Genomic DNA, 227259 nt, shown 5'->3' with positions numbered 1-227259 from the left:
TCGCCGGCCTCTCGGCGGGATCGATCGTCACGCAGGGTCTGATCCGGTACGACGCCACGTACTTCGGATACTGGGGTCCGTGGAGCGGTGGCATCAGTGTGACCCCGGCAACGGCGAACATCGACAAACCGTACATCCACTACGGTGGCGGTGCCTGGGACTTCGGTCTTCCGAATGCGGGTCAGGTCGCTGCGCTGGACGAGGTCGCGTTCGTCGAGAACACGACGGTCGCCGGGGCGCACGACTTCAACGCGTGGAACCAGTTGTTCACGGTCTTCGCTCGCGATTACGTGTGGCAGCAGGATGCATTCATGGCAGACGAGTTCACGCAGCTCATCAATGCGGTCGCCGGGTCTGCGACGCACAAGGGCACGAAGAACGCGCTCACGGTCAAGCTCGAGAAGGGCTGGAACGACATTGTCGAAGGCGATTCCGCCGGCGCGCTGGACTACGTGAAGCGCTTCGAGGACCAGCTGTCGCGGTTCGCAGCCAACGGCGTGGTTCCCCAGGACCAGGCTGCGGCGATGAAGACGGTCGCTGACCAGATCATCTCCAACCTGAGTTACTGGCAGTAACACCGCACAAGAGGGTGTCGGCGGAGACGATCCGCCGACACCCTCTGTTCACCGCCGCATCAGTCCGCGCGAAGGATCTCCAGCGCGGACGCCAGGTCGGCCGGGTACTCCGATGTGAAGGTGACCTGCTCGCCCGTCGCCGGATGCAGGAACAACAGCTGCCGAGCATGCAGCCACTGACGGGTCAGGCCGAGCCGGGCGGCGAGGGTCGGGTCGCCGCCGTACAGCGGATCCCCCACGCACGGATGCCGATGGGCGGCCATGTGCACTCGGATCTGGTGCGTGCGCCCCGTCTCGAGGTGGATCTCCAGGAGCGCCGCGCGTCGGAAGGCCTCGAGTGTCTCGTAATGGGTGACGGAGTCCTTGCCGTCGGGCGTGACGGCGAACTTCCAGGAGTGGGACGGATGCCGACCGATGGGCGCGTCGATCGTTCCGGCGAGCGGATCGGGGTGGCCCTGCACGACCGCGTGGTAGATCTTCTCGACCTCGCGCTCCTTGAAGGCGCGCTTGAGCGCGGTGTAGGCCCGTTCCGTCTTCGCGACCACCATGAGACCGCTCGTGCCGACGTCGAGGCGGTGGACGATTCCCTGCCGCTCGGCCGCCCCCGTCGTGGCCACGCGGACTCCCCCGGCAGCCAGCGCCCCGAGGACGGTCGGACCCTCCCAGCCGAGTGAGGGGTGGGCGGCGACGCCGGCGGGCTTGTCGACGACGACGATCTCGTCGTCCTCGTAGACGATCCCGAGGTCCGGCACGGCGAGCGGAACCACACGCGGCTCCTCTTTCGGCTGCCACGTCACCTCGAGCCAGGATCCGCCATGGAGGCGATCGGACTTGGTGAGGACGCGGCCGTCCATCACGACGCCGCCGGCGTCGGCCACCTCTGCGGCGAACGTCCGCGAGAAGCCGAGCATCTTCGCCAGGGCGGCGTCGACTCGCGCGCCGTCGAGCCCGTCCGGAACGGGCAGCGTCCGCGAGTCCACGTCAGCGATCCGCGTCGGGACGACCGTCGACGGGCGCCGCGGCGTCCTCGGTCAGACCGTCCTCGGGCCGACCGTCCTTCGCCGCCCGGACTTCTCGCGTGCCGTCCAGTCGGAGGCCGATGAGGACGAGCAGCGCGACGGAGATCATCATCGTCACGATGAAGATGTCGGCCACGTTGTAGATCGCCGGCATCATCCACGGAGTGTTGATGAAGTCGACGACGTGGCCGACGGGGAACCCCGGCTGGCGGAATGCGCGATCGGTGAGGTTGCCCAGCACACCACCGAGGAGCAGACCGAGCACGACGGCCCAGAGGCGCGAGCGCAGTCGCGTGGCGGCGAGCCACACGATCACGACCGCGACGACGGCGAGGGCGATCGTGAAGATCCACGTGACGCCCTCGCCGAGGGAGAACGCCGCCCCCGGATTGCGGACGAGATAGAAGATGAGGAAGTCACCCAGGATCTTCACCGCCTGCTCGGGCGGGAGGTTGTCGATCGCGAGGTACTTCGTGAACTGGTCGGCGGCCAGCACCGTCGCCGCGAGGATCGCGACGACGGCACCGGCCGCCGCCTTGTGCAGGGGGGCTCGGCCTGTCAAGACCGGCCTAGAGGCCGATGGCCGAGACCGGGGTCGAGCCGGAGTTGGTGCCCGTGGTCTCGAGGTCCCGCAGCTTGCCCTCGATGTAGCCGCGCAGCTGTGCGCGGTAGTCGCGCTCAAAGTTGCGCAGCTCGGTGATGCGACCCTCCAGGCTCGCGCGCTCCTTATCCAGGCGTGCGATCTCCTCGCGGCCCTTCGTCTCGGCCTCCGAGATGATCGACGCCGCCTGCGACTGGGCGTCCGCGATGAGCTTGTCGCGCTGCGCGATGCCCTCTGCGACGTGCTCATCGTGCAGACGCTGCGCGAGCTCGATGATTCCGGCGCTCGCTGCGGCGGGGGCCGTGCCGGACTCGGCAGCGGGCACCGCGGCGACCGGAGCGGGCGTCTCTTCGACGACCTCAGCGGCGGCGGGCGCCTCGGCGGGAGCCTCGGAACCGGACTCGTACGCAGCCAGCTTCGCCTTCAGCTCGTCGTTCTCGGCGATCGTCTTGCGCCACTCGACGACGATCTCGTCGAGGAAGTCGTCCACCTCGTCCGGGTCGAAGCCTTCCTTGAACCGGACGTGCTGGAACTGCTTGGTGACGACGTCATCGGGGGTCAATGCCATGGTGGTACCTCTTTCGGGCGCTCTGGTCGCTGGCCGATGTCGGGGGCCGCTCCGCCGATGGCCGGCGGTCGTACCAGGCAAGCATAGCCGCGCCTCACGGAGGTGTCGAAGGCCGGTATGCTCCGCCGTCAGCGCATGAACGCGCGCGTGACCGCCAGCAGGACGAAGCACAGGAGCATCGTCAGCGTGAAGCCGAAGTCGATGCCGATCCCGCCGACCCGCAGGGGCGGGATGAAGCGACGGAACATCTTGATCGGTGGGTCGGTGACCGTATAGACGATCTCCGCAGCCACCAGTCCCGCGCCGCGAGGACGCCATTCCCGGTTGAAGAACGGGATCCAGTCGAGCACGAGCCGCACCAGGAGCACGATCACGAAAAGCAGGAGGAGGCTATTGAGGATCGTGGCAATCGCGCCGACGATGTTCACAGAACGATCGTATCAGCGCGTCGTACTAGCCCTGCGCGAACGGGACGGACTCGGGGTCCGCCTGCGCCACGGCGCCGTCGCCGGAGACCGCGACGTTCTCGGGCGAGAGCAGGAACACCTTGCTCGTGACGCGCTCGATACGGCCGTAGAGCCCGAGCGACAGGCCACTGGCGAAGTCGATCAGACGACGTGCGTCGGCGTCGCTCATCTGCGACAGGTTGATGATGACGGGGATGCCCTCGCGGAAGTTCTCGGCGATGACCTGCGCGTCCCGATACTGCTTGGGGTGCACGGTGAGGATCTCGCTGATGGATGCCGGGGTCACCTGGCGGACGACGGCGGGGCGGTGGATGGGGGTCACCGGAGCGGCCTTCTCGATCGTGGTGGTCTTGCGGGCAGCCGGCTGGGAAGCGGGCTCTACGTAGACCTCTTCCTCGTCGGCGAGACCGAGGTAGACCATGGTCTTCTTCAATGGGTTCGACATCGCATCCTCCTGCTGACTCATGCTCTGAGTGGTCGTGTTTCGAGGTTAACCGGGTATCGGCCTCGGGCCGGTGATTGCCGACCCGATACGTAGGTGTGTCGCGCCCGCGGCGATCGCCTGTGGGAAATCGGCGGTCATCCCGGCCGAGATCCACGTGGCGTCGGCGGCGACGGCACGGACGCGCGCGGAGTAGTCGGCGAGCCGCGAGAACGCCGGGGCAGGGTCCTCCCCCAACGGCGCGACGGCCATCACCCCGCGCAGGCGCAGGGTTCCGCATCCGCTCACGTGGTCGGCGAGACGCTCGAGCTCGTCGGGCGCGACGCCCCCGCGGCCGGCATCGTCGGTGAGGTTCACCTGGATCAGGACGTCCAGCACGGGCGACTCCGCCGTCGCCGCGGCATCCAGTGCGTCCGCGATGCGCGGACGGTCGACGGAGTGCACGACGGATGCCGCCGCCCTGATCGCCTTCGCCTTGTTGGTCTGCGCCTGCCCGATGAAATGCCATCGCAGATCGCCCAGGGCGCTCAGCGCCGCCGTCTTCTCGGAGAGCTCCTGCTGTCGGTTCTCCCCGACATCTCGGACACCGAGCGCGTACAGCTCTTCGACGAGAGCAGGCGGGTGGAACTTCGTCACGACGATCCGCGTGATGGACGCGGGATCGCGGCCTGCCGCGTGTGCGGCAGCCTCGATCCCGGCGTCGACCTGTGCGAGTCGTGCGGCAAGCTCCACGCTCGTCCTGACGGGTTACTTGAGGAAGTCGGGGATGTCGAGGTCGTCGTCACCGAACGCCGAGTCGTAGCTCGAGTCAGGGACGGCGGCACCCACCGGAACGGGCTCGGTCTCGCGCGGCGCCGGCTCCTTCGCGGCGTCCGCCGCGGGAGTGGCAGGCACGACCGGCGCGCTGACGACGCGGGCGGCGCCCATCGGCTCGACGCGCAGCGTGGGCTCGCCGTTGTCGAAGCCCGCCGCGATCACGGTGACGCGGACCTCGTCGCCGAGAGTGTCGTCGATCACGGTTCCGAAGATGATGTTGGCCTCGGGGTGCGCGGCCTCCTTCACCAGCTGCGCAGCGTCGTTGATCTCGAAGATGCCCAGGTTGGACCCGCCCTGGATCGACAGCAGCACGCCGTGCGCACCTTCGATGCTCGCCTCGAGCAGCGGGGACTCGACCGCGAGTTCGGCGGCCTTGATGGCGCGGTCTGCACCGCGCGCGGACCCGATACCCATGAGCGCCGAACCGGCGCCCTGCATGACCGACTTCACGTCGGCGAAGTCGAGGTTGATCAGACCGGGAGTGGTGATGAGGTCCGTGATGCCCTGCACACCGGCGAGGAGCACCTGGTCGGCCGTGGCGAACGCCTCGATCATGCTGATGCCGCGGTCGCTGATCTCCAGCAGTCGGTCGTTCGGCACCACGATGAGGGTGTCGACCTCTTCCTTGAGCTTCGCAACGCCGGTCTCGGCCTGGCTCTGACGGCGACGGCCCTCGAAGGAGAAGGGCTTGGTCACGACGCCGATCGTGAGCGCACCGATCGACTTCGCGATCTTGGCGACGACGGGCGCACCGCCGGTACCGGTACCGCCGCCCTCGCCCGCGGTCACGAAGACCATGTCGGCGCCGCGCAGCGCCTCTTCGATCTCTTCCGCGTGGTCTTCCGCGGCGCGGCGCCCCACCTCGGGGTCGGCGCCGGCACCGAGGCCGCGCGTGAGCTCCCGGCCGACGTCGAGCTTGACGTCGGCGTCGCTCATGAGCAGAGCCTGCGCGTCGGTGTTGACCGCGATGAACTCCACGCCGCGAAGGCCGAGTTCGATCATGCGGTTGACGGCGTTGACGCCGCCGCCGCCGACACCCACGACCTTGATCACCGCGAGGTAGTTCTGGTTCTGGCTCATGCCGGCCTCCGTCTGTGCTGCGCCCTGGTGGAATCACGTGGTGTGAAACCTTCAACCTCATCTAGAGGCTTAAAGAATTGCCCGGTATGCAATTCCTCTGGGTCGAAAGTATGCGGACGCCGACCCGCGGCGGGGATCGTCGCGGCGTGTCGCGACATCGTCTCCAGAACCCGTCCGCGCGGGGCTGAGATCGGGTCAGCGGACGACGATCGCGCTCGGCGAGGACACGTCGTAGACGCTCACCGTGGCGGGCGGCCGCGCCGCCATGATCTTCTCGAGCGTGACAGCCTTCAATGCCGAATCCTCGGCGCTCCCCCACACCACCTGCGCGTTCGAGTCGCCGAGAGTGAGGGTGACGTCATCCGGCGTGGAAGCGGACACGGCCGTCACCTGCGCGAGGATCGACGACGGCAGCGATCGCATGACCTGACCGACGGAGGTGAAGGCCTTCGACCGCGTCCCCCCCTCGACCGTCAGCAGCGGGCGACCCGCTGCCGGTGTCTCGGTCGTCGACAGCGCGACGCCGGCCGCGTCCACGAGGGTGTACCCGGCCCGGGTCTGGACGAGACCGATCGGTGTCCGCTCGACGATCCGCACGATCAGTTCGTGCGGCGGGCGGGCCTCGAGCGAGTACGACTCGACCAGGGGGAAGGCGACGAGTGCCGCCTTGACGGCACTCTCGTCGACACGCGGCAACGGTGTCCCGATCTGATCCGACAGCGCCTTCTCCACCGCAAGGGTGTCCAGGTTCTCGGTACCGACGATCCGGATCTGCTCGACGGCGAAGAGCGGACTGTACGCCGCGCCGAGCGTCGTCAGGACGAGCAGCACGACGGATGCCGCTGCCCCCGCCCAGAGGAGGCGCCGTCTCCTCTGCCGCCCGGTGAAGCGCCGCACCTCGGCCCGCAGAGCCTTCCGGCGCGCCCGCGCGGCCGACCAGACCTCGCGGATGCCGATCTCCTCGTCTCCGGCATCGTCGGGGGCCTGCTCGATCGGCTGCTCCGCGGACGTCGGCAGACCCGCAGGGCGCTGCATGCCGGCAGAGGCGAGCGGAACGGTCAGGGGGATGACCGGCGCGACCGCCGCAGGCTCCTCACTCGGCCCCGGTGCGGCGGGAGCGGCATCCGTCTGCTCATCGTCGTGCGTGGGACGGGTCTCCCGGCCGGTCGTCGACGCCGGACCCGCGGTCGTCCCCGACGGCGGCAGCGGCGGTGGGCGGCGCAACGGCGGTCACTCCGCCGCGTCGGGCGCGGCTGCTCGGGCGGTCGGGGTGCTCGCGAGCGCCTCGAGCACCTGCGGGATGATCTGGTACACGTTGCCGCAGCCGAGCGTGATGACGTAGTCGCCCTCGCGCGCAACGGACGCGGTGTAGTCGGCCGCCTGCTGCCAGTCGGCCACGAAGTGCACGTGGGCGGGGTCGGCGAAGGCGTTCGAGACGAGTTCGCCGGTCACCCCGGGAACCGGATCCTCGCGCGCCCCGTAGACGTCGAGCATCACGGTGTGGTCCGCGTGCGTCTCGAGCACCTCAGCGAACTCGCGGTACATCTGCTGCGTGCGCGAATACGTGTGGGGCTGCTGGATCGCGATGATCCGGCCGTCGCCGATCACGGTGCGCGCGGCCTCGAGCGCCGCCGCGACCTCGGTCGGGTGGTGTGCGTAGTCGTCGAACACGCTCACGCCGCGCTGGACGCCGTGCAGTTCGAACCGGCGCACCGTCCCCTCGAAACCCTCCACCGCGCGGACGGCGTCGGCGAGCCCGTGGCCGAGGGTGAGGAGCACCGCGACGGCACCGGCCGCGTTGATCGCATTGTGCGCGCCGGGGACGGCAAGGCGCATCGGCGCATCGACGCCCTCGTGCGTGAGGGTGAACGAGACCGGACCGTCGGTGCGGATGCCGCTCACCCGCACGTCCGCATCCAACGCCTGACCGAACGTCACGATGCGCTCGTGGACGAGTCGTTCGGTGACGGTGCGCGCCCCGGGGTCATCGGACGAGATGACGACCGCCTCGCGGGCGCGGTTCGCGAACGTGGCGAACGCGTCGATGAACGCGTCGTCGCTGCCGTAGTGGTCGAGGTGGTCGGGGTCGACGTTCGTGATGAGGGCGATCGACGTGTCGTAGAGCAGGAACGTTCCGTCGGACTCGTCGGCTTCGATCACGAACAGGTCGTCGGCTCCCGTGGCGCTGGACACGCCCAACTGGGCGATCACGCCGCCGTTGACGAACGTGGGGTTCTCGTCGAGCTCCCGCAGCGCGGTGACGATCATCCCGGTCGACGTCGTCTTGCCGTGGGCTCCCGCGACCGAGACGAGCCGGCGGCCGCCGATCAGCCAGTACAGCGCCTGCGAACGGTGGATGACCGGCATCCCGCGTTCTTTCGCGAGGACGAACTCGGGGTTCTCCGGCCAGATCGCCCCCGTGTGGATCACCGTGTCGGCATCGCCGAGGTTCGCGGCGTCATGGCCGACGTGGACGGTGGCACCGAGGGCCGCGAGATCCTGCAGAGCCTGACTGTCCGCGCGATCCGATCCCGAGACGCGGATGCCGCGCTCCAGGAACATGCGCGCGAGGCCGGACATGCCGGATCCGCCGATTCCGATGAAGTGGGCGGCGCCGATGTGCTCGGGGATGGGGAGGCTCAGGTCGGGTCTGATCATGACCCGACAATCCTAGGTCGGCGCGTCTGGGAGCCCGCCCCGGCACCCCGTGCGGTGCGGATCCCGAGAAGTCACCGCCTCAGAGCGGCCCACCCTGGCAGGTCGCCAGGTCTTCGAGCGTCTTCGCCTCGGGACACGGCGTGAACCACCAGATGCCGCCGTTGCTGTCCTGGCTTCCGTCGATGTAGGCCTCCCAGCCGCCCCCGGGAAGCACGCGGTAGTACTCCGTGACGGGATCGCCCTCCGTGGTCGGGCGCGTGACCGCGAGCTCCGCCCCCTCGTCCGCGGCATCCTGCAGGCAGGTGAGGTTCTCGGCGGGGATCTCGTCGCCCTGGCCCAGCTCCACCTCGCCGCAGGAGGGCAGCACCGCGCGATCCGTGAACTGCGTCGGGGTCGGCGCCGGCGTCGCCGGACCCTGCGCGCACCCGGACAGGAGAGCGACCAGCGCACCTGTCAGAGCGGCGGCCGCCACGAGCCGGGCCGTCATGCGACCCTCCCGAGCGCGGCGTCGATCATCGCGATGACGTTCTCGGTGCCGTTGCGCGTGCCGACGGATGCCGCAGCCCGCGTCATCGCCTCGCGTCGGGTTTCGTCGGCCAGGAGAGGCACGACCTCGGATCTGATGCGGTCACCGGTGAACTCGGCATCCGGAATCAGCACGGCTGCACCCGCGCGCACGGCGCTCGCCGCATTGAGCGCCTGCTCGCCGTTGCCGACCGCATACGGGACGTAGACCGCGGGGATGCCGAGCGCGCTGATCTCGCTCACCGTCGCGGCGCCGGCGCGCGAGACGATGAGGTCGCACAGCGCGAACGCCAGGTCCATCCGGTCGACGTAACGCCGCACCGCGTAACCGGGTGCACCGGGGTCGGTCAGCTCGGACCGCTCCCCCGTGACGTGCACGAGCTGCCAGCCGGCGTCCAGGACGTCCCGCCACGCATCCGCGAACGCCTCGTTCAGCCGCTGCGCGCCGAGGGAGCCGCCGAAGACGAGCAGCGTCGGCCGGTCGGCGTCCAGTCCGAAGTACGCCGCGGCATCCGCCCGCCGGGCCGCCCGGTCGAGGTCGACGATCTCACGGCGCAACGGCATCCCGACGACACGCCCGCCCCTGATCGGGGTCCCCTCGAACGCAACCCCGACGGCCGCGGCGCGCCGCGCGCCGAGCGCATTGGCCATTCCTGGCTTCGCGTTGGCCTCGTGTACGACGACGGGAATCCGCGCGCGGCGGGCGGCGAGGTAGGCGGGGGCCGCTGCGTAGCCGCCGAACCCGACCACGACCTCGACGCCGCGATCGCGGATGTGGGTGCGCACCTGCGCGATCGCACGCCGCAGGCGCGCGGGGAAGGCGGCGGCCGCGCGATCGGGTCGACGCGGGAACGGCACCTTGTCGACGAAGAGCAGCTCATAGCCGCGCTCGGGCACCAGTCGTGCCTCGAGACCTTCCCGCGTGCCGAGGACGAGGATCTCCGCCTCCGGCTCGCGGGCGCGGAGCGCGTCGGCGACCGCAAGCAGCGGGTTGACGTGACCGGCGGTGCCGCCGCCGGCGAGAAGATAGGTCGTCACCTACCGACCTTAACCCGCGGCCCGCGCGACCCTCGAACCCCGGCCTGCGGGACCCCGTGCGGCACGAGAAGAGGTGTTTCGGGAAGCGCAGGAAGAACCGAGGCGGGAAAGACCTGTGTCAGCCGAAGCTCCTGTTGCGGTGCCGACCGGCGAAGATCAGCGTCCGGCGCGCGCCGCCGCGCGTTCGCGCCGGATGGCCGCCTGCTGGATCGCGGCGCGGCGCTTGGCCTCCGCTTCGGGCAGCGTGCGCGCGAACGCCAGAAGAACCCCGGAGGCGAGGAGGACGGACAGCAGAGACGTACCGCCCTGCGACATGAACGGCAGCGGCACACCGAGCACCGGGAACACCCTCAGCACCACGCCGATGTTGATGAGCGCCTGGCCGACGATCCACGCCGTGATCGCGCCGGAGACGATCCGCACGAACGGGTCGTCGGTCTTGCGGATCACGTGGAAGGCGCCGATCGCGAACAGGGCGAAAAGCGCGAGGACCACCGCGCAGCCGATGAGTCCCAGCTCCTCGCCGACGATCGCGAAGATGTAGTCGTTCGCCGCCGCGGGCAGCCAGTCGTACTTCTCCTTCGAATTGCCCAGGCCGAGCCCGAACAGGCCGCCGCCGGCCAGCCCCCAGATGCCGTGCAGCGGCTGGTAGCAGTCGTTGAAGTAGTCCGCGAGGCAGTTCGGATTCAAGAAGCTCAGGATGCGGCGCATGCGGTCGGGGCTGTTGACCGCGAACAGGAATGCTCCGATCGCCGCGCCGATGAGCGGGAGGATGAAGATCCGCAGCTTCACGCCGGAGAAGAACAGCGCGCCGAGGACGACGAGCGCGAGGATCATCGCGGTGCCCATGTCGTGCCCCGCCATCACCGTGGCGATCACGAGGATCGACATCGGTACGAGCGGGATGAAGACGTGACGCCACAACCCCAGCAGCGTCTGCTTGCGGAAGAGCACGTAGCCGATCCACAGTGCGAGCGTGATCTTGAGGAACTCGGCGGGCTGGAACTGCAGACCGGCGATCTGCACCCAGTTCCGGTTTCCGTTGGCCTCCACACCGAGACCCGGGACGAAGACCAGCAGCTGGAACAGGACGGCCCCGATGAGGGCCGGCCACGCGATGCGCTTCCAGAACCGCACGGGCATGCGGCTCGCGACGAACATGAGCGGGATGCCGATCACGGCGAACACGGCCTGCTTGATGACCGCCTCATAGGGCGGCTCCCCCGCAGCCGTTGCGGTGGCGGACGTGGCCGACAGCACCATCACGAGCCCGAATCCGGTGAGCAGGAGCGCCGTGGAGGCGATCAGCAGGAACTCGCTCGGCACGGGCGCGAAGACGCGCCCGAGGAATACGCGTGCGGCGAGACCGCTGCGCGAAGGCTCGTCAGTCGGAGTCGGCGGACGGGTTGCCGGTGGTGCCTGCGTCGTACTCGCCACCGGACTCCCTCGCTGTGTGCTCTCGCACCGCGGCGGCGAACCGCCGCCCACGGTCGGCGTAGGAGGCGAACTGATCGAAGGAAGCGGCGGCGGGGGCGAGGAGGACCACGTCACCGTCACGCGCGACCAGGGAGGCCAGTTCGACGACCCGTGCCATGACCTCTTCAGTCTCATCGGCCTCCACGGCGAACACCGGGACCCCCGGCGCGTGTCGCGAGAAAGCCGCGAGCACGGGTTCGCGGTCGGCGCCGATCACGATCGCCGCCTTCGCGGTGGTCCCCCGTGATGCCACGAGTTCGGAGATGTCGACACCCTTCAGCAGTCCGCCGACGACCCACACGGCGCCGGGGTAGGCGGCGAGAGAGGATGCCGCCGCGTGCGGATTCGTCGCCTTCGAGTCGTCGATCCAGGTGATCCCCCCCGAGACGGCGACGACCTCGATGCGGTGCGGGTCCAGCGTGAAGCCCTGCAGAGCGTCCCGGATGGCTGCCGGGGTCACCTCGAGCGATCGGGCGAGTGCACTCGCGGCAAGGATGTTCGCGACGATGTGCGGCGCGGACAGGCCTCGCTCGGCGAGATCGGCGACGGTCGTGAGTTCCAGGGCGCTCGTACGACGGTCCTCCAGGAATGCGCGGTCGACCAGGATGCCGTCCACCACGCCCAGATCGCTCGGGCCGGGCACGCCCAGGTCGAAGCCGATCGCGCGGGCGCCCTCGACCACCTCGGCGTCCTCCACCATCTCCCGCGTCGCCACATCGGCCTTGTTGTACACGCACGCCACCCGGGTGTTGTCGTACACGTGCGCCTTGGCGTCGCGGTAGGCCTGGAAGGACCCGTGCCACTCGAGGTGGTCGTCGGCGAGGTTCAGGCAGACGGCCGAGTGGGGCGAAACGGGGTGCGGTCCGCTCTGCAGCCCGAGATACCAGAGCTGGTGGCTGGAGAGTTCGACGACGAGCACGTCGAACCCCTCCGGATCGCGGACGGCATCCAGCACAGGAGTGCCGATGTTGCCGACGGGCGCGGCGCGCAAGCCGCCCTCGACGAGCATCGTCGCGGTGAGCCGCGTCGTGGTCGTCTTGCCGTTCGTCCCGGTGATCACCACCCAGTCGGCGGGGGTGCCGTCGGCGCGCACGACCTTGTCGCGCACGCGCCACGCGAGCTCGATGTCGCCCCACACCGCGATGCCGGCATCCCTCGCCCAGACGATGACCGGGTGCGCGGGCGAGAACCCGGGCGAGGCGATCACGACGTCCGGGGCGAAGTCGACGAGCTCGACCGGGGGCGAGGACAGGGCGCCGACGTGCGCGCGGACGCCGATCACCGGCAGCAGGGTCTCGTACTCGGGGTCGGCCGACTCGGAGAACACGACCACGTCGGCGCCGAGTTCGGCGAGCGTGTCGGCGACCGAGAATCCTGTGACCGACAGTCCCAGGACCGCGACCTTCACTCCTCGCCAGTCCGCGTGCCAGCTGTACAGCCCGTCCAGACGCGCGGCGCTCATGTCTGCGAGAGCCACTCGACGTAGAAGAAGCCGATGCCCGAGACGGCGAGGAGCCCCGCGATGATCCACATGCGGACGACGATCGTGATCTCGGACCAGCCACGCATCTCGAGATGGTGGTGGAAGGGGCTCATCAGGAAGAGGCGCTTGCCGCGCGTCAGCTTGAAGTAGGCCCGCTGCAGGATGACCGAGCCCGGGCCGATCACGAAGACGCCGGCGATCAGGACGGACAGCAGCTCGGTGCGGGTGAGGATCGCCATGGCCGCGATGACGCCGCCGATCGCCATCGATCCGACGTCGCCCATGAACACCTGCGCCTTCGGTGCGTTCCACCACAGGAACCCGACGAGGGCTCCGATGAACGCCGCTGAGACGATCGCGAGATCGAACGGGTCCCTCGTGGCGTAGCAGGCGCCGGCCACCCCGTCGGAGAGGATCGCTCCCCCGCTGCAGGACTGGTTGAACTGCCAGAAGGCGATGAGCGAGAACGCCCCGACCACGAAGACGCCGGCGCCCGCGGCGAGGCCGTCCAGCCCGTCGGTGACGTTGACGCTGTTCGAGTAGGCGACGCCGATGAATGTCGTCCACGCGAGGTACAGGAGCCACCCGATGATCGGGCCGAGGGCCATGAAGGACAGCATCGGGATATCCCGGAAGAACGACACGTACGCCGAGGCCGGCGTCTGGTTCCAGGCGTTCGGGAAGTTCAGCGCCACGATGCCGAACGGCACGGCCACCAGAATCTGACCGACGATCTTGCGCCACCCCGTCAGCCCGAGGCTGCGCTGGCGGCGTACTTTCATGAAGTCGTCGATGAAGCCGACCGCCCCGAAGCCGACCATCATCCAGACGACGAGCCAGCCCGAGATCGTGGGCGGATTGTTACCGCTGTACGCGCCGACCAGATAGCCCACGATCGTGCCGACGATGAAGATCGTGCCGCCCATGGTCGGCACACCGCGCTTCTCGCCGTGACTGGGATTGTGCACGTTCTCCGGGGTGCGGATCACCTGACCCCAGCCCCATTTGCGGAACAGCCGCAGGAAGACGGGGGTGAGGAAAAGCGTGAATGCCAGCGAGATCGCCGCTGCCGTCAGGAGTGATCTCACGAGAAGGATTCTCCCAGACGATCGCCCAGGAACCGCAGACCCGCCGAGTTCGAAGACTTCACCAATACGCGATCGCCGTCGCGCAGCTCGCCCATCAGATACTCGTAGGCTTCGTCGTCCGTCGCGAAGAACACCGCCTCGGCGTCCCACGAGCCTTGCGCCACGGCTTCCAGATACATCCGGCGGGCGGCCTGCCCGATCACGACGATGCGCTGGATGCCGAGCCGCACGGCCAGCAGGCCCACACGGTCGTGCTCTTCGTCCGCGTACTCGCCGAGCTCGCTCATGGATCCCAGAACCGCGACGGTGCGCTCGCCGGGACCCGTGATCTGAGCGAGTGTGCGCAGCGCTGCCGCCATCGAGTCGGGACTCGCGTTGTACGCATCGTTGATGATCCGCACCCGATCCGATCCGAGGGGCTGCATGCGCCAGCGCTCAGCGAGCTCGACGGTCTGGAGGCGCTCCACGCACGCGTCCAGCGCCACCCCGAGCTCGGTGGCTGCGGCGATCGCGGCGAGGGCGTTCATGACGTGGTGCTCGCCGAGCACCCGCAGGTGCAGTCTCGCGGTCCGTCCTCCTGCGGTCACGGTGCAGCGCGTGCCGTCGGCGGTGACCTCGACGTCATCGGCTCGGACCTCGGCGTCTTCGCCGCGGCCGAACCAGCGGACGGAGACGCCGCGCTCGTGCGCGATGGGCGCCATCGCCGCCACGCGCGGATCGTCGACGTTCAGCACGGCCACGCCACCGGGGCGAAGGGCTCGGACGAGTTCGGACTTTGCTCGGAAGGTGCCCTCGATGCCGCCGAATCCCCCCGCATGGGCGAGACCGACCATCAGCACGACGCCCATGTCGGGTTCGACGAGCCCGGCGAGACGCGCGATCGCGCCCGGTCCGCTCGCGCCGAACTCGCTCACGAGATAGCGGGTGTCCTCGGTGACGCGCAGCATCGTGAGCGGCGCGCCGACCTCGTTGTTGAACGAGGCGCGCGGGGCGACCGTCTCGCCTTCGTCTTCGAGGATGCGGGCGAGCAGGTTCTTGGTCGTGGTCTTGCCGTTCGAACCCGTGATGCCGACGATGCGCAGCCGCCCGGCATCCCGAACGGTCCCCACGACCGCGCGCGCGAGGTCGGCGAGGGCGGTGACGGCGTCGGCGACGACGATCTGGGTGATCTCGGCCGGCACGAGGCGCTCGACGATCGCGACAGCGGCGCCACGCTCGACGGCGGCGTCGACGAACACGTGTCCGTCGGTGACTTCACCCGGCTTCGCGACGAAGATGCCGCCCGGCTCGATGAGCCGCGAGTCGGTGTCCACGAGGCCGTCGACGCGGTCGCCGGGAGCCGCGTCGGGGCCGAGATGGAGTTCTCCGTGGAGGACGTCGGACAGTCGGGTGAGCGTGAGCGAGATCATGGGTTCTCCGGCCGGATGGGGCGCTGTGCCGACATCGGCAGGGATCAGCCGAACTTCGGGAGCAGCGTCGGCGCCGTCGTCGCGGGCATGACCCGGTAGGTCTTGAGGACCTGGGTCATCGCCTTCTGGAACGCCGGCGCATTGGCCGAAGACGAGGTTACCGTAGTGGGCTCGTCGAGAGTCACGGCGACGAGGTACTTGGGATCGTCCGCGGGCGCGAATCCGATCATGGTGGTGAAGTAGACCCCGGCTTTGTAGCCGCCGCTGCCGTCGGATTTCTCACCCGTTCCGGTCTTCGTCGCGATCCGGTAGCCCGGGACCTCGACCTGCTTCGCGTAGCTCGCCTGCATCGCGACGTTCTCGAGGATCTCCCGCATCTCGGCAGAGGTCTGGGCGCTGATCACCTGGACGGGTTCGGGGAGGTCCGGCGTCACGACGGTGCCGTCGGCCTTCGTGCACGACTCGACGATCGACAGCGGCATGCGCGTCCCGTCGTTGGCGATCGCGTCGTACGCTCCGACCAGCTCGGGCACCGTCGTCGTGACGCCCTGCCCGAAGGACGTGTTGTACAGCTGCTGGTTGTCCCACTGCGCCACGGGGTAGAGCAGCCCCTGCTCCTCACCCTGGAAGCCGACCGCGCTGCCCGAGCCGATGCCGAACTTCTGCAGGTAATCGAAGCGCGTCTGCGGGCTGACCCGCTCGCTGAACTTGGAGATGCCCGCGTTCGAGGAGTCGATGAGCACTCCCGCGAGCGTGTACAGGTACGGCTCGTGCTGGAAGGCGTCGCGGACCCGGGCTCCGTTCGGGAACGTCTCGGTGCTCGACGCGACCACGGTGGACGACAGATCCTGCCCGCCCGCATCGAGCACGGTCGCTCCGGTCAGCGCCTTGAACGTCGAGCCGGGCTCGAACGTGTCGGTGAAGATGTGGCTGCGACGATCTTCGGTCGGCGCGGCGGCCGGATCGTTCGGGTCGACGGACGGATACTCCGCCGCCGCACGCACCTTCCCCGTCTCCACCTCCACCACGGTGATCGTGCCGCGCTTGGCTCCCATGTCCTGCACCTGTTCGCCGATGAGCTGCTGCAGGTACCACTGCAGGTCGCGGTTGATCGTCAGCTGCAGCGTGCCGCCGTTGACGGCAGGGGTCTCCACCTCGGTACCGGGGATGACGACGCCGTCCTTGCCCTTCTGGAAGGTGAGCGAGCCGTTGCTGGCTTGAAGGCAGTCGTTCGCGCTCTGCTCGATTCCGGCGAGCGGCTCGCTGTCCACGCTCATGAATCCGACCAGGTTCCCGGCGACGGCGCCGTCGGGGTAGGTCCGCGCCGGGTGGGAGTCGAAGGTCAGGAACGGCGCGCCGATGTCCACCAGGGCGCGATACTGCTCGGTCGTGAGACCGCGCTTGAGGTAGGCGAACTGGGAGTCCGGGTTCTCGGCGAGGGCGTCGGCGACGATCTTCTCGACCTCGGCGCCGGTCTGGCCGGTCACGGCCCCGATCTCGGCGGCGACGGCCGGCCACGACACGACCTTCCGCGTGCCGTCCTCGTCCGCCCGGGTGATCGGGCCGGCGTTCTTGGGGTCCAGGACGCCGTCGTAGAGGAGGATGCTGCCGGCCAGTGTCTGCCCGGTCTCGTCGACGATCTCGCCGCGAGTGCCGTAGAGCGTCCGCGAGGCGCCGAGGGCGACCTGCATCGAATCGGCGATGTGGTCGTCCGCGTTGACGATCTGGATGTCGACCAGTCGCACGATGAATCCGGAGAGAACGGCCAGGACGACGGCCAGAGCGACCACGGTGCGCCGACGAGGACTGCGCGTGCTTCTCGTGGTCATGTACTCAGTGTGTGCTCGGGGTGGGCAGTCCGTCGGTGAGCGGCGGCGGAGTGTTCGCGACTCCGCCGTCCGTGGCGACCACGTCCGTCTCGACCGGGGCGCCCTCGATCGTCGCGTCGGGCGCCGTCACGAGGGGCGTGTCGGTGATGAGTGCGTTCGGAACCGTGGAGCGTCCGATCGCGTCGACCGAAGACGCTCCGAGTGCCGCCTGCCCGGCACCGAGCAGGGCGCCGTCGCTCAACCGGAGGTAGCTCGGAGATTCCTCGATCACCATGCCGAGCGCCGACGCGTTGGCGGCGAGGTACTGGGGAGAGCTCAGACCCGCGACGTCGTCGGCGAGGATCTGCTTCTGCCACGTGAGCTGGCGTGCTTCCTGCGTCAGCGCGGAGAGCTCGTAGGAGCTCTGCGTCGTCATGATCGAAAGCGCCATCTGCGCGGTCCCGATCGCGAGAGCCCCGGCGAGGGCGACGATCCCGTAGACGAGCTTCGGGCGGCGGCGGCGAGACGGCTCCTCGACCACGCGAAGGCGCCGACCCGATGACGGCACCCTCTCGGTCGGGCGAAGCAGGTCGAAGTCGAGCAACGGGTCGACAGCGCTCATCGGTCAGCCCTCACTCGTTCGGCGGCGCGCAGACGCACCGGGGTCGCCCGCGGATTGCTGGCACGTTCGTCGTCCGTGGCCAGCTCGGCGCCTTTCACGAGAAGGCGGAAGCGCGGCGCGTGCTCGGGCAGTTCCACGGGAAGTCCCGCGGGAGACGTGGATGCCGAGGCCTCGGCGAACGCTCGCTTCACGAGGCGGTCCTCGAGAGACTGATAAGCCAGCACGACGATGCGGCCGCCGATGGGAAGGGTGCCCAGAGCGGCGGGAATCGCTCGTTCGAGAACGGCGAGCTCGCCGTTCACCTCGATGCGCAGAGCCTGGAACACGCGCTTCGCGGGGTGACCGGCGCGCTGTGCGGCATACGGCGTGGCCGCCACGAGGATCTCGACCAATTGCCCGGAGCGCTCGATCGGCGCGACCTGGCGCGCCGCGATGATCGCGCGCGCGTAGCGTCCAGCCAGCTTCTCCTCGCCGTACCGTTCGAAGATCCGCCGCAGTTCGCCTTCGCTGTACGTGGCGAGCACGTAGGCCGCCGTCGGCCCGCTGCTCTGGTCCATGCGCATGTCCAGCGGAGCGTCCTGGGAGTAGGCGAACCCGCGGTCGGCGACATCCAGCTGCAGCGAGGACACCCCGAGGTCGAACAGGATGCCGTCCGCGGAGTCGAAGCCGGCGGAGGCGAGAGCTGCGGCGATGCCGTCGTAGACCGTGTGGACGAGGGTGATCCGGTCCGCGAACCGCTCCAGCCGCTCACCGGCGATGCGCAGCGCGTCCTGGTCTCGGTCCAATCCCACCAGGTGCACGCCGGGGAAACGCTCGAGCAATGCCTCGGAGTGGCCCCCCATGCCGAGGGTCGCGTCCACGAGGACCGCGCCGTCGCGTTCGAGCGCGGGCGCGAGCAGCTCGATGCAGCGCTCGAGAAGGACGGGGGTGTGGATGTCGCGCAGGCTCATGGTGTCTCGGGATCGTCGACCCCAGATCCTGATCCCCATCCGCTCTGACCTGACACCGGGGAAGTGCGTCAGGGCGTGAGCGGCTGGGAGTCAGGGCCGGGGGGGCTAGAAAAGTCCCGGAATCACCTCCTGCTCGAGTTCGGCGTAGCTCTCTTCGTTTCCTTCGGCGTAGGCGTTCCATGCCTCCGCGTTCCAGATCTCGGCGTGCGCCCCGACGCCCGTGACGACGAGCTCCTTCTCGAGCCCGGCGTAGGCCCGAAGCGACGGCGGGATCGTGATGCGGTTCTGCCCGTCGGGCTTCTCCGCGCTCGCTCCGGAAAGGAACATGCGCAGGAAGTCGCGCGCCTGCTTGTTCGACAGCGGCGTCTCACGGATCCGCTCGTGGATCCGCTCGAATTCGTCCGCGCTGAACACGTAGAGGCACCGTTCCTGGCCGCGCGTGATGACGATTCCCGCACCCAGGTCGTCGCGGAATTTCGCCGGGAGGATCACGCGACCTTTTTCGTCGAGCTTGGGAGTGTGCGTGCCGAGAAGCATCGCCACCACCCCCTTCGTCCGACCCCCGCGGGATGCTCGCCACTTTACTCCACTTCACTCCACTTTGTCACCCATTCGTGACCTCAAAGCCCCCCACTCCTCCCCCGCCTCTTCTCCACCCGCGTGGTGGGGCAAAAAAAAGCACCGACCCGAAGGTCGGTGCTTTGGTGTGACGTCGCGCGCGGCTACTGGCCCTCGCGCCGCCGGTCCCAGCGATCGTTCATGCGATCCATGAACGAAGATGCGGGCCGGGACTTCGCGGCAGACGGCGCGATGTCGACGGGTCCGCGCGGGATCCCGCGCGTCGGCGTGACCGCCAGGATCACGCCGCCGAGCATCACGACGAAGCCGATGACGCCCACGACGATGAGCTGAGTGGAGACGCCGACGATGAGGGCGCCGAGACCCACGAGCACGAGGATCGTGCCGTACACGATGTTGCGATAACTCAGCGTGCGACCGTCCGTCGGCGCGCTGACCACATCGGCGTCATTGCGCATGAGATGGCGTTCCATCTCGTCGAGCAGACGCTGCTCCTGTTCGGAGAGTGGCATGCATCCCCCTCTGCTTGCTCGGACCCGACGATTCTACGCGCGCCCTCGATCACTAGGCTAGGCCCGTGTCACCCTCTCCGGATGCCGTCGAAGCTGTTTCTCAGCGTCTGAACATGTTCCTGACGGCGCAGCGCGCCGCCGCCGCCGATTTCGGGCCTGAGGCGGTACTCCTCGTCGAGGCCGGTGCGACCGCTCTGGAGGGCGGGAAGCGTCTGCGCGGCAGGTTCTGCGTCGCAGGGTGGAGGGCTGTGGAGGAGGCCGGAGGATCCTCCCCGGCGCTCCCGGATGACCTCATCACGGTCGCCGCCTCCCTGGAGATCTTCCATGCCGCCGCCCTCGTCCACGACGACGTGATCGACAACTCCGACACGCGTCGCGGGCGTCCTGCCGCCCACCGGGCGCTCGAGGCCGCGCACCGCTCGCGGCACTGGGTCGGCGACGCCGGAGCCTTCGGCAGGTCGGGAGCGATCCTGCTGGGCGACCTGCTCGTGGCCTGGAGCGATGATCTTCTCGAAGAAGGCCTGGCCGCAGCATCCCCCGCGCGCGCGTCGGCGGCGCGCAGGGAATACGCGATCATGCGGCGAGAGGTCACGATCGGCCAGTTCCTCGACATCGCCGAGGAATCCGCCTACGTCACGGAGCCCGACGACGAGCACGCGGCGCGCGCCTTGCGTGTGGCGTCGCTCAAGTCGGCCCGGTACAGCATCCAGCAGCCGCTTGCGATCGGCGCCGCGCTCGCGGGAGCGGATGCCGACCAGCAGGCGGCCCTGGCTGCTTTCGGCCATCCGGTCGGCATGGCCTTCCAGCTGCGCGACGACGTGCTGGGCGTGTTCGGCGACGAATCCGAGACGGGCAAGCCCTCCGGCGACGATCTGCGCGAGGGTAAGCGCACCGTGCTCATCGCCTACGCGCGCGAAGGCCTGGGCTCGACGGCCCGTCGGGTGATGGACGAGCTCATCGGCGATCCCGCGCTGGACGCGCAGCAGATCGCGTCGCTGCAGCAGACGATCATCGAGACGGGAGCCCTGGAGCGCGTCGAGCACCTGATCGCCGACTACGCGCGCGAAGGTGAGCGATCGCTGTCCGGCGCCCGCCTGGGCAACGCGGCCGTCGGAGGCCTGCGCGACCTCGCCCGCGCCGCGACCGTCCGCACGACCTGACGGTCGCCGCCCGGTTCAGCCGAGCCGGATCAGCCGAGCGCCTGGGCGACGCGGCGGACTTCGCTCTTGCGGCCGGCACGGAGCGCCTCGATCGGCGCCACGCCGATGGACTCCTCCGGCGCCAGCAGCCAGTCGATGGCCTCGTCGTCTGAGAAGCCCGCATCGTGGAGCACGAACAGTGTTCCGCGGAGGGATCCGATGGGCGCATCGTCCATCAGGAAGACGGACGGCACGCGAAGAGCCCCGTGACGTCGCGAACCGACCAGATGCTGCTCATCCAGGAGGCGGCGCACCCGGCCGAGCGGTTCGCCGAGGATCTCGGTCAGATCGGCAAGGGTCAGCCATTCGGTTTCGACAGGCGTGGCGTCAGTCACGGTCCCAGTATCGCGCACGGCGGAAGGTGTCCCACCAGTTCGCAACGCCCGGACGGAGTTCACACGCGCGGACCGGACATCGTTCCGATGTTCACTTCAGTCACACCAGTCACATTGGTTGACAGCAGTTAGCATCCGTGACACCGTTTCACGCAGTCGACAGAGGGGGATCCCGTGAGAGCCGACTCCTTCCATATGGCCGCGCCACCGCGGCGGATCGCTGCGAACGCCCTGCCCGCGCTCGCCGGATCGCTCGCGGTCCTCATGACAGCCGCCCCGGCGCACGCCGTGCAGCAGCCGGAGCGCTCCGTCGCACCGATCGACCTCGGTGCGCTCACGGCGCTCGACCGTGCGACCCTGTCCTCCGCGGCGACCCTCCGCGTGACGACCACCGCGCCGGACACCTACGAGGTCCAACCGGGCGACACCGTGTCGGCGATCGCCGCGCGCAACGGCCTGCGCACCGCCGACGTCCTCGCGATCAACGGCTTGTCCGCGTCGTCGATCATCTACCCCGGACAGACCCTGCGCCTGATCGGCGCGGTAACCGAGGGTGCGCCCGCCGCTTCCGCGCCGACCGGCTCCGCGCACGTCGTGAGCGCCGGCGAGACCATCAGCGCGATCGCCGCGAGGTACGGACTGTCCGTGCAGAGCGTGCTCACCGCGAACGGTCTGGACTGGTCGTCCGTGATCTACCCCGGGCAGAGCATCGCCATCCCCGGCGCAACGTCACCGGCTGCTCCGCCGGCGCCCGCGGCGCCCGCGGCTCCCGCTGCGCCGGAGACGGCCGGAACGTACGTCGTGGTGTCCGGCGACACGATCAGCGGGATCGCCCGCCAGCACGGGATGTCCACGCAGGCCGTCCTCAGTGCGAACGGGCTGGACGCCTCCTCGATCATCTACCCGGGGCAGACACTCTCCATCCCGGTCTCGGTCTCGCCGATGCTCGCCGCGCAGACGGCGCCCGCGCCCGCATCGAGCGGACTCGACGCCGAGCAGGCCGGCAACGCGGCTCTCATCATCCAGATCGGCAGGGAACTCGGCATCCCGGATCGGGGAATCGCGATCGCGCTGGGAACCGCCATGCAGGAATCGTGGCTGCGCAACCTGGACTGGGGCGATCGCGACTCGCTCGGTCTTTTCCAGCAGCGACCGAGCTCCGGTTGGGGCACACCCGAGCAGGTGCGTGACCCCGCCCGCGCGGTGCGCGTCTTCTACGGCGGCCCCGCGGATCCGAACGGAACCGCCACCCGGGGGCTTCTGGACATCCCCGGCTGGCAGGACATGTCGTACGCGGATGCCGCGCAGGCGGTCCAGATCTCGGCCTACCCCGAGCGCTACGCGCAGTGGGAACAGCCCGCGTACGCGTGGCTCGCCGCCCACGGGTGAGTGCTCCCGACCCGGGAATCCGGGCGGTTGCAGGGGTGAGCCGCTCCGCGGGCTCGCAGGAACCCGTCCGTAGACTCGGATCGTGAGCACGAGTCAGCAGGCCGACCCGTTGATCGGTCGTCTTGTCGACGGCCGATACCGGGTGCGCGCGCGGATCGCGCGCGGGGGCATGGCGACCGTCTACGTGGCCACGGACCTCCGCCTCGAGCGGAGGATCGCTCTGAAGGTGATGCACGGTCACCTCAGCGACGACACCGTCTTCCAGAGCAGGTTCATCCAAGAGGCCCGCGCCGCGGCGCGCCTGGCCGACCCGCATGTCGTGAACGTCTTCGACCAGGGCCAGGACGGCGACATGGCCTACCTCGTCATGGAGTACCTGCCGGGCATCACGCTGCGCGAGCTGCTGCGCGAACAGCGGCGGCTCACCGTCCCGCAGACCGTCACGATCATGGATGCGATCCTCTCCGGGCTCGCAGCCGCCCACCGCGCGGGAATCGTGCATCGCGACGTGAAGCCCGAGAACGTGCTCCTCGCGGAGGACGGCCGGATCAAGATCGGAGATTTCGGTCTCGCCCGCGCCACGACGGCGAACACCGCGAGCGGAGCGCAGCTGCTCGGCACGATCGCCTATCTCGCCCCGGAGCTCGTGACGCGCGGCATGGCCGACGCGCGCAGCGACATCTACTCGCTCGGCATCATGCTGTACGAGATGCTCGTCGGCGAGCAGCCTTACAAGGGCGAGCAGCCCATGCAGATCGCCTTTCAGCATGCGACGGATTCCGTGCCGCGGCCGAGCGTGAAGAACCCCGGCGTCCCCGAGCAGCTCGACGAGCTCGTGCTGTGGGCGACCGAGAAGAGCCCCGACGAACGACCCACCGATGCCTCGGTGATGCTCGACCGGCTCCGCGAGATCGAACGCGAACTCGGCATCGCGCCGCAGGTCGCGCGCACCTTGTCGGCCGGGATCATCCGCGAAGAGGTGGCCGGCGACTCGGGGGATCTCACGCAGGTGCTGCCCGCGGCCATGACAGGCCCGACGGGCGCGGTGGAGGAAGCCGACAACGCCACGCGCCTGCGCACCGCGTCGCGCAGACGCTCCCGGCGCGGCGCATGGCTCGTCGCCCTGGTTCTGCTGCTGGCCGGTCTGGCCGCGGGGGCCGGTTGGTGGTTCGGCTCCGGGCCCGGGTCTCTGGTCGGTGTACCGAATGTGAGCGGACGCAGCTTCGCCGAGGCGCAGACCATCCTCGCCGAGCGGGGACTGCAGGCGGTGCAGCAGGACGTCTACGACATCGACATCGAGGCCGGACTCGTCGTCGGCACCGACCCGCCGGCCGGTTCTCGGCTCGACAAGGACGCATCGGTGTCGGTGCTCGTCTCGCAAGGGCCGCAGCCGCAGACGGTGCAGGCGCTCGCCGGTGTCGCCGCGAACGAGGCGCGCGGCATCCTGCAGGCGATAAACCTGACGGTGGCCGAACCGGACCAGGAATTCTTCACGGATGCCGCCGAGGGCAGCGTGATCGGTGTGTCGGTCGCGCCCCGGGCGGGCGGCGACGCCGTCGACTGCACGCAGGGATGCACGGTGCTCGAGGGCGACACGGCGACGCTGTCAGTCTCGGTCGGCCCGGTGCCGGACGTGAGCGGTATGAGTGTGGACTCGGCGACCGTCACGCTCGGCGACAAGGGCCTCACGGTCGCCGGCACCGTCGAGGAACCCAGCGACTCGTTCGATGCAGGCAGCGTCATCCGCCTCGCCGATCGCGACGGCGGCGGAAACTGGCGTCCCGGCGAGAGCGTCACCCTCGTGGTCTCGAGCGGTCCGCCCCTGTTCCCCGTGCCCAACATCGTCGGGATGACCCGCGATGAGGCGAAGAAGACCCTGACGGACGCCGGCTTCGACTTCGAATACGCGACGCTGTGGGATGCCGTCCTCAACGAGATCACGAAGGTCGAGTCGCAGGTCCCGGCCGCGGGCAGCGAGCGCGCGAAGGGCACCGTGGTGTCGTTCCGCATCCAGGGCGCGTTCTGACCCACCTGCTCCTCGCGAGAGGGCAGATATGCACCCCTTCTACGGCGTGTTGCCCAACAGAAGTGCCCTCTCGCGTCAGCAGGTGAGTGCCCGACGAACCCGCGCGGCGAGTGCCCGGCAGTCCGGCACGAGGTCGGCGTCGCCGATCAGCATCACGCGGTAGCCGGCATCCTGGAGCAGTTGCACCCTCGTCAGATCTGCGAGCCAGCGCGCACGCGACGTGCGGTGCTCATCACCCTGGAACTCCAGCAGCAGTCGTTCCCTGCGGTAGCCGAGGTCGGCATGCCTGAGTCCCTGGGCGGTCTCGACGGGCAACTGGACCTCCGGCTCGGGCAGCCCGCAGCCGACGAGGCCGAGACGCAGGAAGGTCTCCTTCACCGAGTCGACCGGATGCCGCACCGCCGCCACCGCGACCCGCAGCGCCTTCGCTCCGCGCTTCCCGTTACGTCGGTCGGCCGCCGCCTCGAGCTCGGCGAGAGTGCAGAGAGCCGGTGCCCGACCCGCATCCGTGCGCTCGCCGCTCACGAGGAAGTCGCCGATCGCGACGAGCCACTCGGTGGAGAGCGTGGCGCCGGGCCGAAGCGCCGAACGGACGGACAGGCTCGCCCACACATCCGCCGGCGCGACGATCCGCACCCCGTTCTCCCACCGCCGGGACGGTGGCCGCTCGAGAACACGCCACCCGGTCACCCCGGCGCGCCGCACCCGGTCGTCGGTACCGACCGAAGTCACGTGCACAGCGTTCTCGTGCTGCGCGAACGCGGGGAGCGGCATCCGGTACAGCCGCGCCGCCGTCAGGTGACTGAACCACTCGTCGACCTCGAGGGTCGGCGCGAGAGCGCGGCAGCGGTCCTCCTCGTCGTCCGCGAGACCGGCGGTGTACACGCCGTGGAACGGATGCCCGATGTCGGCGCTTCGCAGCCGGGCTCGACCCACGCCCGCGGCCGCGGCATCGGCGAGGCTGAAGGATCGAGCCGTCAACTCCGACGGGAGCGGCGTGTAGCGCATGCCCTGATCGTGCGCGATCGCACGCCGCGATCGTCTCGCAGTACTCACTCCGGTGGACAACCGATCCCCGCACGCCGTCTGGGGAGGAGGCGCCTGCCGTCCGCGAGAGGGCAGAAAAGCACCTGCCGCACGGCGTGTCGCCCTACAGAAGTGCCCTCTCGCGGAGGAGCTGTCAGCGCTTGTCGAGCTCCTCGGCCACGAGGAACGCGAGCTCGAGGGACTGCATGTGATTCAGTCGCGGATCGCACAGGCTCTCGTAACGGGTGGCGAGCGTGGCCTCGTCGATCATCTCCGAACCCCCGAGGCACTCCGTCACGTCGTCGCCGGTCAGCTCGACGTGGATGCCGCCCGGGTGGGTGCCGACGGCGCGATGCGCGTCGAAGAAGCCGCGCACCTCGTCCACGACGTCGTCGAACCGGCGCGTCTTGTAGCCGGTCGGGGTCGTGATGCCGTTGCCGTGCATCGGATCGGTCACCCACAGCGGCACGGCTCCGGAGTCGCGCACGGCCTCCAGCAGCGGAGGCAGCGCGTCGCGGATCTTGCCGGCGCCCATCCGGGTGATGAACGTCAGGCGGCCGGGCTCGCGCTCGGGGTCGAGCTTGTCGATCAGGGCGAGAGCGGTTTCGGGCGTCGTCGTGGGGCCGAGCTTCACGCCGATCGGGTTGCGGATCTTCGAGAAGTAGTCCACGTGCGCGCCGTCGAGGTCGCGCGTGCGCTCCCCGATCCAGAGGAAGTGCGCGGACGTGTTGTACGGCGTCGACGTGCGCGAGTCGATGCGCGTCATCGGCCGCTCGTAGTCCATGAGCAGACCCTCGTGGCCGGTGTAGAAGTCGACGCGACGCAGCTCATCGAAGTCGGCGCCGGCCGCCTCCATGAACTTGATGGCGCGGTCGATGTCGTGCGCGAGTCGCTCGTACGCCTGGTTCGCCGGGTTCTCGGCGAACCCCTTGTTCCAGCTGTGCACCTCGCGGAGGTCGGCGAAACCACCCTGTGTGAACGCCCGGATCAGATTGATCGTCGACGCGGCCATATGGTAGCCCTTGAGCAGCCGCGCGGGGTCCGCGCGACGCGATCCCTCGGTGAAGTCGAAGCCGTTGACGATGTCGCCCCGGTAGGCCGGAAGCGTCACGTCGCCGCGGGTCTCGGTGTCACTCGAGCGCGGCTTGGCGAACTGCCCCGCCATCCGACCCATCTTCACGACGGGCATCGCGGCGCCGTACGTCAGGACGACCGCCATCTGCAGGACGGTCTTGATGCGGTTGCGGATCTGCTCCGCGGTCGCGCCCGCGAACGTCTCGGCGCAGTCGCCGCCCTGCAGCACGAATGCGCGACCGGATGCCGCACGGGCGAGGTCGACGCGGAGCTTGTCGACCTCACCGGCGAACACGAGCGGAGGCAGCGACGCGATCTCGGCCGAGACGGCGGCCACGGCGTCGGTGTCGTACCACGTGGGCTGCTGCTTGATGGGAAGAGTCCGCCAGTGGTCGAGGGTGTCAAGCTGCTGGAGCATCCGCTCAGTCTATCGGCGCCCGGGCCCCGCCCTCCGCGCCATGACGCCGCCGCCGACCGTGCGCGCTCAGGGCGCCGGCGAAGCCGGCATGCGGTTCTTGACAGTGGAGGCGTACACGTCGTCGTACGTCTGCTCCCCCAACCGCTGCAGTGCGACCATGATCTCGTCGGTGACCGAACGGAGGATGTAGCGATCGCCCTCCATTCCCGCGAAGCGCGAGAAATCGAGCGGCTCGCCGATCACGACTCCCACACGACCGACACGCGGGATGCTGCGCCCGATCGGCATGATGACGTCCGTGTCCACCATCACGACGGGGATCACCGGCACGTGCGCTTCGAGCGCCATCCGGGCCAGGCCCGTGCGACCCCGGTACAGCTTGCCGTCGGGGCTGCGGGTGCCCTCAGGGTAGATGCCGAGCAGATCGCCGCGTCCCAGCACCTGCAGCCCGGTGTTCAGCGACGCCTCCGACGCCTTCCCGCCGGTCCGGTCGATCGGGATCTGCCCCGTCGCCTTCATGAACATCCGGGTGGCCCAGCCTTTCAGGCCCTTGCCGGTGAAGTAGTCGCTCTTGGCGAGGAAGGACATCGGCCGGTCGATCATCAGCGGGAGGAAGATCGAGTCCGACACCGAGAGGTGGTTGCTCGCGAGGATCGCGGCGCCCTCGCTCGGGACGTTGCGCCGCCCGACGATCCACGGTCGGAAGATCGCCTTGACCAGCGGCCCGATCACGATGTACTTCATCAGCCAGTAGAACATCGGCTACGCGCCTTCCCCTGACCGTGCCGTCTCGGCGAGATCGGCCGCGCCGATGAAACCGGCGTCGTTGCCGAGCTCCGCGATCGCGAACGCGGCGATCGGACGGTCGCCGTATCCGGGGAGCGAGGTCTCGTACGCGATGCGCACCGGGCCGAGAAGGTCTTCGCCGAGCTGCGCGACACCGCCGCCGATCACGAACAGTTCGGGATCCAGCACCGCCTGGAAGCCGCCGCACGCCTCACCGAGAGCGGTCGCCACCCTCCGGAGCGCCTCGACGGCGCCCGGGTCGCCGGCGAGCACCAGCCGGGACACGGCCGGTCCGCTGATCGAGCCCTTCTGCGCCCGGAGCTCTGCGAGCGCGGTGCCGATGCCACCGGCATCCGCGATCGCGTTCGCCTCGCGCTGGAGGGCCCGCCCGGACGCATACTGCTCGAGGCATCCGTTCTGGCCGCAGCCGCACGGCAGTCCGTCGCGCGTGAAGCGGATGTGTCCGAGCTCGCCGCCGATTCCGTGACCGCCGCGATAGAGCGCGCCGCTCGCGATCACCGCCCCGCCGACACCGGTGCCCATCGTGAGCATGACCATGTCGTCGACGTCGCGCCCCGCGCCGAACCGGAACTCCGCCCAACCGGCGGCGTTCGCGTCGTTCTCGATCGTGACGGGCACGTCGATGCGGGCTTCCAGGATCGCTTTGAGGGGCTCGTCGCGCCACGCGATGTTCGGCGCGTGGATCACGTTCGCCCGCTGCCGATCGATGAAGCCCGCGGCCGCGACCCCGACGGCGGCGATGTCATGGTGTGCGGCGAAGTGCCGGGACATGTCGACGACGGCATCCGCGAGTTCGCCGGTGTCCACGGGCGTGTCCACGCGCAGCTTCTCCACGATGCGTCCGTCCGCGTCGACCACGCCGCCCGCGATCTTCGTCCCGCCGATGTCGATGCCGACCTTGAGCACTGCCCGTCCCTCCCGGCCGACACGCGCGCGACGGCGTCTTGAAGTCTATCCCCGGGGGCGCCGGCGGCCAGTGCGGGAGGACCGGCGGCGCATTCGCACGACATGCGTGACACTGAGAATCAGCGCAGGTGAAACCCAGTGTCACCACCTTCGCTGGTAGGCCCGCGTCGCGCCACGGTAGACTCGAATCCGATCGTCACCCGACACCGAAGGAGCTGCCGTGGTCCAGTTCGAAGTACCCGCAATCGTGCCTGCCGATCCGCAGGCTAATGTCACCGATCTCCTGGTCGATCGCGTCAAGGCCACCCCGAATCTGGCCCTGTTCGCCGTTCCCGAGGGCGACGGATGGCGGGACATCACCGCCGCCGAATTCCACGCCCAGGTGATCGCCCTGGCCAAAGGCCTGGTCGCCGCCGGCATCGAGCCCGGCGACAAGGTCGGCTTCATCGCCCGCACGACGTACGACTGGACGCTGGTCGACTTCGCCCTCTTCTTCGCCGGCGCCGTGATGGTGCCGATCTACGAGACGAGCTCGCCCGCACAGATCGCCTGGAACCTCACGGACTCCGGCGCGATCGCCTGCATCACCGAGTCCACCGACCACTCGGCCCGGCTCGACGAGATCCGCGCCGAGGTGCCCCTGGTCCGGTCGGTGTGGGAGATGCACCGCGGCGATCTCGACAAGCTCGTGAGCCAGGGCAAGGACGTGACGGATGCCGAGATCGAGCGTCGGCGCAACATCGCGAACGGCGCCGACATCGCAACGCTGATCTACACGTCCGGCTCGACCGGCCGCCCCAAGGGATGCGTTCTCACGCACAGCAACTTCGTCGAACTCATCCGCAACGCGACGCGCTCCAACAAAGAGGTCTTCGAGTCTCCCGGCGCGTCCACCCTGCTGTTCATCACCACCGCGCACATCTTCGCGCGCTTCATCTCGATCCTCGACATCCACGCAGGCGTGAAGACGGGTCACCAGCCCGACACGAAGCAGCTTCTTCCCGCGCTCGGCTCGTTCAAGCCGACGTTCCTCCTCGCCGTCCCCCGCGTGTTCGAGAAGGTGTACAACTCCTCCGAGCAGAAGGCGGAGGCCGGCGGCAAGGGCAAGATCTTCCGCGCGGCTGCAGACGCAGCGATCGAGCACTCGAAGCTCCTGCAGGACGGCAAGAAGATCCCGTTCGGCCTGAAGATCAAGTTCGCCCTGTTCGACCGGCTCGTCTACAGCAAGCTGCGGGCAGCCATGGGCGGCCGCGTCGAGTACGCGGTGTCCGGCTCGGCTCCCCTCGGCCCGCGACTCGGGCACTTCTTCCACAGCCTCGGCATCACGATTCTCGAAGGCTACGGACTGACGGAGACGACGGCTCCCGCCACGGTCAACCAGGCGAGCAAGTCGAAGATCGGCACGGTCGGTCCGGTCATCCCGGGCGTCGGCATCCGCATCGCCGACGACGGCGAGATCCAGGTGCGCGGTGTCAACGTGTTCAAGGAGTACTGGCGAAACCCCGAGGCCACGGCCGCCACGTTCGACGGCGACTGGTTCAAGACCGGCGACATCGGAGCCTTCGATGCCGAGGGCTTCCTCACGATCACCGGTCGCAAGAAGGAGATCATCGTCACGGCCGGCGGCAAGAACGTCGCCCCCGCCGCGCTGGAGGACCCGATCCGCGCCAACCCGATCGTGGGCCAGGTCGTCGTGGTCGGCGATCAGAAGCCGTTCATCGCCGCTCTGGTGACCCTCGACAGCGAGATGCTCCCCACGTGGCTCGGCAACAACGGGCTGCCCTCGGACATGTCGCTGACGGATGCCGCGAAGAACCCGGCGGTGCGCGCCGAGGTCCAGCGCGCCATCGACGGCGCCAATGCGCGCGTGTCCCGAGCGGAATCGATCCGCAAGTTCACGATCCTCGACACGGAGTGGTCCGAGGCGAGCGGTCATCTGACTCCGAAGATGAGCATCAAGCGCAACGTGATCATGGCCGACTTCGCCGGCGACGTCGACGAGCTGTACAGCGTCCCGGTCTCCACGACCAACGTGTCGCTGGGCTGACGCGAGGACGGATGCGGAAAGCCCCGAGGCTCGGCCTCGGGGCTTTCCGCATCGTGGGTCAGAACCAGTCGCTTTCGCGGATCTCCCGCATCGCCGTACGCCGGGTCTCGGCAGGAAGGCGACTGAGGTACAGCATGCCGTCGAGGTGGTCGGTCTCGTGCTGCAGCGCCTGAGCCAGCAGACCGTCGCCCTCCAGCACGACCGGGTTGCCGTCCAAATCGATGCCCTCGACTCGCGCGTGCGGGTGGCGCAGCGCCTCATGCCACAGCCCCGGGACCGACAGGCAGCCCTCGCCGACGAGTTCGGCCTCCCCCTCGACGGCGACCAGCACCGGATTCAGGACATATCCGATGTCGCCGTCGATGTTGTAGCTGAACGCGCGCAGACCCACGCCGATCTGCGGGGCGGCGACGCCGGCGCGACCGGGCAGCTCGACGGTGTCCAGCAGATCGCGGACGAGGGACCGGATGCCGTCATCGATCTCCCCGATCGGCGCGCTGGGCGCTCGCAGGATGGGGTCGCCGAAGACGCGAATGGGTCGGACGGTCATGCGTTCAGGCCGCCGACGCGAGCGAGCGGAGCCCCTCGACCACCGCGGCGGCGAGTTCGCGTGCAGCCTGGCGCGTCCCCTGCTGCAGCTCGCGGTACGAGATCGCGCTGCCCGCGGCGATGTGCGGATCGTACGGGACCCGCACGACCGTACGGACCCGGCTGCGGAAGTGCCCTTCGAGCTCGTCCTGACGCACGAGCGGCGCACCGGGCCGGGCGTTGTTGATCACCACGACAGCACCGCGGACCTGCTCGGCGTAGCCGTTCGTCTCCAGCCAGGTGAGGGTCTCCGAGGCGAGGCGGGCCTCGTCGACGCTCAGCCCCGCGACGACGACGATCTGGTCGGCGAGGTCGAGGGTCGCGCCCATCACGGAGTGCACGATCCCCGTGCCCGTGTCGGTCAGCACGATCGAGTAGTAGTGCGCGGCGACGCCGGCGACGTCGTGGTAGTCGCGGTCGCTGAGAGCCTCGGAAACCCGCGGATCGGCATCCGATGCGAGCACGTCCAGCCGGGTCTCGTCTCGGGCGACGATGTTCGAGATGTCGTTGTAGCCCGAGACCTCGGACCGCACCTTCACGAGGTCTCGCACCGTCTTGCCGCTCGAGCGCGAGATACGCTCCGCGAGCGTGCCGCGATCCGGGTTCGCGTCCACGGCGATCACCCGGTCGTCGCGCGCATCGGCCAGAGCCATGCCGAGGAGGGTGGTGACCGTGGTCTTGCCGACCCCGCCCTTCCTCGAGAGCACCGGCACGAATCGCGCTCCCCCGCTCAACGGAGCCGAGATCCGCCGATCGAGCTCCTTGCGATCCCGTGCACGCTTGCCGTCGCCGAGGTTGATGCGACGACGTGAGATCGAGTAGACGAAGTGCTGCCACACGCCCTCGGGCTCGGGGCGGACGATGTGCTGCGGGTCCAGCAGCCGATCGGCGGTGAGCAGATCCGCGGTCTCCCGATCCGCCTCGAATTCACCCAGGCGCTTGGAGGTCATCGCGACCTCGGTGCGCGGCTGCATCGCAGGCTGCGGGCGGACGGCCTCGCCGGGGTGGTGCGCCTCCCGTCGCGTGGTCGGCACCGATCCGGTGTCCGCGACGGCGGTGGAGGGGGCGTCGAGGACGGGTGCAGCCGGGCGAGGGGGGATGTCATCGACGACCACCGCGTCCTCGACGTCGCCGGTCGCCGGCGCGTGCACCGACTCCGGAACGACGGTGTCGTCCTCGATGACGGCTTCCGCGACGATCTCCGGATGCACCTCGGGCGCGGCCTCCACCTCGGACTCGTGGATCTCGATCACGAGAGGACCGTCTTCGGTGAAAGCGCGCACATCGTCGACCACGTCGTCGTCGACGAGGTCGTCATCCTCGTGCGGGGGCAGGACGACGTCCACTTGCGCGGTGTGTCCGCCCAGGATGCCGATGCCCGAGGTCTCGACGCTGGCCGCGTCCGAGAGCACGGCGTGCTCGCCGGTGTCGTCGTGCGTCGGGTCGTTGCGATCGGGCGTCACGGGTATCTCCAAGACAGGAAGGGAAGGTGCGCGAAGATCAGCGCATCCTCCAGGCTACTGTCCGGTGCGGATGACGACCAAAAGGTCGCCGGCCTCCACCTGCTGCGTCGCACCGATCGCGAGACGCTCCACGACGCCGTCCACCGGCGCGGTGATCGCCGCCTCCATCTTCATCGCCTCGATCGACGCGACCGGCTGACCGGCCTTGACCGTCTCCCCCACCGACGCCTTGAGCGTCACGACGCCGGAGAACGGCGCCGCGACCTGACCCGGCTTCGTGGTGTCGGCGCGCTCGGCCTGTCGCTCCTGCACCGCGATGCTGCGGTCGCGCACATACACCGGGCGCAGCTGGCCGTTCAGCGTGGTCATCACGGTGCGGATGCCCTTCGCGTCGGCTTCGCCGATGGCCTCGAGTCCGACGTACAGCTGCACGCCGGGATCGATCTCGGCCACGTGCTCCTCGCCGGGCTTGAGCCCATAGAGGTAGTCCGGGGTGCCGAGACTGGACAGGTCGCCGTACGTCTCGCGCGCCGCCTCGAACTCTTTCGCGGGGCCGGGGAAGAGCAGGCGGTTCAGGGTACGACGGCGGGATGCCGCGTCCCCAGCGAGACCTTCGCGCTCGGCATCCGTCAGCGGAGGGATCTCGATCGAGACCTGACGACCGGCGAGGACCTTCGTGCGGAACGGCTCCGGCCAGCCTCCGGGAAGGTCGCCGAGTTCGCCGGCCATGAAGCCGACGACCGAGTCGGGGATGTCGTAGTTCTGCGGGTTCTCGGCGAAGTCGGCCGGATCCGCCTTCGCTGCCACGAGCGCGAGGGCCAGATCGCCGACGACCTTCGACGAGGGGGTGACCTTCGGGATCCGGCCGAGGATCCGGTCGGCGGCGGCGTACATGTCCTCGATGAGTTCGAAATCATCCGCCATGCCCAGAGCGATCGCCTGCTGGCGGAGGTTGGAGAGCTGACCCCCGGGGATCTCGTGGTGGTACACCCGGCCGGTGGGCCCGGGCAGGCCCGACTCGAATGGCGCGTACAGGTGGCGGACGCCCTCCCAGTACGGCTCCAAGTCGCTGATCGCGGCGAGGTCGAGACCCGTGTCGCGGTCGGTGTCGGCGAGAGCCGCGACCAGCGCGGACAGGGAGGGCTGGCTCGTGGTGCCCGACAGCGGCGCGGCCGCGGCATCCACGGCGTCCACGCCGGCAGCGCTCGCCGCGAGCAGGGTCGCGAGCTGGCCGCCGGCCGTGTCGTGCGTGTGCAGGTGCACGGGCAGGTCGAATCGCTCGCGCAGTGCGGTGACGAGCCGGGCCGCCGCGGCGGGACGCAGAAGTCCCGCCATGTCCTTGATCGCGAGGATGTGCGCGCCGGAAGCCACGATCTGGTCAGCCAGACGCAGGTAGTAGTCCAGCGTGTAGAGGTCTTCCGCGGGGTCGAGCAGATTGCCGGTGTAGCAGACGGCGACTTCGGCGACGGCGGTGCCCGTGTCCAGGACGGATTCGATCGCCGGCCGCATCTGGTCGACGTCGTTGAGGGCGTCGAAGATCCGGAAGATGTCGACGCCGGTCGCGGCCGCCTCCTTCACGAAGGCATCCGTCACCTCGACCGGGCGCGGCGTGTAGCCGACGGTGTTGCGTCCGCGCAGCAGCATCTGGATCGGGATGTTGGGGATCGCCTCGCGTACCGCCGCCAGACGCTCCCAGGGATCCTCGGCGAGGAAGCGCAGCGCGACGTCGTACGTCGCACCACCCCACGCCTCCACGGACAGCAGCCCCGGGGTCATCCGCGCGACGTGGGGACCGACGCGGACGAGATCGCGCGTGCGCACGCGTGTCGCGAGGAGAGACTGGTGGGCGTCGCGGTAGGTGGTCTCGGTGACCGCGAGCGGCACCTGGGCGCGCAGCGCCTGCGCGAACCCGGCGGGGCCGAGCTCCCTCAGTCGGTCCAGAGTTCCCGCGGGAGCGGGAGCCGACAGGTCGATCGCCGGAAGCTTGCTGCCGGGCGAGGTCGCCAGCGGCTTCTCGCCGTAGGGGCGATTCACGGTGACGTCGGCGAGCCAGTTGATGAGCTTCGTCGCGCGGTCGCGGGACGGGTTCGTGGTCAGCAGCGCCGGACGCTCCTCGATGAACGCCGTGCTGAGATCGCCCACCACGAACGACGGATCATCGAGCACGGCGCGCAGGAACGGGATGTTGGTCGCGACACCGCGGATGCGGAACTCCGCGAGCGCGCGCTTGGCCCGGGCGACGGCGGCGGGGAAGTCCCTCCCGCGGCACGTGAGCTTGGCGAGCATCGAGTCGAAGTGAGGGCTGATCTGGGATCCTGCGGCGGTCGTTCCGCCGTCGAGACGGATGCCGGCACCGCCGGGCGACCGATACGTCGTGATGCGTCCGGTGTCGGGACGGAACCCCTGCGACGGGTCCTCCGTCGTGATGCGGCACTGCAGCGCCGCCCCGCGCAGGACGATGTCCTCCTGATTCAGACCGAGGTCGACCAGGGTCTCGCCGGCCGCGATGCGGATCTGCGACTGCACCAGGTCGACGTCGGTGACCTCTTCCGTGACGGTGTGCTCGACCTGGATGCGGGGGTTCATCTCGATGAAGACGTGCTCCCCCGCCCGCTCCCCCGCCGTGTCGACCAGGAACTCCACCGTTCCGGCGTTCGCGTAGCCGATCGACTCCGCGAACGCGACGGCGTCGCGGTGGATGCGGCGACGTAGCTCCTCGTCCAGGTTCGGTGCGGGCGCGATCTCGATCACCTTCTGGTGCCGACGCTGCACGGAGCAGTCGCGCTCGAACAGGTGCACGGTGTGCCCGGTCGCGTCCGCGAGGATCTGCACCTCGATGTGGCGCGGGCGGACGACGGCCTGCTCCAGGAAGACGCGCGAGTCGCCGAACGCAGCACCCGCTTCGCGCATCGCCTCCGCGATGGCCGGCGGGAGCGCCCCGGGCGTCTCGACACGGCGCATGCCGCGACCGCCGCCACCGGCGACGGCCTTCACGAAGATCGGGAAGCCGATGTCCGCGGCCTGGGCGACGAGGACGTCGACGTCCTCCGAGGCCTCGGTCGAGCGCAGCACGGGGACGCCCGCGGCGATCGCGTACTGCTTCGCGGTCACCTTGTTGCCCGCCATCTCCAGGGCGGCCGAGGGCGGCCCGATGAACGTGATGCCGTTCTCGGCGGCCCGTGCGGCGAGCTCGGGATTCTCGGACAGGAAGCCGTAACCGGGGTAGATCGCGTCCGCGCCGGATTCGAGTGCGACGCGGATGATCTCGTCGACGTCGAGGTACGCGCGTACCGGATGCCCCGGCTCGCCGATCACGTAGGACTCATCGGCTTTCTGCCGGTGCAGCGAGCCCCTGTCCTCGTAAGGGAAGACGGCGACGGTGCGCGCCCCCAGCTCGTATGCGGCACGGAACGCGCGGATGGCGATTTCACCGCGGTTGGCGACCAGGATCTTGCGGAACATTCACACCTCGCTGGGTGGCCCGTCGATGAGGCCTGGGGTCGGGCTGAGTGTGCTCTCAGCCTAGGGGACGGTAACGTGGTGGATTGTGCACGTACTCTCCGTCAGCTCGCTCAAGGGCGGGGTCGGCAAGACAACCGTGACTCTGGGACTCGCCTCCGCGGCATTCGCGCGGGGAGTTCGGACTCTCGTGGTGGATCTCGACCCGCAGTCCGATGTCTCCACCGGCATGGACATCCAGGTCGCCGGTCGCCTCAACGTCGCCGACGTGCTGGCGAACCCGAAGGAGAAGGTCGTCCGTCAGGCGATCACCTCGAGCGGCTGGGCGAAGGTGCACCCCGGAACGATCGACGTGATGATCGGAAGCCCGTCGGCGATCAACTTCGACGGGCCGCACCCCTCCGTGCGCGACGTCTGGAAGATGGAGGAGGCGCTGGCCACGATCGAGGCCGACTACGACCTCGTGCTGATCGACTGTGCGCCGTCGCTCAACGCCCTGACCCGCACCGCGTGGGCGGCATCCGATCGGGTCATCGTCGTGACCGAGCCCGGTCTGTTCTCCGTCGCGGCCGCCGACCGCGCTCTGCGCGCGATCGAGGAGATCCGGCGTGGTCTCTCGCCGCGCCTGCAGCCCCTCGGCATCGTCGTCAACCGCGTGCGGCCCCAGTCGATCGAGCACCAGTTCCGCATCAAGGAGCTGCGCGACATGTTCGGCCCGCTCGTGCTCTCGCCGCAGCTGCCGGAACGCACGTCTCTTCAGCAGGCGCAGGGCGCCGCGAAGCCCCTGCACATCTGGCCCGGCGACTCCGCGCAGGAGCTCGCCGCGGACTTCGACGCCCTGCTGGACCGCGTCGTCCGCACCGGGCGCATCCCGGTCGCCGGCGAAGCCCGCGCCTGAACCCGTCCCCCGCGCACGGCTCCTCCGTCGCGCGGAGCCCGCGTCTGGCTGAGCGTCAGGCGGTGCGGGCGGCGCGGCGAGCGGAAAGCTCGTCCATCGCCTCGGGCGCCTGCGCGTCGAAGTCGACGAGCGTCGACTCGACCTCGTGCAGCACCTTCCCGACCGCGATGCCGAAGACGCCCTGCCCGCGGCTGACGAGGTCGATGACCTCATCGTTCGACGTGCACAGGTAGACGGACGCGCCGTCGCTCATGAGCGTGGTTCCGGCGAGGTCGCGGATGCCGGAGGCTCTCAGCTGCTCGACGGCGGTGCGGATCTGCTGAAGGGAGATCCCGGTGTCCAGCAGTCGCTTCACGAGCTTGAGCACGAGGATGTCGCGGAAGCCGTACAACCGCTGGGATCCCGAGCCGTTCGCTCCCCGCACCGTGGGTTCCACCAGTTCGGTGCGGGCCCAGTAGTCCAGCTGACGGTAGGTGATGCCGGCCGCGCGCGCTGCGACGGCGCCGCGGTAGCCGACCTCGTCATCCATCGCCGGCAGGCCGTCCGTGAAGAGGAGGTCGGTCACGAACCGGGGTTCGCCCTCGTCGTGCGCGTTCATACGCCTCCTCCTTGATGATCGGACATCTCAACGTTAGATGGGCCACGGCCCTCGGGCAACGACATCCGCTCCGGACGGGCGGCGTGTCGCTGATCAGGAAAGGATTCGATCCAGCGCCGCACGGGCGAAGATCGCCCGCACATCGTCGAGACGCTGAGCGAGTTCGGGCGCCAGTTCGCTCGCGCGGGCGCGGGATCCGGCATCCGATCGCCGGAGGAGCGGCGCGAGCGCCGACTCTACGAGGGCGACATCGCGTTCGGCGCTCTGGCGGAGCGTGCGGACGTGGCGCGGCTCGATGCCGTGCCGGTCGAGGGCGACGAGGGCCCGAAGAATCGCCACGGCCTGGTCGTTGTACCCGTCTGCTGCCGTCAGGACGCCCGTGCTGATCGCGTCGTTGAGCAGCTGCGGAGCCGCTCCCGAGGCCGCAAGCAGCTCCTCGCGACGGTAGCGGCGCGGAGCCGCGACGATCGACGGCGGCACCGTCGTGGGCAGTGCCGGATCGCGCCCGGCGTCGAGGTCTGCCAGGTACTCGCGGATCACGACGAGGGGCATGTAGTGGTCGCGCTGCAGCGTCAGCGCGAGTCGCAGTCGTTCGAGATCGCCCTGCGAGAACTTGCGGTAGCCGGACTCGGTCCGGGTCGGCATCACGATGCCCTGCACCTCGAGGAAGCGGAGTTTGCTCGAGGTGAGATTCGGGAACTCGGGGCTCAGCCGCGCCAGCACCTGACCGATGCTGAGCAGACCCGCGGACGACGAGCGTTCGCGGGCGGACGACGCCGGCATCAGGCGTCCGCCGCCTGCGCGAGGTCGGCGGGCGAGACGAAGAAGTTGAGGCGGAACTTGCCGACGCGCACTTCCGAGCCGTTCGTGAGCACGGCACGGTCGACGCGCTCGCCGTTGACGTACGTCCCGTTCAGCGAACGCTGGTCGACGAGCTCGAAAGACGTGCCGCTGCGCGTGATCTCGGCATGACGGCGGGACACGGTCACGTCGTCGAAGAAGATGTCGGCCTCGGGGTGGCGGCCCACGGTCGTCACGTCGGTGTCCAGAAGGTACCGGGCTCCGGCTGTCGGGCCGGAGCGGACGAGGAACAGCGCCGAGCGCGTCGGGAGAGCCTCGATCGCGTCGAGCTCGGCTTCGCTCAGGTCGCTGCCGAAGGGCACGAACGACAGGTCGGAGTCGTGCCCGAAGGTCTGCGTCGTGTCGGCACCGTGCGAGAAGCCCGCGTCGGCGCCCGTACCGGGAGCCTTGCGGATGTCATCCGGCTCGGGGCGGCGGTTGTCCTCCACGGTGTTCCTCTCGTCCATTCCAGCGTAACGGATCGGGCGCCCCTCGAAACGGCCGCATCGGGGGGATGAAGGCGCCGGACGCAATGTTGCGTCGTGTGTCGCGTGACGTGCCCGCCGGCGGCATCGCGCCTAGCCTGACGGATAACCGAACCTACCTGTCAGGAGATCACCGTGTCGAGTCCGCACCGCCACCTTCCGCCCGTTCCGGTGCGTGAGCGTGCGGCGTGCATGTGCATCCACGGCGCCTCCTGCTCGTCCTTCGCCCCCGGGCACGCTCTGCACCTGATCCAGGCACGCCTCTCGGCGGCGACGCCGTCGGACTGGGTCGACGGCATCGTCGAATCCGCGGATGCCGGCACCGGCGTGATCGCGGTGCGCACGCTCGCCGAGGGTGAACTGGTCGAGCTGTGGAGCGGCGCCGGCGCCGCGGCGGAAGCCCTCACGGGCACACCGATCGCGCTGCACGGGCGGTACGACGTGCTCGCCGTGGGAGCGCGTCGCTTCAACGTCCTGCGCGGCTGATCCGCCGGACGCTCACCGAGTGTGCGGCGTCACGCCGCCTTCATCATGCTGTCTTTGAGGGCCATGCAGGCATCCATGCAGGCCTGGCACGCCTGAGCGCACATCTTGCAGACGTCGCTGGAGTCCGCGTGCTCCATGCACTCGTCCATGCACATCTGGCACATCGCCATGCACGCGTCGAGCATCGACATCATCACGGCGGGGGTCATGCCCTGCATCCGCAGCATCGACCGCATCATCGTGTTGCACATGTCCGCGCAGTTCATGCACGCCGGCGCACACGACATCATCTGCGTCGAGCAGACGGTGCACGCCTGCTCGCATGCCGAGCAGGCGTCCATACACGCCTGCATGAGCTGCATGTCCATCATGGCCATGCCGTTCTCGGCCGACCCGCTCGACATCATCTCCTTGGACATCATGTCCATCATCATCGCGTCCACGGCGCTCTCCTTCTCTTGACCTGAAAGCGGCGTGCGCCGCCCGATCCGCACGCTACTCCTCGATCACGACGGCGTCACCGGGTTCTGAGCACGCCCAGCTCGAATTCACACGGACGTCACACGCCGAGCCTCGGGCGTAGCCTGAAACGGATGACTACTCTCTCTGCCTCCTCCGCTTCCGACCGTCGGGGGCCCGTGCGCAGTCTGCGCTTCGCGGTCGCGATGCTCGTTTCCCTCCTGCTCGCCGCGGGCGGCGTCCTCGTCGCGGCTCCCGCGCATGCACACGACGAGCTCGTGTCCTCCGACCCGGCCGCTGACGCCGCCGTCGACACGCTGCCGGCGCAGCTGACGCTCACCTTCAGCGGCGAGCTCGCGACCGACCCGGGCGCGACAGAACTCGCCGTCACCGACGGGACCGGCGCCTCACTTGCCGATGGAGAGCCGGTCGTTGCGGGAACCGTGGTGACCCAGGCACTCGCGGGGGCGGCATCCGGCGTCGTGACCGTGCTCTGGAAAGTGGTCTCGAGCGACGGCCACCCGATCTCGGGCGAGTACGCCTTCACCGTCACGGCACCGCCGTCGCCCACCGCGACGCCGACGGACGAGCCCACGACGGAGCCCACGGACGAACCGGACGAGATCGCGACGCCGGAGCCGCTCGTGACGGCGACGCCCGCGAGCGATGATTCGAGCTTCGGCGACGTGTGGCCGTGGATCGTCGGCGGCCTTCTCGTCGCCGGCCTCGGCGGCGCCGTCCTGTACCTCCTGGTGTCGCGGGCGCGTCGCGAGAAGGAACTCGAACAGACGCGCGCCGACGCCCTCTCCGGCGGCGGCTCCACCCCGTCGGCGCCCCCTGCCGACGGCCCCACCGACCGATAGGCTGGAACCATGCCTCACTACGACGTCGCCATTCTCGGCGCGGGCCCCGGCGGGTATGTCGCCGCCGTCCGGGCCGCTCAGCTCGGCCTTTCCGTTGCGATCATCGAGGAGAAGTACTGGGGCGGTGTGTGCCTGAACGTCGGGTGCATTCCCTCCAAGGCGCTCCTGCGCAACGCCGACCTCGCCCACGTGTTCCATCACCAGGCCGAGCAGTTCGGCATCTCGGGCGATGTCAACTTCGACTTCGGAACGGCGTGGGACCGCAGCCGCAAGGTGTCCGAGACGCACGTCAAGGGCATCCACTTCCTGATGAAGAAGAACAAGGTCACCGAGTACGAGGGCCGCGGTTCGTTCGTCGACGCGAACACGATCGACGTGAAGAAGGCCGACGGCTCAACGGATCGTGTGACGTTCGACAACGTCATCATCTCGACCGGCTCCCGCGTGCGGCTCCTGCCCGGCGTACAGCTCAGCGAGAACGTCGTCACGTACGAAGAGCAGATCATGACGCGTGGCCTGCCGTCCTCGATCGTCATCGTCGGCGCCGGCGCGATCGGCATGGAGTTCGGCTTCATCATGACGAACTACGGCGTGAAGGTCACGATCATCGAGTTCCTCGACCGTGCGCTGCCGAACGAGGATGCCGACGTCTCGAAGGAGATCGCCCGCCAGTACAAGAAGTACGGCGTGGACATCCTGACCTCGACCAAGGTCGAGACCGTCACCGACCACGGCGACCGCGTGACGGTCACCTACACGCCCAACGCGGGCGGCGAGACCCAGTCGATCGACGCGGACAAGGTGCTCATGTCGATCGGCTTCGCACCGAACGTCGAGGACTTCGGTCTCGAGAACACCGGGGTGAAGCTCACCGACCGCGGCGCGATCGAGATCGACGACTACATGCGCACGAACGTGCCGCACATCTTCGCGATCGGCGACGTCACCGCCAAGCTGCAGCTCGCGCACGTCGCCGAGGCCCAGGGCGTCGTCGCCGCCGAGACGATCGGCAAGGCCGAGACGATGACCCTCGGCGACTACCGCATGATGCCGCGCGCGACGTTCTGCTCGCCGCAGGTCGCCTCGTTCGGCCTGACCGAGCAGCAGGCGCGCGACGCCGGCTACGACGTGAAGGTCGCCAAGTTCCCGTTCTCGGCCAACGGCAAGGCGAACGGCCTGGGCGAGCCGATCGGCTTCGTGAAGCTCATCGCCGACGGCGAGCACCTCGAGCTCCTCGGCGGGCACCTGATCGGCCCGGATGTCTCCGAGCTGCTCCCCGAGCTCACGCTCGCGCAGAAGTGGGACCTCACGGCCCTCGAGGCGGCCCGAAACGTCCACACGCACCCGACGCTGTCGGAAGCGGTCCAGGAGGCCTTCCACGGTCTCGCGGGTCACATGATCAACATGTGAACCCGGGCCGCACCCGTGTGAAAGACCGGGGACGAATCGACACGCGGAGGCTCTCCGCGGGGCATCATGCCCGATTCGTCCCCGGTCTTTCACGTGGCGGGGGCACAGCCGACGCACGGGGGCCGGCGATGCGGACCGCTGCCGTGCGACGCCGCCGTTCGGCTGAGCCCTTCCTCAGTACCCGAGGGCGCGAGCGAGCTTCGACGCCGACGCCGCGGCCCTGCCGCCCGCCGCGATGACAGCCGCCTCCACGGCGGCGAAGAACTCCCGCGGGTCGGCGGGCGCTGCGGGACCCAGTTCGATCTCCCACTCCCGCCACTCCCGGACGGCGCCCGAGCGTACGTCGGTCGCGGTCACGCGGTCATCGACGAACTCGGCGACCAGTCCCCCGGCGCCGTCGTTCAGGGCGTACGCGGTGCGCGTGTTGAGGATGCGCGCGATCGGGGTGAGCGCGGAGTCCGTCACCGGCGCGATCGCCGCGCGGACGGCATCCGGAACGTCGTCGGTCTCGCCGAGCGGCCAGTGCAGCTCGGTGCGGCCGCCGCCGATGCGGGGGCCCTTGATGTGCCACCCCGCATCGGGTCCGCCGCTGCGCCGGCGCAGCGCGTAGCCCGCCGACGCGAGAGCGAACTCCGCGGTGTCGAGGTAGCGGGCGTCGAGCTCGCGCACCTCGGCGTCGCCGACCGAAGCCACGCCGGGAAGCGTCGTCCACTCCGGCAGCGGCGTGCCGTCCTCCACGTCGAACTTGAGCTCGATCTCGATCGATCGAGACGGCTCGGGATGAGCGCTGGGCTCAGCGGCGGTCACGCGCCGTGTCGCTGTAGGGGTCGATCTCGTCCTCGGACTCGACGAACCAGAATTCCGCCTCGGTCGGTCCGTCGCCCTCGCCGGTGTGCTCGGGTGCACCCTTGCGCTCGTAGACCACCTGGGTCTCGCTGTAGGGGACGATGAGCTTGTCGAGTTCGGGGTCGTCCAGAGGCAGAAGCTGCCCGTCGAGGGGTCCGCCGTGCAGTCGTGCGATAGCCATGCCTCCAGCCTAGACCCGCACGTCGACCGCGACGGGGCCCTTGACGGCGACCGCCTAGGCTTGATGCGTGAAGCCGTTCGTCCTCCTCGCGACCCGGGCGGAGGACGTGCCCGCCGACGAGGAATACGCCCTGTTCCTGCGCTACTCGGGCCTGCGCGAGAGCGAGCTCGTCCGCGTGCGGCTGGAGGCAGGGGCGATGCCTCCGCTCGACCTCGACGAGCTGTCCGGCATCTTCGTCGGCGGCGGTCCGTTCAACGCGTCCGACGCCCCCGAGAAGAAGTCCGCGGTCCAGCACCGCGTGGAGGCGGAATTCGCCGCACTGCTCGGCGATGTCGTCGCGCGCGACTTCCCGTTCCTGGGCGCCTGCTACGGCGTCGGCACGGTCGGTGCCTTCCTCGGCGCCACGATCGACCGCGTGCACTCCGAGCCGATCAGCGTCGTGCCGGTCACGATGACGGATGCCGGCCGCGACGACCCGCTCCTGCAGGAGCTGCCGCCCACGTTCGAGGCGTTCGTGGGGCACAAGGAGGCGATCAGCGCACTGCCGCCGTCCGCTGTCCTCCTCGCCTCCTCCCCCGCGTGCCCCGTGCAGATGTTCCGCGTCGGTCAGAACGTGTATGCGACGCAGTTCCACCCGGAGCTCGACGTCGACGGCATCACGACCCGCATCCACGTCTACGCGGACCACGGCTATTTCGCCGGTCACGAGCTCGAGCTGACTCTGGATGCCGTGCGCCGGGCGCCCGTGTCGCACCCGAGCCGCATCCTCCGCACGTTCGTGGAGCGGTACGCCCGTTAGGACGCACCGCTCCACGACCGGTCAGAACGAAGGCGGGGTGTGCCAGATGCGGTCGATGTAGTCGCGCATCGACCGGTCCGACGAGAAGAAACCGGTGCGGGCGACATTGAGGATCGCGGAGCGGTTCCACGCATCCTGGTCGGCATAGGCCGCGTCCACCTTCACCTGCTCGGCGATGTACGACGAGTAGTCGGCGAGGACCATGAACCGGTCGTCGTACAGCAGGTTCGACACGATCGGCTCGAACGTCGACCGGTCGCCGCGGGAGAACGCCCCCGAGGCGATGAGATCCAGCGCACGGCGCAGGTTGTCGTCGGCCTGATAGAACTCGGCGGGCTTGTAGCCGCGCGCCCAGAGCGCCTCGACCTCGGGCTCGCTCATTCCGAACAGGAAGAAGTTCTCGTCGCCGACGAGCTCGCGGATCTCGACGTTCGCCCCGTCGTCCGTGCCGATCGTGAGGGCGCCGTTCAGGGCGAACTTCATGTTGCCCGTGCCCGACGCCTCCTTGCCGGCGAGCGAGATCTGCTCGGACAGGTCGGCGGCGGGGATCACGCGCTCGGCGAGGGTCACGTTGTAGTTCGGCGGGAACAGGACCTTGAGGCGCCCCTCGAGGCGCGTGTCGGCGTTCACGACGGAACCCACGGCGTTGATCAGGTGGATGATGTTCTTCGCCATCGCGTAGCCCGGGGCGGCCTTCGCACCGAAGATCGCCGTCCGTGGCTGCAGGTCGGCGGCCACCACGCGCCCCGAGATGACGCTCTCGTACTGCGTCACCACGTGCAGGATCTTGAGCATCTGGCGCTTGTACTCGTGCAGACGCTTGACCATGACATCGAGCATGTGGCCGTCGCTCACCTCGAACCCGTCGCGCTCGCGCAGCACGGCGCTGAGGCGGCGCTTGTTCGCGGCCTTCACCTCGGCGAAGCGGGCACGGAACTCCGGATCCTCGGCGTGCGTCTCGAGTTCGCGCAGGCGCTCCAGATCGGTGACCCAGCCCGATCCGAGGGCGTCGGTGATCAGCGCCGACAGCTCGGGGTTGGCGAGGCGGACGAAACGGCGCGGGGTGACGCCGTTCGTGACATTCGTGAACTTGCCGGGGAAGAACTCGTCGAAGTCCGGCAGCACCTTCTCGCGCAGCAGCTGCGAGTGCAGCTCGGCGACGCCGTTGACCTTCGCGCCGGCGACCGTCGCGAGGTAGGCCATGCGCACGGATCGGACCGGGTGCTCGCCGATGATCGACATGTCGCGGATGCGCATCTCGTCGTCGCCGAAGCGCTCGCGGACGGCATCCAGGAAGTCGTCGTTGATGCGGTAGATGATCTCGAGGTGCCGCGGCAGCAGGTGGCCGAGCAGATCGACCGACCAGACCTCGAGGGCTTCGGGCAGCAGCGTGTGGCACGTGTACGCGAAGCACTTCTGGGTGATCGCCCACGCGTCCTCCCACTCCATCTTCTTCTCGTCCACGAGCACACGCATGAGCTCGGGCACGGCGATGACCGGGTGGGTGTCGTTCAGCTGGAAGATGATGCGGTCGGGCAGCTTCGTGAGGTCGAAATCCTTCGGCAGTGTGACGTCGAGGAAGTCCTTGATGGATGCCGCGACGAAGAAGTACTGCTGCTGCAGCCGCAGCTCCTTGCCCTGGGGCGTGGAGTCCTCGGGGTACAGCACTTTGGAGATGTTCTCGGCGAACGTCTGCGCGCGGACGGCCTCTTCGTAGTCGCCGGAGTTGAACACGCGCAGGTCGAACGAGTTCGTCGCCTTCGCGCTCCACAGGCGGAGCGTGTTGACCCGGCCGTTCTGGTAGCCCGGCACCATGTAGTTGTACGGAACGGCCTGGACGTTCCAGCCCGGCACCCAGCGGGAGCGCTGCACGCCACCGTCGTCGTACGTCTCGGTGTGACCGCCGAAAGAGATCGTCTGGGCAGCCTCGGGGTGCGGGAACTCCCACGGCGATCCGTAGGCGAGCCAGGAATCGGGCTGCTCGACCTGCTGGCCGTCCTCGAAGGTCTGGCGGAAGATGCCGTACTCGTAGCGGATGCCGTAACCGGTGTTCGGCACACCCAGCGTGGCGAGCGAGTCGATGAAGCAGGCCGCGAGACGACCCAGGCCGCCGTTGCCGAGGCCGGGCTCGACCTCCTGCTGGCGCAAATCGTCGAGGTCGATACCGCACGATGCGAGCGCCTCGCTCGCGATGTCGGTCAGACCGCTCGCGAGGAGATTGTTGTCGAGCTGCCGGCCGAGCAGGTACTCGGCCGACAGGTACGCCACACCCTTGGCCTGCACTTCGCGCTGGCGGCGCAGGTCTTCGAGCCACCGCGCCATCAGGTAGTCCCGCACGGTGTACGCCAGCGCGAAGTACCGGTCGGTCGCGCTGGAGGTGGACAGCGCGACGCCGCGGTTGAAGTTGAGGTTCTGCAGGAACTCCCGGACGAACCCGTCGACCGTGCTGGCGGGCGCGGTGACGGGAGCCAGAGCGAGAGCATGCGTCGCGCGCGTCGCGGACTCTGAGGCGAGGGTGGGCTTTTCGGGCATGGTACGAAATTACCGATCAGGTTCGGTCGCGCGCCCATCGGACGAGCGCGTGATGCAAGCGTTTACAAGATCTTCACACGTCCCGTGCTCCGCGCACCACGCTCAGACTCCCGTGCGCTCCTTCTCCTCCACCCGACGAGCCGCGGCGAGCTCGGCGGTGGCGACCCTCACCGACTCCTCGGCGCGTCGCACCCGCCGCTGCGCGAACGTCGATGCGCCGAAGCGGGCGCGCACGCGATCCTGCTCCTCCTCGACCCCGGTGATGATGTAGGCGCCCGCGATCAGGATCACCTGCGCCGAAAGGTTGAACCACAGCAGCAGCGCGATGAGCGATGCGAACGAGGCGAGGAGCGGGTTCGAGGACGCGCCGGCGACGAAGAGGCTGGACAGCTGCTGGAGCGCGGTCAGTCCGACGGCGCCGAGCAGCGCACCCGGCAGCAGTGAGCGCCACGAGGCCTTCACTCCGGACAGCGTCCGGAACAGGACCGCGATCGCGGCAGCGTCCAGGAGGAAGACGACGACGACGGAGACCACGCGCGTGCCGATGAGCGTGAGCGGGTCGGTGTCGGATACCCCGATCAGCCCGCTGAGCAAGCCGATGCCGGCGTTGGCGAAGAAGGTGACGACGGCGGATGCCGCGAATGCGGCGCCGATCCCGACCGCGATCAGGAGGTTGCGCAGGAGCGCGAGGACCCAGAAGAGATCGTCGGTCAGCTGTCCCGAGAGGGCGTGGAACGCGGCGCGCAGTGCGCCGATCGCGCCGATCGCGGCGCCGATCAGACCCACGATCGACAGCACGGTCGCGACGGTGAGCCCGCCGGAGACGGCGATCGAGCTCGGATCGATGAGACCCTCTTCTCCGACGAGCCCGGGGATGGCGGCATCCACCGAGTCGACGAGCGACTGCAGGGCCGCCGGGTTGCCCGCGAGGAAGAGCCCCGCGACGGAGAACCCGAGGAGGACGCCGGCGAACACGCTGAACAGCGCGCGATATGTGACGCTGTCCGCGAGCATCGGTCCGCGGTGCTCGCCGTACAGGAGGAAGGCGCGGACGGGCTTGAGGGTGAGCGCCCACGCGGTGATCCGTGCGATGAGTTCAGGCATGCGATCGAGGCTAACCGGCCCGGAAACCGGTCGTCGGGACTTGACGCTGCGCGGCGTCCGTGCTCGTAGGATGAACGGGGGGACGGGGGGAGATCGCATGCGAGGACTCGCACAGACGCTGGTGCTCACCGGAGCGGTGCGCGCCGCCGAGATGTCGACCGCGCTCGGACAGTTCGGCGACACCCCGGAACTCGGCCGCTACCTGGTCGCCCAGGGCCAGGTCACCGAGTCGCAGCTCGCGGAGGCCGTGGCGCTGCACACCGGCCACCGCTTCGTCGACCTGTCGAACATGGCACTGGACCCGAGCGTGATCGCGCTCGTGCCGAGCGCCCTGTGCCGCAAGTACCAGCTGCTGCCGATCGATCGCCGCAACGAGCGCCTCACGGTCGGCATCCTCGACCCGAACGACATCGTCGCGCTCGACGACGTCGCGAGCGTGACCGACCTGTTCGTCGAACCGGTCGTGGTCGCCCAGGACGCGCTCGCGCAGATGTTCGAGCGGTTCCTGCGCTCCGACGAGGAGCTCAGCGAGCTTTCCAGCGCGATCGAGGAGACGTCGCAGACCACCGAGACGGCGTTCACGGAGACGCTCGACGAGCAGGATGCCGATGCGCCGGTCATCCGCTTCGTCAATCTGCTGATCGCCCAGGCGATCAACGACCGTGCCAGCGATATCCACGTCGAACCCGGCGAGCGCCAGCTCACCGTGCGCCTGCGGATCGACGGCGTGCTGCACGAGATGCAGAAAGCCGACCGGGCGATCCAGGACGGCATCATCTCGCGTCTGAAGATCATGTCCTCGATCGACATCGCCGAGAAGCGCAAGCCGCAGGACGGCCGCCTGACCGTGACCCACGAGGGGCGTGCGATCGACCTCCGCGTGGCGACGCTGCCGACCGTGTGGGGCGAGAAGATCGTCATGCGCATCCTCGACAACACGGGTCAGGTCATGACGATGCGCGACCTGCTCTTCTCCCCCACGAACGACGAGCGCTTCCGCGCGGCGATCAGCCAGCCGCACGGCATGATCCTCGCGACCGGCCCGACCGGGTCGGGCAAGTCGACGAGCCTGTACACCGCCCTGCGCGCCGTGGCGAACCCGACGATCAACGTGATCACCGTCGAGGACCCGGTGGAGTACCGCATCGCCGGCATCAATCAGGTGCAGGTCAACAACAAGGCCGGGCTGACGTTCTCCACCGCGCTGCGGTCCATCCTGCGCTCGGACCCCGATGTCGTCCTGGTCGGCGAGATCCGGGACTTCGAGACCGCGAACATCTCGATCGAGGCGGCGCTGACCGGTCACCTGGTCCTGTCCACCCTGCACACGAACGACGCACCGAGCGCCCTCACCCGTCTCACCGAGATCGGCTGCGAGCCGTTCCTGGTGGCGACCGCGCTCAGCGCCGTGATCGCGCAGCGCCTCGCTCGGCGCCTGTGCGTGAAGTGCAAAGTCCCGGTGACCGAGACGAGCGAAGTCCTTTCCGCGCTGCGCTTCCCGCACGACCCGCTCGACCTGCCCCAGTTGTTCCGCGCGGGCGGCTGCCCCGCGTGCTCGAACACCGGCTACCGCGGCCGTGTGGCGCTGCACGAGGTCATGTCGCTGAGCGAAGAGCTCGAGTCGCTCGTCGTGACCCGTGCGACCGGCGGCGAGATCCGGCAGGTGGCGCTCGAACAGGGCATGATCTCGCTGCGCGACGACGGGTGGTCGAAGGTCGCGCAGGGGCTCACCACGATCGAGGAAGTCCTCCGCGTCACGGTGTGACCGGGGCAGCTCCGCGCCACCGCTGACGCGGAGCCTCCCTCCCCCGGGTCAGGACTGCTTCGCCAGGTCGGCGTACAACGTGAAGATCGGCAGGTACAGCGAGATCACCATGCCGCCGATCACGACGCCGAGCACGACGATGAGCAGCGGTTCGATCGCGGACGAGAGCTGGCCCGTCGCGGTCTCGACCTCGTCCTCGTAGAAGTCGGCGATGCTCGCGAGCATCTCCACGAGCGTTCCGGACTCCTCGCCGACCGAGACCATCTGCGGCACCATCGCCGGGAAGACCTCGGCCTTGGCGAGTGGTCCGGCGAACGACTTGCCCTGTCGGATCGACTCCTGCACGTCGCGGACGGCCTGCTCGATCTTCCAGTTGTTCGAGGCCTGCGCCACGATCGAGAGCGCCTGGATGATCGGCACTCCCGCGTTGAGCATCATCGACAGGTTGCGGGCGAACCGCGCCACCGCGATCTTCGTCGCGAGCTTGCCGAACACCGGCAGCTTGAGCTTGAGCGGGTCCACGACGCGCCGCACCTGGTCGGTGTGCTTGTTGCGCGACCACCACACCGCGATGACGATCACGACGATCGCGAGCGACGGCAGGATCCACCACATGTTGTTCGAGATGTTCACGAGGATCTGCGTGGGGATCGGCAGGGACCCCCCGATGCCCTCGAACATCTTCTCGAAGACGGGGACGACGAACGTCACCATCGCCAGCACGCCGAGCATCGCGATGATGAGGACGATCGTCGGGTAGGTCGTCGCCGCCCGGATCTTGTTCTGCAGCTCTGCTTCGCGCTTGTAGTTCTCGGCGATCGAAGCGAGCGCGGGGCCGAGGAAGCCGCCCGTCTCGCCGACCCGGACGATGCTCAGCAAGAGCGGGGGGAAGACCTCCGGATGCCGAGCGAGCGCCGCCGAGAACGACGAGCCGCTCTCGACATCGGCTTGGACTGCCACGAGCGCCGGCTGCAGCTTCTTGTCCTCGGTCTGCTCGATCAGGATCGTGAGCGTGCGCATGAGGGGCAGGCCGGCGTTGATGAGACCGCTCATCTGGCGGGCGAAGACGGCGAGGGACTTCGCCGACGGCGCACGCGTGAGTCCGGGCAGCTTGATGTCGCGGTTGAGACCGGTGTTGGACTTGAGTGTGACCTCGAGCGGGGTGAGCCCCTGCGCCTTGAGCTTGCTCGTGACGGCCGCCTCGGTGCCGGCCTCGATCGTCCCCTTGAGGATCGCCCCGCCCTGCGGATCGATCGCCCGGTACATGAACTCCTGGGTGACGGCCATGGTCAGACCTCCGCTCGCTGCTGGTGCCACTCACCGGCGTGCAAAGACCACGCCTCGGCGTCGAGTTCCTGGGGTCTCACGTACACGTCGTCAAGGCTCTTGGGGTCGACCGCGAACGCCTTCGCGACATGCTGGGCGATCGTCCCCTCTTCGACGAGGCGCTTGAGGTCCTGGTCGAGCGTGTGCATGCCGACCGCGGATCCGGCCTGCATCGCCGAGTACAGCTGCGCCACCTGGCCCTCGCGGATCATGTTCGCCACCGCCGGGGTGTTGATGAGCACCTCGGTGGCGATCGTGCGCCCGTCGGTCTGCGACAGCGGCAGCAGCGTCTGGCTGATCACGCCCTGCAGGGTGTCGCCGAGTTGCGTGCGGATCTGCGCCTGCTGATCGGCCGGGAACACGTCGACGATGCGGTTGATGCTCTTCGCGGCGCCCTGGGTGTGCAGGGTCGACAGCACGAGGTGACCGGTCTCGGCCGCCGAGAGCGCGGCGCGGATAGACTCCGGGTCGCGCAGCTCGCCGATCAGGATCACGTCGGGGTCCTGGCGCAGCACGCGTCGCAGCGCCTCGGCGAACGAACCGGTGTCGGTGCCGATCTCACGCTGGTGGATGAGTGCCCGTTTGCTGTCGTGGTGGAACTCGATCGGGTCCTCGATCGTGATGACGTGCGCGGGGATCTGCTCGTTGATGATGTCGACCATCGCGGTGAGGGTCGTCGACTTGCCCGAGCCCGTGGGTCCGGTCAGCAGCACGAGACCACGCGGCAGCAGAGCGAGGTCGCGCGCGATCGCGGGCGCGCCGAGCTCCTCGAGCGTGTACACCCGGTCGGGGATGAACCGCAGCGCGATCGCGATCGACCCGAGCTGGCGGAACACGTTCACGCGGAAGCGCCCGAGTCCCGGCGCGGCATGCGCGAGGTCGACTTCGTGCCGCTCGGCGAACTCGGCGCGCTGACCCGGGCCCATGAGGCTCGTCGCCGCCGCCTCGACCCAGGCCTCGGACTGCGGGTTGAGGTAGCCGGGGATGCCGACGAGATCTCCGTCCACGCGCATGAGCGGTGCAGCCCCGGCGGTGATGTGCACGTCCGACGCCCGATCGCGCGCGGCGCGGGTCAGGATGGCTTCCAATTCGGCGTTCTCCATGACTCAGCCCTCCGCGTCCACGAACGTCAACCCGTCCACCTGCACTTCGATCCCGTCCCCGGACGTCGTCGACAGCGCCGTGATGCTGCTGAAGAGCCTCGTCCCCGACCGCAGAGCGTCGAGGAACGCGGTCACCTGATTCATGTCGGACGCCCGCACCTGGATGCTGAAATCGACCTGCTGCCGGCCGGCGGGCGCGGCATCCGTCGTCGTACCCGCCTCGGCCGTGCCGTCGGACGCGGCATCCGTCGCGGCCGGGGTCGCCGCGGGGTCGGCGGTCTCGGTGGGTGCTGCGGCGGCGTCGGCTGCGCCCGTGTCTGCCCCGTCGGCGGGGTCCGTTGCTCCGGTGCGAACCGCGAACGCGGACGCGTCACCCGCGGTCACGCTCGTGATCGTGACGCCGGATGCCGCCGCGGCGTTCGCGACCACCTCGAAGACGTCGTCGAGCTTCGCGGTCGCAGGGATCTGCCCCCGCAGGGAGGCCACGGACGCGTCGATCTCGTCCTGACGCGCCTCCTGCTCCTTCAGCCCGTCCACTTGAGACTGGTACACCGAGTTCGAAGCCGCGACCGACGCGGTCTGCCCGTCGACGACGAACGACGACAGCAGCATCGGCACCGCTACGAGGACGACACCGAGCGCGATGATGCCGAGCGAGACGACGAGGCCGATGATCGTGATGAGCTGCTTGGGCATCAGCCGGTCCCCTCTTCGCTCGCGTACGCGTTCGAATAGATGGTCTGGTCGAACGTGACGGTCAGCTCATAGGCGTAGTGCCCCTCGATCACCGTGCTGGCGGTGACGGCTTGACCGTCGGCGTAGAGGACGCCGTCCACTCCGCGCAACGACCGCACGGCCGCGACGATGTCGATCGGATTCGGGCTGTCGAACGCGAATGTGCCCACCAGGCCCTCCTCCGACTCCGGCTCGTCGCCCTGCGGCGCCCCGCCGCTCGTGAGGTCGAAGCCCGTCAGTGTCACTTCGGCGGGAAGGATGCCGGTGACCTTCGAGATGACCGGCGCCCAGGCGAAGTCCGCGGCCATCGCCTCCGAGCGGTACTGCGTGAGCTCCTGCTCGGTGGCGAGCGCCTGGCTCACTTCCGACAGGGCGGACAGCTGCACGAGGAGGTCGTTCGTGCGGGCCTGTTCGGCGACGAGGCGCTGATCGGCGAGGAACTTCAGAGCGAATGCCGCCGCGATGATCAGCAGGGTGACGACGATCGCGCCGAGAGCGGCCCAGACCCAGCGACGGGTGAGACTCTCCCGTTCGCGGCGGGCGACTTCGACCCGGGGCATGAGGTTCAGGCGGGGCATGCCCGCGTAGGCGGGTACGGCGGTGCGGGCCATCAGCGTCCCTCTCCGAGTGCGAGTCCGACGGTGCTGACGAGGTTCAGCGAGAGCTCCCCCGGCGGCAACTCGGACTTGAGCGTGACGACATCGCCGACGTTCACGACGCGGACCGGGATGTCCAGGGCGCTGGTGAGCGCCGACAGCGCGCCGTCGGCGGCGATGCCGGCGCCCGCGACGAGCACCGAGGTCAGCGGCGCGGTGCCCGGCCGGCTTCCGAAGAAGGCGAGAGTGCTGCGCACGCGCCCGGCGAGGTCGGATATCGCCGGTCCGGTGCCGCCCGGGCGCAGGGCGCCGCGGGGCCGGATCGCACCGGCGGGCACGGTCTCGGCGACGGGCTCGACGACCGGCAGCTCGGGCAGGCCGGATTTGCGCAGGACCGCGGCGGTGGGCATGTCGATCGGGAGGATGCGCACGAAGTGCGGGACACCTCCCTGTGCCACGACCACCTGCGTGGTGTGATCGCCGACATAGACGAAGGCGATCGTCTCCTCCGGGGCGGCGAGCGCGGCCGACGCGCGGGCGAGACCGAACGCGGTGAGGTCGACGTGGCGGGTGCGCAGCTTCACGCGGTCGAGGGTCGTGATGATGTGCTCGATCGACTCGGACACGGCGGCGACGAGCAGTCCGCTGATCTGGTCGCCCTGTTGCGACAGCGGGAAGAAGTCGAGGACCGCCTGGCTCGCGGGAACCGGGAGGAGGTCCTGCACCTGGTACGGCAGGGCATCGCGGAGGAGATCCGGGCGCATGGCCTGCGTCGTGTATTCGCGCACGAGGATCCGACGACTGGCCACGCCCAGAGTGACTTCTTTCGCCTTGAAGCGGGCGCCGGTCCACAGCTGTCGCAGTGCGACGGCGACGGCTCCCGCGTCGACGACTTCGGAGTCCTTGGCCGCGTCGATCGGCAACGGCACCTCGCCGTAGCCGACCAGCTGCGGCGCGCGACCGACGGTGACCTCGGCGGCACGCACACTCTCTTCGGTCACTTCCAGTCCGACGACTGTCTTCGCCATGTCGACGACCTTCCTAACTGCCCGTGTAGAGGCTGAGATATGCGCTGCCGATGCTTTCGCCGGCGAACACTCCGGTCCACGCGCCGAGGATCATCCAGGGACCGAACGGGATCGCGGTCTTGCGACGGGCGCGACGGGCGATCATCAGCGCGATTCCGAAGACGCCCCCGTAGACGAACGCGAAGAACGCGCCGACCGCGAGCGCGCCCCAGCCGATCCAGCCGAGGAAGAGCCCGACGATCCCGGCGAGCTTGACGTCGCCACCGCCCATGCCGCCGGGCCGGATGAGCCGCAGCAGGAAGTAGAACGCGTACAGGATCGCCATGCCGATGCCGGCACGCAGCAGCGCGGGCCAGTCCGCGCTGAACAGCGCCGCCAGGGTCAGCAGCACGATCGCGATCGGGTAGCTCGGCAGCACGATCGCGTTCGGGAGGCGGTGGGTGTCCAGGTCGATGAGCGTCAGCACGATGCTGATCGCGGCGAAGTACAGGTACGCGATCACGACCAGGGCCAGGGCGATCGGCATCCGCGCCCACGGCGTGTCGGGGAAGGCCGCGAGGAAGAACCATGCCACTGCGGCGAACGCGACGCCGGTGAAGGCCTCGACGAGGGGATACCGCGTCGAGATCGGCGCACCGCAGTGCGCGCACTTTCCGCGCAGGGCGAGCCAGCCGATCACCGGCACGTTGTGGCGCGCGGCGATCGCGGTGTCGCACTTCGGGCAGCGACTCTCGCGCGTGAGCGGGATCCCCGCGGGCACGCGGTAGGCGACGACGTTGAGGAAAGAGCCGATCGCGAGGCCCAGGAGGCCCGCGCAGACGACGAGGAGCGGGGTCAGCGACGTCATTCCCTAACGCTCCGTCTGATACGCGAGGGTGCCGAGGCTCTGGGTCTGCGTGCCGGTCTGCACGCCGCCCTGTCCCTTGATCTTGCAGCCCAGCTGGTTGAACGCCGGCGTCCACGCCATCGCGGCGCACGTGTAGGTTGTCGTGATGTTGCCCGACGAGTGCAGGTTCGTGCTGTCGTTCGTGTAGAGCTGCCCGCTGAAGCTCGAGGTGAGCGTGCCGGTCAGACCGCACGGCGAGTACATCATCACTTTCACGTCGGCGCTCACCGTGCCGCCCACGTTGAACGTGTCCTTCTGGTTGCCATTGCCGCAGTTTGGCACCGGCTCGCCGTTCGCGTAGTTGGTGCTGGCGTCGTTGTGGATGAACAGCAGCTGCTTGGTCGTGCCGCTCGCGGGATTGATCGTGCCGGTGAGGTTCACGCTCATCGACGCGGTCGAGCCGGCGATGATGACGGCATCCCGAGCGAGCGTGACGTTCGAGAGCGCGACGTTGACCGCGAACGAGCTGTTGCCGTTGCCGGTGCAGGACGAGAAGTCGAGCACGAGCGGCGCCCCGGAGGTCTCGAGCAGGCTCTTGATCGTCGGGTTCGGGTTGTTCTTCACGAGATTGCAGACCGAGGTCGCGCTGTACTTCGTGCCCCAGTTCGTGCTCGAGGTGAAGTCGATCCACTGGGTGGCGGCCTTCAGCCAGGCGAGCGTCGGGTCGAAGACCGGATCGGGACCGTTCGGCGTCTGAGTACCCGTGACCGTCCAGTTCGAGCCCTTGGTGATCGTGTTCTTGCTCGTCACATTGCCGCCGACGGTCGCGGTCGAGCTCCCCTGGTTGCTCAGATCGATATTGCCCTTGGCGTTGATGTCCTTGCCGACCGTGGCTCCGCCGTTCGAGCTCAGGCTGACAAGGCCGTTCGTCGTGATCGACCCGGTCACCGAGATCGCCTGGCTGTTGCTCGTCACATTGCCGTCGGCCCAGATGTCGCCCTCGACGCGGCAGTTGTTGCTGAAGTTCACGGTGCCGTTGAGGACGTACAGGTCCCCGGTGAGAAGCGCACCCTGCGTGCAGTTCCAGTTGCCGGTGCGCAGCACCAGGTCACCGGTGTAGTGCGAGACGCCGGCGGTGAAGCCGCCCGAGAAGTAGGTGACGACGCCGCCGGGCTGCTGCGAATAGCTGACGACCCACGGGTAGACGGCATCGATCGTGCTGGTCGAGCCGTCGGGGCCGGTGCCGGTCGAGCGGATGACGATGAACCGCGTGGATGCCGAGGGGCACCCCTGCGCGACACCGGCGTCGGTCGCCGAGGTGGGCTGGTTGCCGGTCGTGACGTAGACGGTCGCCGCGTACTGCGGGTCGCTGCCCGCGTAGGTCGTCGCCGCGCACCCTCCGACGATGCCCGCCACCGCGGCATCGCGGCCGGACTCGGCGGCGATGAAGGCCTGCGTGCGGCTGCGGTTGCCAGAGTTGGACTGGACGGTGAAGAGGACGGATGCCGCGACCACGCTCGCGACGATGAAACCCACGAGCATGACGACGAGGACGGTGACCAGAACCGCACCGGCGTCGTCGTCCTTGCGCGGTGTGAGAAGTCGGCGGATCACCAGCATGGCGCGCTCACTCCCGTCGCGGCGGACCGCGCCGCCGCCTGACCGCCGAAGCGCACGGGCGCCGCGGTGGTCGTGATGTCGAAGGTGTATTTCACGGTCGCGCCCGTCTCGGCGAAGAACGGCGTCGAGCCGCGTTGGGCGATGCCGGGCTGCCACACGGGCCACGTCGAGGAGGCGCCGAGGGCGGTGGAGCGCGCCGTCATGCGCGACTCGCCCGTGGCGAGCGAGAAGCCCTGGCACTCCAGGCCCGATCCGAGCGAGGTGTGGACGATGAGTGTCGAACCGTCGGCCGAGACGTCGAACGCGATCGCGTTGCGCATCGCGCGCTCGACGGCGGAGGTGATCACCTGTCCGCGGTTCGTCGCTTCGGTCACGTTCGTCACATTCCGTTGGGTCGTCCACGAATTGACCAGGATCGCCGCGGTCGCGAGGACCACGATGCTGGCGATCAGGAAGTAGACGATGAGCTCGATGAGCGACAGTCCGTCGTCATCGGCTTTGCGGTTCTCGTTCATGGGATGTAGATCAGCGCGGACGTGCTGGCGAGCGTCGTGCCCGAGCCGTCGACGGCGGTGAGCTTGAGGGACACCGCCTTCTTCGTCGCGCACGTGCCGACCGTCCCCGAACTCGTGAGCGTGCGGCCCACGCCGTCGGTGAAGGTCTGGGTCGCCGCGGCGCTGGTGAGCGCCGCGCACGACGGTGCTTGGCGGGCCTGTTCGACGAGGGAGTTCAGCTGCCGCGTCGCCGTCGCGACGGATGACTGCTGGCTCGAGTACTGGATGCCGTTGAACAGCGCCGGCAGGAGAGCGACCGCGATGATCGCCAGGAGGAACATCGCGATGATGACCTCGACGATGCTGAAGCCAGCGTCTGAATGCGTACTCGAACGCATTTGAGCCTCCCCGGTCCTGAGGACGCTGGAGACTCGCTACAAGAGCGAATCTCCAGCGTCGCGATCAACAGCCCGGACCAGACTTCTGAGCGGTGACGCCAGTCTTCGATGCCGTCACACAAATGTCATCGAGAGAGGTTCCTGCCACGGCGAGCGTGACGCCGCCCGTCTCAAGGTTGGTCACGTCGACGGCCGTAGGCGCCTGGCCCGATGTCTGTGCCACGGATGCAGCGACCTGAGTGGCGCCATTTGCCGCGATTGCCTTCAGAGCATTTTCGTCGGCCTGCTTCTGGATGTTCAGGAAGATCGGGATTGCGATCGCGGCCAGGATGCCGAGGATCACGACGACGACGATGAGCTCGATGAGCGAGAAGCCGCCCTCGCCGTTCTCTTCGCGCTTGGCCTTTTCGGCCTCGAGATAGTTCTTGAAAGTACGCATGAGCGTGCCACTCCCCATTGATGATTGTTTTTACGGGTCACCTCTGACCGACCGGCCCCAGACCGGTTGGACGCCGAGGCGTCCCTATTCCCCAGAGCAGGAGCAGACGCACGCCGATAGTCCCTCTCCAGCATCCCCAGACCTGGATCGAGTCGTTCACGTCGGATCCCCGGTCACCTCCCCAAAAGGTGCCTGCGGGATCCACCGCTTACGTGGATCTTCTCCCACCACTGATCATGAGATCTCTCTCATGCCGTGTCAACGCAATTCGGCTCAGCGTTCCCGCAGGAGTCGCACAGCGATCCGACAATGAACGCACCGATTTCCCCCCGATTTTCCCCCATCCCATCCGGCCAACCAGCCCCGCCTCTCCGCCGAGATGGTGCATCTTCCCGCGAGATGGTGCATGTTCGCCCGAGAACGTCCCACCATCTCGGGCGAAGAACAACCACCTCGGCGGAAGAACAACCACCTCGACGGGAAAGACACCATCTCGGCGGGAGGGGCGCAGAAACCCTGGCTACGTGGCGAGCAGGGCTCCGAGAGAGATCAGGCGGGCGGCCACCAGCGCGACGACGCCGGCGAGCGCCAGCACAGCCACGACGAGGGCGATCACCGGGATCAGCTTGCGGGTCGGGCGTTGCACGGCCAAGGTCATCCCGACTGCCGCAAGAAGGAACGCTGCGATCAGCAGCGCCACGATCGCGAGGTTGACCAGACCCGCGAGGACAGGGTCCGATCGAAGCAGCAGGTTTGCGATCAGCCCGCCGATCAAGGCGAGGCCGGCGACGACGAGCGAGGTCGTGGCCGGCCCGTTCGCCGCCGCGACCGGCACATAGGACACCCGCGGCACACGCACGAACGGCGTCGGCTGTGGGACGTGGACGACCGGCGGCAGCGGTCGGTCGTCGAACCGGATGCCGCTTCCGATGACCTGGTCCAGCGACAGTTCTCGCCGGTCGCCCTCGGTCACGTGCTTCGATTGCGACTGTGCCTCGGGAGCCTGCTTCGCGTCGAACGCCGGCATCGACGCGGGCACGGACTCGGCCACAGGCATGGACTGCGGCTCGGGCACGGGCACGGGTTCGGCCACCAGCCCGGACGAGTCACCCGTCGCCGACCGCGCGCGCTCCCGCAGCTGCGCTCGCGTCAGCGGCTGCTCGGGTGGCGCGATCGCGGTGGCTTCGGCAGCGCGGTGCTCGGCGCGTGTGCGGTGCGTGGGCGCCGCTGACGGCGTGCGGTCGGTCATCATCTCCCCCAAGAGACGTCCTACGGCGGCACGTCCTCCCCAGGAGCTGTGCCGGCTCCCGCCAAACTTACCGGTTGCGCCGCCGGCGTCGGGTCACGGCGTCGGTTCGTGACGCGCGACGAGCCGCTGGAGGCAGTCCGTCCACCCCTGCACGTGCGCGTCGCGCTCCTCCGGGCTCGCGAATCCGCGGTGCGTCACCGACACCTGCGTCACCTGCCCTGCGACGGAGGAGACGGACGACAGGCGGACCCCGACCTGGGTCACGGGGCGTTCGCCCGCCCACCGCCAATCGATGTCGAGCAACCGCATCGGGTCCACTGCTCGGATCACACCCTCCACGGCCATGTCGGCGACCTCCGAGCGCACCTCCCACCGGCCGTCCGGCTCGAGCTCGACCACGGCGGTCGCCTCGAGCCGAGGGGGCCAGAACCACGCGGCGACGTCCGCAGTTGTCAGATCCGCCCACACCTGCTCGACGGATGCCGCCACCCGCACGTCCTGCGTCAACTCGGTCATGTCCACACCGTAACGAGGGCGACCGACAGACCTGAAGCTCTCCGGAGATGGCCCTTGGAACCGCTCTCACGCGGGTCTACAGTCAGACCAGCACGGTCCCCACCGCGCCGGCGCCGCACCCCCGCCGCGCCACCCTCAACGGAGAGGAAATCCGCGTGTCCCCACTCGCTCCCCCACCCTCACGCGTTCGTCGCGCGGCGGCCGTCGTCACCGGGCTCGCGCTCGTCGGCGGCGCACTTCTCGCCGCGCCGGCCCACGCGGCGCCGCCGCGCCCGGTCGACCCGGTCAACCCCGATTTCGGTCCGAACGTGCAGATCTTCGGCCCGGACGCTCCGCTGACGGAGATCCAGTCCACGATGGACGCGCTGGCCGACCAGCAGCGCGACAACGAGATGGGCTCCGCGCGGCACGCCGTCTACTTCCTGCCGGGTGAGTACGGAACTGCCGCGCAGCCGTTGCAGTTCGAGGTCGGCTACTACACCGAGGTGGCCGGACTCGGCGCCGCCCCCGGCGATGTCACCGTCAACGGTGCGATCGAGGTGTACAACCGGTGCCTCGGCGACGGCGGGACGACCAACTGCATCGCGTTGAACAACTTCTGGCGCACCCTGTCGAACCTGTCGATTCAGGTGAACAAGGCGGGCCAGGACGGATGCCGGCAGAGCGCCAACTTCTGGGCCGTCTCGCAGGCGGTCTCGATGCGCCGGGTCGAGATCGGCGGAGCGAACCTGTCGCTCATGGACTACTGCACCGCAGGTCCGCAGTACGCCAGCGGCGGGTACATCGCCGATTCGAACCTGCCGTTCGTGATCAGCGGCTCGCAGCAGCAGTGGCTCACCCGCAACAGCGCCGTGGCCGGCTGGAGCAACGGCGTGTGGAACCAGGTCTTCTCCGGCGTACAGGGCGCTCCGGACGACGCCGGGTTCCCGAACCCGCCCTACACGACGATCGACCAGACGCCGGTGAGCCGCGAGAAGCCCTATCTGTACGTCGATGACAGCGGGCGCTACAACGTCCGGGTGCCGGCTGCGCAGACGGCGACGAGCGGAACCTCGTGGGCCGCGGCGGAGACCGCAGGACGCAGCATCCCGATCACGGAGTTCTTCATCGCGACCCCGGACGACTCGGTGAAGGACATCAACAACGCCCTGGCACGCGGCCAGCACCTCATCTTCACCCCCGGCGTCTACGACATCGATCGCACGATCGAGGTCAAGCGTGCGAGGACGGTGATCCTCGGCATGGGCCACGCGACGCTCACGTCCGCGCGCGGTGCGGTTCCCGTCGAGGTGAAGGATGCCGCCGGCGTCGTCATCGCAGGGATCACGGTCGACGCGGGCGAGACCCTCTCCCCGGCCCTCATGCGGATCGGCAGCGCGAAGGGCGGGAAGAAGCTCGACCCGGCCGACCCGATCACCCTGAGCGACGTGTACTTCCGCGTCGGCGGGCCTCACATCGGCAAAGTGACCACCGCGCTCGAGGTCAACGCCGACAACATGCTGATCGATCACATCTGGGTCTGGCGCGCAGACCACGGCATCGAGGGCTTCACGAACGGCGTGAACGGCGACACCGACCGATGGAACACGAACATCGGCACGACCGGCGTCGTGGTGAACGGCGCGAACGTCACCGCGACCGGCCTGTTCGTCGAGCACTTCCAGACGTACAACACCGTGTGGAACGGCCAGAACGGGCGCGTAATCCTGTACCAGAACGAGCTGCCGTACGACCCGCCCAGCCAAGCCGACTGGACCCAGCCGAACGGCACGCTCGGCTACCCCGGCTACAAGATCGGCGACAAGGTCACCACGCACCGCCTCGACGGTGCCGGCGTCTACGTGTTCAACCAGAACGACCCGTCGATCGTGACGGCGAACGGGTTCGAGGCTCCGCAGACACCGGGCGTGCAGCTGCACCACATCATGACGGTAAACCTCGCGGCCGGCACGATCCAGCACGTCGTGAACGGCATCGGAGATCAGGTCGACAACAGCAGGACCGGCATCCCGGCCTACGTCGTCGACTACCCGACACCGTAGGCGGTGCCCTCGCACACGGATGCCCCGGCTCTCGAGCCGGGGCATCCGTGTATGAGGGGTCGTTACTTCCTGCCCTTTCCGGGCTTCGTGGTGGCGGTCGGCGTCGGGGTCGGCGAGGGCGAGACCGTCGTCGTCGAACACTTCGACGTGAACGAGTAGGTCAAGCTCGACGGACGGGTGCCTGCGGCCTCGAAGGACCAGCCGAGGTTGTAGCTGGACGACGTGCCGGCGGTGAAGGTGATGCCGGTCGCGGCGTCGGCTTCGTTGAAGACGATACTCAGACCGGAGCTGCCGGAGAGGATGATCTTGTCACCCGTGGTCGCCGGCGACGCCTTCGCGGTGATCGACTCGCCGGCCTTCAGGGCGATGTCGTTGATCGAGACGTAGTTCGCGGTCACCTTGAGACCGTTGAAGTACGAGCACCCGACGGCCGCGGATGCGGGCGGGGCGGCGGCGGGTGCGACCACGACGCCGGCCGCGAGGGCCAGGCCGAGGACGGATCCGAGGACGGTGAATCTTTTCGTGCGTGCGCGCATGGTGGGGACCTTTTCGCAGTCGGGGTGGGCGGGGGCACTCTCGGCCGCACGGGGGCGCGACTCAGTAACATATGTAGCAGAAGTTCACTGCAGTAACACACCCCCCATTTCTGAGGGAACCGAGACTCACCAGAGCGGGTGGATGGCCTCCCGAAGGCGACGGTCGTAGACCTCACGGACCACCGCGTCGAACGCGTCGACATCGAACCCGGCGGAGACGGCGTCGGCGGCATCCGCATTCGACTGCGCCTGCCCCACGTTGCGGGCGCCCGGGATGACGCTAGTGACGCCGGACTGCGCCGCGATCCACGCGAGCGTCGCCGCCGGCAGGGACACGCCTTCGGGCAGCGCGGCCGCCAGTTCCGCGGCTGCGGCGAGACCCACCTCGAAATCGACACCTGAGAAGGTCTCCCCGCGGTCGAACGCTTCGCCGTGCCGGTTGTACGACCGGTGGTCGTTGTCGGCGAACGACGTCTCAGTCGTGTACTTCCCCGACAGCACCCCCGACGCCAGCGGCACCCGCGCGAAGACCGCGACACCGTTCGCCGCGGCCGCAGGCAGCACATCGTCCAGCGGCTTCAGGCGGAAGGGGCTGAAGATGATCTGCACGTTCGTGACGTTCGGCCGCGCGATCGCCGCGAGCGCCTGCTCGCAGGTCTCGACCGAGACGCCGTACGCGGCGATCGTGCCCGCGTCGACGAGCGCGTCGAGAGCCTCGTACGTCGCGTCGTCCTCGATCACCGCCGTCGGCGGGCAGTGCAACTGCACGAGGTCCAGGATGTCGACGCCGAGGTTCGCGCGCGAGCGGTCGGTCCATGCGCGGAAGTTCTCGGGCGTGTAGTTCTCCGGTTCCTGCGGCAGGCGGCGGCCCATCTTCGTGGCGACCGTGATGCCGTGATCCGCGCGCCCCGCGAGGAACCGCCCGATGAGCGACTCACTGCGCCCGTCGCCGTAGACGTCGGCGGTGTCGAAGAGGGTCACGCCGCGTTCAGCGGATGCCGCCAGCACGGCGAGCGCGTCCTCCTCGCTGACCGCACCCCAGTCAGCCCCGAGCTGCCAGGTACCCAGGCCGATCTCGGAGATCGATCGGCCGGTGCGTCCGAGGGGGCGCTGCTGCATGGGGATCCTCCTTCGCGTGCCCGGTTCGGGCATCGCTTTCCAGCATTACACGCGGTGACGACGCGGCGCGCGCGAGTGGACGACGGAGCCGGCAACCGCGATGATGTCCCATCATCGGCATCCGAGGAGCGGATCATGAGCGGCAGCACGGACGACCGGCCGGTCGGCGTCGACGGGCCGCTTCTGATCACGTCCGTCGACGCCGCCGGGCGCGAACGCTCGCGGCTGATCCCCCGGGCACGGGTGGATTCCGTGCTGCGGACGGGGGTGCACGCGTCGATCAGCAGCGTCGCCCTCTTCACGCCGACCGATGATCCGGTCGATGCGCTCGGCCGGGATGCGGTGATCGGCGATCTCCTGCTAGCCCCGGATGCCGAGCGCATCGCACGACTCGGCGAGCGCGGTCCGGCCTGGACGCCCGCGGACGTCCGCGAGATCGACGGCACGCCGTTCGCGGGATGCGGTCGGCACGCCGTGCGCCGCCAGCAGACGCGCCTCGCCGAGCGGGGACTGAGCGCGCGGATCGGCTTCGAGATCGAGTTCACCCTCGACGGCGGCGAGGCGGTCGATCCGTCACCGGCACACACCGGACCCGCTTACGGCCAGCATCCGATCCTGCAGAACGAAGCGTTCGCGACCGAGCTGCTGACCGAGTTCGACGCGGCCGGCGTCCCCGCACTGCAGCTCCACGCGGAGCACGGACACGGCCAGTTCGAGGTCGCCCTCGATGCCCGCGACCCTCTGGACGCCTGCGACGACGACGTGCTGGCGCGGCTGGTGATCGACCGCGTCGCGCTTCGGCACGGACTGCGGGCGGACTTCTCGCCGATCCCCCGCGTGGGCGCGGCGTCGAACGGGATGCACATCCACCTCTCGCTCGCCCGCGACGGCGTGCCGCTCTTCAGCCCGGATTCCGATGACGCCCCCGGACCCGACGGCATGGCGGCGATCGCCGGGATCCTGGCGGAGTTTCCCGCGCTGACGGCGCTCCTCGCGGGGAGCCTGCCGAGCTACGAGCGTCTCCGGCCCGGCCGTTGGTCGGGCGCCACGGTCTGCTGGGGGCCGGGCAACCGCGAAGCGGCCGTCCGCTACGTCGCATCGACCGCCGGCGGTTCGGCTCGCGGCGCCAACATCGAGATCAAGCCGGGGGACGCGTCCGCCAACCCCTACTACGCCGTGGCTGCCCTCCTGGCGGCGGCCGAGAACGGCATCGCCCGTGGAGCCGTTCCGCCCGCACCGGTCCTGATCAGCCCGACACGCCTGTCCGAGAGCGAACGCGCCACCGGCGGCATCCACCCCCTGCCGTCGAGCCTCACCGAAGCGCTGGCGGAGCTCGACCGGTCCGTCGTCCTGCGGGCGGCGCTCGGAGACGCGCTGATCGACCTGTACCTGGCGGTGCGGACACCACACGGGTGACCCGTGGGTCTTTCGGCCTACGCACGGCCGACGCGAGACGGAGACACTGAAGGCGACGGCGCACCTGAGGCCGTCAGGAAGAGGTTCCCATGTCCCGCACATACGTCATCACCGGCGCCGCCAGCGGCATCGGAAAGGCGACGGCCGACCTGCTCGTCGAGCGGGGTCACAAGGTGATCGGCGTGGACCTGCACGGTACGGACATCGATGCGGACCTGTCGACCGCCGCCGGACGGGAGTCCATGGTCGCCGCCGTGTCCGACATGAGCCGGGGGACGATCGACGCGGTGATCGCGAACGCCGGGCTCGCGACACCCACCGCTGCGACGGTCGCCGTCAACTACTTCGGCGCCGTGGCCACGCTCGAAGGTCTCCGGCCGCTTCTGGGCGGTTCGCCCGCGCCACGCGCCGTCGCGACGGCGTCCATGGCGTCGCTCTACCCGCCGGATGAGGCTCTGCTCGAGTTGCTGCTCGCCGGCGACGAACCGGGCGCTCTGGCGCGGGGCGCGGAGCTCGAAGCCGCCGGCGGTGACACGGCGAACCTGATCTACGGCACGACCAAGCGCGCGCTCGCCCGATGGATCCGCCGCCACGCGGCCTCCCCCGAATGGGCCGGCGCAGGGATCCCGCTCAACGCCGTCGCTCCGGGAGTCGTCGTGACCCCGATGACCAAAGCGTTCACCGACACCGCGGAAGCCCGCGAGGCGATCCTGCAGATGGTCCCGATGCCGCTGAACGGCATCTTCGAACCTCGCGACGTGGCCTACCTCCTCGGGTGGCTCGCGAGCAAGGAGAACGCCCACCTGTGCGGGCAGGTGATCTTCATCGACGGCGGGTCGGATGCGGTCATCCGGGGCGATTCGACCTGGTGACAGGTCCGCGAGGCCGCGGTCTGGGGGGACCGCGGTCTCGCGTCTTCGTGTGGACCGGTGAGCGTGGATGTGCTCGTTCGCGGGGGCTCCGCCGACCGGCTAGGATAGGGGAGTTGTCCGCTCGCGGACATCGGGATGTGGCGCAGCTTGGTAGCGCACTTGACTGGGGGTCAAGGGGTCGCAGGTTCAAATCCTGTCATCCCGACCACATCGAAAAGGGTCGGCCGTGAGGCCGGCCCTTTTTCGCGGGTTCAGAAGCTCTCCAGCGGGTTGGCGGCGAGCTTGCCGATGATCCCGGCGTCGACCAGCCGCCGCGCCGCCGTGTCGGGCTTGCGGGCCGCCTGGTCGATCACGCACGCACCGAACTCGGCCGCGAGGGTGCCGCGCGGATGCGCGCGCAGAACCTCGCGCCGGAACTCCTCGGGCAGTACCTCGGGCCGCGAACCCGAGATGTCCAGACCCGTGGCGATCTCGAGCAGGTGGCCCTCGGCATCCATCGTCGGATCGACGCTCGGCCAGTTGTGCCGGACGATCACCTCGAGCGCGCGGCGGCGGCGCGGCGCCGGCCAGCCCGCACCCGCCGTGAGCGCGACCGCGACATGTCCGCCCGCGTGCTCGTACGAGATCGTGTGGTTGTCGAACTCCGGGACCGTGCCGATGTCGTGCAGCACGGCAGAGACGTACAGCAGTTCGTGGTCGATGCCGGAGATGCCGTCGATCCGCGCGAATCCCTCCGCCCAGAGCCAGGACCGGAGCGCATGCGCGGTGAGGGCCGGCGACTGGTAGCTGCGGGCGATCTCGAGCGCGCCGCGCGCGGCCAGGGTATCGGGAACGGGGAAGTCGGCGATCTGCACACCCCATCGTCCCCTGCACACGGGTCGCACGACGTGCGCGCAGCGGACACACCGCGCCGGTTTCCGGCCAACGTGTTCACAACTCCCGCAAAACGAAACCGCGTGACACGCCCACGGCGTGATTCCGCGCACCATCGACGGCAGCGCGGCGAAGATGCAGGAGTTATGAGCAGCGGCCTGTCCGGTGCCGGGGCTACGGTCGACCCATGGCTGAGATCGTCATCTCCCCCGCGACCGCCGACCGCTTCGAGGACGCCGAGCACGCGCTCACCGGCGGTGGAGACGGCAGGTCCTGCCAGTGCCAATGGTGGATGATGCCCAACGCGCAGTTCCAGCGGCTGGAAACCGCCGAGCGCACCGACCTGCTGCGGAACGAACTGGCCGTGGCGTCGGTCCCGCCCGCGCTCATCGCCTCGGTCAGCGGCGAAGCGGCCGGCTGGGTGCGGGTGGGACCCCGCGTGCACCAGGTGCGCATCGCGCGCACGCGCGCTCTCGCCGCGAACACCGAGCTGCCGCTGGATGACCCGGACGTCTGGGCGATCTCCTGCTTCGTCGTACGGCGTGAGCACCGCGGCATCGGGCTGAACGCCCGGCTGATCGACGCCGCGGTCGCGTTCGCGCGTGACCACGGCGCGCGCGTCGTCGAGGCCTATCCCGTCGACACCGCCGTCGCGCACGCCTCGGCGAACGAGCTCTACCACGGGGTGCTGTCCACGTTCCTCGCCGCCGGATTCCGCGAGGTCGCGCGCCCGCGACCCGACCGCGCGATCGTGATGCTCGACCTCACCGCCTGACGAGCGGCGCCCCGGGCGGAACTCCCCGGTGACGCGCCGATCTTGTGGCGCAGGCCGATGCGGGCGGAGGCATCCGCCGTGCGACGATGATGGTGCCGTCGGTCAGGGTGAGGAGAGAGCCATGAATCGGATGCCGAGCCCCCGCGCCCGGGTGGTGCCGGCATGAGCTCCTCGGCGCGGGTGGACGCGTGGCTCTGGGCCGTACGCGTCTACAAGACCCGCTCGGCGGCGACCGCGGCATGTCGGGCCGGTCACGTGCGGATCGGCGGCGAGCGGGCGAAGGCCGCGCAACCGGTCAGGCCGGGCGACGAACTGAGGGTGCGGATCGCGGGGTTCGACCGGATCCTCGTGGTGAAGGAGCCCATCTCCAAGCGAGTCGGGGCTCCGCTCGCCGCGGCGGCCGTCGAAGACAGGACTCCCCCGCCGCCGCCGCGCGAGGAGCGCGCGTTCGTCCCGATCCGCGACCGGGGCGCCGGGCGGCCGACGAAGCGCGAGCGGCGCGACATCGACCGGCTCCGCGGCCGCGACGGCCTCGAGCCCGACCGATAGGCGACGGGCTCAGTCGAACTGGTCGAGCAGCCACCCCGCCCCGCGTGTCGTGGCCCCGGCCGCCTCGACACGGCCGGCCAGCTCGCGGTCGCTCGTCACGACGATCACGGTGCGCCCGGTGGATACGAGCCGCTCGGCCTCGGCGACGATCGCGTCGTCGCCGGATGCCGCCGCGCGCGCGATCCGGACGTCGTCCGGTGCCGTCGCGGCGGCGCGCGCCTCACCCTCGACGACGACTGTCCACTCGGGGTACCACCGGGACTCGGGGAGACTCAGGAGAGCCGCGTCCACCCCGTCGTCCGCGAGGCGCCCGATCCGGTCGAGAAGCCGGTCGGTCGCTGCGGCACGGTCGCGCCACCAGCCGTCGGGCACGGCACCCACGACGTTCGCGGCGTCCACCACGATCGCCGGACGGACCGCGAGCAGGCTCTGCAGGCGCACCCACGACTCCGCGAACGCCGGATGCAGGGGACGATCGATGACTTCGGATGCGGAAACCCATGCGAGCTCATGACTCTCGGGGTCGCTGATGGTCGGCTCGAACGGCCGGATCACATCGCCCACGACCGTCGTGTACGACCAGTAGCCGAGATCGAGCACGCTCAGCAGCCGAGGCCGCACGGCCGCGTCGGGGACGCCTGCCTCCTCGGCCGCCTCCCGCAGCGCGCCGTCGCACGCCGACTCCCCCTCGTGCCGCGCCCCGCCGGGCAGTGCCCACGTGTCGCCGAAGTGCGACCAGGTCACGCGGTGCTGCAGCAGCACGCCGCGCTCGGCATCCACCGCCATGAGCCCCGCCGCGCCGAAGACCCCCCAGTATCGCTCGCCCGTGGGCGCGACGACCCAGGCGTCCCCCGGATCCCGCGGTCCGCTCGGCCGACGCGGCTCACCGGGCGCGGGGGGAAGGATGCTCACGCGTCCACCCTCGCACACCCGCATGCCACGGGATGCCGATCGGCCCGCTCCGCGGCCACACGAGGAAACACGGCCTGCATGAGAATGCTGGGATGCACGACGGATACGAGATCGACGACGACCCGCGCCGGATCCCGCGCGACACGGTCTGGGAGTGGCTGTCGACCGAGGCCTACTGGGCGCGCTGGCGTGCGCGCGCCGATGTCGACGCACAGCTCGACGCCGCGTGGCGCGTGGTGGGCGCCTACCGGGCGGGGACGGACGAGCTGGTCGGATTCGCGCGGGCGGCATCCGACGGCGTCGCCTTCGCCTATCTCGCCGACGTGTTCGTCGTCGCGGATCATCGGGGCCAGGGCATCGGCAAGCGGCTGATGCGCGCGATGATCGATGACGGGCCGGGGGCCGGGTTCCGCTGGGTCCTGTTCACCGCCGACGCGCACGGACTGTACGAGCAGTTCGGCTTCGCCGTGCCGGACGCCACCGCGATGGTCCGCCCGCCGGCCCTCCCGGCGATCGCCTGACCGCAGGGGCGCCACCGCGCGCACCCGGAGGACTCAGCGCTGGCGCTTCTCGCGCACCCGCATGTTCACCACGATCGGCGTGCCTTCGAAGCCCCAGATCTCGCGGAGGCGCCGCTGGATGAACCGGCGGTAGCCCGGGTCGAGGAATCCGGTCGTGAACAGCACGAACGTCGGCGGACGCGTCGAGGCCTGCGTGCCGAACAGGATGCGCGGCTGCTTGCCGCCGCGGAGCGGATGCGGGTGCTCCGCGACGAGCTCGGCGAGGAATGCGTTGAACTTGCCGGTCGGGATGCGGGTGTCCCACGAGTCCAGTGCGGTCTCGAGCGCCGGCACGAGCTTGTCGAGGTGCCGGCCGGTGCGCGCGGAGATGTTCACGCGCGGCGCCCAAGACACGTGCGCGAGGTCCTGCTCGATCTCGCGTTCGAGGTAGCGGCGGCGATCGGCGTTCTCGAGATCGTCGTCGTTCAAGCGGTCCCACTTGTTGAACGCGAGAACGAGGGCGCGGCCGGACTCGAGCACGAGATCGATGATGCGCACGTCCTGCTCGCTGATCGACTCGCTGACATCGAGCACGACGACGGCCACTTCGGCTTTCTCCAGGGCGGCGGAGGTCCGCAGCGACGCGTAGAAGTCGGCGCCCTGCTGCAGGTGGACTCGCCGACGGATGCCGGCGGTGTCGACGAACCGCCAGAGGCGCCCGCCGAGGTCGACGATCTCGTCGACCGGGTCGCGCGTGGTGCCGGCGAGATCGTTCACGACGACCCGCTCCTCCCCCGCGGCCTTGTTCAGCAGCGAGGACTTGCCCACGTTCGGGCGGCCGAGGATCGCGACGCGGCGCGGTCCGCCGATCTCCTGCTTCGCCACCGCGGAGACCGTAGGCAGAACCTTCATGACCTCGTCGAGGAGATCCGCCACACCGCGACCGTGGATCGCGGAGACGGGGTACGGCTCACCGAGACCCATCCCCCAGAGCACGGCGGCCTCGGGCTCCTGCCGGGCGTCGTCGATCTTGTTCGCGACGAGGAAGACGGGCTTGCCGCTCTTGCGCAGCAGCCTGACGACGTGCTCGTCGGTCGAGGTCGCGCCGACCATCGCGTCGACCACGAACAGCACGACATCGCACAGGTCGATCGCGATCTCGGCCTGAGCCGCGACGGAAGCATCGATGCCTCGTGCGTCCGGCTCCCAGCCGCCGGTGTCGACGACCGTGAAGCGGCGGTCCATCCACTCGGCCTTGTACGTCACCCGGTCGCGCGTGACACCGGGGGTGTCCTCGACGACAGCTTCGCGGCGCCCCAGGATGCGGTTGACCAGCGCCGACTTCCCGACGTTCGGGCGACCGACGATCGCCACGACCGGCAGCGCCGGGGAGTACTCCACACCATGCTCGCCGAGCGTGACGCCCGACAGCAGCTCGGCGTCGTCGTCGTCGAGCTCGTAGTCGGACAGGCTCGCGCGCAGCGCTTCCGCGCGCGCGTCGGCAAGGTCCTCGTCGAGATCGGCGAGGGCCTCGGCGATGTTGTCGTCGCCGCCTTCGTATTCGTCGTCAGCGCCCATCATGGCTTCCTGTCTGTGGAGGGAGGGCCGCGGCGATGACGTCGAGGACGGCATCCACGGTCTGTGTGAAATCGAGATCCGACGAGTCGACGACCTGGACGCCCGGTGCGGCGGTGAGGAAGTCCACGACGGAGGAATCGGCCGCGTCCCGACGGTGCAGGGCGTCGGCGACGGCGCCGGCGTCATGCCCGGAGAGCTCGGCGCTGCGGCGGGCGGCGCGGATGTCGGGAGCCGCTGTCAGGAGGACGCGCACCGGCGCGTCCGGCGCGACCACCGTGGTGATGTCGCGTCCTTCCACGACGACGCCGGGCCGGTCGGCTGCCGCGACGAGCGAGCGGAACAGCGTCGTGGCGGCGTGGCGGACCGCCGGAACGCGCGCGACGCCGCTCACGGCATCCGTCACCCGCGGTTCGCGGATCGCGTCGGTGACGTCCGTGTCCCCGACGCGCACCCAGTACTGATCGGGGTCCAGCGAGATCGAGAAGTCGAAGTCGCCGAGCACGTCGAGGACGGATGCCGCGTCCGACGTGTCCGCGTCGTGCGCGAGGACGTGCCAGGCGAGGGCGCGATAGGCCGCTCCGGTGTCGAGGTAGCCGAAGCCGAGGCGACGGGCCACCTGCTTGGAGACGCTCGACTTTCCGCTGCCTGCGGGGCCGTCGACGGCCACCAGGACGGGCGTGGTCGGTTCAGTCATTCGTGGTGCTCGCAATCTTCCAGCCGCGGGACTGGAGGCCGTCGACCGCGCGGCGCACGGCGCTCGGGACGACGCTGATCTCGGCCAGACCGAACTGAGCGCCCGGCGAGTGCTCGAGGCGGAGGTCCTCGACGTTCACCTCGAGGTCGCCGAGCTCGCCGAACAGTCGTCCGAGCTGACCGGGGGTGTCGTCGACCATCACCACGACCTGCTCGAAGCGGCGGTTCTGCCCGTGCTTGCCGGGGAGCCGCTCCACGCCGTCGTTGCCTCGACGGATCGTGTCCGCGACGGCCCGACGGGACCCGGGGGCTTCCGGTTCGCGCAACGCGGCGGCGACCGCGCTCAGATCGGCGGCGAGGGCGTCGAGCACGTCGACGACCGGAGCGGCGTTCGCGCCCAGAATCTGCACCCACAGCTCAGGGGCGGACGCCGCGATGCGCGTCGTGTCGCGCACGCCCTGGCCGGCGAGGCTCAACGACCCGTCCGGGGCCTCGACGAAGCGCCCGGCGAGGAGGCTCGCGACGAGCTGCGGAACGTGCGAGACGAGGGCGACGGCGCGGTCGTGGTCTTCGGGTGTCATCTCCAGCGGCATGGCGCCGACGTCGAGCGCGAGGCCCTCGACCAGCGCGAGATCGGCGGCCGAGGTCTCCCCGTCCCGGCAGACCACCCAGGGCCGGCCGACGAAGATGTCGGCGCGGGCCGAGATGGCTCCCCCGCGCTCGCGACCGGCGAGCGGGTGCGAGCCGATGTACTTCGCGAGGTCGACGCCGCGCGCGCGCAGCGTCCGCAGCGGCTCGAGCTTCACACTCGCGACATCCGTGACGACGGCCGAGGGGAAGCGGGCGAGCTCCCGCTGGATCACGTCCGCGGTCACGTCCGGCGGCACGGCCACGACGATCAGCGACGGATCGTCCTCCTCGCGCGGTGTGCGCCCGGCGCCGTAGTCGATCGCGAGCCGCAGCTGCGACGGGGAGGTGTCGTCGAGGGCGACATCGACGCCACGCGCCCTGAGCGCGTGTCCGATGCTCGACCCCAGGAGGCCTGCCCCGACGATGCGCACCGTCCCGCGGGTGCGCGCAGCGAGCGCGGCATGCGCGGGCACGGCCGATTCTTCGCTCACTGGCTCTCCTGGTGGTGTGCGCCGGCGCGGCGCTACGGGCTCGCGGGAGGCGGGGTGGCGGTGTCCGCGGTCGCGCTGCGCGCGAGTGTCAGCAGAGCACCCCGCTCCACTTTAGTCAACTCGCGGACGCGACCCACTGGGAGGGTTCCCAGGTGCAGCGGCCCGAACTGGCGGCGCACGAGTTCGACGACCGGGTGGCCGACCGCCGCCATCATCCGCCGGACGATCCGGTTGCGCCCGGAGTGCAGGGTGAGCTCGATGAGCGACCCGCCGCCCTCGGCGGAGCTGGAGAGCAGCCGCGCCTTGTCCGCCGCGATCGCGCCGTCCTCCAGATCGATCCCTTTGGTGAGGCGCGCGATCGTCTGCGCGGTGACCTTGCCTTCGACCTTCGCGACGTACACCTTCGTGACACCGAACGAGGGGTGGGCGAGCACATGGGCGAGCTCCCCGTCGTTGGTGAGCACGAGCAGACCGCTCGTGTCGGCATCCAATCGCCCGACGTTGTACAGCCGCTCCTGGAAGTCGCGCGTGAACTCACGCAGGTCGCGGCGCCCGCGTTCGTCCTTCATCGAGCTGACCACGCCACGGGGCTTGTTCAGCACGACGTAGCGCTTCGTGGCATCGAGCTGGATCGCCGTGCCGTCCACATCGACCTCGTCGACTTCCGGGTCGACACGCGAGCCGAGCTCGGTCACGACCTGGCCGTTGACGCGCACCCGACCTTCGACGATGAGGTTCTCCGCCACCCGCCGCGAGGCGACGCCCGCGTTCGCGAGCACTTTCTGCAGACGGATGCCGTCCGTCGGGCGTTCGTCGTCGTTCATGCGCGCAGCACGTCCTCGAATCCGTCGGCGCCGCCGTCCAGGAGCGGCGAGATGTGCGGGAGCTCGTCGAGCGAGTTGATCCCGAGGTTGATGAGCAGAGCGTCCGTCGTGGCGTAGTGGATCGCACCGGTCTCGGCATCCGTGAACGCCTCGGCGATCAGGCCGCGGGCGAGGAGGGTGCGGACGACCGAGTCGACGTTGACCGCGCGGATCGAGGCGACCTGCCCGCGCGTGACCGGCTGCTTGTAGGCGATGACCGCGAGGGTCTCCAGAGCCGCCTGCGACAGCCGGGACGGTGCCTGCGTGTTCACGAATTCGCTCACCAGCTCGTCGTGCTCGGCGCGCACGTACAGTCGCCATCCGCCGCCGACCTCGCGCAGCTCGAATCCGCGGCGCGGACCGCCGGCGAGGCCGTCGTAATCGGCCACGAGCGCCTCGACGGCCTGACGGACGGCGGGCACCGGTGCTCCGACCGCCGTCGCGAGCGCCACCAGGCTCTGCGGCTCCTCGACGATCAGCAGGATCGCCTCGAGCCTGCGCGCGACGTCCGCGGGAGGAGGGACGGGCGGGTTCTCATCGGTCATAATCGGCTCCCAGGCTGGCGAGGTTCTCATCGGACCACCGCTCGGCGGTCCAGCGGAGGGTGAGTTCGCCGAGCGGCTCCAGCTGCTCGAACGACAGTGCGGCGTGCCGGTACAGCTCGAGCACGGACAGGAAGCGCGCGACGACGACGCCGGGCGCCGTGGCCCCGGCGACGAGCTCACGGAAGCTCAGGGATCCGGCATCCCGCAGCAGCGTCACCACGATCGCGGCCTGCTCGCGGATGCTGACGAGCGGCGCGTGCAGGTGGTCCAGGCCGACGTGCGGGATCTCCTTCGGGGTCATCGCGAGGATCGCGAGCGCCGCGAAGTCCTCGAGGCTGAGGGTCCACACGAGTTCCGGCACCGCGGCGCGGTACTTCTCGTCGAGTCGGACCGCGCGCGTGTGCCGCCCGTCCTCGGCGCGGAGCCGCGCGGCGAACCACGTCGAGACCTCCTTGAAGGCCCGGTACTGCAGGAGCCGCGCGAACAGGAGGTCGCGGGCCTCGAGGAGCGCGACGGACTCCGCGTCGACCAGTTCGCCCTGCGGCAGCAGGCCCGCGACCTTCATGTCCAGAAGCGTCGCCGCGACCACCAGGAACTCGGATGCCTGCTCGAGCTCCTCATCGGCATCCAGTTCGCGCAGGTAGGAGATGAACTCCGCCGTCACGCGGCTCAGGGCGACCTCGGTGATGTCGAGCTCGTGCTTGGACAGCAGCGTCAGCAGGAGGTCGAAGGGTCCGTCGAAGACCCCGAGCGAGACGCGGAATCCCTCGCCGTCGGTGGGGGCGTCCTCGGGCGCGGCGGCGTCCTCAGGCGACGGCACCACGCGCGACCAGCTCCCGCGCCAGCCGCAGATATGCCTGTGCCGCCGCGTGCTCCGGCGCGAACTCGGTGATCGGCATACCCGACACCGACGCGTCGGGGAACTTCACGGTGCGCCCGATCACGGTCTCCAGCACGTCGTCGCCGAAGGCCTCGACGACGCGTTCCAGGACTTCTCGCGAGTGCAGCGTCCGCGGGTCGTACATCGTCGCGAGCACGCCGTCCAGCTCGATCGAGGGGTTCAGCCGGTCGCGCACCTTGTCGATGGTCTCGATGAGCAGCGCGACGCCGCGCAGCGCGAAGAACTCGCACTCGAGCGGGATCAGCACACCGTGACTCGCCGTGAGGGCGTTCACGGTCAGCAGCCCGAGCGAGGGCTGGCAGTCGATCAGGATGACGTCGTACTCGGCCGAGACCTTGCGGAGCACCCGGGCGAGGATCGTCTCGCGGGCGACCTCGTTCACGAGGTGCACTTCGGCCGCGGACAGGTCGATGTTCGCGGGGAGGATGTCCAGGCCCTCGACGGAGGTGTGGACGATCACTTCCTTCGGGTCGCGCTTCGTGTCCAGCAGCAGGTCGTAGATCGTCGGCACGTCGTGGGTCTGGATGCCGAGCCCGGCGGACAGCGCGCCCTGCGGGTCGAAATCCACCGCGAGGACTTTGCGACCGTACTGCGCGAGCGAGGCCGCCAGGTTGATCGTCGTGGTGGTCTTGCCCACACCGCCCTTCTGGTTGCAGAGCGAGATGATGCGTGCCGGCCCGTGCCCGTCGAGCTTGGGCGGCGTGGGGAACCCCTGGTAGGGACGACCGGTCGGGCCCATGGGCACATCGCCCTCGCCCGCCTTCGGCTTCTTCGCCGAACCCTTCGTCACACTGCCAGCCACGCGGTCTCCCAACCTTCTCGTCGTGCTCGGTCGATTCTAGCGATGAGGCGAACGGATGCCGCGGCTCAGCGCGCCCGCGGGTGCGATGTCGCGTACACATCGCGCAGCGCGTCCACCGAGACGTGCGTGTATATCTGCGTCGTCGCCACGGACGCATGACCGAGGAGCTCCTGCACGACGCGCACGTCGGCGCCGCCCTGCAGCAGGTGGGTCGCGAAGGAGTGTCGCAGGGTGTGCGGCGACACGTGCGCGGTCAGCTCGGCGCGCTCGGCGGCGTGCTGGATCACCAGCCACGCGCTCTGCCGCGACAGCGGCGCACCGCGTGCGCCGAGGAACAGCCGCGGGGTCGCGCGCCCGCGGCGCGAGAGCTCGGGGCGGGAGCGGGTCAGATAGGCCTCGAGAGCCGCCCGCGCATACGAGCCGACCGGGACGATACGCTCCTTCGAGCCCTTCCCCCGCAGCCGGACCACATCACCCTGAGCCATGTCGTCCACGTCCAGCTGTACGATCTCGGACACGCGGGCCCCGGTCGCATACAGCAGCTCCAGCAGCGCGCGGTCGCGCAGCCCGATCAGGTCGGCGGCGTCGACCCCGCCGGTCGCGGGTCCCGCGGCATCGAGGAGTCTCTCCACCTGATCCACCGTGAGCGCCTTCGGCAGCCGCCGTCCGGCCTTGGGCGGGCGCAGCCTCCCGGTCGGATCCTCGCTCTCGATCCCTTCGCGTGCGAGGAAGCGGTGCAGGCCCCGGACGGAGGACTGCAGGCGCGCGAGGCTCGACGCCGCCGGGGGCGGCTCGGCGGACGCGCGCTCGGCGGCGAACTCGGCCACAACGGTCGCCGTCACGTCGCCCGAATCACGGATGCCGCGGCCGGCGAGCCAGTCCAGGTACCCCGAGAGGTCCCTGCGGTATGCCGCGGCGGTGTGCGCGGACAGTCCGCGCTCGATCGAGACGTGGCGCAAGTAAGCGTCGACGGCTCGATCGAGCTGCACGTCAGTGTCCCGAGCGGCGCAGTCGTTCCGCGGCGGCCAGCACACCCACCGCGAGGATGCCGTTACGCAGCCGCCCGTGCAGCACGCCCGTCACGACGTCATCGAGCGGGACCCACTCCGTGCGGATGTCGGCCTCCTCCTCTTCGCGCGCGTGCGCGGTGCCGACCGGAGCGAGCCGGCGGGCCAGGAAGAGATGGACGACCTCGTCGTTGCCGCCGGGAGTGGTGAAAACGCTCACGAGCGGGTCCCAGTCCTGCGCCGCGAGGTCGGCCTCTTCGGCGAGCTCGCGCTGCGCCGCCTGCAGCGGGTCCTCCCCCGCCACGTCCAACAGCCCCGCCGGGATCTCCCAGTCACGGTGACGGATCGGGTGGCGGTACTGCTGGATCAGCAGAACGCGGTCCTGCGCGTCGACCGCCACCACCGCCGCCGCACCGGGGTGATCGACGTATTGACGCACGATCTCGCCGTCGCCGTAGCGGACGGTGTCGCTGCGCACGTCCCACACGCGCCCGGAGTACACCAGCTCGCTCGATACAACCTCGGGATCGACCGGCTCGTCCCGGAGCGTCGTCGGGTCCGGGTCAGTCATTCTCGACGTCGAAAAGTTCGCTCGCGCGGTGCCGCTCGAGCGCCGCACCCACGAGCCCACGGAAGAGCGGGTGCGGGTCGGTCGGGCGGGAGCGCAGCTCCGGGTGGGCCTGGGTGGCGATGTAGTAGGGGTGCACCTCACGCGGCAGCTCGACGTACTCGACGAGGTTGCGGTCCGGAGACAGGCCGGAGAAGAACAGCCCCGCGCTGGAGAGCGCGTCGCGGTAGGCGTTGTTGACCTCGTAGCGGTGTCGGTGGCGCTCGTCCACGCGCGAGGCGCCGTACACCTCACGGGCGAGCGATCCCTCGGCGAGCTCTGCCGGGTACATGCCGAGACGCATGGTTCCGCCGAGGTCTCCCCCGGCGATGATCTCGACCTGCTCGGCCATCGTGGCGATCACCGGGTTCGTCGTGTCCGGATCGAACTCGGTCGAAGACGCGTCACCGATCCCCGCGACATGGCGCGCGTACTCGATCACCATGCACTGCAATCCGAGGCACAGTCCGAGCGTCGGGATGCCCTGTTCGCGCGCGAAGCGCAGCGCGCCGAGCTTGCCCTCGATGCCGCGGATGCCGAACCCGCCGGGGACGACGATCCCGTCCACGCCGCTGAGTGCCTTCGCGGCGCCTTCGGGGGTCTCGCACTGGTCCGACGGGATCCAGGTGATCGTGACGTGCGTCTCGTGCGCGAAGCCGCCGGCCTTGAGCGCCTCGGTCACGGAGAGGTAGGCATCCGGGAGGTCGATGTACTTGCCGACGAGACCGATCGTCACTTCGTGCTTCGGGTTGTGCACGGCCTGCAGCACGCGCTCCCAGCGCGACCAGTCCACCGCGGCGGCCTTGCCCAGCCCGAGCGAGCGGACGATGTACTCGTCCAGTCCCTGCTCGTGCAGCATCGTCGGGATGTCGTAGATGCTCGGGACGTCCACGGCGTTGACCACGGCGTCCTCGTCGACGTCGCACATCAGCGCGATCTTGCGCTTGTTGGACTCCGTGACGGGGCGGTCGCTGCGCAGCACGAGGGCGTCCGGCTGGATGCCGATCGAACGCAGCGCGGCGACGGAGTGCTGAGTCGGCTTCGTCTTCTGCTCACCGGACGCACCCATGAAGGGGACGAGCGACACGTGCACGAAGAAGACGTTCTGGCGGCCGAGCTCGTGGCGGATCTGCCGCGCGGACTCGATGAACGGCTGCGACTCGATGTCGCCGACCGTGCCGCCGATCTCGGTGATGATGACGTCGGGCTGAGGCGTCTCGTCGGCCTGCAGACGCATGCGCCGCTTGATCTCGTCGGTGATGTGCGGGATGACCTGCACGGTGTCGCCGAGGTATTCGCCGCGGCGCTCGCGGGCGATCACCTGCGAGTAGATCTGCCCGGTGGTGACGTTCGCCGCCTGGCTGAGGTTGATGTCGAGGAAGCGCTCGTAGTGACCGATGTCCAGATCGGTCTCGGCACCGTCGTCGGTCACGAAGACCTCGCCGTGCTGGAACGGGTTCATCGTGCCCGGATCGACGTTCAGATACGGGTCCAGCTTCTGCATGACCACCCGCAGCCCACGGGCGGTGAGAAGGTTGCCGAGGCTCGCCGCCGTGAGACCCTTGCCCAACGAAGAAACGACACCGCCGGTCACGAAGATGTGCCGAGTGGTGCCGTTCGCGCTGCCGTCCGAAATGCCTGCCGTATGAGTTTCCGCCACGGGCTTTTATCCTATCAGTCAGTCTGGGCGCGAAGACCCAGCAGCTCGCGCGCGTGAGTCAGCGCGGCATCCGAATCGGGCATCCCCGACAGCAGTCGGGCCATCTCCGCCTCGCGTTCGGCGCCCTCCAGCGTCCGCACGTCCGACGCGGTGACCGCGCCGTCGTGGGCCTTCACGACCGAGAGGTGGTTGTTCGCGAACGCCGCGACCTGGGCGAGGTGCGTGACAGCGATCACCTGGGAGGAGCGGGCAAGGCGCTGCAGACGCCGCCCGACCTCGATCGCCGCCGCGCCGCCGATGCCGGCATCCACTTCGTCGAAGACGAACGTCGGGACGGGGTCGACGCCGGCGATCACGACCTCGATCGCCAGCATGACGCGGCTGAGCTCGCCGCCGGAAGCGCTCTTCGCGATCGGGCGAGGATCGGCTCCCGGATGCGGGGCGAGCAGGATCGAGATGTCGTCGCGCCCGCTCGCGGATTCCGCTCCTGGGGAGACGGCGACCACGACGCGCGCATCGGGCATCGCGAGGGCGTGCAGCTCTTCGGTGACGGCGGCCCCGAGCGTCTCCGCGGCCGTGATGCGTGCCGTCGTCAGCGCGGCGGCACGTTCGTCGAGGAGGGATGCCGCGGCATCGCGCTCCTGCGTGAGCCGGTCGATGCGCGCACCGTCGTCGTCGAGCTCGACGAGGCGCGCCGAACCGCTTTCGAGGAGTCCGATCGCGGCATCCACCGAACCGTGAACGCGCACGAGCGTGCCGAGATCGGCGCGGCGTTCCTGGACCGCGGCCAACTCGTGCGGCCCGGCATCATCGAGGTCGGCGAGGAAGCCGGAGAGCGACTGCGCGAGATCCGCCGCACGGTAGCCGAGGTCCGCCGCCTGGGTGGCGAGCTCCTCCAGCGTCGGGTCGTGCGCCCGTTCGAGCGCACGCCGGCACTCCGCCAGCAGGATGCCGACATCAGGCACGTCGCCGTCGCCCGAGAGCATCTCGTGCGCCGCGGAGGCCGCACTGCGAAGCTCTTCCGCGTTGGCCAGCCGTTCCGCGCGGACGGCGAGCTCGGCGTCCTCCCCCGGCTGCGGTGAGATCTGCTCGATCTCGGCGATCGCCGCGCGGAGCTCCTCCGCCTCCCGTGCACGCGCGTCCCGCTCGTCGACGAGCTCCTGCAGTTCGCGACCGACGGAGCGGGCGTGTTCGAACGTCTCGCGGTAAGCGGCGAGGGCGGCCCCGATCGGCTCCCCTCCGAAGCGGTCCAGCGCGTCGCGCTGCGCGGCGGCGGTGCGCAGCCGCAACTGGTCGGACTGCCCGTGCACGACGACGAGCTCGTCGGCGAGATCCGACAGCACCCCGGCGGGCGCGGCGCGGCCGCCCACGCTCGCGCGGCTGCGGCCCTCGGCGGTGATGGTCCGGGCCACGAACAGTTCGGCGATGCCGTCACGCAACGGCTCCAGCTCACCGCCGGCCTCGCGCACACGGTCGGCGACGGGTCCGTGATCCGGCACGATCCACACCCCGTCGACCGATGCCTGACCCGCGCCGCCGCGAACGGCACCCGAATCCGCGCGCTGCCCGAGCAGCAGGCCGAGCCCGGTGACGACCATCGTCTTGCCCGCACCGGTCTCTCCGGTGATCGCGGTGAATCCCGGCCCGATCGGGAGCGTCGCCTCGGCGATCACTCCCAGATCGCGCAGTCGCATCTCCTCGATCACGGAATCTGACCGATCAGGCCGGTCGACGCCGTCGCCGGGCCCCGCCACCCTTCGACGGGCAGCCGGAACTTGCGCACCAGCCGGTCGGTGAACGCCGCCGGATGCAGACGCGCAAGCCTGACCGGACGCTCCGAGCGGCGCACGACGACGCGGGCTCCGGGAGGAAGATCGTGCGAACGCCGCCCGTCGCACCAGAGGACGCCGGTTCCGTTCGTGCGCTCGAGCACCTCGATGGCCACGGCGTGCTCGGGCCCCACCACGAGGGGCTTGGCGAAAAGGGCGTGAGCGGAGAGCGGGACGACGGCGATCGCCTGCACCGTCGGCCAGATCACGGGGCCGCCCGCAGAGAAGTTGTAGGCAGTGGAACCGGTCGGTGTGGACACCACGACGCCGTCGCAGCCGAACGACGACAGCGGCCTGCCGTCGACCTCGATCACGACTTCCAGCATCCGCTCGCGGCTGGCCTTCTCCACGGTGGCCTCGTTGAGCGCCCAGGTGTCGTACAGGACGGCATCTGCGGAGTCCTTGACGCGGACCTGGAGGGCGAGCCGCTCTTCGACGGCGTAGTCGCGTGCGATGACGCGCGCGACTGCCAGGTCCATGTCGTCGCGCTCGATTTCGGCGAGGAAACCGACATGACCCATGTTGATGCCGAGCACCGGGGCCGTGCCCTCCCGGACGAGCTCGGCGGCGCGCAGGATCGTCCCGTCGCCGCCCAGCACAATGGCCAGTTCGATGTCCTCGACGGACACGTCGACATCCAGCGTCGCCACGTCGCCCAGCAGGGGAAGCGCATCGCCGAGTTCGGCGCGGTCATCCGCCGACAGCACCGGTCGGGCACCCGCACCGCGCAGTGCCGAGACGACGCGCTCGGCGGCGACGACGGTGTCGTCGCGGCGTGCGTGCACGACGACCAAGATGTTGCGTTCGACGTCGGTCATTGACTCCCCGTCAATCGATTCACGGTGCTCAACCATTCTGTCGGATTGGTCGCGCGTCCGAGGTCGTCCGGCATCGCCCGCAGGTGCGCCAGATACTCCGCGTTGCCGTGCGTGCCGACGATCGGCGATGCGATCACGCCGCACGTGCCGAGCCCGGCATCCCACGCCGACCACAACACCCCGGCAACCGCGTCGGCCCGCGTGGCGGCGTCGGTGACGAGCCCGCCTTTCACCGCCGTGCGGCCGGCTTCGAATTGAGGCTTGATCAGCAGAATCAGGTCCGCGCCGGCAGCGGCGACATCGCGCGCGGCGGGGAGGACGTGGGCGAGCGAGATGAACGAGAGATCGCCCGTGATCACCGCGGGCGCCGCAGCGACACCGCTGGCGTCCGCGAGCGAAGCGGGCGTCATGTAGCGGACGTTGAATCCCTCGACGACGACGACGCCGGGATCGTCTCGGACCACGGCAGCCAGCTGATCGTGACCGACGTCGACCGCGATGACCGGATCCGCGCCCCGCTCACGAAGAACCTGGGTGAAGCCGCCGGTGGAGGCGCCCATGTCCAGCGCGACGCGGCCGACGACGGCGACGCCGAAGGTGTCGAGCGCGGCGATGAGCTTGTGAGCGGCCCTACTCACGTAGTGATCCGTCGCCGCGACTTCGAGCACGGCGTCCGCCGAGACGGCCGTCGACGGCTTCACGACGGGTCGCCCGTCAACGGTGACGAGACCGTCCGCGATCAGGGTCGCCGCGTGCGTGCGCGATCTCGCGAGACCACGCTCAGCCAGGGCGGTGTCGAGGCGACTCGTCATGAAGAAGAGATGCCGGACGGACCTGATTCCAGTCGCCGCGCGAGGGCGTCGTGCACACCCAGATACCCTTCGGCCCGGCTGGAGAGCGGCTGCGCTTCGATCACCTCGAGGGTCGAGAGGAGATCGAGGTGTTCCTGCTCGCCCCGCGCGGTGTGGTCCATCACCTCAGGATACGTGGCGATGCGCAGATACCGTCGACCTCACCGGCGATGGAACGGATCGGCGTACAGGCGTTCGGGCACGCGGAAGCCGTAGATCGCCCGGCCGGTGTCCCAGATCGCCTTCGCGCCGGCGCGGAGGAGATCGATGGGGCGCTCTCCTTCGTCGAGGATGACGACATCAGGTCCGTCTATGCGCACGCGCGCCCCGCGGACCGCGACGACGCCGCCCGCCACTTCGGCCTCGGGATACGGCTCATGAAGGTCGCGCAGATCCTCGAGGATGAAGGTCGGCTGGGAGCCCGACGGCGCCGCGAGCACGTGCTTCGGGCGGTCGATGCCGGTCAACACGAGCGCAGAGCGGATGCCGGCACGATTGGCGCCGAGGATGTCGGTGTCCAGCCGATCGCCGAGGAACAGCGGGTTCCGAGCCCCGAAACGCGCGACGGCCTCTTCGAAAATCGGAGTCTCCGGCTTTCCGGCGACCGTCGCCAGACGCCCGACCGCCGTGTGCACCGCGGAGACGAGTGTGCCGTTGCCCGGAGCGATGCCTCGGGCCTGCGGAATCGTCCAGTCGGTGTTCGTGGCGATCCAGGGGATCCCACCCTCGTCCTCCGGCAGCGCGAGCGCGTACGCGGCCTCGGCGAGCTGCGACCACCCGACCTCCGGCGCGAAACCTTGCACGACCGCCGCGGGCGCGTCATCGACGCTTCGTGTCACGACGAAGCCCGCCTTCTCGAGCTCATGGACGAGCCCGTCTCCGCCGACGACCAGAACCGTGGCGCCCGGTGCGATCTTCGTCGCGAGGAGACGCATGGCCGCCTGCGGACTCGTGACGACCTCCTCCGGACTCGTCGGCAGGCCGAGGTCGCTCAGGTGTCCGGCCACCGACGCGTCCGTGCGGGAAGCGTTGTTCGTGATGTATCCGAGCCGGCGACCGTCACGGCTCGCGTTCAGGCTCTCCACCGCGTGCGGGATCGCTCCCGGCCCGGCGTAGACCACACCGTCGAGGTCGGCGAGGATGACATCGACCCCGTCCAGCAACACGCGGGACGACGACCTGCGGGAGAACAGACCCATCAGCGCTCCCCCTCGGGCTCCTCTGCGGCCCCGGGGTCCTCGAAGATCTCCTCGATCTCGATGACTTCGAGATCGTCTTCGCCGCTGGCGGCGCGCAGAGCCTGCTCGGCGATCTCCGCGCGCGTGCGCCACTGTTCCGCCTCTTCGGCTCGACCGAGTTCCTCCAGCACGGTGGCGCGCGCGGCGAAAAGACCCGGACTCCATTCGAACGCGCGGTTCGGATCCAGTTCGGGGATGTCGAGTTCCTGGAGCGCGCGCTCGGTCTCACCCAGATCCAGGCGCGCCCCGGACATGGCGATCGCGAGTTCGACACGGACACCGGCGGGCAGGGAGCCGCGATCCACGGCACGGCCCACCTCGAGGGCGCGGTCGGGTCGACCGACACCGCGTTCGCTGTCGACCATCAGCGCGATCTGGTCGTCGCTGCCGGAAATGCGCCGATAGGTGCGCAGCTCACGCAAAGCGAGCGCGTAGTCGCCGATCGCGTATGCCGTGATCGCGGCGGTCTCGCGGACGATGCCGATGCGACCGGCACGCCGCGTCGCGGCGATCGCATGGCGATGGGCGAGCTCGGGATCACTGTCGATGAGTTCCGCCGCCATCGCCAGGTGACGGGCGACGTCCTCCGCGTTCTCCTTGCTCAGCGTCTTCAGCTGATTGCGCGCCGCGGCGTTCAGCGACGAAGCAGTGATCTCGGCCGGCAGCGCCGGCTCGTCGAAGGCGGACCGCACAGAACGCAACTCGTCCGGACGCGACTGGCGCTCATCCCTGCGCGCATCGCGCTGACCGTCCCGTCCGCTGCCGCCGCGCGGGGGTCGCGCACTCCCGTCGCGCGGGGTGTACGGCTTCTTCTCACCGTCGCGCTTCGCGTACGGCTTCCTCTCACCGTCCCGCTTCGCGTACGGCTTCTTCTCACCGTCCCGCTTCGCGTACGGCTTCTTCTCACCGTCCCGCTTCGCGTACGGCTTCTTCTCACCATCGCGCTTCGCGTACGGCTTCTTCTCGCCGGCGTGGGCACGGCGCGGTGTCGGATCGTCGTCTGCCATGGTGTGATCCTCACGAAATCGGCGTGTTAACGAGAAAAGGCCACCCAACGATGGGTGGCCCTTTCACGAAAGAAGTCCGGCGGTGTCCTACTCTCCCACAGGGTCCCCCCTGCAGTACCATCGGCGCTGTGAGGCTTAGCTTCCGGGTTCGGAATGTAACCGGGCGTTTCCCTCACGCTATGGCCGCCGAAACACTATTGATGTTTCAAGTCTGCATAACAAAGTCATTGTCATGCGGTTCTCGACCGTACATCGAGAACCACTCAGTGGACGCAAGCACCAAAAACGGTGTGTTATCAAGTCATCGGCTTATTAGTACCAGTCAGCTACACGTGTTGCCACGCTTACACATCTGGCCTATCAACCCAGTAATCTGGCTGGGAGCCTCTCGCCCTAAGGCATGGAAATCTCATCTTGAGGCCGGCTTCCCGCTTAGATGCTTTCAGCGGTTATCCATCCCGAACGTAGCTAATCAGCGGTGCTCCTGGCGGAACAACTGACACACCAGAGGTTCGTCCAACCCGGTCCTCTCGTACTAGGGTCAGATCCTCTCAAATTTCCTGCGCGCGCAGCGGATAGGGACCGAACTGTCTCACGACGTTCTAAACCCAGCTCGCGTACCGCTTTAATGGGCGAACAGCCCAACCCTTGGGACCTACTCCAGCCCCAGGATGCGACGAGCCGACATCGAGGTGCCAAACCATGCCGTCGATATGGACTCTTGGGCAAGATCAGCCTGTTATCCCCGAGGTACCTTTTATCCGTTGAGCGACAGCGCTTCCACAAGCCACTGCCGGATCACTAGTCCCGACTTTCGTCCCTGCTCGACCTGTCAGTCTCACAGTCAAGCTCCCTTGTGCACTTACACTCGCCACCTGATTGCCAACCAGGTTGAGGGAACCTTTGGGCGCCTCCGTTACTTTTTGGGAGGCAACCGCCCCAGTTAAACTACCCATCAGGCACTGTCCCTGAACCGGATTACGGTTCTAAGTTAGATATCCAGAGTGACCAGAGTGGTATTTCAACAATGACTCCACATGAACTGGCGTCCATGCTTCAAAGTCTCCCACCTATCCTACACAAGCCACACCGAACACCAATACCAAACTATAGTAAAGGTCACGGGGTCTTTCCGTCCTGCTGCGCGTAACGAGCATCTTTACTCGTAATGCAATTTCGCCGAGTTCGCGGTTGAGACAGTTGGGAAGTCGTTACGCCATTCGTGCAGGTCGGAACTTACCCGACAAGGAATTTCGCTACCTTAGGATGGTTATAGTTACCACCGCCGTTTACTGGGGCTTAAATTCTCAGCTTCGCCTTGCGGCTAACCGGTCCTCTTAACCTTCCAGCACCGGGCAGGCGTCAGTCCGTATACATCGTCTTGCGACTTGGCACGGACCTGTGTTTTTAGTAAACAGTCGCTACCCACTAGTCTCTGCGGCCTCCAAACGCTTTCGGAGCAAGTCCTAATACGTCGAAGGCCCCCCTTCTCCCGAAGTTACGGGGGCATTTTGCCGAGTTCCTTAACCACGATTCTCTCGATCTCCTTGGTATTCTCTACCTGACCACCTGAGTCGGTTTGGGGTACGGGCAGCTAGAACCTCGCGTCGATGCTTTTCTTGGCAGCATAGGATCACCCACTTTTTATCCGCATCGTGTCTCAGCCTGTATGAGTGACGGATTTGCCTATCACTCGGCCTACGCACTTGCACCAGGACAACCATCGCCTGGCTTGGGCTACCTTCCTGCGTCACACCTGTTAATACGCTAACCGCCTCAGCATAGGGTCGTGTGCTAGGCCCAAAGCGTCACCCCGAAGGGATCGGTCATTGGGATTCAGACACTTAGCATTACTGGATTGGTTTGGGCGGTTCTTCGCCGGTACGGGAATATCAACCCGTTGTCCATCGACTACGCCTGTCGGCCTCGCCTTAGGTCCCGACTTACCCAGGGAAGATTAGCTTGACCCTGGAACCCTTGGTCTTTCGGAGGACGTGTTTCTCACACGTCTTTCGCTACTCATGCCTGCATTCTCACTCGTGTAGCCTCCACGGCTGGTTCACACCGCCGCTTCGCTGGCCACACGACGCTCTCCTACCCATCAACACGGCTGGACCACGAAGGCCTACCAATAATGTCAATGCCACAACTTCGGTGGCGTGCTTGAGCCCCGTTACATTGTCGGCGCGGAATCACTTGACCAGTGAGCTATTACGCACTCTTTCAAGGGTGGCTGCTTCTAAGCCAACCTCCTGGTTGTCAAGGCAACTCCACATCCTTTCCCACTTAGCACGCGCTTTGGGACCTTAGTTGGTGGTCTGGGTTGTTTCCCTCTCGACTATGAAGCTTATCCCCCACAGTCTCACTGCTGCGCTCTCACTTACCGGCATTCGGAGTTTGGCTGACGTCAGTAACCTTGTAGGGCCCATCGGCCATCCAGTAGCTCTACCTCCGGCAAGAAACACGCAACGCTGCACCTAAATGCATTTCGGAGAGAACCAGCTATCACGAAGTTTGATTGGCCTTTCACCCCTATCCACAGCTCATCCCCTCAGTTTTCAACCTAAGTGGGTTCGGTCCTCCACGACGTCTTACCGTCGCTTCAACCTGGCCATGGATAGATCACTTCGCTTCGGGTCTAGGACATGCGACTGAATCGCCCTATTCAGACTCGCTTTCGCTACGGCTACCCCACTCGGGTTAACCTCGCCACATATCGCTAACTCGCAGGCTCATTCTTCAAAAGGCACGCTGTCACCCCTACTAAGGAGGCTCCAACGGTTTGTAAGCAAACGGTTTCAGGTACTATTTCACTCCCCTCCCGGGGTACTTTTCACCTTTCCCTCACGGTACTTGTCCGCTATCGGTCATCTGGGAGTATTTAGGCTTATCAGGTGGTCCTGACAGATTCACACGGGATTTCTCGGGCCCCGTGCTACTTGGGATACTCTTCGCGCCAAGGGAGGCATTTCGACTACGGGGTTCGCACCCTCTATGACCTGGCTTTCAATCCAGTTCGTCTATACCTTCTTGTAACGCCGGCTGCTCGGCAGAGCAACCTGAAAAGTCCCACAACCCCGAATACGCAACTCCTGCCGGATATCACACGTACTCGGTTTAGCCTGTTCCGGTTTCGCTCGCCACTACTAACGGAATCGCGGTTGCTTTCTCTTCCTGTGGGTACTGAGATGTTTCACTTCCCCACGTTCCCTCTACCCGCCCTATATATTCAGGCGGGAGTCACTGGGTCGGCACGCCGCCCAGCGGGGTTTCCCCATTCGGACACCCTCGGATCAAAGTGTGCTTATCCACTCCCCGAGGCTTATCGCAGATTGCTACGTCCTTCTTCGGCTCCAGATGCCAAGGCATCCACCGTTTGCTCTTAAAGACTTGAAATCACATGAGTTTTATCAGAATCGACATCGGACTCGAAAGTCCGACATGAAATTGACTAATGATCTTTAAGATCATCTATTACGAGACGACCGAAGTCGTCTCGAAGATGCTCGCGTCCACTGTGTAGTTCTCAAAGTACGGGCGGTACCTTCCCCGCTGCCAGCACTGCCGGCATCAGAAAAGGTCCTGAGGATGGGTTGCGCCGAAGCGCATCCGGTCCCTCAGGACCCAACAGCGTGCATGTGCGGTCTCTGATGAATCTCACCTTTCCAGCTGCAAGCAGCGTACTGAGTGAGGAACTTCGTCCTCCGCACCGTGTCAAATGTTCCACCCATGAGCTACCGGCTGAGACATTCGCTCAGATCCGGCGCCTGGACGCTCCGAAGAGTGCCAGATGCTCCTTAGAAAGGAGGTGATCCAGCCGCACCTTCCGGTACGGCTACCTTGTTACGACTTAGTCCTAATTACCGATCCCACCTTCGACGGCTCCCTCCACAAGGGTTGGGCCACCGGCTTCAGGTGTTACCGACTTTCATGACTTGACGGGCGGTGTGTACAAGACCCGGGAACGTATTCACCGCAGCGTTGCTGATCTGCGATTACTAGCGACTCCGACTTCATGAGGTCGAGTTGCAGACCTCAATCCGAACTGGGACCGGCTTTTTGGGATTCGCTCCACCTTACGGTATTGCAGCCCTTTGTACCGGCCATTGTAGCATGCGTGAAGCCCAAGACATAAGGGGCATGATGATTTGACGTCATCCCCACCTTCCTCCGAGTTGACCCCGGCAGTATCCCATGAGTTCCCACCATTACGTGCTGGCAACATAGAACGAGGGTTGCGCTCGTTGCGGGACTTAACCCAACATCTCACGACACGAGCTGACGACAACCATGCACCACCTGTTTACGAGTGTCCAAAGAGTTGACCATTTCTGGCCCGTTCTCGTATATGTCAAGCCTTGGTAAGGTTCTTCGCGTTGCATCGAATTAATCCGCATGCTCCGCCGCTTGTGCGGGTCCCCGTCAATTCCTTTGAGTTTTAGCCTTGCGGCCGTACTCCCCAGGCGGGGAACTTAATGCGTTAGCTGCGTCACGGAATCCGTGGAATGGACCCCACAACTAGTTCCCAACGTTTACGGGGTGGACTACCAGGGTATCTAAGCCTGTTTGCTCCCCACCCTTTCGCTCCTCAGCGTCAGTTACGGCCCAGAGATCTGCCTTCGCCATCGGTGTTCCTCCTGATATCTGCGCATTCCACCGCTACACCAGGAATTCCAATCTCCCCTACCGCACTCTAGTCTGCCCGTACCCACTGCAGGCTGGGGGTTGAGCCCCCAGTTTTCACAGCAGACGCGACAAACCGCCTACGAGCTCTTTACGCCCAATAATTCCGGATAACGCTTGCACCCTACGTATTACCGCGGCTGCTGGCACGTAGTTAGCCGGTGCTTTTTCTGCAGGTACCGTCACTTTCGCTTCTTCCCTGCTAAAAGAGGTTTACAACCCGAAGGCCGTCGTCCCTCACGCGGCGTTGCTGCATCAGGCTTGCGCCCATTGTGCAATATTCCCCACTGCTGCCTCCCGTAGGAGTCTGGGCCGTGTCTCAGTCCCAGTGTGGCCGGTCACCCTCTCAGGCCGGCTACCCGTCGACGCCTTGGTGAGCCATTACCTCACCAACTAGCTGATAGGCCGCGAGCTCATCCCTGACCGAAGTTCTTTCCAGCTGCTGAAGATGCCTTCGCAGCTCGTATCCGGTATTAGACGCCGTTTCCAGCGCTTATCCCAGAGTCAGGGGCAGATTGCTCACGTGTTACTCACCCGTTCGCCACTGATCCAGAGAGCAAGCTCTCTTTCACCGTTCGACTTGCATGTGTTAAGCACGCCGCCAGCGTTCATCCTGAGCCAGGATCAAACTCTCCGTAAAAGAATTTTGCTGCGATGAGACCGGAATGGGTCGCACCGAGCGAGTTTGATCTGACGATCGGATGTCATTGCTGACATCTCGTTTAATCTCAAAAGAATCTCATCGGCCAGACAAGCTGACCGCGAGGTTTTTTGGCATTTGACAAGTGCACGCTGTTGAGTTCTCAAGGATCGGATGCTCCTGCTTCCAACCTCTCGGCTGGCCCGGCAGGGCAACTTCTCTATCTTACACTTCGTAGTTCGTCTGTCAAATCGGCATGTTCCGAAGTCGGAAGCAGCTGTCAGTGACGACATCTCACGAAGCTAGATCGGCGGCCCTGCGTCTCGGCGTGTGAGCCGGCCCGCTGGGCAACTTCTCTATCTTATCCCTCTCCGTCAGCGTGTCAAATCGGCTTCGTTCCGAACCTTTCGGCGTCGGCACGCAGCACTCTTCGCAGCTTCGAGGAGTGGGATCCCTCATCATAGACCCGGAGGTGAAGAGACTCAATGAGTCTCTCTGTGATGGGGGGTGGTTCTCCGCTTGAGGGGGGTAAGGCTTCTCGGCCTCTCCGCTTCCCTGTGGGGCGAACAAGTAATAAGTTACGTGGCCACCGCACGTGTGGCAAATCCAGCCCGTATCCCGGGCGTGTCGCGCGGAATCCCGCGGGCGTAGCCTGCCGTCATGACTCCCGCTCCGCCCCAGCCGACTCCGTCCCACTCGGCGCAGGACATGCTCGCCCGTGTGCGTCGCGACCTCGGCGCGGACGCCGGCCCGTCCGATCCGCCACCCGCGCATGTCGTTCCCCTCCCGGCCCGCACGCGCGTCGACGCCCTCGCCTGGGCGAGTGTGACGGCGGCAGCCCGTGCGGCAGGCGATCTCGTCGGCGCGACGGTCGCTTCTCCGGACCCGGCGCGGATCGCGCTCGCTTTCACGAGCGAGCGCCACGTGCGTATCGACGACAGGGCCGTCTCGGTGTGGGCGGAGATGTCCGGCTTCTTCCGCACGCGCGACGGGTGGGTGCGCACGCACGCGAATTACGCGCATCACGCCGAGGCGCTCCGCCGAGCATTCGGTCTGCCCGCGACCGCGGGGCGCGCCGAACTCGCGGACGCACTCGGGGAACTCGCCACCGATGTCGCGGAGAGCGCAGCCGATGTCGCCGGCGGGCTGTGCGTCGCCGTCCGCGCGGAGGATCCGCATTCGGACGAGATCCGTCGCCGGGACCCACTCGTGTCCTTGCGGCGCGTGACCGACTCGCCGCGTCTGCCGGCGCCTCCCGCCCCGGTAGGGGCGCCCCTGCGCGGCATCCGCGTGCTCGACCTCACGCGCGTGATCGCGGGGCCGATCGCCGCGCGTACCCTCGCCCTCCTCGGGGCCGACGTGCTGCGGATCGACCCGCCCTTCCTTCCTGAAACGGAGTGGGTCCACCTCGACACCGGTCACGGCAAGCGATCCGCGCTGCTGGACATGCGATCGACATCGGGCCGCGGGACGCTCGAGCGTCTTCTCGCCTCTGCGGACGTCGTCGTCACGGGGTACCGTGCGCGCTCGCTCGAGCGTCTCGGGTGGGATCCGCCGGCTCTCGTCGCACGTCATCCCGGTCTTGTCGTGGCGCGCCTGACCGCGTGGGGCACCGATGAATCGGGCGTGGACGATCGAGCGGCGGATCGCCGTGGATTCGACAGCCTCGTCCAGGCGGCGAGCGGGATCGCGTGGATCGAGTCGGCGGACGGCGACACTCCCGGTGCGCTGCCCGCGCAGGCACTGGACCACAGCGCGGCGTACCTGCTCGCCGCCGGCACCCTGACGGCGTTGCGTCGGCGTCGCACCGAGGGCGGCGCGTGGATCGTCGAGGTCTCTCTTCGGCGGGTCGCCGCCGAGCTGCTCGGGATGCCGCGCGAGCCCGTCCCGCCCGAGGTTTCGGCGCCCGATCCTGCGCCGCACCTGCAGCGGTTCGACCTCGACGGGATGTCGGTGACCACGGTCGGCCCCGCTGTGTCGTATCCGGGTGGACCCGATCGCTTCGCGTCGCCGCGCCGCTGGGGGCGGGACGCGCCCGAGTGGTCTAGCTGACTCGCGTGCGACGATCCTGCCGCGACCGCAGGATCTGCACGGCGACCGCGAGCACGACCGTCGCCGCGCCCCACACCGCGCACGCCGGCGGAAGCACCCGGTAGGCCAGGTGCGCGAGCGTCCATTCGGCGGTGATCGGTCCGTAGACGGCGAGCCCGATCAACCATGCCGCGCCGAGGATCACCGGAAGGCCGGCGAGCCAGCCGATGCGCACGGCTGCCGGGAGGACGGCCTCAGGTCCGACGGTCGCCGGGCGACGGCGCAGCCAGAACACGGCCCACACCCCGAGGATGAGCAGACCGCCCGCGGAAGACCCGTGCTGGAGCCACTTGTATCCGGTGAGCGGACCCCATTGCTCGTCGAGAGCGGGCACCAGAAGCACGCCCCACCGGCCCTCGTGGGTGAACACGTCCCACGCGATGTGGCTGAGCACGCCGATCGCGAGAGAGGCCACCAGGAGCAGGATGCCGCGCCACCGCGACCCGGCCGCGTCGAAGGTCTCACGCAGCGCCGGGCCGGCTCCCGCGTCCCACTCCCCCGGCAGTCGACGCGCGAGCGGGCCCGGCGCGAGTTCGCGCACCGCCGGTCGCAGGACGCACCGCCAGATCAGCAGGAGGACGAGCGCGAGGAGCAGCGTCGCGGGAAGCCAGGCCGGGTCGTGCGTGATGCCGTAGGACAGCGGGAGCGCGCGCACGAACAGCGGGGCGTCCGGCGTCATCGCGCCGATCGCGACCGCCGCCGGAACGAGCGGTGTCCGCACGAACGGCAGCGCGACGACGGCATGGCTGGGCGTGAAGGGCATCCGCAGGTGGTCAGTCGCCGGCGAAGACGCCCGCGAGCGTCTTCTTCCCGCGCCGGAGCACCGACACGCCCCCCGGGAGCGATCCGTCCACGGTCGCGGTGTCATCGTCGACCTTGACGCCGTCGATCGAGACTCCCCCCTGCGCGATCGCGCGCCTGGCTTCGCTCAGGCTAGCCACCAGACCGGTCTCCACCAGGGCGGTCGCGATCGGTGTGCCCTTGGGCAGCTTCGCGTGCGGGAGCTCGCGCAGTGCGCTGGCCAAGGTCGCGGCATCCAACGAACGGAGATCTCCATGGCCGAAGAGGGCTTCAGAGGCGGCGATCGCGGCGGCGGCAGCGGCTTCGCCGTGCACGAGAGAGGTCACCTCGAGCGCCACGCGCTTCTGACCGATGCGCCGGAACGGCTCGGCGGCGTGTGCGGCCGCGACCTCCTCGATCTCGGCGCGTGTGAGGAACGTGAAGACCTTCAGGCGATCGGCGACGTCCGCATCGTCGGTGTTGAGCCAGAACTGGTACATCGCGTACGGGCTGGTCAGCACGGGATCCAGCCAGATCGCGTTGCCCTCACTCTTGCCGAACTTGCGGCCGTCGCTGTTGGTGATCAGCGGAGTGCCGATCGCGTGGACGCTCGTGCCTTCGGCGCGGTGGATCAGGTCGACACCGCTGGTGAGATTGCCCCACTGGTCGCTGCCCCCGGTCTGCAGGACGCAGCCGTACTGCAGGTAGAGCTCCCGGTAGTCCAGGCCCTGCAGGATCTGATAGCTGAACTCGGTGTAGCTGATGCCCTCATCCGAGTTCAGGCGCGCGCTGACGGCATCCTTCTTGAGCATCGTGCCCACGCGGTAGTGCTTGCCGATGTCACGCAGGAAGTCGATCGCACTGAGCGGAGCGGTCCAGTCGAGATTGTTGACGATGCGGGCGCCGTTGTCGCCGTCGAAGCTCAGGAAGCGCTCGATCTGAGTGCGGAGGTAGCCGACCCACTCCGCGACGGTCTCCTTGGTGTTCAGCGTCCGCTCCGCGGACGGCCGCGGGTCCCCCACCAGTCCGGTCGATCCGCCCACGAGGCCGAGGGGTCGGTGGCCGGCGAGCTGGATGCGGCGCATCGTGAGCAGCTGGACGAGGTTTCCGAGGTGCAGGCTCGGTGCGGTGGGGTCGAATCCGCAGTAGTAGACGATCGGCGGTCCGGCGAGGAGTTCGCGCAGTGCTGCCTGGTCGGTCGAGACGTGGACGAGACCGCGCCAGACCAGCTCGTCCCAGACGTTCTCGAACGACGGATCGATGGCGGGCGCGCTCGGGTTCAGAGCGGAAGACACGCGTTCGAGGCTATCAGCGCCGTCTGTCCGCCCGATCCGAGCCTGACGGCTTACCCGGCATGTGATGATGCCTGGAGACTTCAGTCCTCGGGTGTGGGCGATCCATATGCTTTCACGCTTAATCGTGCGATGATTAAGCCTGAAGGCAAACCCAGGTGAGGAGGCTCAGATGATCGTCATCACCGCCGATCAGCGCGGCAGCCGCTCGAGTGAAGACCTCGTGCCCGCGGCCCTGCAGCAGATCTCGATCATCGGAGGCGATCGCCTTCCGTTCGCCCCCGACCGCAACGCCGGGGACGAGATCCAGGTGGCCACGGAAGACGGGCGCACGGCGCTGGAGATCATCCTGCACCTCGTGCGCACCGAGGAGTGGGCCGTCGGTGTCGGCGTCGGCGGCATGGAGGAGGAGCGGGGCACGGAGATCAGGGCGGCCCGCGGAGAGGCGTTCATCCACGCCCGTGCCGCGGTCGAACGGGCGAAGGCCGCGCCGAGCCGCTTCGCGCTGGTCGGCGCGGAGCCCTCCGCGGCGGAAGACGCGGAGGCGCTGATCCGGCTCCTGCTCGAGCTGCGCTCCAGGCGCACCGGCCCGGGCTGGGAGGTCTTCGATCATCTGGCGGCAGGCGAGAGCCAGAAGGACATCGCGGCGCGGCTCGGTATCAGCGAGACCGCCGTCAGTCTGCGTGCGCGGGCCGCCGGCCTCCGGGCCGACGAGGCTGCGGTGCCGGCGCTCGCCCGGGTGCTGGATCGCCTCAACGGCGTCGGACGCCCGTGAAAGACTGACCGCATGCCCGCCATCGTCGCCGCCGTGCTGTCGATCTTCCTGTTCTTCGCCCTGTGCGGTGCACTCGTCCTGATCATCATCAGTCTGCGAAAGCCCACCACCGTGCCCCTCGCCGTCGCGGGCGGACTCGTCGTGCTCTCGCTGATCGTCGTCGTGGTCGCGCCGGTCGACGTGCCGCTCATCATGGGGCTCATCATCGCGATCCTCGGCACGGCCGTGGCCGTCCTCGGCGGAAACCCCGTCACCCGACGCGTCCTCGAGATCGCGACCCACGGGCGGGTGAAGGACGGAGCGAACGGCGGCATCCTCCTGGATGCCGAGGCCGCAGGAGTCCGCGACGACGACGAGCGCCCGACCGAAGTGCTGCGCGGCGGCACGACCATCGGATACCTGGAGCGGCTCGCCGTCGTCGTCGCCATCATCGCGGGCTACCCCGAGGCCATCGCGATCGTCGTCGCGGTCAAGGGCGTCGGCCGGTTCTCCGAACTCGCCGCCGCCGAAGCCCGGGAGCGGTTCATCATCGGCACGCTCTCGAGCCTGTTGTGGGCCTGCATCGTGGGCGCCCTCGTGCGATCGGCGATCTGGTGAACGCGGTCCCCTGGTCGGCGGGCCGCTGGACGCACGACCCCGAACTCGTCGACCTGTCCGACGAGACGCTCACGGCGATCGCAGCCGAGGGCAGCGACGCCTGGCGCGAGACCGCCTACGGCTTCGTGCATGCGAACGAGCACGCGCTCCTCGCACCGCTGACCGTCGGCGAGTCCATGCAGGTCGAGTTCGAGGCGAAGTGGACCGGCGAGTTCGATCAGGCCGGCATCTTCGTGCGGATCGACGACATGCGTTGGGTGAAAGCCGGCCTCGAATTCGCCGATGGGCACCTCGGGCTCGGAGCCGTGGTGACCGACGGCCGGTCCGACTGGTCGGTGGGTCGTGTCGATGAGTGGAGCACGGCATCCGTCTCGGTTCGCGTGAGCCGCTGGCCGGACTCCCTCATCGTGCGCGCTCGCGCGGGGGGCGAGCCGTGGCGACTCGTCCGCGTCGCGCCGTTCGACGGCGCGGCAGACGCGAGCGCCGGGCCGTACCTGTGCGCGCCGACGCGCGCGGGATTCGCCGTCACCTTCCGTTCATGGACGCGCGGCGACGCGGATGACTCCATCCACTGACACGGAGGGCACGCTGGGCGCGCTCGTGCAGGACTACGTCGCCGTGCAGTGCCGCGTGATCCTCGAGTCGCGTCTTCGCCTCGAGCAGCGGGACGAGGATGCCGTGCATCCCGCGCGGGTGGCGATCCGGCGCCTGCGCGCGACGCTGCACACCTTCGCTGCCGTGTACCGTCGCGTCGACCGCGAGGCCTTCGCCCAGGAGCTCGCCTGGCTCGGGCAGCTGCTCGGAGAGGTCCGTGACCTCCAGGTGCTCGCGGAGCGCTTCGCGGCGGACGAGCGCGTCCCCGCCGTCGTGGACGATGTGCTCGCAACGGTGTTCGCCCGGCGTCGGCGCGACGCCTGGGCGGCCGCGGTGACCGGGACGACGAGCGCCCGCGGAGTCGCCGTGTTCGCCGTGGTGCAGCGCTGGCTGTCCGATCCCCCGGCTCGACGGGCGGCGGGACGCGACGCGGACGCCGCCCACGCCTTGGTTGACGAGGCGCAGGCCGAGGCGTCGCGGCGACTGCGGCGCGCTCGCAAGGCCCGGACCGACACGCGCGTGCACGCTGCACGCAAAGCCGTCAAGCGGCACCGCTACGCCGTCGAGCTCGCGCGCCCCGTCCTGGGTGCGGGTGTCCAGACGACGATCGCCGAACGGGAGGCACTGCAGGATGCGCTCGGCGCCCATCAGGACGCGGTCGTGGCAGCCGCGTTCCTCCGCTCGATCGACACCGCCGCGATGGACCCGCACACCGTCGAAGCGGTGCGGGCGCTCGTCCGCCGGATGGAACACACCGCCGCCGACCTGGACGGCATCTGGGCGCAGCTCGACTGAGCGCGCGGGCGCGTGGTCAGAGACCGAGCGCGTGCGCGGCAGCCTGCGCGCGCGCAACGAGCTCGCTGCGCTGCTCGGCGACCCGCACGGGAGCTGTCCCGCCCGCGCCGTCACGGCTGGCGACGGAGCCCGCGACGCTCAGAACCTCTCGGACGGCGGGATCCAGATGCGGCGAGATCTGCGTGAGCGTCGCATCGTCGATCTCGTGCAGCTCGATGCCGCGCTGCTCGCACACTTTCACAAGCGCACCCGAGATCTCATGGGCGTCCCGGAAAGGCACGCCGCGCTTGACGAGCCACTCCGCGACATCCGTGGCCAGCGAGAAGCCCTGCGGGGCGAGCTCGGCCATCCGCTCGGTGTGGAACCGCAGCGTCGCGATCATCCCGGCGAACGCGGGGAGAACGAGCTCGAGCGTGCGCACCGAGTCGAACACCGGCTCCTTGTCCTCCTGGAGGTCGCGGTTGTAGGCCAACGGCAGCCCCTTGAGCGTCGCCATCAGCCCGCTGAGGTTTCCGATCAGCCGCCCGGACTTGCCGCGCGCGAGCTCGGCGATGTCGGGATTCTTCTTCTGCGGCATGATGCTGGACCCGGTCGAATAGGCGTCGTCGAGCGTCACGAAGCCGAACTCGCGCGTGTTCCAGATGATGATCTCCTCCGCGAGCCGGGAGAGGTCCACGCCGATCATCGCCGCCACGAACGCGAATTCCGCGACGACGTCGCGGGCGGCCGTGCCGTCCAGCGAGTTCTCGGCCGGGCGCGCCAGACCGAGTTCGCCCGCGACCAGCTGCGGATCCAGACCCAGCGTCGAGCCGGCGAGCGCCCCTCCGCCGTACGGCGAGACCGACGCACGCACCGACCAGTCCCGGAAGCGCTCGAGATCGCGGACGAGCGGCCACGCGTGCGCCTGCAGATGGTGCGCGAGCAGAACGGGCTGCGCATGCTGCAGGTGCGTGCGCCCCGGCATGATCGCATCCGGGTGCGCCTCGGCCTGCGCGACGAGGGCGTCCACGACGCGGAGGATCTCACGGGCGATCGTCCGGGCGTGGTCGAGCAGGTACATGCGCACGAGCGTGGCGATCTGGTCGTTGCGGCTGCGGCCCGCGCGCAGCTTTCCGCCGAGCTCGGGACCGACCTCGGCGATGAGCGCCTGCTCGAGGGCTCCGTGCACGTCTTCGTCTGCCGGCCGTGCCCGCAGGCTCCCGTCCTGCACACGGCGCGCGAGCGCGTCCAGCCCCGCGTGCATCGCTGCTTCCTCGTCCGCTGTGAGGTAGCCGGCCGCGGCGAGCGCCTTGGCGTGCGCATGCGACCCGGCCAGGTCGTACAGGGCGAGATCCCAGTCGAAGTGTGTGGATCTGCTCAGCTCCGCGAGCTCCGGCGACGGGCCGGAGGCGAAGCGCGCACCCCAGAGGGCGCCCTCGTTCGTGCCGTCGCGCTTGGTTCCGCTCATCCGCTCAGCCTATCCGCGTCGCGCGGCGCGCCTCGTCCGACCGCACGGGCGGCGCGGTCGAGGGCCCATTCGAGCGGCCCGCGCCCGACCAGGAGGGCCCACATCGTGCAGCCGAGCACCAGGCCGAGCGTCATCGGCCAGAACGGCTCGAGATCTCGGAAGCCTCGCAGATCACCCGCACTGCCGAGCACGGTCGTGGCGACGACCGCCCAGACGACGAGCTGGACCACGTAGGCGGTGAGGGGCATCGCGCCCACGGCGCGCAGCGGGAGCACGATCCACGTGACGACGGTGCGGCATGCGAGCAGGCACGCACCCAGCACCGCGAGCGCGAACCCACCCGATCCGATGACTTCCCACAGACCCGTCGAGTGGGGTTCCGCGGTCCACAGCGCCGCCCAGAAGGAGGACGCTCCGGATGCCGGACCCACGCCGTTCAGCGCATCCGCGCCGTACCCGAGCACCGCGAGGGCGGCACCGCACCCGAGCAGGCGCGCCTGCACCGCCGGCCGGCCGATCCCCGCCCGTGCGACGCCGAGGCCGGCCGCGACGAAGGCGATCCACACCGGGAACGGGTAGTGCCAGCCGATCAACGGGGACACGATCTGCCCGGCGGCCGTGCTCCACACCGGCGCGGCGTCCAGGCCGACCTGCACCACCGGCATCACGAGCGCGAGCCCGCCCGCGATCATGAGGAGCGGCTTCGCCCCGAGACCGGTGAGCGGGAGGGCGAGGAGGAACAGGATCGCGTAGGCGGGGAGGATGACGTAGACCGGGACTCCGGTGGCGATCAGCGCGAGACCGATGAGCCAGAGGAGCCCGGCGCGGACCGCCAGGCGCATGCGGGCGGTGTGCATGGGACCCGCCTCCAGCGGCGTGCGACCGCCCGTCACGAGACCGATCGACACTCCGGCGAGGGTCGCGAACAGGATGGACGACCTGCCCTCGACCACAGCGACCCAGGTCGCGGCATCCGCAATGTCGAGATCGTCGATCCACAGGACATGCGCGGCGATCATCCCGATGACCGCGAGGCCGCGCGCGAGGTCGACCCCCGCGACGCGTCGCGGTCCGTTCAGCCGCGTCCATCGGGACGCGAGCCAGCCGGCAGGTGCGTTCAGCTCTGGCGCAGAAGCCACACCAAGAGCGCCTTCTGCGCATGCAGCCGGTTCTCGGCCTCGTCCCACACGACGCTCTGCGGACCGTCGATCACCTCCGCGTCCACCTCGTATCCGCGGTCGGCGGGCAGGCAGTGGATGAAGATCGCGTCGGGGCGCGCGAGCGACATGAGCTCGTTCGTGACCTTGTACTGGCTGAGGTCGCGCAGGCGCGCGAGCTTCTCCTCCTCCTTGCCCATGGACACCCACGTGTCGGTGACGATCACATCCGCTCCCGCGGCCGCCTCGTTGGGGTCGGTGAACAGGGTGAGCGAGCCGCCCGTCTCGGCCGCACGGCGGTCGGCGTCCGCGACGACGTCCTCGCGGGGCGCGTAGGACTCCGGCGAGGAGACCCGGACGTGCATTCCCGCCGTGACGCCGGCGAGCATGTACGAGTGGGCCATGTTCGAGCGGCCGTCTCCGAAGAAGGCGAGCGTGAGTCCTCGCAGCTCGCCCTTGTGCTCGCGGATCGTGAGCAGGTCGGCGAGCAGCTGGCACGGGTGGAAATCGTCGCTGAGCGCGTTGACGACCGGCACTGTCGTGCCGCGCGCCATCTCCTCGAGACCCGCTTGCGCATACGTGCGCCAGACGATCGCCGCGACCTGACGCTCGAGCACGCGAGCGGTGTCCGAGGGGGTCTCCTTGCCGCCGAGTTGCGAATTGGCGGTCGAGATGATCAGCGGTGAGCCGCCGAGATCGGCGATGCCGACCGCGAAGGACACGCGCGTGCGTGTGGACGACTTGTCGAAGATCACCGCGACCGTCTGCGGCCCCTCCAGAGGCTTCAGCTTCCAGCGGTCCTTCTTCAGCGCGACAGCGAGATCGAGGATCTCCCCCTGCTCGGCGGCGGTCAGATCGTCGTCGCGCAACAGGTGACGGGTCATGCGGAGGCCTCCTCGAGCACGAGCGCGTCCTCGACGGTGCGCAGTGCGGCGGTGAACAGCTGGACGAACTCGTCGATCTCCACGTCGCCGATGTTCAGCGCCGGCACCAAGCGGATCGTGGAGTCGTTCGGGGCGTTGATGATGAGCCCGTGCTCCTGCGCCGCGGCGACGACGGCTTTGGCGACGGGATGCCGCAGCCCGACGCCGATGAGGAGACCCCGGCCGCGGCATCCCTCGACGAGTGCACTCCCGAGCCCGGTGATCGCCGTCCGCAGCTGGCGTCCACGTTCTGCCGCGTTGCCGACGAGCCCCTCGGCCTCGATCTCGGCGAGCACCGCCGAGGACACGGCGGTGCCGAGCGCATTGCCGCCGAACGTGGACCCGTGGGTCCCGGGGTAGAACAGCTCGCTCGCCGCGCCGAACGTGATGAGCGCGCCGATCGGGAATCCCCCGCCGATGCCCTTGGCGACGGTGATCGCGTCCGGGGTGATCCCGGCGTGCTGGAAGGCGAACCACTCGCCCGTGCGGCCGGCGCCGGTCTGGATCTCGTCCACGATCAGCAGCGCACCGTGGCGCGCAGTGATCTCGCGCGCGGCCCGCAGGTATCCCTCGGGCAGGTCGATCACACCCGCTTCGCCCTTGATGGGTTCCACGAACAGCGCCGCGACACGGTCATCCATCGTCGCCTCGAGGGCGTCGATCGTCGTGTCGATGAATTCGACGCCCGGCACCATCGGAAGGAACGGCTGCTGCATGTAGGGCTTGCCGGTCAGCGCGAGCGTGCCCATCGTGCGCCCATGGAACGCGTCCGTGAGTGCGAGGATGCGCGGACGCTCCTTCTCGCCGGTCGAGCCGTGCAGGCGCGCGAGCTTGAAGGCCGCCTCGTTGGCCTCGGCCCCGGAGTTGCCGAAGTAGACCCGACCCGACTCCCCCGTTCCGGCCAGGCGCTTCAGGCGCGCGGCCAGCTCGAGCTGCGGCGGCGTCGCGAAGTAGTTCGACACGTGCGCGAGTGTGGCCGCCTGCGTGGCCACCGCGTCGACGAACACCGGGTGCGCGTGGCCGAGCGAGTTCACCGCGATGCCGGCGAGGAAGTCGAGGTAGCGTCGGCCGTCGGCGTCCCACAGGTAGGCACCCTCGCCCCGGACGAACATCGCCATCCGGTCGCCGAAGGTGCGCAGCAGATCGCGTCCCGCGTCGTCTTGCCAGCTCATCCGAGCACCACTTCCGTTCCGATTCCCTTGCTCGTGAAGATCTCGACGAGCACCGAGTGCGGCACCCGCCCGTCGATGATCGCGGCGGTCTCCACGCCGCCTTCGACCGCATCCAGACACGCCTGCATCTTCGGGATCATCCCCGATTCCAGGCGGGGCAGCATCTCCCGCAGCTCCGGCGCGCTGAGGTGGGAGACGAGCGACTCGCGGTTCGGCCAGTCGGCGTAGAGACCCGCGACGTCGGTGAGCACGACGAGCTTCGCCGCGCCCAGAGCGACGGCGAGCGCCGCGGCCGCGGCATCCGCGTTCACATTGAGCGAATGCCCGGGGTGATCCAGGTCCGGCGCGATGCTGGACACCACGGGGATGCGCCCGGCGGCCAATTGGTCGAGAACCGGTTGCGGGTCCACCGCGACGACGTCGCCGACGCGCCCGAGGTCGTGCTCGACGCCGTTCACGATGACGCCGCGCCGACGTCCGCCGAACAGGCCCGCGTCCTCCCCGGACAGGCCTGTGGCATGCGGTCCGTGCGCGTTGATCTTCGCCACGAGCTGTGGGTTGATCTGACCGGTCAGCACCATGCGGACGACGCTGATCGCCTCGGTGCTGGTGACCCGGTACCCACCCTTGAACTCGCTCGGGATCGCGAGGCGGTCCAGCATCGAGGAGATCTGCGGGCCGCCGCCGTGCACCACGACGGGCTTGACCCCGACGTAGCGCAGGTAGGCGATGTCCGCAGCGAACGCGTCTTGCAGTTCGTCGCTCACCATGGCGTTGCCGCCGTACTTGATGACGACGATCTGATCACTGAAGCGCTGCAGCCACGGCAGCGATTCGATCAGCGTGGCGGCCTTGCGGCTCGCCTCGGCGGGGTCGGTGTCCTGCAGGTCGATCTCGGTCATGTCGCGTACGCGCTGTTCTCGTGGACGTAGTCGTGGGTGAGGTCGTTCGTGAGGATCGTCGCGTGCGACCGCCCCACCCGCAGGTCGATGCGCAGGTGCGTGGCGCGCGGTGTCAGGTCGACCTCGTCGCGGGAGGCGTCGGGACCGCCCTGACTGCAGACCCGCACACCGTTCATGAAGACGTCGACGTCGTACGGGTCGAATTCGGCGTCGGTCGTGCCGATCGCGGCGAGGACCCTGCCCCAGTTGGGGTCGTTGCCGAAGATCGCGGCCTTGAAGAGGTTGTTGCGCGCGACCGAGCGGCCGACCTCGACCGCGTCCTCTTCGGACGCTGCACCCACGACCTCGATCGTGATGTCGTGGCTGGCGCCCTCGGCGTCACCCTGGAGCTGACGGGCGAGATCCGTGCAGACTTCGGTGAGCGCGTCCCGGAACCCGTCGGGATCCGGCGTGACGCCCGAGGCGCCGCTCACCATGAGGGTGACCTGGTCGTTCGTGGACATGCAGCCGTCGGAGTCGAGGCGATCGAAGCTCACACGCGTCGCCGCCCGCAGGTGCGCATCCGCCTCCTCGGAGGTGAGCACCGCGTCGGTCGTGATGACCACGAGCATCGTCGCGAGCCCGGGGGCCAGCATCCCTGCACCCTTCGCCATGCCGCCGATGTTCCAGCCGTCCCGGCGGACGACAGCGCGCTTCGGCTTCGAGTCGGTCGTCATGATCGCCAGCGACGCCGCCTGCCCACCGTCCGAGCTCAGTTCGGCGATGCCCTGCTCGGTGCCGGCGAGCACCTTTCCTCGGAACACCTCGTCCCCCGTGCCGATCAGTCCTGTCGAGCACACCAGCACGTCACTCGCTCCTACGCCGAGCAGAGCGGCCGCCTTCTCGGCGGTCTGGTGCGTCGTCTGGAAGCCGAAGGACCCGGTGAAGCAGTTCGCGCCCCCGGAGTTCAGCACGATCGCCTCGACGATGCCGTCCCGGATCACCTGCTCGGACCACAGGATCGGATTGGCCTTCGCGCGGTTCGTCGTGAACACCGCGGCGCCGACCTTCAACGGTCCGCGGTTCACCACGACGGCCACGTCCGGATTGCCGGAGGACTTGAGGCCGACCGCGACGCCCGCCGCCTCGAAACCCTGTGCTGCGGTGACGCTCACGGGGCGACTCCGTTCACGCTCAGCGCGGTGCCCTCGGCGAGCCCCAGCGCGATGTTCATGGATTGGATCGCGGCGCCCGCGGTGCCCTTCACGAGGTTGTCCACCGCGGCGACGACCACGACCCGGTTCGCATCGCGGTCGATCGCGAGTCCGATCATTGCGGTGTTCGCCCCGACCACATCGGCGGTGCGGGGGAACTCGCCCGCCGGCAGGAGCTGCACGAACGTCTCGTCCGCGTACGCGGACTCCCAGGCACCCCGGATCTCGGCATCCGTGGCCCCCTCGGCGATCGGGGCAGAACTGGTCGCGAGGATGCCGCGGGCCATCGGCACGAGCACCGGAGTGAACGAGATGCGGATCTGCCCGGTCGCGCCGGCGCCGACGAGCGCCTGCCGGATCTCGGGGATGTGCCGGTGGGTGCCCCCGACGGCGTAGGGATTAGCGCTGCCCAGGATCTCGCTTGCGAGGAGGTTCGTCTTCAGACTCTTCCCGGCACCGCTCGGACCCACCGCGAGGACCGAGACGATGTCGGAGGTGTCGATCACGCCGGCGGCGACGCCGGGCGCGAGGCTCAGACTCACCGTGCTCGCGTTGCAGCCGGGCGCTGCGATGCGGTTCGCGCCGACGAGCCGCGAGCGCTGCTTCGTCCCGCCGACGAGGAGTTCGGGAACGCCGTACGTCCACGGATCGTGGAACTCGCCGCCGTAGAACCGCGCCCACTGCTCGGCGGAGTCCAGCCGGTGATCGGCGCCCGCGTCGATCACGAGCGGCGTGTCCGCGAGCGCCTCGGTGTACTGACCGGACTGTCCGTGCGGCAGCGCCAGGAAGACGATGTCGTGCCCGGCGAGCACGTCGGGGGTCGACGGTTCGAGCGTCAGGTGCGCGAGCGAGCGCAGGTGCGGCTGATGGGCGATGAGGGGCTGTCCCGCGTTCGAATGCGCGGTCACGGTGCGGATCTCGACGTCGGGATGTGCGGCGAGGATCCTCAGGATCTCGCCGCCCGCATAGCCGGATGCGCCGGAGACGGCGACCGAATATGTCATGGATTCCACCTTAGAGTCTGGGGTCATGGGCTGCGGACGGCGACGCCTGCAGCTCCCCGGATCCGAGGTGCGCGACGTCGCCTAGAGTCGGCGGCTGCCCAGACGTCGGCGCGCGGGAGCGACGCTCGGAGCGAGCGTGGCGAGGAGGGGCGCGGCCGAAGGCATGCGCCGACGATAGCGGGCGCGTCGCCGGGCCCGCAAATCGCGTGCGGCGTTCACAACTCCCGCATTCTCGCGAGCGGGGCGGCGGCGGAGCGCGCGGTGGGGCGGGCCGCGTCGCCGGCGCCGAGCGAAACGCGGGAGTTACACGCGCGACAGCTCGGCCAGCAGGGTGCGTTCGTCCGCACGGGACAGGCCCGCGCGGCGGTCCCGGTCCAGTCCCCGCTCCCGCTCGTCCGCCAGGGTGCGGGTCATCGTGTCGGCCAGGTCGCGCAGCCGGCCGCCCGCCGCCGAGTACGCGGCGTGGGAGCGGGTCGTGAATCCGGGCATGTCCGGCGGGAGCCAGAGAGGCAGCGACCGCGGCCCCATCCAGTACCCGACGTCATGCGCCTCGAGCCAGTCGTCGTCCGCCTCGACGAGCTCGCCGGTGTGCCCGGCCGTCGCGCGGGCGAGCGCGATCAGGGCGGAAAGAGCCGTGGGGTCGCCGACCGCGTTCGCGGTGAGGCCGGACTCCTCCGCCCCGCACCGCACGACGAAGTCGGCGACGTCGTCGACGTCGATCACCTGGGCGCCGCGTCCCTCCAGACGCGGTGCGAGCACGGGCTCGGCATCCGCGAGCGCGAACCGGCCGACCCAGTAGCCGAACCGGTCGGTGAGGTCGCCGGGACCGACGACGAGGCCGGGGCGCACGATCGCCGCGCGATCCGGCAGCGCGGCACGGACGGCGGCCTCTGCGGCCGCCTTGGCGCGGGAGTAGTCGTACTCCTCACCCGGCCGGAGCGGTTCGCTGAGCGGAGCGCCCTCGTCGGCATCCGCGAGGTCGTTGTCGGCGTACGCCGAGACCGACGAGACGTACGTCCAGTGCCGCGTCCGAGGACCGAGCTGGGTCACCGCGGCATCGACGTGCGCGGGGATCGAGGAGATGTCGATCACCTCGTCCCATTCGCGCCCGGACACGCCGTCGTACGCGGACCCGTCCTCGCGGTCACCGATCACGAGCTGGACGCCCTCCGGCGCCGGGCGGGATCCTCGCGCGAGGCACGTCACCTGCGCACCGGCATCCCGCCACCGCTCCGCCACACGTCCGCTCAGCCAGCCCGTCCCACCCAGGATCAGCACATCGGTCATGCGCCCATCCCACCAGACGTGCGTCCCCGGCGAAACCATCCGAGCGTCGGGCGCACGACGTCGTGTCGAGCGCACGACCTGTCCGCGAGGGGATGCCGCGCAGTGGGCAACAGGTCGTGCACTCGACCTGAAGTGGGAGCGCGCTACTCGCGCAGGGTCGCGCCGAAGCGCTCGGCCGCGACGGCGACACCCGCGAGCTTCGCCTCGGTCGCCTCGGCGGCCGTCAGCGTGCGGTCGGGAGCGCGGAAGCGCAAGGCGAACGTCAGGCTCTTCGCCCCGTCCGGAAGACCGGTCCCCCGGTAGTCGTCGACGAGACGCGCGGATTCGAGCAGGTCTCCGGCGCCCTCGACGAGCGCCGCGCGCACGTCGCCGGCCGGAAGATCCGCCCCGACGACGAGCGAGACGTCCTGGGTCGCCGCCGGGTAGCCCGACAGCGACGCTGCGACGACGCGGTCGCCGGCCAGCGAGAGCACGAGGTCGAGGTCGAGCTCCGCGACGATGACACGTCCCGGCAGGTCGGCCGCTTCGGCCACCGCCGGCAGCAGCTCCCCCAGGTACCCGACCTGGGTTCCGCGGACCGTGAGGACTCCCGTGCGGCCGGGGTGCAGCGCCGCGCGCTCACCCTGCTCGATGTCGATCTGCACACCTGCGGCGACCCCGATCGTCCGGACGGCGTCCAGGGCATCGGCGACGTCGGCGGGCTGCGCGGCGGTCCCGGGCTGCTTCGCGACGACCGCGCCGGTCAGGAGCACAGCGACGTGACGCGGCTGCGGCGGGATGCCGGCATCCAGCGCCGCGAGCGTGCCGGCGTCCGGACGCACGGCCGACGGCGGCACGAACGGCGTGCCGTAGAGCACACCCTCGGCGGGCAGGAACACCGTGCCGGACTCGAACAGCGCCAGGTCGGTGAAACCACGCGAGAGGTTGCGGTGCGCGACGCGGAGGAGGCCGGGCACGAGGCTACGCCGCAGGAACGGCGTCTGTCCGTCGAGCGGGTTCGCGAGCTTGATGCTCGGCAGGTGTCCGCCGCTCGCGGAGCCGTGCAGGTCGTTCTGCTCCTCGGTGGTGAACGGGAACGACGGCGTCTCCACGTAGCCCGCCGCGGCGAGCGCGTTTGAGACGCGTCGGCGCCCCTGCTGCGCAGGTGTGAGCCCGCGGCCCGACGGCGGCGTGGGCAGGATCGACGGGATGCGGTCGTAGCCCTGGATCCGGGCGACTTCCTCCGCGAGCGTCCACTTGTCGGTGAGGTCCGGTCGCCAGGACGGCGCGAAGGCCACGAGGTCCCCCTCGCGCTCGTGCACGGCGCACCCGATCAGCTCGAGCGATCCGATGATCTCCTCGCGCGTGTACGCGACGCCGATGAGGCCCTCGACGAAGCCGTGCGGCAGCTCGATCCCGGGGAACTCGTAGCCCGCGAGCAGCGCACCGCCCTCGCGACGATCGGTGCCGCCGGCGTACGCGACCATGAGGTCGACCGCGCGCTGGGCCGCCACGAACGGGATGTTCGGATCGACACCGCGCTCGAAGCGCCGCGAGGCCTCCGAGGGCAGCTTGTGCCGCCGGGCCGTGCGGGCGATCGAGACCGGGTCGAAGGTCGCCGCCTCGATCAGGACGTTGCGGGTCGCATCGGTCATCTCGGTCGCGCCGCCGCCCATGACTCCGGCCAGGCCGATCGGGCCGGACTCGTCGGTGATCAGCAGGTCCTCGGCGTCGAGCGTGCGCACCTTGCCGTCGAGCGTCTCCAGAGTCTCCCCCGCGCTCGCCCGCCGGACGGTGATGCCGCCCTGGAGCCGATCGAGGTCGTATCCGTGCAGGGGCTGGCCGAGCTCGAGCATCACGTAGTTGGTGATGTCGATCAGGATGCCGAGCGGCCGGATACCCGCGAGGGTCAGGCGCGAGATCATCCATGCCGGGGTCGGCCGGGTGGGGTCGACGTCGCGCACGATGCGGGTGACGAACTCGGTCGCCCCCACGCGCCCGCGGATCGGCGTGAGGTCGGCGACCGTCGAACGGAAGGCGTCGGTCGTGTGCTGCACCTCGCCCCACGCACGGAGCCCCGGGTCGGTGAACGCCGCCCCGGTGGCGTGCGAGTACTCGCGTGCGACGCCGCGGATCGACAGCGCGTAGCCGCGGTCGGGAGTCACGTTGATCTCCACCGCCACGTCGTCCAGGCCGAGAAGCGCGATCGCGTCGGTCCCTACTGGTGCGTCGATGCCGAGCTCGACGAGGCGGAGGATGCCGGAGTGCTCGTCGCCGAGTCCGAGCTCCTTCGCGGAGGCGATCATGCCGTCCGAGACGTGTCCGTACGTCTTGCGCGCCGCGATCGGGAAGGGGCCGGGCAGTACCGAGCCCGGCAGCGTGACGGCGACCTTGTCGCCGACGAAGAAGTTGCGGGCGCCGCAGACGATGCCGTGCACGGCAGGGCCGCCGTCGGCGGCGAGTTCACCGTCGGGCGCGACCTGCACCTGACACCAGCGGATGGTCTTGCCGTTGGACTGCGGCTCCTCGACGAACTCGAGCACCTCGCCGACGACGATGGGGCCCTGCAGCTCGAAGCGGTGCACGTCCTCCTCTTCGAAGCCGACGCGCACCAGAGCCGCGAGCACGTCCTCGGGAGCGGCATCCGCCGGCACATCGACGTACTCACGCAACCACGACAGCGGGACGCGCATCAGACCACCATTCCGAACTGCTCGCTGAAGCGGACATCACCCTCGGCCATGTCGCGCATGTCCTGCACGTCGCTGCGGAACATGAGGGTCCGCTCGATCCCCATCCCGAACGCGAACCCGGAGTACTCCTCCGGGTCGATTCCCGCCGCCCGGAGGACGTTCGGGTTGACCATCCCGCAACCGCCCCACTCGATCCAGCGCGCGCCGCCCTTGAAGGTCGGGTGCCAGAGGTCGAGCTCTGCGGAGGGCTCGGTGAAGGGGAAGTAGTTCGCGCGCAGGCGGGTCTTGGCCTCGGCGCCGAACAGCGCGCGGGCGACGTGGTCGAGCGTGCCGCGCAGGTGCGCCATCGTGATGCCCTTGTCGATCACGAGTCCCTCGAACTGCGAGAACACCGGCAGGTGCGTCGCGTCGAACTCGTCGGTGCGATACACGCGCCCGGGCGAGATGACGTAGATCGGCAGGTCGCGGGTCAGCATCGACCGCATCTGGACGGGGCTCGTCTGCGTCCGCAGGACCAGGTGGCGGGCGACCGGGTCCACATAGAACGTGTCCTGCATCTGGCGGGCCGGGTGGTCCTCGTCGAGGTTGAGCGCGTCGAAGTTGTACCACTCGTGCTCGAGCTCGGGGCCTTCGGCGATCTCCCATCCCATTCCGATGAAGATGTCGCCGATCTGCTCCTGCAGAAGGGTGAGCGGATGCCGCGCACCGGTGCGCGCGCGCTGCGGGAGCGCGGTCATGTCGATCCGCTCGCTCTCGAGCTTCGCGGCGGTCTCGGCCTCGGCGATCACGCTCTCGCGCGCTGCGAGAGCCTGATTCACGCGGGCACGGGCCTGGCCGACGAGCTTGCCGAACTCCGCCTTGCGCTCCGGGGCCACCTGCCGCAGGCGCGCGTTCAACGCGGCCAGCGGCGAGCCCTCGCCGGCGTGCGCGGCACGGGCGGCCTTCAGCGCCGGCGTATCGGACGCTGCGCCGATCGCCTCCAGTGCCGCCTGGACAGCGGCATCCACCGCGTCGGGGGTGATTTCGGGTTCGTCAGACACGAAAGACGAGTCTACCGACGACGGATGCCGCTCCCCCGCCGCCGGATCCCGCTCACCCCTCGTCGCGCTGGGCGACGATAAGCTCGGTGTCGGTCGTCGGAGCCTCACCGGCGCCGACGACGACCGAGGACCGGGGAGAGGAGCGCAGTCGCTTCTCGGCGATGCTCGCCACCCAGGACAGGAGGAGGCACAGCGAGATGTAGATCGCACCGGCGACGATCGCGGCCTGGATGAGCGGCGAGTCCAGCGTCGCCGAGGAACCGAGGTCCTTGGCGTACTTGAGCAGCTCGGGGTACGTGATGATGAAGCCGAGTGCCGTGTCCTTGAGGGTCACCACGAGCTGGGCGATGATGACCGGCAGCATCGCCCGGATGGCCTGCGGCAGCAGCACGAGTCGCATGACCCCGCTCTTGCGGAGTCCGATCGCGTAGCCCGCCTCCCCCTGACCGCGCGGAAGCGACTCGACGCCGGCGCGGATGACCTCGGCGAGCACCGACCCGTTGTAGACGATGAGGGCGATGACGACCGCGAGGTACGTGTCCATCTTGATGCCGATGACCGGCAGCCCGTAGTACAGCAGCAGCATGAGGATCAGGACGGGGATCGCGCGGAAGACCTCGATCACGGCGGTCACCGGGATGCGCACCCACGCGTGGTCCGACAGGCGGCCGAGCGCGAGGACGAAGCCGAGGACGAGCGCACCGATCGCCGCGGAGACGAACGCCGCCAGCGTGCGCAGCGTCGCGAGACCGAACTGCTCCCACACACGCGTGTAGGTGAAGGCCGACCACTTCGAGGCCGAGAACTGACCGGTGACGGCGAACCGCCAGATGATGAAGCCGAGGATCGCGAGCACCGCGATCACGGTGACCGCGCCGAGGACGCGGTTGCGGGCGATCGCGCGCGGGCCGGGGACGTCGTACAGGACCGAAGTCATCGCGCGACCCTCCACTTCTTCTCGAGGGCTCTCTGCAGGGCCGCCAGCAGGAGCACCATGACGACGAAGACGACCATGACCCACAGCAGCACGACGAGCTGGTTCTCGCCGTTCTCACTCATCTCGGCACGGATGTTGCCGAGATTCACGACCGAGAAGCCCGCGGCGACCGTGGTGTTCTTCAGCAGGGCGATGAAGACACTCATCATGGGCGGGATGACCGAGCGGGCGGCCTGCGGCAGCACGACGCTGCCCATCACCTGGCCGAACGTGAGGCCGAGGGCGCGGGCGGCCTCGGCCTGACCCACCGGCACGGTGTTGATGCCGGAGCGGATCGTCTCGGCGACGTAGGTCGCGGTGTAGATGCCGAGCGCCCAGATCGCCAGCACGAGGAAGTTCACCCGGAAGTCGACCAGGAGCGGGATCCCGAAGGCGAAGAAGAAGAAGATCAGGGTCAGCGGGGTGTTGCGGATCGTGTTGACGTACACCGTGCCGACCGTCCGTGCGATCGGGATGGGCGAGACGCGCATCGCGCCGATCAGGAGACCCAGGACGATGGCGATGAGCCCACCGCCGAAGAACAGCACGACCGTGCCGATGAGGGCCTGGACCCACAGATCGGGGTAGTCGGTGATCACATTCACGACCGGGTGCTCCTTGATCGTCGCGGGGGAAGAGAGTGAGGTGGCGGCATCCGCTGCGGGATGCCGCCACCACAGGGTCAGTCGACGGCGGGCTGCTCGACCTCGATGCCGGAGGCACCCAGGTTCTTCTCGAAGATGGCCGTCCAGATGTCGCCGCCGTCGGTGAACAGCGTGTTCACGTAGTCGACGAACACGGTGTCACCCTTCTGGATGCCGACGCCGTAGCGCTCCTCGCTGAAGACGTCACCGACGACCTTGAGGTTGTCGGGATCCTGCGCGGCGTAGCCGATCAGGATGGCCTGGTCGGTCGTGATCGCGTCCACCTGGCCGGACTTCAGCTGCTCGACGCACTGGGAGTACGTGTCGAACTCGACGGTCGACGCCTCGGGGTGCTCGTCCTTGATTCGCTGGATCGAGGTCGATCCGGTCGCAGAGCAGACCGTGGCACCCTCGAGGGTGTCGACCCCGGTGATGTCCTCGTTGTCGGCGGCGACGAGCAGACCCTGGCCCGTGATGAAGTACGGGCCGGCGAAATCGATCTGCTCCTTGCGCTTGTCGGTGATCGAATACGTGCCGACGTAGTAGTCGATGTCACCGTTGACGAGCGCCTGCTCGCGGTTCGCCGAGGGGATCGCGGTGAATTCGATCTTGTCCTCGTCGTATCCGAGCGATGCCGCGATCCAGCGGGCGATGTCGACGTCGAAGCCGGTGCGCTCACCGGTCGCCTGGTCGAGGTAGCCGAGACCGGGCTGGTCCTCCTTCACGCCGATACGGACCTTGCCGTTCTCGGTGATCGTGTCGAACGTCGGGCTGCCCTCGAGCGAGACGTCGGTGGCCACTTCGAACCACGTGCCCTCCTCTTCGCCGGCCGCTTCGCTCGGGTCGGCTCCGGGGGTGCCGCTGTTGCAGCCCGTGAGGGCGAGCAGCGCGGCTGCGGCGATGCCGATTCCTGCGAGCATTCGTGAGTTACGCATGTGATTCTCCTTGTGTCGCGTATCCATTGGTGCGTTTCGTATCCGACGTTCGGGTCGTGCGGGTGCGGGTCGTGCGGGTGCGGGTCGTGCGGGTGCTGGTCGGGGCGTCAGTGCGTGATGAGCTTGGAGAGGAAGTCCTTCGCACGGTCGGTGCGCGGACGCTCGAAGAAGTCGTCGGGCTTCTGGTCCTCGAGGATCTGACCGTCGGCCATGAAGACCACGCGATCGGCGGCCTTCCGCGCGAAGCCCATCTCGTGGGTGACGACGATCATCGTCATGCCCTCCTGGGCGAGACCGACCATGACATCGAGGACCTCGTTGATCATCTCGGGGTCCAAGGCCGAGGTGGGCTCGTCGAACAGCATGACCTTCGGGTTCATCGCGAGCGCGCGGGCGATCGCGACGCGCTGCTGCTGCCCGCCGCTGAGCTGCGCGGGGAGCTTGCTCGCCTGATGACCGACACCGACGCGGTCCAGGAGCACCTTGGCCTCGCGCTCGGCGTCGGCCTTCTTCATCTTGCGGACCTTGATGGGCCCGAGCGTCACGTTCTCGAGGATCGTGAGGTGGGCGAACAGGTTGAACGACTGGAACACCATGCCGACGTCCGCGCGCAGGGCGGCGAGCCCCTTGCCCTCTTTCGGGAGTTCCTTCCCGTCGATCGTGATGGTTCCGGAGGTGATCGTCTCGAGGCGGTTGATCGTGCGGCAGAGCGTGGACTTGCCCGAGCCGGAGGGCCCGATCACGACGACGACTTCGCCGCGGTGCACGGTCAGATCGATGTCGCGCAGCGCCTGGAAGTCGCCGTAGTGCTTCTGCACGTCGGTGATCACCACGAGCGGTTCGCCGCGGCGCACGTCGATGTTGGACGTCTTCGGTGCCGAGGGGTCGGGGGTCGTCATCCCGTCACCCTATGCGCGGGCTGTGGACCGATCGAGTGATTGACAGCGGCCTTTACCGGACTGTAATCAGATCGGAACCGCCGTGCGTCAGCTCCCCGAACGCTGCGCGAAAGCCGTTTCGTACAGGCACACGCTCGCGGCGGTGGCGAGATTGAGCGACTCCGCGCTGCCGTAGATCGGCAGGCGAAGAGCCAGATCGGCGAGCGCGAGAGCATCGTCCTCGAGGCCGCGCGCCTCATTGCCGAACAGCCATGCGGTGGGCTCCGCGAGGATCTGCCGCGACGCCAGGAAATCCTCGCCGCCCACGTCGGCGGCGATCACCCGAACCCCGGCCGCGTGTGCGCGGTCGATCGCGGAGGCGAGGTCGACACCCACCGCGATCGGCAGGTGGAACAGCGACCCGGTGGTCGCCCGCACGACTTTGGGGTTGTACGGATCCACCGTCCGGCCGGTCAGGATGACGGCATCCGCGCCCGCGGCGTCGGCGGCGCGGATGATCGTCCCGAGGTTGCCTGGGTCGCGCACCTCGTCGCAGATCGCGACCAGGCGCGGAGATGCGGCGAACACCTCGCGCACCGAGCTCGGGGTCTGGCGGGCGACGGCGACGATGCCCTGCGGCGTGACCGTGTCGGCCATCGCGTCGAGCACGTCCTCAGTCGTGAAGACCACCTCGAGGCCGGCCGCGAGCGCGGCATCCCGCACATCTGTGTGCCGCTCGAGCGCTGAAGGCGTCGCGAACAGCTCCAGGACGGTGTCCGGCCGATACGCGAGCGCCTCGCGGGCTGCTTGCGGACCTTCGAGCAGGAACAGACCGGTCTCCTGCCGTGCACTGCGCTTGGTCAGCTTCGCGACGGCGCGGACGCGGGGCGAGCGCGGGTTCTCGAGCACAGTTCAGTGTAGAGCGGCGGCGGCGCGCGCACGCGAAGGGGCGCCCTCCGAAACGGGAGGACGCCCCTTCGACAGGCGGATGCCGGTGTTACGCGCTCTTGGGCGCGTTCACGTTCTCGGGCAGCGCGGCCTTGGCCGTGGCGACCAGCGACGCGAACGTCGCGGGCTCGTTGACCGCGAGTTCGGCGAGCATGCGGCGGTCGACCTGGACGCCGGCCAGGCCGAGACCCTGGATGAGACGGTTGTACGTCAGGCCGTTCTGGCGGCTCGCGGCGTTGATGCGCTGGATCCACAGACGGCGGAAGTCGCCCTTGCGCTTGCGACGGTCGCGGTACGCGTAGACGAGCGAGTGGGTGACCTGCTCCTTCGCCTTGCGGTACAGGCGCGAACGCTGACCCCGGTAACCGGAGGCGCGCTCGAGGATGACGCGACGCTTCTTGTGGGCGTTGACGGCCCGCTTGACTCTAGCCATTTCTGAATGTTCCTATCGTGATTCGGCGCGCTCAGCGGCCGAGAAGCTTCTTGGCCTGCTTGGCGTCGGCCGGGGACAGCACCTGGTCCTGGTTGAGGCGCCGGGTCCGCTTGCTGGCCTTGCCCTCGAGGTTGTGGCGCATACCGGCCTGCTGCTTCATCAGCTTTCCGCTGCCGGTGATCTTGAACCGCTTCTTGGCACCCGAGTGGGTCTTCTGCTTCGGCATCTCATGTTCCTTCGTGTGTCGCCCTCGCGGGCTTCGTGGGTGTTCCCGCGAGGCGGGGGTCTGTGGGGCTTACTCGGCCGCGGCCGGAGCCTCGTCCGCGGCGGGACCGCCGTGGGCGGCCGAGCGGGCCGCCTCCTTGTTCGCAGCGCGCTGGGCGTTCTGCTCGGTCTTCACTTCGGACTTGTTCTTGTGGGGAGCCACGACCATGACCATGTTGCGACCGTCGATCGTGGGGCTCGACTCGACGGTTCCGAACTCCGCGACGTCCTCTGCGAACTTGCGCAGGAGACGCACGCCCTGCTCGGGACGGGACTGCTCACGCCCGCGGAACAGGATCATCGCCTTGACCTTGTCGCCCGCCTTGAGGAAGCCCTCGGCGCGCTTGAGCTTGGTCGTGTAGTCGTGGGCCTCGATCTTCAGACGGAAACGCACCTCTTTGAGGATGGTGTTCGCCTGGTTGCGTCGGGCCTCTTTGGCCTTCTGCGCTGCTTCGTACTTGAACTTCCCGTAATCCATGATCTTGACCACGGGCGGCTTCGAGTTGGGTGCCACCTCGACGAGGTCGAGGTCGGCATCCTGCGCCAGACGCAGGGCCACCTCGATGCGTACGACGCCGACCTGCTCTCCGTTCGGGCCGACGAGGCGGACCTCGGGCACGCGGATGCGGTCATTGGTGCGGGGATCGCTGATGCGGAGCTCCTCTTTCATGCGGGTGTCGGCCACCGCGAAGCGGGATGCATCGCGGGCGGAAGAGCGACTCGATTCCACCCGCACAGCGCTGGAGCGCCGGCTTGCGCACCCGACCCCCACCGCGATTCCGGTGGAGCGACCCCGTCCGCGAGCGGACGGGGCGGAGTGCATGACCCGGTAGCCTGGAGCGGCAAGCGCGGGTGGGATCTGATCCTCTTTCGTTCCGGAGCACAACGCTCCGAAGCCCGCGCAAGTCTAGCAGAGAGTGACACGTGGACACGATTCGGGACGGCGACGACGATCTTCAGGCCGGGCGGCTCGCTCAGGATGCCGAGCGGCAGGCGCGGTGGGAGGCTCAGGAGCGCGCGGCATCGGCCGCGACCCGCGACATCGCGGACGTCCCTGCGGTCGAGGTCATCACGACCGCCGCGGTGCACCTCATGAGTGCCGCCGCGGTGAAGGTCGGTCTCGCCGACGACCCCGGTGCGCAGAAGGACCTGGACGAAGCGCGGAAGCTCATCAACGCGCTGGCCGGACTCATCACTGCGGGGGCTCCCGAGATCAGTGACATGCACGCGCGGTCGCTGCGCGACGGACTGCGTTCACTGCAGTTGGCCTTCCGTGAGGCATCCGTCATCCCCGACCCCATCGGCAAAGGCCCCGGCGAGAAGTGGACCGGCCCGGTCACCTGACCGGGCGCGCGCTCACTGCTCTCCGATCCGCTCTGCGGCGCGGCGCAGCGCCGCGAGGGACTCGGCGACCGCTTCGTCGTCCGTGCCGGCGTTGCTGACGGAGAACCGCAGCACGGCGCGGCCGTGCCATTCCGAGGAGGATGCGAACGCGACCCCGTCGGCGCGGAGCAGCTCGCCGAGCGCTCTGGTCGCCTCGTCCGTGCTCGCGGCGACGCAGACCTGGGTGAAGACGACGTCGTTGAGCACCTGCAGCCCCGGAACAGCGGTGACCCCGTCGGCGAGGAGCTGAGCGGACCGCGTCAGCCGGTCCATCAGGGCCGCGACCCCCGACGTGCCGAGCGATCGCAGCGCCGCCCACACCGGGACGCCCCGCGCCCGGCGGGACATCTCCGGCACACGCTCGTGCGGATCCGCATCGGCGGTCGTGGTTGCGGTCAGGTAGCTCGCGTGGGTGCCCATCGCCTGGCGCAGACTCACCCGGTCGCGGACGATCGCGACGCCGCAGTCGTACGGGACGTTCAGCGTCTTGTGGGCGTCGGTCGCCCACGAATCGGCATCCTCCGCGCCGCGCATCAGGTGACGCGATCGTGGACTCGCGCCCGCCCAGAGTCCGAATGCGCCGTCGACGTGCACCCAGGCACCGGCGTCGTGCGCGACAGCCACGCACTCCGCGAACGGATCGAACGCGCCGGAGTGGACGTTTCCCGCCTGCAGCGCGAGGATCGTGGGGCCCGACCTGCCCGCCAGCGCCTCTGCCAGCAGATCGGGCCGGATGCGACCCTGATCGTCGGCGTCGATGAGCTCCGCGGCGCCGAGGCCGAGAAGCCGCGCGGCGAGGTCGACCGAGCCGTGCCTCTCCGCACCCGCGAGGAACCTGATCGGCGGACCCCCGGCGAGCCCGCGCTCATCGGCATCCCACCCCGCGTCGCGGAGCACGCGCGTGCGGGCGGCCGCGAGACCGGTGAGGTTCGCCATCGTGGCCCCCGTCGTGAAGCCGACGTCGCACGCCGGGTCGAGGCCGAGCAGCTCGCACAGCCAGCGACCGGCGAGGTCCTCTGCGGCGACGACGCCCGTCGTGACCTCGCGCATCCCCGCGTTCTGATCCCACGCCGAGACGAGCCAGTCCGCCGCGAGCGACGCCGGCAGGGTGCCGCCCATCACCCAGCCGAAGAATCTCGGCGACTGCGACGCCATGAGCCCGGGCTCGACCGCCCGGATGAGGGCGTCGATCACGTCGCCGGGCGGCTCGGGATCGGTCGGCAGCTCCAGCCCGAGACGGGACTGCGTCTCGGCGACGCCGGTCGTCGCCGGGATGCCGCGCTCCGGCATCCGCGTCAACCAGTCCACGGCAGCCGCGTGCGCCCGATCGAGGGCCTCTGCCGCCGCGGGGGCGGATCGAGTGTCGTCGAAGGATGTCTGTGTCATCGCTGACCTCCTCGTGAGCCTGATCCTCCTCCTGGGGAGGAGGAGCGACAAGCCGCCTCTCAGATACCCGCTCTCCGAACCGTGTCCCCGAGATGGTGGTCCTCCCCCGAATGGTGGTTCTCCCCCCGAGATGGTGGTTCTCCCCTCGAGATGGTGGTTCTCCCCTCGAGATGGTGGGTTTACCCCCGAGATGGTGGGTTTACCCCCGAGATGGTGCGTTTCCCGCCGAGATGGTGGGTTTACCCCCGAGATGGTGCGTTCCCCATCGAGATGGTGGGTTTACCCCCGAGATGGTGGGGACCATCTCGAGGGAAAAGGGACCATCTCGGCAGAAATGGGACCATGTCGGCGGCGGGAGACGGACGGGGGCGAGGGCGAGGGCGAGGGAAGGATCAGGAGCGGATGAGCTTCACCGTCAGCGAATCGACCAGCACCGCCACGCGGTCATCGGCCGCCCACCGCTTCGCGAGCCGGCCGAGGACGGCATCCAGCTCCGCCTGCTCCAAACCGTGGATCAGCTCCAGCCGGACGATGAGCTCCGGCCCGCGCAGGCGCCCCGAAGGGTCACCGGCCTCGACGGAGAGGTCGAGCACGGCGAGCTCGCCGCCGATGCTGGCCTGCAGCCCGGCGAAGACCTCGGGTGAGGTGTAGCTCGGCTCCCACGGCAGCCCCTGCGCGACCGCCCAGACCGCCGGCCGGCGCAGCACGAACTCCGTGTCGGACCCGGGGTCGATCACGATCAGATCCGTTTCGTCCGCGGATGCCGCGAGGGCGGTGCGCGGACCGTCGGCAGGCACCGGGCGGGCGGCGGCATCCCAGCGGGACATCGCAGCGACGGAGGTGAAGACGGGGAGGACCCGACGTCCGTCGGGAGCGGCGACCGTGACGATCGAGAGCTCCTGAGTCTTGTCGACCGCAAGACCGTGCGGTCCGACGCCGTGATCGCCCTTCTCGGCGAGGAGCGGGATCAGGAGCCGAGCCGACCGATACGCGTCCACGACGGCGACGGCATCGCCCAGAATCCCGGCCGCGACCTCCGCCCGGAACGCGGTCAGCGCCGCCAGAAGTGCGGGATCGGCCGAACCGTCGTCGCCGGAGTGAGGATTGGGCTCGAAGCTGCGCCCCTCCCACGGGACCCCGGCCGAATCACCCGCGTGGGGATGATGCCCGTCAGTGCCCTGCGACATCCAGCGCCTCGGCGAGCGTGAACGCGCCCGCATACAGGGCCTTGCCCACGATCGCGCCCTCGACGCCGAGGGGAACGAGGTCGCGGAGCGCCGCGATGTCGTCCAGGCTCGACACACCGCCGGAGGCGATCACGGGCTTCGGCGTGCGTGCGGTGAGCTCACGGAGCAGCTCGATGTTGGGCCCCTGCAGAGTGCCGTCCTTCGTCACGTCGGTCACGACGTAGCGGCTGCACCCGGCGGCCTCGAGCCGGTCCAGCACGGTCCACAGGTCGCCGCCCTCCTGGGTCCAGCCGCGCGCGGCGAGCGTCGTGCCGCGGACATCCAGGCCCACCGCGATCAGATCGCCGTACCGGCCGATGACATCCGCCGCCCACTCGGGGTTCTCCAGCGCCGCGGTGCCGAGGTTGATGCGCGATGCGCCGCTCTCCAAGGCGGCCTCCAGGCTGCGATCGTCGCGGATCCCGCCGGAGACCTCGACCTGCACGCCGCGCACCTGCTTGATGACCTTGCGGATCACCGCGGTGTTGCTGCCGCGTCCGAACGCCGCGTCGAGGTCGACGAGGTGGATCCACTCGGCGCCCTGCTTCGCCCATTCGAGGGCGGCATCCACCGGGTCGCCGTAGTTCGTCTCCGTGCCGGCCTCCCCCTGCGTGAGGCGGACGGCCTTGCCGTCGGCGACGTCGACAGCGGGCAGCAGGATCAACTCAGGCGTTGACGCGAAATCGTTCATGGCTCCTCGTGCGGAATGACGCGGGAGCGCAGTGCTCGCGCAGGTGGCACGATCTCAGAGGGTAGCCCCGCCGAGCCCGTCGATCCAATTCGCGAGAAGACGGATGCCGGCATCCCCCGACTTCTCCGGGTGGAACTGCGTGGCAGAGAGCGGTCCGTTCTCGACAGCCGCGAGGAACGGGCGCCCATATGTGCACCACGTGAGCGCCGGTGCGGGGAACGGGCGCTGCACCTCGAGCGTCCAGTGCTGCGCGGCGAATGAGTGCACGAAGTAGAACCGCTCGCTCTCGATGCCGCGGAACAGCCGCGAGCCCTCACTGGCCTCGACGGTGTTCCAGCCCATGTGCGGAAGGACGGGAGCGTCGAGCTCCGTGACCGCGCCGGGCCACTCCCCCAGGCCCTCGGTGTCGACGCCGCGTTCGACGCCGTGCTCGAACAGCACCTGCATGCCGACGCAGATGCCGAGCACGGGTCGACCGCCCGCGAGGCGCCGGTCGATGATCTCGTCGCCTCGGCGGGCACGAAGCGCCTCCATGACCGCGCGGAACGCACCGACACCGGGCACGACGAGGCCGGCGGCGTCGTCGATGAGCCCGCGATCGGCGGTCAGGCGCGCATCGGCACCGGCGGCGATGAGCGCCTTGACGGCGGAATGGACATTGCCTGAGCCATAGTCCAGCACCGCGACGAGCGGCCGTTCGGCGCGCTCGTCCGGCGTGGCGGATTCCGTCACAGAGCACCCTTCGTGCTCGGGACACCCTCGATCAGCGGGTCGAGTGCCTTCGCCTGACGGAACGCCCGGGCGAAGGCCTTGTACTCGGCCTCCGCGATGTGATGGGGGTCGCGGCCGGCGAGCACGCGGACGTGCACCGTGAGTCCGGCGTTGAATGCGATCGCCTCGAAGGTGTGCCGCACGAGCGAACCGGTGAAGTGCCCGCCGATCAGGTGCAACTCGTAGCCCGCGGGCTCACCGTCGTGGACGAGGTACGGGCGTCCGCTGATGTCCACGACCGCCTGCGCGAGTGCTTCATCCAGCGGCACGAGGGCGTCGCCGTAGCGAGAGATGCCGGACTTGTCACCCAGCGCTTCACGGATCGCCTGCCCGAGGACGATCGCGACGTCCTCCACGGTGTGGTGCGCGTCGATGTCGGTGTCGCCGGACGCCCGCACGGTCAGATCGGTCAGCGAGTGCTTCGCGAACGCCGTGAGGAGGTGGTCGAAGAACGGCACCGTCGTGTCGATGTGGCTGCGGCCCGTCCCGTCCAGGTCGAGTTCGAGTTCGACGGTGGATTCGCTCGTCGAGCGACGGATCGAAGCCGTGCGGGGGCTTCCGGGGCGGCTCATGAGGACGAGTCTAGTGAGGCGAGCGCGTCCAGGAACGCGGTCGTCTCCTGCTCGGTGCCGGCCGTCACACGGAGGTGGTGAGGGATGCCGACATCCCGGATCAGTACCCCGTGGTCGTACAGACCCTGCCAGGTGGCGGCGGGGTCGTCGACGCCGCCGAACAGCACGAAGTTGGTCCAGGACTCGTAGGGGTCGTAACCGATCGCGTCGAGGGTGGCTGACATCCGGTCGCGCTGTGCGACGATCTCATCGACCATCGCGAGCATCGTGTGCGAGTGACGCAGAGCTGCGGATGCCGCCGCCTGCGTGAGCGCGCTCAAGTGGTACGGCAGGCGCACGAGGCGGAGGGCGTCGATGAGCGCGGGGTCGGCGGCGAGGTATCCCACTCGGGCTCCGGCGAACGCGAAGGCTTTGCTCATGGTCCGCGAGACGACCATCCGCTCGCGGCCCGGCAGCAGCGCGAGGGCGGATCCCGCGTCGTGCGGTGCGAACTCCTGGTAGGCCTCGTCGACCACCACGATGCCGTCCGTGGCGTCGTAGATCGCAGCGATCGCCTCGAGGCTCATCGGTGTGCCGGTCGGGTTGTTGGGCGAGCAGAGGAAGACGACATCCGGTGCCGCCTCCTCGACCTGCCTCGTCGCGTCGTCGACCTCGACGGAGAAGTCCGGGCCGCGCGTGCCGGCGATCCACTCCGCACCGGTCGCGCGGGTCAGAAGCGGATACATCGAATACGTCGGCGCGAAGCCGAACGCGGTGCGGCCCGGCCCGCCGAACGCCTGCAGCACGTGCTGCAGGACTTCGTTCGAGCCGTTCGCCGCCCAGATCTGCTCGCGCGTGACCCCGTAGCCGAGATACTCCGCGAAGCCCTCGCGCAGCGCCGTGAACTCCCGATCGGGATAGCGGTTCACGTCCCGGAGAGCGAGCGCGACGGCATCCAGGATGTCGTCGGCCACATCCTGCGGCACGGGGTGGGTGTTCTCGTTCACGTTGAGGGCGACGGGCAGCGCGGCCTGGGGGGCGCCGTATGGCGTCATCCCTCGGAGGTGGTCGCGCAGGGGAAGGTCATCGAGGCGGATGCTCACCTCTCCCATGGTAGAGCCGCCGCGACGCCCGGTCCGCGTGAAGAGGCGACCGCCGGCACTCAGGGTGCGGTGTCGTACTCGCTCGGGATCGCGAGCTGCTGCCCGGCTGACACCGTCACGCCGTCGAGCGCGTTCAGGCGCACGATCGCGTCGACCACATCGCGCGGGTCCGCACCCGGCGCGACCTGCTCGGCGATGGACCACAGCGACTGCCCTGCCGTCACCGTGACGGTCGTGAACGACTCCGCCGGCGCGCCGGCGTCGCGCGAGGCCAGAGCGCTGCCGCCGCTGACGACCGCAAGACTCAGGGCGATCACGGCCGGCAGCGCTGCGATCGACGCCAGCACCCGTCGCCCGCGGGCCGTCAGACGCAGCCGCGTGGCACGGTGCCCCGCGATGTCGCCGTAGGACCGGGTCGGAATGCTGATGGCGGTCATGTCGTCCTCCTGGATGAAGAGAAGAGATTCGCACCCCCGCCTCGGCCGGGAGGCCGGGATGCGAAGCTCTCTTCCGAAGCTATCTTCGATGTTCTACGATGTCAACCGGTATTCGACGTCTCTGATGTTCGAACGCGACACGCGGACGTGATGCCCGGACACCGGAGCCGAACCGGATACGGTTTCGATGGGAACACCCCACCACGGACCTCCGACATTCGAAGACGATGCCCGGATCGGGAGAGACAGGAGCGGGACAGATGAGCGACGCGAGCGGACGCGACAAGCCCCAGACGCGACGGCGCAAGAGCCTCAGCGACAAGCAGCTCGCGATCCTGGAAGTCATCCAGCGGTCGATCGCGCGGCACGGCTACCCGCCGAGCATGCGCGAGATCGGTGACGCCGTCGGGTTGAAGTCGCTCTCCAGCGTGACGCACCAGCTCAACCAGCTCGAACTCAGCGGATACCTCCGCCGCGACGCCGGCAAGACGCGTGCGATGGAGGTGCTGATCGATCTCCCCGGCATGTCCACCGAGAACCCGGCGGACACGGCTCCGAGCGTGGGCGACGCCGCGATGGTGCCGCTGGTCGGACGCATCGCCGCGGGTACGCCCATCACGGCCGAGCAGCAGGTCGAGGAGATCTTCCCTCTCCCCCGTCAGCTCGTCGGCAAGGGCGACCTGTTCATGCTGAAGGTGCAGGGCGAGTCGATGATCGACGCGGCGATCTGCGACGGCGACTGGGTCGTCGTGCGTCAGCAGCAGACGGCGCAGAACGGCGATATCGTGGCGGCGATGCTCGACGAAGAAGCGACGGTCAAGACGTTCCGTCAGCGCGACGGGCACACGTGGCTCCTGCCCCGCAACTCGGCGTTCGAGCCGATTCTCGGCGACGACGCGGTCGTGCTCGGCAAGGTCGTGGCGGTCCTGCGCGCCGTCTGAGCCGCCGGCGCGATTATCACCCGTTCCGGGTGGGATGCCGCGCGGCCGTTTGCGCCAGGATGAGGTCATCCGCACCGAGGAGGCCCCATGTCCGCCATGACCGACGACGATCTGCGCGCCGAACTGGACGCGCTGCGCGCCGAGAACGCGGCGCTCCGCGCGCGGGACACGGACGCCGTCGCGCCGGAGCCCCGCACCGCACGCTGGCGCGCCTTCGTCTCCGCGCTGTGCATCGTGATCGCGACGATCCTCGTCCCCACCTCCATCGTCGCCGCCTGGGCGCGGGTGCAGCTCGTGGAGGAGGACGCGTTCGTCAGCACACTCGCGCCGCTCGTCGACGATCCCGCCGTGCAGGGACTCATCATCGACGAGACGATGACCGCGATCACCGATCAGGTCGACTTCGACCAGCTCACCGCGAACGTGTTCGACGGCATCGCCGACCTCGGCCTCCCGCCGCGCGCCGTGCAGGCCCTCGGGCTCCTCCAGGCTCCCGCGGCGGACGGCCTTGAGAGCCTGGTCGATCAGACCGTGACGAGGGTGGTGCAGTCCGACGCGTTCTCGGACGTCTGGGCCACCGCCACGCGCGCGGCGCACCGCGCCCTCACGACGGCGGCGACATCGGACGGCGGCGGACTGGTCGTGAGGACCCCGGACGGAGTCGGCATCCAACTCGGGGCCATCGTCGATCGCGTGAAGGCGAACCTCGTCGACCGCGGCGTCGGCATCGCGCAGCTGATCCCGTCGGTGGACAAGGTCGTCATCGTCGGCGAAGGGGACAATCTGGCCGCGATCCGGACCGGCTACGCCCTCACCGCGGCCCTGGGATGGTGGCTGCCCGTCCTCACCCTCGGCCTCTTCGGTCTCGGCATCCTCTTCGCCCGGCGACGGAGCGTCGCGATCCTCGGGTCGGGCATCGGCTTCGCGATCGGCGCGGCAACGCTCGTCGCCGGCCTGTCGGTCGGGACGGTGGTGGTGAGCACCGTCGCGGGCGATCTGGATCTGTCGCCGGCGGCGCTGGACGCGATCTACCAGCGCATGGTCGGGGCGATGCAGCAGACGGCCCTCGTGGGCGTGCTGCTGGGCGTGCTGATCGCACTGGTGGGCTGGCTCATGGGCCGTTCGAAGCCCGCGCGCAGCGTCCGCTCGACCGCGGAGGCGCTCAACGGGTCCGCCCGCCGGCAGCTGGCGGCGCGGGGCCTGGACACCGGGGCCTTCGGAGCGTGGCTCGGCCGCTACCGGGTTCTCGTGCGCACGATCATCGCCGTCCTCGCCGTGCTGTGGCTGTTCGCGCTGCGTCCGCTCACGGTCGGCGACATCCTCCTCGTCGTGGTCGTCGCACTCGTGGTCGGCTGGACGCTCGAACTTCTGCAGCGGCGGGACGACGCGGTCGTTCCCGCTGCCGCGGACGACTTGTCCCCCGCATCTGACACCGTCGGCCCCGCGGACGTGACCGACACGACGGTCGTGACCGACGGCCCGACCACGGCACGGTGATCGAACCGGTCGGCGTCAGCTCACGCGCGATCGTGCCGGCCTGACATCGAGCCGCGATGTCATCCGTGCGGCGTGATCGTGCGCCGGCCCACAGGGCTCGTGGCCAGCAGGTCGGCTTCGCGCAGCACGGCCAGCACGGTCTCGTGGTTGTTGAACGCGTACAGGTGGACGCCGGGCGCGCCGTGGTCTGACACCTCGCGGGCGAGCTCGGCGGCGTGGGAGATGCCGATCCGTGCCTGATCCTGCGGGGTGCTCTCCCGTGCGAGCGCTTCCGCGAGCGCGCGCGGCCGCGCTTCGCCGGTCAGTTCGAGAACGCGGTGCAGACGCGCCGGAGAGGTGATCGGCATGATGCCGGGGAGGATCGGCATCGTGACCCCCGCGTCGCGCGCCTCATCGACGAAGCGCAGGTAGTCCTCGGCGTCGAAGAAGAGCTGCGTGATCGCGAGCGTCGCACCGGCCGCCTCTTTCGCGACCAGCGCGTCGATGTGCTCACGCGGATGCCGGGAGCGCGGGTGGCCGTTCGGGAACGCGGCGACCGCGACCTGCGCGGGCCGGCGGCGGTTGACGCCGACCGCACCCGGCAGCCCCGGGATGCCGTACTCGGTGTACGGCGAACGCTCCGCCTGGACGCGCCCGATGAGCTGCGTCAGCTGGGCGGCGCTCTCGAGATCGCCGAGGAACTCGTCGCCCTCGGCCGCGCCGGCGGGCGGATCGCCGCGCAGGGCGAGGAAGCTCAGGATGCCGGCATCCAGGAATTCGCGGATGAGCGCGGTCGCCCCTTCGTAGGTGTTGCCGACGCACGTCAGGTGGGCGAGCGGCTCGACGTCCGTCTCTCGGCGGATGTGCTTCAGGACCTCGAGCGAGCGCCCACCGGTGGACCCGCCCGCGCCGTACGTGACGGAGATGAATCGCGGGCCGACCGCGGCGAGCTGCCGGATCGTTTCGTGCAGGGCCGCCTCGCGGGCATCGGTCCGGGGCGGGTAGAGCTCGAAGGAGAAGGGCACCACGGGCGCGCTGCCGGTGGGCGCGGGTGCAGTGAGGTCGAAAGTCATGAGCGTTTCAGATCGAGTCGGTGGGCCGGACGGCCGCGATACGCGCACGGGCGCGTCTGCGTCGCGGGCGGGTGCCGGGCTCGGCTGTCGCTCCAGCCCGGTCGGTGCCGGGCGATGATGCTCGACGGTATCGGATCGGGACACGCGCCGCGAGGCCGTGTTGCGCTCTGTGTCGGCACCGGACTCGCCCGCTGCGCATCGGGACCTGCAGCCGGCTCGGATACCGGCCTACGGTGGAGGCATGACCCAGACCCTCCCCTACGGATCCTGGCCCTCTCCGTTGACCGCCGCCGAGGTGTCGGCCGCGACGCCCCGCATCGACGGTGCACGCTTCGTCGGCGCGGACGTGTGGTGGGGCGAAGGCATCGCGGACCAGGGCGGGCGCACGGGTGTCCGCCGCCGCGACGCGTCCGGTGCGGTCGTGGACGTCCTGCCCGCACCGTGGAGCGCGAGGTCCCGCGTGCACGAGTACGGTGGCGGCGCGTGGACGGCGACGCCGGACGGTGTCCTGCTGTTCGTGGAGCGATCCGATCAGCGCGTCTACGCGCTGTCGGCGGGCCAGGAGCCGCGACCGCTCACTCCCGCGGGCACCGGCGACCGCTACGGCGGATTGTCGTGGCAGGACGGCACGCTCCTCGCCGTCCGCGAGACCCACGACGGCCGCCCGGTGCCGACTCGCGCGATCGTCGCGATCCCGACGGACGGTTCCGGACCGACCGAGATCGTCGCCGACAGCGACTTCGTCGCGCACCCGGCGCTGTCCCCCAGCGGGCGCCACATCGCGTGGATCGCGTGGAACCATCCGAATATGCCGTGGGACGCGTCCGAAGTCCGCGTGGGCCGCCTGGAGGACGGCGTCGTCGCCGAGTGGGCGACGATCGCGGGAGGTTCGAGCTCGCCCGTGCAGCCCGTGTGGGTCGGCGATGACGACCTGCTGTACGCCGACGACACCTCGGGCCGCTGGAACCTGTGGCGCGAGCACCTGTCGGCGGACCTGCCTCGGCGGCCCGTGGCGCCCGCAGATGCGGACACCGGCGGACCGATCTGGGTACTGGGCACGCGCTGGTTCACCCCCGTCGAGGGTGGCCGCGTCGTGGCGGTGCGCACGCACGGCGACGATTCCCTCGTGCTCATCGACGCCGACGGGACGGTGCGCGAGCTCGCGGCATCCCTCACCTCAGAGGTGTGCATCGAGGACGTCCGCGGATCGCGCGTGCTCGTCTCCGGCTCCTCGGCCACCGCGCCGAGCGAGCTGCGGATCATCGACGTCGACGATCCGTCGGGCGGCCTCCTCGTCCACGGCGGCGCACCGGAGTGGGCCGACGAATGGATGCCGCGCCCCCGCCCCGTGACGTTCGACGGGCCGACCGGCCCCGTCCACGCGTTCGACTACCCGCCGAGGAACCCCGGCGTCCAGGCATCCGAGGACGAACGCCCGCCGTACGTCGTGCTCGTGCACGGCGGACCGACCGCGCACCGTGGGGGTGCGGCATCCGGGCGGATCGCGTACTTCACCAGCCGGGGAATCGGCGTGCTGGACGTGAACTACGGGGGCTCCAGCGGCTACGGCCGGGCATATCGGGAACGGCTGCGAGGGCAGTGGGGCGTCGTGGACGTCCAGGACGTCGCCGCCGCTGCCGACGGCCTCGCAGCGACCGGAGCCGCCGACGCGCGCCGGATGGCGGTGGCCGGCGGGTCCGCCGGCGGCTGGACGGTGCTCGCCGCCCTCGTGAGCACCGACACGTTCGCGGCCGGGATCTCGCGCTACGGCGTCGGCGATGCCCGGACGCTCGCGACCGACACGCACGACTTCGAGGCGCGCTACCTGGACGGACTCATCGGCCCGCTTCCCGAGGCGGAACAGCTGTACATCCAGCGCTCACCGCTGAGCAGACCCGAGCGGTTCCGTGTCCCCCTGTTGCTCCTGCAGGGGGACGAGGACCCGGTGGTTCCGCCCGCGCAAGCCGAGGCGATCCGCGACGCTCTGCGCGCGCACGGGGTTCCACACGCGTACATCCTGTTCGAGGGCGAGGGTCACGGGTTCCGGCGGGCGGAGAACGTCATCCGGGCTCTCGAGAGCGAGCTGGCGTTCCTCGGCGCCGTCTTCGGGTTCGACACGCCCGGGGTCGCGCGGCTCGAGCTGGACTGACGGGTCAGAGCGCGAACGCCGCGAGCTCCGCCGCCAGACGCTCGGACACGTGCGCGTGCAGGGCCGTACCGCCCTCCTCGTGCGTCTCGGAGACGATGATGCCGCTCTCGTGCGCCGCCGACACCAGGTCGCCGCGGTCGTAGGGCACGAGCGCACGGATCTCCACCGCCGGCAGCGGCAGCGCCGCCTCGATCGCCGCGCGCAGCTCATCGATGCCCTCACCGGTGCGCGACGAGGCGAACAGAGCACGCGGCTCGAGTCCACGCAGCACGAGGCGGGTGTCCTCGTCGACGAGGTCGGCCTTGTTGAAGACGACGATCTCGGTGATGTCGCGCGCACCGACGTCGCCGATCACATCGCGGACCGTCTGCAGCTGCGCGGCGGGATCGGGGTGCGCGGCATCCACGACGTGGACGATCACGTCCGCCTCGCCGACTTCCTCGAGAGTCGACCGGAAGGCCTCGACGAGCTGGTGCGGCAGATTGCGGACGAAGCCGACCGTGTCGGTGAGCGTGTAGACGCGTCCGTCGGATGCAGCGGCACGGCGCACCGTCGCATCGAGCGTCGCGAACAGGGCGTTCTCGACGAGGACTCCCGCGCTGGTGAGACGGTTCAGCAGGCTGGACTTGCCGGCGTTGGTGTACCCGGCGATCGCGACCGAAGGGATCGTGTGGCGTTTGCGCTCGGCGCGTTTGGCATCGCGTGCGGGAGCGAAATCACGGATCTGTCGGCGCAGCAGGGCCATTTTGGTGCGGATCCGCCGGCGGTCGAGCTCGATCTTCGTCTCACCGGGACCGCGTGAACCCATTCCCGCGCCGCCCGCGCCCACCTGGCCACCGGCCTGGCGGCTCATCGAGTCGCCCCAGCCGCGCAGGCGCGGCAGCAGGTATTCGAGCTGGGCGAGCTCGACCTGGGCCTTGCCCTCGCGGCTCTTCGCGTGCTGGCTGAAGATGTCGAGGATCACCGTCGTGCGGTCGATCACCTTGACCTTCACAACGTCCTCGAGCGCGCGACGCTGGCTCGGCGCGAGTTCGGTGTCGGCGATCACGGTGTCCGCACCCACCGCGGCGACGATGTCCCGCAGTTCCGCCGCCTTGCCTCGCCCGACGTACGTGGCCGGGTCCGGGTGCGGTCGGCGCTGCATGACACCGTCGAGCACGACGGCGCCGGCGGTCTCGGCGAGAGCCGCGAGTTCGCGCAGGGAGTTCTCCGCGTCCTCCTGCTCGCCCTGCGGATGGACGCCCACGAGCACGACGTTCTCGAGGCGGAGCTGCCGGTATTCGACCTCGGTGACGTCCTCGAGCTCGGTGGACAGCCCCGGCACCCGACGCAGGGCCGCGCGCTCCTCGCGGTCCCACTGCTCTCCGTCCGTGTCGGACGAGGTCGCGGTCGCGGTGTCCTGCAGCGCCTGAGCGGCACCGAACACGCGGACGCCCGCGTGGGACTGCGCTCGGTCGAGGACGCGCTGCACCGGGTCGACCGCCTCGTCGACCTGCACAGCGTCCGATTTCGTGGTATCCGTCATGGGTTCCTTCCGTGATGCCCGTAAACTCTAGCTCTTGCTCCCCCGGGTGCTCTCTCCGCTACGCTCGCAAGCATGTCGGGGGACCACTACTTCAGCGCGTCGCCGGCGAGTGCAGAGAACCTCCGCCGCATCCGTGCGACCCTCGCGGGTGCCGAGGTGGAGCTCACCACCGCGGGCGGGGTGTTCAGCCCCGATCACGTGGACTCCGGCACCGCCGTCCTTCTGGCCAACACCCCTCCGCCCCCGCCCGGCGGCCACCTGCTCGACCTGGGCAGCGGATGGGGTCCGATCGCGCTGTCGCTGGCGATGCAAGCGCCGCACGCCACGGTGTGGGCGGTCGATGTCAACGACCGGGCGCTCGACCTCGTCAGACGGAACGCCCACGACCTCGGTCTCGTCAATGTCAACGCTGTGCGCCCCGACGATGTTCCCGAGGACGTCACGTTCCGGACGATCCGCTCCAATCCCCCGATCCGGGTGGGCAAGAACGAACTGCACGGCCTTCTCGAGCGGTGGATCCCGCGCCTGGACGAGCGCTCCGACGCGTGGCTCGTCGTGCAGCGCAACCTCGGATCCGATTCGCTGCAGCGCTGGCTGGCAGCGTCCTTCACGCCGGGCTTCAGCGTGCACAGAACGGCGACGGCGCGCGGATTCCGCGTGATCAAGGTACGCCGACACGGCTCTCCGCCGACGAGCGAGATCGACGTGATCTGATCGGCGGTCAGGCCAGCGCGACCTCGCCGGAGTAGACGAGGGTCGCAGGCCCGGACAGCAGCACGTGCAGCTCGCCCGCCACCGGGACCATCCGCACGCCCAGCACACCGCCCGGCACTTCGACCGACCAGCGGTCGGGGGCGGCGACGCCGGCCCAGTCGCGGACGGCCAGCGCAGACGCGGCCACGCCCGTGCCGCAGCTCAGCGTCTCCCCCACACCGCGCTCGAAGACCCGCATCCGGATCGAGCCCACGCCTTCGCGCACCAGGGGATCGCTCGGCACCACGAATTCGATGTTCGCGCCTTGCGCCGGCTCGGGGTGCAGCTGGGGACGGACGGTCAAGTCCAGTGCGTCGAGCTCGCCGTCGTGCGGCAGCGCGACGACGACATGCGGGTTGCCCACATCGATCCCGAGGCCGGGCCGCGGCACGTCGAGTCCTTTCGCGCGCACGAGCACCTCCGCGTCCTCGACGCGCCAGGCGCCCAGGTCCACCTCGAACCCCAGCTCGCTCCGGGTGACGGACTTGATGCCCGCGCGCGTCCCGATCCGCACCGGGGAGTGATCGATCGGGGCGAGCCCGGCATCGGCGAGGTAGCGGGCGAACACGCGGATGCCGTTCCCGCACATCTCGGCCGCAGACCCGTCCGCGTTGCGGTAGTCCATGAACCATTCGGCGCCCGCCGCGACCGCTGCTTCCGCGTGGTCGCGCGTGCCCCCAGAGGACGTCTCGGCCAGCGCAGCCGAGCGGACGACCCGCAGGATGCCGTCCGCGCCGATGCCGAACCGGCGATCGCAGAGCACGGCGACCTGGTCATCGCTCAGGTCGAGCGTGCTGTCCGCGTCGGGGATCACGACGAAATCGTTCCCGGTGCCGTGACCCTTGGTGAACGAGACGGTCTGCGGCATACGGCCAGTGTAGGGCGAGCGCGGTGCCGGCTCAGTCCGCGATGAGCCGCTTGCCGGTGGTCGTGGTCGAGAACCGCTCGTAGCCGAGGGTGTCGTAGAAGCCGAGCGCCTCGTCGTTGCCCGGGCGCACCATGAGCTGCACCTTGGGGCAGCCCATCTCCAGCAGAGCCTCCTCCGCCGCCTCCACGAGCGCGCGCCCGATGCCTTGCCCGCGGCGCTGCGGGTCGGACGCGAGGTAGTACAGCCACCCGCGATGACCGTCGTATCCGGCCATGACCGAGCCGATGATGTCGTGGCCGTCGACGGCCACCAAGAACAGCTCCGGCTGAACGGTCATCTTCCGCTGGATGTCCAGGTGGGGGTTGTTCCACGAGCGGGTGAGCCCGGTCGCCTGCCACAGTGCGATGACGGATTCGGTGTCTCGGAGGGTGAACGCTCGGATCGTTGTCATGACCCCAGTATGCGGGCCGCTTCCGTCCGCGCCAGGGGGGCGGCAGGTGCGGGGAGCCAGGTGACGTCCTCGTACCGGCGGAACCAGGAGACCTGCCGCCGGGCGTACCGCCGTGTCAAGGCCTGCGTCTGCGCGATCGCCTCGGTCTGCGTCAACGCGCCGCTCAGCTGTCCGAGTGCCTGGGCGTAGCCGATCGCCCGCCGGGCGGTGACCCCCTCTTCCAGACCGTCCGCGCGCAGCGCACGCACCTCATCGAGGAGTCCCGCCCGCCACATGCCCTCGACGCGCTCGTCGAGTCGGACGACGAGCTCGTCGCGGGGGACGGCGAGCCCGATGATCTCGGGAGACCGCCAGCGCTCGGGCGCGTCGGGCAGCGCCGCGCCGTGCGTGCGCTCCCCCTGCGCGAGGATCTCGAGGGCGCGAACGACTCGTCGGCCGTTGCGGGGGTCGACCCGCGCCGCGGTGTCGGGGTCGAGCAGACGCAGACGTTCGAACAGCACTCCCGGTCCGACGCGGTCGAGCTCCGCCTCGAGGTCGGAGCGCAGCGATTCATCGCGAGGCGGGAAACGGAAGTCGAACAGCACGCTCGAGACGTACAGTCCTGATCCGCCCACGAGGATCGCGTGCGAGCCGCGGTCCAGAATCCCCTCGACGGCGGCGCGCGCCGCTTCCTGGTACCACGCGACCGCCGCTTCCTGCGTCACGGCGAGCACATCGAGGAGGTGATGCGGGATGCCGCGCCGTTCGTGCGGTGCGAGTTTGGCCGTGCCGATGTCCATGCCTCGGTACAGCTGCATCGCGTCCGCGTTCACGATCTCGGCAGAGTGGCCACGCTCCGCGAGCGCGGCGGCGAGGTCGAGCGCGAAGTCGGACTTGCCGGTGCCGGTGGCGCCGACCACCGCGATGAGTCGCGCGGTCTGATCGGCCGGCGCCGGCGGGTCGATCACAGACCGCTCGCCTCGATGATCAGACGCCGACGCGCAGCGACGGCAGACCGAGCGGTACGGCGCCCGAGCGGGCACTCTGCGCGGGTGCCGGCACGGCGCAGGACTCGGCCTGCGTGCGGTCCCACGCGTCGCCCGCACGCGTGCGCCGGATCTGCAGCGGGGACCCGTCCGAATCCGCCAGCAGGTGGAAGGGCGCGGCATGGGTGACGGTCACCGAGACGACGTCGCCTGGGCGCGGCACCGCACTTCCTGCGGGCACCTCGAAATGGACGAGGCGGTTGTCTTCGGCGCGGCCGGTCAGTCGATGCGTCTCGGCATCCTTCTTGCCCTCGCCCATCGACACCAGCAGCTGGACCTGCCGCCCGACCTGGGCCTGGTTCTCCTCCAGGCTGATGCGCTCCTGCAGGGCGATCAGCCGCTCGTATCGCTCCTGAACGACCGCCTTCGGCACCTGATCGGGCATGGTCGCAGCCGGGGTGCCCTCACGGATCGAGTACTGGAACGTGAAGGCGCTGGAGAAGCGCGCGCGCTCGACGACCCTCATCGTGTCCTCGAAGTCCTCGTCGGTCTCGCCCGGGAAGCCGACGATGATGTCGGTCGTGATCGCGGCGTGCGGGATGCGATCGCGGACCCGGTCGAGGATCCCGAGGAACCGCTCGCTGCGGTAGGAACGACGCATGGCCTTGAGCACCCGGTCGCTGCCGGACTGCAGCGGCATGTGCAGCTGCGGCATGACCGCGGGCGTCTCCGCCATCGCGTCGATCACGTCGTCGGTGAAGGCGGCGGGATGGGGGCTCGTGAACCGGATCCGCTCGAGTCCCGGAATCTCTCCCGTCGCGCGCAGGAGCTTGCCGAACGCGTGGCGATCGCCGAACTCGACGCCGTACGAATTGACGTTCTGGCCGAGCAGGGTCACCTCGATCGCGCCGTCCTCTACGAGGAGGCGCACTTCGTTGAGGATGTCGCCCGGACGCCGATCCTTCTCCTTGCCCCGCAGGCTCGGGACGATGCAGAACGTGCAGGTGTTGTTGCAGCCGACCGAGATCGACACCCAGCCGCTGTACACGCTGTCGCGCTTGGTCGGCAGCGTGGAGGGGAACGTTTCGAGCGCCTCGAGGATCTCGAGCTCTGCCTCTCCGTTGTGGCGGGAGCGCTCGAGCAGACTCGGCAGCGAGCCCATGTTGTGCGTGCCGAACACGACATCGACCCACGGGGCCTTCTCGAGCACGGCCTGCTTGTCCATCTGCGCCATGCACCCGCCGACCGCGATCTGCATGCCGTCCTTGCGCCGCTTCACGGACGCGAGATGTCCGAGCGTGCCGTAGAGCTTCCCGGCGGCGTTGTCGCGGACGGCGCAGGTATTGATGATCACCACGTCGGCTTCGTCGCCCGGCTCTGCCGCGACGTATCCGGCGCTCTCGAGCGAGCCGGACAGCCGCTCGGAGTCGTGCACGTTCATCTGGCAGCCGAACGTGCGCACTTCGTAGGTGCGCGCGGACCCGTCGCGGGTGAGCGCGGCGGGTGAAGGCGCGATCGTCGTCGGCGCCGAAGACGGAATGGTCATGATGCCTGCCATTCTACGTGCGGGTCCGCGGGGAGTCCGCTCGGGGCCGGACCGTCAGCGGATGCGCCCGCGGATGCGCACGGCGGACAGGACGGTGCAGATCAGGGTGATCGCGACGAGGATGCCGATCACGAACCACGCCGGCACCGCCCAGTCTCCGACGCTGAGATCCATGCCGTAGAAGGCACGGAGCGTGTCCTCGGCACCGGGCGCGTCCGCGGTGATCGTCTGAAGCGTGTCTCCGGCGAAATCGCGCCGGAGGAGCATCCCGGCCTGCGCGAACGGCAGGGCGGCGACGACCGCGGCGACTTCGTCGGGGAAGGCGCCGATCGGGATGTAGGCCGCGGCGATGAATCCGAGGACGGTCCCCACAATCGTGGCGAGGCCGGAGAACGCACCGCTGGTCCGGACGAAGGAGACGATGAGCGCGGACAGGGATGTGAACGCGATGCAGCAGAGCACCACGACGCCGCTGATCCGCGCGATCTCGGGAACGCCGAGCCACACGCCGCGGAGGACACCGAGATACACGACACTGACCGCCAGCACGATGAGGGACAGGATCACAGCCACGATCACGGCCGCCAGCAGGTACCCCAGCACGAGCTGTCCACGCCGGATGGGGGCGACCAGGAAGTCGCGGAATCGGCCCGACTGATCGTCTTCGACGAGCACGGACAGCGCGCCGAGGCCGGTCGTGACAGTCGTGATGAGCACGATCCCCGCGAACATCCAGCTGTCCACGAACGCCTGCACCTCGGCGCTCGTCGCTCCGGGGAGGGAATCCGTCAGATCGGTCGTCTGGAGATTGCCGAGGAAGAGCGTGTACAGCCCGAAGAGGATCACCGCGCCCAGCAACGAGAAGAACACGTTCAGGCGGTCACGGAAGAAGATGCGGAGATTCCGCCGGATCACGGCGAGGACGACGTTCACGCGGCCCCCACCTCGGCGGCGGTGCGACCGGTGAGAGCGAGGAACACATCGTCCATGCGTCCGTGGCGGAACTCGAAGTCCTGCACGTGGTCGCCGTGGGCGGAGAGGATGCGTCGCGCGATGTTCGCGTCGGGCACGCCGATCACGACGGCCCCCGCGTCCAGCGCGGGATCGGCACCGGCCGCGTGAGCGAGCGCGAGGAGTCCGTCCTGATCATCGGTCGTGACCGTCAGGACGCTCCGGCTGTGGCGGGCGCGGAGGGCGGACGGAGTGTCGTCGGCGACGATGCGGCCGTCGTCGATCACGCAGACCCGTGCCGCCTCCTCGGTCTCTTCCAGGTAGTGGGTCGTGAGGAACACCGTGAGGTCGCCGTGGGTGCTCAAGGCGTGCAGGGTGCTCCACACCAGCGCGCGGCTCGAGGGATCCAGACCCGCGGTCGGTTCGTCAAGGAAGAGCACGGCGGGCTCGTGCAGGAGCGCGCGGGCGATGTCCACCCGTCGTCGCTGCCCACCGGAGAGCCTGCCGTACCGCCCGTCCAGGATCTCCTCGAGACCGATGAGCTCGGACAGCTGCGCGATCCGCGCCTCGAGAGGACCACGGGGAACGCGACTCAGTCGTCCTCGGAGCCGCAGATTCTCGCGCACGCTCAGCAACGGATCCAGGAGCGACTCCTGGAAGACCACCCCGATCGAGTCACGGACCTTCTCGCCGTCCCGGCGCACGTCGTGGCCGCAGACCCGCACGTCGCCCGCGTCGAAGGGCAGCAGGGTCGTCAGGCAGCCGATCGTCGTGGACTTTCCCGCACCGTTCGTCCCGACGAAGGCGAACACACCGCCGTCGTCGACCGAGAACGAGATGTCGTCGACGGCGACCTTGTCGCGATAGCGCTTGGTCAGGCCACGGACCTCGATCGCCATCCTGTCTCCCCTCGGTCGCCCCGGACTGAGACTAACGCGCGGCGATGCCCCTAGCGGAACCGTACGCCGCCGGTTCCACCCCTGCTCTCGGTGAGCGCCGTGCGCGCCGCGGTCGACGCGACGGAGCCGCCGTATCCTCGACGGGAAAGCTGACCGATGAGTCGGCGCAGCGCGGTGTCCATGTCGTAGCTGCGCAGACCGTGCGCCTTGGAGCGCGCGTATTCGAGTGCGCGCTCGGCGTCGTCGTCGGGCAGATCCGCGAGGGCCGCGTCCGCGATGTCGCGAGGAATCCCGCGGGCCGCGAGAGCCTGTGCGATGGCTCGACGCCCCTGACCCTTGCGGGTCGTGCCGGCATGGAGCAGCTGCTCCGCCAGGACCGCGTCATCGATCCAGCCCCGCCCGACGAAGCGCTCGATGGTGGCTTCGATGATCGACGTATCGACATCGCGCTGCGCGAGGAAGGCGCGCGCCTCACGCTCCGAGAGAGCGCTGCGCCGCAGTCGCTTGGTCAGGGCGTCCTCCGCCTCGATCGTCGCGGACTCGCCGCTCTCCGCTTCGCTTCCACCGGAGAGGCGGGGTGGCTCGGGTGCTCCTGTGCCGGTGTCACGCGCGAACGGCGCCGCGGACGACTCCAGCGGCACCGCCCACCGCACCGGTTCGTCAGTCGGGTACGCCGGCTCGTTCGACACCGCGGGACGATCGGCACCCGGGAGGTAGGTGATGGGGGCGAGGTGCTCGCCCCCATCACCGCCGGAAGAGGTCATCACGCGGGGCGACGCTTGGCCAGCTCATCGGCCTTGGCGACGGGCGCCTCCACCGCCTTGGGCTGACCGATTCCGAGCTTCACTTTGATCCGCGATTCGATGTCCGCGGCGATGTCCGGGTTCTTCAGAAGGAAGTTGCGGGCATTCTCCTTGCCCTGCCCGAGCTGCTCGCCCTCGTACGTGTACCAGGCGCCGGACTTCTTGACGATCTCGTGCTCGACGCCGAAGTCGATCAGGCTGCCCTCGCGCGAAATGCCGGTGCCGTACAGGATGTCGAACTCGGCCTGCTTGAACGGCGGCGCCATCTTGTTCTTCACGACCTTGACGCGGGTCCGGTTTCCCACCGCATCGGTGCCGTCCTTGAGCGTCTCGATGCGTCGGATGTCCAGTCGCACGGACGCGTAGAACTTCAGCGCCTTTCCACCGGCGGTCGTCTCAGGGCTTCCGAAGAACACGCCGATCTTCTCGCGGAGCTGGTTGATGAAGATCATCGTCGTGTTCGTCGTGTTCAGACCACCGGTGAGCTTGCGCAGCGCCTGCGACATGAGGCGGGCCTGCAGACCGACGTGGGAGTCGCCCATCTCGCCTTCGATCTCGGCCTTGGGGACGAGCGCGGCGACCGAGTCGATCACGATCAGGTCGATCGAGCCGGAGCGGATCAGCATGTCGGCGATCTCGAGCGCCTGCTCACCCGTATCGGGCTGCGAGACCAGGAGCTCATCGATGTCGACGCCGAGCTTCTGCGCGTATTCCGGGTCGAGCGCGTGCTCGGCGTCGATGAACGCGGCGATGCCGCCCTGCTTCTGCACGTTCGCGATCGCGTGCAGGGTCAGCGTCGTCTTACCCGACGACTCGGGGCCGTAGATCTCGACGATGCGACCGCGCGGCAGCCCGCCGACACCCAGCGCGACATCGAGCGCGATGGAGCCCGTGGGGATCACCTCGACCGGAGCGCGCTCGTCACTGCCGAGACGCATGACCGAGCCCTTTCCGAACTGGCGGTCGATCTGTGCAAGAGCGGACTCGAGGGCCTTCTCGCGGTTTTCGGGTGAGGGCATGGCGTGCTCCTTATGCTCGCGTTCCGTCGCCTGTAGGCTGTCGCGCTCCTCGCCGAGGCTCGGCGGGGATGCTGCGACAAGGCAAGTGGTGTCGTTCGACGCTGCTCACACTACGAAGGGGCTCCGACATCGGTCGGCGCTGACGTTCGAATTGTGGACAGCGGCCGTACGGCATCCGCTGTGCAGAAGCCTACGGAGACATAGAACGGATCTTCGACGACACGCCGTCGAAGATCCGTGCGCACTCGGACGCGAATCCGTGTCAGGAAGAGCGCAGCTCGCGCCGTCCGACACCATGGCGGCGCTCGAGTGGAACATCGGCCTCCACGCACAGCGCCAGCCAGACCTCGCGGGGCGGGATGCCGGCCTCCAGCGCTTCCGCCGCCGTCCGCTCACCGAACCGGGGAAGCACGAGATCCGATATCAGCGCCGCCCCGCTTCCGCCGAACTCATCGGCGACGGCGCGGTCGAATTCACTGCGACGCATGAAGAGCGCGCGTGATCAGCGCAGCGAGAGCTCGGCGTCGACCGACGCGACGAGGTCGTCGGGCACGACGTCGGGGAAGGTCTGGATTCCCTCGAGCACGGAGATGCGGTCTCCGACCTCGCGCATGATCGTGGAGATCGGCACGTCGAGCGCTTCGGCAACCGAGGCGAGGATCTCGCTCGATGCCTCCTTCTGGCCCCGCTCCACCTCGCTGAGGTAGCCGAGTGCCACGCTCGCGCGGCTCGCGACCTGGCGGAGGGTCCGACCCTTCTGCTGGCGGAAGTCACGAAGGACTTCGCCGATTTCTTGGCGTACCAGGATCATGATGGGCCCCCTCCTCACTGCTGATTCCGCGCTATCCGGGTGGATAACAGTACAACACCCGATGTGGCCAATCTAATCCTGCGCGCTGGGCAAAGGGTGGGAATCGCCGAATGTAACCGACACGAAACACCGGATGTTCCCGACCGCGCGGATCCGGTCAGGACAGCAGCTCCAGAGCGACGCGCACCGCTGCCTCTGTCGCCTCGGCGCGGATCCGCTCGCGCGACCCGGACAGCGCAAGCTCCACCACGCGCGACGCGGACGGAGTCTCCACGGCCACGAACACGGTACCGACGGCGTGCCCGTCCTGCTCGGTCGGTCCCGCGACCCCCGTCGTGGCGATGCCCACATCCGTCGGCTGATCGCCGATCCGGGTCGCGAACCGGACTCCCGCCGCCATCTGCGCGGCGACCAGGGGGTCCACCGCGCCCTGCCGCGTCAGCAGAGCGGCATCCACGCCCAGGAGCGTGCTCTTCAACGGTGTGGCGTAAGCCACGATCCCGCCCCGGACCACCGCCGACGCCCCGGGGATGTCCACGAGCGAGGACACCACCATCCCGCCGGTCAGCGACTCGGCGACGGCGACGGTCCACCCGCGATCGACGAGCCGCGCGATCAGGTGACCCGCGGTGGGCTGATCCGCGGCATCCGTCATCGGGCGGCGCGTCCGCGACGCGCGCCGCGGATCTCGGTGAGCACGTAATCGATCCCGCTCGCGATCGTGAGCGCGACGGCGATCGCCATCGCGATGCCGTTGACCCAGAAGATCCACTCCCCCACGAGGGTCCACAGCGGGAGCAGTGCGAGCGACAGTGCGACGGCCTGTGCGACCGTCTTCAGCTTGCCCATCCAGGCGGCTGCGACGACGTGATCGCTCGCGACGACGAGGCGGTGGACCGTGATGCCGATCTCACGGACGAGGACCACGATCGTGATCCACCAGGGCAGCTCGCCGAGGATCGACAGACCGATGAACGCGAAGCCCGTGAGCACCTTGTCGGCGATCGGATCCAGGAGCTTGCCGAGATCGGTGACGATCTCATAGCGCCGGGCGATCCAGCCGTCGATGCCGTCGGTCGCGATCGCGACGATGAAGATCACCGCCGCCCACCAGCGCAGCGGGCCGTCTGCACCGCCGTCTGCCAGCAGCATCCAGAGGAAGACCGGCGCCATGAGGATGCGCACGATCGTGATCGTGTTGGGCAATTGACGGGGAACGGCCATGTCAGTCACGCCCCGTCAATCCCCAGGCGTCCTCGTCACCGTCGGACTCGACCACCGGGTACCCCTCGAACTGCGCCTCGACCGGATCCGACGGGCCCGACGCCGGCGGGTCGTCGCCGCGCAGACGTGCGAGCACGTCCGGCAGCTGCTCGACCGTCACGAGCACGTCACGGGCTTTGGACCCCTCGGAGGGTCCCACGATCTCGCGCGACTCGAGCAGGTCCATGAGCCGCCCGGCCTTGGCGAAGCCGACGCGCAGCTTGCGCTGCAGCATCGAGGTCGAGCCGAACTGGGTCGAGACGATGAGCTCGGTCGCCGCAAGCAGCAGTTCGAGGTCGTCGCCGATGTCGGCGTCGATCTCCTTCTTCTCCGCTGCGACCGCGACCTCGCGGTACTCGGGTCGCGCCTGCGCCGTGACGTGCTTGACGACTTTCTCGATCTCGTCCTCGCTGACCCACGCCCCCTGGACGCGCAGCGCCTTGGAGGCGCCCATCGGCAGGAACAGCGCGTCGCCCTGACCGATCAGCCGATCCGCGCCGGGCTGGTCGAGGATCACTCGGGAATCGGTCACGCTCGTCACGGCGAACGCGAGCCTGGAGGGGACGTTGGCCTTGATGAGTCCGGTGACGACGTCGACCGACGGTCGCTGCGTCGCCAGCACGAGGTGGATGCCGGACGCGCGCGCGAGCTGCGTGATGCGCACGATCGAATCCTCGACATCGCGCGGGGCGACCATCATGAGGTCTGCGAGCTCATCGACGACGACGAGGAGATACGGATAGGGCTTGAGCACGCGATCGCTGCCGGGAGGCACCTGCACCTCGCCCGCGACGACGGCTTTGTTGAAGTCGTCGATGTGGCGGAAGCCGAACGACGCGAGGTCGTCGTAGCGCATGTCCATCTCCTTCACGACCCACTGCAGCGCTTCGGCCGCCTTCTTCGGGTTCGTGATGATGGGCGTGATGAGGTGCGGGACGCCGGCGTAGGAGGTCAGCTCGACGCGCTTGGGGTCGATGAGCACCATGCGCACGTCGGAGGGCTTCGCCTGCATGAGCAGGCTCGTGATCATGGAGTTCACGAAGCTCGACTTGCCCGAGCCGGTGGAGCCGGCAACGAGGAGGTGCGGCATCTTGGCCAGGTTCGCCACGACATAGCCGCCGCCGACATCCTTGCCGACGCCGATCGTCATCGGATGCGTGGCCTGCTGCGCGGCTGCGGAACGGAGGACATCGCCGAGCGTGACGATCTCGCGGTCGGTGTTGGGGATCTCGACGCCGATCGCGCTCTTGCCGGGGATCGGCGCGAGGATGCGCACCTCGTTCGAAGCCACCGCGTACGCGATGTTGTTCTGCAGCGCCGTGATGCGCTCGACCTTCACGCCGTGGCCGACCTCGATCTCGTACTGCGTAACCGTCGGTCCTCGCGAGAATCCGGTCACCCGCGCGTCGACCTGGAACTGCTGCAAGACGCTCGTGATCGCCGCGACGACCGCGTCGTTGGCCGCGGAGCGCGCCTTCGGGGGCGTCCCGGCGGCGAGCGCGTTGACCGACGGCAGCCGATAGGGCGAGGACGGCGCCTGACGGGGGCCGGCCCCGCCGAGCCCGGAGAGCCCCGGCAGGGTGCCGTCGTCTTCCGTCGTGCCGTCACCGAGGATGCCGGTCTCGGACTTCTGCGCCGCCCTCGCACCGCCCTCGAGCACGACGGGGTCGATGACCTCGGTGAGCGCCTCCGCCGGCGGAGGCGGCGGGATCGTGATGGCGGCCTGATCGAATCCGCCCTGGACGGCACCGGGAGTGAGCAGCTCGGTCAGATCCTGCGACCCGAGTCCGCCGTCGACGTCCTTCTCGCGACCGGTCTTGTTGCGGCGCCACCACGGCAGAGAGGCTTCGGCGTCGGCATCCGCTTCGTCGTCCAACGGGTGATCGGACCGCTCCGCGCGTTCGGGACGCTCGGCGTCGAACATCCAGGCGTACAGGTCGCCGAGCCGCCGCCCGATGCGGTTGGGGGGCGTCTTGGTGAGGATCAGGATGCTGAGCGCGGTGATCACGGCGAGAACGATGCACGCGCCGACGTCGGTCAGCAGGAGCGCGAGCGGCTCCCCCAGCATCCACCCGAACACGCCGCCCGCCTCGCTGAGCGCCGGCAGGCCCTCGCGCGGCTGCGGCCGGCCGCCGCCGATATGGCAGAAACCCGCGATCGAGAGCACGAACAGCGTGAAGCCGATGCCGATGCGGCCGTTGTCGTGCACGGATGCCGGGTGCCGGAAGAGCCATCCCGCGAGGAGGAGCAGGAGGACGGGAAGCACGAACGCGACGCGACCGACCAGGGCGCCGGCGGTGAACGCACTGATGTTCGCGGCGACGTCGTTGCCGATGAAGAACCACTCGTTGACCGCGCCGGCGATCGCGAGCAGGACGATGAGGAAGGGCAGGCCGTCGCGGCGCTGGTCCTTCTCGAGCGTCTCCGGGCCGAACGCGCGGAACAGTCCGCCCGTGGCGTGCGCGAGGCCCATCCACGCCCGCACGATCACCGGGGGCTTCTCCGCCTCGCCGACGTAGCGCTTGGGGGCGGGCGCGGGCTTGCGGGCGCCCGAGGACCCGCGCGAAGACGCGCTCGCGGGCGCACGACCGTTCTTGGTCGGGCTTGTGCTCCTGGCCATCCCCCCACGGTACGGCGACGCACCGACAATTCAGGGCAGCGACGCGGCCCCCGGGGTCAGCGTAGACGCTTGACCATCGTGTCGCGTCCGATCCCGCTCTGCGTGACGGCGAACCCCTCGCTGCGGTACAGCGAGACGGCGAAATTGCCGCGTTCCACGCTGAGACTCAACCGCGCGCAGCCGTCCGCGCGCGCCTGCTGGGCGAGCGCCTGCAGGAGGGTGCGGCCCACACCGTGCGCCCGCCAGATGGGGCGGACACCGATGATGAGCTCGGGCACACCCGTGCCGACGTATCCGAAGCCCGGATCGCTGCGCGGCAGCAGCCGGTACCACGCCGCCCCGATCGGCTCCCCGGAGGCGTCCACGGCGACGAAGCCGGCGTCGCTCGGACGCTTCCAGCCCGAGACGTACCGGCTGTGCTCCGGCGCGCTCAGCACCTCGTGGCGCGGGCGTGCGGCGCCGGGCCGCCAGTTCGCCGCCTCGACGACCATGTCGGCGAGGAACGCACCGTCGGCCTGTACGGCCGGTCGCACGCGGAAGCTCGCCATCGCCCGATGCTACCGACCGTGTGTTACGCCTCGATGACGAGGGGCACGATCATCGGCCGGCGGCGCAGCTGCTGGTTGACCCAGCGCCCGATCACCCGGCGTACGACCTGAGACAGCGCGTGCGTGTCGCGCACCCCCGACTGGGCGGCCTCCGCGAGCGCCGCGGCGATCTTCGGCTTGACGCTGTCGAAGACCGTGTCGTCCTCGGCGAACCCTCGGGCGTGGATCTCAGGGCCCGTGATGATGCGTCCGGTGGCGGCATCCACCACGACGATCACCGAGATGAAGCCCTCCTCCCCCAGGATCCGCCGGTCCTTCAGGTCGGCCTCGGTGATCTCGCCCACGGTCGAGCCGTCGACGTACACGAAACCGAGGTCGAGCTGCCCGACGACGTCGGCGCGACCGTCCTTCAGGTCGATCACCGTCCCGTTCTCGCCGAGGATCGTGCGGTCCGCGGGGACGCCCGTGTCCTGCGCGAGGCGGGAATTGGCCATCAGGTGACGGTATTCGCCGTGGATCGGCAGGACGTTGCGCGGCTTGAGGATGTTGTAGCAGTACAGGAGTTCGCCGGCGGCGGCGTGGCCGGAGACGTGGACCTTCGCGTTGCCCTTGTGGACGACGTTCGCCCCGAGCTTGGTCAGGCCGTCGATGACGCGGTACACGGCGTTCTCGTTGCCGGGGATGAGGCTCGAGGCGAGGATCACGGTGTCCCCCGGGCCCGGGTCGATCTCGTGGTCGTTGTTGGCCATCCGGCTGAGGACCGCCATCGGTTCGCCCTGACTGCCGGTGGACATGTAGACGATCTTGTCGTCCGGCAGGTCACGCGCCTTCTTGTAGTCGATCAGCACGCCGTCGGGCACGTTGAGGTAGCCGAGCTCCTCCGCGATGCCCATGTTGCGCACCATGCTGCGACCGAGGAGGGCGACGCGACGGCCGTGGGCGGCGGCGGCGTCGAGCACCTGCTGGACGCGGTGGACGTGGCTGGAGAAGCTTGCGACGATGACCCGCCGCGGGGCCTTGCCGATCACCTGGTCCAGGACCGGGCCGATGCTGCGCTCGAGCGGGGTGAAGCCGGGCACGTCCGCGTTCGTGGAGTCGACCAGGAACAGGTCGACACCCTCTTCGCCCAGACGCGCGAACGCCCTGAGGTCGGTGAGCCGGTCGTCGAGCGGGAGCTGATCCATCTTGAAGTCACCGGTGGCCAGCACGAGGCCGGCGGGTGTGCGGATCGCGACGGCGAGCGCATCGGGGATCGAGTGGTTCACCGCGATGAACTCGAGGTCGAACGGGCCGATCGACTCGTGCTGACCCTCGGTGACGGTGAGGGTGTACGGCCGGATCCGGTGCTCCTTGAGCTTCGCCTCGATCAGGGCGAGCGTGAGTCCTGAGCCGATCAGCGGGATGTCCTGCTTGAGCTTGAGGAGGTACGGCACCGCACCGATGTGGTCTTCGTGACCGTGCGTGAGCACGACCCCGACCACATCGTCGAGGCGATTCTTGATCGGCTCGAAATCGGGCAGGATCAGGTCGACGCCGGGCTGGTGCTCCTCCGGGAACAGCACCCCGCAGTCCACGATCAGGAGCTTGCCGGCGTACTCGAACACCGTCATGTTGCGGCCGACCTCGCCGAGACCGCCGAGCGGGGTCACGCGCAGGGTCCCCGCCTCCAGGGCGGGCGGGTCGTACACGGTACTGGGCATCAGGGGCCTTCCTCGGGATGCCGCGGCATCCGCTTTCGCGCGCGCGAGCGCTCAGCGCTTCGCGCGTCGCATCATCTGGTCGTTCCGGAGACCTTCGGCAGCGCGCCGCCGGCGGCGGCGTTGCGGTCCGGGCGGAAGTTGGAGAAATCCGCGCCCGGGACATCGCGCACGAGCGCGAGCTCGTCTTCGATCTTCGCGGCTTCCCACTCCTCCGGGCCCACGAGGGGCAGCCGCACGCGCGGGCTGCCGATCCGGCCGAGGCCGTGCAGGATGTACTTCGCCGAGACGGTGCCGGGGACGTGGGTCATGACGGCACGCACGAGCGGTTCGAGCTGCTTGTGAGCGGCCGTCGCCGCCGCCAGGTCGCCGCGGTTGACGGCATCCACGATCGCCCGATAGGGCTGGGCGGCGATGTTCGCCGTCACGCCGATGAGGCCCGTCGCGCCGATCGACAGGTGCGGGAGGACGTTTGCGTCGTCGCCCGAGAAGTACATGAGGTCGGTCTGGTTGAGGACCCGGCTGACTTCGCTGAAATCGCCTTTCGCGTCCTTGATCGCGAGCACGTTCGGGTGCTTCGCGATGCGGAGGATCGTCTCGTACCGGATCGGGACCCCCGTGCGACCGGGGATGTCGTACAGGATCACGGGCAGATCGGTCGCATCCGCGACGAGCCGGAAGTGCGTCAGGACGCCGGCCTGGGTGGGCTTGTTGTAGTACGGCGTGACGATCATGATGCCGTCGGCGCCGACCTTCTCACTCGCCTTGTACAGCTCGATCGCGTGAGCGGTCTCGTTCGAGCCGCCGCCGGTGATGATCTTCGCCCTGCCCGCGGCCACGTCCTTGCCCAATTCGACGAGGCGGATCTTCTCGGCATCCGTCAGCGTGCTCGTCTCACCCGTGGTTCCCGTCACGACGATGCCGTCGGCGCCCGCGGTGATGACGTCGTCCATGTGCTTCTCGACGGCGGGCCAGTCGACCTCGCCGTCGGCCGTCATCGGGGTGACGAGCGCGACGAGCACCTGACCGAACGGATTGGCGGTGTGCGTCATGGTCTCAGGGTATCGGCTCGCGCGTACCCGCACCGGCGCGCGCTGTCGCCTCCCGGCGCGTTCGCGCCCTCACGGCACGTGGTGCCGCACGGGCCGCGCGTCGGCGCACATGCCGCGAGCGCCCCCACGACCGGCGCGGTGCCCCGGCTCAGCGCCCGCGCTCGCCCACCGAGGCCAGGAGGCCAGCCGGCAGCACACGGGTCAGCGCGACGATCGCCTTGTACCGCAGCGACGGCACCGACACCGCCTTGCCGCGGGCGATGTCGCGCAGTGACTGCGCGACCACGTCGTCGGCGTCGAGCCACATCCAGTCCGCCAGCCCCTCCTGCCCCGGCGGCAGCCCCATCCGCTCGTGGAAGTTCGTATGCGTGAAGCCCGGGCACACCGCGGTCGTGGTCACTCCGCGGGCCGCGTACCGCGTGTTCGCCCAGCGGCTGAAGCTGATGAGCCAGCCTTTGCACGCCCCGTACGTCGAACGCGGGATGAAACCGGCGACCGACGCGATGTTCACGATCCGCCCGCCGCCGCGCGCGAGCATCGGGCCGAGGGCGGCGTGCGTGAGCCGCATGGGCACCTCGACGTGCAGCCGCAAGTGGTGCACCTCGTCCTCGATGTCGTTGCGCGCGAAGCTCAGCGGAAGGCCGAACCCGGCGTTGTTCACGAGCATGTCGATCGGACGGGCGGCATCGCCCAGTCGTCGCTCGACCTTCTGGCGCTGGCGGTGATCCAGCAGATCTGCGGGAAGCACCTCGACCTCCACCCGGTGTCGCGAGACGAGCCGGTCGGCGAGCGCCGTGAGCGCGGATCGATCGCGGGCGACGAGGACGAGGTCCGTGCCGCGCGCGGCGAGCTGACGGGCGTACTCGGCGCCCAGGCCGGAGCTCGCGCCCGTGATCAGTGCGGTTCGTGCCATGCGCTCGAGCCTAGGCCGGTGCGCGCCGCTCGTAGCGGATGAACCGGTAGCCGATCCCGCTCGTGGACGTCTCGGCGGCGGCCGATTCGACGACGGCGAACCGCTCGGGGTCGATCTGCGGCGCGATGACGTCGCCGGGCTGCGGTGCGAAGCCGTCCGGATGCCGCAGCTCGGTCTTCTCGATCCGGTCGGCACTTCCGATCGCGAGGTCGAAGACCGCTCCCCCGCCGATCACCCAGATCCACTCCGGCGACGAGTCCGCGGCCAGCTCGAGCGCGTCGTCGAGGGATGCCGCGCGCTCGGCACCGGGCGCCGACCAGGCATCCTGACGGGTGACCACGATGTTGCGGCGCCCCGGGAGCGGCCGCCACCGCGGGTCGAGCGAGTCCCATGTGCCGCGGCCCATCACGACCGGCGACCCGGAGGTCAACGCCTTGAAGTGGGCGAGGTCCTCGGGAACGTGCCACGGCATCCCGCCGTCCCGACCGATGACCGAGCCCTCTGCCTCCGCCCAGATGAGCCCGATGCGGGTCGTCATACCGCGACGGCTCCGCGGATCGCCGGGTGATGCCGGTAGTCCTCGACGACGAAGTCCTCGTACCGGTAATCGAAGATCGACTCGGGCGTCCGGGTGATCGAAAGCGTCGGGGCCGGGTAGGGCTCGCGGCTCAGCTGCAGGCGGACCTGCTCGAGGTGGTTGTCGTAGATGTGGCAGTCGCCGCCTGTCCAGACGAAGTCGCCGACCTCGAGGCCCGTCTGCTGCGCGATCATGTGCGTGAGGAGCGCGTAGGAGGCGATGTTGAACGGGACGCCGAGGAACATGTCCGCGCTGCGCTGGTACAGCTGGCACGAGAGCCTGCCGTCCGCGACGTAGAACTGGAAGAGCGCATGGCAGGGGGCGAGCGCCATGTCGGGGATGTCGGCCGGATTCCAGGCCGAGACGATGAGCCGACGCGAATCGGGATTGCGCCGGATCTCCTCGATCACCCCGGCGATCTGGTCGATCGGCTCTCCGGAGGGGGTCGGCCACGAGCGCCACTGCACGCCGTAGACGGGACCGAGTTCGCCCGCGGCGTCCGCCCACTCGTCCCAGATCGTGACACCGTTCTCCTGCAGCCACCCCACATTGGACTCGCCACGCAGGAACCACAGCAGTTCGTACACGATCGACTTGAGGTGCACCCGCTTCGTCGTGATCAGCGGGAAGCCCTGGGACAGGTCGAAGCGGATCTGGCGTCCGAAGACGCTCCGGGTCCCGGTGCCGGTCCGATCCGTCTTCACGGTGCCGTGCTCCAGCACGTCGCGCAGCAGGTCTTCGTAGGGGGTGGGGATCGTCTCGGACATCGTCTCGATGCTAGCCCCGCCCCCGACCCGCCGCTCGGCGACGCTCGTCGTGTCCCCGCGCTTTGTTACGACGGGTCCGTCACAGTGGCGGCATCCGGCACCCATTCAGGCGCAAGCAGTTACCCTGGGATGCTGTGACTCTCGTCGACGCACTCATCGGTCTCGCCCTCCTGCTGGCGGCCACAGTCGCGTTCGGCGTCTTCCTCCGCTGGCGCCAGAGCCGGCCGCGCCGGCACATCCCGCACGAGGTCGTCGAGCCCGCCCGCCTCGGTGCGGACCGGCTGGGCGAAGCGGCCACTCTCCTGCAGTTCAGCACCGAGATGTGCTCGCGGTGCCCGGGCGTGCATCGCACCCTCGCGGCCGTCGCGGACGGGCGCGACGGCGTCGTGCACCTCGACATCGACCTCACCCACCGGCCGGACATCGCGAAGCACTTCCACGTCCTGCAGACGCCGACGACGCTGGTCCTGGACGGTGCCGGCGTCGTGCGCACCCGTTTCGGCGGCGTGCCCAACCGCGACGTGCTCGAGCTCGAGCTCAACCGCCTGACCGGAGAGGACGCCCATGTCTGATCGAACGGATGCCGCCCGCCGGGCGCGTGGAATCGACCCGCGGGGCCCGCGCTTCGCCGCCGGCATCACCGCACTCCTGCTGCTCGTGGACGTGTTCCTCGGCCTCACGACGCCGATCGGCGCCACGGTGGCCGCCCGCGCCGCCGAACCGGCTTTCGTGCTGCTCGTGATCATCTGGGCGCTGTTCCTGTGGGGGGTCCTGTCTCCGCGGACCGCACCCTGGGGCGCGCTCTACCGCGCGGTCATCCAGCCGCGGCTGTCGCCGCCGACCGAGCTCGAGGACCCGCGGCCGCCGCGGTTCGCGCAGGGTGTCGGCCTGTTCGTCGTCTCGATCGGCCTCGTCCTCCACCTCGCCGGCGTCGCGTGGGCGCTGCCCATCGCCGCCGCGGCGGCGTTCGTGGCGGCGTTCCTCAACGCCGCCTTCGGGCTGTGCCTCGGATGTCAGCTGTACCTGGTCCTGCAGCGCGCCGGACTCATCGGACGCGCGCGCGATCTTCCCGCCTGATCCGGTCGCGCACCCCCTGCGCCGCGGTTAGGCTCGACCGCGAGGCGCCGCGTGCGCATGTCGATCAGGAGGACCGGATGAGCGTCACGAGCGAAGCAACCACCGTCTGGAAGGGCGGTCTGGCCGACGGATCGGGCGAGGTCGCCTTCCGATCCTCCGGAATCGGGCCGTTCGAAGTGAACTGGAAGGCCCGCAGCGAAGGCTCGACGTCGGTGACGACCCCCGAGGAGCTCATCGCGGCCGCTCACGCGTCGTGCTTCAGCATGGCGTTCTCGCACGCCCTGGCCGAGAACGGCACCCCGCCGGAGTCCATCGACACGACGGCATCGGTCACTTTCGCCCCGGGAACCGGCATCACCGGCAGCCACCTGAATGTCAACGCCGTCGTCCCCGGCCTGTCGCGCGACGACTTCGACCGCATCGCCGCGGACGCGAAGGCCAACTGCCCGGTCTCGAAGGCGCTCGCCGGCATCGAGATCACGCTCGAGGCCACGCTTGCCTGACCACCCCCGCCGCGTCGTCGTCGCCGGCGCCTCCGGCCTGATCGGCTCGGCGCTCGTGGACAGCCTCCGCGCGGACGGGATCACCGTCACCACCCTCGTGCGACGTCCGGCCACGTCCCCGGATGAGATCACGTGGCTGACCGACGGCGACGCGCTGGACCCGGACGTGCTGGCGGGAGCGGATGCCGTCGTCGGGCTGAACGGTGCGTCGATCGGGCGCTTCCCGTGGACGCGCTCGTACAAGGACACCCTGCTGTGGTCGCGGATCACCCCCACGCGTGCGATCGCCCGGGCGGTCCGCGAGCTGGGCGCGGACGCTCCGGCGTTCGTCTCGGCGTCCGCCGTCGGGTACTACGGATCCGCGCCGGGGGCGATCCTGGACGAGAACTCCCCCCGCGGCAGCACGTTCCTCGCGGAGCTGTGCGGCGAGTGGGAGAGCGCGGCCCGCGGTGCGGGCGACAGGGCGCGGGTGGCGCTGCTGCGGACCGCCCCCCTCGTGCACGCGCGAGGCGTGTTGAAGCCGCTCATCCTGCTGACGCGCTTCGGCCTCAGCGGCCCGATCGCCGGCGGGCGGCAGAAGTGGCCGTGGATCTCCCTCGAGGACGAAGTGCGCGGCATCCGTCACGTGATCGACGCCGGACTCACCGGTCCCGTGAACCTCACCGGACCGACGACCGCGACGGCGAACGACCTCGGTTTCGCCCTCGCGCGACGGATGAACCGTCCGTTCGTCGTCCCCGCACCGGGCTTCGCCCTGAAGCTCGTGCTCGGCGCGGACGCGACGGAGGGGCTTCTGACCACTGACGCCGCCGTGCTGCCGAACGTCCTCACCGAATCCGGCTTCCGGTTCGCTCACGCGACCGTCGAGGAGGCGGTGGATGCCGCGGTGCCGCCCGCGGGAAGCTAGCCCTTCCGCTCCCCCGCTTCGAGCCTGATCGCGCGGCGCACGGCCTCCCGCGCCCGCCGGCGGTCCCGAGCGGCGTCGTACGCGAGCGCGAGCCGGTACCACGCCCGCCAGTCCTCGGGACTCTGCTCGACGTCGGCGCGGTAGCGCGGGAAGGCGGCATCGGCGTCCTCGCGCACGATGCGGCCGCTGGGGGTGACCGTGACCTGCTCGTCCGGCATCCCCCCCTCGGACTCGAGGCGGCGGGCCAGCTGCTCGGCGCGGAACCCGAACCACAGTTCCCGCCCCAGCGCCCAGACGGCGATCGCCGGGAGCACCACGAGCGCCACGCCCATCGCGATCCCCACCGCGTCACCGCTCTGCAGCAGCAGCCACGCGCGCTGAGCGACGAGGGCGATGTAGAGCGCGAGCAGCACCGCCATGACGGCGACGCCGATGCGTGCGCTCATACGCCGGTCGCGCGGGCCACCTGACCCGGGACGCCGCCTTCACCGAAAGGGCGCTCTCGGCTGGGGCGCGGCACGCGGATGCCGATGTCGAGGAAGCTGTCCAGCCCGACGGTCACCCCTCGGGCGTCGCGGGCGGCGGCGAGGGCGATACGGATGCCGGGAGCGTAGGCGAGCGCCGGGTCGACGGTGTCGTGGGTCAGCGTCAGGGACTCCCCTGCGCCCGAGAGGACGACGTCCTGCCGAGCGATCACCCCGGGGCGACGGAGCGAGTGGATCGGAACGCTCGCGACCTGCTGCCCGCGCGCGCGCTGGTCCACGTGCGGGGATTCCACCGGCCCGACCTCCGCGCGCGAGGCGGCGATGAGCTCGGCCGTGCGCACAGCGGTGCCGCTCGGGGAATCGACCTTGGTCTCGCGATGCGCCTCGACGATCTCGATCGACGGGAAAAACGGTGCGGCCGCCGCGGCGAGGGCGGAGCCGAGGACGGAGCCGAGCGAGAAGTTCGGGATGAACACCGCTCCGGTCCCGGCCGCCTCGACCAGAGGGCGGACCAGGGCGATGCGTTCCGCCGACCAGCCGGAAGTGCCGACGAGGACATTGACACCCCGCTCGACCGCGGCGCGGACCACGTCGATCGAGACCGCGGGAGTGGACGCGTCGACGACGAGATCGGCGCCGGCGAGCTCGGCGAGGTCCGATCGGGAGGACAGCACCGCGACGACCTCGAAGTCCTCGTCCGCCTCGATCACGTCGCGGATGATGCCACCGAGCTTGCCGGTGCCGCCGACCAGGGCCACGCGCGTCGTCATCCCTCCATCGTAGGCGCGACGAAGCGGCCGGCCCGCGCGCGGGGCCGCGACTACGCTCGGGGGATGCCCACGTTCACCGCGACCCCCGTCGACGACCCCGCCGCCCGCGACCTGCTGGCGGAGTACTTCGCGATGCGGGTGTCGACGTTCCCCGGACACACCTACACGACCGTCTTCCCGGATCGTCCGGTGTTCGAGCCGCCGGCCGGGGTGTTCGTCGTCGTCACGGACGACGCGACCGAGGACACCGAGGCCCACCCCGTCGGCTGCGGCGGCATCCGACGCGTGGACGAGGGCCCGCTCGGCGTGCGGTACGAGGTGAAGCACCTCTACCTGCGCCCGGAGACGCGTGGTCGCGGGTGGGGGCGACTCCTCATGGAGGACCTCGAGCAGCGCGCGATCTCCCTCGGCGCGCGCGAGCTGGTCCTGGACACCCACCACACCCTCGAGGCCGCCGGGCGCCTGTACGAGACGGCCGGCTTCACCGCGATCGATCCGTACAACGACAACCCGAACGCCACGCGGTGGTACGGCAAGCCCCTCGCCGGCGGCTAGACCGGGTACACCTCGGGGAGACCGGTGCGCAGCTCGACCGGAAGGTGCGCGAGGTCGTTGTGCGAGAGCAGCGTCCACGGGCGCCCCTGCTTCTGGGCGATGACGCTCAGCCCGCAGTGCGCCTGGTTCAACGTCATCCAGCGCCAGTCCGGAGCCTGCAGCACCTCACGCACGAACCAGCCGATCACGAAGTTGTGGGTGATCAGCAGCTCGTGGACCTCGCCGCTGCGGCGGGCGAGGTACTCGCTGGACGCATCGGCCATCTGTGCGCGCCCGGCTTCGATCTCGGCTTCGGTGACGGCGCCGAAGAACGGCTCGAACACGCTCGGCGTCTCCTCGGTCATCCCGGTGGGCACGCAGTCGAACAGCAGCGCGGACGGCTTCGGCGACAGCGACGGCATCCGCTCGGCGACCGCCCGCGCGGTCTGGCTGGCCCGCTCGAGCGGCGAGTGCCACACGGCGTCGAAGGGGACGCCGGACAGGCGATCCGCGAGCAGGGCGGCCTGGCGACGACCGCGCGGCGACAGGGGTCCGTCGACGAGTCCGTGCTCGGCGTCCTGGTGTTCGCCGTGCCGCACGAGATAGATGTAGTGCGTCACACTGCTCACTTCGTCGGGGGATTCGCGTGCCCGTGGGCACTCTTCCAGCCTATGTCACGCCTCGGACGCGGACCCGGTCACACGGAGGCGCGGGCGATCTCGGCAAGGTGGCTGCGGCTCAGCCGCACGCCGACGCCCTGCACGAGTTCCTCCACCTGCGCGGCGGCATACGCGTTGACGATCGGCGCCGTCACGAGACGCTGCGCGAGCAGCCACGCCACCGCGACCGCCGCATCGGGCACTCCGAGATCGGTGCCGACGGAGTCGAGCGCACGCAGGGTCCGGCTGCCGCGACGGTTGATGTTCGCGGCGATCTGCGCGCCGCGAACGGACAGGCCGCCGCGCAGGCGCGTGCGGTGACGACCCGCGAGGAAGCCGTGCTCGAGCGCATGCGACGGCGTGACCGCCATCCCCTGCGCACCCGCGACCAGACGCAGGTCCGCGTCGAACTCGTGGCGACGCAGGACGTTGAACGGCACGTCGAGGACCGTGATGCGCGGGTAGCCGGCTGAGACGTAGATGCGCGCCTCGACGAGCTGGGCGGCCGTGAACCCGGCGGCGCCCAGAGCGCGGGCTTTGCCGGAGTCGACCAGCCACTCGGCGGTCGCGAGCGTCTCCTCGAGCTCGGTCGCCGTGCCGGTAGCGGCATCGAGATACAGCACGTCGATGCGATCGGTCCGCAGCCGGGTGAGGGACGCCTCCACGGCACGGACGAGGTTCACGGGTCCGAGACCCGGGTTGTCGGGGTGACCGCCGACCTTGACCGCGAGGGTGATGTCCTCGCGGAGTCCCCGTGAGTGCAGCCACTGCCCGATGATGTGCTCGCTGCGCCCTGCCGAGAAGCTGTCCGCCGTGTGGAGCATGTTGCCACCGCGCTCGAGGAAGGCGTCGATGATCTCGTGACTGGTCTCCAGGTCGACGTTCCACCCGAACTCCGCACCGCCGAGGATCAGCGGGAAGACGTCGGCGTCGGTCTCGCCGAGCTTCACACGGACGGACTGCCCGACGGGCGGGCCCTGGACCGGGATCGGCGCAGACGGATGCACGCCGCCCGGCGCGGGCAGCAGGGGCGGGCTCTCCGAGGAGACCGCGGAGCCGATTCCGGTTCCTGTCATGGTCCCACCCCCTCACGAACACCCGGACGGAGCCTTCGTGACTGCGAAGTTCTGCACGCCCCCCGACGCTTAGTTCCGAGGGTAGGCCGTTCATCTGCGGCACCCGGGCATTCCGGCATCCGGTCGGTAAATATTGGATAACGCTTGCGTCACGAGCCGCTATGATGCAGCCCGCTGTCCACCATTCGGGGGACAGGAACGGCGATGCCCGCCCCTGCGGACAGGGACGGGCATCGCACGGACAGGATCAGCCTTCGGCGGGAGCCTCCGGGCCGGCGCTCGCCGCGGCGCGCCCCTCCTGGTCGGCGGCCTCTTCGAGGACCGGCTCGAGCGAGAGCTTGCCGCGGTCGTCGATCTTCGTGATCTTCACGAGGATCTTCTGACCCACGCCCAGCACGTCCTCGACGTTCTCGACACGCTTGCCACCGGCGAGCTTGCGGACCTCGCTGATGTGCAGCAGTCCGTCCTTGCCGGGCAGCAGCGAGACGAACGCGCCGAACGCGGCGATCTTGACGACGGTTCCGAGGAACTGCTCGCCGACCTCCGGGTTCGTCGGGTTCGCGATCGCGTTGACCTGGGCACGGGCGGCTTCGGCCGAGGGGCCGTCGGTCGCGCCGATGTAGACGGTGCCGTCCTCCTCGATGGAGATCTGCGCGCCGGTCTCGTCCTGGATCGCGTTGATCGTCTTGCCCTTGGGGCCGATGAGCTCACCGATCTTGTCGACGGGGATCTGCACGCTGATCACGCGCGGAGCCGTCGGCGCCATCTCGTCCGGGGCGTCGATCGCGGCGTTCAGCACACCGAGGATCGTCAGGCGAGCCTCGTGCGCCTGCTGCAGCGCGGCGGTCAGCACCGACGACGGGATGCCGTCGAGCTTCGTGTCGAGCTGGATCGCGGTGACGAACTCGCTCGTCCCGGCGACCTTGAAGTCCATGTCGCCGAGCGCGTCCTCGGCGCCGAGGATGTCGGTCAGCGCCGCGTAGCGGGTCTGACCGTCGACCTGGTCGGAGACGAGCCCCATCGCGATACCGGCGACGGGCGCGCGCAGCGGCACACCCGCGTTCAGCAGTGACAGGGTCGAGGCGCACACCGAGCCCATGGACGTCGAGCCGTTGGAACCGAGGGCCTCGGAGACCTGACGGATCGCGTACGGGAACTCCTCGCGGCTGGGCAGCACCGGCACGAGCGCGCGCTCGGCCAGGAAGCCGTGCCCGATCTCGCGACGCTTCGGGCTGCCCACGCGGCCGGTCTCACCGGTCGAATACGGCGGGAAGTTGTAGTGGTGCATGTAGCGCTTGTGCGTGACGGGCGACAGCGAGTCGATCTGCTGCTCCATCTTGAGCATGTTCAGCGTCGTGACACCCAGGATCTGGGTCTCACCGCGCTGGAAGATCGCCGAACCGTGCACGCGCGGGATGACCTGGACCTCGGCATCCAGCGGACGGATGTCGGCGAGGCCGCGTCCATCGATGCGCACGCCCTCGGTGAGGATGCGACCGCGAACGATCAGCTTCGTCACCGACTTGTAGGCGGCCGAGAACTCCAGCGTCGCGACGGCGGGAAGCTCCCCCGCCTCGACGGCGGCGAGCAGCTGCGCCTTGACGTCGTCCTTGATCGCGTCATCCGCGTTCTGACGCTCCTGCTTGTCGGCGATCTGGTACACCGGCACCAGACGGTCGTAGGCGCGGCCGGCGACGAAGTCGTAGACCTCCTGGCTGTACGCCGGGAACACCGGGTACGGCTGGATCTCCTTCGCCGCGGTGTTCGCCACGACGTTCTGCGCCGCGACGAGCTCCTTGATGAAGGGCTTGGCGGCCTCGAGGCCCTCGGCGACGACCTGCTCGTTCGGCTTGACGGCGCCGCCCTTGATCAGGTTCCACGAACCCTCGGTGGCCTCGGCCTCGACCATCATGATCGCGACGTCGTCGTTCCCGTCCGCGTCCGTGATGACGCGACCGGCGACGATGAGGTCGAACACGGCCTCCTCGAGCTGGGTGACGGTCGGGAACGCGATCCACTGGTCCGCGTGCTCGCCGTGACCGGGGATGAGCGCGAGGCGGACACCGGCGATCGGGCCCGAGAACGGCAGACCCGAGATCTGGGTCGACAGCGAGGCCGCGTTGATCGCGAGGGCGTCGTAGAACTCCCCGGGAGCGATCGAGAGCACGGTGACGACGATCTGCACCTCGTTGCGGAGGCCGTCGACGAACGACGGACGCAGCGGGCGGTCGATCAGGCGGCAGACCAGGATCGCCTCGGTGGAGGGGCGACCCTCGCGACGGAAGAACGAACCGGGGATCTTGCCGGCCGCGTACGAACGCTCTTCGACGTCCACCGTGAGGGGGAAGAAGTCGAAGCCCTCGCGGGGGTGCTTGCCGGCGCTCGTGGCCGACAGGAGCATCGTCTCCTCGTCGAGGTACGCGGCGACAGCGCCCTGCGCCTGCTGGGCGAGGCGTCCGGTTTCGAACCGGACGGTGCGGGTGCCGAAGCGGCCGTTGTCGAGAACGGCTTCAGCGGCGGTGATTTCAGGACCTTCCAAAAGGTCACTCCTTCTTTGTTTTAGCTCGCGCGCGCGATTCGCGCGCGAGCGTGTGCGAAGGAGCAGGAACAGGCAGATCTCGGCGCGCGGCATCTACCGCGGATCGCGCCAGCACTGGTCACCAGTAGAAACCCACCCGGCGTGCACACGACGGGGAGACCACCACAGGGGACCAGCTAGCTGCCGGCCTGCTCCGTGAGCTCATGTTGAATTGAGCGGATGCCGCAAGGGCAACCTCACCGATCCTACCAGGGCGTCCCCCACCGGCTTCCATCGGTGGCGCCCGCCACACCGCCCGCTTAGGGTGAAGGCATGAGCACCGAGGACAAGCCCGCCGGCGCGGCATCCGATGAGATGAAGCGCAAGTTCAAGGAAGCACTCGAGAAGAAGAACGCCCAGCACCGCGAGGGCGAGTCCCACCTCGACGGCGACTCGGCCGTCCACGGCACCCACGGCGCCGTGACCAAGCGCGAGTTCCGTCGCAAGAGCGGCTGATCTTCTCCGGCTTCCCCGATCGCACGGACGAAGGGCCCTCCCGTTCGGGAGGGCCCTTCGTCCGTGTCAGCTCAGCGACTCAGCGCCGACTCGCGCTCGCGGGCCCGCTGCTCCTTGGCCTCCGCTTCAGCGACCGCCGCCTCTTCGAGTCCCTGGACTCCGACCGCGTCCGGCGCCTGCGACATGCCGTCGTGGTCGTCACCCGAGAGCGTCGTCTCGTCGAACGGCCGCTCGCCGCGCAGAACGCTCCGCACCCGGTGCTTGTCGATCTCCTTCGTCCAGGTTCCGATCAGAACCGTGGCGACCGCGTTGCCGGTGAAGTTCGTCAGCGCACGCCCCTCGGACATGAAGCGGTCGATGCCGACGATCACACCGACGCCGTCCACGAGGTCGGGGCGGTAGGCCTGCAGGCCGCCGGCGAGCGTGGCCAGGCCCGCACCGGTGACTCCCGCGGCGCCCTTCGAGGCGATCACCATGAACAGCAGCAGACCGATCTGCTCGGGGATCGACATCGGCATCCCCATCCCCGTCGCGATGAACATCGTCGCCATCGTGAGGTAGATCGCGGTGCCGTCGAGGTTGAACGAGTAGCCCGTGGGGACGGTGATGCCCACGACGGGCTTGGCGACACCGAGGTGCTCCATCTTCGCGATCAGTCGCGGAAGGGCCGACTCGGAGGAGGAGGTGCCGACGATCAGGAGGTACTCGCGGGCCAGGTACTTCATGAGGCTGAAGATGTTCACGCGCGCCACCGAGTACAGCAGTGTCCCGAGGATGCCGAAGACGAACACCGCGCACGTGATGTAGAACGCGATCATGAGCACACCGAGGCTGACGATGGCGGCGAAGCCGGTCTTGCCCACGACCGCGGCGATCGCACCGAACGCGCCGAGGGGAGCGAGCCACAGGATCATCCCGAGGATCCGGAAGACGAGCGCCTGCAGGTTCTTCACGGCCGTCATGATCGGCTCGCCCTTGGGTCCCATCTTCTGCAGCGCGAAGCCGACGAGGAGGGCGATGAACAGCACCTGGAGCACACTCTCGCCCGTGAAGGCGGAGAAGAAGGTCGTGGGGATGATCCCGAGCAGGAACTCCTGCGTCGTCTTGGGCTCGAGCGTGGACGTGTCATACGTCGAGCTCGACATGTCCAGACCCTCACCCGGGTGGATGAGGTTGCCGACGAACAGGCCGATCGCGAGCGCGAACGTCGTCATGATCATGAAGTACAGCAGCGCGAGCCCGCCGATCTTGCCGACGGTCGCGGCCTTCGCGATCGAGCCGATCCCGACGACGATCGTGCAGAAGATGATCGGGGCGATCATCATCTTGATGAGCGCGACGAAGCCCTTGCCGATCGGCTCGAGTGCGATGCCGACCTCCGGCCAGATGAGACCGATCGTGGCGCCGAGGACCACGGCGATGATCACCGAGATGTACAGCCAGGTATGCCGGTCCCACGACGTCTTCCCTCGGCGCCAGTTGTAGCCGGGCAGCTTGAACGATTGCGTTCTGGGGATCTGAAGAGCCATCTTCGCCTCCGAGGGAGTAGAAACTTCGTTGTCTATCGGCTGCCGGTCCGGCATCCGTCCTGCGAGTACTCTGAGCGACGGATGCCGCCACCCGGCAGTTGTGGTCGTATTGGTCGCGGCACGATCACCCGAGGAGGGGCATGGCCGGCAAAGCGGGAGCGAGCGCGGCGTCGCGGGTGTTCCTGGCCTTCCTGGGCGCGGTCGTGGTGATCACAGGTCTTCTGGTCGCGCTGCTGGCCCTCCAGGCACAGACGACGCAGCGCGCGCAGGCCGAAGCTGTGACCCTCGCCGTCGCCCGCACGATCGCCGAGATGCCCGAGGTCGCCGCGGCGGTGACCGGCGGCACGGATGCGGCGGCGACGGCGGAGCTGCAGCCGGTCGCCGAGGAGATCATGGCGCGGACGCCGATCGATTTCGTCACGATCATGACCACCGACGGGATCCGCCTCACCCATCGCGATCCCGACGAGATCGGCAAGCCCTATCTCGGCACGATCGAGCCGGCGCTGCAGGGACGGGAGCTCACCGAGGAGGCAACCGGGACGCTCGGCCCCTCCGTGCGCTCGGTCGTGCCGGTGATGCAGGACGGCGGGGTCGTCGCGCTCGTCTCGGCCGGCATCACGCTGGGCAGCCTCGGCAGCGGAGTGCTGCGCCAGGTTCCGTTCGTGGTCGCCGTGGCCGCCGCGCTCGCCGCCATCGGGCTGGCGGCGGCGTGGTTCGCGGGGCGCCTCACGCGCCGCATCGCCGGCGACCTGCCGGCCAGCGCCGTGCGCGACGCGGTGTCCTCGTACGAATCCGTGCGCACCCTCGGCGAGGCGCTGCGGGCGCAGACGCACGAGCACGGGAATCGCATGCACACCGCCGTGGCGCTGCTCGAACTCGGGCGCACGGAGGAGGCGATCGGCATCCTCACCGAGACCTCACGGCAGTCGCAGGAGCTCGTGGACCAAGTAGCCGCCCGCCGGGACGGCGACCCGACCGTGGGCGCTCTGCTGCTGGGCAAGGCGCCGCAGGCGCGGGAGCGGGGCGTGGAGTGGTCGGCCGACATCGACCCGGCGGCTCCGCGCAGCACGCTCAGCCCGGTCGACGCCGTCTCGGTCGTCGGCAACCTGATCGACAACGCCCTGGACGCCGCGGCGACGGGACCCGAGCCGCGCTGGGTCCGGGTGGCCTTCTCCCCCGCGCCGGGCGGCGCACTGTCGATCGCGGTGTCGGACTCGGGTGGAGGCGTGCCGCCCGAGCTCGGCGAGCGCATCTTCGAGCACGGGTTCAGCACGAAGCCCGCGGGACCCCAGGGCAGGGGTGTGGGGCTCGCGCTCGTGCGCTCGATCGTCGAGGAGGCGGGCGGCGCGGTCGACGTCTCCGCCGACCCGACGACCTTCACCGTGATCCTTCCGGGGAGGAACGCATGATCACCGTGCTCCTGGTGGACGACGACGCGCTGACCCTCGAACTGCACCGGACCTACCTGAGCCGTCTGGAGGGCTTCACGGTGGTCGCGGAGTGCACGGGAGCCCGCGCCGCGGTCACCGCGATCCTGGAGCGTCCGCCCGCGGAGGGGATCGATCTGGTCCTGCTGGACATGACGATGCCCGATGGCACGGGTCTGGACGTGCTCCGGCATGTCCGAGCCCGCGCTGCCGATGTGGACGTCATCGCCGTCACCGGCGTCCGCGACGCCGACGTGGTCCGCCAGATGGTCGGGCTCGGCGTGGCGCAGTACCTCGTCAAGCCGTTTCCGTTCGCCGTGTTCCGCGAACGCCTCGAGCAATACCGGGCGTACCGCGAGCGCTCACGCGAGGCATCCGGGCCCGCAACCCAGTCCGAGATCGATGCGATGCTCGGTGCGCTGCGCCCCGCGCCCGTCTCCTCCGTGCCGAAGGGGCTGTCGACCGAGTCTCTCGAGCGCGTCAGCGCTCACGTGCGCAGCCACGGTCCGGTCTCGGCGTCCGAGGCGGCGGCGGCGCTCGGCATGTCCCGCGTGTCGGCGCGGCGCTATCTCGAGCACCTCGCCGACAGCGGCCGTGTGTCGCGCGCGCCGCGCTACGGCGCGCCGGGCCGGCCCGAGACCGAATATCGCTGGCAGGCCTGAGGGCTCAGTCTGCGCGCACCGACTGCGGGCGCAGATGTCCGGGCCCGTCGATCCGAACGTAGGTCTGGTGCTTGGACGAGCGTCCGTCGCCTGCACGGCGACCGCAGACGCGGCGCCACACCCATGGGAGCGCGTCGTGCAGCAGCCACGCGGCACCGGTCGCGTCCGGGTCGTCATCGGCATGCAGGGAGGTCTCCAGAACCTCGAGTTCACGCGAATCCGGAACACCCAGCAGACCCGCGGCGCAGTAGGCCATGTGCCGATGCCCTGCCGAACGCAGATGGACGCGGTCCGACGCCCACATCGCCGGCTCGGTCAGGAGCGGGTGCGCGTCCAGGTCCAGGAGCAGCGCACCGGTCTGCTCCGCCACGAGGCGCAGGTGCGACGCGTACGCGGCGAAGCGAGCGGCGAACAGCTTCGCCGCACGTCGGCGGGGCAGCACCGGGGTGACCAGCAGCACATCAGCCCCGGCCGCGCGCAATGCTCGCACAGCGCTGCCGACGGCTTCGGCGAGCGCCTTCGCGTCCGGTCGCCTGCCGACGAGGTCGTTCGCCCCGATGAAGATCGAAACCAGATCCGGGCGAAGCGCCAGCGCCCTGGGCACTTGGTCCGTCACGAGGTCCGACACGCGCGTGCTCCGCACGGCCAGATTCGCGTAGCGGAACGGATGCCGCCCGGCGCTGCCGGCGTGCGCGAGCAGCTGCGCGAGCCGATCCGCCCACCCGCGGCACTGACCGGCGGGCATGCGCGATGTGTCGCCCAGTCCCTCGGTGAGCGAATCGCCCAGCGCGACGTAGCGGCTCCACCGCGGAAGCTCCTGTCTCGGGTGGGGCGGAGCGGGCATCCGCCTCTCGCCCCGAACGATCAGCGCGTCGTCGAGCGGACGCAGCGCCCGCGCATCGTCGTAGTGCGCGATCAGCTGATCACCCAGCGATGACCAGGTGCGTTCCCGCACGCTCTCCCGGGCGGCAGCCGCGAACGCCGCGCGTTTGGCGGCGTCGCCGGTCAGATCCGCGACCCGTTCCCGGAGATCGCCGAGATCGCCCGGCCGATAGAGCCAGCCGTCGACACTGCTGCGCACGAGGTCGACCGGGCCCCCCGCGCCGGTGGCGACCACCGGGACACCGCTCGCGCGTGCCTCCTGGAGCGTCTGTCCGAACGTCTCGCTCTGGCCGGGATGGACGAACACGTCGAAACTCGCGAGCGCTTCGGCCAGCGCGATGCCCTCGAGGTGGCCCGTGAACACGGCATCCGGGAGAACCTGCTCCAGGTGCGGGCGCGACGGCCCGTCCCCGACGATCACGAGTCGCACCCCTGCCAGGCCTGCGAGCGCTCGGAGATCCTCGACCTGCTTCTCGGGGGCCAGTCGCCCCACATAGCCGACGATCGTCCGGCCCGGCGCGACACGCTCGCGCCATGCCGCGCTGCGCCGTCCGGGATGGAAGAGCTCGGCATCCACGCCGCGTCCCCAGCGGCGGATGCGGTCCACGCCCAGCCCTTCCAGTCGAGCGACGGCGGCGGTGCCCGGTGCAAGGGTGAGCGTCGCCCGACGGTGCAGCCGCGCGGTGTGCGCGGAGGCGAACGCGGCTCCGCCGGCGACACCGTACCGCTGCGCATAGGCGATCACGTCGGTCTGGTAGACCGCGACGGACGGCAGTCGCAGCGCGTCGGCGGCCCGGACGCCGTGCCAACCGAGGACGAACGGCGACGCCAGGTGCACGACGTCCGGCGCGAAGTCGCGGAGGATGTCGATCAGGCGAGCGGCGCCGGCCACGACGACCCGCACCTGCGGGTAGGACGGGAGCGGGACCGAGCGCAGCAGCGTCGCCCCGACTGAGCGCGAATCCGTCGGTCCGCCCGCATCCGGCGCGATCACGAGAGTCTCATGGCCCCGGCGCCGGAGATGGGCGAGGACGTGCAGAACGGATCCGGTCACACCGTTCATGTGGGGGAGGAACGACTCGGCGATCAGCGCGACTCTCACTCCTCCAGCGTGAAGGCCGGGAGGCGCCCGCACCTGCGCGATCGCGGCTGATCCCGCAGAGTTCACGTGATCGTCCCGCGCGCGTCGTCGTCGCGTCACCACTGGTCGGCGTGCGTTCAGGGCACCGCCACATGCTGGCCCCACCCCATGGACGATGCACTGACCGCCCTCGCCGGGAGCGCTGCCGCGCTTCCGGGGCTCTTCGTCGTCGTGCTCGCCGATGCGTTCCTGGTGATCATCCCCGGAGAGGTCGCCGTGACGGCGATCGCGGCCCTTTCGGCCTCCACCGGGCAACCGTGGCTGATCGCGGTGATCGGCGTCGCCGCCGCGGCCGCGCTGAGCGGCGACCTCGCCTGCTACGCGATCGGCCGCCGCGCCGGGCTCGAGCGCTGGCGATGGATGCGGCATCCGCGAGCGGTCCGCGCCTTCTCCTGGGCAGGGAGGCGACTCGCGCAGCGATCGGGAGCAGTGCTGTTCACGGCTCGGTTCATCCCGTTCGCCCGTCTGGCGGTGAATCTGACGGCCGGCGCCGTGCGGATGCCGATGAGCCGCTATCTGCCGCTCGCGGCGGGCGCCGCCGCCTTGTGGGCGCTCTACCAGGCGGTCATCGGCACGGCGATCGCGCGTGTGCTGCCCGGTCCCCCAGCGGTGGCCGTCATCGTCGCTGTCGCCTCCGCACTCGTGCTGGGCGCCGGAGTCGACCTGCTCGTCTCGCGCACCGAGCGACTGGGGCGGTGGCAGGCTGGACGAATGGATGCCGCCACGCTCGCCTCCGTCGGATACGACTCCGCGTTCCTCGGCGTGCCGGTGAGCCTCCCGCGGGCAGCGGCCGGTCGTCCCTTGACGCGGCTGGACTACCCGCGCTTCACCGTGCTCCTGGACCCGGACCGCAGGCTCGCCGCGGCGACCGCCGTCAACATCGACGGCGCGACGCTGCAGGATCTCCCCCGCACGGGCGAGTGGAAACTGGACCCGCGCGTGCCGGCGGCAGAGCAGACGGGGCCGGCGGTGTACGCCGACAACGACTTCGACCGCGGTCATCTGGTGCGCCGCCGGGATCCCGGGTGGGGAACCGTCGCCGAGGCCCGTGCGGCGACCGAGGCGACGTTCGTCTACACGAACGCCGCCCCTCAGGCATCCGCGTTCAACCAGTCGAAGGATCTGTGGGTCGGGCTGGAGGACCACGTGCTGGAGTTCGCCGATGCGACCGATCAGCGGGTGTCGGTCCTGACCGGGCCGGTGCTCGAGGAGGACGATCCGCCGTATCGCGGCATCCGGATCCCGCGTCGGTTCTGGAAGATCGCCGCGTGGACCGAGACCGATCGCGGGGGCAGCCCCACGCTCGCTGCGGCCGGATTCGTCCTGGATCAGACCGCGTTGATCGATCTCACCGCGGACGCCCTCACCCGGCTGGGGGCGTTCCGAACGTTCCAGGTGCCGGTCCTCGACATCGCGACCCTCACCGCGCTCGACGTCGGACCGCTGGCCGCCGCGGACGTGATGCGCATCGGCCCTGCCAGACAGAGCGCATGGATCGAGCTGAGCCGGCCCTCCGACATCCGCCTCTAGGCGCTCCGGATGGGGTAGGGCTTGTCGGCGCTGCGATTCTGGAACTCGAGGATCGCGGGGTTGCGCACCTCGCCGTCGCTGACTTCGATCGCCCGCGTGATCGTCTCATCGGCCGACCAGGCCGCCGGTCCTCCCATGACGATCGGCAAGAAGCTCAGGAGCGCTTCGCTGATCTCCCAGCTCGCGGAGTTCCACAGGTATGAGGGGCTGTGGTCGACCGCGTAGTAGTTGATGGTCCGGCCCACCGTGAACATCGGATCGGCGAAGCTCGTGGGCCGCGCCCACTCGAAGCCCATCCCCTCGTCGCACGAGACGTCCACGATCAGGCTGCCCGGGCGGAACGCCGCGAGGTCCGCGGTCTTCAGATACAGCAGCGGGCGGTTCGGATCCTGCAGCGTGCAGTTCACGACGATGTCGCTCTCGGCGAGGAACGGGGCCAGCGGCACGCGCCCGTCGTCGGTGATGACCTCGCTCAGGTACGGGCCGTCGTCGTGGTCGAACTGGATCATCTGCGCCGCGTGGATCGGAGCGGCGACGGACGCCGTTCGGCGGTTGGTGAGGACGCGCACGTCGTGCACGCCATGTGCGCGCAGAGCCGTCACGGCTCCCCGCGCGGTCGCACCGAAGCCGATGACGACCGCGGTCAGCCGGCGCCCGTAGTCTCCGGTCGAGCCGCACAGCTGGAGCGCGTGCAGCACGGAGCAGTATCCGGCGATCTCGTTGTTGAGGTGGAACACGTGCAGGCCGAACGTGCCGTCGCTGCCCCAGTGGTTCATCGCCTCGAACGCGATCGCGGTCAGCCGCTTGTCGAGCGCGAGCTGGGTCATCACCTCGTCCTGGACGAGATGCGGCCACCCCCACAGCACGTGGCCGTCTCGCATCTCCTCCAGGTCCTCGTGCTGCGGCTTGGGGAGCAGCAGGACGTCGGACGCCGCGAACAGTGCGGTGCGATCCAGGATGCCGCCGACCAGAGGACGCAGCTCGTCATCGGTCACGCCGAAACGGTGGCCGTACCCGGTCTCCAGCAGCACGCTCGGTCGCAGATCATCGGGAATGCGGTCGAGGTGGCCGGGGTGGAGCGGGACCCGTCGCTCGTCGGGTTTGCGCGAGACGCCGACGACCCCCAGAACCAGCGGTGCAGAAGCGGTCATGATCGTCTTCTTCCCTCAGCGGGGGCCGAACCGACTCCGTGCTCCCGACGGTACCAGCAGGGTGCCTGTCCCGCCGTGGTTCCGCACGCGGACGAGCCGAGGGCGGGGACGACGTGCGTCGTCCCCGCCCCGAGCGCGGTCACTCCCCCGCGAGGCCGCCCAGCAGGTGACCGAACGAGCGGCCCTCACCGAGATAGTTCGCCGGGTCGAACGGATCGGCCTCGGTCGTGGGCGTCCGGCGCGCGATGGCCTCGGCGAGCTCGCGCGCGCCGCGGTCGACGCGCTCACCGAGCGGGGCGACCTGGTCGCCGGAGGCGCCCCAATCGCTGGAGGCCGCGAACACTCCGGTGGACACGGGCTCGGCGTGCAGGTACGTGAACAGAGGGCGGATCGCGTAGTCGATCGCGAGCGAGTGCCGCGCCGTCCCCGCGTTGGCGCCGATCAGCACCGGCTTGCCGGTCAGGGCGTTCGGGTCGAGCACGTCGATGAAGGACTTGAACAGCCCCGAGTAGCTCGTCGAGAAGATCGGGGTCACCGCGATCACGGCATCCGCCGACACGACGGTGTTGATCATGCTCTCCAGCGCCGCCGGGGCGAAGCCGGTGAGCAGGTTGTTCGTGATGTCGTGCGCGTAATCACGCAGCTCGAACACGTCGACCTCCGCCTCGATGCCGTCGCCGATCTCACTCAGCGCCCGCAGGGTCGCGTTCGCCAGGCGATCGGCGAGCAATCGCGTCGACGAAGGATTGGACAGCCCCGCCGAGATGACGGCGATGCGTCGCGTGGTCATCTCAGGCACCCTTCCGCATCGCGGCGGCACCGAAGGACGAGCCCGCGGCAGAGACGGTCTCACGGTACGGCGAGCCACCGGTGAGGTTGTCGCCGCGGTTCGCGTTCGGGACCTTCTCCACCGGCCCCCGCTCGCCGTACTTCGCCGCGACGAGGGCGGCGTGGGTGGGCGCGTCGGGAACCTCGGCCGGACGGTTCTTCGCGAGCTCCTTGCGCAGGACCGGCACGACCTCCCCGCCCAGGATGTCGAGCTGCTCGAGCACGGTCTTGACCGGAAGCCCGGCGTGGTCCATCAGGAAGAGCTGGCGCTGGTAGTCGCCGAAGATGTCGCGCATCCCGGCGTACCGGTCGATCACCTGCTGCGGCGAGCCCACCGTGAGCGGCGTCATCTCGGTGAAGTCCTCCATCGAGGGACCGTGGCCGTAGACGGGCGCGTTGTCGAAGTAGGGACGGAACTCGCGGACGGCGTCCTGGCTGTTGGACCGCATGAACACCTGTCCACCCAGGCCCACGATCGCCTGCTCGGGCGTGCCGTGGCCGTAGTGCGCGAAGCGCTGGCGGTACAGCGTGATGAGCCGCTGGTAGTGCTCCGACGGCCAGAAGATGTTGTTCGCGAAGAAGCCGTCGCCGTAATAGGCGGCCTGCTCCGCGATCTCAGGCGTGCGGATCGAGCCGTGCCACACGAACGGGGGCACGTCATCGAGCGGCCGCGGGGTGGAGGTGAATCCCTGCAGCGGCGTGCGGAACTTGCCCTCCCAGTCCACGACGTCCTCGCGCCACAGCTTGTGCAGCAGCGCGTAGTTCTCGACCGCGAGCGGGAGCCCCTGACGAATGTCCTGTCCGAACCATGGGTACACCGGACCGGTGTTGCCGCGTCCCAGGATCAGATCGTTGCGACCGCCGGACACGTGCTGGAGCATCGCGTAGTCCTCGGCGATCTTCACCGGGTCGTTCGTGGTGATCAGCGTCGTCGAGGTCGAGAGGATCAGTCGCTCGGTCTGGGCCGCGATGTAGGCGAGGGTCGTCGTGGGCGAGGACGACCAGAACGGGGGGTTGTGGTGCTCACCCAGGGCGAAGACGTCGAGTCCGACCTCCTCCGCGTGCTTGGCGACCGTGATCGTGTTGCGGATCTTCTCCGCCTCACTCGGCGTCCGGCCGGTCGTCGGGTCTTCCGTGATGTCGCTCACGGTGAAGATGCCGAACTGCATCTGGGGTGTGGTGTCGTTCACGATCGCTCTCCGGTTCAGGATGCCGGTGGCATCCGTTTCTATTCAGATGAATGTATTCGGTAGAACACCGTCACGTCGAATCTATTCCCGGGATAGTGTGGCGAGCGCCGTCATGACTGATTCCACGAACGCCCCCGCCCCGCAGAGCGCGGCATCCGCCCCGCCGGCCGCGACCGGCAAGATCGGCGTACCCCGCCCCAAGCGCCGCGTGCCGTTCTGGGACAACGCGCGCTTCGCGTGCATCGTGCTCGTCGTCCTGGGCCACGCCTCGCAGCGCCTGATCTACGACTCCGACACGGCCCTCGGTCTGTATCTGCTGATCTACGCCTTCCACATGCCGGCGTTCGCGATCATCTCGGGCTACTTCTCGAAGTCGGACGCGCCGGGATCGCGTCAAATGGCCCGGGTGATCACCGACATCCTCGTGCCCTACGTGATCTTCGAGGCCCTCTGGACGCTCACGAAGTGGCTCGTCGAGGGCCAGGCGAACCCGAACCTGACGCAGCCGTCATGGACGCTGTGGTTCCTGCTCGCGCTCGGGATCTTCCGGCTGATCCTGCCGTACCTGGCTCTGCTGCGCTGGCCGCTGCTGTGGACCGTGCTGATCTCGATCGGCGCCGGCTACCTGCCGAACATCGACTCCACGCTGTCGCTGTCGCGCACGCTCGGACTGTTGCCGTTCTTCGCACTGGGGTGGTGGCTGCGCGACCGCGAGATCGTCGAGCGCCTGCGCCTCCTGCGCGATCGGCCGTGGTGGGTGTTCGCCGCCGCAGCGGCGGTGCTCGGCGGCGCCGGCGTGATCGCGTGGCTGTTCGCAGACGTGTGGCGCGAGATCGATCTGCGGCAGTGGCTGTTCTACGACCAGAACTACTCCTCGATCGGCGGGACCGAGTGGTGGGCCGGCGGCGTCCGACTGGCGCTCATGGCGATCGCCCTCGTGCTGTCGGCGGCGTTCTTCGCCCTGCTGCCGCGCCGCACGCACTGGTGGACGCACTTCGGCCAGTACACGATGTACGTCTACCTGCTGCACTCGTTCGTGCTGTATCCGTTCCGGGAATCCGGCGTCCTGCGCGATCTCGACCCCACCTGGTTCTGGCTCCCCGTCGTGATCATCGCCTCGGTGCTCATCGCCCTGGGGCTCGCCACCAAGCCTGTGCGGACGGTCTTCCGCCCGCTCGTCGAGCCGCGGCCGGGCTGGCTGTTCGCCGACGCGACGCTCGCGCGGCGCGAGGGCCGTCGCTCGGACCCGACCGGATCACGGCGCCCGCGCGAAGTGCCGCGCGCGCCGCGGCGCCCGGCCGATCCGCGGCAGAACGGCTGAGTCAGCCGAACAGACCCGCGCCGACGTACGAACCGGGCGCGGCCCCGGGAGGGACCGCCCACAGCCCCGAGCCGACGTGGCGCACGTACTCGTTCATCGCGTCGGTCGACAGGGCGCGCTGGATCGTGACGAACTGCTCGGGCGAGCGCTGGTACGACAGGAAGAACAACCCGGCATCCAGTCGGCCGAGATCGTTGTTGCCGTCCACGAAGTTGTAGCCACGACGCAGCAGGCGCACGCCGCCGTTCATGTCGGGATGCGCGAGGCGGACGTGACTGCGCGCCGGGATCACCGGCGCGCCGGCGGCGTCGACGGCCTGCAGATCGGGCTCGGTGAACTCGTCGCCGCCGGAGAGCGGAGCACCCGCACCCTTGTCACGCCCGACGATCGCGTCCTGCTCGGACAGGCGCACGCGATCCCACGTCTCGATCAGCATCGCGATCTTGCGGGCGACGAGGTACGAGCCGCCCGCCATCCACGCGGGCGAATCGGATGCCGCCACCCACACGTGCTCGGCGAGCGCCTCGCGATCGTCGGCCAGGATGTTCGCCGTGCCGTCCTTGTATCCGAAGAGGTTGCGCGGCGTCTGCTGTGCTGAGGTCGTGCGGGACGTCCGCCCGAAGCCCATCTGCGACCAGCGGATCTTCGCCCGGCCGAAAGCGATGCGGCTCAGATTGCGGATCGCGTGCACCGCGACCTGCGGATCGTCGGCGCACGCCTGGATGCACAGGTCGCCGCCGGAGGACTCGGGGTCCAGGTCGTCGCCGAGGAAGGCCGGCAGCTTCGTGAGGGACGCCGGTCGCTGCGCCCCGATGCCGTACCGGTCGACACCGTCGCTGTCGAACAGGGTCGGCCCGAAGCCGAACGTGATCGTGAGTCCGTTCGCGCCGAGGCCCAGGGCTTCGCCCGTGTCGTCCGGCGGCGCCTCGGGCGATCCGCCCACGGCGCCGGTGGCACTCACCTCGAGGCCGCGGGTCATGCGCGACGCGGCATACGACCAGTCCTGCAGAAGGGAGATGAGGTCGGCGCGATCGGTGCGCGCCATCATGTCGAACGCCGCGAAATGCATGTGGTCCTGCACCGGCGTGGTGATCCCCGCCTGATGTGCGCCGAAGAAGTCGTCGTCGGACCCGGCGTCCTCGGCGGCCTCCGCGCGCGCGATCGCCATCCCTCCGGCGATCCCGGCACTCGCGCCGACCGCGAGCCCGGCGGCGCCGGCGCCCACCAGCCCCAGGAGACCCCGCCGGCTCAGACCCTCGTCCTCCTCCGACACGTCAGTCCAGGACGGTGACGGTGAGCTGGGACAGCGGCTCGGCGAGCGCGTTGATCAGATCGGTGAACTCGCGCTTGTCGGCATCCGTCAGCGCGGAATAGCCGACGAATCCGCTCGCGAGCGAACCGTGGGCGGCGAGCGACGCCTCCAGTGCCGCATAGCCCGCGTCGATCTCGGCGACCAGTGCGGCACCGTCCTCGCCCTTGCCCGCCGCGAACTCCTCCACGAGCGAGAAGGCCATCTTCGACCCCTCCACGTTCGCCGCGAAATCCCAGAGGTCGGTCCCCGACCACCAGTCCTCCTCGCCGGAGATCTTGCCGGTCGCGACCTCGTCCAGCAGCGCGATCGCGCCGTTGCTGAGGCCCGCGACGCCCTGCGCGTCCAGCACCTCCTCGAACTGACCGGAGTGCACGTAGTCGTAGAGCTCGGCCACGTCCGCGATGAGCTGGTCACCGTATGCGGCGCGCTCCTGCGTCGTCGACGGCGCCCAGCCCTGCCACGCCGGGGTCTCGCCGTCGGCGTTGAGGGCATCCTGCGCCGGCACCCAGAGGTCCTTCTCGATGCGGTGGAACCCGGTCCACTCGAGGCCCTCGGCGACGGCATCCACTTCTCGGTAGTCGATGCGCGGGTCGAGGTCGCCCAGCGCCTCGGCGATGGGTTCGATGCGCTCGTAGTACGCCCGCACCTGCGGGTAGGCGGCACGGGCGGTCTCGTCGTCGCCGCGCTCGTACGCGGTGACGAACGCGTCGACCTGCGGCACGAGCTGGGAGACCTGGTCCTTCACGAAGGCGGCGTAGAGGTCGACGGCCTGCTGCTTCTGCTCGGCATCCGGCCCGTCGATCTGCACTTTCTCGCCCGACACCGTGAACGCCGCCCGACCGACGCCGTCGCCCACCATGCCGGGCTTGCACACCGTGACGTATTCCCCGGGCTGCGCGACGACGGTCAGGGTGCGCGAAGCGCCGGGGGCGATGTTCTCCGCCTCGCCGACGATGCGCAGCCCGTCGGAGGCGAGCAGGTAGAACTCGGTGACATCGGAGCCCGAGTTCGTCACCTCGAACGCGACGGTTCCGCTCGTCGCGGTCGCGGCCGAGACCTCGCAGGCGGTGTCCGAGGCGGACACGGCGAACGTGTCGGATGCCGCGGCCGGGGTCTTGGCGACGCATCCGGCGAGCACGCCGATCGTCAGCCCCGCGACGCCGACGACGCCGAGGATGCGGGAGGGGGTCATGCGGCTCCAAGCGGTAGGGAGGAGGTCGGAACGGATGCCGGCGTCGCGGCTTCGGGAGTCTGGTCGGCCTGCACCGGGGTGCGGCGGGGTCGAGCGCCGCGGACGAAGAACGTCCCGACGATCGCGACGTACAGCACCCAGGCGATCACCTGCAGCCAGGTCATCTGCGGCATGAAGCCGACGGCGGCCTGCAGGACCGCGGCGAGGGGCGATCCCGGGGCGATCTGCGCGGTGACGTCGAAAGCCCAGCCGAACGGGAAGCCGGCGAGGCCGACCGCGACGACGCCCGTCGCGGGGTCGGTCGGAGCGAGCGCCCCGAAGGGCCCGGGAAGCACGCCGCCCTCCTGGAGGTCATGCACCGCGTAGGCCAGGACGCCTGCGGCGACGATGATCAGGAAGGCGCCGGTCCACAGGAAGAAACGCCGCAGGTCGAGCCGGAGCATGCCGCGGGCGAGCAGCCAGCCGAGGACGACAGCGGTGAGGAGGCCGAGCAGGGCACCCAGGAGCGCGGCCGGGGCGTCTCCGAAAGACTGCACCATCGACCACAGCAGGAGCGTCGTCTCGATGCCTTCCCGGGCGACCGACACGAAACCGATCGCGACGAGGGCCCAGACGCTCCCGATCATGAGCGCGCGGTCGATGCCGCCTTCCAGAGTCGCCTTGAGCGTGCGGGCGGTCTTCTGCATCCAGAAGATCATCCACGTCACCATCGCCACGGCGACCAGGGAAAGGGTGCCGCCGATGATCTCCTGCGCCTCGAACGTCAGGGAGTAGGCGCCGAACGTGAGCACCGCCCCGATCGCGAGCGCGAGTGCCACAGCCAGACCGACGCCGCCCCACATGCGGGGCAGGATGTCGCGGCGGCCGATCCGGGTGACGTAGGCCACGAGGATGCCGATCACGAGGGCGGCCTCCAGGCCTTCGCGGAGGCCGATCAGGAATGTCGCGAGCACGTCGTTCTCGAATCGATGGGAGGGTTCGTGTGAGGTTAGGCAACCCTCACTTGCACCACGGTACTCGCCACCGCGGCGCCGGTCAAAGCGGCGGCGAAGGTAACGCGGAGCAACATTCCGCCCTCCGCGCGGGGAGCGTGCTTATCGTCGGTCCATGGCTGATGCGACGCTCCCGGTCCTGGATCTCTCCCGATTGGATGCCGGCCCCGAGGCCGCCGCCGGGTTCCGCGCGGACCTGCGCGCGGCGACGCACGACGTCGGCTTCTTCTACCTCACCGGCACCGGCGTTCCGCCTGAGCTCGAGGCGCGCCTGCACCGCGCCGCCCGCGACTTCTTCGCGCTCCCCGAGGCGGACAAGCTCGCGATCGAGAACGTCAACAGCCCGCACTTCCGCGGGTACACACGCATCGGCGGGGAACGCACGCAGGGCCGCGTGGACTGGCGCGAGCAGATCGACATCGGTCCCGAGCGCGCGGCCCTGGACCCCGAGACCTCGCCGGACTACGCGCGCCTGATCGGGCCGAACCTGTGGCCGCAAGCTCAGCCGGAGCTGCGCGAGGTCGTCTCCGAGTGGCATGATCACCTCTCGGGCGTCGCCCGCAAGCTGCTGCGCGCCTGGGCCCTCGCGCTCGGGGCCGAAGAGTCGTACTTCGACGAGCACTTCGGCGAACCGTCGACGCTGATCAAGATCGTCCGCTACCCCGGGAAGGACGACCCCACTCCGCAGCAGGGCGTCGGCGCCCATAAGGACTCCGGGGTCCTCACGCTGCTGTGGGTCGAGCCCGGCAAGGGCGGCCTGCAGGTCCAGCGCGACGGCGAGTGGGTGGACGCGCCCGCCGTACCGGGCGCGTTCGTGGTCAACATCGGAGAACTGCTCGAGTACGCGACCCAGGGATACCTGATCGCGACGAACCACCGGGTGATCTCCCCCACCTACCCCGAGGACCGCATCTCGGTGCCGTTCTTCTTCAACCCGGCACTGGATGCGCGCTTGCCGATCATCGAGCTGCCGGCCGAGCTCGCCGCCGAAGCGCGCGGCGTCACCCAGGACCCGGCGAACCCCATTCACGCCCTGTACGGCGAGAACGCGCTCAAGTCGCGCCTGCGCGCGCACCCCGACGTGGCGGCGATCCACCACGCGGACCTCGTGGCTCGAGCCGGCGCCTGAGGCGCATCCCGCTCGGCGCGAACTCGCGGCACGCGGAACGGCTCCCGGCCCGCGTCGCGACACGGGCCGGGAGCTCGAGCACGGGCCGCGACGAGGCGCGACCGGCCGGCGTCAGCCGATCAGCTTGGCCTTCGCCGCCGCGAACTCCTCGTCGCTGAGGATGCCGGCATCCTTCAGCGATGCGAGCTTCTGCAGCTCGGCGACGAGGTCGGTGCCGCCGGCCCGCGCCGCGGCGGGCGCGGGCGCGGCCTGGGCTGCGTACTGCGCCGCCGCCGCCTGAGCGGCCGCGTCGATCTGCGCCTGCTGCTGCGCGGCCTCGTACTGCTGCTGCTCGTACTGGCCCTGGGCCTTCTGCTGCTGGTGACGTGCGACGCTGCCGCTCACGGCGGTCGCGGTGCCGGCGACCACGGCGGTGCGCGCGGCCATCCCGATCAGACCGGGGCGTCCCATTCGACGTAGGGGCATTTCCTTCTCCTTCTCTCTGGCCGCTCACGGCGGCGGTCGGTGGTTTTGGGGTGGTCAGCGCGGCGTGACGGGCGGCGGCGCCCATCCGCCTTCGAGGACGACGGATCGCGGTGAGTACAGCCGCATGAAGATGCGCACCGGGCCGTCCGGCGTGGGGAGCCAGTTCGCCTGGGCCGCTCCCCCGGGGTCGGTCGGTCCGTAGAAGATGTCCAGCGAACCGTCCTCGTTGTACGTCAGGGGGTCACGGTCGCCGAGCGCGAAACGGTCCAGCGGATTCGGGAACGGGAATCCGCTGGCGTCGTAGACGGTCGTGGACCAGAACGCCCGGACGGGCGGCAGCTGATCCTTCGCGAAGTGCTGCACGTAGTCCTTGCCGCCGACGATCGCCTGTCCCTCGGCATCCGCCACGACGATCGGGTAGACGGCATCCTCTGCGGGATTCGCGCCCAGTCCCACCATCGTCACGATCGCGCGCTTGAGGTAGTAGTTGCCGTAGACGCCCATCGTGTCGGTGTTGATGCTCCATCCGTTCTCGATGCGGGCCAGCTCGTTCAGACGCCGCACCTGCAGCGCGAGGGCGTCCTTCGCGCCGGCCTCCAGCGCCTCGCGCGCCCGATCGTCCCAAACCGATGCGTCGAAGGGCTCTCCGGGCACGATCCCGAGCCGCGCGAGTCGCGCGACGATCGAGAAGTCCGTCGGATGCGGCGGGTACTGCGCGAGAAGTCGTGCGGCGTAGGCGAAGTACTCCACCGCCGGCATCCTGTTGACGGTGTCCAACGGAGCGATCGACAGGTCGACGGATGCCGGTGCCACGGGCGGTCGGACGGCCGTCGACAGCGCGGAGCCGTCCAACGCCGTCAGCTGCAGCGCGTCCTGGAAGGCGTGGACGGCCTCGTAATCCGCCGGCCCGTTCGTCTGCGTGCGCCCGATCAGCCAGAGCACCGATGTCGGGGCCTGGATCACCGTGGCATCGCCAGGCACCTCGCCCTCCCACCCCGGTGGCACGATCACGAACACACCGGCGCCGTTGCCGGTGGTCCGCGTGCCCGGCACCGCGAACGCATCCGTCCACATGTCCAGGAAGGGCAGCAGGTAGTAGCGGTCACCGGCATCGGGGACCGTCAGCCGCGCCGGGCCGCCCGACAGGTCGAGCCAGAGCGACGAGTACAGCGTGTCGAAGTTCGGCGCCACCACGCTGTGGAAGTCCGCGGGCGGGAACGCGCGGACGTGGGCGAACGTGTTCGGCAGGCTCCGCCCGAGCGCACCTTCCTCGATGTGAGTGAGCTGCATCCGACTCACGTCCATGGTCACGAGCGGGTAGAAGTACGAGTACGCGTCCTCGGCGAGCGCGTGGATCTCCGTCGGCGCCAGTCCTGTCATTCATCTCTCCCGGCATCCAGAGGGTTCACGGAGACGACTTCGATGTGCAGATCGTCGAAGGCGCCCAACAACCCGAGAAGCTGCGGCTGATCGCGGATGTCGCCGACGACCCGGGTCAGACCGTCGCCGGTCGACTCGACGACGAAGCCCTCCAGCGCCGAGCTCAGTTCGGGACCCATGACACCTCGGACGACCACCTCGAACATCTGCGGCGTCATGCGGCGTCTCCTCTGCTGGGGCCGAGCGGCGCCCCCTGTCATACTGGTGGCCGGGGGCAGCCCTTCCGTCATCCCCCCGGGGTGATTCCCCCCGACCGGATGAGCCGAGCAGAGGATGATCAGCCCACCTCCCCCGCCGCCGCACGCCGTCGACCGCCCCGCTCTTCGCGCGCGGCTGGACGATGCGCTGGGTTCCCCGTTGACGCTCCTGGTCGCGCCCGCCGGCGCCGGCAAGACGGTGCTGCTGTCGCAGTGGGCGCTCTCGAGGCCGGACCTGCGCTTCCTGTGGCTGGAAGCAGGTCGCGCCGACGATGACCCGGCCAGATTCCTGCGCCGGCTGCTGCGGGGACTCGGCACGATCGACCCGGCCGCGGCCGAGCTCGCTCCGCTGCTGACGATCGGCGGCGGCGGACTCGGCGCGCCGCTGCTGGCGGCCCTCGTCGAGCTGCTCGCCGAGCGTCCCGGCAACGTGCTCATCTTCGACGATCTGCAGCTGCTGACCAATCGGGCACTCCTCGCGGACCTCTGGTGGCTCGCCGATCATGTTCCGACAGGGACGCACCTGGTGTTCTCATCCCGCGTCGACCTGCGCCTGGCCTGGAGCCGGCACCGCCTGCGCTACGCGCTGCTGGAACTCCGCCAGGCCGAGCTCGCTTTCGACGCGGACGTCGCCGCCGAAGTCCTCCGTCGGATCACCGGCGACGCCGTGTCGGCGGCGACCGTCGAATCCATCATGGAACGCACCGAGGGCTGGCCCGCGGGGGTCCAGCTGTCGGCGATCGGCTTGCGCGACCACGTCGACGGAGAGCAGTTCGCGCAGCGCCTGGCCGGGACCGATCGCCTGATCGCCGAGTACCTCAGCGAAGAGGTGCTGGAGGCGCAGTCCGACGAGCGGAGGATGACGCTTCTGCGCATGTCGGCCCTGGAGACGATCTCGGCACCGCTCGTGGAGTCCACGCTCGGTGTCACCGGAGCGGCCGAGCTGTTCGCCGAACTGCAGGACGACTCGATGTTCCTCGTTCCGCTCGACGACGACGATGACTTGTTCCGCTTCCACCATCTCTTCCGGGATCTGCTGCGCTATCGGCTTCGCGCGGCGCTCCCCGGAGAGGAGCAGCGGATCCTCGCCTCCGCCGCCGAGTGGTACGTCGCGAACGGCGACATCCCGAACGCGATCGAGACCTACCTTCGGGCCCACTCGTGGGATGCCGCGCTGGACCTCCTGCTGAAGACCGGGCGCGAGGCCTACGAGCGGGTGCGCACCGCCCCGGTCGCACGATGGCTGGCCACGATTCCCGAGTCCGTCCGTCACCGGAGGGCCGAAGCGGAAGTGCTGTACGGGATCGTGCTCGGAATGAGCGGAGACTCCGCTCACGCCGAGGACGTCCTGCGGACGCTGTCGATCGCCCCGGACCTCGACCCCGGCCTGGCCGTCATCGTCCACGCGTACCTGGCTGCCCGCGTGCAGTTCAGACCCCAGGTCTCCGTCTCACTCGAAGACGCCCGCGTCGCGCTGCGACTCCTGGACGAGCACCGGGACACGACGATCCCCGACCTCCTCGGACTGACCAGCCGCGGTCTGCTGCACACGATGGTCCTGGTCGCCCGCGGACGTGCCCATCTGCTGGCGGGTCAGTGGCCGGACAGCCGAAACTGGCTGACCCGCGGGCTCGAGTCGCCGGGTGGGCAGTACTCCGTGTACCGCGTGCACACGCTCGGCTCCCTCGCGTTGCTGGAGGCGCTGAGCGGACGGCTGGATCGCGCCCAGGAGCTCGCCGACGAAGCGCTCGAACTGGCGCGCGACCGCGAACTTCTCGTGCATCCCGCGCCGGCCGACGCCTACCTGGCGCTCGCTCTCATCGCGGTGCTCCGCGGCACTCCCGACCGCGGGTCCCTCGCTCTGCACGAGGGGGCGATGCGCGCGGCATCCAATCAGCGCACGCAGCTCATGTGGGTCGCGCACCTGGGCGCGGTGCTCATCGGCGCTGCCGACCTGCAGGAGTCCGTCCCACCCCCTGCCGTCGCGGCGCCCCCGATCGTGCGCGCCGGCCTGGAGGCGGCCGCGCTGCGCGACAAGCGCTTGAGCGAGGGCGTCGCCGACGCGACGCCGCGGGCGACCCCGGATCTCCCGCTTCCCGGGCCGTTGCTGTTCGAAGTCATCGCCTGCGCCCTGTCCAAGAAGGACGCCCCGGCTGCGCGGGCGCTCCTGACGGCGGATTCCTTCGCACAGGACGAGCCGATCGATCGGATCCAGCGTGATGTGCTCGCGGCCTGGTTGGCGCACGTCGAAGGCCGCGGCGCCGAATCGCGGCAACGGATCGCGCGCGCCCTGGAACGCGCCGCGGAGCAGCGCATCGTCTCCGTGTTCGTGTGGGCGGGGCCCGAAGTGATGCGCCTCGTGGAGTCGTTGCCGGGGACTCCGACGCCGTTTCGAACCGAAGTCATCCGCGCCATGCGGGCGAAGCTGCGCTCGAGCACGGCTCAAGAGCTCCCCGAACCGCTCACGGATCGCGAGCGCGAGCTGCTGACGTACCTGCCCACGCGTCTGACGAACGCCGAACTGGCGGCGCATTTCTTCGTCTCGGTCAACACGATCAAGACGCACATGGCGCACATCTACCGCAAGCTCGACGCCCCCAACCGCAGCGCAGCGGTCACGCGGGCGACCGACCTCGGGCTGCTGTGAGATCCGGGCGAAGCGAAAGGCCGCCCCGACACCGGGACGGCCTTTCGAAGAAGTGCGATATACGCGGGGCGCGCGATCAGCGGCGAAGCCCCAGGCGCTCGATCAGCGAGCGGTAACGCGCGATGTCGATGTCCTGGAGGTAGCCGAGCAGACGGCGGCGCTGGCCGACGAGCAGGAACAGCCCACGACGCGAGTGGTGGTCGTGCTTGTGCTCCTTGAGGTGCTCGGTGAGGTCCTTGATGCGCTGCGTCAGCATCGCGACCTGCACCTCGGGGGATCCGGTGTCACCGGGGTGCGTCGCGTACTCTTCGATGATCGCCTTCTTGACGTCTGCTTCGAGTGCCATAGATGGGATCCCCTTCCTTCTCATTGCGCGGTGCCCGTCGCCTGTTGCGCGAGCTCTCTTCATCCGCGGCCGATCGAACGGCAACCTGAAGAGTCTACCAGCAGCCCGTCCGCGCAGCGGACCGGGCGCGTCCGACCGGGATAACCTCGAAGGATGCCCGGACTGAAGCGTCATCACTTCATCGACCTCAGTCCCTTTCGGGCGAGCCCCGCGTTCGCCCGTCTCTGGATCGGGTCGACGCTGTCCGGTCTGGGCGGTCAGCTGACGATCGTCGCCGTCATGCTCCACGTGTACGCCCTGACCGGGGACACGTTCGCCGTCTCGATGATCGCGGTCGCGGGCCTGCTCCCGATGATCGCGGCGGGCTTGTACGGCGGGATGCTGGCAGACGCGTTCGACCGGAGGATCGTCGCCCTGATCGCCGCGACCGTGACGTTCGTCTCCACCCTGCTGCTCGCCGTGCTCGCGTGGGGCGGCCTGGAATCCGTCGCCTGGCTCTACGTGCTCAGCGTCGTCAACGCGGCGGCGAACTCCGTCGTACTGGCGACGAAGTCGGCGATCACCCCGCGCCTGCTCCCCCGCGACCTGCTGCCCGCGGCGGCCGCGCTCCAGGGCATCACCGTCGGGATCATGGTCATGGCAGGTCCCGCCCTGGCCGGCATCCTCGTGGCGTTCACCGGTTACGCGTGGACCTACACGATCGACGTCGTCCTCATGCTTTCGCTCTTCCTGGGCCTGTGGACTCTGCCTGCGCTCCGACCGGAAGGTGTCACGGTGCGACCGGGACTGGAGTCCCTGCGCGACGGGATGCGCTTCCTGAAGAGTGCGTCCAACATCCGCCTGCAGTACGTGCTCGACATCATCGCGATGACCTTCGGTCAGCCGATCGCCCTGTTCCCGGCGATCGGGGTGCTGGTCCTCGGCGGTGGCCCGGTCACGACCGGCGTGCTCACCGCGGCGATCGCGCTCGGCGCGTTCCTGTCGAGCCTGTTCTCCGGACCCGTGGGCCGTGTCCGCCGGCACGGCGTCGGCATCGAGCGGGCCATCCTCGTCTACGGTGCCGCGATCGGCCTCTTCGGCGCGGTGCTGCTCGCCGCCGCCGCCGGATGGTTCGCGCCGCCGGGCGGTGCCGACGCGGATGCGGTGAACGTCCCCCTGCTCGTCGCCGCGATCCTCGCCCTCGCCGTCGCCGGCGCGGCGGACAACGTGAGTGCGATCTTCCGGTCGACGATGATGCAGTCCGCTGTGCCCGATGCCGTGCGCGGGCGCCTCCAGGGCATCTTCATCGTCGTGGTGGCCGGCGGCCCGCGCGTGGGCGCGCTGTACGCGGGGGTGCTCGCCACCGCCACCGCACTGTGGGTGCCGCCGCTGCTCGGCGGCTTCGTGATCATCGGGCTCGTCGCGATCCTGGTGCGACTGAGTCCCCGCTTCCGCGCGTACGACGCCCTCCACCCGGTGCCCTGACCGCGTGGGACCGCCGTCCATCGGAGGATTTCGGACGTCGCATCCGTGGCCCATGTCGTGCGTCCGGGGGCGGGGTTAGAGTCGCCGCGTGTCCACTCCCCGCGCGATCGCCCCACCCGCATTCACCGAGCGCCCTGTGCGCGGGCAGGGCTGGATCGTTGTGCAGTTCATCCTCACCGGTGTCATCTGGGGCTCGAGCTTCCTGTTCATGAAGGTCGCGCTGGGCGGCCTCTCGCCCGCGCAGGTCGCGTGGTCCCGCCTGATCCTGGGCGGGCTGACCCTCGGGCTGTTCGTCGCCCTGAGTCGAGAGCGTCTTCCGCGTCGTCTTCGCGTGTGGGGTCACATGACCGTGCTCGCGGTGTCGTTCTGCGTCGTGCCGTTCCTGCTGTTCTCCTGGGCGCAGCAGCACGTCACCTCGGGACTCGCGAGCATCTACAACGCGACCACGCCGATCATGACCGCTGTGATGGCCGGGCTCCTTTTCCGGGTCGAGAAGCTCAAGCCGGTGCAGATCCTCGGCATCGTGGTCGGCATCCTCGGGGTCATGGTGATCATCGCGCCGTGGCAGGGCCTCGATCTGGACCAGAGCCTCGTCGCGCAGCTGGCGATCCTCGGCGCCACGGCGTGCTACGGCTTCAGCCTGGCCTACATGCGGCGGTTCGTCTCGAACACCGGGATGAGCGCCCTGATGTTCTCGTTCCTGAACATCGGCATCGCCGCAGCGATCATGGCGGCCCTGACCCCGGCGATCGCGCAGACGCCGGTCGCGCTGGATCCGTGGATCATCGGGAGCGTCCTTCTGCTCGGATGCCTCGGCACCGGCGTGGCCTACATCTGGAATCAGAACACGCTGCGGGCGTGGGGACCGACCCGCGCGTCGACCGTCACCTACATCACCCCGATCGTGGGTGTGGCGTTGGGCATCGTCGTCCTCGGCGAGGCGATCACATGGAACGAACCCGTCGGTGCGGTCGTCGTGTTCCTCGGGATCCTGCTCGCCCAGGACCGGCTGCGTCGACGCCGCGCGGCCGCGCACTGAGACGACGATGGGGGGATGCCGCAGCATCCCCCCATAGTGTGCGAACGGCTCAGGCCTGGTAGGCGCCCTGCAGGTCGAGCGTGATCGTGACGTCCTTGCCGACGAGCACCCCACCGGTCTCCAGAGCGGCGTTCCAGGTCAGCCCGAAGTCCTCGCGGTTGATGACGGTCTTGGCCGTCGCACCGGCCTTGTAGTTGCCCCAGGGGTCGCTGCCGAAGCCGCCGAAGTCGAACTCGAACGTGACGGGCTTGGTCACGCCCTTGATCGTGAGGTCGCCGTCCACGAGCATCTCGCCGTCCTCGATGCGCACGCCGGTGGAGACGAAGTCGATCGACGGGTAGGTCTCGACGTCGAAGAAGTCGGCCGAGCGCAGGTGCTGGTCGCGGCCCTCGTCCTTCGTGTCGAGCGACGCGGCGTCCACGTGCGCCTCCACCTTGGCCTCGAGCGGGTTCTCCGGGGCGATGAGCGTGGCACTCTTCACCGCGAAGTGGCCGCGCACCTTCGAGATCATCATGTGCCGGACGGTGAACCCGACCTCGCTGTGGCTGGGGTCCAGGATCCAGGTGCCGGCGCGGTAACCGGGGATCTCGAGGGCGGTGGTGGTGGTGTCGGTCATGACTCTCCTGTGTTGTGCGGGCCGGGATGTCCCGAGCTCGAGTGGTGCCGGCAGCGCGGCGCGTCTCCTCCTCCAACCGAGGGCTCGCCGAATCCATTCCCATGAATGGAAAAAGACCCGGATGCCGATGCATCCGGGTCTTCTGGGGTGTCGGACTCAGCCGACGGCGATGAGGTCGATCACGAAGATGAGCGTCTTCCCACCCAGGAAGTGTCCGCCGGCCGGACCGTAGGCGAGGTGCGGCGGGATCACGAGTTCACGGCGTCCGCCGACCTTCATTCCGGGGATGCCGTCCTGCCAGCCCTGGATGAGGCCGCGGAGCGGGAACTGGATGCTCTCCCCGCGATTCCAGGAGGAGTCGAACTCCTCGCCGGACTCGTACTCGACGCCGGCGTAGTGGACGGTGACGGTGTCGCCGGCCTTGGCCTCAGCGCCGTCGCCGACGATGAGGTCGCGGATGACGAGTTCGTCGGGGGCGGGGCCCTGCGGGGCGTCGATCTCGGGCTTGGTACGGTCATCAGTCATGAGACCATCCAACCCGAGTGCTCTCCTGCGGTCAAAGCGCAGCCTCGAACCAGGGCGATCGCCGGGCTGATCCTTGACACCGGACCCCCGGGCGCGCCAGTCTGGACGCAGGCCAACTCAGCGCCCGGATGTCACGCAGGCCTTGCCGCGGACCCGGGCGCTGAGTCTTGTCACCGGCGTCCTCAGAGCGCGAACATCTGCGCGCGAGTGGCCGCCGTCCGGGTGAGCAGAACGTGCTCGTCCTCCCGCGCGTTCGGATCCCGCCCGGTGATGGCGCGCTGGCGCGCCGCGGCGAGCGCCGTGGCGTCGGCGATGAACTGCTTCATCAGGGGCGTACGGTCACCCCGCAACGTCCGCGCCCATGCGAGCGCCGCCTTCCGGCCGGAACCGGTCGCCAGCATGTCCACCTCCTGCGGGGTGAACCATCCGGCGGCGGCGTAATCTCCGAGCCGCGATCGCGTGAGTCGGGCCTCTTCGCGACGCAACGCGACGATCCCGAGGATGAAGCCCACGAACAGCGGAACCTGCAAGGTCAGGTAGAGCCCGAAGAAGTCCCCGAAGACGGCGGAGCCGTTCCAGAGCGCGTGCAACATCATCGCGCCCATCATGCCGAGGACCCAGGGGCCGACGGCGCGGCCGGCACGTGCTCCGCGGCGCGCGGCCAGCCCCAGGGCGAACCCGGTGATGCTCGTGAACATCACGTGGGCGAACGGCGACAGGATGCCGCGGACGAAGAAGGTCGCGGACGCATCGGCGACGCCGCCCTCGATGAAGCTCACCGCGAAATACTGGATGTTCTCGGTGAAGGCGAACCCGGCCCCCACGAGGGCCCCGTAGACGATCCCGTCCACCGGTCCGTCGAACGCGCGCCGGGCTGTGACGAAGATGAGGTAGACGCCGAGGCCCTTCGCGAACTCTTCCACGATGGGCGCCTGCACGACCGCCGAGAAGGCATCCGCCATCGGGGAGTCCTCCACCCCGAGCACGAGACTCAGGGCGAGGTCGACGCCGAGGGTGATGCCGACGGCAACGACCGCGCCCCATGCGACAGCGAGGATGAGGAGACCACGCGGCTCGGGCTCCCATCGGTCGACGAGCCGAACGGCCACGAGGACACCGGCGAGCGGGATGAGCGCGAGCACCATGCCGATCAGCGACGCGGCCGGACCGATCGCGGTGAGGAAGTACCCCACGAGCGCGACCAGGAGCAGCACGATGATCCCGACGATCCAGATCGGGGCGGTCCGTCCCGCCCGGGGAGTGACCGGGACGGCGGCAGGCGAGACGGGGGCGGCGGCGATCTGAGCCCCGTGCGACACGCGTGGCTGCGCGAGCGCCGAGGCGAACACGGGCGGGGTCAGAGTCGGGCGCGGAGACGGATCGGGCCCGTCCGGGCGCGCCGGGTCAAACGTCATGCGGACAGCCTAGGGGCGACGTGGGGCGAGAGCGCAGGCGCCGGCGGGCCGGTAGCGTGGAAGGATGCGCTTCGCCCACGTCATCCCGCCCGGGTCCGAGGATGCGCGGCTCGCGCTGGTTCAGGACGAGGTGGCGATCCTCGTCGAGGACATGTGGCCCGGCGCTCCGCGCTTCCTCGAAGAACTGATCGCGGGCGGCGACGAACTCCTCGAGCGGGTGCGCTCTGCCGCGCCGGACGCCGCCGTGCGGCATCCGCTCGACGCTCTGTCGTACGCCTCGGCGGTGCTCACTCCCCCCGTGATCCTCGCGATCGGGCTCAACTACGCCGCGCACTCCAGCGAACTCGGACTCAAGACCGATTCGACCCCGACGGTGTTCGTGCTGTGGCCGAACTCCCTGTCCGCGCACGATGCCACGACGACGTGGCCGCGGGTGCTGAGCGAGTCGGTGGACTACGAGGCCGAACTCGGTGTCATCATCGGCTCGCCGGCGAAGGACGTCGCCCCCGAGGACGCGCTGTCCCACGTGTGGGGGTACACCGTCGTCAACGACATCACCGCCCGGGACATCCAATACTCCGAGGCGCAGTGGTCACGGTGCAAGTCCTTCGACGGGTTCACCCCCACCGGACCGTTCGTCGTCACCGCCGACGAGATCCCCGATCCGCAGGATCTGCACATCTGGACCGAGCTCGACGGCGTCCTGCTGCAGGACGCTTCGACCGGGCAGATGGTGCGTCCGGTGTCGACGCTCATCTCGCACCTCTCGCGCTCGGCCACCCTGCTGCCGGGGACGCTGATCTCCACCGGCAGTCCGGGAGGCGCCGGCTACTCGCGGGACCCGCAGGTCTTCCTCCGCGACCGCTCGACCGTGACGGTCGGGATCGACGGGATCGGCGCCCTGACCACGCACTGCCGCATTCTGGACTGAAACGCGCGAAACCCCACCGCAGGTTCAGCGGCGGGGTTTCGTCGGGTCGCGGTCAGGGGTTCAGCGTGTTGCAGTCCACGGTCACGCCCTGCACGGTGACGGTACCGGAGTACCCGACCGCCTCGCACGCCTGGATGGCGTCCGTGCCGACTCCGGCGACGGCGATGATCCCGCCGATCACGACGATCGCGACGATGATCCCGATCACGGTCAGCACGGCTCCGACGATGATCGCCGCGACCGCGAAGCCGTTCTTGTACCCGGCCTTCTTGCTCTGCACGAGCGCCACGATGCCCAGGATCAGACCGATGACGTTGAAGAAGATCGCCACCACGAGCGCGACGATGCCCAGGGTCTTGCCGGGCACGGGAGCTCCGGGCGCGGGCGCGCCGGCCGGAGCGGCCGGAGCGGACGAGTACGCCGGCGCGGCAGGCGGCGGGTTGTAGGCGGGCGGGACGTCGGGGTTCTGCGGATCGGTCATGATCAAGGTCCTCTCAAACGGAAGCGGTGCGCTTCGAAGCTAGCGCGCCACACCATGACCTGTCACCGACCGACACACCCCAGGCTCAGTGGTCCGTCGGGATGGACCCCGTCTCCGCCGCACCGGCGCGCACGATCGGGATCGCGGCCGTGATCGTCTCCAGCCCCGACAGACGTGCCGGGGAGAGCTGCTTGATCACCTCTTCGCGCGACATCAGGCCCGCTTCGACGACGAGATCGGCGACGTTGCGGCCCGTCAGCAGCGCCGTCTTGGCGAGCGCTGCGGCGGCGGCGTAGCCGATGAAGGGGGTCAGTGCGGTGATCACTCCGACGGAGGCGCCCACCATCGCGCCGAGGCGCTCGGTGTTGGCGGTGATGCCGTCGACGCAGTTCACGCGCAGGGTGTGCATCCCGCGGCGCATCCAGGTGATCGACTGGAACAGCGAGTGGGCGATCACGGGTTCGAACGCATTCAGCTGGAGCTGGCCCGCCTCGACCGCCATCGTCACGGTGAGGTCCGCGCCCGCGACGGCGAACGCGACCTGGTTCACGACCTCGGGGATCACCGGGTTGACCTTGCCGGGCATGATGCTCGAGCCCGCCTGGCGGGGCGGCAGGTTGATCTCGCCGAAGCCGGCCTGCGGGCCGGAGGAGAGCAGCCGCAAGTCGTTGCAGATCTTCGAGAGCTTGATCGCGTTGCGCTTGAGCGTGGAGGAGAAGGACATGAACGCGCCGGTGTCGCTCGTGGATTCGACGAGGTCGGTCGCGGTGTCCAGATCCAGGCCGGTGATCTCCCGCAGGTGGTGCAGCACGGACCGCCCGTAGTCGGGGTGGGTGGTGATCCCCGTCCCGATCGCGGTGGCCCCCATGTTGATCTCGCAGAGCAGGTAGGCGTTCTCCTTCAACCGGCTGTGGTCCTCGCCCAGCGTCGTGGCGAACCCGTTGAACTCCTGCCCGAGGGTCATCGGCACGGCATCCTGCAGCTGGGTGCGCCCGACCTTGAGGATGTCGTGGAACTCAACCGCCTTCGCGAGGAACGCGCGGCGGAGGAGATCGAGCTCGTCCAGGAGGCTCCGCAAGTCGAGCCCCAGCCCGACCTTGATCGCGGTGGGGTACACGTCGTTCGTCGACTGGCTGCGGTTCGTGTCGTCGATCGGCGACAGGAAGGCGTAATCGCCCTTCTCCCTGCCCGCGAGTTCGAGCGCGATGTTGGTGATGACCTCGTTCGCGTTCATGTTCGTCGAAGTGCCGGCGCCGCCCTGGATCACTCCGACGATGAACTCGTCGTGATACTGGCCGTCGATCACGAGCTGTGCGGCGCGGTCGATCAGGTCGGCCTTGAACGGGTCGAGCGTCCCGATGTCGCGGTTGGCGCGCGCCGAGGCCTGCTTGACCATCGCGAGCCCGCGGACGAGGTCCTTGTAGACGGAGATCGGCCGCTTGGAGATCGGGAAGTTCTCCAGCGCGCGCGCGGTGTGGATCCCCCAATACGCGTCTGCGGGGATCTCCATGGATCCGAGGGAGTCGGTTTCGATGCGCGTGCGCGTCATTGCGTCCAGAGCCATGTGTGGGGTCCTCGTGGGTCGGTCACGGCGATGTGAAGGGATGCTTCGAGGTTACCCGGGTGCCTTCGTCCGGCATCCGTACGTCACGGACAACAACCTCGGAGTGACTGTACGACGCGGCGAAGTCAGCGGCCGGGCTTGCGGGAGAACGCCTCGAGCCGCTCGGCCGGGGTGAGCGCGGCCATCGTCCGCACCCATTCCGCCGAGAAGAAGTCTCCTGTCGTCGCTTCCACCACCGGGACGACGGAGTGGGTGATCGTGTCGTCGTACACGTGCACGAGATGGAACGACTGCCCGGCATCCATCCCGTTGACCTCCGCGGCGGGGCGCGCGAGATCCATCGTGTAGCACGTGGCCGCGGAGACGCTCACCGGGATGCCGGCGAATGTGCCGCTGGTCGAGTAATGGAGGTGTCCGGCCAGGATCGCCCGCACGTCGGTGCCGGCGATCGCCCGAGCCAGTCGCGGCTGGTCGCGCAGCTCGAGGATGTCGAACAGCGGGACGTGCGACGGGAGCGGAGGGTGGTGCATCGCCAGAATCGTGCCGAGCGGCGCCGGGATGGCGAGCACACCCTGCAACCACGTCAGCTGTGCGTCGTCGAGGTCGCCGTGGTGCCAACCCGGAACCGTCGTGTCGAGGACGATCAGGCGAAGCCCGTCCAGGTCGTGGACGGCCGTGACGGGCTCTTCGGTTGCCTCGAGACCGAGAAGCTCTGCGCGCAGCGCGGGCCGCTCATCGTGATTGCCGGCGACCCACACGATCGGCGCGCCGATGCGGGCGGCGACGGGTTCGACGCTCGCGCGCAACGCCCGGTACGCCTCGGGCTCGCCGAGATCGGTCAGGTCGCCCGTGAAGACGATCGCGTCGGGACGGATGCCGAGCGCCTCCACCGCATCCAGAGTGCGGCGGAGATTGGCCGCCGTGTCGAATCGTCCGCCGAGCCGAACATCGCCGCCGAGCAGATGCGTATCGCTCACGTGCAGGATCGTCCGTCGCGCGGGCGGGTACTGGCCGAACTGCGCGGCTGCGGCATCCGTCATGGCGTCAGCCTACGCGCGGTGCCCGACGCCGCTCAGTGGTTGAAGACGATGAGCAGAAGTCCGCCGAGGACCGCGAGACCGCACAGCCCGAAGGACAGGTACGCGCCGATCGCCGCGATCTGCCGCTCCGCCGGTGTCAGCGGGTTCTTCTTCGCCGCCTTCGCCGCCGCCTTCGCCGCCCGCTTCTGCTCCTTCTCGGTCACGACCGTGATGGCGTCGGTGAACTCCGCGGGCGCGACGACGGGGACGCGACCTGCGCGCACCAGGAGCCTCAGACCGAGCGAGTAGAAGCCGACGACGAGCACGGTCGCGAGAAGCGCCGCGAGGAAGACCTGGACGAAGGCGAACCAGTCGATGGAGATGCTCACTTCGCCTCCTCCTTCTGACGACGCTCCGCGGCCCTCTGCGCGGCGCGCTGGCGACGCGTGGGCGGAGGGTTGTGGGTGACGTTGACCGCGGTTCCGGACTCGGCGACCTCGCTCATCGCGTTCGCCGCGGTGACGGCGTTGCGGCGCGAGAGCAGGTAGATGCCGAGGATCACGACGACCGCGAAGATCGCGTCGATCAGGATGCCGACCCCGCCGAGCCATGCCGCCATGAACGCCATGACACCGCCGACGGCACCCGCCGCAGGGAGGGTGAACAGCCAGCCGACCATGATGCGCCCCGCGGTCCGCCAGCGGACGGTGGAGCCGCGCCGCCCGAGACCCGAGCCGATCACGGAACCGGAGGCGACCTGTGTGGTCGACAGGGCGAAGCCGAGTGCGCTCGAGGCCAGGATGGTCGATGCCGTCGACGTCTCGGCCGAGAAGCCCTGCGCCGGCTTGACGTCGGTGAGCCCCTTGCCGAGCGTGCGGATGATGCGCCAGCCGCCCATGTAGGTGCCCAGCGCGATCGTGATGCCGCACGCGAGGATGACCCACAGCTGCGGCTCGGTCTGAGCACCGCTCTGCCAGCCCGCGATGATGAGCGTGAGCGTGATGACGCCCATCGTCTTCTGCGCGTCGTTCGTGCCGTGCGCGAGCGCGACGAGGGACGACGTGAAGATCTGGCCCCAGCGGAATCCGTCGCGACCATCGGGCTTGGTGTCGTATCGACGCGTGACGGCGTAGGCGATACGGGTCGCGGTGAACGCGATGAGCCCCGCCGTGAGCGGCGCGAGGACCGCAGGGAGGATCACTTTGCTGAGCACGACGCTGTAATCGATTGCCATCCAGCCCGCGCCGACGATCGTCGCCCCGATCAGACCGCCGAAGAGGGCGTGCGACGAACTGGACGGAAGCCCCAGCAGCCACGTGAACATGTTCCAGGTGATCGCGCCGATCAGGCCCGCGAAGATGAGCGGCAGGAACGCGTTCGGATTTATCTGGTCTTCGCGGATGATGCCGTGCGAGATCGTCTGGGACACCTCGGTCGACAGGAACGCCCCGACGAGGTTCAGGATCGCCGCGAGCAGCACGGCGATCTTGGGCTTGAGGGCTCCGGTCGCGATCGGCGTCGCCATCGCGTTGGCCGTGTCGTGGAAGCCGTTGGTGAAATCGAAGAAGAGGGCCAGCACGATGACCAGCACGACGATCAGGGTTGCGGTCTCCACCGTTCGCTTTCCGAGAGAGTGAAAGAAAGGGGTGCCGACGGGATCGGCGGTGCGAACGAAGAGTTCACGGCGAATTAAGGAACCGGCAACCGGCCACGAAGAATCCTTACACCACCCCCGCGCCCGGTCAACTCGACAGGGCTCCTCTCACTCGCGAGGGGTGACGAAGCGGCGCTCGCGCAGGGTGTTGAATGGGCACGATCCCGTGCCTCGGCGGGGTCGGGAGCGGATGCCGGCGATGAAGAAGTGGTTCGTGGTGCTCGTGCTGGGCGCGGCGCAGTTCGTGATGGTGCTGGACGGCACCGTGATGAACGTGTCGATCTCGACCGTCGTGAAGGATCTCGACAGCAGCGTGACGGCGATGCAGAGCGCGATCACGTTCTACACGCTCACGATGGCGGCGACGATGCTGCTGGGCGCCAAGCTCGGTGACATCTGGGGCCGCAAGCGCGCCCTGATCGTCGGCTCGATCGTCTACGCGATCGGATCCCTCACGACGGCGCTGAGCCCGTCCATGGCGGTGCTCTTCCTCGGCTGGTCCGTGATCGAAGGCCTCGGGGCGGTGCTCGTGATCCCCGCGGTCGCGGCTCTGATCGCCGACAACTACTCGGGCAAGGACCGCATCACGGCCTTCGCGACGATCGGTGCGGTCTCCGGCGCCGCGGTCGCCGCCGGTCCCCTCATCGGCGGCTTCGTGACGACGTACTTCAGCTGGCGCTACGTGTTCGCCGCCGAGGTCGTCATCATGTTCTTCGTCGTGCTGTCCGCGCGGAAGATCGCCGAGACCTCGCCGCGCAAGGCCGTGCGCATCGATGTGCTGAGCGTCCTGTTGTCGGCAGCGGGTCTCGTCGGCATCGTCTTCGGCATGCTGCAGAGCAAGACGTGGGGATGGATCATCCCCCTCAACTCCCCCGTGATCGGCGGCGTGGCCATCGAACCCCTGGGCATCTCCCTGTCGGCGTGGTTCATGGTGGTCGGCGCCGTGCTGCTCGTGCTGTTCTTCTCCCGCCAGCGCCACCTGGTCGCGAAGGGCCGCGAACCGCTCCTGCACGTCGAGCTGCTCAACCTCCGGCAGCTGCGCAGCGGGCTGAGCGTCTTGGGAGCCCAGTACGCGATCACCGCCGGTCTCTTCTTCATGGTCCCGGTCTACCTGCAGATGACCCTCGGACTCGATGCGCTGGAGACCGGCATCCGGATCTTCCCGCTGTCGATCGCCCTCATCGTGTTCTCGATCCTCGGGACGCGCCTGTCCGCCCGCTGGTCCCCGCGGCGGATCGTGCGGGTCGGGCAGTGGATCCTGGTCGCGAGCGCCCTGCTGCTGCTGACCGCCGTCGACCCGGAGCTCGCGAGCATCGCGTTCGCGGCCGGGATGTTCTTCGCCGGGGGCGGCCTCGGCCTCCTCGCTTCGCAGCTGGGCAACGTGAACATGTCGGCGGTCACGATCAAGGACACCAGCGAGGTCGGCGGCCTGCAGGGCGTCTTCCAGAACCTCGGCTCGTCGCTCGGAACCGCGCTGATCGGATCGATCCTGATCGGTGCGCTCGCGACGTCGTTCGCGGGCGGAGTCGCCCAGAGTTCGCTGCCTGATGCGGTCAAGACCACGATCAGTCAGAAGACCTCCGGCGGCGTGGAGATCGTGCCGGCGGCGAGCGTCGAGCAGATCGGCACCGACGCGGGACTCACGAGCGACGAGGCGAGCCAGCTGCAGCAGATCTACACAGACGCCCAGCTGTCCGCGCTGCGGGTCGCGCTGTTCGGTCTCATCCTGTTCGCCGTGCTCTCGCTGCTGCTCTCGCGCGGCATCCCGAACGAGGCGCCGGTCAGAGCTTCCCGCGAAACGGCTGCGAAGAAGGCGTGAGCGGCGCCCTCGGCTAGCGTGGAGCGGTGACCACCGACGCCGTTTCCGCCCTTCCGCCCGTCGCCCCCCGCAAGCCCATCGTCCGCCGGCACCACGGCGACGACGTGGAAGACGCATACGAGTGGCTCCGCGCGAAGGAGGACCCGGAGGTCATCGCGCATCTGGAAGCGGAGAACGCGTACACGCGGGACCGCACGGCGCACCTCGCCCCGCTCCAGGAGCGCATCTTCGGCGAGATCAAGGGACGCACGCTCGAGACCGACCTCTCGGTGCCGACGCGCCGCGGCGACTGGTGGTACTACGGCCGCACGGTCGAGGGCAGCCAGTACGGCATCCAGTGCCGGGCACCGCTGACCTCGCCCGACGACTGGACCCCGCCCGTCCTCTCCCCCGATACCCCGGTTCCGGGCGAGCAGGTCCTCCTCGACGGCAACGTCGAAGCCGAGGGCGAGGAGTTCTTCTCGCTCGGGAGCTTCGAGGTGACCACCGCCGGCGACCGGATGCTGTACGGGGTCGACGTCGCCGGGGATGAGCGCTACACCGTGCGGGTCCGCGATCTCGTGACCGGCGAGCAGCTGCCCGACGTGATTCCGGACACGTTCGCCGGTGCGACCTTCTCCCCCGACGGCCGGTTCATCGTGTACACCACCGTCGATGACGCGTGGCGCCCCGACACCGTGTGGCTGCACGAGCTCGGCACGCCCGTCGAGGACGATGTGAAGCTCTTCCACGAACCGGACGAACGGTTCTGGCTCGGCGCCGGGTTCACCCGCAGCGACCGCTACCTCGTGATCGGCATGGGGTCATCGATCACCTCCGAGGAATGGCTCGTGGATGCCGACGACCTGCGCTCCGCGCCACGCCTGGTGTGGCCGCGCACGGAGGGGGTCGAATACGACTCGTCGCACGCCGTGATCGACGGCGAAGACGTGCTCTTCATCCTGCACAACGACGGCGCCCTCGATTTCGAACTCGTGAAGGTATCGGCATCCGACCCCACCGGCCCGCGCGACGTCGTCGTGCCCCATCAGCCGGGCCACCGACTGCTCGGTGTGTCCACGTTCCGGGACTGGGCCGTGCTCGGCTACCGCCGCGAGGGTCTGGCACGCCTCGGGATGCTGTCCTACCGCGACGGCTCGATCTCCGAGCTGGAATTCGACGAGCCGCTGTACTCGGTGGGCTCGGGAGGCAACCCGGAGTGGGCTCCGCCGCTCATCCGCATCGGATACGGCTCGTTCATCACGCCGGGGACGGTGTTCGACTACGACGTCGCGACCGGCGAGCTGCTCCTGCGCAAGCGTCAGCCGGTGCTCGGCGGCTACGACAGTGCCGACTATGCACAGGCGCGCGTGTGGGCGACCGCGCAGGACGGCACGCAGGTCCCGGTCTCCCTCGTGTGGAAGCGCTCATTCGGCGAGGCCGGCGCGGCCGCGCGTCCGGTGCACCTCTACGGCTACGGGTCGTACGAGCACTCGATCGAGCCGGGCTTCTCCGTCCCCCGACTCTCCGAGCTCGACCGCGGTGTCATCTTCGCGGTCGCGCACGTGCGCGGCGGCGGCGAGATGGGCCGCCAGTGGTACGAGGACGGCAAACTCCTGCACAAGCGCAACACGTTCACCGACTTCGTCGACTGCGCGCGTCACTTGGTGGCCGAGGGCTACACGACTCCCGAGCAGCTGGTCGCCGAGGGCGGATCGGCGGGTGGGCTCCTCATGGGCGCGATCGCGAATCTCGCCCCCGACCTGTTCGCCGGCATCCTGGCCGATGTGCCGTTCGTGGACGCCCTCACGACGATCCTCGACCCCTCGCTGCCGCTCACGGTGATCGAGTGGGACGAGTGGGGCGACCCCCTGCACAACGCCGACGTCTACGCGTACATGAAGTCGTACACGCCCTACGAGAACGTCCGCGACGTCACCTATCCCCGCATCCTCGCGGTCACCTCCCTCAACGACACCCGCGTGATGTACGTCGAGCCTGCGAAGTGGGTCGCCCGGCTCCGGGAGGTCGGCGCGGATGCGCTGCTGAAGTGCGAGATGGTCGCCGGACACGGCGGCGTCAGCGGGCGCTACAACGCGTGGCGCGAGCGCGCGTTCGAGCTCGCGTGGCTGCTGGACGTCGTGGGCGCCGCCGACGCCTGACCCGCGGCATCCACCCACGGTTTCGCCCGCGCGCGCCTGCGCCCAGATCAGGAGATTCGGCCCACGCAGGATGTTTGCTCCCCTAATCAGCATGCGTTCGCCGAAACGCCTGTTCTGGGACCGTGCGAGCCGACCCCGCGAGCGTGCGAGCCGCCCCGCGACCGTGCGAACCGCCCTGAGTCCGCGCGACCCGGCCGTTCCTCCCCAGCGGGCCTGCGCTGCGAGTCCCCCACAGATCCTTTCGCCGCCGTGTCGGCCCTCGTCCTGGTCGGCATGATGAGCGGATGCCGACCCCCCACGTTTCCGCGGACCTCGAACGGATGCTCACGTGGCTGCGGCAACGCGACGGTGTGGCGCACTCATCGGATCTGAAGGCATCCGGCTGGCGAGCGGCCGTGATCGCGCAGGCCGTGGCGAGTGGGGAGGCACGGCGGATCCGCAGGTCCTGGATCGTGACGAAGGACTGCGATCGTCGGCGGGTGGATGCCGCGTCCGTCGGCGGTCGGCTGACGTGCGTGAGCGCTGCGGCGTTGCGCGGCCTGTGGGTTCCTGATTCGTCGAGAACCCCGGAGACCCCGACACACGTCGCGGTGCACGGCACGGCGTCGCGCCTCAGCCCCCACGGGCTGCACCTGCACTGGGGAGCGGGCCCGGCACCGGTGGGCCGCAATGCGAACGAGGACGGCATCCTGAATGTGCTCTTCCATGTGGCTCAGTGCCTCCCCCGGCGCGACGCGATCGCCGTATGGGAGTCTGCGATTCGCAAGAAGGTCACCGACGCCGCACTCCTTCGGCGCGTCGCGTGGCGCCGTCAAGACGCTTCGGAACTGGCCGCGGTGGCGTCATCGCTCTCCGACTCAGGGCTGGAGACCATCGCCCTGCATGGCCTCGCTGCCGCCGGCGTGTCGATGGTCCAGCAGGTGTGGATCGACGGTCACCCGGTCGACGGACTGATCGGCGAGTCGCTCGTCCTCCAGATCGACGGGTTCGCCCACCACAGTTCGCCGGCAGACCGCCGACGCGACATCGAGGCGGACGCCCGACTCGTGGCCCGCGGCTACGTCGTGCTGCGCTTCGACTACCACCAGATCCTCTTCCAGTGGAGCGCGGTACGGGACACGGTGCTCATGGCTGTGGCGCAGGGTCTTCACCGCCAGCGGGGGCTTCAGAACAGGTGAAGCGACCAGGACAGGTAGAACCAGTCCCCGATCCACCTGGCTCCGCCGAAAAACCTGTTCTCGAGAAGCGGATGCCGCGCGGTCGGCGCCCGGGTCGGCTCAGCCGAACAGCGCGGCAGCCTCTTCGTAGCGGTACAGCGGTACGGTGTTGAGTTCGCCGAGGGCGTCGGCGAAGGGCACGCGCACGATGTCCGTGCCCTTGAGCGAGACCATCTGCCCCCATGCACCGGCGACCACCGCGTCCGCGGCGGCGAGCCCGAGGCGTGTGGCCAGCACCCGGTCGAAGCCGGACGGCGAACCGCCGCGCTGGATGTGGCCGAGGACGGTCGCGCGGGTCTCGATACCCGTGATCCGCTCGATCTCGGGCGCCAGCACCTCGCTGATGCCGCCCAGTCGAGGTCGGTTGAACGCGTCCAGCCCCTTGTCGCTGAAGGCCTCATCCATTCCGGCGAGCTTGAAGCCCTCCGAGACCACCACGAGTGGGGCACGACCACGGTCGTGCGCCTTCGTGACGAGCTCGCAGACGTCGTCGATCGTGAGGGGCACCTCGGGGATGAGGATCGCGTGCGCGCCCGCGGCGATGCCGGCGTGCAGCGCGATCCAGCCGACATGGCGGCCCATGACCTCGGCGACCATGCAGCGCTGGTGCGAATCTCCGGTCGTGCGCAGACGGTCCATCGCCTCGGAGGCGATGTTGACGGCCGTGTCGAATCCGAACGAGTAGTCGGTGGCCCGCAGGTCGTTGTCGATCGTCTTCGGCACGCCGATCACGTTGATGCCGTCCTTGGACAGCCGGTCGGCCGCCGCCAGGGTTCCCTCGCCGCCGATCGCGATGATGCCGTCGAGGCGGTGCCCGTACAAAGTCTTCGCGATGTTCTCCGCGCCTCCACGGGTGCCCTCGTAGGGGTTCGTTCGGCTCGTCCCGAGGATCGTGCCGCCGACTTTCGACAGGCCCTTCACCTCGTGGCGGGTCAGGGGGAAGAAGTCGCCGTCCACCACGCCGCGCCAGCCGTCACGGATGCCGACGAACTCGAGATCGTAGGCGGTGGTGCCCTTCAGGACCACGCCGCGGATGACCGCGTTCAGTCCGGGGCAGTCTCCGCCGCTGGTCAGGATGCCGATCTTCATGGGGGGGTCCTTGCTTCGGGTGCTACGGGCTGTCGTGGGACGAATCGGCGACGCTGCCTCACCCGACATTAGCGGCGGATGCCGGACCCTGCCACACGGCGGGGTCCGGCATCCGTTCGCCTCACTCCGCGCCGAGCGCCTGCCTGGTCAGGTGCATGAGCGCGGACAGCTGCACGGAGTCGCTGGACTGCGGGTCGACGGCGTCGCCGTCGAGCGCGCGCTGCGCGAGTCCCTGCTTCGAGTCGATCAGCTCGGCGATCTTCGTGTCGATCGTGTGCGCGGCGATGATCCGCCACGCCGTGACCGGCTCGTCCTGACCGATGCGGTGCACCCGGTCGATCGCCTGCGTCTGCTCGGCGGCGGTCCACGACAGCTCGGCGAGCACGACGTTCGAGGCGGCCTGCATGTTGACGCCGACGCCGGCCGCAGTGAGCGAGCAGACCGCGATGCCCACGTCGGGGTCGTTGTTGAAGTCGTCGATCGCCTGCTGGCGCGCGGTGCTGGACTGGTCTCCACGCAGCGACACCGTGCGCAGGCCCGCCGCGGCGAAGTGCGCCTCCGCGGCGTCCATGACGTCGATGTGCTTGGCGAAGAAGACGACCTTGCCCACCGAGCGCTGCAGCTGTACGGCGTAGTCCGCCGCGAGGAGGGCCTTGGCCTGACCGATGCGCCGGACCATCGTGAAGACGTTCTCCGAGCCGGTGCCGGCGGCCTTGGACTCGTCGAGCTCGTTCTGCGCGACCAGTCGGATGATGTCCGCGTCGACGTCGCCGGGAGCGAGCCCGCGGTCGCCGCGCGCATCGATGATGCGACGGTAGCGGTCGGCCAGACGCGTACCGAGCTCGCGCTCGGCCTGACGGATCGATCGCCCGTACTCGTCGTCCAGCTCGACCGGCAGGTCGGCGATCAGCTTGTCGGGCAGGTCGGCAGCGACGTCCTTCTTCTTGCGACGGACGATGCCCATCGAGATGACCGCGTCGCGCGCCTCGGGGTAGAACGCCTTGTCGGCCGGAGTCAGGCCGCTCTCGTCGAGCTTCTCCATCAGCGCCGGGCCCGGCTTCTCACCGTCGGTCCACCCGAGGAAGCGCCAGATGGCGTCGAAGTCCTCGACGTCGTTGATCAGCGGGGTTCCGGTGAGGGCCAGCAGCAGCGGGTTGCGCACGCTCTCGCGGATGCGGGCCGCGAGCGCGAGGACGTTCTGCGAGCGCTGGGAGGTCAGGTTCTTGATGAAGTGCGCCTCATCCACGACGAGGCCCTTCAGGCCGATCGAGCTGAGCCAGGACAAGTGCCGGTCGAGGATCTCGTAGTTGACGATGAACACGTCGGCGAATGCGTCGATGCTCTCCCCGTCACCCGAGATCACGGTCGCCCGCCGCTGCGGCGTCCACCGGTGCACTTCGCGCGCCCAGTTCATCTTCACGACGTTGGGGACGACGACCAGCAGCGGATACGCATCGGCGACGGATGCCGCGAGCACGGACTCCGCCGTCTTGCCGAGACCCGGCTCATCGGCGAGGAGGAACGTGCGGTGCCCTTCGCGGACGGCCTCGAGGAAGCGGGACTGGTGGACCATGATCTCCAGGCCCTTGGGCGAGAGCCGGTCGAACTCCGGTACCGGCGGGAGTTCCATGGACGCCTGGCCTCCGCCGGCGCCCGTCTCGAACGCCTTGTACAGCGGGCCCATGAGCTCCCAGCCGTCCAGACGACGGCGCGGCGTGGCGCGCGGCGCCCGGGCGGTGAGATCGGGCGCAAGGAAAGGGTTCGCCATCTGGCGGGACTCGATCGCCGGCGGCACCACCTGACGCTGCGCGAGGGCGGGCGAGACGACGGGCGCCGTGGCCGGGGCGGTGTCGGTGATGATGAGCTCGTCGGGGGCGAGCTCGGCGCCGGATTCCAGCAGCCAGTCGCGTCGCATCCGTCGCGCGACCGGGCTCGCGGCCTGGTCGACCTCGAGCAGCTGAATGAGCGAGGTGTCGCGGGCGGCGGTCTTGGCGAGGATCGTCGCGACACCGTCGAGCCTCTTGAGCAGCTCGGCGCGAGCCGCATCGGCCAGCGTGGTGTCGGCCTTGACCCGTGCGCGCTCCTCGCGCACGAGGAAGGCGATCACCTGGAATTTGACGCGATTGGTCGGCCCGAGCTTTCCGCGCTGCGCCTTCGCCTCGATCTCGCGCACTTTGCGGGCGAGGATCGGGATGATCGGTGCTTCATCGTCACGGCGCGACGATGAAGGCTTCCTGCGCCGCTGCGACGAGCTCGAGCCCGTCGTCTTCTGCGCGGCAGATGCCGTGGTCGGCATGCTCCTCCTGAGCGTGAGTGCCGGAAAGGTCCGGCGTTGACCGGTCGGGACCGGTGAGGTCGGCGTGCTCCCGCGGGCGGCGCGAGCCGTCACGAACACGGGACGGGATGTCGGCCCCTCCGGGTCACGGGCACTCGCTTCTGCGAGCTGCGACCATGTCGGTGACGAGATCCTCGGCATCCACTCTAGCGGAATGCCGCGGGAATCAGCCCCACAGCGTCGCCACGACGTCCTCGGTGTAGCCGGGCACGTCGAAGTTGATCGTGTAGCTGCTGATCCACACGTCGCCGCGGAAGACGTGGGTCTCGGTGAGCTCGGCGATCTGGTCGTCCTGACTGACCATGCTCTGCGCGGAGCGGCACACGGTCCCGCCGAGTTCGTCGCCGCAGCCGAAACCGGCTTCGGCGAGCGCGGTGGTCAGCGCCGAGGACTGCTCGGCGCTCAGGATCGTGACGTTCGTGGCCATGCCGGAGTCACTGGGCACGCCCCACGAGCAGCGGATCGTGGCGACACCGGACGAGAGCAGCTCGAGCGCGGCGACGTTCTGAGTCGAGGTCATGGTGACGCCCGGATCGTTCAGCGGACCGCGACCCTGCAGGGCCGCGAGCATCTCGGGCGAATACAGCTGCTCGCACGATGCGGGCAGTTCGATGCCGGCATCCGCCTGGGCCGTGGGCGACGGCGACCCCGTCGAATTCGCCGAGGCGGACGGCGACGCGGATGCGCTCGGCGCGGGGGCGGATGTCGTGGCGGGCTCGGGCTTGCAGCCCGCGAGCGAGAGGCCGAGCGCGAGCGCGGCGATCACCACGGCGGTGGCGCGGCGGGAACGAGCGGACGACATGGGACCTCCGGGGTGCACTGTCCCGCCCGTGCGACCGCGGGTTATCTCTGACCCGCGACGCCCTGCTGCCACAGCGACAGCGTGGCGGGATCGTCGGTCACGATACCGTCCACCCCCAGCGCGGTGACCTCATCCCACTGCGTGTCGTCGTTCAGGGTGTAGACCACGACACGGATGCCGGCGGCGTGGAGCTCCTCGACGATCTCCGGCCGATCGATGACGGCGCGGCGGGCCACGACGAGACCTCGCACCCCCGCCTCCTGCGCCGCGGCCACGACGTCATCGGGAAGGTGCCGCAGGATGAACAGGCGCGCCACGACGCCGGACGCGGCACCCGTCATCGCGAGGGTGCGCGCGTCGAAGCTCGAGACGGCGACACGACGCTCGAGTCCGCGCGCGGTGATCTCGCCGACGGCGCCCGCCACGGCATCGGCATCCCACTCGCCTTTCAATTCGACGATCGCGCGGTGCCCGGATTCGTCGAGGAGGTCGAGCACTTCGGTGAAGGTGGGTACGCTCGTGCCGGCGAATTCGGGCGCGAACCACGACCCGGCATCCAGCGTCTTGACCTCTGCGAGCGTGAGCGCGGACAGCGGCCCGTGCCCGTCGGTCGTGCGGTCCACCGTGCCATCGTGCATGAGCACGGGGACGCGGTCGGCGGTGAGGGCGACGTCGATCTCCACGTAGTCGAACCCGCCGGCGAGCGCGGCGGAGATCGCGGGCAGCGTGTTCTCGGGAGCGGTCGCACCGCCGCCGCGGTGACTCGCGATGAACGCCGAGTCACCCGCCGCGCGGGCCTGACCGAGCATCTCGGTCGCGCTCACCCGTGCGGGGGTCGCCCCCAGGAACGCGATGATCAGGCTCAGCGTGGCAAGCACGCATACGATCGCGAGCGGCCGGATCCGGTCGTCCGTCGGTGCTTCTTCGGGCATCGGGCATGTCCTTGGAGGTGACGCACGTCGCCGTCGACGTGTGCCCCCACCCTACATGCCCCGTTACCGTTTCGTTACCTCTTCGGCAGGAGGTTTCAGATCGTGCTCTTGGTGTGCCAGACGGTCTTGGTCTCGGTGAACGCCGTGATGCGATCCAGCGTCGGCGCCGCAGCGCCGGGCCCCTCTTCCGGCGGCAGAACGCGCGTCAGGATGTCGGCGGCGGCGATCTCGAGGTCGATCCAGTCGAGGGCGCCCGCGCCGACGAGATCCAGCGCGTTCACGTCGGCGTGTGCCGCGAGCCACGGGGCGATCTCGGCGAGCGAGCCGGTGAGGACGTTGACCACACCCCCGGGGACGTCCGAGGTCGCCAGCACTTCCGCGAGCGAGATCGCCGAGAGCGGCAGCTTCTCACTGGCGACCACCACGACCGTGTTGCCGGCCACGAGCGGCGGTGCGACCGCGGAGACGAAGCCGAGCAGCGACGAGTCCTGCGGAGCGATCACCGCGACGACGCCCGTCGGCTCGGGGACGGAGATGTTGAAGTACGGGCCTGCGACGGGGTTCGCGTTGCCGGCGACCTGCGCGTGCTTGTCCGTCCACCCCGCGTACCAGACCCAGCGGTCGATCGCCTCGTCGACCTGCGCCTGCGCGGCGGAGGCGCTGACGCCTTCGAGCAGGACGATCTCCTCGACGAACTGGGCGCGACGACCCTCGAGCAGCTCGGCGATGCGGTACAGCACCTGACCGCGGTTGTAGGCGGTTGCTCCCGCCCAGCCCGACAGCGCCGAGCGCGCCGCGACGACCGCGTCGCGGGCGTCCTTGCGCGAGGCGAGCGAGGCGTTGGCGAGGAAGTCACCCTTGGCGCTGCGAACCTCGTACGTGCGCCCGGACTCGCTGCGCGGGAACTTGCCCCCGATGTAGAGCTTGTAGGTCTTCGGGACGGCGAGGCGGGTCATGCCTTCTTCTCCTTGCGAGCCGCGGCGAGGCGGGCGGTCGTGGGGCGTGCGGATGCCGGAGCGAGGTAGGCGGCGAGGCCGTGCCGGCCGCCCTCCCGGCCGTAGCCGGACTCCTTGTAGCCGCCGAATGGGGAGGCGGGGTCGAATCGGTTGAACGTGTTCGCCCAGACCACGCCGGCGCGCAGCTTGTCGGCGACGGCGAGGATGCGGGATCCCTTGTCGCTCCAGATCCCCGCCGACAGGCCGTACGGGGTGTTGTTCGCCTTCGCGATCGCCTCGGCGGGCGTGCGGAAGGTCAGGACCGACAGCACCGGACCGAAGATCTCCTCGCGGGCGATCCGGTGGCTCGCCTGGACGTTCGTGAAGATCGTGGGCGCGAACCAGAAGCCGTTCTCGGGGATGACGCAGTCCGCGCTCCAGCGCTCCGCACCCTCCTCCTCGCCGACCTGCGACAGCGCCCGGACGCGCTCCAGCTGGGCACGCGAATTGATGGCCCCGATGTCGGTGTTCTTGTCCAGTGGATCGCCCATGCGCAGCGTCGACAGTCGTTCCTTGAGTCGGTCCACGACCTCGTCGTGAATGTTCTCCTGGACGAGAAGGCGGCTGCCGGCGCAGCACACGTGGCCCTGATTGAAGAAGATGCCGTTGACGATCCCCTCGATGGCCTGATCGATCGGCGCGTCGTCGAAGACGATGTTGGCCGCCTTGCCACCGAGCTCGAGGGTGAGCTTCTTGCCCGATCCGGCGATCTCCTTCGCGATCGCGCGGCCGACTCCCGTGGATCCGGTGAAGGCGACCTTGTCGATGCCGGGGTGCGAGACCAGCGCGGCGCCGGTCCCACCCGCGCCGGTGACGATGTTGACCACACCCGCGGGCAGCTCCGCCTGCTGCAGGATCTCGGCGAAGATCAGGGCCGACAGCGGCGTGGTCTCCGCGGGCTTGATCACGACGGTGTTGCCCGCCGCGAGCGCCGGGGCGATCTTCCACGCGAGCATGAGGAGCGGGAAGTTCCATGGGATGACCTGCCCCGCGACTCCCAGCGCGCGCGGCCCGGCGCCGAGCCCGGCGTAGTCGAGCTTGTCGGCCCAGCCCGCGTAGTAGAAGAACCATGCGGCGACGAGGGGCACGTCCACGTCGCGGCTCTCCTTGATCGGCTTGCCGTTGTCCAGGCTCTCCGCGACGGCGAGCTCGCGGGCCCGCTCCTGCACGAGCCGCGCGATCCGGAAGAGGTACTTGCCGCGGTCGCGGCCGCTCATCTTCGACCAGGTCTTGTCGTAGGCGCGGCGCGCGGCACGGACGGCGAGGTCGACGTCCGCTTCGGACGCGGCGGACACCGTCGCGATGTGGGACTCGTCGGCCGGCGAGATCGTCGCGAACGACTCGCCGGTGCCGTCGACGAACTCGCCGTCGATGAACAGTCCGTAGCTGTCGCGCAGGCGCAGGATGCTGCGCGACTCGGGCGCGGGGGCGTATTCCAGGAAGCTCATGGGGTCCTCAATCGATCGTCACGTAGTCGGCGGCGGAGTACGCCCCGGTGCGCAGCTTCTGCCGCTGCAGCAGCACGTCGTTCAGCAGGCTCGACGCGCCGTAGCGGAACAGGTGCGGCTGCAGCCACTCCTCGCCGACGGTCTCGGCGACCGTGACAAGGTATTTGATCGCGTCCTTCGAGGTGCGGATGCCGCCCGCCGGCTTCACGCCGATCTTCTCGCCGGTCGCGCGGTGCCAGTCGCGCACCACTTCGAGCATGAGCAGCGTCGTCGGCAGCGTGGCCGCCGGCTGCACCTTTCCCGTCGAGGTCTTGATGAAGTCCCCGCCGGCGAGGATCGCGAGCCAGGAGGCGCGCTTGATGTTGTCGTATGTGGTGAGCTCGCCGGTCTCGAGGATCACTTTGAGCGAGGCGTACGTGCCGTCCGCCCGACGGCATGCCTGCTTCACCCGGACGATCTGGTCGAAGACCTGCCCGTAGCGCCCGGCGAGGAACGCCCCACGGTCGATCACCATGTCGATCTCGTCGGCGCCCGCCGCGACGGCATCCGCTGTGTCGGCGAGCTTGATCTCGAGCGACGCCCTGCCGCTCGGGAAGGCGGTGGCGACGGCCGCGACCGAGACGAGTCCGTCGTCCGGATCGCCGTGCGCGGCGCCGAGCGCCTGCACGGCGTAGGGCACCATGTCGCCGTACACGCACACCGCAGCGACGCGCGGACACGTCGGGTCGGACGCGTCCGGGGTCAGCGCCTTCGCGACGAGCGAGCGCACCTTGCCGGGGGTGTCGGCACCCTCGAGGGTCGTCAGATCGATGAGCTCGATGATCTTGTCGAGCGCCCATGCCTTCGAGGTCGTCTTGATCGACCGCGTGCCGAGCGCGGCGGCGCGCTGCTCCAGCCCGACCGCATCGACGCCGGGAAGACCGTGCAGATAGCGCCGGAGGGTGGTGTCGTCGGGCTCGCCACCCAGGAGCGCCACGGCGCGCTCGGGCAGCGTCTGCAGGTCTGTTCTGCTCATCGGTCTCTCGTTCCTCTTCACGCTTCGCGGGATTCCCCGGGATCTCGGACGGCGAGGGCGAGCTCTTCTCACCCGCTCGCGCGCGGTCCGCTGCCGGTCGTGGCCCGCGTGTGCCGCAGCATCACCACGACGCCGATCGCCACGACGACCACGAAGGCGATCGTCAGGCATGTGAAGGCGAACCAGTTCTCGTCCAATGCCAGGACGATCCCTGCGGAGATGACGGCGATCGCCGCGGCGGCGAGCTTCGATCCGAACTTCAAGCCTACCCCGGGTGTGAGCCGCCCCGCCGGTGCGTCGTCTCTCGCGAGGATCAGGTCGGCGAATCCGTCGAGCGTCGCGAGGAGCGCGGCGGAGTACGCCACCGCGCAACCCAGCGCCCCCCAGAGGTTGACGGTGTTCGCCGGCGCGGCCACGGCGCTCAACAGACTCACGGCGTCCACGGCTCCGATCGTAGGACCCGCGGCACTCCCGGTCTACGGGCCACCGCCCTGGCGCCGGCTAGGACAGCGCGGCCCGCACGCGCCCGACGTCGTCGTTCATCTGCGCGACCAGCGCCTCGAGCCCCTCGAACGCCGCCATCCCGCGGATGCGCCGGACGAACTGGACTTCGACGCGGTGACCGTACAGATCGAGGTCCGATTCATCCAGCACATAGGCCTCGACCTGGCGTCGCTCGACGTCGTCGAAGTGCGGGTTGACGCCGATCGAGATCGCGGCGGGGTACCGCACTCCCGAACGCAGTCCGTTCGCGGATCCCTCGTCGATGAGCCAACCGGCGTAGACGCCGTCCGCGGGGATGAAGCCCTCGGAGTCCGGCGAGAGGTTCGCCGTCGGGAAACCGAGCTCGCGACCGCGCTTGAGTCCGTGGACCACTTCGCCCCACACGGATGCCGGCCGGCCGAGCAGCTTCGCCGCCGACTCGACGTCCCCCTCGGCGAGCACTTCGCGGATCCACGTCGAGGACACCCGACGACCCGCTCCGACCGCCCGCACGTCGTCGACCACGTCGACGTCGAAACCGAACTCGCGACCGAGCGTGCGCAGCGTCTCCGGGTCGCCCGCTCCGCCGCGGCCGAACCGGAAGTCCCCGCCGACGAGCACGGTGCAGGCGCCGAGCGCGGTCACGAGCACGCGCTCGACGAAATCGCGCGGCGAGAGGTCGGCGAGCTCCCGATCGAAGCGCAGGACGAGCACCGCGTCGACGCCCGTCTCGGCGAGCAGCTGCACCTTCTGGTGCACGCCGATCAGATCGTCCGGGCACAGATCGGGTCGCAGCAGCGCGAGCGGGTTCCGGTCGAAAGTGACCGCGACCACGCGGGCATCCGTGGTGGCGGCGTCGACCCGCGCCCGATCGATCACGGCACGGTGACCGGAGTGGACGCCGTCGAACTTGCCGATCGCCACGACCGAGGGGCCGAAGCCGTCGGGGACCTCGGCAGGGTCGTGGAACACGATCACGCGCGGACCGCCGCGGGATCGGCATCCGTCGGCGACGCACTGCGCGGCCGATGCGTGACGAGCCACCAGATCCCGAAGAACGGCAGCACGAGCGGCACGAACAGGTACCCCATCCCGAACCACGACCACACGGTCGGGTGGGCGAACAGGTCCGGCAGCAGCAGGCTCAGCGTTCCGATCACGAGAACTCCGGCCAGCTCGAAGCAGATCGCCACCCACGCCGTGAGGTACCAGCCCCGGGAGCCGGCGAACACGAGGGCGAGCGTGGCGATGATGTACACGACCGCGGACGCAGCGGAGAGGCTGTAGGCCAGCGGGGCCTCCTCGAAGCGCTGAGCGATCTGGACGAACGAGCGGCCGGTCGCGGCGAGCGCCATGATCGCGTAGACGATCACCAGGACGCGTCCGATTCCGGACATGCGGGGGCGGGCTGAGGGCGACATGGCGGGTCAAGCTTACGTGCTGGCTCAGGCGACCTGGATCGTCCAGATCGCCTGCATGCGCCACACCATGACCGCCACCGCGAGCGCTCCGATCCCCATGATGACCGTGCTCCAGCGGCTCCGTTCGAGCAGTGCCCACGCGACCGCGGCGGGCGGGATGAGCGCAGCCGAGACCAGGTAGACCCAGAACTCCAGCAGGCTCCCCGTAGGCGGGTTGCCGGCGAGCGGAGCGATGATCGCGACGATGATCTGCGCGATGAGCAGGAGTTCGAGCAGCGCGAGACCGGCGACGCTCAGGTCGCTCGGGCGCCGGCCGGCAAGGCCGAGCACGACGCACAGCAGGCCCGCGATCACGGCGACCCCGACTTGGACGAAGGTGAACCACAGGATCATGCGCTCTTCTCCTCGGGGAGGTTCATGACGCTCTTGAGGTCGGTGCCGCGGCGCTCGACGATCCCCACCATGACGCCCGACGGATCGATCGCCGCGGTCGGGTTCCGTGTCATGCGCGTCGCCGCCCCGGCGATCCGCTTGCCGTGACGCAGATCACGGGCCTCTTCGCCGGTCACCTCGATCGCGCCCAGGACCGCGCGGGCCGCGCTGGCGGGGTCTGCGAGCGCGGCGGCCGAGATCGCGTCGACGGATGCCGCACCGGCGACCTCGAACGGGCCGATGCGCGTGCGCCGCAACGCCGTGAGGTGTCCGCCCACGCCGAGCGCGGCGCCGAGGTCGCGGGCGAGCGCGCGGATATAGGTGCCGCTGGTGCAGTCGACCACGACATCGAGGTCCGTGAAGCCGCCGTCTACGCGACGGCGGCGGACCTCGAAGCGGGACACCGTCACGCTGCGGGCGGCGAGCTCCACCTCCTCCCCCGCACGAGCGAGGTCGTACGCGCGGCGCCCGGCGACCTTGATCGCCGACACGCGGCTCGGCACCTGTGAGATCTCGCCGGTCAGCGCGGCGATCTCGGCGTCGATCCGCGCGGGGTCGAGGGATGCGGCATCCGTCACCCGTTGGATCTGCCCGTCGGCGTCGTCGGTGTCGGTGGACGCGCCGAGCCGGATGGTCGCCTCGTAGGTCTTGTCCAGCCCGACGATGTAGGTCAGCAGTCGCGTCGCGCCCTCCACACCGAGCACGAGCAGACCCGTCGCCATCGGATCCAGCGTGCCGGCGTGTCCGATCTTGCGGGTGCCCAGGGCGCGCCTCGCGCGGGCGACCACGTCATGACTCGTGATGCCTCCCGGCTTGTCGACCAGGAGGATTCCGGCGGCGACCATCAGCAGTAGTCCGCCCAGACGCGGGACGGATGCGCGAGGTCGGTGTTGTCGACGATCGCGGATGCCGCAGCCCGCGGATTCGCCTCCTTGAGGTACAGCTCCTGGCCCTGGCGGTACCGCGCGTTCGAGGGCGCGGAGGGGCTCGGATCGGAGCCGTCCCGCAGCGCCAGTCGCTGTGCGGCCACATCGATGGGGACATCGAGCCAGACCGACCAGTTCCAGAGGTTCCTCAGCTCGGGACGGTGCAGGAAGATCCCGTCGACGATGAGGACGGCATCCCGCGGCGCCGTCGTCCACGCCGACTCGACGGGCTGGTCGCGCACGACGTCGAACGCGGCGAGCTGGAACCCGGTGCTCGCCCCGGTCTGCCCACCCTCGCGGAACGGGTCGATCAGCACACGACGGAAGGTCGTGAGGTCATAGGAGTCGCGGTAGAAGCCTTCGGGCGACTGCCTGCCACGCGCGTACCGCTCCGCCCGCGGGCGGTGGAAGTCGTCGATCGAGGCGCGGAAGACCGCAGAGCCGTCCTCGGCGAAGACATCGGCGAAGGAGTCGGCGAACACGGTCTTGCCCGCACCGTCGATGCCGTCGACCGCGATGATCACCCGGCCACCGCGATTGTGCTGACGCACTTCGTCCCGGAGGCTGCGCAGCAGCGTGGTGACCGGGGTGGTGGGCAGGCGCATGGCTCTCAGCCTATCCGCGCAGGCTGCGCGCCTTCCCTGCGCGGATGCCGCAGAATCGGCGACGGAAATCGCGGTCGACCCGGTGAAGGCCCTGGGCGACCGCACGCATAACGAGATCCTGCACTTCGTGCCACCGCCACCCAGCCCTTGCGCACCCGCGGGATCTCGCTGCGCGCGACGGTGGCGCGGACGTGATGGTCACTGTGACCGTGCAGTCCACGTGAGCGGGCACGCACGATCCCGCCCGCCGCGTCGAGGATTCAGAGGGACGGAGGGCTCCGATGACCCTCCGAAACCGAGATCCCCTCCGCATCCGCGACCGCCCCCTGCTCGTAGGCTGGTCGGCATGCCCGAGCTCGCCGCCCCGCTCATCGAGTGGTACCGGAAGAACGCCCGGGAGCTCCCGTGGCGGGCACCGGGATTCGGCGCCTGGGGGACGCTGGTCAGCGAGTTCATGCTTCAGCAGACACCCGTAAACCGCGTGATCCCGCACCTCGATGCGTGGCTGACGCGCTGGCCGGCACCCACCGACCTCGCCGCCGCCGCTCCGGCGGACGCCGTGCGGCAGTGGGCGAACCTCGGCTATCCCCGGCGTGCACTGTGGCTGCACCGCGCCGCGGTCGAGATCCGCGATCGCCACGCGGGAGTCGTGCCGCGCGGCGTCGATGACCTCCTCGCCCTCACCGGGATCGGCGACTACACCGCCCGCGCGGTCGCGGTGTTCGCGTACGGGGATCGGCATCCGGTGGTCGACACGAACACGCGCCGCGTGATCGCCCGCGCGGTCGGCGGACGCTCGCAGCCCGGGCCTCCGACGCGCAGCGATCTCGCGGACATGGCCGGGCTCCTGCCCGCCGGACGCGAGGACGCCGCGATGTTCAACGCCGCGACGATGGAACTCGGCGCCGTGGTGTGCACGGCACGCGCGCCGCGATGCGACTCATGCCCGATCACGCATATCTGCGCGTGGCGCACCGCCGGCTACCCCGACACCGGTGACGACCGACGGCGCCAGGCGCGCTATGAGGGCAGCGACCGGCAGGCTCGCGGCGCGGTGCTGAAGACGCTGCGGGATGCCGATGCCGCGGGCATCCGCACGGACGAACTCCTCGCCGACTGGTCGGATCCGCACCAGCGCGACCGCGCGATCACCTCGCTCGCCGACGACGGACTCATCGAACTCGTGAACGGGAGCGCGAGGCTCCCGCACTGAGGTCACCCCTCGCGGGCGGCGCCCTCGTCGTCGGCTTCTTCTTCGGCCTCGTCGAGCTCGCGGGGCTTGACGTACGGATCGGCGTCGCCGGCGTACTGAGCGGATGCCGCAAGACCCGCGACCGCCGCGTCGCGCTCACGCGCTTCACGCAGCAGCGAGGCGATGTGGTCGGCGTTCTCGGGGATCGCGTCGAGGATGAACTCGAGCGTCGGCGTGAGGCGGGTGTTGAGGTTCTTGCCGACCTCGGAGCGCAGCAGGCCGGTGGCGGACTTGAGTGCCGCCGCCGTGTCGGCGCGCAGCGCCTCATCGCCCATCACGGTGTAGAACACCGAAGCGTGCTGGAGGTCGCCGGTCACCTTGACGTCGGTGATCGTGACGAATCCGAGCCGCGGATCGCGCAGCCCTCTCTCGAGGCGCTCCGCCAGCACCACGCGGATGCGGTCGGCGACGCGCGCCTGTCGTTCTCCAGCCATTTCCTACTCCCTCTTCCCACCGCCGGCGGGCTATCGAGCGCAGGCGATGGATGATGCCGGGATAGTCGGGGCCTTGGGGGTTCCCGTTATCCCGGCGTCATCCATCGCCGTAGCGTTCCGAACCTCAGCCGCGCGGCTTCTCCACCATTTCCGTGGTCTCGATCTCGTCGCCGATCTGGATGTCGTTGAACTTGCCGAGGCCGATACCGGCCTCGAAGTCCGTCCGCACCTCGGTGACGTCGTCCTTGAAACGACGCAGCGACTCGATCTGCAGGCCGTCCGCCAGCACGACGCCGTCGCGGATGACCCGCGCCTTCGCGTTGCGCGTGATCGTCCCGGAGCGGACGATGACACCGGCGATGTTGCCGAACTTCGAGGAGCGGAACACCTCGCGGATCTCGGCGACACCGGACTGAACTTCTTCGAACTCCGGCTTGAGCATGCCCTTGAGGGACTGCTCGACGTCGTCGATCGCGTTGTAGATGACCGAGTAGAACCGGGTGTCCACTCCTTCGCGGGACGCACGCTCGCGCGCCTTCGTGTCGGGGCGGACGTTGAAGCCGATGATGATCGCGTTGTCGATCGTCGCCAGGTTCACGTCGGACTCGGTGATCGCACCGACGCCGCGGTGGATGATCCGCAGCTGCACGGAGTCATCGACCTCGATCTTCAGCAGCGACTCCTCGAGCGCCTCGACGGCACCCGACACGTCACCCTTGATGATGAGGTTGAGCGATTCGACCTTGCCCTCCTGCAGAGCACGGGTGAAGTCCTCGAGCGAGATGCGCTTGCGGGCCTTGGCCAGCTGCGCGTTGCGCTCGGCCGCTTCACGCTTCTCGGCGATCTGGCGGGCGAGGCGGTCCTCGTCGGTCACGATGAACGTGTCACCGGCACGGGGCACGGAGTTGAGCCCCTGGACCTGCACGGGGCGCGACGGCCAGGCTTCGAGGACGGGCTCGCCGTTCTCGTCCGCCATGGCGCGCACGCGGCCGTACGCGGTTCCCGCGACGATCGCGTCACCGACGCGCAGCGTTCCGGACTGGATGAGCACGGTCGCCACCGAACCGCGGCCCTTGTCGAGCTTCGCTTCGATCGCGACGCCGCGGGCCGCCTTGTTCGGGTTCGCCGTGAGGTCGAGCCCGGCATCCGCCGTCAGCAGGACGGCGTCCAGAAGCTCCTGGATGCCGGTCCCGGCGCGCGCCGAGACGTCGATGAACATCACGTCGCCGCCGTACTCCTCGGCGACCAGGCCGTACTCGGTGAGCTGCTGGCGCACCTTCGCGGGGTTCGCGTCGGGCTTGTCGACCTTGTTCACGGCCACCACGATCGGCACGTTCGCAGCCTGCGCGTGGTTGAGCGCCTCCACCGTCTGCGGCATGATGCCGTCGTCGGCGGCGACCACGAGGATCGCGAGGTCGGTCACCTGCGCACCACGGGCGCGCATGGCGGTGAACGCCTCGTGACCCGGGGTGTCGATGAAGGTGATCGCGCGCTCGATGCCCTCGTGCTCGGTCCAGACCTGATAGGCACCGATGTGCTGCGTGATGCCACCGGCCTCGCCGGCGACGACGTTGGTCTGGCGGATTGCGTCGAGCAGTCGGGTCTTACCGTGGTCGACGTGACCCATGACGGTCACGACCGGCGGACGGATCTCGAGGTCGTCCTCATCCTCGTTCTCGAGTTCGGCGTCGAGGTCCAGACCGAAGCCCTCCAGGAGCTCCTTGTCCTCGTCCTCGGGCGAGACCATCTGGATCTTGTAGCCGAGCTCTTCGCCGAGGACCTCGAAGGTCGCCTCGTCGAGGGATTCGGTGGCGGTCGCCATCTCACCCAGGTTGAAGAGGATCGTCACGAGCGTGCCGGGCTGCACGGTGTAACCGCGGATCGCCTCGAGCTTGTCGGCGAAGTCGGCGATCGACGCGCCACGGCGCAGACGGATGATCTCGCCGTTGCCCTTCTGGACGTTGACGCCACCAACCTGCGGGGCATCCCGCATCTCGAATTCCTGCCGCTTCGCCCGACGCGACTTGCGCTGCTTGGACTTGCCGCCACCCTTGCCGAAGGCACCCGCGGTGCCACCGCCGGGGCCACGACCACGGCCGCCGCCGCCGCCGGGACGACCGGCGAAGCCGCCGGGCGCACCGCCGGGGGCACCACCGGGACGCTGGAAGCCCCCACCGGCACCTCCCGGACGGCCGGGACCGCCCGGTCGCTGCTGGAAGGGCGCACCGGGACGACCGCCCGCACCGGGGCGACCGGGACGCGCACCGGGTGCACCCGGACGCGGGGCACCGGGACGCGGGGCCTGCGGACGCGGGATGTTGCCGGGGCTCGGCGCGGGCCGCTGGCCCATTCCCTGTGCGCTCGCGAACGGGTTGTTGCCCGGGCGCGGTCCGGCGGGCCGCTGGCCCATGCCCTGCGCACTCGAGAACGGGTTGTTGCCCGGGCGCGGAGCGCCGGGCGCGCCACCGGGACGCGGTGCGCTCGGTGCGGCGGTCTCCGCCGCAGGCGTGCTCGCGGCAGGCGCGGGCGCGCTCGGTGCGGGTGCCGGAGCGCTGGACGCCGCGGGGGCGGATGCCGCAGCCGGGGTCGGCGCCGCGGGAGCGGCGGGTGCCGGCGCGGCCGGGCGCGGCGCGCCCGGGCGCGCGGCACCGGGCTTGGCGGCGCTCGGCGCGGCGGTGGCTGCCGCCGGAGCGGATGCCGCAGCCGGCGCGGCGGCCGGCTTACCGGCGCCGTCCGCCTCGAGGGCGGCGCGGAGCTTGCGAGCCACGGGGGGCTCGATGGTGGATGAGGGGCTCTTGACGAATTCGCCGAGCTCCTTGAGCTTTGCAAGAGCGATCTTGCTGTCGACACCGAGTTCGGAAGCGATCTCGTGTACGCGTGGTTTGGCAGCCACAATTCTCCTGTCTGGGGTTGGTCCACCCAGGCAGGGCAGACCTCAGTCGCGGACGGGTCTCATTTCGAGCCGTTCACTTTGTTTCCATAGCCGTTCAGCCGTTTCTCGAAGGTCTGCGTATCCAGAGGACCTGACACACGCAATGCCCGTACGAAAGCGCGTCGCCGCAGAGCGGCATCCATGCATTCCGTGCTGTCGTGCACCCACGCGCCCCGCCCCGGCATCGACGCGCCGACATCTGCGATGAGGGTGTGATCGACGGCCACGACTCTGAGGAGCGCGGACCGGGGGGCACGCGTGCGGCATCCGACGCACGTCCGTACGGGCTCTATCTTACACCTCGGGGCGGACGGGGCATGCCTCAGGACTCCAGGACGCTGTCCGGCTGGATGTCGATCTTGGCGCCTGTGAGCTTGGCGGCGAGGCGCGCGTTCTGCCCCTCCTTGCCGATCGCGAGCGACAGCTGGTAGTCGGGGACGAGCGCCCGCACCGCCTTCGTGGAGGCATCGAGGATGAAGCTCGAGGTGACCTTCGCCGGCGACAGCGCGTTCGCGACGAACTTCGCCAGCTCGGCGTCGTAATCGACGATGTCGATCTTCTCGCCGCCCAGTTCCTCGGTCACCGCCCGCACGCGTCGACCGAGCTCACCGATGCACGCGCCCTTCGCATTGATCGTGGGATCCGTCGCACGCACCGCGATCTTCGTGCGGTGCCCGGCTTCGCGGGCGAGCGAGACGATCTCGACGAGCCCCGCGTTGATCTCGGGCACTTCGAGCGCGAACAGTTTGCGCACGAGCCCCGGGTGCGTCCGCGACACCGTGATCTGCGGACCCTTCGTGCCCTTGGCCACGGACGTGACGTAGACGCGCAGACGGGAGCCGTGCGCGTAGTCCTCCCCCGCGACCTGCTCCTCGGGCGGGAGAATCGCCTCGATGGATCCGAGATCGACGTGCACCATGCGGGGGTTCGGCCCCTGCTGCACGATACCGGCGACGATGTCGCCCTCCTTGCCCCGGAACTCGCCCAGCACCGCGTCGTCGGCGATGTCCCGCAGCCGCTGGCTGATGACCTGCTTCGCAGCGAAAGCCGCGATGCGCCCGAAGTCGTCCGGGCTGCTCTCCTCTTCGCCGATGATCGCGCCCTCGTCGTCCGTGAGCGGCAAGAAGACCGCGACGTGACCCGTCTTGCGATCGAGGACCGCGCGGGCGCCGGCGGGCAGTTCGCCGGTCGGCGAGGTGTGCTTGGCGTAGGCGGTCAGGATCGCCTGTTCGATGATGCGCGCGAGCTCATCGAAGGGGATCTCCTTCTCTCGCTCAATCGTCCGCAAGAGTGACAGATCGATGTCCATGAGTGACCTCCCTATTCAGCTGTCGCCGTCGCGCGAGCGGCGCGCGGCATCCGTCCAGGGTACCGGATGCCGGCCGCGGTGTTCTGGGCGGCTGCTGGTCAGCCTCAGCGCCCGCCCGCCATACTGACCCCATGGATGCGATCAACGAATGGCTGCTGACCTGGGGCGACGCGCTGTGGACGTGGGTGGTCCTGCCGGGCGTGATCCTGCTCGGCCTGTACTTCACGCTGCGATCCGGGGTCGTGCAGTTCCGGCTCATCCCCGAGATGTTCCGCACCCTCACCGACAAGACCCCGCGCGATGCGGGCGGGCGCCCGCAGTCGGTGTCGGCATTCCAGGCCTTCACCATCTCTGCGGCCTCACGGGTGGGAGTCGGCAACATCGCCGGGGTGGGCACGGCGATCGCCATCGGCGGCCCGGGAGCGGTGTTCTGGATGTGGTTGATGGCCTTCATCGGAGGCTCCTCGAGCTTCATCGAGTCCTCCCTCGCCCAACTCTTCAAGATCCGTGACAAGGACGGCTTCCGAGGCGGACCCGCCTACTACATGCAGCGGGGGCTCAAGGCACGCTGGATGGGCGTCCTGTTCGCGGTCATCCTGATCGTCTGCTTCCCGATCGCCTTCAGCTCCCTCCAGGCCAACACGATCCAGGCCACCCTCGCCGGCAGCTTCGGTGAGGACTCCGCAGGCTGGCTGCCCTGGGGAGTCGGCATCGGGCTGGCGGTCCTGATGGCCCTGGTCATCTTCGGCGGCGTCCGTCGGATCGCCTCGGTGACACAGCTGCTGGTCCCTGCCATGGCGCTGCTGTACCTGATCGTCGGGATCGTCATCCTCGTGATCCATGCCGACCGCATCCCCGCGGCCTTCGCCTCGATCTTCACGGAGGCGTTCGGCTTCAACGAAGTCGTGGGGGCGAGTCTCGGCTACATCATCCTCACCGGAGTCAAGCGTGGGATGTTCTCCAACGAGGCGGGTCTCGGTTCCGCTCCGAACGCCGGGGCGACGGCGGCGGTCACCCACCCCGTCAAGCAGGGCCTCGTCCAGACCCTCGGCGTCTATTTCGACACCTTCCTGGTGTGCTCGATCACGGCGTTCATCATCCTGGTCTCCGTTCCCGATCTCTCCGAGGCCGGGCGCGGGATCGGACTCACACAGGGCGCGATGACGAGCACGCTCGGCGAGTGGTCGAACGTGCTGTTGAGCGTGATCATCTTCCTTCTGGCGTTCAGCTCGATCCTCGGCAACTACTACTACGGCGAATCCAACATCGAATTCATCACGCCGCGTCCGGCCGTGCTGACCGCGTACCGGCTGCTGGCGGTGGTGGCGGTCTTCGTCGGATCGGTGATCTCGGCCGACGTGGTCTGGAACTTCGCCGACGGAGCGATGGGGCTCATGGCGCTGGTCAACCTGATCGCGATCGCCCTGCTGTCGGGCATCGCCTTCCGGCTGCTGAAGGACTACACCGCTCAGCGTCGCGCCGGGCGGAACCCCATCTTCACGCGCGCGCTCATGCCCGATGTGGACGGGATCGCGGTGTGGGAGGACGAGCTGTCCGTCACGGGGCCGGTGGACCTTCCCACGAGGGACCACGAGGCTCAGAAGCACCGCGATCACCTGCACCGCGCCACCGCGGATCGCGACGCCGACCCCTTCGGCTAGCCCGTCACTCCTCGGCGTCGACGGCGTAGCGGGCGCAATCGGAAGCCGGTGCGTCGGACCCGGAGAACCGGTCATCCGTCCAGCGCACGAGCGTCCGCAGGAATCCCGATGAGGGGACGATGAGCGAGCGGTGGTCGCCGGTCGCGAACTCCACCCACCGGACCGGCAGTCCCGCCGCACAGGCGTCACGGACGAAGTGCTCGGGCAGATCGGACGGGATCACCTCGTCCTGATCCGACCATCCGATCAGCACGGGGCCGCGCCACGGACCGATCGCACGGTTCTGTTCGAGCCGTCGGCCGAGTGCGCCCGCGGTCAGGTTCGCGGGATACAGGGGCCTGTCGGCGGACACACCGAGCGACGTGATCGCCGACACGAACAGACCCGGTTCGCTGAGGCACCGCTGGGTCATCTCCCGGACGATCGATCGGCCGGAGGTGACCACGTAATCCTCGACGTTGACGTCGGGGTACACGTCCGCGTACGGCACGAGCACCCAGGAAACGAGGATCGACAGCTCCGCGCCGGCATCGCGGCCCGCGAGCTCGCGCGCCATCGCCAGAGGATCGGTCACCGGAGCGAGCGCCGCCGTGCCGAGGATGCGCAGCTCGGGCGCGTACTCGGCCGCGACCGGATCGGTCCACAGGGCGGCGTGCCCGCCCTGTGAGTGCCCCCACACCACGACGTCGCGGGAGAGACGGACGTCCTCCAACTCGCCCGCCGCGCGGATGGCGTCCAGGCTCGACCGCGCCTCGCCCTCGCCGATCAGATACGGGAAGCGACCCGCCGCTCCTCGACCGGTGTAGTCCGATGCCACGACCACCCAGCCGCGACGCAGCGCCTCCGAGACCGCGGGGATCGCCCACCGGGTCGCGGTGGAGTCCATCAGGCTCGGCGCACATCCGCGTGCGACCCCGGTCGTCCCCCAGTTCCAGGACACGACGGGTCGTGGGCCCGGAGGCAGGTCGGTCGGGATGATGACCAGAGCGCTGGCCACGGCGCGCACGCCGACGGCATCCGTCGTGCTGTACAGGATCCGGCGCACCGTGCCGTCCGCGGGCGCGGAGCCGGCGTACGCGTCCGAGCGGATCAGCTCCCCCGGTCCGTCGGGAGCATCCGCCGGGGCGTTGTAGAACGCGTCGATCACGGGCGCACCCTCCGCGAGCCACCCGTTCACGCTCCAGGCGGTCCCGGCGAGGACCACCAGGACGACGGCGAGCGCGTAGCGGCCGGCATCCACGAGCCTGCGACCGCGCGGTCCGCGACCGGAATCGCTCAGAGTCGGCGTACGCCCCGCGAGCCGACGCCCCGCACGCCACACGAGCGATCCGCCGTAGACGATCGTGCGCACGCCGAACAGCACCGCCGCGATCAGGAGTGTCAGGTCGGGCCACGCGAGCGCGAGGACTCCGAAGACGATCTGCGCGACACCCGATGCACCCGACAGCACTCGCTCGCTCACCCGGCCGCGCAGGACGCCGGCCAGCGACCCGAGGCCGCCGATGATCAGCAGGACCGCGAGGACGGCCGGAAGGATCTCGAGACTGCGCCCGACGAAGAGCAGCACAGCGAGACCGCCGACGATCCACAGGACGCACACGATCCGATACCAGACGGTGCGGGAGCGCTCGGAGTCGGCGAGATCGAGGACCCCGGCGAGGATCGCAGCGACCCCGACCACGATTGCGAGCAGCCAGAGCGAGGTGAGCGGGCGCGTCACGATGAAGACGCCGAGCGCGAAGACGGAGATGCCGATCGCGAGTGCCGCCGGCGCGGGCGCCGCTTCGATGAGCCGGAGAGCCCGCCGCAGACGGGGCCTCGGCACCGCGGGAGGGGACGGCACGCTCACTCGGGCCATCCTAGATCGGACCGCCACGCCGTCCTGCCCGCGTAGCCTGGCCTGATGGACGCGACAGCCCCTCGCCGCGTGGCGCGCGAGGTGGAGCGCAGCGCTCCGCTTCGCGCCCTGGCCCGTGGGGGCTACGCGGCGAACGGACTGCTGCATATCCTGATCGGCGCGATCGCCGTCATCGTCGCCTTCGGAGGCGACGGCGCGAGCGACCAGTCCGGCGCCCTCATGGCGATCGCCGCCGTGCCGTTCGGGTTCATCCTGCTGTGGACGGCGGCGATCACGCTGGGGGCTCTGGCCGTCTGGCAGCTCGTGGACGGCATCCTGCAGCGTGCCCCCGCCGACAACGCCACCGGATTCTTCAGCAAGTGGGGCCGGCGCATCGGCGCGTGGGGTCAGGCGGCGATCTTCGGCGCGCTCGGCCTGATCGCCGCGGCGGTGGCGCTCGGCGCCCGCGTGGACGCCGAGTCCGCTGCCGAGGCGGCCAGCGCGGGTCTTCTGTCGATCCCCGGTGGGTCTGTCGTGCTCGTGCTCGCGGGGATCGGCATCGGGATCGGCGGCATCGCGTTCATCGTCATGGGCGTGCGACGCTCGTTCCGCGACAAGGTCGACATCCCTGACGAGGGTCCGGGGCGTGGGATTGCCGGACTCGGCCTGATCGGCTTCGTCGCGAAGGGGATCGCGCTCGGCATCGTCGGCGTCCTGCTGGTCATCGCGGCCGTCGACGCGGACGCCGATACAGCCGGCGGTCTCGACGGCGCCCTGCAGGCGCTCCTGAGGCTTCCGCTCGGCCCGATGCTGGTCGCGATCGTGGGAGCCGGGTTCATCGCCTACGGGGTCTTCTGCCTGTTCCGCGCGCGCTTCGCGCGTCTGTGACCAACGCCGTGTCAAGCCCTTGGCTCCCTCGGAGATGGGTGCGAGCCTCGGTGCATGACCGATGAGCGAATGACCCAGACCGAGGCGATCGTGCGCCTGAAGGAACTCGTGGAGGACATCGACTTCACGATGCTGACGACGCAGGATGCCGCCGGCAACCTCGTTTCGCGGCCCATGAGCACGCGCCAGATGGATGAGAACGGCGACATCTGGTTCTTCACGGCGGACGACTCGAAGAAGGCGGACGAAGTGCGGGCCGACCACGAGGTGGGCCTGTCCTACCTCGACGCGAAAGGAATGCGCTTCGTCTCCGTCGCGGGCCGCGCTGCGGTCGTGCACGACCGCGCGAAGATGGAGGAGCTGTACACCGCGTCCCTCGACATCTGGTTCGAGGACGGACTCGAGACCCCCGACATCGCGCTGTTGAAGGTCACGCCCGTGGAGTGCGAGTTCTGGGAACCCAAGCACGGAAAGCTCGTGATGGCGGCGGGCATGCTCAAGGCCCTCGTGACGAAGGACACCCCCGACGACACGATGCGGCACGAGAAGATCAGCTGCTGACCGCTCCCGGAGTGGACGGCGCGCTGTCGAACTCGTTGATCGCGCGGATCAGTCGGTGGAGGGACCCCACCTGGAACTGATCCGGAGTGAGGATCAGACGAGGCAGGTCCGGCCGGTCCGCATCGGCCAGCTCTTGCGGGAGCGCCGTCCCGGCCTCGATCCGCCCCTCCCGCACGAGCGACCCGAACTGCTCGTTGAGCGAGTCCACTTCTTCGGGCGTGGGCTCTGCGCGCAGACGGAGGACGAGCCGGCCGCCGACCCAGCGCAGCGAATCGTAGTTTCGCCAGAAGCCGGTCAGTTCGTCGGCGGCGGCCTCGACCGAATCCGTGATGAGCACCCGATCGAAATCGTGCGGCGAGATCACGCCCGACGTCACGAGCTGCTCGTCGACGAAGCGCCGCAGCCCCGCCCAGAACGTGCCGCCGGGTTCGTCCAGCAGCACGATCGGAGTGGGCTCGGCCTTCCCGGTCTGTTGCAGGGTGAGCAGCTCGAACATCTCGTCGAGCGTGCCGAAGCCGCCGGGGAGGCACACGAAGCCGGTTGACTCCTTCACCAGCATGAGCTTGCGCGTGAAGAAGTACTTCATCGCGACGTTGTTGGCGCTGCGCGCCAGGAGTGCATTCGGCTTGTCCTCGAACGGCAGCCGGATCGACACCCCGATCGAGTGGTCCACGCCCGCCCCCTCCGCGGCCGCCTGCATGATGCCGGGACCCGCGCCGGTCACCACCATCCATCCGCGTTCGGCCAGGGCACGTGCGACCCGCATCGTGGCGAGGTAGAGCTCGTCATCCGGTCGAGTCCGCGCCGACCCGAAGATCGTCGCCTTCGGCACGTCCTCGAAGGGGGCGAACAGCCGGAACGCTGCCCGCATCTCGGTCAGTGCGGCGGAAGTGATCTTCAGATCCAGCCGACTGGTGCGATCCATCCCCAGCCCGACGCCCGTGGTGAGGATGCGGGCGACGAGGTCCGCGTCGGTCGTGATGCCGGCATGCTCCAGCACTCCGCGGACGGCCTCGGTGACCTCGGCGGGGATGGGGGCACCGGATTCGGACACGCCTCCAGCCTCCCACGCTCCGCGCGTGAGCGGATCAGCCGACGGTCAGTCGGCCGACGGCATCCGCGATCGAGATGGTCTCGCGATCCCCGCTGCGGCGATCCCACAGCTCGACCTGACCGTCCGCGGCACCTCGCCCGACGATGACGATCTTCGGCACGCCCACGATCTCGGCATCGCCGAACTTCACACCCGGCGACACTTTCGGTCGATCATCGAGCAGGACATCCTTGCCGGCGGCCTCGAGTTCCTTCGCGAGGTCCTCGGCGACCTCGAACGCGACGGCGTCGCGCCCCGCCGCCACGACGTGGACGTCGAACGGTGATACGGATGCCGGCCAGATGAGTCCCTTCTCGTCGTTGTTGAGCTCGGCGATGATCGCGAGGATGCGTGTGACCCCGATGCCGTACGAGCCCATCGTGACGGTGACGAGCTTGCCGTTCTCATCGAGGACTTTCAGCCCCAGCGCGTCGGCGTACTTTCGGCCGAGCTGGAAGACGTGGCCGATCTCCATGCCGCGCGCGAGTTCCACCGGACCGGAGCCGTCGGGGGCGGGGTCGCCCGCGCGCACCGATGCGACCTCGACGAAGCCGTCGCCTGCAAAATCACGGCCGGCGACGAGCGAGTGCACGTGCTTCTGATCGATGTTCGCGCCGGTGATCCAGCTCGTGCCGTCGACGACGCGGGGGTCCAGCAGATAGCGGATGCCGGTGGCGGACTCCTCGCCGAGGATCGCGCCCGTGGGCGACCACGGACCGATGTAGCCCTTGACCAGGAGCGGGTGCTTCTCGAAGTCCTCGGGCGTGGCCTGCTCGACTTCGGCGGGGGCGAACGCGACCTCGACGCGCTTGTCGTCGACGTCGCGATCACCCGGGAGGCCGATGACGACGAGCTCGCGCGTGCCGTCGAGGTGGGTGAGGGCCAAGACCACGTTCTTGAGCGTGTGCGCCGCGGTCCACTCCCCCTCGGCGGGTGCGTCGAGGTGAGCGTTCGCGTGGTCGACGAGCGTCGCGATCGTCGGTGTGTCGGGCGAGTCGAAGATCACGGGCTCGGGCAGGCCCTCGATGGCGATCGGGTCGGGAGCGACCGTCGTGAACGCTTCGACGTTCGCGGCATAGCCGCCGGCGGACCGGACGAACGTGTCCTCGCCGACGGCGGTCGGGTGCAGGAACTCCTCCGACCGCGACCCGCCCATGGCCCCGGCATCCGCCTGAACGATGACGTACTCGAGGCCGAGCCTGGCGAAGATGCGCTCATAGGCGTCGCGCTGGGCCATGTAGGACGCGTCGAGCCCGGCATCCGTGTAGTCGAAGGAGTACGCGTCCTTCATCGTGAACTCGCGGCCGCGCAGAAGCCCGGCGCGGGGACGCGCCTCATCGCGGTACTTGTCCTGGATCTGGTAGATGGCCAGCGGGAGGTCTTTGTACGACGAGTACAGGTCCTTCACCAGCAGCGTGAAGACCTCTTCGTGCGTTGGAGCGAGCAGGTAGTCGGCGCCCTTGCGATCCTGCAGGCGGAAGATGCCGTCGCCGTACTCCTCCCAGCGGCCCGTGACCTCGTACGGTTCGCGCGGCAGGAGCGCGGGGAAATGCACCTCGTACGCGCCCGCCGCCGTCATCTCGTCGCGGATGATGCCTTCGACCTTCGCCTTGACCCGCAGGCCGAGCGGCAGCCACGCGAAGATGCCCGGCGCCTGGCGGCGGATGTACCCGGCGCGGACGAGCCACCGGTGCGAGGCGACCTCGGCGTCGGCGGGGTCTTCGCGGAGCGTGCGGAGGAAGTAGTGCGAGAGACGTGTGACCACGAGGGTCAAGCTTAGACGCGGGGCTGTCGTCGGCGCCGCGTCAGCGAACGCTCGCGTCGAGGTGGGCGATCAGCGCGCCCGTCAGCGAGGCGAGGGTTTCGCGATCGAGGAAGTGAGCCGACACGCGGATCGCGTTGCGGTCCGTCGCCGCGACGATCACCGTGGACTCGGAGCTCAACGGACCGATCCAGGCCGCCGTCGCGCCGGGAACGTCCACCGCGACCAGCCCGGCGCTCGAAATCGCGTCGGCCGATGCGCCGCGACTGCCCGGTCCGACGTCGATCTCGATCAGTTCGAGGCGGTTCTGCGGGTTCTCTGCCGGTGGAGAGCCGTTGGACCCGCACCACGATCTCAGACCGTTCGCCGCCTCGAGGTCGTACACGACGCCGCTCGGGTTCGCATCGCCCTGATAAGGCCCGAGATCGTCGCGCGAAAGGTGGGCGGCGACAACGGCGCGGAGGTCCTCACAGACCGGCAGCAGCCACGACCCGGCGGGGAGCTCGGCCGGGACGCCGGGCTCGCTCTGGGCGCGGGGTCCGGCGAGCGCGACGGCGCGCACTGCTCTGTCCGCATCGCCTCCGTACGCCACGACCCACGCGTCCCCGTAGACCGCCGAGTAAACGCATTCGTCGCCGCCGAGGCAGTCGGGCACCACCCCGGCTTTCGCCCGGATGTCGGCGGGAACGACGGCGGTCGGGTAGGCGGCCACGTAGAGGTACGGGTAGGTGTCGTCGACGGCGGACCAGGTGCAGGTCACACCGCCGATGAGCGACGGGTCGTCGATGGACAGCGGGTGCCGCACTTCTGCGGTGACACCGAGGATCTCGTTCGCCTCCTCTGCGGACAGGAGCAACGCGCAGTCTCCCTCGACGGCGACGGGGGCGGAAATGTCCGGTGCGACCGTCGGCGTCGGGCTCGGCGCGGGGGTTCGGGAGATGCTCGGGGTGGGCGAGGGAGTCGATGTCACCGCGGCGCTATCGGCGCCGAGGTTGGAGGCTGCAGCGATCGCTCCCCCGGTCACCCCTGCGACGAGCAGGATCGCGAGCGCTCCGGCGATGAGCTGCGTGCGGTGCGTGCCCACCGGCTTGACCGTGTGCACTCCGGATAGCAGGACCTCCCGGATGTGCTGGTGCTCGCGAGGCGTCAGTTCGTCGTCGTTCAGGCCCATGATGCCTCCATCGCGGTCATCTCATCGCGCAGTTTCGCCTTCGCGCGGGCGAGTCGGGACTTCACGGTGCCGACCGGGATGCCCAGGGTCTCGGCCGCGGCACGATCGGGGTAGCCCTCGAGCACGGTGAGCACGATCACGCTCTGCTCCCGGGCCGGCAGTCGCTTCAGTGCCGCGAGAACGCCGGACTCATCGGAAAGCACCGGTGTTTCGTGGTGCGACGCAGCGGGTGTGCGGGTGAGAAGCGTCCGGTAGCGCCGCCCGGCGCGTTCGAGGTTGCGGGCCGCGTGCGAGACCGTGTTCAAGAGCCATGGGAGCGGCGACCCGTCCACGAGCCGCACCGACTCCCGGCGGCGCCAGAGCTCGAAGAAGGCCACGGTCACCGCATCCTTCGCATCCTCGCGAGTGGACAGCAAGCGACGCGCGTGGCGGAACAGCCGGGCCTCGTGCCGGTCGAACAGCTCTGCCAGTGCAAGCTCATCGCCCGCTCGCACCCGTTTCCACGCGGCAGCATCGTCGTCGCTCATACCCAGAAGTGTCCGTCACAGCCGAAAAGGTTCCCGAATCGCGGAAAGAAATCCGCCCGAGGACCCACCGTCATAGCCTGGAGCGATGACGAAGGCACTGCTCACGGGTTTCGAGCCGTTCGCCGGCGATGCGGTGAACCCGTCAGAGGAGGCCGTCCACCTCGTCGCGTCCCGCTGGAGCGGCCCGGAGGAGCTGATCACCGCGGTCCTGCCGGTCACGTTCGCCGGCGCTGCGGCGCGGATGCGCGAGCTGCTCGCGCAGCATCGGCCGGACGTCGTGGTCGCGACGGGGCTCGCGGGCGGGCGGAGCGGGATCGGCGTCGAGCGCGTCGCGATCAACCTGGCGGATGCCCGCATCCCCGACAACGCCGGGTTCCAGCCGACGGACGAGCCCAGCGTCCCCGGGGCTCCGGCCGCGCACTTCTCGACTCTGCCCGTCAAGTCCGCGGCCCACGCCGTGCTCGCCTCCGGCACGCCCGCCGAAGTGTCGTATTCGGCAGGGACGTTCGTTTGCAACCACACGTTCTTCGCCCTGCTGGACGCCGCGCCGGAGGGTGTGCGCGCCGGGTTCGTCCACGTCCCGTGGAGCATCGAGCACGCCCCCCAGGGCGCACCGGCCCTGACGGCGGACGCGATCGCACGGGCGGTCGAGATCATCGTCCGGGTGAGCCTCGACGCGCAGGTGGACGAGCACCTCCCCGGCGGCACGCTGCACTGAATCGGGTTTGACGCGACGGCCGCGCGTGGTGTGCAATATATTGCATGCCGGTTCCCTCCGTCGCCCTCCCTCCGCGTCCCCTCCTCCGCGATGACGTGTACGCGCGGATCCGCGACGCGATCGTCGACGGCACGCTCGCCCCGCAGGAGCAGCTGCGCGACACCGAATTGGCGACCTGGCTCGGCGTCAGCCGCACGCCGGTGCGCGAGGCGCTGCTGGAGCTCGCGCGTGCGGGACTCGTGCGCGCCGTCCCCGGCAGGTCGACCGTGGTCGCACCGCTGGAGGACCGCCAGGTCCGCGACGCGCAGGCCGTGGTCGCCGCGATGCACGCCCTGGTCGTCCGCGAAGCGGTCCCCCGGCTCGATGCCGAAGACCTGCAGCGCATGCGTGCCGCGAACGACGCGTTCGCGGCCGCGCAGCGGGCCGGCGACACGGATGCCGCCCTCCGCGCCGACGAGGCCTTCCACCGCATCGCGGTCGAGGTGTCCGGGAACGCCGCCGCGGCGGCGGTGATCGCGCAGTACGAGCCGGTGCTGCACCGCGCGGAGCGCCTGCGCTTCGCGTCGCACGAAGGAGCGGCATCCGTCGCCCGCCACCGAGCGCTCATCGACCTGTGCGCCGCCGGCGACGCCGAGGGTGCCGCTCGCGTCGCCGAACAGACCTGGCAGAGCCTTGCCGCACCCGCCCCGATCGAAGGACCCGACGCATGAGACTGGCCGAATTCCCCCGCTACCCGCTGACGTTCGGGCCGAGCCCCCTGCAGCACCTGAAACGCCTGACCCAACATCTCGGTGGGGCCCAGGTCTGGGCCAAGCGCGAGGACGTCTCCAGCGGCCTCGCGTACGGCGGCAACAAGGTGCGCAAGCTCGAGTACATCGTGCCCGACGTCCTCGCGTCCGGCGCCGACACCCTCGTCTCGATCGGCGGATACCAGTCGAACCACACCCGGCAGGTCGCCGCCGTCGCCGCCCACCTGGGGCTGAAGGCACGGCTCGTGCAGGAGAAGTGGGTGCCCTGGGACGACCCCGTGAACGACAAGGTCGGCAACATCCTGCTCTCGCGCATGATGGGCGCGGATTCGCGCCTCGACGACGCCGGCTTCGACATCGGCGTGCGCGACTCGTGGAAGAACGCGCTCGCGGAGGTGGAGGCATCCGGCGGCAAGCCGTACCCCATCCCCGCCGGGGCCTCCGAGCATCCGCTCGGCGGACTCGGCTTCGCCAACTGGGCGTTCGAGGTCGCCGAGCAGGAGAGGGCCCTCGGCATCACGTTCGACACGGTCATCGTCTGCACAGTGACCGGTTCGACGCACGCCGGCATGATCGCCGGGTTCGCGGCCCTGGAGGACCTCACCGGCGTGAAGCGCCGCGTGCTCGGGATCGACGCCTCGGCCACCCTGTCGAAGACGCGCGATCAGGTCGAGCGCATCGCGCGGAACACGGCAGCGCTCATCGAGCTCGGCCGTGACCTGCGCGACGACGAGATCCAGGTGCTCGAAGGCTGGGCGGGAGATCTGTACGGCATCCCCGTGGAGTCGACGATGAACGCGATGGCCCTCGGCGCCCAGCTGGAGGCGATGATCACCGACCCCGTGTACGAGGGCAAGTCCCTCGCGGGGCTCATCGACCTCGTGCAGAGCGGCGACATCCCGAAGGATTCGCACGTGCTCTACGCGCACCTGGGCGGGCAGCCCGCGATCAACGCGTACCACTCGCTCTGGAGCTGAGTCCCGTGAGCTCGCACCGGGTTGCCGGAGCCGCCGTCGCGGCGATCGTCGCCGCCGTGCTGCTGCTCGCGGGCTGCGCGGCGACCGGCACCCGCGGCGCCGTGGTGCAGGAGGACGACGACTTCGGCACGGCCGAGGTCTACGCCGTGCAGGAGGGCGACCTCGAGCCGGCACCCGACGAGCGTGCCGCGACCGTCTGGGACCTGTTCGTACGAGTCGTCACCCCCGCCTTCGCGGCGTCATCCATGAGCGAATACCGTGCGGGCGATGACGTGGACAGCGACACGCTCGCCTACGTGCACCGCGCCGACGACCCCGAGTACTGGGTGCTCGCAGCGAACCTTGCGTTCGCGGACGATCAGGATCTGCTGCTGTCGACCCTGATCCACGAATACGGCCACATCCTCAGCCTCGGCGTCGCGGATGCCGATCCCGACGTCGCCTCGTGCGACACGCTCGAACTGTCCGAGGGGTGCCTCGCCCCGGATTCGCTGCTCCTCGCGTTCGACGAGCGCTTCTGGCTGCCGTACGGGTCGGACGCGCCGACACCGGACGACGACGACCCCGATGCGGCCGCGGCGTTCTACGCCGCGCACGAGGAGGACTTCGTGTCGGACTACGCGGCCACCAACGTCGTCGAAGACTTCGCTGAGAGCTTCATGACGTTCGTGCTCGAGGATCGCCCGGAGGACTCGTCGCCGGTGGCCGAGAAGCTGCTGTTCTTCTGGGACGTCCCCGAGTACGTCGAGATCAGGGACCGGATCCGCGCCGAGTTCTCCCTCACCTGACCTGCTCGCCGCGAAAGGGCGCGAATGCCGGGCGACACGCCGTGCGGGAGGTGCGTTACTGCCCTCTCGCGAGGTGCAGCAGGCTCAGGGCGTCAGCACCTGAGCCGTCCCGAGCGGGGCGTCCGGCCCCATCTCGGCGGCAAGGCGGTTGGCCTCCTCGATGAGCGTCGCGACGATGTCCGCCTCGGGCACGGTCTTGATGACCTGGCCCTTCACGAAGATCTGCCCCTTGCCGTTGCCGGAGGCGACACCGAGGTCGGCCTCCCGGGCCTCGCCCGGCCCGTTCACGACGCAGCCCATGACGGCGACGCGCAGCGGAACGGTCATGTCCTTGAGGCCCTCGGTCACGTCGTCGGCGAGCGTGTAGACATCCACCTGCGCGCGGCCGCACGACGGGCACGACACGATCTCGAGCTTGCGCTCGCGGAGGTTCAGCGACTGGAGGATCTGATGCCCGACCTTGACCTCTTCGGCGGGCGGGGCGGAGAGGGAGACGCGGATCGTGTCGCCGATGCCCTCGCCGAGCAGGATGCCGAACGCCGTGGCGCTCTTGATCGTGCCCTGGAACGCGGGACCGGCCTCGGTCACTCCGAGGTGCAGCGGCCAGTCACCCATCTGCGCGAGGAGCCGGTAGGCCTGCACCATGATCACCGGGTCGTTGTGCTTGACCGAGATCTTGAAGTCGTGGAAGTCGTGCTCCTCGAACAGCGACGCCTCCCAGCGAGCGCTCTCGGCGAGCGCCTCCGGCGTGGCTTTGCCGTACTTCTGCAGCAGACGCGGATCGAGCGAGCCGGCATTCACCCCGATGCGCAGCGAGACACCGGCATCCTTGGCGGCCTTCGCGATCTCGCCGACCTGATCGTCGAACTTGCGGATGTTCCCGGGGTTCACACGGACCGCCGCGCACCCGGCGTCGATCGCCTGGAAGACGTACTTCGGCTGGAAGTGGATGTCCGCGATCACGGGGATCTGGCTCTTCTTCGCGATGATGTGCAGCACGTCCGCATCGTCCTGCGACGGGACGGCGACGCGCACGATCTCGCAGCCGGATGCCGTCAGCTCGGCGATCTGCTGAAGCGTGGCGTTGATGTTGGTGGTCGGCGTCGTGCACATGGACTGGACACTGATCGGGGCGTTGCCGCCGACGAGCACCTTGCCCACCTTGATCTGCCGGGACTTGCGGCGGGGGGCGAGGGTTTCGGGGACCTTGGGCATCCCGAGATTGACTGCTGGCACCCCTCCAGCCTACGACGCGAGCGGCTCGGAACGGGCGATCGCGGCATCCGTCGGTCTGATATCGTGA

217 protein-coding genes, 1 tRNA gene and 3 rRNA genes (1 of these 221 running past the window's edge) are annotated in these 227259 nt (G+C 69.3%); 54 read left to right on the top strand and 167 right to left on the bottom strand.

Translation table 11 applies throughout. From position 1 onward, the window contains the following. Window positions 1-575, top strand: the final stretch of a protein-coding gene (locus tag ABD197_RS07495; protein WP_344053143.1) for an alpha/beta hydrolase. The gene continues 961 nt to the left of window position 1, outside the view; only the last 575 of its 1536 coding nucleotides appear in the window; its start codon lies beyond the left edge, outside the window; its stop codon occupies window positions 573-575. A gap of 59 nt (window positions 576-634) precedes the next feature. Here ABD197_RS07495 and ABD197_RS07490 read toward each other — a convergent pair whose 3' ends face one another. The 20 genes from ABD197_RS07490 to ABD197_RS07395 all read right to left on the bottom strand — a co-directional run bounded on the left by ABD197_RS07490 (window position 635) and on the right by ABD197_RS07395 (window position 19716). Further along, a complete protein-coding gene (locus ABD197_RS07490; RefSeq protein ID WP_344053141.1) occupies window positions 635-1555 on the bottom strand; it encodes an RluA family pseudouridine synthase in 921 nt (306 codons plus the stop codon). Window position 1556: 1 nt separating this feature from the next. Continuing rightward, window positions 1557-2156, bottom strand: a complete 600-nt coding sequence (lspA, locus tag ABD197_RS07485; protein ID WP_344053140.1) for a signal peptidase II — start codon at window positions 2154-2156, stop codon at window positions 1557-1559. 7 nt (window positions 2157-2163) lie between these two features. Further along, complete coding sequence (locus ABD197_RS07480; protein WP_344053138.1) at window positions 2164-2763, bottom strand: DivIVA domain-containing protein; 600 nt, start codon at window positions 2761-2763, stop codon at window positions 2164-2166. Between the two features lie 128 nt (window positions 2764-2891). Beyond that, window positions 2892-3191, bottom strand: coding sequence for a YggT family protein (locus tag ABD197_RS07475; protein WP_344053136.1), 300 nt, complete (start codon window positions 3189-3191; stop codon window positions 2892-2894). A 25-nt stretch (window positions 3192-3216) separates the two neighbouring features. Next, window positions 3217-3675 (bottom strand): cell division protein SepF, encoded by a 459-nt coding sequence (locus tag ABD197_RS07470; protein WP_344055817.1) that lies wholly within the window; start codon window positions 3673-3675, stop codon window positions 3217-3219. A 45-nt stretch (window positions 3676-3720) separates the two neighbouring features. After that, window positions 3721-4404 carry a YggS family pyridoxal phosphate-dependent enzyme gene (locus ABD197_RS07465; RefSeq protein ID WP_344053134.1) on the bottom strand — a complete coding sequence of 228 codons (684 nt, stop codon included), beginning with the start codon at window positions 4402-4404 and terminating at the stop codon, window positions 3721-3723. A gap of 15 nt (window positions 4405-4419) precedes the next feature. Next, the gene (ftsZ, locus tag ABD197_RS07460) at window positions 4420-5568 is read right to left on the bottom strand and encodes a cell division protein FtsZ (RefSeq protein WP_344053132.1); all 1149 of its coding nucleotides are present in this window, start codon (window positions 5566-5568) and stop codon (window positions 4420-4422) included. 195 nt (window positions 5569-5763) lie between these two features. Continuing rightward, window positions 5764-6792 carry a cell division protein FtsQ/DivIB gene (locus ABD197_RS07455; RefSeq protein WP_344053130.1) on the bottom strand — a complete coding sequence of 343 codons (1029 nt, stop codon included), beginning with the start codon at window positions 6790-6792 and terminating at the stop codon, window positions 5764-5766. A gap of 6 nt (window positions 6793-6798) precedes the next feature. Continuing rightward, complete coding sequence (gene murC / locus ABD197_RS07450) at window positions 6799-8226, bottom strand: UDP-N-acetylmuramate--L-alanine ligase (protein ID WP_344053128.1); 1428 nt, start codon at window positions 8224-8226, stop codon at window positions 6799-6801. A gap of 79 nt (window positions 8227-8305) precedes the next feature. Then, on the bottom strand, window positions 8306-8713 hold the full coding sequence (locus ABD197_RS07445) for a hypothetical protein (protein ID WP_344053126.1): 408 nt from the start codon (window positions 8711-8713) through the stop codon (window positions 8306-8308). Next, window positions 8710-9789, bottom strand: coding sequence for an undecaprenyldiphospho-muramoylpentapeptide beta-N-acetylglucosaminyltransferase (gene murG, locus ABD197_RS07440; protein WP_344053124.1), 1080 nt, complete (start codon window positions 9787-9789; stop codon window positions 8710-8712). The genes ABD197_RS07445 and murG overlap by 4 nt, the downstream gene beginning before the upstream one ends. Window positions 9790-9945: 156 nt before the next feature. Beyond that, window positions 9946-11226, bottom strand: coding sequence for a putative lipid II flippase FtsW (gene ftsW / locus ABD197_RS07435; RefSeq protein WP_344053122.1), 1281 nt, complete (start codon window positions 11224-11226; stop codon window positions 9946-9948). Beyond that, entirely contained in the window at window positions 11174-12727 is a 1554-nt protein-coding gene (gene murD, locus ABD197_RS07430) for a UDP-N-acetylmuramoyl-L-alanine--D-glutamate ligase (RefSeq protein ID WP_344053121.1), read from the bottom strand. The genes ftsW and murD overlap by 53 nt, the downstream gene beginning before the upstream one ends. Next, complete coding sequence (gene mraY / locus ABD197_RS07425; protein ID WP_344053119.1) at window positions 12724-13836, bottom strand: phospho-N-acetylmuramoyl-pentapeptide-transferase; 1113 nt, start codon at window positions 13834-13836, stop codon at window positions 12724-12726. The genes murD and mraY overlap by 4 nt, the downstream gene beginning before the upstream one ends. After that, window positions 13833-15245, bottom strand: coding sequence for a UDP-N-acetylmuramoyl-tripeptide--D-alanyl-D-alanine ligase (locus ABD197_RS07420; RefSeq protein ID WP_344053117.1), 1413 nt, complete (start codon window positions 15243-15245; stop codon window positions 13833-13835). The genes mraY and ABD197_RS07420 overlap by 4 nt, the downstream gene beginning before the upstream one ends. Before the next feature lie 44 nt (window positions 15246-15289). After that, window positions 15290-17074, bottom strand: a complete 1785-nt coding sequence (locus tag ABD197_RS07415; RefSeq protein WP_344053115.1) for a peptidoglycan D,D-transpeptidase FtsI family protein — start codon at window positions 17072-17074, stop codon at window positions 15290-15292. Between the two features lie 4 nt (window positions 17075-17078). Further along, window positions 17079-17675, bottom strand: coding sequence for a cell division protein FtsL (gene ftsL / locus ABD197_RS07410; RefSeq protein ID WP_344053114.1), 597 nt, complete (start codon window positions 17673-17675; stop codon window positions 17079-17081). Next, on the bottom strand, window positions 17672-18625 hold the full coding sequence (rsmH, locus tag ABD197_RS07405; protein WP_344053112.1) for a 16S rRNA (cytosine(1402)-N(4))-methyltransferase RsmH: 954 nt from the start codon (window positions 18623-18625) through the stop codon (window positions 17672-17674). Before rsmH ends, ftsL begins: the two co-directional genes overlap by 4 nt. Window positions 18626-18730: 105 nt before the next feature. Then, complete coding sequence (gene mraZ / locus ABD197_RS07400) at window positions 18731-19162, bottom strand: division/cell wall cluster transcriptional repressor MraZ (RefSeq protein WP_344055816.1); 432 nt, start codon at window positions 19160-19162, stop codon at window positions 18731-18733. Window positions 19163-19347: 185 nt separating this feature from the next. Next, the gene (locus ABD197_RS07395) at window positions 19348-19716 is read right to left on the bottom strand and encodes a DUF3040 domain-containing protein (protein WP_344053110.1); all 369 of its coding nucleotides are present in this window, start codon (window positions 19714-19716) and stop codon (window positions 19348-19350) included. 65 nt (window positions 19717-19781) lie between these two features. On the opposite strand from ABD197_RS07395, the gene ABD197_RS07390 reads away from it, so the two are divergent. Next, window positions 19782-20876: a polyprenyl synthetase family protein gene (locus ABD197_RS07390; protein ID WP_344053108.1), complete on the top strand. Its 1095-nt coding sequence runs from the start codon at window positions 19782-19784 to the stop codon at window positions 20874-20876. A gap of 29 nt (window positions 20877-20905) precedes the next feature. On the opposite strand, the gene ABD197_RS07385 is transcribed toward ABD197_RS07390, so the two are convergent. Next, window positions 20906-21250 (bottom strand): Rv2175c family DNA-binding protein, encoded by a 345-nt coding sequence (locus tag ABD197_RS07385; protein WP_344053106.1) that lies wholly within the window; start codon window positions 21248-21250, stop codon window positions 20906-20908. A gap of 195 nt (window positions 21251-21445) precedes the next feature. Here ABD197_RS07385 and ABD197_RS07380 point away from each other — a divergent pair, with 195 nt between their 5' ends. Then, the gene (locus ABD197_RS07380) at window positions 21446-22639 is read left to right on the top strand and encodes a LysM peptidoglycan-binding domain-containing protein (RefSeq protein WP_425561031.1); all 1194 of its coding nucleotides are present in this window, start codon (window positions 21446-21448) and stop codon (window positions 22637-22639) included. 82 nt (window positions 22640-22721) lie between these two features. Next, entirely contained in the window at window positions 22722-24665 is a 1944-nt protein-coding gene (gene pknB, locus ABD197_RS07375) for a Stk1 family PASTA domain-containing Ser/Thr kinase (RefSeq protein WP_344053103.1), read from the top strand. Between the two features lie 75 nt (window positions 24666-24740). Here pknB and ABD197_RS07370 read toward each other — a convergent pair whose 3' ends face one another. The 4 genes from ABD197_RS07370 to ABD197_RS07355 form a co-directional block, all read right to left on the bottom strand. Further along, window positions 24741-25673 (bottom strand): hypothetical protein, encoded by a 933-nt coding sequence (locus tag ABD197_RS07370; protein WP_344053101.1) that lies wholly within the window; start codon window positions 25671-25673, stop codon window positions 24741-24743. Window positions 25674-25845: 172 nt separating this feature from the next. Continuing rightward, window positions 25846-27183: a class II 3-deoxy-7-phosphoheptulonate synthase gene (locus tag ABD197_RS07365; RefSeq protein ID WP_344053099.1), complete on the bottom strand. Its 1338-nt coding sequence runs from the start codon at window positions 27181-27183 to the stop codon at window positions 25846-25848. A 66-nt stretch (window positions 27184-27249) separates the two neighbouring features. Next, window positions 27250-27942, bottom strand: a complete 693-nt coding sequence (locus tag ABD197_RS07360) for a lysophospholipid acyltransferase family protein (RefSeq protein WP_344053097.1) — start codon at window positions 27940-27942, stop codon at window positions 27250-27252. 3 nt (window positions 27943-27945) lie between these two features. Further along, on the bottom strand, window positions 27946-28896 hold the full coding sequence (locus ABD197_RS07355; RefSeq protein ID WP_344053095.1) for an ROK family glucokinase: 951 nt from the start codon (window positions 28894-28896) through the stop codon (window positions 27946-27948). Between the two features lie 220 nt (window positions 28897-29116). On the opposite strand from ABD197_RS07355, the gene ABD197_RS07350 reads away from it, so the two are divergent. Then, on the top strand, window positions 29117-30943 hold the full coding sequence (locus ABD197_RS07350) for an AMP-dependent synthetase/ligase (RefSeq protein WP_344053093.1): 1827 nt from the start codon (window positions 29117-29119) through the stop codon (window positions 30941-30943). A gap of 58 nt (window positions 30944-31001) precedes the next feature. Here ABD197_RS07350 and ABD197_RS07345 read toward each other — a convergent pair whose 3' ends face one another. The 3 genes from ABD197_RS07345 to ABD197_RS07335 are packed head-to-tail and all read right to left on the bottom strand — an operon-like array spanning window position 31002 to window position 36456. After that, window positions 31002-31493, bottom strand: a complete 492-nt coding sequence (locus tag ABD197_RS07345) for a peptide deformylase (RefSeq protein ID WP_344053091.1) — start codon at window positions 31491-31493, stop codon at window positions 31002-31004. Window positions 31494-31497: 4 nt separating this feature from the next. Then, window positions 31498-32994 carry a MinD/ParA family ATP-binding protein gene (locus ABD197_RS07340; RefSeq protein WP_344053089.1) on the bottom strand — a complete coding sequence of 499 codons (1497 nt, stop codon included), beginning with the start codon at window positions 32992-32994 and terminating at the stop codon, window positions 31498-31500. 54 nt (window positions 32995-33048) lie between these two features. Continuing rightward, window positions 33049-36456: a pyruvate carboxylase gene (locus tag ABD197_RS07335; protein ID WP_344053087.1), complete on the bottom strand. Its 3408-nt coding sequence runs from the start codon at window positions 36454-36456 to the stop codon at window positions 33049-33051. Window positions 36457-36541: 85 nt separating this feature from the next. Here ABD197_RS07335 and ABD197_RS07330 point away from each other — a divergent pair, with 85 nt between their 5' ends. Beyond that, on the top strand, window positions 36542-37351 hold the full coding sequence (locus ABD197_RS07330) for a ParA family protein (RefSeq protein WP_344053085.1): 810 nt from the start codon (window positions 36542-36544) through the stop codon (window positions 37349-37351). Window positions 37352-37406: 55 nt separating this feature from the next. On the opposite strand, the gene ABD197_RS07325 is transcribed toward ABD197_RS07330, so the two are convergent. The 3 genes from ABD197_RS07325 to ABD197_RS07315 all read right to left on the bottom strand — a co-directional run bounded on the left by ABD197_RS07325 (window position 37407) and on the right by ABD197_RS07315 (window position 39238). Continuing rightward, a complete protein-coding gene (locus ABD197_RS07325; RefSeq protein WP_344053083.1) occupies window positions 37407-37949 on the bottom strand; it encodes a MerR family transcriptional regulator in 543 nt (180 codons plus the stop codon). A gap of 93 nt (window positions 37950-38042) precedes the next feature. After that, entirely contained in the window at window positions 38043-38732 is a 690-nt protein-coding gene (gene ftsR, locus ABD197_RS07320; protein ID WP_344053081.1) for a transcriptional regulator FtsR, read from the bottom strand. Next, a complete protein-coding gene (locus ABD197_RS07315; protein ID WP_344055815.1) occupies window positions 38732-39238 on the bottom strand; it encodes an FHA domain-containing protein in 507 nt (168 codons plus the stop codon). Before ABD197_RS07315 ends, ftsR begins: the two co-directional genes overlap by 1 nt. Before the next feature lie 171 nt (window positions 39239-39409). Between ABD197_RS07315 and ABD197_RS07310 the strand changes: the two genes are divergently transcribed. Then, window positions 39410-39760 (top strand): hypothetical protein, encoded by a 351-nt coding sequence (locus ABD197_RS07310; RefSeq protein ID WP_344053079.1) that lies wholly within the window; start codon window positions 39410-39412, stop codon window positions 39758-39760. 29 nt (window positions 39761-39789) lie between these two features. Here the strand turns inward: ABD197_RS07310 and ABD197_RS07305 are convergent, their stop codons facing one another. Next, entirely contained in the window at window positions 39790-40194 is a 405-nt protein-coding gene (locus tag ABD197_RS07305; RefSeq protein WP_344055814.1) for a four-helix bundle copper-binding protein, read from the bottom strand. Between the two features lie 159 nt (window positions 40195-40353). Between ABD197_RS07305 and ABD197_RS07300 the strand changes: the two genes are divergently transcribed. Together ABD197_RS07300 and lpdA are read left to right on the top strand one after the other, a co-directional pair. Next, complete coding sequence (locus ABD197_RS07300) at window positions 40354-41082, top strand: copper resistance CopC family protein (protein ID WP_344053077.1); 729 nt, start codon at window positions 40354-40356, stop codon at window positions 41080-41082. 9 nt (window positions 41083-41091) lie between these two features. Continuing rightward, window positions 41092-42492, top strand: a complete 1401-nt coding sequence (lpdA, locus tag ABD197_RS07295) for a dihydrolipoyl dehydrogenase (RefSeq protein WP_344053075.1) — start codon at window positions 41092-41094, stop codon at window positions 42490-42492. 174 nt (window positions 42493-42666) lie between these two features. Here the strand turns inward: lpdA and ABD197_RS07290 are convergent, their stop codons facing one another. Together ABD197_RS07290 and ABD197_RS07285 are read right to left on the bottom strand one after the other, a co-directional pair. Beyond that, the gene (locus ABD197_RS07290) at window positions 42667-43299 is read right to left on the bottom strand and encodes a CYTH domain-containing protein (protein WP_344053074.1); all 633 of its coding nucleotides are present in this window, start codon (window positions 43297-43299) and stop codon (window positions 42667-42669) included. Further along, on the bottom strand, window positions 43286-43519 hold the full coding sequence (locus ABD197_RS07285; protein ID WP_344053072.1) for a response regulator: 234 nt from the start codon (window positions 43517-43519) through the stop codon (window positions 43286-43288). The genes ABD197_RS07290 and ABD197_RS07285 overlap by 14 nt, the downstream gene beginning before the upstream one ends. Before the next feature lie 67 nt (window positions 43520-43586). Between ABD197_RS07285 and ABD197_RS07280 the strand changes: the two genes are divergently transcribed. Next, window positions 43587-44318, top strand: coding sequence for a glutamine amidotransferase (locus ABD197_RS07280; protein WP_344053070.1), 732 nt, complete (start codon window positions 43587-43589; stop codon window positions 44316-44318). 21 nt (window positions 44319-44339) lie between these two features. Here ABD197_RS07280 and ABD197_RS07275 read toward each other — a convergent pair whose 3' ends face one another. Continuing rightward, window positions 44340-46850, bottom strand: a complete 2511-nt coding sequence (locus tag ABD197_RS07275; protein ID WP_344053068.1) for a glycogen/starch/alpha-glucan phosphorylase — start codon at window positions 46848-46850, stop codon at window positions 44340-44342. Window positions 46851-46952: 102 nt separating this feature from the next. Then, window positions 46953-47954 carry a YihY/virulence factor BrkB family protein gene (locus ABD197_RS07270; RefSeq protein WP_344053066.1) on the bottom strand — a complete coding sequence of 334 codons (1002 nt, stop codon included), beginning with the start codon at window positions 47952-47954 and terminating at the stop codon, window positions 46953-46955. Between the two features lie 97 nt (window positions 47955-48051). Between ABD197_RS07270 and ABD197_RS07265 the strand changes: the two genes are divergently transcribed. Next, complete coding sequence (locus ABD197_RS07265) at window positions 48052-49719, top strand: GspE/PulE family protein (protein WP_344053064.1); 1668 nt, start codon at window positions 48052-48054, stop codon at window positions 49717-49719. A 48-nt stretch (window positions 49720-49767) separates the two neighbouring features. Here ABD197_RS07265 and ABD197_RS07260 read toward each other — a convergent pair whose 3' ends face one another. From ABD197_RS07260 to ABD197_RS07205, 12 genes are all read right to left on the bottom strand, one after another. Further along, on the bottom strand, window positions 49768-51006 hold the full coding sequence (locus tag ABD197_RS07260) for a type II secretion system F family protein (protein WP_344053062.1): 1239 nt from the start codon (window positions 51004-51006) through the stop codon (window positions 49768-49770). A 2-nt stretch (window positions 51007-51008) separates the two neighbouring features. Then, window positions 51009-52148: a type IV pilus twitching motility protein PilT gene (locus ABD197_RS07255; RefSeq protein ID WP_344053060.1), complete on the bottom strand. Its 1140-nt coding sequence runs from the start codon at window positions 52146-52148 to the stop codon at window positions 51009-51011. A 3-nt stretch (window positions 52149-52151) separates the two neighbouring features. Beyond that, the gene (locus ABD197_RS07250) at window positions 52152-52844 is read right to left on the bottom strand and encodes a hypothetical protein (RefSeq protein WP_344053058.1); all 693 of its coding nucleotides are present in this window, start codon (window positions 52842-52844) and stop codon (window positions 52152-52154) included. After that, entirely contained in the window at window positions 52844-53494 is a 651-nt protein-coding gene (locus ABD197_RS07245; RefSeq protein WP_344053057.1) for a hypothetical protein, read from the bottom strand. The genes ABD197_RS07250 and ABD197_RS07245 overlap by 1 nt, the downstream gene beginning before the upstream one ends. Further along, complete coding sequence (gene pilM, locus ABD197_RS07240) at window positions 53494-54507, bottom strand: type IV pilus biogenesis protein PilM (protein ID WP_344053055.1); 1014 nt, start codon at window positions 54505-54507, stop codon at window positions 53494-53496. Before pilM ends, ABD197_RS07245 begins: the two co-directional genes overlap by 1 nt. A 13-nt stretch (window positions 54508-54520) precedes the next feature. Continuing rightward, window positions 54521-55354, bottom strand: a complete 834-nt coding sequence (locus tag ABD197_RS07235; RefSeq protein ID WP_344053053.1) for a prepilin peptidase — start codon at window positions 55352-55354, stop codon at window positions 54521-54523. 3 nt (window positions 55355-55357) lie between these two features. After that, complete coding sequence (locus ABD197_RS07230; protein WP_344053051.1) at window positions 55358-56953, bottom strand: bactofilin family protein; 1596 nt, start codon at window positions 56951-56953, stop codon at window positions 55358-55360. Beyond that, the gene (locus ABD197_RS07225) at window positions 56944-57468 is read right to left on the bottom strand and encodes a PilW family protein (RefSeq protein WP_344053050.1); all 525 of its coding nucleotides are present in this window, start codon (window positions 57466-57468) and stop codon (window positions 56944-56946) included. Before ABD197_RS07225 ends, ABD197_RS07230 begins: the two co-directional genes overlap by 10 nt. After that, the gene (locus ABD197_RS07220) at window positions 57465-57845 is read right to left on the bottom strand and encodes a type IV pilus modification PilV family protein (RefSeq protein ID WP_344053049.1); all 381 of its coding nucleotides are present in this window, start codon (window positions 57843-57845) and stop codon (window positions 57465-57467) included. The genes ABD197_RS07225 and ABD197_RS07220 overlap by 4 nt, the downstream gene beginning before the upstream one ends. A gap of 64 nt (window positions 57846-57909) precedes the next feature. Beyond that, window positions 57910-58284, bottom strand: coding sequence for a type IV pilin protein (locus ABD197_RS07215; protein ID WP_344053047.1), 375 nt, complete (start codon window positions 58282-58284; stop codon window positions 57910-57912). 520 nt (window positions 58285-58804) lie between these two features. Further along, window positions 58805-59533 carry a hypothetical protein gene (locus ABD197_RS07210; protein ID WP_344053046.1) on the bottom strand — a complete coding sequence of 243 codons (729 nt, stop codon included), beginning with the start codon at window positions 59531-59533 and terminating at the stop codon, window positions 58805-58807. Window positions 59534-59626: 93 nt separating this feature from the next. Then, on the bottom strand, window positions 59627-60049 hold the full coding sequence (locus ABD197_RS07205) for an SRPBCC family protein (RefSeq protein ID WP_344053044.1): 423 nt from the start codon (window positions 60047-60049) through the stop codon (window positions 59627-59629). A gap of 155 nt (window positions 60050-60204) precedes the next feature. Here ABD197_RS07205 and ABD197_RS07200 point away from each other — a divergent pair, with 155 nt between their 5' ends. Next, window positions 60205-62091 (top strand): glycosyl hydrolase family 28-related protein, encoded by a 1887-nt coding sequence (locus ABD197_RS07200; RefSeq protein WP_344053042.1) that lies wholly within the window; start codon window positions 60205-60207, stop codon window positions 62089-62091. 62 nt (window positions 62092-62153) lie between these two features. On the opposite strand, the gene ABD197_RS07195 is transcribed toward ABD197_RS07200, so the two are convergent. Together ABD197_RS07195 and ABD197_RS07190 are read right to left on the bottom strand one after the other, a co-directional pair. Further along, window positions 62154-62627 (bottom strand): hypothetical protein, encoded by a 474-nt coding sequence (locus ABD197_RS07195; RefSeq protein ID WP_344053040.1) that lies wholly within the window; start codon window positions 62625-62627, stop codon window positions 62154-62156. A 126-nt stretch (window positions 62628-62753) separates the two neighbouring features. Further along, window positions 62754-63746: an aldo/keto reductase gene (locus ABD197_RS07190; RefSeq protein ID WP_344053038.1), complete on the bottom strand. Its 993-nt coding sequence runs from the start codon at window positions 63744-63746 to the stop codon at window positions 62754-62756. Between the two features lie 135 nt (window positions 63747-63881). Here ABD197_RS07190 and ABD197_RS07185 point away from each other — a divergent pair, with 135 nt between their 5' ends. The 3 genes from ABD197_RS07185 to ABD197_RS07175 all read left to right on the top strand — a co-directional run bounded on the left by ABD197_RS07185 (window position 63882) and on the right by ABD197_RS07175 (window position 66242). Then, complete coding sequence (locus ABD197_RS07185) at window positions 63882-65162, top strand: type I glutamate--ammonia ligase (RefSeq protein ID WP_344053036.1); 1281 nt, start codon at window positions 63882-63884, stop codon at window positions 65160-65162. 89 nt (window positions 65163-65251) lie between these two features. Next, window positions 65252-66034, top strand: a complete 783-nt coding sequence (locus ABD197_RS07180; RefSeq protein WP_344053034.1) for an SDR family oxidoreductase — start codon at window positions 65252-65254, stop codon at window positions 66032-66034. A gap of 131 nt (window positions 66035-66165) precedes the next feature. Next, window positions 66166-66242, top strand: a tRNA-Pro gene (locus tag ABD197_RS07175). A gap of 43 nt (window positions 66243-66285) precedes the next feature. Here the strand turns inward: ABD197_RS07175 and ABD197_RS07170 are convergent. Then, the gene (locus ABD197_RS07170; protein ID WP_344053032.1) at window positions 66286-66888 is read right to left on the bottom strand and encodes an HD domain-containing protein; all 603 of its coding nucleotides are present in this window, start codon (window positions 66886-66888) and stop codon (window positions 66286-66288) included. A gap of 206 nt (window positions 66889-67094) precedes the next feature. Here ABD197_RS07170 and ABD197_RS07165 point away from each other — a divergent pair, with 206 nt between their 5' ends. Continuing rightward, window positions 67095-67682 (top strand): GNAT family N-acetyltransferase, encoded by a 588-nt coding sequence (locus tag ABD197_RS07165; protein ID WP_344053030.1) that lies wholly within the window; start codon window positions 67095-67097, stop codon window positions 67680-67682. 162 nt (window positions 67683-67844) lie between these two features. Then, complete coding sequence (locus tag ABD197_RS07160; RefSeq protein WP_344053027.1) at window positions 67845-68231, top strand: RNA-binding S4 domain-containing protein; 387 nt, start codon at window positions 67845-67847, stop codon at window positions 68229-68231. A gap of 9 nt (window positions 68232-68240) precedes the next feature. Here the strand turns inward: ABD197_RS07160 and ABD197_RS07155 are convergent, their stop codons facing one another. Continuing rightward, window positions 68241-69143: an NUDIX domain-containing protein gene (locus ABD197_RS07155; RefSeq protein WP_344053024.1), complete on the bottom strand. Its 903-nt coding sequence runs from the start codon at window positions 69141-69143 to the stop codon at window positions 68241-68243. Window positions 69144-69235: 92 nt separating this feature from the next. Between ABD197_RS07155 and ABD197_RS07150 the strand changes: the two genes are divergently transcribed. Next, window positions 69236-69664, top strand: a complete 429-nt coding sequence (locus ABD197_RS07150) for a GNAT family N-acetyltransferase (RefSeq protein ID WP_344053022.1) — start codon at window positions 69236-69238, stop codon at window positions 69662-69664. A 33-nt stretch (window positions 69665-69697) separates the two neighbouring features. On the opposite strand, the gene der is transcribed toward ABD197_RS07150, so the two are convergent. The 19 genes from der to ABD197_RS07055 form a co-directional block, all read right to left on the bottom strand. Then, window positions 69698-71221, bottom strand: a complete 1524-nt coding sequence (gene der / locus ABD197_RS07145) for a ribosome biogenesis GTPase Der (protein ID WP_344053020.1) — start codon at window positions 71219-71221, stop codon at window positions 69698-69700. Then, window positions 71211-71915: a (d)CMP kinase gene (gene cmk / locus ABD197_RS07140; RefSeq protein WP_344053018.1), complete on the bottom strand. Its 705-nt coding sequence runs from the start codon at window positions 71913-71915 to the stop codon at window positions 71211-71213. The genes der and cmk overlap by 11 nt, the downstream gene beginning before the upstream one ends. Continuing rightward, window positions 71908-73035, bottom strand: a complete 1128-nt coding sequence (locus ABD197_RS07135) for a prephenate dehydrogenase (RefSeq protein WP_344053016.1) — start codon at window positions 73033-73035, stop codon at window positions 71908-71910. Before ABD197_RS07135 ends, cmk begins: the two co-directional genes overlap by 8 nt. Before the next feature lie 32 nt (window positions 73036-73067). Continuing rightward, window positions 73068-73859 carry a pseudouridine synthase gene (locus ABD197_RS07130; protein WP_344053014.1) on the bottom strand — a complete coding sequence of 264 codons (792 nt, stop codon included), beginning with the start codon at window positions 73857-73859 and terminating at the stop codon, window positions 73068-73070. Then, on the bottom strand, window positions 73856-74443 hold the full coding sequence (gene scpB, locus ABD197_RS07125) for an SMC-Scp complex subunit ScpB (protein WP_344053012.1): 588 nt from the start codon (window positions 74441-74443) through the stop codon (window positions 73856-73858). The genes ABD197_RS07130 and scpB overlap by 4 nt, the downstream gene beginning before the upstream one ends. Then, complete coding sequence (locus ABD197_RS07120; protein ID WP_344053010.1) at window positions 74433-75266, bottom strand: segregation and condensation protein A; 834 nt, start codon at window positions 75264-75266, stop codon at window positions 74433-74435. The genes scpB and ABD197_RS07120 overlap by 11 nt, the downstream gene beginning before the upstream one ends. Further along, window positions 75250-76083, bottom strand: coding sequence for a ParA family protein (locus ABD197_RS07115; protein ID WP_344055813.1), 834 nt, complete (start codon window positions 76081-76083; stop codon window positions 75250-75252). Before ABD197_RS07115 ends, ABD197_RS07120 begins: the two co-directional genes overlap by 17 nt. Before the next feature lie 128 nt (window positions 76084-76211). Further along, on the bottom strand, window positions 76212-77135 hold the full coding sequence (gene xerD / locus ABD197_RS07110) for a site-specific tyrosine recombinase XerD (RefSeq protein ID WP_344053008.1): 924 nt from the start codon (window positions 77133-77135) through the stop codon (window positions 76212-76214). A 1-nt stretch (window position 77136) separates the two neighbouring features. Then, entirely contained in the window at window positions 77137-77724 is a 588-nt protein-coding gene (locus ABD197_RS07105; RefSeq protein WP_344053006.1) for an NUDIX domain-containing protein, read from the bottom strand. Then, window positions 77717-79420 (bottom strand): CTP synthase, encoded by a 1704-nt coding sequence (pyrG, locus tag ABD197_RS07100; protein ID WP_344053004.1) that lies wholly within the window; start codon window positions 79418-79420, stop codon window positions 77717-77719. The genes ABD197_RS07105 and pyrG overlap by 8 nt, the downstream gene beginning before the upstream one ends. Before the next feature lie 14 nt (window positions 79421-79434). Further along, window positions 79435-81126, bottom strand: a complete 1692-nt coding sequence (gene recN, locus ABD197_RS07095; RefSeq protein WP_344053002.1) for a DNA repair protein RecN — start codon at window positions 81124-81126, stop codon at window positions 79435-79437. Next, window positions 81123-82067 carry an NAD kinase gene (locus ABD197_RS07090; protein ID WP_344053000.1) on the bottom strand — a complete coding sequence of 315 codons (945 nt, stop codon included), beginning with the start codon at window positions 82065-82067 and terminating at the stop codon, window positions 81123-81125. The genes recN and ABD197_RS07090 overlap by 4 nt, the downstream gene beginning before the upstream one ends. Further along, window positions 82064-82879 (bottom strand): TlyA family RNA methyltransferase, encoded by an 816-nt coding sequence (locus ABD197_RS07085; RefSeq protein WP_344052998.1) that lies wholly within the window; start codon window positions 82877-82879, stop codon window positions 82064-82066. The genes ABD197_RS07090 and ABD197_RS07085 overlap by 4 nt, the downstream gene beginning before the upstream one ends. Beyond that, window positions 82876-83040, bottom strand: coding sequence for a hypothetical protein (locus tag ABD197_RS07080; RefSeq protein ID WP_344052996.1), 165 nt, complete (start codon window positions 83038-83040; stop codon window positions 82876-82878). The genes ABD197_RS07085 and ABD197_RS07080 overlap by 4 nt, the downstream gene beginning before the upstream one ends. Window positions 83041-83079: 39 nt before the next feature. Continuing rightward, window positions 83080-84117, bottom strand: coding sequence for an HAD-IIA family hydrolase (locus ABD197_RS07075; protein WP_344052995.1), 1038 nt, complete (start codon window positions 84115-84117; stop codon window positions 83080-83082). After that, complete coding sequence (locus ABD197_RS07070; protein WP_344052993.1) at window positions 84117-85163, bottom strand: tetratricopeptide repeat protein; 1047 nt, start codon at window positions 85161-85163, stop codon at window positions 84117-84119. Before ABD197_RS07070 ends, ABD197_RS07075 begins: the two co-directional genes overlap by 1 nt. A gap of 74 nt (window positions 85164-85237) precedes the next feature. Further along, window positions 85238-85354: ribosomal RNA gene (gene rrf / locus ABD197_RS07065) — 5S ribosomal RNA — on the bottom strand. 101 nt (window positions 85355-85455) lie between these two features. Next, window positions 85456-88559: ribosomal RNA gene (locus ABD197_RS07060) — 23S ribosomal RNA — on the bottom strand. Window positions 88560-88964: 405 nt separating this feature from the next. Beyond that, window positions 88965-90486: ribosomal RNA gene (locus ABD197_RS07055) — 16S ribosomal RNA — on the bottom strand. Together the 16S, 23S and 5S rRNA genes form the textbook arrangement of a ribosomal RNA operon. Before the next feature lie 660 nt (window positions 90487-91146). Here ABD197_RS07055 and ABD197_RS07050 point away from each other — a divergent pair. Then, window positions 91147-92538 carry a CoA transferase gene (locus ABD197_RS07050; protein WP_344052991.1) on the top strand — a complete coding sequence of 464 codons (1392 nt, stop codon included), beginning with the start codon at window positions 91147-91149 and terminating at the stop codon, window positions 92536-92538. Here ABD197_RS07050 and ABD197_RS07045 read toward each other — a convergent pair. Both ABD197_RS07045 and tyrS read right to left on the bottom strand, forming a co-directional pair. Continuing rightward, window positions 92531-93340, bottom strand: a complete 810-nt coding sequence (locus ABD197_RS07045; RefSeq protein WP_344052989.1) for a DUF4184 family protein — start codon at window positions 93338-93340, stop codon at window positions 92531-92533. The genes ABD197_RS07050 and ABD197_RS07045 overlap by 8 nt on opposite strands. A 10-nt stretch (window positions 93341-93350) precedes the next feature. Next, window positions 93351-94652, bottom strand: a complete 1302-nt coding sequence (gene tyrS / locus ABD197_RS07040; protein ID WP_344052987.1) for a tyrosine--tRNA ligase — start codon at window positions 94650-94652, stop codon at window positions 93351-93353. Between the two features lie 169 nt (window positions 94653-94821). Between tyrS and ABD197_RS07035 the strand changes: the two genes are divergently transcribed. The 4 genes from ABD197_RS07035 to ABD197_RS07020 are packed head-to-tail and all read left to right on the top strand — an operon-like array spanning window position 94822 to window position 97410. After that, window positions 94822-95424, top strand: coding sequence for a DNA-binding protein (locus tag ABD197_RS07035; protein WP_344052985.1), 603 nt, complete (start codon window positions 94822-94824; stop codon window positions 95422-95424). Window positions 95425-95436: 12 nt separating this feature from the next. After that, the gene (locus ABD197_RS07030) at window positions 95437-96021 is read left to right on the top strand and encodes a hypothetical protein (protein WP_344052984.1); all 585 of its coding nucleotides are present in this window, start codon (window positions 95437-95439) and stop codon (window positions 96019-96021) included. Then, on the top strand, window positions 96018-96596 hold the full coding sequence (locus ABD197_RS07025) for a DUF1349 domain-containing protein (protein ID WP_344052983.1): 579 nt from the start codon (window positions 96018-96020) through the stop codon (window positions 96594-96596). The genes ABD197_RS07030 and ABD197_RS07025 overlap by 4 nt, the downstream gene beginning before the upstream one ends. Next, window positions 96580-97410: a CHAD domain-containing protein gene (locus ABD197_RS07020; RefSeq protein ID WP_344052981.1), complete on the top strand. Its 831-nt coding sequence runs from the start codon at window positions 96580-96582 to the stop codon at window positions 97408-97410. Before ABD197_RS07025 ends, ABD197_RS07020 begins: the two co-directional genes overlap by 17 nt. Window positions 97411-97426: 16 nt before the next feature. On the opposite strand, the gene argH is transcribed toward ABD197_RS07020, so the two are convergent. From argH to infC, 18 genes are all read right to left on the bottom strand, one after another. Next, on the bottom strand, window positions 97427-98857 hold the full coding sequence (gene argH / locus ABD197_RS07015) for an argininosuccinate lyase (protein WP_344052979.1): 1431 nt from the start codon (window positions 98855-98857) through the stop codon (window positions 97427-97429). Further along, window positions 98854-99996 carry a heparan-alpha-glucosaminide N-acetyltransferase domain-containing protein gene (locus ABD197_RS07010; RefSeq protein WP_344052977.1) on the bottom strand — a complete coding sequence of 381 codons (1143 nt, stop codon included), beginning with the start codon at window positions 99994-99996 and terminating at the stop codon, window positions 98854-98856. The genes argH and ABD197_RS07010 overlap by 4 nt, the downstream gene beginning before the upstream one ends. Then, complete coding sequence (gene argF, locus ABD197_RS07005) at window positions 99975-100898, bottom strand: ornithine carbamoyltransferase (protein ID WP_344052975.1); 924 nt, start codon at window positions 100896-100898, stop codon at window positions 99975-99977. The genes ABD197_RS07010 and argF overlap by 22 nt, the downstream gene beginning before the upstream one ends. Then, on the bottom strand, window positions 100895-102109 hold the full coding sequence (locus ABD197_RS07000) for an acetylornithine transaminase (RefSeq protein WP_344052973.1): 1215 nt from the start codon (window positions 102107-102109) through the stop codon (window positions 100895-100897). The genes argF and ABD197_RS07000 overlap by 4 nt, the downstream gene beginning before the upstream one ends. Next, window positions 102106-103011, bottom strand: coding sequence for an acetylglutamate kinase (argB, locus tag ABD197_RS06995; RefSeq protein ID WP_344052971.1), 906 nt, complete (start codon window positions 103009-103011; stop codon window positions 102106-102108). Before argB ends, ABD197_RS07000 begins: the two co-directional genes overlap by 4 nt. Further along, entirely contained in the window at window positions 103008-104165 is a 1158-nt protein-coding gene (argJ, locus tag ABD197_RS06990; protein WP_344052969.1) for a bifunctional glutamate N-acetyltransferase/amino-acid acetyltransferase ArgJ, read from the bottom strand. Before argJ ends, argB begins: the two co-directional genes overlap by 4 nt. Then, window positions 104162-105208 (bottom strand): N-acetyl-gamma-glutamyl-phosphate reductase, encoded by a 1047-nt coding sequence (gene argC, locus ABD197_RS06985; protein ID WP_344052967.1) that lies wholly within the window; start codon window positions 105206-105208, stop codon window positions 104162-104164. The genes argJ and argC overlap by 4 nt, the downstream gene beginning before the upstream one ends. 303 nt (window positions 105209-105511) lie before the next feature. After that, window positions 105512-106495: an NAD-dependent epimerase/dehydratase family protein gene (locus tag ABD197_RS06980; protein ID WP_344052965.1), complete on the bottom strand. Its 984-nt coding sequence runs from the start codon at window positions 106493-106495 to the stop codon at window positions 105512-105514. A gap of 143 nt (window positions 106496-106638) precedes the next feature. Next, the gene (pheT, locus tag ABD197_RS06975) at window positions 106639-109167 is read right to left on the bottom strand and encodes a phenylalanine--tRNA ligase subunit beta (RefSeq protein ID WP_344052963.1); all 2529 of its coding nucleotides are present in this window, start codon (window positions 109165-109167) and stop codon (window positions 106639-106641) included. Beyond that, entirely contained in the window at window positions 109167-110207 is a 1041-nt protein-coding gene (pheS, locus tag ABD197_RS06970) for a phenylalanine--tRNA ligase subunit alpha (RefSeq protein ID WP_344052961.1), read from the bottom strand. Before pheS ends, pheT begins: the two co-directional genes overlap by 1 nt. A 52-nt stretch (window positions 110208-110259) precedes the next feature. Beyond that, a complete protein-coding gene (locus ABD197_RS06965) occupies window positions 110260-111144 on the bottom strand; it encodes an amino acid ABC transporter permease (protein WP_344052959.1) in 885 nt (294 codons plus the stop codon). Then, window positions 111141-111788, bottom strand: coding sequence for an amino acid ABC transporter permease (locus ABD197_RS06960; protein WP_344052958.1), 648 nt, complete (start codon window positions 111786-111788; stop codon window positions 111141-111143). Before ABD197_RS06960 ends, ABD197_RS06965 begins: the two co-directional genes overlap by 4 nt. A 77-nt stretch (window positions 111789-111865) precedes the next feature. Beyond that, window positions 111866-112762, bottom strand: coding sequence for a glutamate ABC transporter substrate-binding protein (locus ABD197_RS06955; protein ID WP_344052956.1), 897 nt, complete (start codon window positions 112760-112762; stop codon window positions 111866-111868). A gap of 107 nt (window positions 112763-112869) precedes the next feature. Beyond that, window positions 112870-113661, bottom strand: a complete 792-nt coding sequence (locus tag ABD197_RS06950) for an amino acid ABC transporter ATP-binding protein (RefSeq protein WP_344052954.1) — start codon at window positions 113659-113661, stop codon at window positions 112870-112872. A gap of 87 nt (window positions 113662-113748) precedes the next feature. Continuing rightward, the gene (locus tag ABD197_RS06945; protein ID WP_344052952.1) at window positions 113749-114549 is read right to left on the bottom strand and encodes a TrmH family RNA methyltransferase; all 801 of its coding nucleotides are present in this window, start codon (window positions 114547-114549) and stop codon (window positions 113749-113751) included. An 88-nt stretch (window positions 114550-114637) separates the two neighbouring features. Next, window positions 114638-115021 carry a 50S ribosomal protein L20 gene (gene rplT / locus ABD197_RS06940; RefSeq protein ID WP_344052950.1) on the bottom strand — a complete coding sequence of 128 codons (384 nt, stop codon included), beginning with the start codon at window positions 115019-115021 and terminating at the stop codon, window positions 114638-114640. Window positions 115022-115052: 31 nt separating this feature from the next. Then, entirely contained in the window at window positions 115053-115247 is a 195-nt protein-coding gene (gene rpmI, locus ABD197_RS06935) for a 50S ribosomal protein L35 (RefSeq protein WP_179431930.1), read from the bottom strand. A 69-nt stretch (window positions 115248-115316) separates the two neighbouring features. Beyond that, window positions 115317-115955 carry a translation initiation factor IF-3 gene (gene infC, locus ABD197_RS06930; RefSeq protein ID WP_344055812.1) on the bottom strand — a complete coding sequence of 213 codons (639 nt, stop codon included), beginning with the start codon at window positions 115953-115955 and terminating at the stop codon, window positions 115317-115319. A gap of 254 nt (window positions 115956-116209) precedes the next feature. On the opposite strand from infC, the gene ABD197_RS06925 reads away from it, so the two are divergent. Then, entirely contained in the window at window positions 116210-116629 is a 420-nt protein-coding gene (locus ABD197_RS06925) for a DUF1844 domain-containing protein (protein WP_344052945.1), read from the top strand. Between the two features lie 12 nt (window positions 116630-116641). Here the strand turns inward: ABD197_RS06925 and ABD197_RS06920 are convergent, their stop codons facing one another. From ABD197_RS06920 to ABD197_RS06890, 7 genes are all read right to left on the bottom strand, one after another. Then, window positions 116642-118054, bottom strand: coding sequence for a pyridoxal phosphate-dependent decarboxylase family protein (locus tag ABD197_RS06920; RefSeq protein WP_344052943.1), 1413 nt, complete (start codon window positions 118052-118054; stop codon window positions 116642-116644). Between the two features lie 392 nt (window positions 118055-118446). Continuing rightward, window positions 118447-119241: an SseB family protein gene (locus tag ABD197_RS06915; RefSeq protein WP_344052941.1), complete on the bottom strand. Its 795-nt coding sequence runs from the start codon at window positions 119239-119241 to the stop codon at window positions 118447-118449. Next, the gene (gene priA / locus ABD197_RS06910; RefSeq protein WP_344052939.1) at window positions 119225-119971 is read right to left on the bottom strand and encodes a bifunctional 1-(5-phosphoribosyl)-5-((5-phosphoribosylamino)methylideneamino)imidazole-4-carboxamide isomerase/phosphoribosylanthranilate isomerase PriA; all 747 of its coding nucleotides are present in this window, start codon (window positions 119969-119971) and stop codon (window positions 119225-119227) included. Before priA ends, ABD197_RS06915 begins: the two co-directional genes overlap by 17 nt. Before the next feature lie 54 nt (window positions 119972-120025). Next, window positions 120026-120703, bottom strand: coding sequence for an imidazole glycerol phosphate synthase subunit HisH (gene hisH / locus ABD197_RS06905; RefSeq protein WP_344052937.1), 678 nt, complete (start codon window positions 120701-120703; stop codon window positions 120026-120028). Next, a complete protein-coding gene (gene hisB, locus ABD197_RS06900; protein WP_344052936.1) occupies window positions 120700-121314 on the bottom strand; it encodes an imidazoleglycerol-phosphate dehydratase HisB in 615 nt (204 codons plus the stop codon). Before hisB ends, hisH begins: the two co-directional genes overlap by 4 nt. After that, entirely contained in the window at window positions 121311-122405 is a 1095-nt protein-coding gene (locus ABD197_RS06895) for a histidinol-phosphate transaminase (RefSeq protein WP_344052934.1), read from the bottom strand. Before ABD197_RS06895 ends, hisB begins: the two co-directional genes overlap by 4 nt. Before the next feature lie 50 nt (window positions 122406-122455). Continuing rightward, window positions 122456-122833: a LysM peptidoglycan-binding domain-containing protein gene (locus ABD197_RS06890; protein WP_344052933.1), complete on the bottom strand. Its 378-nt coding sequence runs from the start codon at window positions 122831-122833 to the stop codon at window positions 122456-122458. 260 nt (window positions 122834-123093) lie between these two features. On the opposite strand from ABD197_RS06890, the gene lexA reads away from it, so the two are divergent. Then, the gene (lexA, locus tag ABD197_RS06885; protein ID WP_344052931.1) at window positions 123094-123774 is read left to right on the top strand and encodes a transcriptional repressor LexA; all 681 of its coding nucleotides are present in this window, start codon (window positions 123094-123096) and stop codon (window positions 123772-123774) included. A gap of 87 nt (window positions 123775-123861) precedes the next feature. Next, complete coding sequence (locus tag ABD197_RS06880) at window positions 123862-125271, top strand: hypothetical protein (protein ID WP_344052929.1); 1410 nt, start codon at window positions 123862-123864, stop codon at window positions 125269-125271. A 59-nt stretch (window positions 125272-125330) separates the two neighbouring features. Here ABD197_RS06880 and ABD197_RS06875 read toward each other — a convergent pair whose 3' ends face one another. Beyond that, on the bottom strand, window positions 125331-126323 hold the full coding sequence (locus ABD197_RS06875; protein ID WP_344052927.1) for a methylenetetrahydrofolate reductase: 993 nt from the start codon (window positions 126321-126323) through the stop codon (window positions 125331-125333). A gap of 241 nt (window positions 126324-126564) precedes the next feature. Between ABD197_RS06875 and ABD197_RS06870 the strand changes: the two genes are divergently transcribed. Continuing rightward, a complete protein-coding gene (locus ABD197_RS06870; protein ID WP_344052925.1) occupies window positions 126565-128472 on the top strand; it encodes a dipeptidyl-peptidase 5 in 1908 nt (635 codons plus the stop codon). 4 nt (window positions 128473-128476) lie between these two features. Here ABD197_RS06870 and hflX read toward each other — a convergent pair whose 3' ends face one another. Continuing rightward, window positions 128477-129997, bottom strand: coding sequence for a GTPase HflX (hflX, locus tag ABD197_RS06865; protein WP_344052924.1), 1521 nt, complete (start codon window positions 129995-129997; stop codon window positions 128477-128479). A 72-nt stretch (window positions 129998-130069) separates the two neighbouring features. Between hflX and ABD197_RS06860 the strand changes: the two genes are divergently transcribed. After that, window positions 130070-130711: a class I SAM-dependent methyltransferase gene (locus tag ABD197_RS06860; protein ID WP_344052922.1), complete on the top strand. Its 642-nt coding sequence runs from the start codon at window positions 130070-130072 to the stop codon at window positions 130709-130711. 7 nt (window positions 130712-130718) lie between these two features. Here the strand turns inward: ABD197_RS06860 and dapF are convergent, their stop codons facing one another. From dapF to ABD197_RS06765, 19 genes are all read right to left on the bottom strand, one after another. Beyond that, window positions 130719-131618, bottom strand: coding sequence for a diaminopimelate epimerase (gene dapF, locus ABD197_RS06855; protein ID WP_344052920.1), 900 nt, complete (start codon window positions 131616-131618; stop codon window positions 130719-130721). Window positions 131619-131649: 31 nt separating this feature from the next. Continuing rightward, entirely contained in the window at window positions 131650-132069 is a 420-nt protein-coding gene (locus ABD197_RS06850) for a GNAT family acetyltransferase (protein ID WP_344052918.1), read from the bottom strand. After that, window positions 132066-133016, bottom strand: coding sequence for a tRNA (adenosine(37)-N6)-dimethylallyltransferase MiaA (gene miaA, locus ABD197_RS06845; RefSeq protein ID WP_344052916.1), 951 nt, complete (start codon window positions 133014-133016; stop codon window positions 132066-132068). Before miaA ends, ABD197_RS06850 begins: the two co-directional genes overlap by 4 nt. A gap of 19 nt (window positions 133017-133035) precedes the next feature. Then, on the bottom strand, window positions 133036-134580 hold the full coding sequence (gene miaB, locus ABD197_RS06840; RefSeq protein ID WP_344052914.1) for a tRNA (N6-isopentenyl adenosine(37)-C2)-methylthiotransferase MiaB: 1545 nt from the start codon (window positions 134578-134580) through the stop codon (window positions 133036-133038). Window positions 134581-134634: 54 nt separating this feature from the next. Beyond that, complete coding sequence (locus tag ABD197_RS06835) at window positions 134635-135513, bottom strand: ABC transporter permease (RefSeq protein WP_344052911.1); 879 nt, start codon at window positions 135511-135513, stop codon at window positions 134635-134637. Next, window positions 135510-136430 (bottom strand): ABC transporter ATP-binding protein, encoded by a 921-nt coding sequence (locus ABD197_RS06830; RefSeq protein WP_344052909.1) that lies wholly within the window; start codon window positions 136428-136430, stop codon window positions 135510-135512. The genes ABD197_RS06835 and ABD197_RS06830 overlap by 4 nt, the downstream gene beginning before the upstream one ends. 50 nt (window positions 136431-136480) lie before the next feature. Further along, window positions 136481-137194, bottom strand: a complete 714-nt coding sequence (locus ABD197_RS06825; RefSeq protein ID WP_344055811.1) for a regulatory protein RecX — start codon at window positions 137192-137194, stop codon at window positions 136481-136483. Beyond that, the gene (gene recA, locus ABD197_RS06820) at window positions 137194-138252 is read right to left on the bottom strand and encodes a recombinase RecA (protein WP_344052907.1); all 1059 of its coding nucleotides are present in this window, start codon (window positions 138250-138252) and stop codon (window positions 137194-137196) included. The genes ABD197_RS06825 and recA overlap by 1 nt, the downstream gene beginning before the upstream one ends. Window positions 138253-138514: 262 nt before the next feature. After that, entirely contained in the window at window positions 138515-138739 is a 225-nt protein-coding gene (locus ABD197_RS06815; RefSeq protein WP_344052905.1) for a DUF3046 domain-containing protein, read from the bottom strand. Window positions 138740-138754: 15 nt separating this feature from the next. Next, window positions 138755-139063 (bottom strand): helix-turn-helix domain-containing protein, encoded by a 309-nt coding sequence (locus tag ABD197_RS06810; RefSeq protein WP_308869790.1) that lies wholly within the window; start codon window positions 139061-139063, stop codon window positions 138755-138757. Window positions 139064-139220: 157 nt separating this feature from the next. Beyond that, on the bottom strand, window positions 139221-139718 hold the full coding sequence (locus ABD197_RS06805; RefSeq protein ID WP_344052901.1) for a CinA family protein: 498 nt from the start codon (window positions 139716-139718) through the stop codon (window positions 139221-139223). After that, on the bottom strand, window positions 139715-140287 hold the full coding sequence (gene pgsA, locus ABD197_RS06800) for a CDP-diacylglycerol--glycerol-3-phosphate 3-phosphatidyltransferase (RefSeq protein ID WP_344055810.1): 573 nt from the start codon (window positions 140285-140287) through the stop codon (window positions 139715-139717). Before pgsA ends, ABD197_RS06805 begins: the two co-directional genes overlap by 4 nt. A gap of 1 nt (window position 140288) precedes the next feature. Beyond that, window positions 140289-142946 (bottom strand): FtsK/SpoIIIE family DNA translocase, encoded by a 2658-nt coding sequence (locus ABD197_RS06795; RefSeq protein ID WP_344052899.1) that lies wholly within the window; start codon window positions 142944-142946, stop codon window positions 140289-140291. Window positions 142947-143002: 56 nt separating this feature from the next. Beyond that, window positions 143003-143494 carry a GNAT family N-acetyltransferase gene (locus ABD197_RS06790; protein WP_344052897.1) on the bottom strand — a complete coding sequence of 164 codons (492 nt, stop codon included), beginning with the start codon at window positions 143492-143494 and terminating at the stop codon, window positions 143003-143005. A 23-nt stretch (window positions 143495-143517) separates the two neighbouring features. After that, a complete protein-coding gene (locus ABD197_RS06785) occupies window positions 143518-145194 on the bottom strand; it encodes a ribonuclease J (RefSeq protein WP_344052895.1) in 1677 nt (558 codons plus the stop codon). 71 nt (window positions 145195-145265) lie between these two features. Then, the gene (gene dapA, locus ABD197_RS06780; RefSeq protein WP_344052893.1) at window positions 145266-146243 is read right to left on the bottom strand and encodes a 4-hydroxy-tetrahydrodipicolinate synthase; all 978 of its coding nucleotides are present in this window, start codon (window positions 146241-146243) and stop codon (window positions 145266-145268) included. A 148-nt stretch (window positions 146244-146391) separates the two neighbouring features. Then, window positions 146392-147156: an SDR family NAD(P)-dependent oxidoreductase gene (locus ABD197_RS06775; protein ID WP_344052891.1), complete on the bottom strand. Its 765-nt coding sequence runs from the start codon at window positions 147154-147156 to the stop codon at window positions 146392-146394. Window positions 147157-147166: 10 nt separating this feature from the next. Then, window positions 147167-147694: a dihydrofolate reductase gene (locus ABD197_RS06770; protein WP_344052889.1), complete on the bottom strand. Its 528-nt coding sequence runs from the start codon at window positions 147692-147694 to the stop codon at window positions 147167-147169. Further along, window positions 147691-148500 carry a thymidylate synthase gene (locus ABD197_RS06765; RefSeq protein ID WP_344052887.1) on the bottom strand — a complete coding sequence of 270 codons (810 nt, stop codon included), beginning with the start codon at window positions 148498-148500 and terminating at the stop codon, window positions 147691-147693. The genes ABD197_RS06770 and ABD197_RS06765 overlap by 4 nt, the downstream gene beginning before the upstream one ends. Before the next feature lie 134 nt (window positions 148501-148634). On the opposite strand from ABD197_RS06765, the gene ABD197_RS06760 reads away from it, so the two are divergent. The 4 genes from ABD197_RS06760 (at window position 148635) to ABD197_RS06745 (ending at window position 150987) form a co-directional block, all read left to right on the top strand. Further along, window positions 148635-149072 (top strand): TlpA family protein disulfide reductase, encoded by a 438-nt coding sequence (locus tag ABD197_RS06760; protein WP_344052885.1) that lies wholly within the window; start codon window positions 148635-148637, stop codon window positions 149070-149072. Then, on the top strand, window positions 149065-149577 hold the full coding sequence (locus ABD197_RS06755) for a DUF4395 domain-containing protein (RefSeq protein ID WP_344052883.1): 513 nt from the start codon (window positions 149065-149067) through the stop codon (window positions 149575-149577). The genes ABD197_RS06760 and ABD197_RS06755 overlap by 8 nt, the downstream gene beginning before the upstream one ends. 77 nt (window positions 149578-149654) lie before the next feature. Next, window positions 149655-150080 carry an OsmC family protein gene (locus tag ABD197_RS06750; RefSeq protein WP_344052881.1) on the top strand — a complete coding sequence of 142 codons (426 nt, stop codon included), beginning with the start codon at window positions 149655-149657 and terminating at the stop codon, window positions 150078-150080. After that, window positions 150073-150987: a TIGR01777 family oxidoreductase gene (locus ABD197_RS06745; protein ID WP_344052879.1), complete on the top strand. Its 915-nt coding sequence runs from the start codon at window positions 150073-150075 to the stop codon at window positions 150985-150987. The genes ABD197_RS06750 and ABD197_RS06745 overlap by 8 nt, the downstream gene beginning before the upstream one ends. Here ABD197_RS06745 and ABD197_RS06740 read toward each other — a convergent pair. Both ABD197_RS06740 and dapB read right to left on the bottom strand, forming a co-directional pair. Next, the gene (locus tag ABD197_RS06740; RefSeq protein WP_344052877.1) at window positions 150984-151433 is read right to left on the bottom strand and encodes a hypothetical protein; all 450 of its coding nucleotides are present in this window, start codon (window positions 151431-151433) and stop codon (window positions 150984-150986) included. The genes ABD197_RS06745 and ABD197_RS06740 overlap by 4 nt on opposite strands. Next, entirely contained in the window at window positions 151430-152242 is an 813-nt protein-coding gene (gene dapB, locus ABD197_RS06735) for a 4-hydroxy-tetrahydrodipicolinate reductase (RefSeq protein WP_344052875.1), read from the bottom strand. Before dapB ends, ABD197_RS06740 begins: the two co-directional genes overlap by 4 nt. Before the next feature lie 63 nt (window positions 152243-152305). Between dapB and ABD197_RS06730 the strand changes: the two genes are divergently transcribed. After that, the gene (locus tag ABD197_RS06730) at window positions 152306-152797 is read left to right on the top strand and encodes a GNAT family N-acetyltransferase (RefSeq protein ID WP_344052873.1); all 492 of its coding nucleotides are present in this window, start codon (window positions 152306-152308) and stop codon (window positions 152795-152797) included. Here ABD197_RS06730 and ABD197_RS06725 read toward each other — a convergent pair. The 3 genes from ABD197_RS06725 to ABD197_RS06715 form a co-directional block, all read right to left on the bottom strand. Beyond that, window positions 152794-153396, bottom strand: coding sequence for a histidine phosphatase family protein (locus tag ABD197_RS06725; protein WP_344052871.1), 603 nt, complete (start codon window positions 153394-153396; stop codon window positions 152794-152796). The two genes, ABD197_RS06730 and ABD197_RS06725, sit on opposite strands and share 4 nt — an antisense overlap. A 77-nt stretch (window positions 153397-153473) precedes the next feature. Then, window positions 153474-154511, bottom strand: a complete 1038-nt coding sequence (locus tag ABD197_RS06720; RefSeq protein ID WP_344052869.1) for an aldo/keto reductase — start codon at window positions 154509-154511, stop codon at window positions 153474-153476. Between the two features lie 247 nt (window positions 154512-154758). Next, a complete protein-coding gene (locus ABD197_RS06715; protein WP_344052867.1) occupies window positions 154759-157050 on the bottom strand; it encodes a polyribonucleotide nucleotidyltransferase in 2292 nt (763 codons plus the stop codon). A 312-nt stretch (window positions 157051-157362) separates the two neighbouring features. Between ABD197_RS06715 and ABD197_RS06710 the strand changes: the two genes are divergently transcribed. Beyond that, window positions 157363-157545, top strand: coding sequence for a DUF5302 domain-containing protein (locus ABD197_RS06710; protein WP_344052865.1), 183 nt, complete (start codon window positions 157363-157365; stop codon window positions 157543-157545). Window positions 157546-157616: 71 nt separating this feature from the next. Here ABD197_RS06710 and ABD197_RS06705 read toward each other — a convergent pair whose 3' ends face one another. After that, the gene (locus tag ABD197_RS06705) at window positions 157617-159074 is read right to left on the bottom strand and encodes a cation:dicarboxylate symporter family transporter (protein WP_344052863.1); all 1458 of its coding nucleotides are present in this window, start codon (window positions 159072-159074) and stop codon (window positions 157617-157619) included. A 140-nt stretch (window positions 159075-159214) separates the two neighbouring features. Between ABD197_RS06705 and ABD197_RS06700 the strand changes: the two genes are divergently transcribed. Further along, window positions 159215-160486, top strand: a complete 1272-nt coding sequence (locus tag ABD197_RS06700; RefSeq protein WP_344052861.1) for a sensor histidine kinase — start codon at window positions 159215-159217, stop codon at window positions 160484-160486. Next, window positions 160483-161166 carry a response regulator gene (locus ABD197_RS06695; protein ID WP_344052859.1) on the top strand — a complete coding sequence of 228 codons (684 nt, stop codon included), beginning with the start codon at window positions 160483-160485 and terminating at the stop codon, window positions 161164-161166. The genes ABD197_RS06700 and ABD197_RS06695 overlap by 4 nt, the downstream gene beginning before the upstream one ends. A gap of 4 nt (window positions 161167-161170) precedes the next feature. Here the strand turns inward: ABD197_RS06695 and ABD197_RS06690 are convergent, their stop codons facing one another. After that, window positions 161171-163150, bottom strand: a complete 1980-nt coding sequence (locus ABD197_RS06690; RefSeq protein WP_344052857.1) for a GDSL-type esterase/lipase family protein — start codon at window positions 163148-163150, stop codon at window positions 161171-161173. Between the two features lie 147 nt (window positions 163151-163297). On the opposite strand from ABD197_RS06690, the gene ABD197_RS06685 reads away from it, so the two are divergent. Further along, window positions 163298-164719 carry a DNA/RNA non-specific endonuclease gene (locus ABD197_RS06685; RefSeq protein ID WP_344052855.1) on the top strand — a complete coding sequence of 474 codons (1422 nt, stop codon included), beginning with the start codon at window positions 163298-163300 and terminating at the stop codon, window positions 164717-164719. Here the strand turns inward: ABD197_RS06685 and ABD197_RS06680 are convergent. The 3 genes from ABD197_RS06680 to ABD197_RS06670 all read right to left on the bottom strand — a co-directional run bounded on the left by ABD197_RS06680 (window position 164716) and on the right by ABD197_RS06670 (window position 167867). Next, window positions 164716-165870 (bottom strand): N(5)-(carboxyethyl)ornithine synthase, encoded by a 1155-nt coding sequence (locus tag ABD197_RS06680; RefSeq protein WP_344052853.1) that lies wholly within the window; start codon window positions 165868-165870, stop codon window positions 164716-164718. The genes ABD197_RS06685 and ABD197_RS06680 overlap by 4 nt on opposite strands. 139 nt (window positions 165871-166009) lie before the next feature. After that, window positions 166010-166660, bottom strand: coding sequence for an FMN reductase (locus tag ABD197_RS06675; protein ID WP_344052850.1), 651 nt, complete (start codon window positions 166658-166660; stop codon window positions 166010-166012). Between the two features lies 1 nt (window position 166661). Continuing rightward, window positions 166662-167867: an LLM class flavin-dependent oxidoreductase gene (locus tag ABD197_RS06670; RefSeq protein WP_344055809.1), complete on the bottom strand. Its 1206-nt coding sequence runs from the start codon at window positions 167865-167867 to the stop codon at window positions 166662-166664. Window positions 167868-168000: 133 nt separating this feature from the next. Here ABD197_RS06670 and ABD197_RS06665 point away from each other — a divergent pair, with 133 nt between their 5' ends. Then, entirely contained in the window at window positions 168001-169209 is a 1209-nt protein-coding gene (locus ABD197_RS06665; RefSeq protein WP_344052848.1) for an acyltransferase family protein, read from the top strand. 1 nt (window position 169210) lies between these two features. Here ABD197_RS06665 and efeB read toward each other — a convergent pair whose 3' ends face one another. Genes efeB through efeU form a run of 3 tightly spaced genes read right to left on the bottom strand, consistent with a single transcriptional unit; the run spans window position 169211 to window position 172666 of the window. Then, window positions 169211-170482: an iron uptake transporter deferrochelatase/peroxidase subunit gene (efeB, locus tag ABD197_RS06660; protein WP_344052847.1), complete on the bottom strand. Its 1272-nt coding sequence runs from the start codon at window positions 170480-170482 to the stop codon at window positions 169211-169213. Window position 170483: 1 nt separating this feature from the next. After that, window positions 170484-171713, bottom strand: a complete 1230-nt coding sequence (efeO, locus tag ABD197_RS06655; protein WP_344052846.1) for an iron uptake system protein EfeO — start codon at window positions 171711-171713, stop codon at window positions 170484-170486. Beyond that, window positions 171710-172666, bottom strand: coding sequence for an iron uptake transporter permease EfeU (gene efeU / locus ABD197_RS06650; protein ID WP_344052845.1), 957 nt, complete (start codon window positions 172664-172666; stop codon window positions 171710-171712). The genes efeO and efeU overlap by 4 nt, the downstream gene beginning before the upstream one ends. Before the next feature lie 154 nt (window positions 172667-172820). Between efeU and ABD197_RS06645 the strand changes: the two genes are divergently transcribed. Then, complete coding sequence (locus ABD197_RS06645; protein WP_344052844.1) at window positions 172821-173834, top strand: isopenicillin N synthase family dioxygenase; 1014 nt, start codon at window positions 172821-172823, stop codon at window positions 173832-173834. Between the two features lie 111 nt (window positions 173835-173945). Here ABD197_RS06645 and ABD197_RS06640 read toward each other — a convergent pair whose 3' ends face one another. From ABD197_RS06640 to ABD197_RS06630, 3 genes are read right to left on the bottom strand one after another with little or no spacing between them, the layout of a single operon-like run. Next, window positions 173946-174299 carry an SHOCT domain-containing protein gene (locus ABD197_RS06640; RefSeq protein WP_344052842.1) on the bottom strand — a complete coding sequence of 118 codons (354 nt, stop codon included), beginning with the start codon at window positions 174297-174299 and terminating at the stop codon, window positions 173946-173948. A 54-nt stretch (window positions 174300-174353) separates the two neighbouring features. Continuing rightward, complete coding sequence (locus tag ABD197_RS06635; protein WP_344052840.1) at window positions 174354-175679, bottom strand: DUF1254 domain-containing protein; 1326 nt, start codon at window positions 175677-175679, stop codon at window positions 174354-174356. Continuing rightward, a complete protein-coding gene (locus ABD197_RS06630) occupies window positions 175676-175897 on the bottom strand; it encodes a hypothetical protein (protein ID WP_344052838.1) in 222 nt (73 codons plus the stop codon). Before ABD197_RS06630 ends, ABD197_RS06635 begins: the two co-directional genes overlap by 4 nt. 115 nt (window positions 175898-176012) lie before the next feature. Between ABD197_RS06630 and ABD197_RS06625 the strand changes: the two genes are divergently transcribed. After that, window positions 176013-178583, top strand: coding sequence for a winged helix-turn-helix domain-containing protein (locus ABD197_RS06625; RefSeq protein WP_344052837.1), 2571 nt, complete (start codon window positions 176013-176015; stop codon window positions 178581-178583). Window positions 178584-178659: 76 nt separating this feature from the next. On the opposite strand, the gene rpsO is transcribed toward ABD197_RS06625, so the two are convergent. Continuing rightward, the gene (gene rpsO / locus ABD197_RS06620; protein WP_017830938.1) at window positions 178660-178929 is read right to left on the bottom strand and encodes a 30S ribosomal protein S15; all 270 of its coding nucleotides are present in this window, start codon (window positions 178927-178929) and stop codon (window positions 178660-178662) included. Window positions 178930-179082: 153 nt separating this feature from the next. On the opposite strand from rpsO, the gene ABD197_RS06615 reads away from it, so the two are divergent. Next, window positions 179083-180393, top strand: coding sequence for an MFS transporter (locus ABD197_RS06615; protein ID WP_344052835.1), 1311 nt, complete (start codon window positions 179083-179085; stop codon window positions 180391-180393). An 88-nt stretch (window positions 180394-180481) separates the two neighbouring features. Next, window positions 180482-181432 carry a DMT family transporter gene (locus tag ABD197_RS06610; RefSeq protein WP_425561003.1) on the top strand — a complete coding sequence of 317 codons (951 nt, stop codon included), beginning with the start codon at window positions 180482-180484 and terminating at the stop codon, window positions 181430-181432. A gap of 49 nt (window positions 181433-181481) precedes the next feature. Here ABD197_RS06610 and ABD197_RS06605 read toward each other — a convergent pair whose 3' ends face one another. The 3 genes from ABD197_RS06605 to ABD197_RS06595 form a co-directional block, all read right to left on the bottom strand. Continuing rightward, entirely contained in the window at window positions 181482-182048 is a 567-nt protein-coding gene (locus tag ABD197_RS06605) for a YceI family protein (protein WP_344052833.1), read from the bottom strand. 156 nt (window positions 182049-182204) lie between these two features. Next, window positions 182205-182573, bottom strand: a complete 369-nt coding sequence (locus ABD197_RS06600; RefSeq protein ID WP_344052831.1) for an FKBP-type peptidyl-prolyl cis-trans isomerase — start codon at window positions 182571-182573, stop codon at window positions 182205-182207. 182 nt (window positions 182574-182755) lie between these two features. Beyond that, window positions 182756-183988 carry a PrsW family intramembrane metalloprotease gene (locus ABD197_RS06595; protein WP_344052829.1) on the bottom strand — a complete coding sequence of 411 codons (1233 nt, stop codon included), beginning with the start codon at window positions 183986-183988 and terminating at the stop codon, window positions 182756-182758. A 64-nt stretch (window positions 183989-184052) separates the two neighbouring features. On the opposite strand from ABD197_RS06595, the gene ABD197_RS06590 reads away from it, so the two are divergent. Continuing rightward, a complete protein-coding gene (locus ABD197_RS06590; protein ID WP_344052827.1) occupies window positions 184053-184919 on the top strand; it encodes a fumarylacetoacetate hydrolase family protein in 867 nt (288 codons plus the stop codon). Between the two features lie 52 nt (window positions 184920-184971). On the opposite strand, the gene ABD197_RS06585 is transcribed toward ABD197_RS06590, so the two are convergent. From ABD197_RS06585 to ABD197_RS06565, 5 genes are all read right to left on the bottom strand, one after another. Next, entirely contained in the window at window positions 184972-185400 is a 429-nt protein-coding gene (locus ABD197_RS06585) for a DUF4190 domain-containing protein (RefSeq protein WP_344052825.1), read from the bottom strand. An 85-nt stretch (window positions 185401-185485) separates the two neighbouring features. Further along, window positions 185486-186964 carry an aspartate ammonia-lyase gene (locus tag ABD197_RS06580; RefSeq protein ID WP_344052822.1) on the bottom strand — a complete coding sequence of 493 codons (1479 nt, stop codon included), beginning with the start codon at window positions 186962-186964 and terminating at the stop codon, window positions 185486-185488. A gap of 125 nt (window positions 186965-187089) precedes the next feature. After that, the gene (locus tag ABD197_RS06575; protein WP_344052820.1) at window positions 187090-188004 is read right to left on the bottom strand and encodes a phosphodiesterase; all 915 of its coding nucleotides are present in this window, start codon (window positions 188002-188004) and stop codon (window positions 187090-187092) included. Between the two features lie 32 nt (window positions 188005-188036). Beyond that, entirely contained in the window at window positions 188037-188372 is a 336-nt protein-coding gene (locus ABD197_RS06570; RefSeq protein ID WP_344052818.1) for a peptidase, read from the bottom strand. After that, a complete protein-coding gene (locus ABD197_RS06565; RefSeq protein ID WP_344052816.1) occupies window positions 188369-189598 on the bottom strand; it encodes an inorganic phosphate transporter in 1230 nt (409 codons plus the stop codon). Before ABD197_RS06565 ends, ABD197_RS06570 begins: the two co-directional genes overlap by 4 nt. Window positions 189599-189836: 238 nt before the next feature. Here ABD197_RS06565 and ABD197_RS06560 point away from each other — a divergent pair, with 238 nt between their 5' ends. The 3 genes from ABD197_RS06560 to ABD197_RS06550 all read left to right on the top strand — a co-directional run bounded on the left by ABD197_RS06560 (window position 189837) and on the right by ABD197_RS06550 (window position 194775). Next, window positions 189837-191456 carry an MFS transporter gene (locus ABD197_RS06560; protein ID WP_344052814.1) on the top strand — a complete coding sequence of 540 codons (1620 nt, stop codon included), beginning with the start codon at window positions 189837-189839 and terminating at the stop codon, window positions 191454-191456. Window positions 191457-191482: 26 nt separating this feature from the next. After that, window positions 191483-193597 carry a S9 family peptidase gene (locus ABD197_RS06555; RefSeq protein WP_344052812.1) on the top strand — a complete coding sequence of 705 codons (2115 nt, stop codon included), beginning with the start codon at window positions 191483-191485 and terminating at the stop codon, window positions 193595-193597. 284 nt (window positions 193598-193881) lie between these two features. Next, a complete protein-coding gene (locus ABD197_RS06550; RefSeq protein WP_344052808.1) occupies window positions 193882-194775 on the top strand; it encodes an endonuclease domain-containing protein in 894 nt (297 codons plus the stop codon). Between the two features lie 99 nt (window positions 194776-194874). On the opposite strand, the gene ABD197_RS06545 is transcribed toward ABD197_RS06550, so the two are convergent. From ABD197_RS06545 to ABD197_RS06485, 13 genes are all read right to left on the bottom strand, one after another. Beyond that, on the bottom strand, window positions 194875-195903 hold the full coding sequence (locus tag ABD197_RS06545; RefSeq protein ID WP_344052806.1) for an ATP-dependent 6-phosphofructokinase: 1029 nt from the start codon (window positions 195901-195903) through the stop codon (window positions 194875-194877). 121 nt (window positions 195904-196024) lie between these two features. After that, window positions 196025-198199 (bottom strand): DEAD/DEAH box helicase, encoded by a 2175-nt coding sequence (locus tag ABD197_RS06540; protein WP_344052804.1) that lies wholly within the window; start codon window positions 198197-198199, stop codon window positions 196025-196027. A gap of 205 nt (window positions 198200-198404) precedes the next feature. Continuing rightward, window positions 198405-199040, bottom strand: coding sequence for a hypothetical protein (locus ABD197_RS06535; RefSeq protein ID WP_344052802.1), 636 nt, complete (start codon window positions 199038-199040; stop codon window positions 198405-198407). A 41-nt stretch (window positions 199041-199081) separates the two neighbouring features. Beyond that, on the bottom strand, window positions 199082-199972 hold the full coding sequence (locus ABD197_RS06530; protein ID WP_344052800.1) for a glycerophosphodiester phosphodiesterase: 891 nt from the start codon (window positions 199970-199972) through the stop codon (window positions 199082-199084). 95 nt (window positions 199973-200067) lie between these two features. Further along, on the bottom strand, window positions 200068-200928 hold the full coding sequence (locus tag ABD197_RS06525; protein WP_344052798.1) for an aldehyde dehydrogenase family protein: 861 nt from the start codon (window positions 200926-200928) through the stop codon (window positions 200068-200070). After that, window positions 200925-202415, bottom strand: a complete 1491-nt coding sequence (locus ABD197_RS06520) for an aldehyde dehydrogenase family protein (RefSeq protein WP_344052796.1) — start codon at window positions 202413-202415, stop codon at window positions 200925-200927. Before ABD197_RS06520 ends, ABD197_RS06525 begins: the two co-directional genes overlap by 4 nt. 7 nt (window positions 202416-202422) lie before the next feature. Next, entirely contained in the window at window positions 202423-203430 is a 1008-nt protein-coding gene (gene deoC, locus ABD197_RS06515) for a deoxyribose-phosphate aldolase (protein WP_344052794.1), read from the bottom strand. 68 nt (window positions 203431-203498) lie between these two features. Continuing rightward, window positions 203499-203873: a hypothetical protein gene (locus tag ABD197_RS06510; RefSeq protein WP_344052792.1), complete on the bottom strand. Its 375-nt coding sequence runs from the start codon at window positions 203871-203873 to the stop codon at window positions 203499-203501. A gap of 58 nt (window positions 203874-203931) precedes the next feature. Further along, complete coding sequence (locus ABD197_RS06505) at window positions 203932-204891, bottom strand: bifunctional riboflavin kinase/FAD synthetase (protein ID WP_344052790.1); 960 nt, start codon at window positions 204889-204891, stop codon at window positions 203932-203934. Beyond that, complete coding sequence (locus ABD197_RS06500) at window positions 204888-205334, bottom strand: hypothetical protein (RefSeq protein WP_344052788.1); 447 nt, start codon at window positions 205332-205334, stop codon at window positions 204888-204890. The genes ABD197_RS06505 and ABD197_RS06500 overlap by 4 nt, the downstream gene beginning before the upstream one ends. A 24-nt stretch (window positions 205335-205358) precedes the next feature. Continuing rightward, window positions 205359-205727, bottom strand: a complete 369-nt coding sequence (locus ABD197_RS06495; RefSeq protein ID WP_344052786.1) for a hypothetical protein — start codon at window positions 205725-205727, stop codon at window positions 205359-205361. Beyond that, complete coding sequence (truB, locus tag ABD197_RS06490; protein WP_344052784.1) at window positions 205724-206611, bottom strand: tRNA pseudouridine(55) synthase TruB; 888 nt, start codon at window positions 206609-206611, stop codon at window positions 205724-205726. The genes ABD197_RS06495 and truB overlap by 4 nt, the downstream gene beginning before the upstream one ends. Continuing rightward, complete coding sequence (locus ABD197_RS06485; protein ID WP_344052782.1) at window positions 206611-207297, bottom strand: nucleoside/nucleotide kinase family protein; 687 nt, start codon at window positions 207295-207297, stop codon at window positions 206611-206613. The genes truB and ABD197_RS06485 overlap by 1 nt, the downstream gene beginning before the upstream one ends. Window positions 207298-207643: 346 nt before the next feature. Here ABD197_RS06485 and ABD197_RS06480 point away from each other — a divergent pair, with 346 nt between their 5' ends. After that, window positions 207644-208510 (top strand): HhH-GPD family protein, encoded by an 867-nt coding sequence (locus tag ABD197_RS06480; RefSeq protein ID WP_344052780.1) that lies wholly within the window; start codon window positions 207644-207646, stop codon window positions 208508-208510. A gap of 2 nt (window positions 208511-208512) precedes the next feature. Here ABD197_RS06480 and rbfA read toward each other — a convergent pair whose 3' ends face one another. The 4 genes from rbfA to nusA all read right to left on the bottom strand — a co-directional run bounded on the left by rbfA (window position 208513) and on the right by nusA (window position 213224). Continuing rightward, complete coding sequence (gene rbfA / locus ABD197_RS06475; protein ID WP_344052778.1) at window positions 208513-208983, bottom strand: 30S ribosome-binding factor RbfA; 471 nt, start codon at window positions 208981-208983, stop codon at window positions 208513-208515. A gap of 124 nt (window positions 208984-209107) precedes the next feature. Further along, entirely contained in the window at window positions 209108-211876 is a 2769-nt protein-coding gene (gene infB / locus ABD197_RS06470; protein ID WP_344052776.1) for a translation initiation factor IF-2, read from the bottom strand. A 59-nt stretch (window positions 211877-211935) separates the two neighbouring features. Next, window positions 211936-212208, bottom strand: a complete 273-nt coding sequence (locus ABD197_RS06465; protein WP_344055807.1) for a YlxR family protein — start codon at window positions 212206-212208, stop codon at window positions 211936-211938. A 29-nt stretch (window positions 212209-212237) separates the two neighbouring features. Continuing rightward, window positions 212238-213224 carry a transcription termination factor NusA gene (gene nusA / locus ABD197_RS06460; protein ID WP_344052774.1) on the bottom strand — a complete coding sequence of 329 codons (987 nt, stop codon included), beginning with the start codon at window positions 213222-213224 and terminating at the stop codon, window positions 212238-212240. 131 nt (window positions 213225-213355) lie between these two features. Between nusA and ABD197_RS06455 the strand changes: the two genes are divergently transcribed. Then, complete coding sequence (locus tag ABD197_RS06455; RefSeq protein ID WP_344052772.1) at window positions 213356-214885, top strand: alanine/glycine:cation symporter family protein; 1530 nt, start codon at window positions 213356-213358, stop codon at window positions 214883-214885. A gap of 4 nt (window positions 214886-214889) precedes the next feature. Here the strand turns inward: ABD197_RS06455 and ABD197_RS06450 are convergent, their stop codons facing one another. Beyond that, a complete protein-coding gene (locus tag ABD197_RS06450) occupies window positions 214890-216734 on the bottom strand; it encodes a lipase family protein (RefSeq protein WP_344052770.1) in 1845 nt (614 codons plus the stop codon). A 54-nt stretch (window positions 216735-216788) separates the two neighbouring features. Between ABD197_RS06450 and ABD197_RS06445 the strand changes: the two genes are divergently transcribed. Then, complete coding sequence (locus ABD197_RS06445; protein ID WP_344052767.1) at window positions 216789-217610, top strand: DUF1206 domain-containing protein; 822 nt, start codon at window positions 216789-216791, stop codon at window positions 217608-217610. Between the two features lie 54 nt (window positions 217611-217664). Beyond that, window positions 217665-218171, top strand: coding sequence for a pyridoxamine 5'-phosphate oxidase family protein (locus ABD197_RS06440; protein ID WP_344052765.1), 507 nt, complete (start codon window positions 217665-217667; stop codon window positions 218169-218171). On the opposite strand, the gene ABD197_RS06435 is transcribed toward ABD197_RS06440, so the two are convergent. From ABD197_RS06435 to ABD197_RS06420, 4 genes are read right to left on the bottom strand one after another with little or no spacing between them, the layout of a single operon-like run. After that, the gene (locus tag ABD197_RS06435; RefSeq protein ID WP_344052763.1) at window positions 218161-219225 is read right to left on the bottom strand and encodes an LOG family protein; all 1065 of its coding nucleotides are present in this window, start codon (window positions 219223-219225) and stop codon (window positions 218161-218163) included. The two genes, ABD197_RS06440 and ABD197_RS06435, sit on opposite strands and share 11 nt — an antisense overlap. 34 nt (window positions 219226-219259) lie before the next feature. Then, window positions 219260-221029 (bottom strand): proline--tRNA ligase, encoded by a 1770-nt coding sequence (locus ABD197_RS06430; protein WP_344052761.1) that lies wholly within the window; start codon window positions 221027-221029, stop codon window positions 219260-219262. Window positions 221030-221069: 40 nt separating this feature from the next. Then, window positions 221070-222197: a hypothetical protein gene (locus ABD197_RS06425; RefSeq protein WP_344052759.1), complete on the bottom strand. Its 1128-nt coding sequence runs from the start codon at window positions 222195-222197 to the stop codon at window positions 221070-221072. Further along, complete coding sequence (locus ABD197_RS06420; protein WP_344052757.1) at window positions 222188-222724, bottom strand: RNA polymerase sigma factor; 537 nt, start codon at window positions 222722-222724, stop codon at window positions 222188-222190. Before ABD197_RS06420 ends, ABD197_RS06425 begins: the two co-directional genes overlap by 10 nt. Before the next feature lie 85 nt (window positions 222725-222809). Here ABD197_RS06420 and pcp point away from each other — a divergent pair, with 85 nt between their 5' ends. The 4 genes from pcp to ABD197_RS06400 are packed head-to-tail and all read left to right on the top strand — an operon-like array spanning window position 222810 to window position 225956. Then, the gene (gene pcp / locus ABD197_RS06415; RefSeq protein WP_344052755.1) at window positions 222810-223442 is read left to right on the top strand and encodes a pyroglutamyl-peptidase I; all 633 of its coding nucleotides are present in this window, start codon (window positions 222810-222812) and stop codon (window positions 223440-223442) included. Between the two features lie 44 nt (window positions 223443-223486). Then, window positions 223487-224152 carry a GntR family transcriptional regulator gene (locus tag ABD197_RS06410; protein ID WP_344052754.1) on the top strand — a complete coding sequence of 222 codons (666 nt, stop codon included), beginning with the start codon at window positions 223487-223489 and terminating at the stop codon, window positions 224150-224152. Continuing rightward, window positions 224149-225168: a 1-aminocyclopropane-1-carboxylate deaminase gene (locus ABD197_RS06405; RefSeq protein WP_344052752.1), complete on the top strand. Its 1020-nt coding sequence runs from the start codon at window positions 224149-224151 to the stop codon at window positions 225166-225168. The genes ABD197_RS06410 and ABD197_RS06405 overlap by 4 nt, the downstream gene beginning before the upstream one ends. Before the next feature lie 5 nt (window positions 225169-225173). Beyond that, window positions 225174-225956 (top strand): NADH:ubiquinone oxidoreductase subunit 4 (chain M), encoded by a 783-nt coding sequence (locus ABD197_RS06400; protein WP_344052750.1) that lies wholly within the window; start codon window positions 225174-225176, stop codon window positions 225954-225956. An 84-nt stretch (window positions 225957-226040) separates the two neighbouring features. On the opposite strand, the gene ispG is transcribed toward ABD197_RS06400, so the two are convergent. Then, on the bottom strand, window positions 226041-227192 hold the full coding sequence (ispG, locus tag ABD197_RS06395) for a flavodoxin-dependent (E)-4-hydroxy-3-methylbut-2-enyl-diphosphate synthase (protein ID WP_344052747.1): 1152 nt from the start codon (window positions 227190-227192) through the stop codon (window positions 226041-226043). Between the last annotated feature and the right edge of the window lie 67 nt (window positions 227193-227259).

This window comes from Microbacterium lacus (assembly GCF_039531105.1).
GTDB classification, from domain to species: domain Bacteria; phylum Actinomycetota; class Actinomycetes; order Actinomycetales; family Microbacteriaceae; genus Microbacterium; species Microbacterium lacus.
This window is presented reverse-complemented; position numbering and strand designations above follow the sequence as displayed.

Excerpts from the sequence above, each read along its gene's own strand:
- ABD197_RS07480 (WP_344053138.1), bottom strand. The coding sequence starts at position 2,763 with ATGGCATTGACCCCCGATGACGTCGTCACCAAGCAGTTCCAGCACGTC.
- ABD197_RS07470 (WP_344055817.1), bottom strand. The coding sequence starts at position 3,675 with ATGTCGAACCCATTGAAGAAGACCATGGTCTACCTCGGTCTCGCCGAC.
- ftsZ (WP_344053132.1), bottom strand. The coding sequence starts at position 5,568 with ATGAGCCAGAACCAGAACTACCTCGCGGTGATCAAGGTCGTGGGTGTC.
- murC (WP_344053128.1), bottom strand. The coding sequence starts at position 8,226 with ATGATCAGACCCGACCTGAGCCTCCCCATCCCCGAGCACATCGGCGCC.
- ABD197_RS07445 (WP_344053126.1), bottom strand. The coding sequence starts at position 8,713 with ATGACGGCCCGGCTCGTGGCGGCCGCCGCTCTGACAGGTGCGCTGGTC.
- murD (WP_344053121.1), bottom strand. The coding sequence starts at position 12,727 with ATGAGCGCCGCGCGTCTGGACGGGCTGTACAGCTGGCACGCGGACTGG.
- ABD197_RS07420 (WP_344053117.1), bottom strand. The coding sequence starts at position 15,245 with ATGATCTCGCTCACGCTCACCCGACTGTCCGACGTCCTCCACGGAGAA.
- ABD197_RS07415 (WP_344053115.1), bottom strand. The coding sequence starts at position 17,074 with ATGACCACGAGAAGCACGCGCAGTCCTCGTCGGCGCACCGTGGTCGCT.
- ftsL (WP_344053114.1), bottom strand. The coding sequence starts at position 17,675 with ATGAGCGCTGTCGACCCGTTGCTCGACTTCGACCTGCTTCGCCCGACC.
- rsmH (WP_344053112.1), bottom strand. The coding sequence starts at position 18,625 with ATGAGCCTGCGCGACATCCACACCCCCGTCCTTCTCGAGCGCTGCATC.
- mraZ (WP_344055816.1), bottom strand. The coding sequence starts at position 19,162 with ATGCTTCTCGGCACGCACACTCCCAAGCTCGACGAAAAAGGTCGCGTG.
- ABD197_RS07395 (WP_344053110.1), bottom strand. The coding sequence starts at position 19,716 with ATGCCACTCTCCGAACAGGAGCAGCGTCTGCTCGACGAGATGGAACGC.
- ABD197_RS07380 (WP_425561031.1), top strand. The coding sequence starts at position 21,446 with ATGGCCGCGCCACCGCGGCGGATCGCTGCGAACGCCCTGCCCGCGCTC.
- ABD197_RS07370 (WP_344053101.1), bottom strand. The coding sequence starts at position 25,673 with ATGCGCTACACGCCGCTCCCGTCGGAGTTGACGGCTCGATCCTTCAGC.
- ABD197_RS07365 (WP_344053099.1), bottom strand. The coding sequence starts at position 27,183 with ATGCTCCAGCAGCTTGACACCCTCGACCACTGGCGGACTCTTCCCATC.
- ABD197_RS07360 (WP_344053097.1), bottom strand. The coding sequence starts at position 27,942 with ATGTTCTACTGGCTGATGAAGTACATCGTGATCGGGCCGCTGGTCAAG.
- ABD197_RS07345 (WP_344053091.1), bottom strand. The coding sequence starts at position 31,493 with ATGACCGTCCGACCCATTCGCGTCTTCGGCGACCCCATCCTGCGAGCG.
- ABD197_RS07335 (WP_344053087.1), bottom strand. The coding sequence starts at position 36,456 with ATGTTCCGCAAGATCCTGGTCGCCAACCGCGGTGAAATCGCCATCCGC.
- ABD197_RS07325 (WP_344053083.1), bottom strand. The coding sequence starts at position 37,949 with ATGAACGCGCACGACGAGGGCGAACCCCGGTTCGTGACCGACCTCCTC.
- ftsR (WP_344053081.1), bottom strand. The coding sequence starts at position 38,732 with ATGCCGGCGTCGTCCGCCCGCGAACGCTCGTCGTCCGCGGGTCTGCTC.
- ABD197_RS07305 (WP_344055814.1), bottom strand. The coding sequence starts at position 40,194 with ATGATGATGGACATGATGTCCAAGGAGATGATGTCGAGCGGGTCGGCC.
- ABD197_RS07300 (WP_344053077.1), top strand. The coding sequence starts at position 40,354 with ATGACTACTCTCTCTGCCTCCTCCGCTTCCGACCGTCGGGGGCCCGTG.
- lpdA (WP_344053075.1), top strand. The coding sequence starts at position 41,092 with ATGCCTCACTACGACGTCGCCATTCTCGGCGCGGGCCCCGGCGGGTAT.
- ABD197_RS07285 (WP_344053072.1), bottom strand. The coding sequence starts at position 43,519 with ATGGCTATCGCACGACTGCACGGCGGACCCCTCGACGGGCAGCTTCTG.
- ABD197_RS07275 (WP_344053068.1), bottom strand. The coding sequence starts at position 46,850 with ATGCCCGAAAAGCCCACCCTCGCCTCAGAGTCCGCGACGCGCGCGACG.
- ABD197_RS07270 (WP_344053066.1), bottom strand. The coding sequence starts at position 47,954 with ATGCCTGAACTCATCGCACGGATCACCGCGTGGGCGCTCACCCTCAAG.
- ABD197_RS07265 (WP_344053064.1), top strand. The coding sequence starts at position 48,052 with ATGCGAGGACTCGCACAGACGCTGGTGCTCACCGGAGCGGTGCGCGCC.
- ABD197_RS07260 (WP_344053062.1), bottom strand. The coding sequence starts at position 51,006 with ATGGCCGTCACCCAGGAGTTCATGTACCGGGCGATCGATCCGCAGGGC.
- ABD197_RS07255 (WP_344053060.1), bottom strand. The coding sequence starts at position 52,148 with ATGGAGAACGCCGAATTGGAAGCCATCCTGACCCGCGCCGCGCGCGAT.
- ABD197_RS07250 (WP_344053058.1), bottom strand. The coding sequence starts at position 52,844 with ATGCCCAAGCAGCTCATCACGATCATCGGCCTCGTCGTCTCGCTCGGC.
- ABD197_RS07245 (WP_344053057.1), bottom strand. The coding sequence starts at position 53,494 with ATGGCCCGCACCGCCGTACCCGCCTACGCGGGCATGCCCCGCCTGAAC.
- pilM (WP_344053055.1), bottom strand. The coding sequence starts at position 54,507 with ATGGCGAAGACAGTCGTCGGACTGGAAGTGACCGAAGAGAGTGTGCGT.
- ABD197_RS07235 (WP_344053053.1), bottom strand. The coding sequence starts at position 55,354 with ATGACGTCGCTGACCCCGCTCCTCGTCGTCTGCGCGGGCCTCCTGGGC.
- ABD197_RS07230 (WP_344053051.1), bottom strand. The coding sequence starts at position 56,953 with ATGCTGGTGATCCGCCGACTTCTCACACCGCGCAAGGACGACGACGCC.
- ABD197_RS07225 (WP_344053050.1), bottom strand. The coding sequence starts at position 57,468 with ATGAACGAGAACCGCAAAGCCGATGACGACGGACTGTCGCTCATCGAG.
- ABD197_RS07220 (WP_344053049.1), bottom strand. The coding sequence starts at position 57,845 with ATGCGTTCGAGTACGCATTCAGACGCTGGCTTCAGCATCGTCGAGGTC.
- ABD197_RS07215 (WP_344053047.1), bottom strand. The coding sequence starts at position 58,284 with ATGCGTACTTTCAAGAACTATCTCGAGGCCGAAAAGGCCAAGCGCGAA.
- ABD197_RS07210 (WP_344053046.1), bottom strand. The coding sequence starts at position 59,533 with ATGACCGACCGCACGCCGTCAGCGGCGCCCACGCACCGCACACGCGCC.
- ABD197_RS07205 (WP_344053044.1), bottom strand. The coding sequence starts at position 60,049 with ATGACCGAGTTGACGCAGGACGTGCGGGTGGCGGCATCCGTCGAGCAG.
- ABD197_RS07195 (WP_344053040.1), bottom strand. The coding sequence starts at position 62,627 with ATGCGCGCACGCACGAAAAGATTCACCGTCCTCGGATCCGTCCTCGGC.
- ABD197_RS07190 (WP_344053038.1), bottom strand. The coding sequence starts at position 63,746 with ATGCAGCAGCGCCCCCTCGGACGCACCGGCCGATCGATCTCCGAGATC.
- ABD197_RS07185 (WP_344053036.1), top strand. The coding sequence starts at position 63,882 with ATGAGCGGCAGCACGGACGACCGGCCGGTCGGCGTCGACGGGCCGCTT.
- ABD197_RS07180 (WP_344053034.1), top strand. The coding sequence starts at position 65,252 with ATGTCCCGCACATACGTCATCACCGGCGCCGCCAGCGGCATCGGAAAG.
- ABD197_RS07165 (WP_344053030.1), top strand. The coding sequence starts at position 67,095 with ATGGCTGAGATCGTCATCTCCCCCGCGACCGCCGACCGCTTCGAGGAC.
- ABD197_RS07160 (WP_344053027.1), top strand. The coding sequence starts at position 67,845 with ATGAGCTCCTCGGCGCGGGTGGACGCGTGGCTCTGGGCCGTACGCGTC.
- ABD197_RS07150 (WP_344053022.1), top strand. The coding sequence starts at position 69,236 with ATGCACGACGGATACGAGATCGACGACGACCCGCGCCGGATCCCGCGC.
- der (WP_344053020.1), bottom strand. The coding sequence starts at position 71,221 with ATGGGCGCTGACGACGAATACGAAGGCGGCGACGACAACATCGCCGAG.
- cmk (WP_344053018.1), bottom strand. The coding sequence starts at position 71,915 with ATGACTGAACCGACCACGCCCGTCCTGGTGGCCGTCGACGGCCCCGCA.
- ABD197_RS07130 (WP_344053014.1), bottom strand. The coding sequence starts at position 73,859 with ATGAACGACGACGAACGCCCGACGGACGGCATCCGTCTGCAGAAAGTG.
- scpB (WP_344053012.1), bottom strand. The coding sequence starts at position 74,443 with ATGACCGATGAGAACCCGCCCGTCCCTCCTCCCGCGGACGTCGCGCGC.
- ABD197_RS07115 (WP_344055813.1), bottom strand. The coding sequence starts at position 76,083 with ATGGGCCCGACCGGTCGTCCCTACCAGGGGTTCCCCACGCCGCCCAAG.
- ABD197_RS07105 (WP_344053006.1), bottom strand. The coding sequence starts at position 77,724 with ATGACTGACCCGGACCCGACGACGCTCCGGGACGAGCCGGTCGATCCC.
- ABD197_RS07090 (WP_344053000.1), bottom strand. The coding sequence starts at position 82,067 with ATGACCGACGTCGAACGCAACATCTTGGTCGTCGTGCACGCACGCCGC.
- ABD197_RS07085 (WP_344052998.1), bottom strand. The coding sequence starts at position 82,879 with ATGACGAGTCGCCTCGACACCGCCCTGGCTGAGCGTGGTCTCGCGAGA.
- ABD197_RS07080 (WP_344052996.1), bottom strand. The coding sequence starts at position 83,040 with ATGGACCACACCGCGCGGGGCGAGCAGGAACACCTCGATCTCCTCTCG.
- ABD197_RS07075 (WP_344052995.1), bottom strand. The coding sequence starts at position 84,117 with ATGGGTCTGTTCTCCCGCAGGTCGTCGTCCCGCGTGTTGCTGGACGGG.
- ABD197_RS07070 (WP_344052993.1), bottom strand. The coding sequence starts at position 85,163 with ATGGCAGACGACGATCCGACACCGCGCCGTGCCCACGCCGGCGAGAAG.
- ABD197_RS07050 (WP_344052991.1), top strand. The coding sequence starts at position 91,147 with ATGACTCCCGCTCCGCCCCAGCCGACTCCGTCCCACTCGGCGCAGGAC.
- ABD197_RS07045 (WP_344052989.1), bottom strand. The coding sequence starts at position 93,340 with ATGCCCTTCACGCCCAGCCATGCCGTCGTCGCGCTGCCGTTCGTGCGG.
- ABD197_RS07035 (WP_344052985.1), top strand. The coding sequence starts at position 94,822 with ATGATCGTCATCACCGCCGATCAGCGCGGCAGCCGCTCGAGTGAAGAC.
- ABD197_RS07030 (WP_344052984.1), top strand. The coding sequence starts at position 95,437 with ATGCCCGCCATCGTCGCCGCCGTGCTGTCGATCTTCCTGTTCTTCGCC.
- ABD197_RS07020 (WP_344052981.1), top strand. The coding sequence starts at position 96,580 with ATGACTCCATCCACTGACACGGAGGGCACGCTGGGCGCGCTCGTGCAG.
- argH (WP_344052979.1), bottom strand. The coding sequence starts at position 98,857 with ATGAGCGGAACCAAGCGCGACGGCACGAACGAGGGCGCCCTCTGGGGT.
- argF (WP_344052975.1), bottom strand. The coding sequence starts at position 100,898 with ATGACCCGTCACCTGTTGCGCGACGACGATCTGACCGCCGCCGAGCAG.
- ABD197_RS07000 (WP_344052973.1), bottom strand. The coding sequence starts at position 102,109 with ATGAGCTGGCAAGACGACGCGGGACGCGATCTGCTGCGCACCTTCGGC.
- argB (WP_344052971.1), bottom strand. The coding sequence starts at position 103,011 with ATGACCGAGATCGACCTGCAGGACACCGACCCCGCCGAGGCGAGCCGC.
- argC (WP_344052967.1), bottom strand. The coding sequence starts at position 105,208 with ATGACATATTCGGTCGCCGTCTCCGGCGCATCCGGCTATGCGGGCGGC.
- ABD197_RS06980 (WP_344052965.1), bottom strand. The coding sequence starts at position 106,495 with ATGACCGATGTGCTGATCCTGGGTGGGACGGGCTGGCTGAGCGGACGT.
- pheT (WP_344052963.1), bottom strand. The coding sequence starts at position 109,167 with ATGCGCGTCCCGCTGTCGTGGTTGCGTGAGTACGTCGATGTGCCGGCG.
- ABD197_RS06965 (WP_344052959.1), bottom strand. The coding sequence starts at position 111,144 with ATGACTTCGGTCCTGTACGACGTCCCCGGCCCGCGCGCGATCGCCCGC.
- ABD197_RS06955 (WP_344052956.1), bottom strand. The coding sequence starts at position 112,762 with ATGCGTAACTCACGAATGCTCGCAGGAATCGGCATCGCCGCAGCCGCG.
- ABD197_RS06950 (WP_344052954.1), bottom strand. The coding sequence starts at position 113,661 with ATGACGACCCCCGACCCCTCGGCACCGAAGACGTCCAACATCGACGTG.
- rplT (WP_344052950.1), bottom strand. The coding sequence starts at position 115,021 with ATGGCTAGAGTCAAGCGGGCCGTCAACGCCCACAAGAAGCGTCGCGTC.
- rpmI (WP_179431930.1), bottom strand. The coding sequence starts at position 115,247 with ATGCCGAAGCAGAAGACCCACTCGGGTGCCAAGAAGCGGTTCAAGATC.
- infC (WP_344055812.1), bottom strand. The coding sequence starts at position 115,955 with ATGAAAGAGGAGCTCCGCATCAGCGATCCCCGCACCAATGACCGCATC.
- ABD197_RS06920 (WP_344052943.1), bottom strand. The coding sequence starts at position 118,054 with ATGACACAGACATCCTTCGACGACACTCGATCCGCCCCCGCGGCGGCA.
- ABD197_RS06915 (WP_344052941.1), bottom strand. The coding sequence starts at position 119,241 with ATGTCGCAGGGCACTGACGGGCATCATCCCCACGCGGGTGATTCGGCC.
- priA (WP_344052939.1), bottom strand. The coding sequence starts at position 119,971 with ATGAACGATTTCGCGTCAACGCCTGAGTTGATCCTGCTGCCCGCTGTC.
- hisB (WP_344052936.1), bottom strand. The coding sequence starts at position 121,314 with ATGAGCCGCCCCGGAAGCCCCCGCACGGCTTCGATCCGTCGCTCGACG.
- ABD197_RS06895 (WP_344052934.1), bottom strand. The coding sequence starts at position 122,405 with ATGGGAGAGGTGAGCATCCGCCTCGATGACCTTCCCCTGCGCGACCAC.
- ABD197_RS06890 (WP_344052933.1), bottom strand. The coding sequence starts at position 122,833 with ATGACCGCCATCAGCATTCCGACCCGGTCCTACGGCGACATCGCGGGG.
- lexA (WP_344052931.1), top strand. The coding sequence starts at position 123,094 with ATGAGCGACGCGAGCGGACGCGACAAGCCCCAGACGCGACGGCGCAAG.
- ABD197_RS06880 (WP_344052929.1), top strand. The coding sequence starts at position 123,862 with ATGTCCGCCATGACCGACGACGATCTGCGCGCCGAACTGGACGCGCTG.
- ABD197_RS06875 (WP_344052927.1), bottom strand. The coding sequence starts at position 126,323 with ATGACTTTCGACCTCACTGCACCCGCGCCCACCGGCAGCGCGCCCGTG.
- ABD197_RS06870 (WP_344052925.1), top strand. The coding sequence starts at position 126,565 with ATGACCCAGACCCTCCCCTACGGATCCTGGCCCTCTCCGTTGACCGCC.
- hflX (WP_344052924.1), bottom strand. The coding sequence starts at position 129,997 with ATGACGGATACCACGAAATCGGACGCTGTGCAGGTCGACGAGGCGGTC.
- ABD197_RS06860 (WP_344052922.1), top strand. The coding sequence starts at position 130,070 with ATGTCGGGGGACCACTACTTCAGCGCGTCGCCGGCGAGTGCAGAGAAC.
- dapF (WP_344052920.1), bottom strand. The coding sequence starts at position 131,618 with ATGCCGCAGACCGTCTCGTTCACCAAGGGTCACGGCACCGGGAACGAT.
- ABD197_RS06850 (WP_344052918.1), bottom strand. The coding sequence starts at position 132,069 with ATGACAACGATCCGAGCGTTCACCCTCCGAGACACCGAATCCGTCATC.
- miaB (WP_344052914.1), bottom strand. The coding sequence starts at position 134,580 with ATGACCATTCCGTCTTCGGCGCCGACGACGATCGCGCCTTCACCCGCC.
- ABD197_RS06830 (WP_344052909.1), bottom strand. The coding sequence starts at position 136,430 with ATGGCGATCGAGGTCCGTGGCCTGACCAAGCGCTATCGCGACAAGGTC.
- ABD197_RS06825 (WP_344055811.1), bottom strand. The coding sequence starts at position 137,194 with ATGACCTCTTCCGGCGGTGATGGGGGCGAGCACCTCGCCCCCATCACC.
- recA (WP_344052907.1), bottom strand. The coding sequence starts at position 138,252 with ATGCCCTCACCCGAAAACCGCGAGAAGGCCCTCGAGTCCGCTCTTGCA.
- ABD197_RS06815 (WP_344052905.1), bottom strand. The coding sequence starts at position 138,739 with ATGCGTCGCAGTGAATTCGACCGCGCCGTCGCCGATGAGTTCGGCGGA.
- ABD197_RS06810 (WP_308869790.1), bottom strand. The coding sequence starts at position 139,063 with ATGATCCTGGTACGCCAAGAAATCGGCGAAGTCCTTCGTGACTTCCGC.
- ABD197_RS06805 (WP_344052901.1), bottom strand. The coding sequence starts at position 139,718 with ATGACGGATGCCGCGGATCAGCCCACCGCGGGTCACCTGATCGCGCGG.
- pgsA (WP_344055810.1), bottom strand. The coding sequence starts at position 140,287 with ATGGCCGTTCCCCGTCAATTGCCCAACACGATCACGATCGTGCGCATC.
- ABD197_RS06795 (WP_344052899.1), bottom strand. The coding sequence starts at position 142,946 with ATGGCCAGGAGCACAAGCCCGACCAAGAACGGTCGTGCGCCCGCGAGC.
- ABD197_RS06790 (WP_344052897.1), bottom strand. The coding sequence starts at position 143,494 with ATGGCGAGCTTCCGCGTGCGACCGGCCGTACAGGCCGACGGTGCGTTC.
- ABD197_RS06785 (WP_344052895.1), bottom strand. The coding sequence starts at position 145,194 with ATGCCCAGTACCGTGTACGACCCGCCCGCCCTGGAGGCGGGGACCCTG.
- dapA (WP_344052893.1), bottom strand. The coding sequence starts at position 146,243 with ATGACGCACACCGCCAATCCGTTCGGTCAGGTGCTCGTCGCGCTCGTC.
- ABD197_RS06775 (WP_344052891.1), bottom strand. The coding sequence starts at position 147,156 with ATGGCACGAACCGCACTGATCACGGGCGCGAGCTCCGGCCTGGGCGCC.
- ABD197_RS06770 (WP_344052889.1), bottom strand. The coding sequence starts at position 147,694 with ATGACGACCCGCATCGGGCTCATCTGGGCGGAGGCAGAGGGCTCGGTC.
- ABD197_RS06765 (WP_344052887.1), bottom strand. The coding sequence starts at position 148,500 with ATGTCCGAGACGATCCCCACCCCCTACGAAGACCTGCTGCGCGACGTG.
- ABD197_RS06755 (WP_344052883.1), top strand. The coding sequence starts at position 149,065 with ATGTCTGATCGAACGGATGCCGCCCGCCGGGCGCGTGGAATCGACCCG.
- ABD197_RS06750 (WP_344052881.1), top strand. The coding sequence starts at position 149,655 with ATGAGCGTCACGAGCGAAGCAACCACCGTCTGGAAGGGCGGTCTGGCC.
- ABD197_RS06740 (WP_344052877.1), bottom strand. The coding sequence starts at position 151,433 with ATGAGCGCACGCATCGGCGTCGCCGTCATGGCGGTGCTGCTCGCGCTC.
- dapB (WP_344052875.1), bottom strand. The coding sequence starts at position 152,242 with ATGACGACGCGCGTGGCCCTGGTCGGCGGCACCGGCAAGCTCGGTGGC.
- ABD197_RS06730 (WP_344052873.1), top strand. The coding sequence starts at position 152,306 with ATGCCCACGTTCACCGCGACCCCCGTCGACGACCCCGCCGCCCGCGAC.
- ABD197_RS06720 (WP_344052869.1), bottom strand. The coding sequence starts at position 154,511 with ATGACAGGAACCGGAATCGGCTCCGCGGTCTCCTCGGAGAGCCCGCCC.
- ABD197_RS06710 (WP_344052865.1), top strand. The coding sequence starts at position 157,363 with ATGAGCACCGAGGACAAGCCCGCCGGCGCGGCATCCGATGAGATGAAG.
- ABD197_RS06705 (WP_344052863.1), bottom strand. The coding sequence starts at position 159,074 with ATGGCTCTTCAGATCCCCAGAACGCAATCGTTCAAGCTGCCCGGCTAC.
- ABD197_RS06700 (WP_344052861.1), top strand. The coding sequence starts at position 159,215 with ATGGCCGGCAAAGCGGGAGCGAGCGCGGCGTCGCGGGTGTTCCTGGCC.
- ABD197_RS06695 (WP_344052859.1), top strand. The coding sequence starts at position 160,483 with ATGATCACCGTGCTCCTGGTGGACGACGACGCGCTGACCCTCGAACTG.
- ABD197_RS06685 (WP_344052855.1), top strand. The coding sequence starts at position 163,298 with ATGGACGATGCACTGACCGCCCTCGCCGGGAGCGCTGCCGCGCTTCCG.
- ABD197_RS06680 (WP_344052853.1), bottom strand. The coding sequence starts at position 165,870 with ATGACCGCTTCTGCACCGCTGGTTCTGGGGGTCGTCGGCGTCTCGCGC.
- ABD197_RS06675 (WP_344052850.1), bottom strand. The coding sequence starts at position 166,660 with ATGACCACGCGACGCATCGCCGTCATCTCGGCGGGGCTGTCCAATCCT.
- ABD197_RS06670 (WP_344055809.1), bottom strand. The coding sequence starts at position 167,867 with ATGCAGTTCGGCATCTTCACCGTGAGCGACATCACGGAAGACCCGACG.
- ABD197_RS06665 (WP_344052848.1), top strand. The coding sequence starts at position 168,001 with ATGACTGATTCCACGAACGCCCCCGCCCCGCAGAGCGCGGCATCCGCC.
- efeO (WP_344052846.1), bottom strand. The coding sequence starts at position 171,713 with ATGACCCCCTCCCGCATCCTCGGCGTCGTCGGCGTCGCGGGGCTGACG.
- ABD197_RS06645 (WP_344052844.1), top strand. The coding sequence starts at position 172,821 with ATGGCTGATGCGACGCTCCCGGTCCTGGATCTCTCCCGATTGGATGCC.
- ABD197_RS06640 (WP_344052842.1), bottom strand. The coding sequence starts at position 174,299 with ATGCCCCTACGTCGAATGGGACGCCCCGGTCTGATCGGGATGGCCGCG.
- ABD197_RS06635 (WP_344052840.1), bottom strand. The coding sequence starts at position 175,679 with ATGACAGGACTGGCGCCGACGGAGATCCACGCGCTCGCCGAGGACGCG.
- ABD197_RS06630 (WP_344052838.1), bottom strand. The coding sequence starts at position 175,897 with ATGACGCCGCAGATGTTCGAGGTGGTCGTCCGAGGTGTCATGGGTCCC.
- ABD197_RS06625 (WP_344052837.1), top strand. The coding sequence starts at position 176,013 with ATGATCAGCCCACCTCCCCCGCCGCCGCACGCCGTCGACCGCCCCGCT.
- rpsO (WP_017830938.1), bottom strand. The coding sequence starts at position 178,929 with ATGGCACTCGAAGCAGACGTCAAGAAGGCGATCATCGAAGAGTACGCG.
- ABD197_RS06615 (WP_344052835.1), top strand. The coding sequence starts at position 179,083 with ATGCCCGGACTGAAGCGTCATCACTTCATCGACCTCAGTCCCTTTCGG.
- ABD197_RS06605 (WP_344052833.1), bottom strand. The coding sequence starts at position 182,048 with ATGACCGACACCACCACCACCGCCCTCGAGATCCCCGGTTACCGCGCC.
- ABD197_RS06600 (WP_344052831.1), bottom strand. The coding sequence starts at position 182,573 with ATGACTGATGACCGTACCAAGCCCGAGATCGACGCCCCGCAGGGCCCC.
- ABD197_RS06595 (WP_344052829.1), bottom strand. The coding sequence starts at position 183,988 with ATGACGTTTGACCCGGCGCGCCCGGACGGGCCCGATCCGTCTCCGCGC.
- ABD197_RS06590 (WP_344052827.1), top strand. The coding sequence starts at position 184,053 with ATGCGCTTCGCCCACGTCATCCCGCCCGGGTCCGAGGATGCGCGGCTC.
- ABD197_RS06585 (WP_344052825.1), bottom strand. The coding sequence starts at position 185,400 with ATGACCGATCCGCAGAACCCCGACGTCCCGCCCGCCTACAACCCGCCG.
- ABD197_RS06580 (WP_344052822.1), bottom strand. The coding sequence starts at position 186,964 with ATGGCTCTGGACGCAATGACGCGCACGCGCATCGAAACCGACTCCCTC.
- ABD197_RS06575 (WP_344052820.1), bottom strand. The coding sequence starts at position 188,004 with ATGACGGATGCCGCAGCCGCGCAGTTCGGCCAGTACCCGCCCGCGCGA.
- ABD197_RS06560 (WP_344052814.1), top strand. The coding sequence starts at position 189,837 with ATGAAGAAGTGGTTCGTGGTGCTCGTGCTGGGCGCGGCGCAGTTCGTG.
- ABD197_RS06550 (WP_344052808.1), top strand. The coding sequence starts at position 193,882 with ATGCCGACCCCCCACGTTTCCGCGGACCTCGAACGGATGCTCACGTGG.
- ABD197_RS06545 (WP_344052806.1), bottom strand. The coding sequence starts at position 195,903 with ATGAAGATCGGCATCCTGACCAGCGGCGGAGACTGCCCCGGACTGAAC.
- ABD197_RS06540 (WP_344052804.1), bottom strand. The coding sequence starts at position 198,199 with ATGCCGACCACGGCATCTGCCGCGCAGAAGACGACGGGCTCGAGCTCG.
- ABD197_RS06535 (WP_344052802.1), bottom strand. The coding sequence starts at position 199,040 with ATGTCGTCCGCTCGTTCCCGCCGCGCCACCGCCGTGGTGATCGCCGCG.
- ABD197_RS06530 (WP_344052800.1), bottom strand. The coding sequence starts at position 199,972 with ATGCCCGAAGAAGCACCGACGGACGACCGGATCCGGCCGCTCGCGATC.
- ABD197_RS06525 (WP_344052798.1), bottom strand. The coding sequence starts at position 200,928 with ATGACCCGCCTCGCCGTCCCGAAGACCTACAAGCTCTACATCGGGGGC.
- ABD197_RS06520 (WP_344052796.1), bottom strand. The coding sequence starts at position 202,415 with ATGAGCTTCCTGGAATACGCCCCCGCGCCCGAGTCGCGCAGCATCCTG.
- deoC (WP_344052794.1), bottom strand. The coding sequence starts at position 203,430 with ATGAGCAGAACAGACCTGCAGACGCTGCCCGAGCGCGCCGTGGCGCTC.
- ABD197_RS06500 (WP_344052788.1), bottom strand. The coding sequence starts at position 205,334 with ATGTCGCCCTCAGCCCGCCCCCGCATGTCCGGAATCGGACGCGTCCTG.
- ABD197_RS06495 (WP_344052786.1), bottom strand. The coding sequence starts at position 205,727 with ATGATCCTGTGGTTCACCTTCGTCCAAGTCGGGGTCGCCGTGATCGCG.
- truB (WP_344052784.1), bottom strand. The coding sequence starts at position 206,611 with ATGGTCGCCGCCGGAATCCTCCTGGTCGACAAGCCGGGAGGCATCACG.
- ABD197_RS06485 (WP_344052782.1), bottom strand. The coding sequence starts at position 207,297 with ATGCGCCTGCCCACCACCCCGGTCACCACGCTGCTGCGCAGCCTCCGG.
- ABD197_RS06480 (WP_344052780.1), top strand. The coding sequence starts at position 207,644 with ATGCCCGAGCTCGCCGCCCCGCTCATCGAGTGGTACCGGAAGAACGCC.
- rbfA (WP_344052778.1), bottom strand. The coding sequence starts at position 208,983 with ATGGCTGGAGAACGACAGGCGCGCGTCGCCGACCGCATCCGCGTGGTG.
- nusA (WP_344052774.1), bottom strand. The coding sequence starts at position 213,224 with ATGGACATCGATCTGTCACTCTTGCGGACGATTGAGCGAGAGAAGGAG.
- ABD197_RS06455 (WP_344052772.1), top strand. The coding sequence starts at position 213,356 with ATGGATGCGATCAACGAATGGCTGCTGACCTGGGGCGACGCGCTGTGG.
- ABD197_RS06445 (WP_344052767.1), top strand. The coding sequence starts at position 216,789 with ATGGACGCGACAGCCCCTCGCCGCGTGGCGCGCGAGGTGGAGCGCAGC.
- ABD197_RS06440 (WP_344052765.1), top strand. The coding sequence starts at position 217,665 with ATGACCGATGAGCGAATGACCCAGACCGAGGCGATCGTGCGCCTGAAG.
- ABD197_RS06425 (WP_344052759.1), bottom strand. The coding sequence starts at position 222,197 with ATGGGCCTGAACGACGACGAACTGACGCCTCGCGAGCACCAGCACATC.
- ABD197_RS06420 (WP_344052757.1), bottom strand. The coding sequence starts at position 222,724 with ATGAGCGACGACGATGCTGCCGCGTGGAAACGGGTGCGAGCGGGCGAT.
- pcp (WP_344052755.1), top strand. The coding sequence starts at position 222,810 with ATGACGAAGGCACTGCTCACGGGTTTCGAGCCGTTCGCCGGCGATGCG.
- ABD197_RS06410 (WP_344052754.1), top strand. The coding sequence starts at position 223,487 with ATGCCGGTTCCCTCCGTCGCCCTCCCTCCGCGTCCCCTCCTCCGCGAT.
- ABD197_RS06405 (WP_344052752.1), top strand. The coding sequence starts at position 224,149 with ATGAGACTGGCCGAATTCCCCCGCTACCCGCTGACGTTCGGGCCGAGC.